The organism is Cryobacterium flavum (assembly GCF_900103805.1).
Classification (GTDB): Bacteria; Actinomycetota; Actinomycetes; order Actinomycetales; family Microbacteriaceae; genus Cryobacterium; species Cryobacterium flavum.
Genome location: NZ_FNIB01000007.1, coordinates 1 through 226870, shown reverse-complemented (window position 1 = coordinate 226870; position 226870 = coordinate 1). Strand labels below are relative to the sequence as shown.

The following is a 226870-nucleotide window of genomic DNA, read 5'->3' as shown; positions in this document are numbered from 1 at the left end:
TCGTCGGCGGCATCCCGGTAGGGGCGACCACTCGGACGCATCGGCAGATCGGTGCCGGGAAGCTCCCCCAGGTCGTCGAGCTGACGCACCAGGCGTTCAGAGCGGATGCCGAACGCAACTTCACGCGCCAGCGCCCAGAAGCCGATCAGCGGCAAAATGAGCAGTGCGAGCCCGATGGCGATGCCGACCGGCTCGCCGCTCTGAATGAACGCGACGGCCCGCACTCCGGCCAGCACAAGGTAGAAAACCAGCAGCACCGCCATGACGACGACGGCGATCTTGCCCTTCACTGGAAAGCCTTTTCGGTGGTGCCGGCAATGCCAAATCCCAGATCGACCACCTGATCGAGGCCGACTGTCACCCCGGTAGCCGTTCGGGTCGCATTGAGGGCCAGCAGAATGCCGCTCTCGTAGGCGTTCGGCGAGAGTGTGTTGTGGCTGATCGTGAGGGTTTCGCCGGTACCGCCGAGAAACACGTCCTGACGGGCCAACAGTCCGGACAGGCGCAGGCTGTGTACGGGCACGCTCGACACCTGCTGCCCGCGGGGACGTTGGTCGGTGTGCGGCGCGGAGACCGGACCGAGTTCGGCGCGCGCCCGGCCGATCAGTTCGGCGGTGCGCACCGCGGTCCCAGACGGTGAATCGACCTTGGATGGCTGATGGGCTTCAACGATCTCGATGGAATCGTAAAACCGGGCGGCGAGGGCCGCGAACGCCGTGGCGAGCACCGAGCCGATCGAGAAGTTCGGAATGATGATGACACCGGTATCGTCACGACCGGCGAGGCGGCGGTCGAGCGAATCGATGCCGTCCTGGCTCCAGCCGGAGGTGCCGACGAGTACGCGCAAACCGTGCTCGGTCGCAAAGTCGACGACGCTCCGGCTCACGTCCGGTCGGGTGAGGTCGATGGCAATCTCTGCCCCGAGCATCTCACTGAGCTCGCTCTTCGAGTCCAGTCGGGCGACGACCTCAAAACCCTCTGTTCGGTCGATCAGGTCGGAGACCAGGCTGCCCATCTTGCCCGTTGCGCCAATGATGGCCACCGTCGTTGTCATGAGACCAATCTACCAATTGATCGCGCCCGCACTTGCCCGCGCAATAGCCTTGGCAGATGCCTCAGTTTCACGCCGTGTCCGTCGCGGATGCCGCGGCCCTCACCCTGCTCACAGAATATTTCAGCAGCCCCGAACTGTCGTTTCGGCAACCCCAGGGCACCTACCACCCGACCTATCCGCTCGCGGAGCAGTTCGTGCCGCCGCAGGGCATCTTTCTCGCGGTGCTCGACGAACCCACGAGCGATGGCCCGGCGGGCAACGACGCGAGCGGCGCGTATGTCGGGTGCGGGGGCATCCGTCGGTTGGGTAGCGCCGAAGGAGAGAACGAACCCGTTCGCTTCGAGGTCAAACATTTGTGGATTCAACCCACAACCCGCGGGCGCGGATGGGGGCGCCTGCTGCTGGCCGAGCTCGAGCGGCGGGCGGCAGAACTCGGAGGCGCCGAAGTGGTGCTCGACACCAACGTGAGTCTCGCCACCGCCGGGGCGCTGTATCAGAGCACGGGCTACGAAAGCATTCCGTCGTACAACGACAATCCCAATGCCACGCACTGGTATTGCAAGCGACTTTAGAACATCAGGGGTTCCGGCAGCCCGGTACGCAGCTCGACCGGCAGGTGGCCAAGGTCGTTGTGGGTGACCAGGGTCCAGGGACGGCCCGGCTTTTGCTGCAGCACGGTCAAGCCGCAATTGGCCTGATTGATGCCGACCCAGCGCCAATCGGGAGCGCCGAGAACCTCACGCACAAACCAGGCGATCACGAAATTGTGGGTGATCAGCAGGTCGTGCCGCTGGCTGCGGCGCGGTTGCAGAAATTCGGCGACGGCGTCTTCCATCTGCGCTCGTCCGGCGGCGATCTCATCGTCGGTGACGGAGCCGAAGAACGGGTCGTAGGCCGACGGCGTTTCGGCTGCCCGGCCAGAGGGGATGCAGTCGAACAGCAGCGCCGACGATTCGCTGTGCAGGGCGGGCAGTCGTTCCGCCATGATCTCGGCGGTCTCAGCAGCCCGCTGCAGCGGTGAGTGCCAGGCACCGGTGAACGGAACCCCGCTCAGGCGGTCGGCGATCAGCAGCGCCTGGCGTTTGCCGCGCGGTGACAGCGGACCGTCGTGCAGGCCGTGTTCGGCATCCTGCTGCTCGCCATGGCGTACCAGGTAGATGTACTGGGGCATCATCGTCCATTTCAAAGTTCAGAAGTCCGCCGGGGCGGATGGAGCACAAGCTGTGGGGTGAAGGTCAGCCTGGAAGGATCGCGGCGAAGGCATCATCCTCGAGGGCCCCGACCGCGGCGATCGAGACCGGACCGCTCGCGAGCTCGGCGGCGAGCTCCTGCACATCGGCCGCTGTGACGAGCGCAAGGCGGCGCAGTGCTTCGTCGAGATCGGCGAACTCGCCGAGGGTGATCTCGGACCGCCCCAGCCGAGACATGCGGGTGTCCGAGTCTTCCAGGGCCAAAGCGGATGCCCCGCTCAGCTGGCCGGACGCACGTTTCATCTCGTCAGCCGTGACACCGTCAGCGGCGAGGTGGTGCAGTTCACTCAGCATGAGCTCAGCGACCTGCCCGGCCTTGGCGGGCGTGCACCCGGCATACATGCCGAACAGGCCGGCGTCGGAGTAGCCGGGCGCGAAGGAATAGACCGAATAGGCCAGGCCGCGCTTCTCACGTACTTCTTGGAACAGTCGGCTCGACATTCCCCCACCGAAGATCGAGGTGAGCACGCTCATCGTGACGCGACGGTCGTCGGTTGCCAGCAGGCCGGGCATGCCGAGCAGCAGGTTGGCCTGCTCGAGCGGACGTTTGACGATCGTCAGGGCCTGTCCTTGGTGGATTTCGGCCGGCGCACCGCCACGGCGGCTCACCGGAGTTTGCGCGATGCTGAGGTCCCAGCCGGCCCGTTCGAGCGCGCGGGTGACGGCGTCGACCAGCTGGTCGTGGTCGACGGCACCGGCCACCGTCACGACGAGGTCCTGCGGGCGATAGTTGGCCTGGTAGTGCTCCCACACGGCCGTGCGGGAGGCCGCGCGAATATCGTCGGCGCTGCCGCCGATGGGGCGGCCCAACGGATGTTTTCCCAGCACGGCTTCGAAAAATCTCTCGTTGGCGACATCGGCCGGATCATCGTCGGCCATGGCGAGTTCCTCGAGAATGACGCCACGCTCGGTTTCGAATTCACCTTCATCCAGTTTGGAGGACGTCAACATGTCGGTGAGTACATCGATGGCCATGCCGAGGTCCCGGTCCTGCACCTTGGCGTAGTAGCAGGTGTATTCCTTGGCGGTCATGGCGTTGTGTTCGCCGCCGACCGCGTCGAACGAGATGGCGATGTCCAGTGCTGACCGCGTCGGTGTGCCCTTGAACAGCAGGTGCTCAAGAAAGTGGGTGGAGCCGAAATGCCCCGGTTGTTCGTCGCGGGCACCGACGGCCACCCAGTAACCGATCGTGAGGCTGCGGGCGCCCGGCACTTGCTCGCTGAGAATGCGAACACCGCTCGGCAAAACGGTGCGCCGCACGAGGGCATCGCCGGCGGCCCGAAACGAGAGTTCGGCCTGGTCTAGGGGAAAGTCGACTGCACCGTTCATATCATCCACCACCTTACAAGACCCGATCGGGGCGGCCGCCTCTACCGTGGGAACTCGCTGGCCTACCCCCAGTTTGGCCGGAATGCTCCGTTGGGTCGATTGCGACAGACTGGTCTGTCTAGGGTGTGTTACAGTCTGGGAGCCGACCGGGGAAAACTCCCGGATTTGCGCTCATCTGGGGCTGTTTTCTGCCCCCTCATAAAGGAGTGCCGCATGACCACGCTGACAGCTGAAGCCGTTCGGCCGGCGACGCACGCCAAGGTGCGCATCCTCGCCACCGCCGACCGACTCTTCTATACCGAGGGTGTTCACACCGTGGGTGTGGACCGCATCATCAGCGAGTCGAAGGTCACCAAAGCAACTTTCTACAAGTACTACCGCTCGAAGGATGCCCTCATTGTCGTGTACCTGCAGGGCCGCGACCGCCTGGCTCGCGATTTTCTCGCCAGCCTTGACACGCGATACGACACCCCGGAACAGCGATTGCGCGGAGTCGTCAACGAGATCTCGGCGCAGGTCATCCGCGAAGGCTTCCACGGCTGCCCGTTCATCAACGCGGCCGCCCAGTTCACCGACCCGGCCCACCCGGTGCGCCAGGCCGTGTCTGCACACCGGGACTGGTACGGCCGGTCGATCGAGGACATGTTCCGCGGCATGGGCCACGCCCGGCCCGGGGACGCCGCCGACGACTTCTTTCTCGCCCGCGACGGCGCCTTCGCCGGTGCCAACCTCGGCGACCCGATCGGTGCCCACACCGCCCTGCTGCGCGCCATCCAGCGAGTACTCGACGAGTCGGGCGCCTAACGCTGCGAGGTCAGTAGGCCGATACCCGGTCGAGGTCGAGCAGGTCGTTACGGCCGAGACGGATGCCCGCCGCCGCGACCAAAGACTGCACCTGGTCGGCCCGGCCCGCGCCGGCCACCGGCGCCACCACGTCGGGCCGGGCGAGCAGCCAGGCCAGGGCGATCGACGCCGGGGCCGTGCCCTGCGCTGCGGCGATGCGGTCGACCACGGCGAGAACGCGCAGCGATCGACGGTTGAGGTAGACCTTGGCGAGCTGACCGCGGGCGGTGTCGGCGGCATCCGCTTTGTTGCGGTACGCGCCGGCCAGAAAACCGTGGGCGAGGGCGAAGCCGGGCATCAGGGCCAGGTGCTGGGCGCGGGCGACGACCGCGACGTCTTTTTCGAGTTCGGCGCGATGTACGAGGTTGTACGGGGTTTCGGCGGCGACAAACTTGGGCAGGCCGAGGGCTGAGAGCACCCGGGCTTCCATGAGCCGTTCCGCCGAGAAGTTCGAGGCACCCAGGTAGCGCACCTTGCCGGCGCGCATCAGCGCGTCCACGGCAACCAGGCTCTCTTCGAGGGCGACGGTCTTGTCGTCGAAGTGAAAATAAAGCAGGTCGACGTAGTCGGTACCGAGCCGCACCAGGCTCGCCTCGACAGCGGCGACGATGCTGCGCTGGGTCAGTCCGGGGTTGTCGAGATTGCGGCCGATCTTCGTGGCCAGCACGGTTTCGGCCCGCGCGCCCCGAGAACGCAGCCAGGACCCAATGATCACTTCGCTGCGGCCGGCCGCGAAGCTGTCGGCTGTGTCCAGAAAATTGCCGCCGAGATCGCGGTGCGCGTCGAGAATGGCCAGGGAGGCATCATTTGTCGCGGTCCAGCCGAAGGCGTTGCAGCCCAGGGCGAGTGGATGCACGCACAGATCGGTTCCCACAATCTGCCGGCGAACCGGGCGCGAACCCACGGTCGTCTCGGACGGCCCCGTCTCGGCCTGTACGCGGTCGACCGACATCGCATCCAGAGATGATGAGACCACCTGTCGGGGCATTGCGTTCTCCTCCCGGGGTGTTCGCCCGACCTGTGCGTTCTGCCGGGTTTTCTCGTCGTAAAGTGCTCTTGGGCCGACTTTAGGCGAGGCCACCGACATTTCCCGGCGGCACGCTAAACCGTTACCAAAATGTACGTCGCGGGCGGCCGAACAGGGGGCGGTGGCTGCCGACCGCCAGTCGGTGCGCCCCCGATTTGTTAGACTGAAGATTGCGCAAAAATTGGGCTGCCTGTGCAGGTGCACATCCGCCCTGGGCCGCCGCCTGTCGAATCACGTGATCGATCGGCTGGCGAGGTATCCTGCCCGAATCAGCCGCAGGAAAGCAGCCATGACCACCGACGCCTCCGTGCCCAACCCCCAGGTTCCCCGCGAGGCCCTCCGTCGCCGCACCTTCGCGGTGATCAGCCACCCCGACGCGGGCAAGTCCACTCTGACCGAGGCCCTTCTGCTGCACGCCCGCGCCATCACCTCCGCCGGTGCCACCCACGGCAAGGCCGGCCGTAGCGGCACCGTCTCGGACTGGATGGAGATGGAAAAGGCCCGCGGCATCTCGGTCACCAGCGCCGCCATTCAGTTCGAATACCACGACGCCGTGATCAACCTCGTCGATACCCCCGGGCACGCCGACTTCTCGGAGGACACCTTTCGGGTGCTCTCCGCAGTGGATGCCGCGGTGATGCTCGTCGACGCGGCCAAGGGTCTCGAGCCGCAGACCATGAAGCTGTTCGCCGTATGCAAGCAGCGCGGCCTGCCGGTCATCACCGTCATTAACAAGTGGGACCGCCCCGGCGACACTCCCCTGGCCCTGATGGACGAGATCCAGACCCGCACCGGCCTGCTGCCGACCCCGCTGAACTGGCCGGTCGGCGAAGCCGGCGACCTGCGCGGCGTGCTCGATCGCCGCTCCGGCGACTTTCTGCGCTTCACCCGCACGGCGGGCGGAGCGACAGTGGCCGAATCGGTGCGGCTGGATGCCGCCGACGCGGCGATCGAGGAAGGCCCGGCCTGGGCATCCGCTGTCGAAGAATCCGAGCTGCTCGACGCTGAGTCGCAAAATCACGACTCCGAGCTGTTTCTCGACGGCCAGACCACCCCGGTGCTGTTCTGCGCGGCCGTGGCCAACTTTGGCGTACAGCAGCTGCTCGACACCCTGGTGGAGTTCGCGCCGCCGGCCGAAGCCCGCATCGACATCGACGGCAACCCGCGAAAGGTCACCTCACCGTTCTCCGGTTTCGTGTTCAAGGTACAGTCCGGCATGAACTCCGCGCACCGCGACCACGTGGCCTTCGTGCGCGTGTGCTCGGGCGAATTTCGCCGCGGCATGATCGTCACGCACGCGGCGACCGGGCGGCCCTTCGCCACCAAGTATGCCCAGCAGCTGTTTGGCAAGGAACGCACCGTCACCGACCAGGCCTGGCCCGGCGACATCGTGGGGCTCGTCAACGCGTCGGCGCTGCGGGTGGGCGATTCGATCTTTGAAGACGAGCGGGTGGAGTTTCCGCCGCTGCCGCTGTTCTCCCCCGAACATTTTCGGGCGATCCGCCCCGTGGACTCGAGCAAGCACAAGCAGTTTCGCCGCGGCATCGACCAGCTCGACCACGAGGGTGTCATCCAGGTGATGCGTTCCGAGGTGCGCGGCGAGCAGGCTCCCGTGCTCGGCGCCGTCGGACCGATGCAGTTCGAGGTGGTCGAAGACCGCATGGTGCACGACTTCCACGCGGACATCCGCATGGAAGCGCTGCCCTACCAGGTGGCCCGCAAGACCGACAAGGAGAGCGCGCTCGTGCTCGCCGGAACCCGCCAGGTGGAGGTATTCACCCGCTCCGACGGCACCCTGCTCGCCCTGTTCAGCACTCCGTGGCGCCTGCAGGCCATTGCCAAGGAGAACCCGAAGCTTGTGCTGATCGACATCGCGAACGCGACCGCCGAAGACTTCATGTAGCTGGTTCGTTCAACCAGAAAGGGCAGCATCCTCGCGGAGGATGCGGCCCTTTCTGTTCGGTGCTGCTTACGCGTCGACCACCACGGAGGTGATGACGGGGCTGCGACGGTACTTGCGGTTCATCCAGCGGCTCACGGACTGCGTGAACAGGTCTTCGAGCTCGGCGCCGTCGACGATCTTGATGCGGTTCGCGGCCTTCATGGCCTCGTCGATGACCTTGGTGGCTCCCTTGACCCACTCGTCGTCGTGCACGAATCCGCGCGCCAGGAACTCGACCGGCTCGGAGAGCGTGCCGGTCTTGGCGTTGAGAATTCCGAGGATGGTGATGGTGCCGTCCTCGGCGAGCTTACGGCGATCTTCCATCGCAGCGGATGCTGCCCCGCCTACGGTCATCCCGTCGACGAAGACGTAGTCGGCGACAACACGGCCGGTGACCTTGGCGTGACCGTCGATGAGGTCGACGACAACGCCGTCTTCGACGACGATGACGTTCTCTTCGGCAACACCGGTCGCGATGGCGAGGTCGGCGTTGGCCGTCAAGTGACGCCATTCGCCGTGGATCGGCATGACGTTGACCGGCTTGACGATGTTGTAGCAGTAGACAAGCTCGCCGGCACTGGCGTGACCGGAGACGTGCACCTTGGCGTTGCCCTTGTGCACGACGTTCGCGCCCCAACGAATCAGACCGTTGATGACGCGGTAGATGGAGTTTTCGTTTCCGGGGATCAGCGAGCTCGCGAGCAGCACGGTGTCGCCCTCGCCGATCTTGATGACGTGTTCGCGGTTGGCCATACGCGACAGCGCAGCCATCGGCTCACCCTGCGAACCGGTGCAGATGAGAACGACCTTGTCGTCCTTCATGCGCTCGAGCGCCTTCATATCAACGAGCAGGCCCTTGGGAATGTTGAGGTAGCCGAGCTCGCTCGCGATGCCCATGTTGCGCACCATGGAGCGGCCGACGAAGGCCACCTTGCGGTTGTGCTTGACGGCAGCATCGATGACCTGCTGGATGCGGTGCACGTGGCTGGCGAAGCTCGACACGATGATGCGGCGCGGGGAGGTGCGGAACACGGTGTCGATCGCCGGTCCGATGTCCTTCTCGGCGGTGGTGAAGCCGGGAACCTCGGCGTTGGTCGAGTCCGTCATGAACAGGTCGACGCCCTCTTCGGCCAGGCGTGCGAAGGCGCCGAGGTCGGTGAGGCGCTTGTCGAGCGGGAACTGGTCCATCTTGAAGTCACCGGTCGCCAGCACAAGGCCGGCTTCGGTACGAATGGCGATGGCCAGGCCGTCGGGGATGGAGTGGTTGACGGCGATGAACTCGAGGTCGAACTGGCCGATCGTGCGGCGCTCGCCTTCTTTCACCTCGATGAAGTTCTGGCTGAGGCGGTGCTCCTGCAGCTTTGCAGCGAGGAAGGCCAGGGTGAGCTTGGAACCGACGACGGGAATGTCGCCGCGTTCCTTGAGCAGGTACGGCACTGCGCCGATGTGGTCTTCGTGGCCGTGGGTGAGCACGATGGCCTCGATGTCCTGCAGACGGTCACGGATGGCGGTGAAGTCGGGCAGGATCACGTTGATGCCGGGCTGGTTGTCTTCGGGGAAGAGAACGCCGCAGTCGATGATGAGCAGCTTGCCCTTGTGCTCGAAGACGGTCATGTTGCGGCCGATCTCGCCGAGGCCTCCGAGCGGGATGATGCGCATGCCGCGAGCCGGCAGTGCCGGCGGAGTGCTCAGGTCGAGGTAGTGGTTATTCATGAATCTCATTTCGTTGTCTGCGGTACTGCATGTCCAGGTGTGTGGGGACCGAGATCGGGCATACCGAAAGCCAGCGAGCAATACTCAGGGGGCTTCAGCGCGCATACGCGTACCTCGTGTCGTGCCTGGCGGGCAAGAAAAATACTGGCCAGGTACCTCACTAGTCTACCGATGCATCAACACGCAGCGTTTTCGGTCACAAAAAAGGGACCCCGCACGTGGCGGAATCCCTCTTTTGGTGTTGCTCACCGCTCAAGCGGCCTGGCCGGTGGCTACGCGGCGCGGCGCCCGGCAGCGCTCGGCTGCGGCGAAACGTAGTCGCCGGCTTCGAGGTGCTGCGCGGTGCCGCTGACGTAACCGGTGGCAGTGATCGCGCGACGAACGTCGTGCGTGACGTACTCGTTGGCGGTGGTGGCGCGCTTGGTGGACTTCGATACGTAGGAATTCATGGTGCTCCTGGTGAGATTAGTACTAGCGGATGCCGACGGCTAGTCAGAGCACACAGTTTCATTCGAGAGTGACAGCGGCACACATTGGCGGAGCTGATTCGACTGAAACTGGGGTGTTGGCCCGGTCGGCGGAAGAATGCGCTGCGCCGCGCGGGCTGCAGAAACCCGGATCCTCTAGTGGACCGCCATGATTTCTGAGCTGATATCAGAATACCTGAGCCTGCCACCCATTTGGGGCAAATACACGATCTACACAGGCGCCGTGCAGGTACAGGATGGCCTGCAGCTACACAGGTGCCGTGCAGCCAGCATGGAGGCTTTCGTCGATAACATCTTTCAATGACTTCTTCTGCGCTGTACGACATCCCCCTCACCCTCATCGACGGAACAGAAACAACCTTCGGCGCCTACCAGGGCAAGACCGTTCTCGTGGTCAATGTGGCCTCGAAGTGCGGCTTCACGCCGCAGTACGCCGGGCTGGAGGCGCTGTACCAGCGCTTCGCCGACGCGGGACTCGTCGTGCTCGGGCTGCCGAGCAACCAGTTCATGGGCCAGGAACCGGGCACCGAAGCGGACATCGTGGAATTCTGCGGCATGACCTACGGGGTGACCTTTCCCATGACGGCCAAGGTCGATGTGCGGGGCAAGCACCAGCATCCGCTCTATGCGGAGCTCACCAAGTTCAAGCGGGGACTGCTGCCCGGCCTGATCAAGTGGAACTTCGAGAAGTTCCTAGTGACCCCGACCGGTGAGATCGTCGACCGTTTCGCCTCCTCGGTCGAGCCGGAGTCGACCGAGATCGTCGAAGCCATCGAGAAGGTTCTGGCCGCCAAGGCCGCCTGACCCGCCCTTCTCTTGTGGACGGGGCCCAGGCCCCGTCCACGGGCCCAGTTTATAAACTGGGCCCCGGGCTACAAGGCGGGCCCGGTGAATTTAGCGCGCGGCCGTCAGCGGGCGGCGCGGCGCAACACGGCCTCGGCGTGACGCAAGACCGGGCCGTCGATCATGCGGCCCTCGTGCTGGAAGACGCCGCGCGCGCTTGCGGCGGCCTCGAGCAGCCCGAGGGCATAGTCAACCTCGGCTGCCGTCGGCTGGTAGGCGGCGCGAATGACGGCGACCTGGCTCGGGTGGATGCACGCGGTGGCGGTGAAACCGCTGGCGACGGCATCCGCTGCCTCAAGCTCGAGCCCTGCCGTGTCGGTGATGTCAAGGTGCACCGTGTCGATCGCCGCCTTGTCGTGCGCACGGGCGGCCAGCAACACCTGGGAGCGGGCCTGGCGAGCGACGTCGCGGTAGCGACCGTCCTCGAAACGGCTCGACGTGCCTCCAAGCGAGGCGACGAGGTCTTCGGCGCCCCACATGAGCCCGACAACGTTGCGCTCGGCGGCGATCTCGGTCGCCGAGATCACACCGGCGGCGGTTTCACACAGGGCAATCACCCGAAATGCTTCGAGCCGCTCGACCTGGCCGGCGCTGACCGTCTTAGCGAGCATCACGTCGCGATACTCCGTGCGGGCCAACGCGGCCAGATCGAGTGCGAAATCGTCGGTGTCGGCCGGATTGATGCGCACGATTGTCGTGGCCGGGTCAAGCGGATGCTCGATCAGCGCGCGCCGCGCCGCCGCCCGGTCAGCGGGCGTGACGGCGTCTTCCAAGTCGAGGATGACGGCGTCGGCGCGCTCGGCGGCCTTCTCGTAACGCTCCGGCCGGTCGGCGGGGCAGAACAGCAGTGCTGGACCGAGGGTGAACGGGGCCGGCGTGAACGGGCTGAGACCGGCGGGGCTGTCGTCGAAGGGGTCGAGGCCGGCCGGGTCGCTGTAGTCGTCGAAGGAGCTCGCATCGAACGGGTCGCCATCGAACGGGCCGCTCATGCTGCTCCCTCGCGGCACCAGACCAGCACGGTGCGCACGGCCGAGCCGACGACCACTCCGTGCTGGTTGCGTCCGGTGTGTTCGAGCGTAATGATTCCCTGACCGGGGCGACTCTTCGACAACCGTTTGTCGGTGACGATGGTCTCCGAATAGAGGGTGTCACCGTGGTGCAGCGGATGCGGAAACGTCACGGCCGAAAATCCCAGGTTTACCACGATCGTGCCCTGGGTCAGCTGGGCGACCGAACTGCCGACCATGGTCGACAGGGTGAACATGGAATTCACCAAGCGTTCGCCGAACGGCTGGGTGGCCGACCACGCCGCATCGAGGTGCAGCGCCTGCGTGTTCATGGTCATCGTCGTGAACAGCACGTTGTCGGCCTCGGTCACGGTGCGACCCGGACGGTGCTGGTACAGAGCATCGAGGTCAAACTCCTCGAAGTAGAGGCCGCGCTGCTGAACCAGGTGGCGTTCTGGGGTACCGGGGTCGGTCATCCGCTTCTCCAATTCAGTCAGGTCAGGCCGCGAAGCCCAGCGCCCGCGAGATGACCATGAGCTGCACCTCGGTGGTGCCCTCGCCGAGTTCGAGCACCTTCGAATCACGATAGTGCCGCGCGACCGGATTCTCATTCATGAAGCCGTATCCGCCGAAGATCTGCGTGGCGTCGCGGGCATTGTCCATGGCCGCTTCGCTGCCTACCATCTTGGCGATCGATGCCTCCATCTTGAACGGCTTGCCGTTGATCATCTTCAGCGCTGCGTCATAGTAGGCGAGGCGTGCAGTGTGCACGCGCGCCTGCATCCGGGCGATTTTGAAGGCAATGTGCTGGTTGGAACCGATTGAACGGCCGAAGACGTTGCGGCTGTTCGCGTAGCGAATCGATTCCTCCAGGCAACCCTGTGCTGCGCCCGTGCAGAGCGCGGCGAAGGCGACGCGGCCCTCGTCGAGGGTCTGCACGAAGTTGGCGAACCCGCGGCCGCGTTCGCCGAGCAGGTTGGCCTCCGGTACGCGCACGTTGTCGAACGCGAGCGGATGCGTGTCGGAAGTGTGCCAGCCGACCTTGTCATAGGGTGGCAGCGCCGTGAAACCGGGGGTCGGTGTCGGCACCAGAATCGCGGTGAGTTCCTTCTTGATCGAACCGTCGGCTCGAGTGGACTCCCCCGTGACGGCGGTCACCGTGACGAGGCGGGTGATCTCCGACCCGGAGTTGGTGATGAACTGCTTGGTGCCGTTGATCACCCATTCGCCGGCCTCCAATAAAGCAGTGGTCTTGGTGCCTGCGGCGTCTGAGCCGGCATCCGCTTCGGTGAGGCCAAACGCGGCGAGCGCCGAGCCACTCGCGAGGCGGGGAACCCATTCCTGCTTCTGCGCCTCGGTGCCGCTGCGGTAGACCGGCATGATGCCGAGGCCCACCCCGGCCTCGAGGGTGACGGCGATGCTCTGGTCGGCACGGGCTAATTGTTCAACCGCGAGGCAGAGCGAGAAATAGTCGCTGCCCTGACCGCCATATTCCTTTGGGAACGGCAAACCGAACAATCCCATCTCCCCCATCTGGGCGATGATGCCGTAGGGCAGGCGGCGCTTGGTGTCGTACTCGTAGGCGGCCGGGGCGACGACGGTGTCGGCGAAGTCGCGCACCATGTCGCTGAGGGTCTGCTGGGTAGGGGTGAGTTCGTAGCTCATTCTGTGTCTTCCTTGTCTGAAGAGGTTTCGGGGGTCGTGATCGTTTCTGGAATAACGGTGGCGACGATCTGGTCGAGTGCCACGAGATCACCGGTCTTGAGGTTCACGGTGACGCGGCCGGCCGTGGCGGCCACGAGTTTGTGTTCCATCTTCATGGCCTCGACCACAAGGAGGGTTTGGCCCGCGCTGACCACGTCGCCGGTGGCGGCGTGCACCGCGATGACGGTGCCGGGCATCGGCGAGCGTACGTCGGGGCTGAGCGCCCCTGGTACCCGGCCGCGGCTGGCGAGGTGTTCCGCGAGCTGCTCGGCCCGGGATCGGTGCCGCAGTTCGAGCGAGAAGCCGTCAGCGCCGATATACACGCGCGTTCCGAACTTCTCGATCGCGAACACCCGGGTCTGGCCGTCGTAGTCGACGCTGAACCTGCCATCTCCGACGCGAACGAGTCCGGCCGGCACGGCGGTGCCATCACCGACCGAAACGGATGCCGCCCCCGGCTCCCCCACAACCCGCACCTCCACGACGTCGGTCGCGCCCACCCCCAGCGCGTACTTCACGGGACGCGGCGAACCGGCCCGCCATCCGCTCGGCCGCGTCCAGGCCACGTTCGTGCCGGCGGCGGACACCGCGAGCCCGTGCAAAAACAGCGCCCCGGCGGCAAGCAGGTGCTCCTCGGCGCCGCGAAACTGGAGGTCGGGAAGTTTGCGTTCGATCAAGCCGGTGTCGAGGCGGCCGGCGCGCACGTCGGCATCCGCTAACAGCAGCCGCAGGTATTCGGTGTTGGTCTGCACGCCGAGCACGACGGTGTCGGCGAGCGCCCGGTCGAGCCGGTTCAGCGCTTCCAGCCGGGTGGGAGCCCAGGCGATCACCTTGGCGAGCATCGGGTCGTAGTGCGAGGCGATCGTCAGCCCCAGACTCAGCGAGCTGTCCACCCGCACGCCCTCACCAATGGCCTCGTGCAGCTGCAACACCCTGCCCGTGGTCGGCAGAAAACCGCGCTCGGGATTCTCGGAGTAAACCCGGGCCTCGATCGCATGCCCCCTGAGGCATATATCGGACTGCGTTACCGTGAGCGGCTCCCCCGCTGCGATGCGCAGCTGCCAATCCACGAGGTCGAGGCCGGTGACCAGCTCGGTGACCGGGTGCTCTACCTGCAGTCGGGTGTTCATCTCCATGAAGAAGAACTCGTCGGGCGCGGCAGCGGAGACCAGGAATTCTACGGTGCCGGCGCCGCTGTAGCCCACGCTGCGGGCGGCAGCGCAGGCCGCCTCCCCGATGCGCGCCCGGGTCGCCTCGTCGAGCAGCGGCGAGGGCGCCTCCTCGATGACCTTCTGGTGCCGGCGTTGCAGCGAGCACTCGCGCTCACCGAGGTGAATCACGGCGCCGTGGTTGTCGGCGAGCACCTGCACCTCGATGTGCCGCGGGGTCGCCACGAGGCGTTCGAGCAGCAGGGTATCGTCGCCGAAGGCACTCAGCGCCACGCGCCGGGCGGTCTCGAGGGTGGCGGGCAGGTCTTCAACGCGTTCCACCACGTGCATGCCCTTGCCGCCACCGCCGGCGGACGGCTTGATCAGCATCGGGTAGCCAACGTCGACGGCGGCCACGATCAGCTGCTCATTGCTGAGGCCCGGCTCTGCCACCCCGGAAATGACCGGCACCCCGTAACCGGCCACATGGTTCTTCGAGCGGATCTTGTCGCCCATCACGTTCAGCGCGTGCACGCTCGGCCCGATGAAGACGATCCCGGTGTCGGCACAGGCCTGCGCGAAAGCCTGGTTCTCGCTCAGAAATCCGTAGCCGGGGTGAATCGCCTGGGCTCCGGTTCGCGCCGCAGCAGCCAGCACGGCCTCGACATTGAGATAGCTGTCGGCCGGGGCGGCGGCGCCGAGGCGCACCGCGGCATCCGCTAGCGACACATGTAGGGCGTCACGGTCGGCGTCACTGTAGACGGCGATAGAGCGGATGCCGCGTTCCCGCAGGGTGCGGATGATGCGGCAAGCGATTTCGCCGCGGTTGGCGACCAGAACGATGTCAAATGTCATGGCTCACATCCGGAACAGGCCGAAGGCGGACTCGCCGAGCGGCGCGGTGGCGCAGACGGACAGGGCGAGGCCCAGTACCGTGCGAGTGTCGGCTGGGTCGATGACGCCGTCGTCCCAGAGCCGGGCGGTGGAATAGTACGGGCTGCCCTGAGTCTCGTATTTCGTCAGGATCGGATCCTTGAACGCGGCTTCCGCCTCGGCCGACCAGGTGTCGCCGACGCCCTCGATCTGCTCACGCTTGACGGTTGCGAGCACGGACGAGGCCTGCGGGCCGCCCATCACGGAGATGCGGCTGCCCGGCCACATCCAGAGAAAGCGCGGGGAGTAGGCGCGGCCGCACATGGAGTAGTTGCCGGCGCCGAAGGAGCCGCCGATCACGACGGTGAGCTTGGGCACCCGGGCGGTGGCGACGGCGGTGACCATCTTGGCGCCGTGCTTGGCGATGCCGCCGGCCTCGACCTCTCGGCCCACCATGAAACCGGAGATGTTCTGCAGGAAAACGAGCGGAATTCCCCGCTGGTCGCAGAGTTCGATGAAGTGCGCGCCCTTCTGCGCGGACTCGGCGAACAGGATGCCGTTGTTGGCAACGATGCCCACCGGGTGGCCGTGGATGTGCGCGAACCCGGTCACGAGGGTGATGGCGTATTCGCGCTTGAATTCGTGGAATTCGCTGCCGTCGACGAGGCGCGCAATGACCTCGCGCACGTCGTACTGGCCCTGCACGTCGACCGGGACGGCTCCGTAGAGTTCGCCCTCATCGGCGACCGGGTCGACGGTGGCGATCACTTCCCAGGCGGGGGCCTGGGAACGCGGCAGGGTCGAGACGATGTCACGCACGATCTGCAGGGCGTGCTCGTCGTTCTCGGCGAGGTGGTCGGTGACGCCGGAGACGCGGGCGTGCAACTCGCCGCCGCCGAGCTCCTCGGCGGTGACGATCTCGCCGATCGCGGCCTTCACCAGGGGCGGTCCGCCGAGAAAGATGGTGCCCTGGCCCCGCACGATCACGGTCTCGTCGCTCATCGCCGGAACGTAGGCGCCGCCGGCGGTGCAGGATCCCATGACCGAGGCGATCTGCGGAATCTTGGCCGCGGACATCCGTGCCTGGTTGTAGAAGATGCGGCCGAAGTGGTCGCGGTCGGGGAAAACCTCGTCTTGCAGGGGCAGGAAGGCTCCGCCGGAGTCGACGAGATAGATGCAGGGCAGTCGGTTTTCGAGGGCGATCTCCTGGGCGCGCAGGTGCTTTTTCACCGTCATCGGGTAGTAGGTTCCGCCCTTGACCGTGGCGTCGTTGGAGATCACGAGTACGTAGCGGCCGTGCACGAGGCCGATGCCGGCGATGACGCCCGCGCCGGGACTGTCGTCGTTGTAGAGGCCGGTCGCGGCGAGGGGCGCGATCTCGAGGAAGGGGCTGCCGTCGTCGAGCAGCTGGTCGATGCGCTCGCGGGGCAATAACTTGCCGCGGTCGAGGTGCCGCTGCCGGGACTTCTCCGGACCGCCAAGGGCCGCCGTGGCGAGGCGCTGTTTCAGGTCGGCCACTAGCTGCCGCTGGGCGGCGTCATTGGTCGCAAAGGCCTGAGCGGAGGAGTCGAGCTGGCTCGCGAGTGTCTCCATCGACATCTTTCCGTTTGTGGGGCCGGAGCGCCCGGCATCAACTACAGTTAGTGTTTACTAACTGAAATTCAGGTTAGTCATGATTAACTGAAATGTCTAGTTGAAAGGCTCGCATGAGCACACCGACCGAAACGACGCCGCGCAGCCAGGCCAAGGCCGACCGCAGGGACGCCCTGCTCGGCGCTGCGGCAACCCTGTTCGCCCGCTCGGGCTTCAACGGCGTCTCGATCGAGGACCTCGGTGCGGCCGTCGGGGTGAGCGGACCGGCGGTCTACCGTCATTTCAGCGGCAAGCAGGCCGTTCTCGCCGCCCTCCTCATCGATGTAAGTGAGGATCTCGTGGCCGGCGGCCACACTGTCGTGACCGAAACAACGAATGCCGCGGCCGCCCTGCCCGAACTGGTGCGCTTTCACGTGCGCTTCGCCCTCTCCAACCCCGATGTGATCCGGGTGCAGGATCGCGACCTCGACAGCCTCGCCGAGGCGGACCGGCACCGGGTGCGCCTGCTGCAGCGCGAGTACGTGGAACTGTGGGTGGAGGTGCTGGGGCGCGTGCACCCGTCGAACGACGAAGCCCTGCTCCGAATTCGAGCCCACGCAACCTTCGGACTGCTGAACTCAACACCACACAGCGCCCGCGCCTCCTCGAAGGCGGCCGTACGCGCCCTGCTCGAGGAAATGGCGCTGGCGGCTCTGGGCCTGCGGAGCTAGTGCCCGAGCGCGAGGCGCACACCGAGGGCGATCATCACCACGGCAATGACCGCATCAAGCACTCGCCAGGACGCCGGCTTGGCGAACATCGGCCGCAGCAGGCGCGCCCCGAAGCCAAGCGCGGAGAACCAGACGAAGCTGGCCGCAATGGCGCCTCCCGCCCACCACCAGCGTTCCGTTGCGCCCTGCTGGTTGGCGACAGCGCCGAGGAACAATACGGTGTCGAGGTAGACGTGCGGATTCAGCCAGGTGAGGGCCAGCACGCTCACGACCGCGACCCGCATGCCGGTCGTGGCCACGACCCCCGAGACGACGAGTGCACCAGGGCGAATTGCCCGACGAGCCGCGACGAGCCCGTAGATTATGAGGAAGGCAGAGCCGAGCACGCGGATCACGATGATCGCCACCGGCGCTGCGGCGACGACTACCCCGAGCCCGAGCACGCCGGCCAGGATGAGCACGGCGTCCGACACCGCGCAGATCGCGACGACGGGAACGATGACCCGGTTGTGCCCCTCGAGGCCGAGTCGCAACACGAATGCATTCTGCGATCCGATCGCGATGATGAGGGAGAGCCCGGTGGCGAGGCCGAGCAGGACTGGCAGAAAAGTTGAGGTCACTGGTGTAACGCTAGGCGCTCGCGATAATTCAGTACAGCTATTGTTTCTTAGGCTGGATAAGCTGGTCTAATGCAACGATTTACGCTCGAACAGCTCGCGACTCTGCTCGCGCTCGTGAGCGAGGGGTCGTTTGAGGCGGCCGCTGCCCGGCTGCACGTGACCCCCTCCGCGGTGTCGCAGCGCGTCAAGGCGATGGAGCAGACGAGCGGGCGGGTGCTCGTGCAGCGCACGACCCCGGTCCGGCTCACCGACGCCGGCGACGTGCTGCTGCGCTACGCGCGCCAGGTGGAACTGCTCGAGGCCGACACCGTGCGCCAGCTGCACGAGGGCAGGTCCGACGGTCGGGCGTTTCCTGTGTCGCTCGCGGTGAATGCGGACAGCCTCGCCACCTGGTTTCTCGATGCCCTCGCCGGACTCGGAGAGACCCTCGGTGTGGCCTTCGACCTGCACCGGGAAGACCAGGAACACACGACGAGACTACTGCGCGCCGGGACGGTCATGGCAGCAGTGACCTCCACGCGGGAGGCCGTGCAGGGGTGCATCACCGAGCCGCTCGGTCAGATGCGCTATCACGCCGTCGCGACGCCCATGTTCATCGAGCGCTGGCTGCCGACACATGGCGGCCTGATCGCCCTTCCCCGCGCACCCGTCGTCGCCTTCGAGCGCAACGATGACCTGCAGGAATCGTTTCTGTGCGACCATACCGGCAGTGGCAGCAGCGGGCCGATCCACTACATTCCGACGTCGAACGACTTCGTGCGGGCTATTCTGCTGGGCTTCGGCTGGGGCATGCTGCCCGAACAGCAGTGCGCTGTCGAGATCGCCGATGGTCGTCTGGTCGATCTGGCCCCCAAGTCGGCGGTCGATGTTCCCCTGTTCTGGCAGCGGTGGAACCTCCCTTCGCCCCTGCTGGATGCCGTCTCGACGGCCGTGCGAGCCGAAGCCCGGACGACCCTTCGGCCGTTCTAAGCGTCAGAAGGCGGCGGTGCAGACGCAGAGCTCGTTGCCCTCGACGTCGACGAGCACCCACCAGTCGGGTGCGTGCTCGTCGGTGAGCAGCACGCCGCCGACTTCAAGCACGGCCGCGACCCGTTCCTCGGCGTCGTCACTTGGCACGTAGACGTCGAGATGGATGCGGTTGCGGTCGGTGCGGGCGATCTCCATGTGCTGAAACCAGACCTTGGGGGCGAGGCCGCACGGGTCCACGAGTTCGATGCCGTCGTCGCCGGCCACCTCGGTGTAGCCGAGGCCAGCGCGCCAGAATGGGCGCACGGCATCCGCGTCGGTGCAGTCGATCGCGATGTCATAGCGCGTCGGCTGCGCGGGACGCGAGGTGGCACCGAGGGTGTCGGCGATCTGCTGCACGCGGGCGGCGAGCTCGAGGTCACGCGCGGTGACTCCCCCGGCGTCGTGCGAGGTGAGGGTGAGTGAGACGGTGCCGTAACCCAGGCGTACGTCGGGGTGGTGGTTCATCTGCTCGGCCACGTCGCCGACCCGGTTGACCAGTTCCAGGGCAGAGACGAAGTCCTTGGTGCGGAAAACGGCGTGCAGGCATCCGTCGAGGTGCACGAAAGCTGTGCCCGTCAGCTGCTTCTTCGTCGTGAAGGGGGCTAGGAGTGCACGTTGAGCGTTCATGCCTCCACTCTGCTCCGCCGCCGCACCCCGGTCAACTACCCGTCTGGTGCATAACTCCTGCAATTTGCAGAGCCAAAACTCGGATGCCCCGGAATTCCGCGGAACTCTTTGGGCGGGCTAACAAATTGCAGGAGTTATGCGCACCAGAGTGGGTAAAGACGACTAGTGCAGGGGAGGGAGCGGATCGGCCAGGGTTAGACCATGGTCAGCACGCGGGCCGGGTCGGCCAGGATCGTACCGATGTCGGCGAGAAAGCGGGAACCCTGCTCGCCGTCGACCAGTCGGTGGTCGAACGACAGGCTGAGCGTGAGCACCTTGCGCAGTGCGACCTCGCCGCGATACTCCCACGGCCGAGAACGGATGGCGCCCATCGCCAGAATCGCCGCCTCGCCAGGGTTCAGGATGGGCGTGCCGGCATCGATGCCGAACACTCCGATATTGGTGATGGTGATCGTGCCGCCGGACAGCGCCGCCGGGGTGGTGGTGCCGGACCTGGCCGCCGTGGTGAGTTCGGCGAGCGCGGCAGCCAGGCCACGCAGGTCGAGCCGGTCAGCATCGACGATGTTCGGCACGAGCAGCCCACGCGGGGTTGCGGCAGCGATGCCGAGGTTCACGTGGTGGAACTGCACGATCTCACCGGCCGGCTCGTCCCAGCGGGTGTTCACCGAGGGGGTGCGCCCGACGGCGAGGCAGAGCGCTTTGGCCACCACGGTGAGGATCCCGATGCCGGCGCCTTCGAACTGCCGGTCGGTGCGCAGGGAATCGAGCAGTTCGACGGTCGGTGTGACGTCGATGGTGAGGAACTCGGTCACGTGCGGCGCGGTGAACGCGCTCTGCACCATCGCTGCCGCGGTGAGCTTGCGCAGGCTCTTGATCGGCGAGCGGGTCTCGCGCACGTCGTCGCCGCGGCTCGTGGCCGGTGCCGCTGTGGGCGGTACCGCTGTGGGCGATACAGGCTCCCCGTGCACGGCGGGAGTCGGCACGGATTCGGTGATGTGGGCGCGAACGTCGTCCCGAGTGATCAGACCGTCTTTTCCGGTTCCGGTCACCGTAGTGAGGTCGATACCGAGGTCGCGGGCCAGGGCCCGCACCGGCGGCGTCGAGCGCGGGCGTTCGGCAAGTGGTACCGGGACGGGTGCCACGGCGGGCTGGTCGGTGGATACTGCGGCCGGCGTCACCGCGGGCACCGGCGCGGCGGTCGTCGAAGTTGCGGGAGCGGGCACCGATTCCGCGCCACCCGCGCGTGCCCGACGCTGGGGGTGGCCGCCGCGCTCGACGGCGGGGCCATAGCCGACCAGGTTGGCCTCGCGCTGCTCAGCCGGAGCGGCGGCGCCGGCCGTGGTATCCGTTGGTGCCGTAGAAGTCGGTTCGGCCCCGCCGCCGATGTCGAAGCTGACAATGGGTTCGCCGACGTGCACGACCACACCGGCCGGCTGGTGCAGCACGCTGACCACTCCAGCGAACGGGCTCGGCAGTTCGACCACGGCCTTGGCGGTTTCCACGTCAGCGATGTGCTGGTTGAGCGTGACCTCGTCGCCCGGAGCTACGAGCCAGGCCACAATCTCACTCTCGGTGAGACCCTCACCGAGGTCGGGCAGTTTGAATACCTTGATCATCGACGCCCCATGACCCGGTCGACACCGTCGAGAATGCGGTCGAGGTCGGGCAGGTAGTGGCTCTCCAGCTTGGCTGGCGGGTAGGGCACGTCGAAGCCGGTCACCCGCACCGGGGCGGCCTCCAGGTAGCTGAAGCAGCGTTCGGTGATGGTCGCGATGATCTCCCCGCCGAGTCCACCCGACTGGGCTGCCTCATGGGTCACCACCACACGCCCGGTCTTTCGAACGGATGCCTCCACCACCGCATAGTCCACCGGTGACAGCGACCGCAGGTCGATGACCTCGATCGAGATTCCCTCGTCGAACGCGGCCAGCGCCGCGTCCTTCGCGGTGGACACGAGCGCGCCGTAGGTGAGGAGCGTGATATCCGTTCCCGGAGTCACGATGACGGCTTGCTCCATCGGGGCGCCGAGCTCCGGCACGACCTCACCCTTCACGTGGTAGCGACGCTTGGGTTCGAAGTAGAGCACCGGGTCGTCGCTGGCGATGGCCTGGCGAATGAGGCTGTAGGCGTCTTGGGCATTGGAGACGGCGATCACGCGCAGTCCGGAGGTGTGGGTGAAGTAGGCCTCGGGTGATTCGGAGTGGTGTTCGGCCGCTCCGATTCCGCCGCCGAATGGCACCCGGATGGTGATCGGCATGCGCACGGCTCCCTGGGTGCGGTAGTGGAACTTCGCGACCTGGCTGACGATCTGGTCGAAGCCGGGAAAGATGAAGCCGTCGAACTGAATCTCGCAGACCGGGCGGTAGCCACGGTAGGCCAGGCCGACTGCGGTGCCGATGATTGCCGATTCGGCGAGCGGTGTGTCAATGACCCGGCGAGCGCCGAACTGGGCGAGCAGGTCGCTCGTGACCCGGAAGACACCGCCGAGGGCGCCGATGTCCTCGCCGAGGAGCACCACCTTGGGGTCGTCGAGCATGGCCTGGCGCAGGCCCTCGTTGATGGCCTTGCCCATGGTGAGGGTCTTGGTCTCGGTCAACGGGACCGGCTTCGGGGCATCAAGGCCGGGCAAGGTGGTGGGGGTCGTCAGGGTGGTCATGGTCATCACACCGTTCCATTTTGTTCAGCAATATCGAATTGTGTTCCAAAGCTCGTGAGATACCCGGCATACTCGGCGCGCTGGCGCTCCAGGGTGGCGTTGGGAGTGGAGTAGACATGGTCGAATACGCTGAGCGGCTCGGGGTCCGGCATGCCGATGCAGCCGGCGCGCAACTCGGCGGCCGCGGCATCGGCGATCGCCTGGGTGGCCGCTTCAACCTCGGGGGTGATTTCACCGAGCTTCGTCAGTAACCGGTGCAGGCGCAGCAACGGGTCGCGGGTCTTCCACTCGGCCAGTTCGGCCGGGTCTCGGTAGCGGGTGGGGTCATCCGCTGTGGTGTGCGGTCCCATGCGGTAGGTGACCGCTTCGATGAAGGTGGGGCCGCCGCCGGTGCGGGCCCGGTCGAGTGCGATTCGGGTCGCGGCCATGACCGCGATCACGTCGTTGCCGTCGATGCGCAGGCTCGGGATGCCGAAACCCGGCGCGCGATCGGCGATGTTGCGGTGAGCCTGTACCCCGACCGGTTCGGAGATGGCCCACTGGTTGTTCTGGCAGAAGAAGACGACCGGGGCCTGGAAACTCGCCGCGAAGACCATGGCCTCGTTAACGTCCCCCTGGCTCGTGGCGCCGTCACCGAAGTAGGTGATGGCCACGGCATCTGTTTCGTCGCGCTGGGCGCCGAGGGCCCAGCCGGTGGCGTGCAGGGTCTGCGCGCCGATGATGATGTTCGGGGTGGCCATCTGGACGGTGTACGGGTCCCAGCCGGACTGGGCGTTGCCGCGCCAGACCTTGACGATGTCGGTGAGGTTCACGCCGCGACAGTAGGCGACCGCGTTCTCGCGGTAGCTCGGAAAGATGAAGTCGTCGCTGCGCAGGGCGCGAGCGGAGCCGACCTGCGCGGCTTCCTGGCCGAGCAGCGGCGGCCACAGGCCGAGCTCGCCCTGGCGTTGCAGGGCGGTCGCCTCGGTGTCGATGCGGCGCACCACGACCATGTCGCGGTAGAGCGCCAGAAGGGCCAACCCGTCGAGATCGTCGACCCACGGGTCGAAGTCGGGCCGGGGCATCCGCTCGCCGTCAATCGAGAGAAGCTGCACCAGCTGGGGGGAGAAATCAATCATGGGTCGCTCCGAGCGTCATTGCTAAAGTTGACGTGAGCCTATGTCGACCCGACAGGGAGCACAACCACTGTGAAAAATAGTGAGCAGAGTGCCCTATTCAGGCTCGCCAGACCGTGTTAATGTTTTGCACTATGTACAGCCTTGACAAGACCGACACGAAGCTACTCCAAGCGCTCTCCGCCGACCCGCGCAGCACCTTCGTCGCGCTCGCCGACACCCTGGGCCTCTCCCGCAACACCGTGCAGGCGCGCATGAAGCGATTGGAAGACTCTGGCGCCTTTCTCGGCTTCGATCGCCGGATCAATCCGGCCGCCCTCGGCTACCCGCTGACCGCATTCATCGAGGTGCACGTGCAGCAGAAAAGGCTCGCGCAGATCGTGATCGACCTCGCGCTGATCCCCGAAATCGTGCAGGCGCACGGCATGAGCGGGCAGACCGACCTGCTGGTACGGGTCGTCTGCACGGATGCCGCCGACCTGTTTCGCATCGACGGCACGATCCTCGCCTGCGAGGGTGTCGAACGCACGGAGACCTCGCTGGCCATGGGCGAGGTCATCCCGTATCGCCTCACCCCGCTGCTCGACCGTGGCTAGTCGTCGGGATCTATTTGCTAATTTCTTCATATAGTTATATAAAGAAGTTATGAAGTTATTTGCGCTGGTAGTCTTTCACTCAACCAGACGCACCGCAGAATCCGTCGCCTGCCCAACACCTTCGACTTTCGCGCTCCCCACAGAAGGCACCAGCTTCGTGAACATGCATGCACACCGGGGACTCGTATGAGCTTCCTGCGATTGGCCACCCTTATTCGTAACGGCTCACGCATCGCCGAACCGGCCCCGCCCGCCCCGCCACTGTTGGCGGGAGCTGAAGTGTTCGGTGGCAGCGTGCAGGTGCGGTTCATCAACGCCGGCGGCTGCAACGACTGTGCGCTCGAAGTGTCCGCAGCCTTCGGCCCGGTCTACGACGTGGAACGCTACGGCGTGCGCCTCGTGCCCTCACCGCGGCACGCCGACGTCCTACTCATCGTCGGCAGTGTCACCCGCAATATGGCGGAGCCGCTACGTCGGACGATTGAGGCCACCCCGACCCCCCGGTTTGTGATCGCGGTCGGCGACTGTGCCCTGCACGGCGGTGCCTTCCGCGACGGCTACGGCATCATGGGTCCGGTGTCCGACTTCGTGCACGTCGATATCGAGGTACCAGGCAGTCCGCCGGAACCGACCGAAATCGTGCAGGCCCTCCGCCGGATGACCGGCCGATGACCGGCATCGGAGCTGGGCTCCTCCTGCAACTGGGCCTCGGCGCGCTGGCCGTCACGAGCGCCCTTCTGGCGGCACCGTCCCTGCGGTCACGGGCGGGCGGCATCCTCTGTACCCTCATCGCCGTCACCGGCTTTGTGACCGGCCTCGACGCCCTGCTCGGCGCCACCGGCGGCCTGCTCATTCCGATCGCCCTGCCAATGGACCCGCTACTGCTGGCTCCCGACCGCCTCGGCGGCCTGTTCATGCTCGTGGTTTCCGGCGTCGGCATTCTCGTGTCGCTCTACTCGATGAGTTCCACCCGCGGCCCCGACGCCAGCCGCACCGCCTGGGTGGCGATGCCGGTATTCCTCGTGGGAATGCAGCTGGTACCGGCCGCGACCGACTCGGTGTCGTTCCTGCTGGCCTGGGAGATCATGACCCTCGGCTCCACCGTGCTGCTGCTCGCCGACCATGCCAGCCGCGCCACCGTCGCCTCGGCCGGCATCTGGTACTCGGCCATGTCCCAGTTGAGCTTCTTCTTCATTCTGGCCGGATTCGCCGTGCTCGCTGCCGCGTCGGGCGGAACCAGCTTCACCAACCTGCAGGCGATCGAACCCGGCTCGTGGGCGGCGAACGTGGCCTTCGTGCTGTTCCTACTCGGTTTCGGCGGCAAGGCCGAACTGGTGCCGCTGCACGTCTGGGTCCCCCGGGTGCTGCCCGAAGCTCCCAGCCACGTCTCGGCCGCGATGAGCGGGGCCATGGTCAAGATCGGCGTGTACGGCGGCCTGCTGGTCTGCGTACGGCTACTCCCCGACGGTCCGGCCTGGTGGGGAATCGCGATCATGCTGGTCGGAGGCGCATCCGCTCTTTACGGCATTCTGCAGGCGTCCGTGTCGAGTGACCTCAAGGTGTTGCTCGCCTACTCGACCACTGAGAACATGGGCCTGGTCTTTCTCGGCCTCGGGGCGAGTATGCTGCTGCGCGGCTACGACGCCACCGCAGCAGCAGATGCCGCGCTCGTCGCCGCCCTGCTCCTCGCCGTCAGCCACGCCGCGTTCAAATCCACGCTGTTCCTCGGCGCCGGCGCCATCATCCACGCCACCGGCGAGCGCAACCTGGACCGCCTCGGCGGACTCGGCGCCCGCATGCCGGTCACCGCCGCCGCGTTCGGCATCGCGAGCCTCGGCGCCGCCGCCATTCCGATCACCAGCGGCTTCGTCGCCGAGTGGATGCTGCTGCAGTCACTCATCCACGGTGGTCGTCAGGGCGGGGCGGTCGTCTCGGTCGCGGCATCCGTCGCCATGCCCCTGGCCGTCGCCGTGATCGCCCTCACCGCGGGCCTGGCCCTGCTCACCTTCGTCAAGGCCTACGGCATTGCCTTCCTGGCCCGCCCCCGCAGCGCCCCAGCAGCGGATGCCCGCGAGGTGCCGCCGCTCATGCAGCTCTCCCTCGCGCTCGGCGCCCTCTCCGTGCTCGCTCTCGGGCTGCTCCCCGGGCCGATCGCCGCGCTCGTGGCGAACACGGTCAGCTCGAACCCCACCGCCGCAGTGCAGTCGGTCGGTCTGGGCGGGGTGTCGCTACCCGGTATCGGGGCGGTACTGGACCCGATCATGCTCGTCGTGCTCTCCGCCCTCGTCGCCATCCCGGTGGTCGTGTCGATCGTCGTGTCGGCCCGGCGGCATCCGCATCGCACCGTCGACCTGCCCTGGGGTGGCGGCGGTTCCCGGGCGCGGCCGCGCATGCAGTACACAGCGACGTCCTACGCCGAACCACTGGTGCGGGTCTTCGACGACGTGCTCAAGCCGTCCCGTGATGTGCAGGTCACCCACGTGGCTGAGTCGCGCTATCTGGTGGAAAAAGTACGGGTCGAACAACACGTCTCCGACGTGATTGAAACCCGGCTGTATCGGCCGGTACTCAACCTGTTCCAGCGTTACGGCATCGTCGTACGGCATGTGGCCAACGGCAGCATCCACCGCTATCTGTCCTATTCTTTCGTTGCTCTGCTGATCGTGCTGATTGTGGTCTCGCTATGAACGCCGTCGTCAGCGCCATCATCATCGCTTTCGTGCAGGTCCTGCTGTTCGTCTTCCTCGCCCCGCTCCTCATGGGCGTGATCCGCCAGGTGCGGGCCACCATCGAAGGTCGAGCCGGTGCCGGAATCTGGCAGCCCTGGCGCGACGTGCGCAAACTGCTCGCGAAGAATCCGGTGCGTGCCGAAGGCAGCAGCTGGATGCTCAAGGCAGGCCCGGTCGCTCTGATGGTCTCCAGCCTGCTGCTCTGCGTGCTGCTGCCGCTCGTGGGGACCATACCGTTCCCGTCCATTCCGAGCGACCTGTTCGTGATCGTCTCGGTCATGCTCATCGGCGTGGTCGCGCTCGCTCTCGTCGGACTCGACGGTGGTACGGCCTTCGGCGGCATGGGATCCAGCCGACATATGACCGTCGCGGCCCTGGTCGAACCCACCCTGTTGCTCTCGGTCTACGCTCTGTCGATTCCGGCCGGAACCAGCACAATCTCGGCGATCGTCGAGACCCGGCTGTTCTCCCCCGAGGTGATCATCTCGCCCGTCAGTGTGTTGGCGCTCGTGGCATTGTCGATTGCGATTATGGCTGAAACAGCTCGGCTGCCCGTCGATAATCCGGGCACCCACCTCGAACTGACTATGCTGCACGAGGCAATGACCCTCGAAGCGAGCGGCCGCGACCTGGCCTGGCTCGAGGTCGGTTCCTGGCTGAAACTGGCCGCCCTGCTCGGCTTGGTCAGCAACCTGGTCGTGCCGTGGGGTGTCGTCACCGATTTCAGCGCTCTGGGCCTCGCGATCGGCGTGGTCAGCATCGCCGTGAAAGTGCTCGTGCTCGGTGTTCTGCTCAGTGTCGGCGAGATCTTTTTAGCCAAGGTGCGCCTGTTCCAGGTCCCCGAGCTTCTCGCGGGTTCCTTTGCCCTCGCCTTCCTGGCCGTCACCGCCTCCTACCTGGTCGCCTGAGGAGCATCCGTCGTGTTTGAAACTTTCTATCCCCAACTGATCGGCTTCTGCACCGGCGCCCTGCTGCTCACGAGCGCGCTGATGGTCTGGCGTCATTCCCTGCTCGCCTCGATTCGCCTGCTCGCCCTGCAGGGGGTAGCCCTCGCCGCGCTCGTGGCGGTGATCGGCATCGCCGAGGGCGAGTCCGAACTGGTGCTGGTGTCGCTGCTGATCCTGTCGGTGAAGGGCGTCGGCCTGCCCTGGGTGCTCGCTCACCAGTCCAAGGCGTCGATCAAGCAGATTCAGGAATCGCCCCGACTCAACCCGACCGCCGCGCTGCTCGCCGTCACCCTGCTGACGATTCTCAGCTACGTCGTGGTCAGCCGCGTCTTCGGCCTCGGCGACAGTGAGACCGGCCACGCCGCACCGATCGGCCTGGCCATGGTGCTCATCGGCTTTCTGCTGCTGATCAGCAGGCGCCGTGCGCGCTCCCAGCTCATCGGCTTTCTGCTGCTCGACAACGGCATCGCCACCATCGCCTTTTTGACCAGCGGCGGCGTGCCTATTCTGCTCGAGTTCGCAGTCTCCCTCGACGTTCTGCTGGTCGTGCTCATTTTGCACGTGTTCGCCGGCCGCATGCGCACCAAGTTCGGCGGCACTGCCGTTGATCAGCTCAGAGAGTTGCACGACTGATGTCATTTGTTCTGTGGATTCCCCTGGTCGGCCCACTGGCCTTCGCCGGCCTCAGCCTGCTGCTGCGCGGATCGGCACTGCGCCGTTTCGTCGGAGTCGCCGCGTCGAGCGCGGTGCTCGTCTCCGGCCTGCTGCTGGTCAGCGCGGTGCTCGACGGTGCCGTGTTCGAAAGCGGCGGCGGCATGCTGCGTGCCGACGCCCTCTCGGCCTACATGCTCAGCGTCGTCGGAGCGGTCGGACTCATCTCCACCTGGGGTGGCCTCAGCAGCGCGGCGTCGAGCCGCACCAGGGATGCCGCCGGCTACGAGGCGCTCATCGCCTTGTTCCTGGCCGCGATGTCACTCGCCGTGCTGGCCGACAGCATCGGCCTGATGTGGGCCGCCGTTGAGGCAACGACCATCGCCACCGCATTCCTGGTCGGCCACCACCGCACCCGCCGGTCCCTCGAAGCAGCCTGGAAATACGTCATCCTCGGCTCGGTCGGTGTGGCCATCGCGCTGCTGGGTATCGTGCTGATCTACGCTGCCTCGGTCGGTACCGACACCCCGACCCTGTCCTGGGTGCTCCTGAGCCAGGCCGACCGCGGCCTCGACCCGGCGCTGATCACCGCCGGCGGCGCCCTGGCCGTGCTCGGTTTCGCCACCAAGTCGGGTCTCGCCCCGATGCACAGCTGGCTGCCGGATGCCCACAGCCAGGCCCCAGCTCCGGTCTCCGGCCTCATGTCGGGCGTGCTGCTCTCGGTCGCGCTCTACGCCATCCTGCGCATCCAGTCGATCACCAACCTCGTGATCGGCCCGGAGTTTCTGCGCACCATGCTCAGCATCGGCGGCCTGCTCTCCCTGCTCGTGGCCGCGTCACTGCTCATTCGCCAACGCGACTACAAGCGGATGCTCGCCTACTCCAGCATCGAACACATGGGCCTGATGGCGATCGGTGTGGCGATCGGCCCGGCCGCGCTCCCCTCGGTGCTGCTGTACATTCTCGGCCACGGCCTGATCAAGGCAACCCTGTTCGTGATCTCCGGTCGTATCCTCAAGGTCGAGGGCACCCCGGTGATCTCGGACGTGCGCGCATTGTTGGTGCGACGGCCTGGCCTCGCCGTACCCTGGCTCATCGCCATGGCCGCCATCGTCGGCTTTCCCCCGTTCAGCATCTTCTTCTCTGAGGTCGGCATCATCATGGCTGGCTGGTCGGTGGGCCTGGGCGGCGTCGTCGGAGCGGCCCTCGTGCTGCTTCTGGTGATCTTCGCCGCGTTCACCCGCCTCACCGTGCAGATGACCATCGGCGCTCCCCCGGACGGCGCCGCGTTCACACCCGACTATTCGACCCACGGCCCGCGCCTGCCGATCATCCTGGCCCTGGTCACGACAGCCACGATCGCTTTCGTGGCCGAACCGGTCGGCACTCTACTGTTGCAGGCCACAGCCGTTCTCGGAGGTACCAACTAATGGCTGACGAACTAATGCCGGGCGAACTCCGCCACCTCGACCGTGCGGAATTGCCGGCCGCCGCCGGGGCGCTGCTCGATGCCGGCAGCCGGCTGGCCCTGGTCGCCTGCCACGAAGACGACGACCACTTTCGCATCGTCTATTCCTTCGTCGGGGCCGCATCGTTGCGGGCCGACCTGGTGGTCACTGTGCCGCGGGACGATGCCTGGATTCCCAGCCTCGCCGAGATCTCCCTGCCGGCCGGCAACTTCGAGCGCGGCATCCGCGACCTGTACGGCGTCGTTCCCCGCAACCACCCGCAACCGCACCGCCTGGTTCGCCACGGCCACTGGCCGCGCGGCTGGTACCCGATGCTGCGCGCCAACGCCATCGTGCCCGAGTTCGAGCCCGACGTCGAGTCATTCCCCTTCGTGCCGGTTGAGGGCCCCGGCGTCTATGAGATCGCCGTCGGTCCGATTCACGCCGGCATCATCGAGCCCGGCCACTTTCGCTTCTCGGTCGTCGGCGAGACCATCGTGCGCATGGAAGCCCGCCAGTGGTACCTACACCGTGGTGTCGAGAAGGTGTTCGAGGGCAAGACTGCGGGCGAAGGCGTGCTTCTGGCCGAGCAGATCAGCGGCGACACCGCCGTCGGTCACTCCCTCGCCTTCGTCATGGCTGTCGAGCAGGCCGCCGGTATCGAGGTGTCGGAGCCCGACCGGCTGCTGCGTGCTCTGCTTCTGGAACTCGAGCGTCTCTACAACCACGTGACCGATCTTGGTTCCCTGGCCAACGACGTGGGGTTCAGCATCATTGACGCGCACGCCCAGGGGCTCCGTGAGCAGCTGCTGCGCATCAATAAGTCGGTCACCGGACACCGACTCCTGCGCGGTGCGCTGAGCGTCGGCGGCACCCGTGTGAACGCGCTCCCCGAAGCCGCCGATCTGGTGCGCATTGCCGCAGCCATGGCCGAACTGGCCGGCATCACGCTCGGCCATGCCATCGTGCGCGGCCGTTTCACCGGCACGGCCCGGCTCTCCAACGCGCACGCGACCCAGATCGGAACGCTTGGCTACGTCGCGCGCGCGTCGGGTATCGACACGGATGCCCGCAACGAGCATCCGTTCGTCAATCTCGGCGAAGTCTTTCACGTCGTGACCGAAGACAGCGGCGACGTGCTCGCCCGGTACACCGTGCGCGCCCGCGAGGTCGAGGTGTCGACCGCGGTCGCCGTCGACCTGCTCCGACGCCTGCAGGGCCACACCGGAACCGCGTTCAGCGTGAACCCGACGAGCGCTGGCACCGGGCTCGCCCTGGTCGAAGCGTGGCGCGGAACGGCAACCCACCGAGTTGAACTCGCCGCCAACGGCACGCTCGCCCGCGTCAAGGTCGTCGACCCGTCGTTCCTGAACTGGCCGGCCGTACCGGATGCCCTGTCGGAAACCATTGTTCCCGACTTTCCGCTGGCCAATAAGAGCTTCAACCTCTCCTACGCCGGCAACGACCTGTAGGCCGGCTCAGGCCCGTTCGGGCGGAAAGCAGCAACTACTCTTGCTCGAGGTGGCGGAGCAGGGCGTGCGAGTCGGTGAGGTTGGCCAGCACCATACGCTTGGCCGCGGCCAGCAGCTCAACCGCGCTCGGGTCGCGCAGGGCATAGAAAATGGAGTTACCTTCCCGGCGGGTGACGACGACGCCGGCACGGCGCAGTACGCCCAGCTGCTGGGACAGGTTAGACAGCTCGCAGCCGAGTGCTTCGGCGAGTGACCCCACCGAGCGTTCGCCGGCGACGAGCTGTTCCAAAACCTGCACGCGCAACGGATGCCCGAGCGACTTGAACAAGTCGGACTTCAATTGGGCAGCGGGCAAACCTGAAGACAACACAAGTTTAGTATATCGTTACCTTATGATTCTTTCAACTAGATAGGGCCGCTCTCACCTGCGGCGCAGCAGCCCGTCATTCACGAGGGCACGCGCGTAGCCGAGGCTGTTGCCGAGGGCGTTCGGGTGAAAGTTGGCCGACGCGAATGGGTTCAGCGGATCAAACGCGAAGTATGGTACTCGCGAACCTACACCGTGCGCGGCGAATTCCTGCGAGGCATCAACGAAGCGGATGCGCGGGATCGCCATCGCAGCGACGGATCCGGCAATCACCGTGTTCAGCGCGTCTGTGGCCCCATTGAGTACATCGCCCAGCTGGGAGAATCCGGGCTTGAACTGGCGCGGGTAGCTCAAGACCGCGATCTTCGCCTGCGGCAGCGTTGCCGCTACCAGGCCATACGTGCCCACGAGCTTGGGAGCGAGAACGCTCAGCTGAGCCACGCTGTTGTTGATTGCACCGAGGCAAACCGGACTGGCCGGGTCGGGCGCACAGGCCGCCAACACGACGTTGGAGCCGGCATCGATGCCGCCAACGGTGAGGGTGACGAGGGCGGTACTGGGGCTCACTCCGAGAAGTTGAGCCGGGATATCCGCTGTGCTGGCCCCGGAACAGGCATTATTCGACACAAGTCGATAGGGGCTGATTACGGCCGAGAAGATCGGGTAGCTCGCCCGCTTGGAACGCAGGCAAGCGGTGCCGTCGAACATGTACGGCGGCGCGCCCTGACCAGAGGTGAATGAGTCGCCCAGGGCGACATAGCCGGGAGCGGATGCGCCAACCGAGGCTGCGGGACCGGAATTGGTCTCAGCCAGTGCCGGGGCGCTCACCGCGCCAGCGAGCAGGGCGCCCGTGAGTACAGCGACGGCACCGAGGCGTTGCAGGAATCGTAAAACTAATCGTTGATTTGTCATGCCGCGAAAGTAGACCCGGTCATCAGACCCCGCAAGGCGTTGTCAACGACTCAGATTCGGGCCGCGCGCGAAAAGGCCCGCACTGCAAGCAGTGCGGGCCTTCCGTCTACCCGACCGACCTGGCGAGAGGTGATCGGGAGATCTATTGGGACCGGTCTTCGTAAGTACTAGACCTCGGTCGAAGCGTCTGTGCTGTCGGAGGCCGCAGCGCGACCCTCGGTGTCAGCAGCCTCTTCGAGTACCGGGGCGAGCGAGAGCTTTCCACGGTCATCAATCTTCGTGATTTCCACGAGAACCTTCTGGCCGACGCCGAGCACGTCTTCGACGTTCTCCACGCGCTTGCCACCAGCAAGTTTACGCACCTCAGAGATGTGCAGCAGACCGTCCTTGCCCGGGAGCAGAGAAACGAAGGCACCGAACGCGGCGATCTTGACGACGGTTCCGAGGAACTGCTCGCCAACCTCGGGGTTGGTCGGGTTCGCGATGGCGTTGACCTGGGCGCGTGCGGCCTCAGCCGACGGTCCATCAACGGCACCGATGTACACGGTGCCGTCTTCCTCGATCGAGATGTCGGCACCGGTGGTGTCCTGGATCGAGTTGATCGTCTTGCCCTTCGGGCCGATCAGCTCGCCGATCTTGTCAACGGGGATCTGCACGCTGATGACGCGCGGCGCGGTGGGCGCCATCTCGTCGGGAGCGTCGATCGCCGCGTTCAGCACGGAGAGGATCGTGGTGCGGGCATCCTTCGCCTGCGTCAGCGCGCCGGCCAAAACCGAGGCGGGGATGCCGTCGAGCTTGGTGTCGAGCTGGATCGCGGTGATGAATTCGCTCGTGCCGGCGACCTTGAAGTCCATGTCGCCGAGGGCGTCTTCGGCGCCGAGGATGTCGGTTAGTGCCGCATAACGGGTCTGACCGTCGACGGTGTCGCTGATCAGGCCCATGGCGATACCGGCGACCGGGGCGCGCAGCGGCACTCCGGCGTTCAGCAGGGACAGGGTGGAGGCGCAGACGGAACCCATCGAGGTGGATCCGTTGGAGCTGAGCGCCTCGGAAACCTGACGGATGGCGTAGGGGAATTCCTCACGCGTCGGCAGCACGGGAACCAGGGCACGCTCAGCGAGCGCTCCGTGGCCGATCTCGCGACGCTTCGGCGTTCCGACGCGACCGGTTTCACCGGTCGAGTAGGGCGGGAAGTTGTAGTTGTGCATGTAGCGCTTCTTGGTGACCGGGCTCAGCGAGTCGATCGACTGCTCGAGCTTGAGCATGTTCAAGGTGGTGACGCCCAGGATCTGGGTTTCGCCGCGCTGGAAGATGGCCGAGCCGTGTACGCGTGGGATGACCGCAACCTCGGCGTCGAGCGGACGGATGTCTGCCAGCCCACGACCGTCGATGCGGATGCCCTCGTTGAGCACGCGTGAGCGCACAACGAGCTTGGTGACCGACTTGTAGGCCGCGTTGACCTGGTTGTTGGCGCTCGCGTCGAGCTCGCCGGCGTCGACCTTGGCCGCGATGGCGGTCTTGACGGATGCCTTGAGCGCGTCGTCGGCGTTCTGACGTTCGACCTTGTCGGCGATCGTGTAGACCGTCCCCAGCTGGTCGTACGACAGCGCCGCGACGGCGTCGTAGGTGGCCGGCTGGTAGGGCGGGAACAGGGCGAAGTCCGCGGTGGGCTTGGCGGCGGCATCCGCTACCTGCTGCTGCGCGAAGACGAGCTGCTTGATGAAGGGCTTGGAAGCCTCGATGCCCTGGGCAACGACCGCTTCGTTCGGCGCGATGGCGCCACCCTTGATCAGGTTCCAGGCGGCGTCGGTGGCTTCGGCCTCGATCATCATGATCGCGACGTCCTGCACTCCGGCGGCGTCCGTTACAACGCGGCCGGCGACGACCATGCTGAACACGGCATCATCCAGCTGCGAGTGCTTCGGGAAGGCAACCCACTGGCCGCCACCGTTCTCGTCGGGAATGAGGGCAACGCGAACGCCACCGATCGGTCCGGAGAACGGCAGGCCGGCGAGCTGGGTCGACATGGAGGCCGCGTTGATCGCGAGCACGTCGTACAGTTCGTCGGGCTCGATGGCCAGAACGGTGATGACGACCTGGATCTCGTTGCGGAGACCGTCGACGAAAGACGGGCGCAGCGGGCGGTCGATCAGGCGGCAGGTGAGGATCGCGTCGGTCGAGGGACGACCTTCACGACGGAAGAAGCTGCCCGGGATGCGACCGGCGGCGTACATACGCTCTTCAACGTCGATAGTGAGCGGGAAGAAGTCGAAGTTGTCCTTCGGCTGCTTGCTGACGCTCGTGGCGGAGAGCAGCATCGTCTCTTCGTCAATGTAGGCGGCGGCAGAACCCTGCGCCTGCTGGGCGAGACGCCCGGTTTCAAAGCGGATGGTGCGCTTGCCGTACTTGCCGTTATCGATAACGGTTTCGGCGAACGTGATTTCTGGACCCTCCATGTGGGGGTTTTCTCCTTTAAGTTTGCTTCTCGCCATGCTGGCGACGAAGGCTCGCGTGCCCGTATGACAGGCGAGTGGGACGAGGAGCTCGACCAGGCAGGACTAAGCCGCGTTTCAACAATCTCTGTGTAAACACTGTCGTTTTGCTGGCCACCAGTAGAAATTCACCAGAAGCTGCGCGCCTGAAATACGCGAGTCTGGGAAACCACCACCGAGGACCAGCTTCCTGCCAGTTGCGCTCCGGTTGCTCGACCGCTTCCGAAGAAGGACCGACACCAAGCTTATCAGACACAGAATCGACCCCGAACTGGTGCCACCAAGTCGGCGGGCACGGTCGGAGTCTCGGGCAGAGTGATAGGGACTGAAATGAGGGTGCGACGGTGCAGGGACTCAGACGACTGCTGGTTGTCGGAATCATGCGCGCCTGGATGGAATTCATTCGCCAGGACAGCGCGAGCGTTCCGCGCCCCACCGGCACCCCCGAGGCGCACGCACCCGGGGCCAACAGCGATCGTGTGCTCATTCTCGGCAGCGGCCCGGCTTCGGGCTGGGGCGTCAGCAGCCACGACCTTGCCCTTCCCGGGTCACTGGCCCGTGCGCTATCGGCTCGAACGGGGTGCGGTGCCGACGTGACGCTGGTCGCCGACCCTTTTGGGAGTCTGGAAGGACTTCCGAATCTGCTGGCGGGACACGCCCTGGGCCGGTTCCAGGCGGTCGTCGTCTTCGTCGGTGTCAACGACGCGGTGACGCTCACCTCGGAAAAGTCGTGGGAACGAAACATGGGCCGACTGCTCCGGTCCCTGGAGCGGGACACTCTCGACAGCACGAACATCTACGTCATGGGCATTCAGCCGATTCGAACGGTCCCCGTATTTGATAGCCTGTTGGGTTCCGTCGCCAACACGCACGCACGACGGCTGAACGTGCGGACGGAACGGGTCTGCCGAACCGTGCCGCATTCGGTCTATCTTCCCCTGACCGATAACGCCTTCATAGTCTCGGGCCGGTACCTTAATTCGACGGATTACCGGTTATGGGGAGAGTTTCTCGCCGACGAAATGGCCGCTCGACTCGATCTGGTCCGCGACCGCCACGGGTCGAACATGGTCAGTCCGGTGCAGATCACAGCGCCGCCCGAAGTCGAAGCCGGTGTGGAATCACACCTGCGAGAGACCCGCTATGATCCTGTCCTCGCGTTGGCGCAACAGTCCTTCGGTACCGAGTCCGCGGCCTTCGTGCTTCGCGACCATTCCGGGTTGCGAGTGGTGGCAAGTGTTGGGCCCACGGGTGTCAATCCGGCGAGATCCGATTCAATGTCGGCGACGGTCGTTATCCAGCCGGGAGCACTCGTCGTGGGCGATACCGAGACAGACGAGCGTTTTCGCGGCAAGCCCTACGTAACGGGTCCGCCGTTCATGCGATTTTTCGCGGGTTTTCCGATCGAATCACCATCGGGTGAACGAATCGGAATTCTGTGCGTGTTCGACCCAAAACCACGCAGTCGTGCGGATACTGACATCGTGCTCCTGCGGCAACTGGCCCTCATAATTCAGCACGAACTGCAGGCGATCAGATCGTAAAGGCATCACGCCAGGCCAGGCCAGCGACGGTCTCCTTGGCTGGCCGATACTCCAGGCCGATCCATCCGTCATAACGAAGAGTGCGCAGTTCGGCAAAGAACGAATTCCAGCCGATCTCGCCGGTGCCCGGCTCAGTCCGGCTGGGCGGGTCGGCGATCTGCACGTGGGCAACGTGCTGAAAGAGATTGCGCAGGCGGCTGATCACATCGCCCTGCTGCACCTGGGCGTGGTAGACGTCATAGAGGATTCCGAGGGACTCGCTGCCGATGGCTTCAACGACCGAAGCGGCCTGCTCTACGGACTCGAGCACGAATCCGGGAGCATCTCCCTGATTCAAAGCTTCGAGCACGAGGATGACGTCGGTCGACGCCGCCTGCTCGGCCGCCCAGGCCAGGTTGGTGACATAGGTCGCGAATGCGCGATCCCACCGCACACCCTCGGGCACGAGGCCGCCCATGACGTGGATGCGCGTCGCACCGAGACCAGTGGCGTATTCCAAGGATCGGGAGATGCCATCGCGGAATTCGCCAACCGCGTCAGGCAGGCAGGCGTAGCCGAACCTCGTCAGAGAGCAGCTCGCACCCGCTGGCGTATTGATCAGCACCTGGTGCAACCCGGCGTCCGCCAAGCACCGGCGCAACTGCGCGAGTGGAAAGTCGTAGGGGTTCGCGTATTCGACGCCGGCGAAACCGGCCGCGGCCGCGGCATCGAAGCGTTCCAGAAACGGTCGTTCCGTGAAGAGCCATTTGAGGTTCGCGTCCAGGCGGAGCGGAATGAGTTCGCGCATGGTTTGTTCTCCGTCGACAGTCATCTGCGGATGCAACTTGCCACTAAACGGCGCGAAGACCGCTACGTTCGTAGGCGGCGCGGGCGACGTCACCGTTCAAGAATTCCAGCAACGCCAGCGCCTCCGGCTTCGCCGCCGCCGCGTTGCTCAGGGCTGCTGCGAATTCGGTGAGGTGTTGGACCTCGTCGGGGAATGGTCCGACAATGGCAATTCCGGGCACGAAGGCGAGCTCGCTGAGCTGCTGCACCGCGAGATCAGCACGGCCGTCACGGACGGCCACGCCGGTAAACCCCTTCGCGAGTGGCGTGGCTCTGGCATCCACTTCAGCGGCTATGCCGAGTCGCTCGATCAGGGTGCGAAAGTAGATGCCGCTCTGACCGGCCTGAGAGTAGGCGACCGAACGGGCGTTGCGCAGTGCGCTGGTGAGCGCCGGCACGGTAGAGATATCGGGTTTGTCGGCACCGTCGGCCACGCCGATTCCGATGCCGGTCGTCACCAGGGGGACGACGGTTGAGGGGTCGATGACACCGTCGGCCGCCAGACTCGCGAGGGCCGGGGTAGCGACGATGACAATGTCCGGCCGCTCGCCGGCCGCGAAGCGGCGTTGCAGTTCGGTGGTCGGGTCGAAGTGGGCATCGATCGCTATGCCTGTTTCAGTCGTGAACGCGGCGAAGATTTCGGCCTCGAGGGCCTTCTGAGTCGCCAAGCCGCTGAACAGTACGACGCTCGGTTTCGTGTCGATCGGGTTGCTCATGATAGACATCCTGCCGTCGTTGGTGGAACTTCTGGCCGAGCGAGAACATATTGCCGACGCACTCCAACTATAGGGGCAGTTTGTATCCTATAGCGGCTTGGAGGAGTCGACCGGAGTGTTACTGGCGGCCGCACGCTGCTTGATGCCGAGCACGGAGTGGCTGCGTCCGTAAGCGAAGTACACGATGAAGCCCACGACCAACCAGACCGCGAAACGCACCCAGGTGAGGGTCGTGAGATTCAGCATCAACCAGATGCACAGCACGGCAGAGAGAATCGGGAGCACCGGTGAAAACGGTACCTTGAAGGCGCGCGGCAGGTCGGGGCGCTTCTTGCGCAGCACGACCACGGCGATGCTGACCAGCACGAATGCCGACAGTGTGCCGATATTGATCATTTCTTCGAGCACACCCACGTCGGTGAGGCCGGCGATCACAGCGACGGCGGCGCCGGAGATAATCTGAATGCGCGCCGGAGTGCGGCGTTTCTCGCTCGTCACGCTCAGCCAACGCGGCAGCAGGCCGTCGCGGCTCATCGCGAACAGCACCCGGGAGAGGCCGAGCAGCAGCACCATGATCACCGTCGTGAGACCGACCAGGATTCCAATAGAGATGACCTGGGCAGCCCAGCCGGCACCGACAGCGACGAAGGCCGTGGCGAGGGATGCGTTCGGGTCGTCGGCCAGCACCGTGTACGGCACCATCCCGGTGAGCACGAGACTCACGCCGAGGTAGAGCACCGTGACGATGGCGAGCCCCGCGAAGATGCCACGCGGCAGAGTCTTCTGCGGGTTCTTGACCTCTTCGGCGCTCGTGGCCACGACGTCGAAACCGATGAACGCGAAGAACACCAGGGACGCACCGGCGAGCAGGCCGAACAGGCCGTACTGGGCGGGAGCTGCACCGGTCATGAAGGAGAACAAGGACTGCATCCAGACATCACCATCGCCGCCCGTCGTGGGCACCTCGGCTGGAATGAACGGGCTGTAGTTTGCCGTGTTGATGAAGAAGGCGCCGACGATAATGACGAAGACGACGATGGCGACCTTGATGATCGTGAACACGCTCGCGACCCGGGCCGACAGCTGGGTGCCGAGCACGAGCAGCGTGGTGAAGATCGCGACGATGACGAAGGCGCCCCAGCTGACGTCCAGGCCGAGCACCGGGATCGTGGCCGGGACGTTCCAGCCGGCCAGGTCGAACACTGTGCTCAGGTAGATACCCCAGTATTTCGCGATTACTGCGGCCGCGGTGAGCATCTCCAGGATGAGGTCCCAGCCGATAATCCAGGCCAGCAACTCTCCGAGGGTGGCGTAGGTGAAGGTATAGGCGGAGCCGGCGACGGGCACGGCCGAGGCGAATTCGGCGTAACACATGATCGCCAGCGCGCAGGTGAACGCCGCCAGCAGAAAGGCCAGGGTGACCGAGGGCCCGGCGTAGCTGCCGGCGGCCTTGGCGCCGACCGAGAAAATTCCCGCTCCGACGGCCACGGCGACACCCATGATCATGAGGTCCCAGGTACCGAGGGTGCGTTTAAGGCTGTGGCCCTTCTCCAGCGAGTCTGCTATCGAATCTTCAATACTCTTGGTGCGCCAGAGACTCATGCGTTGTGGTATCCGTTCGTTATTGCCAACCCCTTATGCTAGCAACCCCGTTCTACCCCCGTCTGGCGCTTGGCTGCGGCGGAGCAGCATGAGGGGAGAGCGCCAGGCGTGGGCAGAGTGTCACGGCCTCGTCGGCCGCCGACAGCAGGTGCGGGGGCACGGGGGCGTCGGATCCGCTGCCCGTTTGACGCAAATTGCCCAGTGCGAGCGGGTAGCCCCAGTCGTCACGCCCGAATGCACGCTCCTTGAGTGTTGCATTCGGGTATACACAACGGGCCGCCACCTACAAGGTGACGGCCCGTTGAGAAGAAGTTCGCGTTGTCAACGCTGCTTCGCTACGTGCAGTTGAGCTGCACGGTAATTAGCGACGCAGGCCGAGGCTGCCGATCAGTGTGCGGTACCGAGTGATGTCGATGTCCGACAGGTAACCGAGCAGACGGCGACGCTGACCAACCATGAGAAGCAGGCCACGACGTGAGTGGTGGTCGTGCTTGTGCTCTTTCAGGTGCTCGGTGAGGTCGAGAATGCGTTGCGTGAGCATTGCAATCTGAACTTCCGGGGACCCGGTGTCGCCTGGGTGGGTAGCGTACTTTTCGATGATCGCCTTCTTAGCATCTGGTTCGAGTGCCATAAAGTGGGATCCCCTTTCTCTCACTGCGCGGTGCCCTTGGCCAAATGCCTGAGCTCTCTTTATCCGCGGCCGTTGAACGGCAACCTTCATACTTTAGCAGAGTGGTCGGCCGACGCGGTCACGCTGCGGGAATTGTCGGCGATGAGCGGGTCTGTCCCCTCCCCCGGCTACCGCTACAGTGGTGGAATAATCGAGGAGGTGCACGTATGGGTACATTGCTTTACGGCAATCCGGGCATCGTGATCACCTTCGACGATCGCGCCCTCATGCACTTGCAGATCGTGATCAGTACCAAGCTGCGCCGGCGCGAAAGTTTTGTGTTCACCTGGACCGATTCCGCCGACGTCGGCAGCGGCCGGAGCGCGATCTGGCTCGACCCCACGAGCACGCTCTACTACCGGTATTTCGGCAGCCGAATCCCGTCGATCAATCGGGACTGGATCGAAGCGCTCATGCTCTCGGCCAACAGCGCCGGCGGACTGGTCTTCATCGCAGAGCCCGACCCGACGGCACCCCTCCCGGAGAAAACACGCCGCTAGCTCAGCCCGCGAGCTCGCCGAGCACGTCTTCGAGGGCGTGCAGAAAATGGTCGGCGCTGGCGACGGTGAGGCAGAGCGGCGGCTTGATCTTAAGCACGTTCTTGAAGTCGCCGGTGGGCTGCACGATGACGCCCCGCAACAGCAATTCGTCACAGAGCCGGGCGGCCACGGCGGTGGCTGGCGTGAAATCGACCCGGTCGAGCACCAGTTCGACGCCGAGGTAGAGCCCCATGCCGTAGACCGCGCCGACCAGGTCGAACCGTTCGCCGAGCTGTTCCAGCCCCCGCTTGAGGTGCCCGCCGACGACCTCGGCATTGCCTTGCAGGCCCTCATCGCGCATGATGTCGAGCACGGTCAGGCCGATGCGGCAACTGAGCGGGCTGCCGCCGGCCGAAGAGAAGAACGGTCCCTCCAGGGCGAAGCGATCGGCTATGTCGCGGCGGGTGATGACCGCGCCGAGCGGATGCCCGTTGCCCATCGCCTTCGCGATGGTGATGATGTCGGGAACCACGTTCTGCTGTTCAGTACCCCAGAAGTGGTGACCGAGGCGCGCGTAGCTCACCTGCACCTCGTCGGCGATGCAGAGCCCGCCGCGGGCGCGAACCTTCTCGTAGACGCCGGTCAGGTAGCCGTCGGGCAGCAGCACTCCGCCGGCGTTGCCGAACACCGGTTCGGCAATGAATGCGGCGACGCTGTGGCCCTCGTCGTCGAGGGCGGCGAGGTCGCCATCGAGGTCATTCAGGTACTGCGGCGCCGATTGCATGCCCCGATACTTGCCGCGCACGGCGTTCGGCGCCTCGACCAGATGCACCCAGTTTGGCCGGGTCTGAAGGGCCTTGGGGTTGTCGGCGACCGAGGAGGAGACGGCATCCGCTGCCATCGACCAGCCGTGGTACGCCTCCCGCACCGAGAGTACGGTGTCATGGCCGGTGTACGTGAGCGCCAGGCGCAGCGCGAGGTCCACGGCCTCGGTGCCACTGTTGACCAGAAAGACGGTGTCGAGCGGGTCCGGCGCGAGCTCGGCAAGTCGTTCGGTGAAGCGCACGAGCTCGTCGTAGTGAAAACGCGAGTTGGTGTTCAGCAGCGACCACTGGCTTCGGGCTGCTTCGGCAATGCGTGGGTGTCCGTGGCCGACGGTCGTGACATTGTTGACCATGTCGACGTAGCTCTGCCCGTGCATGTCGATCAGGTGGTGCTTCCAGCCGCGCTCGATCTGCGGCGGGGCCGCGTAGTAGTGCTCCTGCACGCGCGCGAACGACGCATCACGGCGCTCAAGCAGCGCGGCCGGGTCGGCGAGTGGTCGGGCCGTCTCCAGCCCGATCAGGGCTGAGGGGTCGGGGCAGACCCGCTGCCATTGCGCGGCACCCGAGGGTGCGACGAAAAATGGCGGGCGGATGCCGCGCAGCCGGCTGGCCTGCACGGTCACCCGGGCGCCGGTCGTTCCGAGGCCGGATCCGGCCTGAATCCGCTGGCCGTCGAGCCCTCCCCCGTGAACCCCGGTCAGCCACAGGTCGTAATCTGCGCCCTCGAGCCGCACGGTGTCGGCATCCACCACCACGATGGTCCCGTCGATCGGCGCTGTCACCGGGCTGCCGGCCGGTAGATACATCTCGACCCCGAGGGCCAGGGTGACCGACTCCTCGGCCGTGTCGATGCGGGTCTGCGACAGGCGATACTCGCCGTAGCGGGTGACTGCGTGCCCTGAGCGGGCGGCGGCATCCGCTGCCACGCGCCCGTCAATGCCGGGTTCGAGCCAGATTCCAGCGTCGAACGCTGCGCTGGTGACCGACAGATCGATGATCGCACCGGGGTCGACGGTGCCCGCCAGGGGGTGATCAGTGGCCACGATCGGCGCCGGCTCGCCGGTCACCACGAAACGGATGAGGGCCTCGAGCACTGCGCCGCCTTGCTCCGCCGCGGTGGCAAACGCGAGCCACTCGCGAGAGCGGTTGGCGTCGGCGTAGTCGTTATCGTGATCGAGGTGCACCTGCTGCTCGCCGCTCACCACGAGCACCGCGGTGCGCAGCACGATCAGCGGCCAGAGGGCGGCGAGTTCGGTGTCGGTGAGCGGCACCCTCTGGGTGAACGCCTCGATTGCGTCGAGGACGGCGAGCGGATGCCGCGGACTGCGATACAGCACGCAGGCGCAGGTCGCGGCGAGTTCGGCGACGAGCCAGCCCTGGGCCACGTCCCCGAAGTCGATCACTCCGGTGATCGTCTCGGCGTCGGTGCGGCTGACCACGTTGTCGTCGGTCAGGTCACCGTGGATGGTCTGAACGCGCAGGTCGGTCGCGACGCGGTCGACCTGCTGCCGTGCGACCTCGGTTACGGTGCGGAGCCGTTCGCGGCGCACGTCGTCGTCAACGTAGCCGAGGAGGGCATCGATGACCTCCCCGCCGCGCCGCAGATCCCACTGTGACAAGCGGTCCGTTCCCGGGTGTTCGAAGTCGGCGAGGCCCTGAACCAGGCGTCCGGCCACGTCACCGAGCCCGCGAATCTGCCCGACCGACAGACGCACGGCATCGGTCAGCGGATGCCCGTCGACGTAGGTCAACAGGCGCAGGTTAAGGTTCTGCCCGTCGATCGTGACACGCTGCACCTCGCCTCCATCGATCCCGGCTATCACGGCTGGCAGGTCGAGACCCAGGTTGCCGAGGTGCCCCAGGTTGGCGAGGTGCCCCAGGGCAGCGTTCTGGGCCTCGAGCTCCACCGTCAAGATGGCCGGGTTGGCGACTTTGAGAACGAGGGAACCGGCATCCGTTTCGATCCGAAAATTGCGGTCCTGATTACTGCCGAGCTCGGTGACAACGCCCGCCACTCCGAACCGGTCCCGGGCCAGCTCGGTCGCCTGCTCGGGCGTCAGGCGCGGGCGCGGCAGGTGATAGGGGCTCTGCTCGGTCATGGTTCTCCAGTCATGCAGGGGGCAGCGGTGGCACGAGCAGGGTTGAACGGATGCCGGTCAGCGCTTTAGCACGCGACGCTTCGGCGGCATGGCGCGCGGGGCATCCGGGGTGTTCCAGGCCTTGGCGATGGCCCAGGTGACGGCCGCGATCGGCACCGAGAGCACGGCGCCGACGATGCCGCCGAGAATGGTTCCGGCGGTCAACCCGACCAAAATCACCAGCGGATGCAGCTTGAGGGACTGCGCCATGACGACCGGCTGCAGAAAGTTTCCCTCGAGCTGGTTGACCGCGATCACGATGATGATGACGATGAGCGCGACGCCCGGACCGCTCGCGACGAGGGCCACCAGGGCGGCGAGCACGCCGGCCGCGGTCGCGCCGATCAGCGGAATGAACGCGCCGAGGAACACGATGACCGCCAGTGGCAGAGCCAGCGGAACCTGCAAAATGGCCAGGCCGATACCGATCGCCGTGGCATCGACAGCGGCGACGATGGCGGTGCCGCGCACGTAACCGCCGAGCACGCGCAGCGAGGTGTGGCCAATGCGGCGTCCGCGGGCGAGCCGCTCGCCCTTGAACGGCGTGAGGAAGAAGTTCCAGATCTGGCCGCCATCCTTGAGGAAGAAGAACAGAATGACCACGAGCAGCACCGCGCCGGTGATCAGTTCGAACACAGCGGATGCCCCGGCGAGCGCCCCGGTACCGAACTGGCTGCTGGTGAGAAAGTCCACGACGGCGGTGCGCGCCGTGTCGATCTGCTTCTCATCGACCTGGATCGGTCCGTCGATCAGGAACTGCTGAAGATGGTCGATGCCCTCCGAGGCCGAGGAGAACAGCTCGTTCCACTGGTCACGCACCGCCAAAACGATGAGGGTGATGATTCCGCCGAAGACGACGATGCCGCCGAGCAGGGTGATCCAGGTGGCGAGGATGGCGGCGACTCCGCGCTTGCGTAGCCCGTTGATCACCGGGCTGAGCGCTGAGGCGAGGATGATCGCGATCAAAACCGGGATGACGACGAGCTTCAGCTGCACCAGGCCGAAGACGACCACGGAGGCCAGCAGGATGACGAGCAGAATCTGGCCGCTGCGCAGGCCGAGCCACCCGAGCCGATCAGTCAGCGGGGTGCGGGGAACGATGGGCCTGGGGTCGTCGTGTGCGCGCATGAAACCAGCCTAGACATCCGCTGGCCGGAAACCCCGATCGACCGCCCTCTTTGGCCGATTCAGTTCAGGGTTGCCGCGACCGTATCGAGGATGGATTCGTCGCCGGCGTAGATGCCGTGCTCGCGTGGCCAATGGCTGATCACGTCGGTGAAACCGAGCTCGGCGGCCCGGCCGACGGCATCCTCAAACGCGTTCATGCTCTGCAGGGAGTATGTTCCGCCGCTGTCGAGTGAGAGGTAACGGTCAATCGTGGCGGGGTCGCGGCCGGCTCCGCTGACGACGTCGTCGAGGCGCATGGTCAGGCCGCGCACACTGGTCCACCATTCTTCTCCCTCGACACCGTCCTGTCCGGTGGTCACCCAGCCCTGCCCGAAACGGCTGACCAGCCCGAGACCCCTCGGCCCGTTGGCCGCGATCAGGAACGGTACGCGGGAGCGTGCCGGGGCGCTGGCAGCGGAGTGCACCATACGGGCGTTGTGGGCGGTATACCACTCGCCGGTGAAACTGATTCCGTCAGTGGAGCCCGGTTCTTCGCCGCGTAACAGCAGGTCGAGGTCCGTGATGAATTCGGCGAACCGTGCGTGACGTTCACGGGGGGTGTACTCCGGCTGGCCGAGCACGCTCGCGTCAAAACCGGTGCCGCCCGACCCGATGCCGAGCAGAAACCGCCCACCCGAGACGTCGTCGACCGTTGCGACATCTTTAGCGAATGGCACCGGATGCCGAGAGTTCGGCGACGAGACAAAGGTGCCCAGTGCTATCCGTTCGGTCACGGCCGCAGCGGCGGTGAGGGTGGGGATGGTCGCGTTCCACGGCTCGTCAGCGAGCGAGCGCCAGGACAGATGGTCGTAGGTGAAGGCGTGGTCGAAGCCGTACTGCTCGGCGCCGAGCCATTTTCTGCGGGCGACCGGCCACGGGTCCTGGGGAAGAATGACGATTCCAAAGCGCATGAGGCGAGTCTATTCAGCGTGACCAAAACGCGCGGTTGCAATGTCGGCGGCCGGTGCCAGACTCTGCACATGGACACTCGCGAGCTCCACACCACGTGCACGATCGTTCCGCCCTACCTGCTGGTGCGGCTGGCGAAACTTGATGATCCCCGATTTGCGCAGGCCGCGGCGGCCGCCCGGGCCTCGCTGCTGCGGGACTCGCAGATTCGCCAGTTGCGGGGCGGGGCGCATCCGTTTCCCTACTCGGGGGCGCGCACGCTGCCGGCTCGAACCCCCGGTGAGTCTGACCGCACCATTTCGGATGCCGGTGGCCAGGAACGCCTGCCGGGTCGCCGGGTGCGCGCCGAGGGCCAGCCTGCTGGCACCGACCCGGCCACGAACGAGGCGTACGACGGGCTCGGTGCCACCCAGAACCTGTTCTGGACGCAGTTCGGGCGCGACAGCATCGACGGCAACGGACTGCCCATGGATGCGACCGTGCACTACGGCAAGCAGTACGACAACGCCTTTTGGGATGGCGAACGTATGGTGTTCGGCGATGGTGATGGGCAGGTCTTCACTCGCTTCACGATTTCGCCCAGCGTGATCGGGCACGAACTCACCCACGGAGTCACCCAGTTCACCGCCAATCTCACCTACCAGGGCCAGTCGGGGGCGCTCAACGAATCCATCTCCGACGTGTTCGGTGCCCTGGTCGAGCAGCACGTCAAGAACCAATCGACGGCCGATGCCAGCTGGTTGATCGGGGAAGGGCTGTTCACCGACCAGGTGGAGGGCGTCGCCCTGCGTTCAATGAAAGCGCCAGGTACCGCATACAACGACGATGTGCTCGGCAAAGATCCGCAGCCAGACACCATGGCCGGGTACGTCGAAACCGAGGACGACAACGGTGGAGTGCACCTCAATTCAGGCATTCCCAACCGGGCGTTCTATCTGGTCGCCGATGCCCTCGGCGGCAACGCCTGGGAGACGCCGGGCCACATTTGGTACGAGACTCTCACCGGCGGTGCGCTGGCCAGCACGAGCGATTTCGTGGCGTTTGCCGCGGCCACGGCCGATACCGCGGCGCGTCTCTACGGCAATGGCGGTGCCGCCCACGACGCGGTAATGCGCGCGTGGGCGACGGTGGGCGTGGTGGCGGCGATTCCGTCGCCGCTTCCCCAGCAACCAGCCCCGCCACCACCCCCGAGCCGGCCAGGCGTACCCCGGCCACCGGAGTAGCATCGCGGTATGAAAGTCATCGTCTCCCGCAGCGGCGGGACGGCGGGTATCCGCCTGACCTGGGAAGTGCGAGTTGAAGAACAGCCCGACCCGAATACCTGGGCTGAGTTCCTGAACTCCCTGCCCTGGGACGACGTCACCGACAGCGAGGCCACCCCCGACCGGTTCGCTTACCGCATTCGGTGCGCCCCGCACGAGGTGGTGCTCGCCGAACCCCAGGTGAACGGGCCGTGGCGTGATCTGGTCAACCGGGTCAGGGCAGCCAACGGCATGTAGCGGCTGCCCGTCCCACACCCTGTCCCGGTTCAGGCCTCTGGCCTCAGGCCTTCGGGCGACGACCCCACCGCGGTCGGCGGGCCGGATCGTCGGTCAGCGCTGCCTCGATGTGGCCGTCGACCTGCTCACCGAAGTGGTCGTCGAAGTTCTCCTCGAGGTGCGCGGTGACGGTCTTGCCGATGCGGCGGGCCATTTCCTCCCGGCGTTGACGGCGTTCGGCAGCCACCAGAACCTCGTGCTCGATGCGGAACGCCTTGTAAATGGCAATACACATACCGATCATGACGATGCTCACCGGAATAGCGGTCAGAATCGCGCCGGTCTGCAGGGCGGCCAGTCCGCCAGCCAACAGCAGGGCGATAGCCACGAGCCCGCCGAGGCTGGCCCACATGATGCGGCTCCACTTGGGCGGATTGGTGTCTCCGCCAGAGGCCAGCATGTCGATGACGAGTGAACCCGAGTCGGCCGAGGTGATGAAGAAGATCGCGATGACGATGACCGCGATCACCGAGAGGATCACGCCAAACGGCAGGGTGCCCAGAAAGTTGAACAGTACGTTCTCGGGGATGATGCCGACCTTGGGGTCGAACAGACCACCGCCGTCGCCCTCCCAGGCCTGACGGATGGCGCTGCCGCCCATGACCGCGAACCAGACGAATGTGACCAAGGTCGGAACGAGCAGCACGCCGGCGATGAACTGGCGAACCGTGCGTCCACGGGAGATGCGCGCGATGAACACGCCCACGAACGGTGCCCAGGAGATCCACCAGCCCCAGTAGAAGACGGTCCAGGCGCCCTGGAAGTCGAGGCCGGCCTGGCCGGTGAATGCTCCGGTGTCGAAGGTGAGTCCGACCACGTTCTGAAAGTAGCCGCCGACCGATTGCACCAGCAGACGCAGCAGGTACATTGTGGGGCCGAGCAGCAGCACGGCCACGAGCAGCAGGCCGGCCATGCCGAGGTTGATGTTGGAGAGCCACTTGATGCCCTTGCCGACGCCGCTGACCACAGAGGCCGTTGCGATGATGGTAATCACGACGATCAAAACCACGAGCAGGGTATTGGTGACGTCGCCGACGACACCGAGGTAGCTGAGGCCTGCGGCGATCTGCTTGACCCCGAGGCCGAGGGAGGTCGCGACACCGAACAGGGTACCCACGATGGCGATCACGTCGATTACGTCACCGAGACGACCCTTGACCCGTTTGGTACCGAGAAGCGGCTCCAGTGCCCAGCGGATCGAAACCGGACGCCCCTTGCGGTGGATCGAATAGGCCAGGGCCAGGCCGACAACGGCGTAGATGGCCCAGGCGTGGAATCCCCAGTGCAGGAAGGTCTGCGACATCGCGGCGGAGGCGAGATCTGCGGAATCGCCGGTCACCCCGGGCTTGGGTGTCGTGAAGAAGGTGAGCGGTTCTGAGGCGCCCCAGAAGACCAGGCCGATACCCATCCCGGCAGCGAAGAGCATCGAGAACCAGCTCGTCAGACCGAATTCGGGTTCGTCATCGTCTTTGCCGAGCTTGATGTCGCCGAAGCGGCTGAGGCCCATCCAGATGGCGAAGACCACAAACGCCGCCACGATGACGACATAGTACGGGCCGAGGCCGGCCACCACCCAACCCTGCAGCAGGGCAAGAACGCTGCCCGTGCGCACCGGAAAAGCGATGGCCACGATGACGACGGCCAGAATGATGCCGAGTGCGGGATAAAACACTCGAGGTGCCGGAACGACGAATCGACGGGATTTGGGTGGACTGCTGTTCGGCGTTTTCGCCGGTACTTCGGGTAGTGCACTCACGGTGGAACTTTCTCAAAGAAATAGTTTGCGGCACACGGCAATTTAACTGTGGACTAAGCCGCTCTGGCACCGCCAGGTACCTGCCCCGCTGGGCAAATTTCCAGCTTACAGGTAAACCACCCTGCATTGGGGGCAATATGTTTTCGGTGCCAGGTCTGCCTGCCAGCGTGCAAAACGCGCTTCTCCGGCTCGCCCTGAGGCTCGGGGCGTGTGACGATGGACCATGACTTTCAACGACGTGAACGCGGCTGCATCGGCCGTGCAGAATCTCAGCGAAGAGGAATGCTGGAATGCCTTACTGTCGGCCAGTCTGGGCCGCCTCGCCGTGGCCGTCGGTGGCATCCCGGATATTTTTCCGGTCAATTTTGTGGCCGCCGACCGGCACCTGCTGTTTCGCACCGCGTCCGGCACCAAACTGATCGAGCTCACGGTCAACAACCGAGTCGCGTTCGAAACGGACGGCGTGGGTCGCGACGACGCGTGGAGCGTCGTCGTGCACGGAACAGCCAGAGCGCTCAACACCCAGCGGGAGATCGACGACGCCGCCGCCCTGCCGTTACGGCCGCTGATCCCCACGGTCAAGCCGGTGTTCGTCGAGATCGTGCCGGAGTCGATCACCGGACGGCGCTTTCTACTCGGCCCGGAACCAACGGCGGCTTTGCTCTAGCCTTAGCACGTTAGCGTTAACGAGCGCCCCTCACCACGAACCGGGGCAAACAGGAGTGCCGTGCCCGCCATGCTCAATCTCACGGTGCACGTGAAGCCTGGAAGCCGCAAAGGCCCGCTCGTGGTGGACGACCCGGAGAGTACGCCGGAACACGCATCCGTTACGGTCTTTCTGCAGCAGCGAGCCGTGGAGGGCGCCGCGAACGACGCCCTCGTGGCTCTGCTGGCCAAGCACTTCAAGGTGGCTAAACGCGACGTGAGCATCATCCGCGGTCACACCTCGAAGATCAAACACCTGCGCATCAACCGCTCGTAATCAGGGTCGAACGACTCAGCTCACGCCGAGCAGGTCGATCACGAAGATCAGGGTCTGGCCGGACAGTCGGTGTCCGGAACCGGCCGGTCCGTAGGCGAGGTGCGGGGGTACAACGAGCTTGCGACGGCCGCCGACCTTCATGCCGGGAATACCTTCCTGCCAGCCGGCGATGAGTGAGCGCAGCGGAAAGTTGATCGACTGGCCGCGGTTCCAGGACGAGTCGAACTCGTCGCCGGACGCAAACTCGACGCCGAGGTAGTGCACATCGACGGTAACGCCGGCGGTAGCCTCGGCACCGTCACCGACGACGACATCGGTGATCTTGAGTTGTTCGGGCGCAGCGCCCTCCGGGAAGTCAATTTCGGGCTTGGAATTCAAATCAGTCATACCCCCATCCAACCGGATCGCGCGCAGAAATGCACACCGGCGACCCACCTGGCAGGTCGAAAAAAATAATGCTTGCGCCGGACCGCTCGCGGGTGCACTCTTGGTGTACACGAACTCGTCGCATCGGGAGAGTCGTCGGCACCGCCACACCACCGAAGCGGCGAGTTTCTGTTGGTTCCGCGCCTACGGTACCGCTGGTGCCGTACCCGGCCGCACCTGCCCCAGCACATCGGCCCGATGATTCATCAACCGTCCGAGCAGGCGAGCCTCGTGGGCGTGCAGCGCCGGTGTGCTCTGGCCACGCACCAGGCGGTCACGCACCAGGCGGTCACGCACGAAGGCGAGGCGGGTCGCGTCCGCTATGAACAGGCGCATGGCAAGCTTCTTGGGTCGTTGCTGCCGTCGGCCCCAGGCGAGCGCCTGACGTCGGCCGGCGCCCGTGCCGAGCATCGAAACCTCCGCGGCGGTGAACCAGCCGGCCTGCGAATATTCGTGCAGCCGCCGCAGGGTGATGCGGGCTTCCTGCCGGCGGAGAAACACCACGACGAGAATGGCGACGATGAACAGCGGCACCTGCACGACCGCGTAGTAGATGAGCACGGAGGCATCACCGCTCAGCACAAAAGTGGAACCGTTCCACAGTGCGTGCAGCAGGATCGCGGGGATGAGGCCGAGCAGAAAATAGCCGACCGCGCCGCCCTTGCTCGCGCTGCGCCGTGCGGCCAGCCCGAGGGCGAGCCCGGTACAGATCGTGAACGTGACGTGCGCGAACGGCGAGAAGACCCCGCGCAGCAAGAACGTGATGCCGAGGCCCTGCGCGTTGCCCTCGGTCATGGCCAGGCCGAAGTATTGAATGTTCTCGGAGAACGCAAAGCCGGCCGCAATCGTCGCGGCGTAGACGACGCCGTCGACCGGGCCGTCGAAGTGCCTCCGAACCGCCCAGAACAGCACGAGAATGCCGAATCCCTTGGCGACTTCCTCCACGATCGGGGCCTGAATGACAGCAGATGCGAAATCACTCCCGGTCAGTGCCCCCGCGCTGGCCGCGATCGTGATCTGAACGCCAAGGTCGAAGAGCAGTGCGGTGACGATGGAGATGCCGGCACCCCACAGCAGGGCGAAGATGAGGGCCGGCCGCGGCTCCGGATCCCAGCGGTCGATCCAGCGCACCGCGAGCAGCACGACAGCGAGCGGCAGAAGCGCCAGGATCAGCCCGACCAGCAGGGCGCCGGCGCCGAGGAACGTAGTGAGGTACAAGAACACGGCGAGCAGGGCCAGCCCGGCGAGCACGATGCCGATCACGGCCAGTACGATCGGGCCGGCGCGAGACGGGCGTACCGGCTGGCTCCAAACCGGCTGCACCGGGGCCGGACTCTCCTGCACGGGCTGCTGCTGGGATGGCTGCTGCGGGGCTGGCTGCTGGCCCGGTGGCTGGTCGAGGCTCATTGTTCGAGAATACCGGCCCGGGCGGCCCAGCTCAGGCGGCAAACATGGTGCCGGGGTTCAGAAGACCGAGCGGGTCAAAGACCGCTTTGAGCTGGCGTTGCAGCTCGAGGCTCGTGTCGCCGATCTCATCGCGCAGCCAGCGACGTTTCAGCACGCCGACGCCATGTTCGCCGGTGAGCGTGCCGCCGAGGGCCAGTGCGGCCTGGAACATCTCGTCGGCGGCGGCCCAGATCTCGTCGGGCACCGCCGCATCCGCTTCCCCGCCACGGGGAATGACGAAGTTCGGGTGCAGGTTGCCGTCACCGGCGTGGGCGACGGTGGGGATGGGGATGCCGGTGCGGGCGCTGATCTCGGCGATCGCGGCGAACATCTCGGCCATGCGCGAGCGCGGTACGGACACGTCCTCGATCAGCACCCGGCCGAACTGCTCCAGGGCTGGGTGCATGGCGCGGCGGATGGCCAGCAGGCGGTCGCCGGAGGCAGCATCCGTTGACAGGCTGGCTTCGCCTCCTGCCGCCCGCAGCACGGCAACGGCCTGTTCGGCTTCGGCGAGCGCCGCCGGACCGTCGGTCTGCACCAGCAGGAATGCGCCGCGACCGAGCGGCAGACCGGCCGAGCCCTCAGGCCCCAGGTAGGCGGCGACTAGACCGAGCGCGACCGGGTCGATCAGTTCCATCACGGCGGGGCGGATTCGTGCGGCCGTGATCGCCGCGCTGGCTGCGGCCGCCGCCGTGACCGTGTCGAAAACCGCACCGATCGTGGCAACGGCGCCCGCCGTGAGCGCGCGCACCCGCACGGTCGCCTCAACGATGACGCCGAGGGTGCCCTCGGAGCCGGTGAGCAGCGCCGTGAGATCGTAACCGGTGACGCCCTTGACCGTGCGGTGCCCGGTGTGCAGCAGGCTGCCGTCGGCGAGTACGACGGTCAGACCGAGCACCGCCTCCCGCGTGACGCCGTACTTGGCGCAGAGCAAGCCGCCGGCGTTCGTGGCGATGTTGCCGCCGACGGTGGAGATGGCTTTGCTGGCCGGATCGGGGGCAAACCACAGGTCCTGCTTCGCGAGCTCGTCGTTGAGGTGCTGGTTGATCACTCCGGCCTCCACGACGGCGAGTTCGTCGTCGGCGTTGATTTCGAGGATGCGGGTGAGCCCGGCCACGCTCAGCACGATGGCACCGTCGGTGCCGCAGGCTCCGCCGGACAGTCCCGTTCCAGCGCCGCGGGTGACCACCGGCACCCGGCATTTGGTGGCGATGCGCAGCACGGCCTGCACGTGGGCGACCGTGGTGGCACGCACCAGGGCGAGGGGGGTACCGTCGGCGATCCAGCCGGATTTGTCGGTGCGGCTGGCCGCGAGGTCGAGTGGTGCAGTGCTGACGATGTCGCCAAGCTCGGACTGGAGGCGCAGCAGTGCGTTCATTCCCCCAGCCTATCGACGAGCACCCATGTCCGATTTCCGCTACCACCCCGCGCCCGATCGTGACAGGCTCGAGGTATGACGTCCGCCGTTTCAGCCGATCAGGTCTTCGCCGAGCGGTACCGCATAATGTGCTCGCGCGACAGTCGTTTCGACGGCCAGTTCATCACCGGCGTGCACACGACCGGCATCTACTGCCGGCCGAGCTGCCCGGCCGCAACGCCCAAACCGGGCAATGTGTCCTTCTACCTCACCGCGGCGGCCGCCCATGAGGCCGGGCTGCGAGCCTGCAAACGGTGCCTGCCCGACGCCGTGCCCGGCTCACCGGCCTGGAATCTGCGGGACGACCTCGCCGCCCGCGCGATGCGACTGATTTCTGACGGCGTGCTCGAACGCGACGGCGTGCCGGGGCTCGCCGCCAGCCTCGGCTACACTCCCCGGCATCTGACTCGGGTGTTGGTCGCCGAGCTCGGTGCCGGTCCGCTCGCCCTCGCCCGCGCGCATCGTGCGCAGACCGCACGCCTGTTGTTGCTGGGCACCGACCTGAAGATCACGGATGTGGCGTTCGCCGCCGGCTTTGGCAGTGTGCGCCAGTTCAACGACACCGTCACGGCCATCTACGAACGCACCCCCACCGAGGTGCGAGCGACCCGGCGCCCACTGCTGACGCACTCGGTCCCCGGCGTCGATCCCGCCGAAACCAGGATCACCCTGCAGCTGCCGGCCCGAACGCCGTTCGACGGCCCCGGGCTGCTGCGCTTTCTCGCAACCCGCGCCCTCCCGGGCGTCGAAACGGCCACCGCAACGAGCTACGCCCGCGCCGTGCGGCTACCGAACGGCACGGCCACCATCGACGTGACCCTGGCGGGAACGGATGCCGCCTCCGCGCTGGCCTGCAGCATCCGTCTGACCCAGCTCGCCGACCTGGCACCGCTGGTGAGCCGGGTGCGTCGACTGTTCGACCTCGATGCCGACGCACAGGCCATCGATCATCATCTGGCCGCGGACCCGGCGCTGGCCGTGTCGGTCGCCCGGGCCCCTGGCATCCGTGTACCGGGCAGTATGGACGCCGAGGAGACACTGTTCCGGGCGCTGATCGGGCAGCAGATCTCGGTCGCCGCGGCCCGCACCGCGTTGACCAGGCTGGCTGACACGCTTGGCGAACGCCTGCCCGGGGCCAAGTCTCGGCTGCTCTTTCCCACCGCGGCGCAGATCGCCGCCGGCGGCCGCGGCGTGCTGCGCGGGCCGGGCGCTCGCATCGAGACGATCCTGCGGGTCGCGGAGGCGCTGGCTTCGGGAGAATTGCAACTGTCAGCCGGGCAGACCCGCACCGAACTCGAAGCACGTCTGGTCGCGCTGCGGGGAATCGGACCGTGGACGGCCGGGTACGTGGCCATGCGCGTGCTCGGCAGTCCGGACATCCTGCTGACCAGCGACTTGGCACTGCGGCAGGGTGCCGGCCGACTCGGTCTGCCGGTTCAGGCCCGGGCTCTGGCCGCGCGCGGGGCTGACTGGGCGCCCTGGCGGAGTTACGCCGGAATGCACCTGTGGCGCGCTGCCGGTGTACCCGCTTTACCGCAGGGGGCCGTTACCTCCAAGCAGACTGACCGAGGGTTGGAGCACCTCACAGGGCAACCCGCAGGCTGAGCCGGTTAGCCTAGAAGAGTGAAATTTGCGCATTTGAGAGTTGACGGCTCCTCCGTTCCCCGATTGGCCGTGATCTTCGACGATGCGGCACTGTTTCTCGACGACGTCATGGACGACGCCCCCCGCGACCTGCAAGATCTGCTCGAACGCGGCGACGCCGGCTACGAGCGGGTGCGCGCGATCAGCCTCGACGCAGTCTCCAACGGTGCCGTGCTGACGCAGGTCGACGAACTGCGGCATTCCTCCGCGGTGCTGCGCCCGCCGCAGATCATCGCCATCGGCGCCAACTACGCCGCACACTCCTCCGAGCTGAGCCTGCGCCTCGAAACCGCCGCTACCGTGTTCTCGCTCTGGCCCAACTCGCTCACCGGGCACGGCTCAACCATCACCTGGCCGCGCGACCTCACCACACAGGTCGACTACGAGGCTGAACTCGGTGTGATCATCGGTCGCCCGGCCCGCAACGTGACGGTCGCCAACGCCCTCGACTACGTCTTCGGCTACACCGTCGTCAACGACATCACCGCGCGCGACCTGCAATTCTCCGAAGCGCAGTGGTCACGGTGCAAATCCTTCGACGGCTTCACCCCGACCGGACCGCTCGTCGTCACCGCCGATGAGATCGGCGACCCGCAGAACCTGTGGCTGACCACGCACGTCGACGGCCGCATCCTTCAGGACGCCTCGAGCGGCGACATGGTGCGCACCGTCGCGGAGATCATCTCCTACCTGTCCAAAACGTCAACCCTCATGCCGGGAACCCTGATCTCCACCGGCAGCCCGGGCGGCGCCGGATACAGCCGCAAACCCCCGATCTTTCTGCGCGACGGGTCCACGGTGACCATCTCGATCGACAAGATCGGCATGCTCACGACGCACTGCCGCGAAATCTAACAGCGCCGATATCTACCCGACGTCGCTGCCTCCGGCGGCACCGTGCTCGAGACCATCGACTCCCCCCGGGCCGCGTTTGCGTGCATCCGCGACCCTCAGGGCACCGAGTTCACCGTGAGCGAGTTTCGACCGCCGGCCTGATCGCATCCGCTCACGACGAAACGGAGGTTGCCCGCCGGGATAACCGACGAGCAACCTCCGGCTGCGGGCCTGGTATCAGCTCCTGACCGGCACCCGCGCTTCGGCCTCGGCGACCGTTTCCAGGTTGACGCCTTTGGTCTCCGGCAGGCCGAACGTCGCGAGCAGGCTCACCAGGCTCACTCCAGCCAGGAGCAGGCCGATCGAGGCACTGCCCGCCGTGGCGATGATCGACGCTGCAACCAGCGGGGTGATGCCTCCGCCGACCAGGGCACCGAGGTTGTAGGCCATCCCGGCGCCGGTGTAGCGGTAACGGGTGGCGAACAGTTCGGGCAGGAACGCGCCGACCGGGCCGTAGATCCCGGCGACGATGAGCAGCGTGCCGGAGAGTCCGAGGCCGAAGGACCAGGCCGTTCCGATATCAAGGATGGGAAACAGCACGAGCGACCACGGCACCGCCACGATGCAGGACGCGACGATGACCGCCCGGCGACCGACCCGGTCAGAGAGGATAGCGCTCGCGATGGTGCCGACGGCGAAAACGAGGGCTCCGATGATGCCGAGGGTTAGGATGGTCGGCCGGCTGTGGGCGAGGCCCTCGGGGTTGGTGCCGTAGCTGGAGAGGAATGCGGTGCCGGTGTAGAAGAAGGCGAACAGCATCATGGTCGACGCTCCCCCGAGCAGAATCTGGCGGGGCTGCTTGCGCACGACTTCTCAAACCGGAAGTTTGCGGGCAACGGGCGCGGCACGCCTGGCATCCGTTGCGGCCTTGAACACGGACGTCTCTTCGATCTTGAGCCGGATGTAGAGGCCGACGATCACGAGTACCGCGCTCAGAATGAACGGGATACGCCAGCCGTAGCTGAGGAAGGCGTCGGAGGCGTCACCGAGGGTGAGGTTGATGATCAGAAAGGTCATGCTGGCCAGGGCGAACCCGATGGACGGGCCGAGCTGCGGAAATGCGGCGTACAGCCCGCGACGCTTCGGCGGTGCGTACTCGGCGGCTAATAATGCCGCTCCGGCCCACTCGCCGCCGACTGCGAAGCCCTGCAGAAACCGCAGCAGCACGAGAATGATCGGGGCGGCGAGCCCGATCACACTGGCGCTCGGCAGCAAACCGATCGTGACGGTCGCGAAACCCATAATGAGAAGGGTACTGACCAGGGTCTTCTTGCGCCCGAGCCGGTCTCCGAAATGCCCGAACAGAATGGCGCCGAGCGGGCGCGACACGAACGCAACCGCGAACGTTCCGAACGAGGCGAGCGTGCCGGCCCCGGTGCCGAGCTCCGGGAAAAACACCTGCGGAAACACCAGTGCGGCGGCCGTGCCGTAGATGAGAAAGTCGTAGAACTCGATGATGCTGCCCATGGAACTGGCGACGGCCACCCTGGCCATCGAGGTGCGGCGCGGCGTCGGCCGAGCCTGCCGGATTGCGGTGCTTTCGAGCATGCGATATCTCCCTTGACATCGTGAGCCACAACGCTGTTGTCGTGACGAATGTCAGCGTGGCAGCGGGCGCCGGCGGCCACCACCTCCCGGGGGAGGCGGTCAGGGCAGAAGCCGGAAGGCGCGGGCGATTCGCACGGCCTCGGTTCGGCTGTGCGCGTTGAGCTTGGCCATGATCGCCTGCATATACCCCTTCACGGTTACCGCCTGCAGGGCCAGACGGTTGCCGACCTCCTCATAGGAGCAGCCCAGGGCTACCTGCGCGAGCACGTCGGTCTCGCGGGGCGTGAGGTGCGGCACATCCGCTGGGGCACTCGCCGAACCGACCAGCCGGGCGGTGACGGCGAGGATTCGCGCGGACAGGTCGGGGTCGCTCGTGATGCTCGCGACCGAGAGCAGTTCGGCGTGGGCGAGGCGAACGACCTCGATCAGGTCGCGGTCGAGCGGTTCGGCGGCGAGGCTGCCGACCACCTTGAGAATGGCCACCCGGTGATCGACCTCGTCGCGAATCTGCAGTTCACGGGCGATGCGCTCCCCGCCGGCATTGAGCTCGCCAACCGTGCGTTCGCCGAAAGAGGTGCGGTCGCGGGTGGCCGCATAAAGGATGCTGCGCCCCCGCCCGTCGACCAGTACCGGCAGCGCGACCATGGTGCGCAGACCGTCGATACGCACGGCCTGGTCATGGTGGTGGGTGATGCGGTGCGAGTCGAAGTAGTCAGCGACGCCGACCGGCCGGGACTGGTGCAGGGCCCGCCCGCCGACGCCCTCACCCGGCTGCACGTTGAGATTCTTCAGCCCCTGCGTCGTGGTGCCGACGAACTCGGTGATGACGAGTTCGCCATGGTTGACCAGCCCGGCGAAGATCACCGCAATGCCGGTTTGGGCAGCAAGCTGCCTGATCGCGCCCTTGAGCAGGTCGCGATCGCTCGGGCGGTAAACGTCGTCGTTTGCTGCGTGCATGATTCCCGGCTGACGAATCGGATCGGTGACCGGATGCTAGCAGGTGCCTCGGTTCAGCCGATCAGCGCTTCCACCGGGCCGCGCACGAAGAACAGCACGAAACCGACCGCGACGACCCAGAGCAGCGGGCTGATCTCGCGGCCCTTGCCGGAAAGGCTGCGCACGAGCACCCAGCTGATGAACCCGGCCCCGATGCCGTTGGCGATCGAGTAGGTCAGCGGCATCACGATGATGGTCAGAAAGATCGGCAGCGTGCTGGAGAACTCGGTGAAGTCCAGGTGACGAATCTGCGAGACCATGAGCGCCCCGACGATGACGAGAGCGGCAGCAGCCACTTCGAGCGGCACGATCTGGGTCAACGGCGTGAAGAACACGGCGGCCAAAAAGAGGATGCCGGTGATCACGTTGGCCGCGCCGGTGCGAGCACCCTCGCCGATTCCGGCACCGGATTCGATGAAGACGGTGTTCGAGGAGGCGCTCGTGGCGCCGCCGGCGACGGCGCCGATGCCCTCCACGATCAGGGCGGACTTCAGCCGGGGAAACTTGCCGTCCTGGTCGGCGAGGCCGGCCTCACTGGCCAGGCCGGTCATCGTGCCCATGGCGTCGAAGAAGTTCGTGAACACGAGGGTGAAGACGAGCATCACTGCGGCGAGCATGCCGATGCGTTCGAACGCGCCGAAGGACACCTGGCCGATCAGGCCGAGGTCGGGCAGCGCCACGACGCTCGTCGGCAGCACGGGGGCGTTCAGGTTCCAGCCGGCCGGGTTCGTACCGAGCGAGGGGCCGACCTTGAAGATGGCCTCGAGGATCACGGCGATGGCGGTAGTCGCCACGATGCCGATCAACAGCGCTGCCTTGACCTTGCGGGCCAGGAGCACGCCGATGATGATGAGCCCAATCACGAAGACCGTGGTCGGCAGGGTAGCGATCGAGCCGGCGTCGCCGAGCTGAACGGGCGGTGAGTTCGCGCCGCTGGCCCGCACGAAGCCGGAGTCGACCAGTCCGATGAACGCGATGAACAGGCCGATGCCGACCGTGATGGCGATCTTCAGCGGACGAGGGATGGCATTGAAGATGAGTTCACGCAGGCCGGTCGAGGCCAGCAGCACGATGATGAGGCCGTTGATGACGACCAAGCCCATCGCTTCGGCCCAGGTGACCTGGCCAACGACGCTCACAGCGAGGAACGAGTTGATGCCGAGCCCGGCAGCGAAACCGTAGGGCAGTCGGGCGATGAGGCCGAACAGAATGGTCATGACGCCGGCGGTCAGGGCGGTGACGGCGGCAACCTGCTCGTTGGGCAACCATCCGCCTTCCACGTCGACGGCGGCCTGGTCGGCGCTGAAACCGCCGAGAATCAGCGGGTTCAAAATGACGATGTAGGCCATCGTGACGAAGGTCACGACGCCGCCGCGAAATTCCCGCGACCAGGTGGAGCCGCGGCTGGTGATCTCGAAGTAGGAGTCGACCCGGGCCCTCAGGCCACGTGCTGCCGGTTGCGGCGAGGCCGCAGTGGTGGGTGTTTCAGTGCTCGAAATGGTGTGCTCCCAGTGCCGTGGCCTTTAACGCAAGGTTCCAGTCTACGACCGGGCCAGCCGGGTCAGCTCAAACGTGCGGCACGAACCGTCCCCAGGCCAGTCGTCGTTCCTTGTGCGGATCGGATTCAACGTGGTCTGTTTGGTCGATGATGAGCGTTTCCCGGGTGCTTTCGTCGTAGCGCGGCCAGGCCGCCGATGGCACCCCGCCGGCGACGAAACCCAGCCACCAGCCCTGCATCCTCGTGGCAATGTCCAGAAAAGTGCGGCGCCCGCCGAGCGCCGTCATGCCGCGGCCGAACCAGCCGTCGAGCCGGTCGAACAATGGAAACAGTTCGAGGCCGTGGGTCGCGTCGAGGCCCATCAGACGCAGCAGCCGCGGCGCGGCGTCGAACCGGTAGAAGTACACCGGCGCGTAGCGCGAGTGTCGTTCTGCGACCTTCACGCTCGGATACCAGAACGAATAGTCGCCGCCGAAATCGAGCGCCGCCCGCAACGCGGGAATACCCGGGTACTGCGCCTTGAGGGCCTTTTTCGCCTTCTTCTTGGTTTTCTTGAATATCGCGCGGATCCGCGCCGGGGTCGTCGCCAGAATGTCGATCCGGCCGCTGAACAGTGATCCCTCCCGCGCGTTGGTGCCGATGATCAGCGGGATGCGCGCGGCCCGGCCGTCCCGAAAGGCATCGAGCGGTCGCTCGGGCAGAAAATCGCCGTCAATGACGGGGCAGAGCGGGATCGTGCCCGGGTCTTGGTCGGGAGTGCGCACGGTCAGCGCTGTCGTCGCTGCGGCCAGTTGCGCGGGGCCGGCCGCGAGGAGCAGTCGGGCGGCATCCGCGTCGCTGTACGGGCCGTCGGTCAGGCTGTCGACGAATTCGCCGGCCCAGCGCGCGGTGAGATCGCTCGGGTAGACCGCGTTCGGCGGCGCACTCTGCGCGATCGCCCGGTGGAACAGTCCGGCCGCGCTCGGCACGGTCATCAGCGTGGTGACCGCGTTGCCGCCGGCCGACTCGCCGAACAGGGTGACGGCATCCGGGTCGCCGCCGAAGGCGTGAATGTTCTCGTGCACCCATTGCAGGGCGGCGACCTGGTCTCGTAATCCCAGGTTGCTCTCAAACGGATGCTCCGTCGTGGCATACCGGGAGAAGTCCAGGTACCCGAGGGCCCCGAGCCGGTAGTTGATGCTGACGTAAACGATGCCGCCCCGTCGCACCAGGCCCTCCCCCTGCCGCGGAACCTCACGGCTGGAGCCGACGCTGTAGGCGCCGCCGTGGATGAACACCATCACCGGCCGCAGCGCGTCCTGGAGCTGCGCGCCGGGGCGCATCCGCTCGTCTGGCGCGATCACGTTGAGGTTGAGGCAGTCTTCGCCCTGCGGAATGCGCGGGTGAGCGCCGCGAAACTGGCCCTTGTGACTCTGCGGGGCGATCGGGCCCCACTCGCTCGCGTCGCGCACGCCGTGCCAGGCCGGCGCCGGCTGCGGCGCACGAAATCGTCGCTCACCCACCGGAGCCGCCGCATAGGGAATACCGCGCCAGGCCAGCACACCGCGCTCGCGCACCCCACGGAGCAGTCCGTTGGCCACTCGCACCTCCAGCCCCGTCTCGGTGGTGGGATCAGCGAGTTGACTCATGCGCCCGAGTCTATTCCGCCGTGCTGTGAGGACCGTGCCGTGAGGACCGGTTGTCGGCTGCGACTACGCTCGACTGTGATCAGGCAACAGGACTGATCACGCAGCATAAAGAAACGAGAACCGCAATGGCACTGCCCTGGACCCTGCACGGCGACGGAAAAACAGTCGGGGCACAGGAAGTCGTCGGTCCGGGCGAACGCCTGAGCTGGCCGCTGACCATCGGCATCGGCTCGCAGCACGTCGTGGCCATGTTCGGTGCGACCTTTCTGGTGCCGCTGCTCACCGACTTTCCGCCGAGCACCACACTGCTGTTCTCCGGTATAGGAACCCTCCTGTTTTTGCTGATCACCGGCAACAAACTGCCCAGCTACCTCGGCTCGTCGTTCGCGTTCATCGCACCGATCACCGCGGCAACCGCCTCGGCCGGCATGGGCAGCGCCCTGTTCGGCATCATGGCCGTCGGGGTACTCCTCGCCCTGGTCGGCGTGATCGTTCAGCTCACCGGCACCGGGTGGATCGACCGGCTCATGCCGCCGATCGTGTCGGGCGCCATCGTCGCGCTAATCGGATTCAACCTCGCCCCGGTGGCCAAGGCCAACTTCGACAAGGCACCGCTCACCGCTCTGATCACCCTTGTCGCGGTGATTCTGTGCACGGTGCTGTTTCGCGGCATCCTCGGTCGACTGTCGATCTTTCTCGGCGTGGTCGTTGGCTACGTCGCGGCCGTCTTCTTCGGCGAGGTCGACTTCAGCCGCGTCGCCGACGCCGCCTGGATCGGGCTGCCGCCGTTCACCGCCCCGGCCAACCCGTTTGAGAACCCGGCCGCAGTCTTCGGGGTGCTGCCCGCTTTTATCCCCGTCGTCCTCGTGCTGATCGCCGAGAACGTTGGCCACATCAAGGGCGTCGCCCAGATGACGGATGCGAAGGTGAACCGGCTCACCGGACGGGCCCTGCTCGCCGACGGCCTCGCCACCATGCTGGCCGGTTTCGGCGGCGGCAGCGGAACTACGACCTACGGCGAGAACATCGGCGTCATGGCGGCCACCCGCATCTACTCCACGGCGGCCTACTGGGTGGCCGGCATCGTCGCGATTCTGCTCGGCCTCTCCCCCAAGGTCGGGGCGATCATCTTCACCATCCCCGACGGGGTGCTCGGCGGTGTCACCACTGCGCTCTACGGGCTGATTGGTGTCATCGGCGTCAAGATCTGGCTTGACAACAAGGTCGACTTCTCCAAGCCGGTTAACCAGTTCACGGCCGCGACCGCGCTGATCATCGGCATCGCCGACTTCACCCTGAACGCGGGCACCCTGAGCTTCAACGGCATCGCCCTCGGCACCGTGGCGGCCATCACGATCTACCACCTGATGACCCGGCTCGGCCGCCTGCGCCAAACCGCCTGACCCACCCTCACACGGACGGGGCCCAGGCCCCGTCCGTGGGCCCAGTTTATAAACTGGGCCCGGGGCCCGGGCCCGGGCCCCGTCCGTGGAGGCAGGCTATCGGTGCAGGGCGGGCACGATCAGGTAGACGCCGTAGAGCACGGCGATGCCGCACAGCACGAAACAGGCATAGCCGGCGTAAAGCGCCAAGCGCTTCAGCCCGGGCGCGAGCGGGTTGGCCGCGGCGGCCTTGCGCGCTCGTTTGACCTGTTTCGCGGCCTTCTTCGGGCTCAGCACGGTGATCGCGCCGGTGAATTCGTGCGGCTCCACCAGCGGGATGCGACCGGCCGTGGTAAGCAAGCGCAGGCCCAGCGAGTAGAGGCTCACGAGCAGAGCGGCCGAGAACAGTGACGCGGCCGAGACGATGAGAAAGGCGCTCCAATCGATCACAGCGATACCTTCTTGCGGTCGCCACGGCCACGCCGCGTGGGCCGGCGCGGCGTCTTCTTGATGTTGACCACCCGTCCGGCATCATCGATGTCGTTGAGCAGGGTGTGGTGCGAGACCCGGTTGCGACGCGACCAGCGGAACAGGGCCATGATGACGATCGTTCCGATCACCATGTCGAGCACGATGCCGATCGGCCCGAGCAGGGCGAGTCCGGCGGCGAATGCGCCCATGATGGCCGAAGCCGGCAGGGTCATGACCCAGCCGAGAGCGATGCGGCCGGCCATCCCCCAGCGGATGGTCGACCCGCGGCGGCCCAGGCCGGAGCCGATCACCGAGCCGGAGGCAACCTGCGTGGTGGAGAGGGCGAATCCGAGATGGCTGGAGGCGAGGATCGTGGCCGCGGTGCTGGTTTCGGCGGCGAAACCCTGGGCCGGCTTGATCTCGGTCAGGCCGGTGCCCATGGTGCGGATGATGCGCCAGCCGCCGGTGTAGGTGCCGACGGCAATGGCGAGGGCGCAGGCGGCGATGACCCAGAAGGTGGGCCCGCTGCCGACTGCCTGAAACCCGCCGGCGATGAGGGTGAGGGTGATCACTCCCATGGTCTTCTGGGCATCGTTGGTGCCGTGGGCCAGCGCGACGAGCGAGGAGGAGAAGATCTGCGCGTAACGGAACCCGCCGCGGCCGTCTGGCTTGCCGACGTCGCGCCGGGTGATCGTGTAGGCCAGGCGGGTGGCGACGAGCGCCACGCCTCCCGCGATCAGCGGCGCGATCAGCGCGGGCAGGATCACCTTGGCGGCCACGACGTTGTAGTCAACGGCCTGGGTACCGATGCCGATGATCGTGGCGCCGATCAGCCCACCGAACAGGGCGTGGCTCGAGCTGGACGGCAGGCCCATCAGCCAGGTGACCAGGTTCCACACGATCGCGCCGATCAGGCCCGCGAAGATGAGTTCGGGAGTGATCAGTACCCCGCCGTCCCCCTCCTTGATAATGCCGCCAGACACTGTGCGGGCAACCTCGGTCGAGAGAAAAGCACCGACCAGGTTGAGAATGGCGGCGACGCCAACGGCAACCTTGGGCTTCATCGCGCCAGTCGCGATCGGGGTGGCCATGGCATTGGCCGTGTCGTGAAAACCGTTGGTGAAGTCGAAGATGAGTGCCAGCGCAATGACCAGCACGATGATGAGGCTGAATTCAGGCACGAGACACCACGCTTTCCAAGTCGGCCCCGAAGGTGAACGTGGCGCGCACCGGCACTCCGTCGAGCACCCCGGGCAGCCAATGCCGGGCGTCGTCCCACATCTCATCGACCGGCAGGCTCGCCACGTCGAACCAGACGGGGTTCATTTCGTTCGATTCCCGCGGCGTTCCGGACCAGTCGTCGCAGACGAACACGGTCGATTCCTGGCTCCACTCCTGGCGGTGCGGAAACAGGTAGGTGAGATACCCCAGTTCCGTCAAAGCGGATGCCGCCACCACCAGCCCGGATTCCTCTTCGATTTCGCGCACGGCAGCATCCACTGCACTTTCGCCGATTTCGAGCTTGCCGCCAAGGCCGACGATGTTGCCTACGCCGAGGCCTTTCTTCTTGCGGCCCAGCAGTACCTGCCGGTTGCCTTCGGGAGATAGTCGAGTGAGGTAGCACACGCATACCTGGGGCAAAGTCATTGCTTCATCTTAACGCGCACGCGGTGCATTCGGATGCGGCTCGGATAAGCTTGCAGCATGGACTTTGTACCCGCGACCGGAACCATCACCATGTTCACCACCGATTGGTGCGGCTACTGCAAACGATTGAAGAAACAGCTCGACACCGCCGGTATCGGCTACACCGAGGTGAATATCGAGCAGGTTGACGGCACACCCGAACTCGTGATGAGCCTGAACAACGGCAACCAGACCGTGCCGACCATTCTGTACCCCGACGGATCGGCCGCGACCAATCCCTCGCTGGCCCAAGTGCAGGCCAAACTCGCCTGATCAGCCCGCCGGGCCCAGCTCGGCACCTCGCGGCACTCGTTTGAGAAGCTGGCACTGGTTTGAACTCGTGCCACGAGCTCAAACGCGTGCCACGAGCGCACTCTTCTAGCCGAAGAGTACGGCAGCCTCGTCGTAGCGGGCCGGTGAGACCCGCTTGAGGCCGATCGTGGCCGATGCGATGCTCACGACGTCGATCTCGGTGCCGCGCAGCGACACCATGGAGCCCCACTGGGAGTTGTGGATCGCGTCGACCGCCGCCATACCCAGGCGGGTGGCGAGCACCCGGTCGTAGGCCGACGGTGCGCCGCCGCGCTGGGTGTGGCCGAGCACCGTGGCCCGGCTTTCGATGCCGGTGCGTTCTTCGATCAACGGGGCGATGATCTCGCTGATTCCGCCCAGACGAGGCCGATGAAAGGCGTCGAGGCCCTTGGTGGAGTGCGCCTTCTCCATGCCGGAGAGCAGAAAACCCTCCGAGACGACGATGACCGGGGCCCGACCGCGGTCGCGAACGTGCTCGACCCAGTCGCAGATCTGCTCGATCGACTTGGGTTGCTCAGGAATGAGGATGGCGTGGGCGCCGCCGGCCATGCCGGAGTGCAGCGCAATCCAGCCGACGTGGCGTCCCATGACCTCGACGACCATGCAGCGCCCGTGCGATTCGGCGGTCGTGCGCAGCCGGTCGATGGCTTCGGTGGCGATTTCGACGGCGGTGTTGAAGCCGAACGAGTAGTCGGTGGCCTCGAGATCATTGTCGATGGTTTTCGGCACGCCGACAATGTTGAGTCCGGCCTCGGTGAGGCGGTGCGCTGCGGTCAGCGTGCCCTCCCCGCCGATCGCGATCACGGCGTCGATGCCGTTGGCGTCGAGGGTGCGCTGGATATTCTCCGGGCCGCCGTGCTCGCCCTCGAACGGGTTTGTGCGGGAACTGCCCAAAATGGTGCCGCCCTGGCGGGACAGGCCGCGCACGCTGTGACGATCGAGTTCCATGAACTCGCTCTGCACGAGTCCGCGCCAGCCATTGCGGATTCCGACGAACTCGAAATCGTGCGTGCGCACACCCTTGAGCACGGCGCCGCGAATGACCGCGTTCAGTCCGGGGCAGTCGCCGCCGCTGGTGAGAATACCGATCTTCATGCGGGTTACAGCTTTCCGTCGAGGGCCTGGGTGAGCAGGAAGATGAGCGCACTTGCCTGCACCGATTCGGTGGCCGAAAACTCTGCCTGAGACCCATCGAGGGCGCGGGCGGCCAGACCCTCTTTGCTGCCGATCAGGTCGGCGATACGCGCATCGATGGTGTGCGCGGCGATGATGCGCCACGCGGTGACCGGCTCGTCCTGGCCGATGCGGTGCACCCGGTCGATGGCCTGGGTCTGCTCGGCAGCGGTCCAGCTGAGTTCGGCGAGCACCACGTTGGACGCGGCCTGCAGGTTCACGCCGACACCGGCCGCGGTGAGCGAACACACCGCGATCGCGACGTCGGGATCATTGTTGAACGAGTCGATCGCCGCCTGGCGGGCCAGGGCACTCTGGTCGCCGCGCAGCGAAACCGTTTTCAGGTCGCGCTTGGCGAAGATCTCCTCCGCGGTGTCCATGACGTCGATGTGCTTGGCGAAGAACACCACCTTGCCCACCGAGCGGGCGAGTTGCGCAGCGTAATCGGCTGCGAGCCCGGCCTTGGCCTGACCGATCTTGCGCACCATCGTGAAGACGTTTTCGCCAGTGGTCTGGCCCTTGGAATCTTCGAGCTCGGCGTGGGCGACGGCGCGAATGTAGGCATCCCGCTGGTCTTCGTCGGGAACAGCTGGACCGCCGGAACCGGCATGGCGGGCAGCCACGAGCGCCTGGTAGCGGGTGACCAGACGGGCACCCAGCTCACGTTCGGCTTGACGAATGGATCGGCCGAGGTCATCGTCGAGTTCCACCGGCAGGTCGGCGATGCGCTTGGCCGGCAGGTCGGCGGCGACGTCGACCTTGCGGCGACGCACGATGCCCATATCAATGACAGCGGCGCGGGCTTCCTTGTAGAACCCCATGTCGGCGGGAGTCAGCCCGGTCTCTTCGAGGCGTTTCAGAAGGGCGGGGGCCGGCTTGTCGCCGTCGATCCAGCCGAGGAACTGCCAGATGGCGCGAAAATCATCGACGTCGTTGATGAGAGGGGTGCCGGTGAGCGCCATCAGCAGCGGGTTGCCGCCCGGAGTACGGCGGCGGATCTGGTCGGCGAGCGACAGCACGTGTTTGGACCGCTGCGAGGACAAATTCTTGATGAAGTGCGCCTCATCGACGACCATGCCCTTGAACCCGAGCGTGCCGAGCCAGGCCAGGTGGCGGTCGAGCACGTCGTAATTCACCACGACCACGTCGGCGAACGCGTCGAGGGTGTCTCCGTCGCCGTGGATGACGGTGGCCCGCCGGTTCGGCGTCCACAGCTCAACTTCGCGGGCCCAGTTCATCTTGACCACGTTCGGCACGATGGCCAGCAACGGGTAGGCGTTGGCAACGGATGCCGCCAGCAGGCTTTGCGCGGTTTTGCCGAGGCCAGGCTCGTCGGCGAGCAGGTAGCTGCGGTGGCCGAGGCGGGCGCTCTCGATGAAACGTGCCTGGTGCCGCATGAGCTCCATGCCGCCCGGGGAGAGCCGGTCGAGGCGGGGGGCTTCCGGCATGTCCATGCTGGCCGCCTGGCCGCCTGAACCGTACTCGAAAGATTTGAACAGGGGGCCGAGCAGTTCCCAGTTGGCGAGTCGACGCGGGTGCACGATCGGCTGGGCCGCTGCGCTGAAGTCGGGGGCCAGGAACGGGTTAGCCAGCTGCCGGGCTTTCACCGACTGCGGGATGACCTGGTTCTGCAGCACGACCGGTGCGGCCTCGGGCTCACGGGTGATGATGAGTTCGTCGGGGCTGAGCTCGGCACCGGATTCGAGCAGCCAATCGCGCCGAAACCGCTGGGCGACGGTGGAGACGCCCGCATCGGGTTCGAGCAGGGTTATCAGGCTCGTGTCACGGGCGGCCGTCTTGGCCAGAATCTGGGCGATCCCATCGAGGCGTTTGAGCAGCTCTGCTCGGTTCGCGTCGGAGAGCTCTTTGTCGCCTTTGACCCGGGCGCGTTCCTCCCGCATCAGCAGGGCGATGACCTGGTATTTCGTGCGGTTGGTCGGCCCGAGCTTGGTACCGGACTGCGCCTTCGCTTCGACCTCGCGCACCTTGCGGGCGAGAATCGGAATGATCGGCGCATCATCGTCGCGGGAACGCGGGTGAGCCCGATTGCGGGTGGACCCACTACGACCGAGGTTGTTCCGGCTGCTCGAGGCATCGGTGCGGGTATAAGCCATTGTTCTCCACTTCGAAGCAGCACGGTACGGGTACCGGCTGTACCTATCCGAGCGTGCCGGTCACGGCATTCTGGTGTTACCGAAACGCGCAGTGCGCGCACACCGTTTCTCCGGCGTGCAGAAACAGGTGGTACACGAAACACAGCACGGGCCCTGATCATGACGCCCGACCCAAGGTCAAGCGGATGCTGTCGCAACGGTGGTGCAGATATGACAGGTACTGCCACCGAATGCGAGAGCCAGTAGAGATCTGATCGAGTTCTCTCAACGCGATAGTAGTCTACGCCCGACGTTCAATCCTTGCGAATTGGCACTTTGGTGCGCAGACCGACGACGATGAAAACGATCGCCGCGATGAACTGAGCCGAGACCCAGCCCTGACCGCTGAGGTCGATGATCACGACCGGGTTCCACAGGATAGCCATCGGAACGAGACCGAGCAGCCAGTACCAGGACCGGGCCTGAATCACGAAGACGCAGATGATGAGCGCCAGAATACTGACCGCGTAGCGAATGATGATGAAACTCTCGCCGTCCAGAAGCGCGAGTCCGGCGAGCAGAACGATGGCGCCCAGCAGGCCAGGCGCGAGAGCCGAGCGAGTGAACGTCGGTGCGGCTGGAGTGCCCATCAGACTCCTCCCCCGCCCCCGCCGCCGCCTCCGCCGCCCGAGAAACCGCCGCCGCCTCCACCGGAGCTCGATGAGCTCGTGGCGCTGCCCGACCAGGACGCCGTCGTGGCGGCCTGGAAGGAGCTGATCGCACCCGCGAAGTACGCCGCCTGGAAAATTCCGGACCCGTAATACCAGTCGGGCTGGGTGTTGCTCTCGGCGTAGTACTGGCTCAGCACGCCGGACCAGTCCTTCTCCTGCCCGAACAGTACGGCCAAGGGCAGCACGCGTTCGTAGAGTTTCACGATCTGTACGGCGGGGGCATCCGCTGTCGCGGTGGCAAGGCCGAGATTTGGCCGACCGTTTTCCGGCCGATAGACGGAACGCACGGCTCCCTCCGGACTCTGCAACACTCGCAGCCGATCGGCTTCGGCGAGACCTATATACAACTTGACGCCCTTCAGATAGTCACGCAGTTCCGCACCACTTTCAGTGAGCGTTCTAAAATTGGCGACCAACGCGATCGTGGCAACGACAGCCACGACGCCCAGCGCGATGATCAGCAGGGGCCAGAACCCGCCCACCACCGTGATGACGGCGCCCAGGCCGGCCACGACGGCGACACCACCGCTGACCACGGCAATCCCCATGAGCACACTGCGCAGGGCGACGTTTTTCTGTTCCCGCAAACCCAAACGCAGAGATTCCGCGTGGCTCGCCGTGCGTTCCTTCGCCAGCGCCTTGCTCAACGAAATGCTCTTCTTCTTCAGGTCACGTTGGTCGCCGGGCTGCAGTCCGGGAAAGAGCTTGCCGAGAATGCGGCTCTCGGTCTCGTCGACGCCGTCGGCGTGCACGAATTCGAGCAGAAAGTGACTCTTCTTGTCGCTGGTCTCGAGAATACGCACGTTGCCACGCACCGCGAAGCTGATGAACTGGGCCGCCATCGCCCTGCTCGAGGCACCGACGATGTCTCCGGAGGTGAGCAGGTTCACCCCTCGCGGCGGAAGATACTCGGCGATGATGGTGAATCGACCACGCGCGTCACGCAATCGGGTGGCGCGTAACAGTGCGGCCAACAGGGCCGTCAGCAACGCCACGATGGCGGCGGCCAGCCCAATGCTGGGGAAGGCGTTGGCGGTGAAGGAATCATCGCGCGGCACAAAGGTACCCGGCTGAAACTCGACATCGATGGTCAGGTTCTCCTGCGGCCCGAGCTCGCGGGTAACCGCGGAGACGGTCGGTTCAGTGTCGGACCCGGTGAAACGGATGCTGTCACAGGGCAACTGAGAATCATCCCGCCCCTGAAAACACCGCAGCTTGCCGCTCAACCGGTCGACGAGCTCCGGATCGAACCGCACCGTTGCGGTGACCAGGCCGAACGGCTGGTCCCATCCGGTGCCGTTTACGTCCCAGTAGAACTCTTCGGTTTCGGCGTTGTCGGGATACAGCGTGACGTTGGATTGCGCGTACGTGATCACGTAGGTCTCTGCACCGTGCACGAATTCGTCGGCGGCACTCGTCACCACGAGAAACTCTTCATCGCGGTCTTCGCTGGTGGTCTCGGTGCCAAACGGTCGGGGCGTGCCGTTCTCGTCGGTGACGCTCTCGATCACGATGTCGGTGGGACGCCCCCGGTAGTGCGTGGGGATGGCGCGCTGAATGCCGTGGTTTTGGTCGACCTCTGGGAAGCGGGCCACGATGGTCTCGACGGTTGTCAGCGTTGACCGGCCGTCAGCGTCCAGGCCAAGGTCGTATTGGGCGTCGAAGGAGTCAAAGCTGAAGTCGTTGACGCCTGCGCCCACCAGGCTGAGCGGAGCGGTGGCGGCCTGCGCTGGCGGCGTCGGGGCGAGCGCGGCTCCCCCGATGACCAGACCCCCGCTAATCAGCGCACCGAGAGTGAGGACGAGTGCGGGGCGAACCGATCTGAGCATGAGTCCACTCTACCGAGCGTGCCAAGCAGGCAGCCGCGCGCTCGTCCCTGGCGGTTCAGGCGTGCTGGATGGGAATCGATGTCGTCGACGGCGGGCGTTCGAACAGCATCTCCAGCCCCGGCTTCAGTTCGGCGAGCCAGGCCGCGTACCCGGCCGGATTCAGGTGCAGGCGGTCGATACCGAGTGCCGGGTCGAGCTCGCCGTCCGGCAGGGCGAGAGCCGGCCAGAGGTCAAGGTATTGCACGTGCTGGGTGGGTGCATACTGCCACACGTGCCGGTTTATTGAGCGGATGGTCTCGGCAAAGTCCCGGTCACGCGGTAAAACAGACTGCACCATTATGCGGGTCTCTGGCAGGGCTCGACGGAGGGTGTGCAGGATGGTCTCGACGTTGCGCACGACGTATTCGTCGGACTTGCGCCAGCCGAGATCGTTGGTACCGACCCCGATCACGATGGCGTCCGGCCGCAACTCAATCACCCGATCAATCTGCGCGATCACCTCATCGGTGGTGTTTCCACTGGCGGCCAAATTGTGCACATCGTGCTCGGGAAACCACTCGTCCCACAGACCGCGCGCGACAAGGCCGTCGCCCAGAAAGGCGAGAGAAACTGACATAGTGGCCTCCTACTCGTAACCATCATGCCCCGAACCAGGCCGAGCCGCCAGAATTCTCAGAGTATACGCACGTTCTACTGGAACCTCAGTTATCCTCAGAGCGAGATACTGCGCCGAGCGGATGCGGCACCTCGGTTTTCCGCTCCACCGCCGCCGTGGCCGTGATGCGGGTGGCCATGCCCTCGAAAATGATGCCGTGGAACGGCAGGATCGCCGCCCAGTACAGCCTCCCGCCGAGGCCGCGGGGAAAGAACACCGCGCGCTGGCGGTAGAGGGAGCCGCCGGCATCCGTTGGTGTCACGCTCATTTCGAGCCAGGCCCGGCCTGGGACGCGCATTTCGGCGCGGAGGCGCAGAAAGCTTCCGTGGTCGATCTGCTCGACCCGCCAGAAATCGAGCACCTCACCGTTATGCAGGTGGTCGGGGTTGCGGCGGCCGCGGCGAAGACCGACCCCGCCGACGGCCTTGTCCATGAGACCGCGAACGGCCCAGGCCAGCGGAAAGGAGTACCAGCCGTTTTCGCCGCCGATGCTCTCGATGACCCGCCACAGTGCTGCGGGGTCGGCCGGGGTGGTCTTCTCGCGCAGGTCGGTGTAAACGGAGTGGCCGGCCCAGTTCGGGTCGCTCGGAAGCGGGTTGCTCGACGCACCCTCGATCGAGGAGTTGCGCCAGCTGGTCTCCACGTCGCCGTCTCGCATGCGGCCGAGGGCCAGACGCACGGCGCGACGATAGCCGGTGAGGCCGCCCTCCGGCTGCGGAATGAACTCGTCGATATCACTCTCGTGCACGACGCAGTCGTATTGCAGCGAGGCGATGATGGGGATGGCGAGGTTGCGTGGAATCGGCGTGACCAGGTTCACCCACTGCGAGGCGAGCCACGGGGTGAGTACCGGCAGAGCCGCGATGGCCCGCTGCTTGAGGCCGGCTTCGAGGGCGTAACCGTTCATCATCTGGCCGTACCGCAAGACGTCCGGACCGCCGATGTCGAAGGTGCGGTTCACCTCGGGCGGCAGGTCGGCCGCGGCCTGCAGGTAGTAGAGCACGTCACGCACGGCGATCGGCTGGATCTTGTTGCGCACCCATTTGGGCGCGGGCATGTAGGGCAGCACGTCGGTCAAGTGGCGGATCATCTCGAACGAGGTGGAACCTGAGCCGATCACGACGCCGGCCTGGAACGCGATGGTGGGCACGCCACTGTCGATCAGGATGCGGCCGACTTCCATCCGGGAGCGCAGGTGGGCCGACAACGTCTGCGTGTCGGGGTGCAGCCCGCCGAGGTAAACGATACGTCCGACGTGGGCGGCGAAGGCCGCCCGGGCGACGTTCTCCGCCGCCGTGTGCTCGGTTTTTTCGAAGTCGCCGGCCGCACCCATCGAATGCACGAGATAGAACAGCACGTCGATATCGACGCACGCGCGCTCAACCGAGGCCAGGTCGCCGAGGTCTCCCTCGACTACCTCGACCTGATCGGCCCAGGGCACATCGCGCAGTTTCGACGGCGTGCGCACGAGCACCCGCACGGTGAAACCGGCGTCGAGAAGTTTGGGAACGAGACGTCCACCGATGTAGCCCGTCGCGCCGGTGACGAGTGCTCTGCGTAAGGTCATGGGCCGCAGCCTATCGCGGCCTGGGACACCCGTTGCACGGTCACAGCGGATGCCCGGGCGGCGGCCAGCGGATACCCGGGCGACAGGCTAGAGGATGGCCTTGGTGTGCCAGACCGTTTTGACTTCGGTGAAGGCGAGGATGCGGGACAGGGCGGGGGCTGCGGCATCCGCTCCCGACTCGGGTGGGAGTACCCGCTTGAGCGTGTCGGCGGCGCTGATCTGCAGCTCCACCCAGTCGAGGTCGCCGGCACCGACGAGGTCGAGCGCGTTGACGTCGGCGTGGCTGGCCAGCCACGGCGCGATTTCGGCCGGCGAACCGGTGACGATGTTGACGACTCCGCCGGGCACATCGCTCGTGGCGAGCACCTCGCCGAGACTGATCCCCGACAGCGGTGCGAGTTCGTTGGCGACGACGACGACGGTGTTACCGGCCACGAGGGCCGGTGCGATGGCGCTGACCAGTCCGAGCAGCGATTCGCCGCCCTGCGGGGCGATGATCGCGACGACGCCGGTCGGTTCGGGCACCGACAGGTTGAAGAACGGACCGGAGACCGGGTTGGCGTTGCCAGCGACCTGCACGTACTTGTCAGCCCAGCCGGCGTACCAGACCCAGCGATCGATGGCCTCGTCGATTTGGGCACTCGCTGCGGCGGCGTTGACGCCCTCGCAGCTCTCGATCTCGTCGATGAACTGCGCCCGGCGGCCCTCGAGCAGTTCGGCGATGCGATACAGCACCTGGCCACGGTTATAGGCCGTGGCACCGGCCCAACCACCGAGGGCGCTGCGGGCGGCAACGACGGCGTCGCGGGCATCCTTGCGGCTCCCCTTCGCGGCGTTTGCGAGAAAGTCGCCTTTGTGCGAGAGCACCTCGTAGACGCGGCCGGATTCGCTGCGCGGAAACTTGCCGCCGATGTAAAGCTTGTATGTCTTGGGAATGGCGAGGCGGTTCACTTGGTGGCCTTCTCTGCGGATGCGGACTTCTTGCTGGCGGATGCGGACTTCTTGCTGGCGGATGCGGACTTCTTGCTGACCGGAGCGTGCTCCGCGGCCGGGATCGACCGCGACCCGGTGCGTACGGCGGGCTTGAGGTACGCAGCGAGGCCGTGGCGGCCGCCCTCGCGGCCGTAGCCGCTCTCCTTGTAGCCACCGAACGGGCTGGACGGGTCGAATTGGTTGAAGGTGTTCGCCCAGATCACGCCGGCGCGCAGCTTGTCGGCGACGGCGAGGATGCGACTGCCCTTGTCGCTCCAGATTCCGGCGGAGAGACCGTACGGGGTATTGTTCGCTTTGGCAATTGCTTCGGCCGGGGTGCGGAAGGTCAGCACGGAGAGCACCGGGCCGAAGATCTCATCGCGCGCGATGCGGTGGCTGGTGGACACGTTGGTGAAGATGGTCGGCGCGAACCAGAAACCGTTCTCGGGAATGACGCAGTCGGTGCTCCAGCGTTCGGCGCCTTCCTGCTGGCCGAGATCGGACAGTTCGCGAATACGGGCGAGCTGTTCTGCACTGTTGATGGCACCGATGTCGGTGTTCTTATCAAGCGGGTCGCCCAGGCGCAATGTCTGCATGCGGCGCTTGAGCCGCTCGATGACGTCGTCGTGGATGCTTTCCTGCACGAGCAGGCGGCTGCCGGCGCAGCAGACGTGACCCTGGTTGAAAAAGATGCCGCGCACGATGCCCTCGACAGCCTGGTCGATCGGGGCGTCGTCGAAGACGATGTTGGCGCCCTTGCCGCCGAGCTCGAGGCTGAGCTTTTTGTCGGTTCCGGCGACGGAACGGGCGATGGCCCGACCGACCGAGGTCGAGCCGGTGAAGGCGACCTTGTTGACGCCTGGGTGGTTGACCAGGGTCTGCCCGGTGCTTCCGTCACCCGTGATGATGTTCACGACGCCGGCGGGCAGGTCGGCCTGCTGCAGAATCTCCGCGAACAGCAGCGCGGTGAGCGAGGTGGTTTCGGCGGGCTTGAGCACGACCGTGTTCCCGGCGGCAAGGGCAGGGGCGATCTTCCAGGCGAGCATCATGAGCGGAAAGTTCCACGGGATGACCTGCGCGGCGACGCCGAGCGAGGCCGGGTTCGGACCGACTCCGGCGTGGTCGAGCTTGTCGGCCCAGCCGGCGTAGTAGAAGAACCAGGCGGCGACCAGGGGAATGTCGACGTCGCGGGTTTCCTTGATCGGTTTGCCGTTGTCGAGGGTCTCAGCGACGGCGAGTTCGCGGGCGCGTTCCTGCACCAGGCGGGCGATGCGAAACAGGTACTTGCCCCGGTCGCTGCCGGAGAGGCGGGACCAGACGCCATCGTAGGCGTGACGGGCGGCCGCGACTGCGGCGTCGACATCCGCTTCGTTGGCGGTGGCGATCATGGCGATCTGCTGCTCGGTAGCCGGGTTGATGGTTTGGAACGGAGTTCCGCGACCGGCCGTGAAATCGCCGTTGATGAAGAGGCCGTAGTCGCTTTTGAGGTTCAGCAGGGCCTGCGACTCTGGGGCCGGGGCGTAGTCAAGAAATTTCATGGTTGTTCCCTAATCGATCGTCACGTAGTCGGGGCCGGAGTAGTGCCCGGTCGTCATCTTTTGGCGCTGCAGCAGCACGTCGTTGAGCAGGCTGGAAGCCCCGAAGCGAAACAGGTGCGGCGTGAGCCAGTCCTCTCCCACGGTTTCGGCGACCGTCACGAGGTATTTGATGGCGTCCTTCGACGTACGGATGCCGCCGGCCGGTTTCACGCCGATCTGCACCCCGGTGAGGCGGTACCAGTCGCGCACGACCTCGAGCATCGACAGCGTCACGGGCAGCGTCGCGGCCGGGGCCACCTTGCCGGTGGAGGTCTTGATGAAGTCACCGCCGGCCAGAATGGCCAGCCAAGAGGCGCGGCGCACGTTGTCGTAGGTGTTCAGTTCGCCGGTCTCGAGAATCACCTTGAGGTGAGCCATCGAACCGTCGACCCGACGGCAGGCGTCTTTCACGGCGACGATCTCGTCGTAGACCTGGCCGAACCGGCCGGCCAGAAAAGCACCACGGTCGATGACCATGTCGATTTCGTCGGCGCCGGCCGCGACCGAGTCGCGCACGTCGGCGAGCTTGATCGCCAGGGAGGCGCGGCCGCTCGGAAAAGCGGTGGCGACGGCGGCCACGTTGACTCCCTCCGTGCCGCCGGCGGCATGGGCGGAGCCGAGCGCGTTGACGGCGGTACCGACCATGTCGCCGTAGACGCAGACCGCGGCGACACGGGGGGTACCGGGGTCGCTCGGGTCTGGCACCAGCGCCTTGGCGACGAGCGAGCGCACCTTGCCGGGGGTGTCAGCGCCCTCGAGGGTGGTGAGGTCGATCAGGCCGATGATGGTGTCGATCGCCCAGCGTTTGGAGCTGGTTTTGATCGAGCGGGTGCCGAGGTCGGCGGCGCGAGCTTCGAGGCCGACGGCGTCAATTCCGGGGATTCCGTGCAGGTACCGGCGCAGGTTGGCGTCGGTGGCCTCCCCGCCGATCAGCGCGAGGGCACGCTGTTCCGGCTGGTAGGTAGCCAGGGGGGTGTGAGTCATGGGGTGTCCTTTTCCTGGAGCAGAGCGTTCGCGGTGTCTTCGTCGGTCACCAGCACGGTGCACAGGCCGTTACGCACGACGGCGCGAGCGATGGCGTGCTTGTTGTTTCCGGAGATGACGGCGATGGTGAGCGGGGCGCGGCGCAACTGGTCGATCTGGATGCCGACCGTGCGTTCGTTGAGTTCGGGGTCGACGATGCGGCCGTTGGCATCGATGTACCGGCCGACGACATCGCCGACCGCGCCGCGGGAGACGAGGTCGTCGATCTGCTCCACGGTGAGGTAGCCGCTGTCGACGAGGGCGGAATTCGCATCCGCCTGCCCGGCGCTGAAAACGTAGGCCTGCGCGTTGCGGGCCAGGGCGAGCACCCCTGCGACGGTGCGGTCGGCTTCCATCGCCTGCTTGGTTTCGAGGCGTTCGAAGATGGCGGGGCTCGGCAGCAGAGTGGCCGAACCGTCGGCCTTGTGGGCGATGGTGACGGCAGTGGATGCCGCGGTGCCGGTGCGCTGGTTCAGGCTGACGCCGCCGTTGATCTGCACCACGTTCACCCCCGGAGCCCACCCCTGTTTGAGGTGCAGGGAGACATCGTGCAGGGTTCGACCCCAACTGATGCCGAGGGTGCGCGGAATCGGGCGGAGGCTGGTGAGGTAGTCGGCGGCGGCCTGCGCGGTGCGGGACTGCAGTTCGGCGTCACTCGATACGCCGGCGGAGGAGACCACGATGGCGTCGGTGAGGCCGGTCGATTCGCGGAGGCGGCGTTCGATCGGCAGCCGGCGGGCGCGCGGATGCACGATCTCGATGCGGATGAAACCGTTGGCCTTGGCACTGGCCAGCAACCGGCCGACCTTCCACCGGGTCAGGCGGAGAATCACGCCGATCTCGTCCTGGGTCTGATTCTCTTCGTAGTAAAGCTCGGCGGCGCGGATGGACAGGAGTTCGTCGGTGTCGCTCATGGAAAGATCGCGGTCCAATCGTTTGAACCCAGCCTACGACGGTCCGCGGCACGAATCAACAGCCGTAGGGATTGTTGCTCATCTGAGCAGATGCGCGATCTTCTACGATGAGTGCATGCCCGCCATTGAAGCCTCCACGTACGTTCTCGCCGTCGATGTGGGAGGCACCAAGGTCGAAGCTGCCCTCGTAAATGACCTCGGAGTCGTGCTCGGTACCAGCCGACACCGCGCACCGACCGGGGCGCGCGCGACGAGCGACGAACTGGCATCCGCTGTCAGTGGCGTGGTGCTGCAAACCCTGGCGAGCCTGCCGCCGGAATATCCGTTGGTCGGGGTCGGTATCGGCTGTGCCGGGCCGATCCAGCTGGCGCAGGGGGCGGTGTCACCGTTGAACCTGCCGGTCTGGCGCGAGTATCCGCTCAAGGAGCTGGTGGTCGGCCTCGTTCCCGGCCTGCCGGTGCGCCTGCGCATGGACGGGCTCTGCATCACCCTCGCCGAGCACTGGGTCGGCGCCGGCCAGGGCGTCGACAACCTGATGGGCATGATCGTGTCGACCGGCATCGGCGGCGGCCTGATCCTCGGCGGGGTGACCGCGTCGGGGCCGACCGGAAACGCCGGGCATATCGGCCACATCGAGGTCGGCGGTTTTGGCGACCCCTGCGCCTGCGGTGGAGTGGGCTGCATCGAGGCCATCGCCTCGGGGCCGAAGACCGTCGCCTGGGCACGCAGCCAGGGCTTCACCGGCGAGTCGGGCGAAGACCTCGCGGCAGCCTACGCGGCCGCCGATCCGATCGCGGTCGCCGCCGTTGCACGCAGCGGCGGGGCGCTCGGTCAGGCCATCGCGTCCGCAGCAACTCTGCTCGACCTTGACCTCGTGGCCATCGGCGGCGGCTTCTCCAACGTCACCCCCGACCTGCTCGAGTTCGCCCGCGAGGCGATCAAACGGCGGGTGCAGTTCGCCTATGCCACCCGGGTGCGAGTGGTTCCGTCAGCGCTGTCGGGCGACGGCCCGCTGATCGGTGCTGCGGCACTGATCCACCGAGCCGAACTGGTGCCCTGAGGTCCGTCAGCGTGAGCGTTCCAGATCGTCCTCGAGCATGTGCGGACGACCGATCACGGTACCCGCGATGATGATCGCCAGAGCGGTGGCGAGCAGAAAGCCGAGCGGCCAGGTCCAGCCGCCGCTGAGCTCGTGCAATAGACCGAAAACCAGCGGCCCCAGGGCTCCCAGTGTGTAGCCGACGCTCTGCACAAAGCCGCTGAGAGCCACAGCGCCAGCATGGGTGCGGGTGCGCAGGTTGATCAGCACGAGCGCGAGCGGAAAGAACAACGGCCCCAGGCCCGCAAAGCTGACCCAGAGCCAGGTCAGGGTCTCCGGCGCGAACAGTAGACCGAGATCACCGGCCACGAACAGGAACACTCCGATATAGACAAGCGGCCCGACGTTGGCCATGCGGGCGGTGAGCACCGGAATGATCAGCGCGCACGGTATTCCCATGCCGGCATAGACCGCGAGGAGGGTTCCAGCCTGGGCCGGACTGACCCCCGCAGTATCGACGAGCAATTGCGGCAGCCAGGCGAACATGGCGTAAGCATTGAGCGACGAGGCCGCAAACACCCCGGCGATCGCCCACGCGATCGATGATTTCCAGAGGCGACCGAGAATGGCAGCGTCGGCCTCGTCGACGACCGGGCCGGGGGTTTGCGTGATGCGATGCCGCAGGAGCATGGTGATCCACGGCACCAGAGCCAGCAGGGCCAGCAGCATCCATATGCCGAGCGAGACCCGCCAGCCGGCGGCATCCGCTACCGGAACGGCGATCAGGGGCGGCACGAGGGCGCTCAAGGACACCACGGTGACGTAGACGCTCGTCATGAGCCCGACGCGGTCCGGAAAGTACTTCTTGACCAGTGGCGGCAGGAGCACGTTGCCGATGCCGAGTCCGGCGAAGGCGATGACACTGCCGATGATGAGCATGGTGATCGAGCCGGACAAGCCTCGAGTGAGGTGACCGAGAAGAATCGCGATGAGGGCGAGCACGAGTGGCGCTTCGAGTCCGTGGCGGCGGGTGATCATGGGGGTGAAGATGCCGAACAGCGCGAAGCAGACCGGTGGGAGCATGCCGAGCACCCCGATTGACACCGTGCTCAGGGGGATATCGACGTTGATCTCGGTCACGATCGGCGAGAGCGCTGCGACAGCGTTGCGCAGGTTGGCCGCCACGAAAATGATGCCTAGCAGGGCGAGGCCGCGCCCCGGCCACAGTCGGCGGGAGGAGGCGGTATTCACTCGGTCAGTCTAGGGCTGCGGTCGGCTGCGTTCCCGCTGCACCTCGACGGCCAGATTCTTCAAGTCGTCCCAGCGTTCGGGGGCTACGAGACCGGGCAGCATCAGCGACCACATCTCGGTCAGTCGCTGGTCGATGTCGCCGCGCCTGGTCAGAACGTCCGAGACGACCTGCACGCCGGTGAAACCGGCGGTGAAAAAGCGTGCTGCAGCCGGCACATCGACCGTTGGCGCCACATCCCCGTCGGCGATCCCCCGGCGCAAAAATTCCTCACAGGCGACCATCCAGTCGAGATAGGGAGCCGACACCGGCGTGGAAAAATTGACGGCCTCAATGGTCAGGCGCACCCCGGCGCTGACGATGAGGTCATCGCGCAACTGGCGAGCCAGCTCGTAGGACATGGAGACGAGGGCGCGCAGGCCCGGCACGTTATGGTCGAGCAGCGCTCGGCCGGCACCGACCGATTTCTCGTGCTGGGCATCGATAATGGCCACCGCGAGGGCTTCCTTGGAATCGAAGTGAAAGTACAGGGCCCCCTTGGTTACCCCGGCGGCAGCACTCACCTGCGCGAGGGACGTGCTCCCGTATCCGCGTTGCTCGAAAGCTTCCGCGGCACCGCGAATTATCGCTGCGCGCGTTTCTATTGCTCGTGCTTGTTGTGACATAAAACCCCCAGGAAATTACTCGTGATCCCAGCGTACCGGGGCGAAGTAGCCCCCACGCGATGACCCCGGAGGCCTCCACCATTCTCTGTTTGTGACTGTACAATAAAAATACTATTTGGTATGGTTTCTGACATGGGGGATGTGGGCGATAACGGCTGGGTGGGCATCATTGTGGCGGTGTGTGCCGGCGTGATCGTGCTCACGCTGTCGCTCGTGGCCATGATTCAGATCGGGCGGGCCGCGCACCTGCGCCCCAGCGTTCGTACCAACTGGGTACTGGCGGTCCTGCTCGCCCCGTTGTTCGGCGCGACGGCCTGGTTCGCCGTCGGCAACCGGCTGCGGCTGGACTAACGCGCGTTCGTGCGGCTCAGAATTGCCCGAACCCGCGCGACGTCATCGCGGATTTGCTCGATTAACGGGTCGATGCCCGAATAGGCAACCATGCCGCGAATCCGCTCCACGAACGATACGTCGACGACGTGGTCATAGAGGTCAAGATCCACTTCGTCGAGCACGTACGCTTCGACCTGCTTCGGGGCCACGCCGTCGAAGGTGGGGTTGTTGCCCACCGAGATGGCTGCCGGGTAGCGGGATCCCGCATCGCTCAGCCAGCCGGCGTACACGCCGTCGGCGGGAATCAGGCCGTCGGAATCGGCTGACAGGTTGGCGGTGGGAAAACCGAGCTCGCGGCCCCTGGCGGCACCGTGCACGACGACGCCGCGAACGGTGGGCAGGTGGCCGAGCAGTTCGCCGGCTTCGGTGACCTCGCCGCTGCCGAGCAGCTCGCGGATCCAGGTCGACGACACCCTTCGGGCGCCGTCGGGCTTCAGGTCGTCGATCAGGCGCACTTCGTAGCCGAACTCGGTGCCGAGCTCACGGAGCAGGGCCACGTCGCCCGCGCCCTTCGCCCCGAACCGAAAGTCGCGACCGACCAGCACAAACCGGGCATGCAGCGCGGTGACCAGGATGCGCTCGATGAAGTCACGCGGAGGCAGGCTGGAGAGTGCCTGGTTGAATTCGAGCAGCAGCGTGGCATCAACGCCGGTCTCGGCGATCAGGTTGAGTTTCTGCTCGGCGCTGACCAGCGCGCTCGGGCAGGTGGCCGGCGAAAGCAGGGCGAGCGGATGCCGGTCGAACGTGACGACGACGGTCGCGAGTTGTTCCCGGGCCGCGATGGTCTTGAGTTCGGCGATGACCGCGCGATGCCCGGCGTGCACACCATCGAACTTGCCGATGCTCACGGCCGACTTGGGCCAGTCGATCGGCACCGAGTCGACACCATAAAGGATTTTCATGAGCGTCCCTCGGCCAACGCGACCGGGTGACGTCGAAGCCACCACATGCCCAGTAGCGGGAGTACCAGCGGAATGAAGACATAGCCGCTGCCGTAGACCGACCACACGGTGGCATGCTGGAACAGCGCCGGGTCGACCAGGCTCAGCGTTCCCACGACGAGAACTCCGAGCAGTTCGAAGCTGATCGTGGTCCAGGCGATGCGATACCAGAGGGCGCTGCGTTTGATCAGGGCGATCGTGGCCACAATGTAGACGACGGCAGCGAGAGCCGACAGTGTGTAGGCGAGCGGCGCTTCATCGTAAGCCCGCACGATCTGCACGAACGAACGCCCGGTGGCCGCGAGGGCCAGCACGCCGTAGACAGCAATCAAGAGTCGACCGATGCCGCTCACTCGGCTGGAGGGGGCTGGCGTTCCGGTGTCTGATTGTGTCATTGCTCGGCATTCATCTGGTTCTGTAATTATTGCAGCATCGGAGCGAACCTGGAACCGCTTAGCTGCCCTGCACGTTCCAGATCTGGTTCATGCGGTACAGCATGACGGCGACCGACAGGCAGGTGACGCCGAGGATCACCGTGCTCCAGCGGCTGCGTTCGACCAGTGCCCAGAATCCGGCCGCGACCGGCAGCAGGATGGCGCTGATTAGGTAGGTGTAGAACTCGAGCAGGCTGCCGGTGGCCGTGTTGCCGGCCAGCGGCGCCGCGATCGCGGCCGCGAGCTGCACGATCAGCAAGAGTTCGACGAGTGCTGTCGCGCCCATGGTGAGGTCGGTGGGTTTGCGCCCGAACAGGCCCAGGACGACACAGAGCACGCCGCCGGGCACGGCGATGGCCAGTTGCAGCCAGGTGAACCATTCGATCATGGGGTGGGTGTCGATTCGCTCGGTTCATCGGGTGGAAAGTTCAGCAGAGACTTGGCCTGGTCGCCGCGGTATTCGACCAGTCCGACCAGGCGGCCGTCGGGAGCGATGGCAGCGACCGGTCCGGTGCGGGTGGCATCCGGCTCGACCGTGATGCGTTTGCCATGGCCAAGGTCGACGGCCTGCTCGCGGGTCAGCGTGAGGCTCGGGAGCAGCCGGGTGGCGGCATCCGCTGGCGAAATGAGTTGGGCGGCGACGTCGACTTGTTCGAGGGTCGCCGCTTTCTCGATGCGGAACGGGCCGATCCGGGTGCGGCGCAGCGCGGTGAGGTGCCCACCGACGCCGAGCGAGCGCCCGAGGTCGCGGGCGAGGGCTCGAATGTAGGTGCCGGAGGCGCACTCTACGCGCACCTCGAGGTCAAGAAATCCGTCGCGGCGGGTGCTGGAGAGCAGTTCGAATTCGCTCACCGTCACCGGCCGGGACGGCAGCTGCACGTCTTCACCGGCACGCACCCGGGCGTAGGCACGCTTACCGTCGACCTTGATGGCGCTGACCGCGCTCGGCTGCTGGCTGATGTCGCCCGTGAGGTCCTTTATGCCGGCAGCGACGGCCGCGGGGGTGATACCGGCGACCTGCTCGGCGGTGGCGCGGGTGAGGCAGTCGCCCTCCGCGTCGTCCGTTGTGGTGGACTGGCCGAGGCGGATGGTGGCAAGGTATTCCTTGTCGAGGCCGACGACGTAGCTGAGCAGCCGGGTCGAGCTGTTGATGCCGAGTACGAGCAGCCCGGTAGCCATGGGGTCGAGGGTGCCGGCGTGGCCGACCTTGCGGGTTCCGGCCAGACGCCGGGTTCGGGCGACAGCGTCATGGCTGGTCCAGCCCTGCGCCTTGTCAATGAGTAGAAGGCCGCTGGTCACTTCCTGAGGGTACCAGCGTGCGACTGGGGCCGCGGTGCGAATCGGCTAATGAGCCGTAGTATATGAGCCGTGAGAATCTCGGTGATCGGTGCTGGCGCCCTGGGGAGTACGTTCGCCTGCCTGCTCGCGGCCGAAGGGCATGATCTGGTGGTCACTGCCCGCGGGGCGGCGCTGCCGGCTCTGCTGTCCGAGGGCATCCGCTTGACCGGGGGCTTCGGCGATCGGCTCGCGCGGCCGCTCGCGGTTGAACGGCTGACGGAACCGTGCGATCTGGCGCTGATCTGTACCAAGGCGCAGGATGCCGCGGCGGCAATTGCCGAGAACTCCGCCGTGCTCGACGGCACGCCGGTGATCGTCGTGCAGAATGGGCTCGACGGGGTCATGACAGCGCGCAGGCTGCTGCCGCGGTCGGACTGCTTTGGGCTGATCACGATCATTGCCGCGCACTATGAGGGGCCGGGCCGGGTGCGGGTAACCACGGCCGCCCAGAGCTATCTCGGCCGCGGCGATGGCAGAGCGGATGCGGCCACCTTGCGCTGGCAAGCGCTGCTGGACGCCGCCGTGCCCACCCTGGCCCTGGATAATTTCGTTGGTGCGCAGTGGACCAAGCTCGTTGTCAACATGCTCAACGCCCTGCCGGCCATCACCGGGATGAGCGTGCAGGACGTGATCGGTCAGGCCGGCCTTCGCCAGCTCATGACCTGGAGCATGCGCGAAACCGTGCGGGTCGGCCGAGCCAGCGGAGTGCGGTTTGGCTCGTTGCAGGGGCTTTCGCAGTGGCGCCTGCGTCTCTTTGCCCTCGCGCCGGTCTGGGCCGGGCAGGTGCTGCCACTCTCGATGCGCACCCGCATGGGCACTGTGCCAAACCAGGGTTCGACCCTGCAGAGTCTCGCGCGCGGTCAGCGCACCGAGATTGATTTTCTGAACGGCGCCGTGGTGCGGGCCGCGGCGGGGGCCCGCACCACGGCGCCGGTGAACGCGCGACTCACCGAGCTGGTGCACGAGGTCGAGCAGAGCGGTGTCTTTCTTACGCCGGCCGAAGTACGGGGCCGGTTTCGCTAGCAGCGGTCGGTCAGCACGCGGCGCGGGGCCTGCGGGTTGGTCTCGTCGACCACGGCCGACACGATATCGCGTGGGTGCACCTCAGCGAGGTAGCGCGTTTGGGGCTCGCTGCCCCGTTCGCCCTCCAGCAGCACGCTGAACAGCCAGAGCCCGTGCAGTTCGGGGCGGTTGATGTAGTCGCCGTCGATGATCAGCGTGGCATCGGCGGGCGCGGTCTGCCAGGTCGGCTGAATCCAGGCGTCGCGGTCGGGGTCGAATTCCTCGGTGACGAAGCCGGTACTGCCGCCCATCCGAAACGGTTCAACCAGTACCCGGCGGAGTGCGGAGTAATCGTAGCCGACTCGGTAGAGCCGGTCTGGTGTGTCGGGTGCCAGGCGCTCTTGTTCGGCGCGGGAGTGCTGAAAGTAGCGCAGGCTGGCCCGAAACACGTGCCGCTCCTGTTCACGAAAGACCGCGGCGAGGTCGTCGGCGAAAGTGGCGCGAGCGGCGGCATCCGTTCCGTCGATGGCGATGATCGTGCGGCCTCGACCGTAGTTGTGCAGAATCTCGGCGGCGAGGGTGCGCAGAAAGTCGATGCGCGGTGTGGAAACCAGCTTCATGAATCGAGCCTAGGTTAGAACGGATGAACGTCACACCCTCTCCGCAGACCAATGCGGCCTCTGTCAGCGCCACGCTCAACGCCTGGTTCACCGAGAACGCCCGCGACCTGCCGTGGCGCCGCGACGGCTTCGGGGCCTGGGGCATTCTGGTGAGCGAGTTCATGCTGCAGCAGACGCCGGTGAACCGGGTCATTCCCCGGCTGGAAGAGTGGCTGGCACGCTGGCCCACACCCGCTTCTCTGGCCGCGGTTCCGCCGAGCGAGGCGGTACGGGCCTGGTCCAGCCTCGGCTACCCGAGGCGCGCGCTGTGGCTGCACGCCGCGGCGGTGCAGATCACCGAGCTGCACGGGGGCGTCGTACCGTCCGACCTTGACGATCTGCTGGCCCTGACCGGCATTGGGGATTACACCGCGCGGGCGGTGGCGACGTTTGCGTATGGCTATCGGCATCCGGTCGTGGATACCAACACGCGGCGGGTGATCGCCCGGGCGATTGCCGGCGCCGGCGAACCCTCCCCGCCCAGCCGAGGCCGCGACCTCGAGTCGATGGGCAAGTTGCTGCCGCAGAGTGCCCAGGAGGCGGCCCTGTTCAACGCCGCGATCATGGAACTCGGTGCGGTGGTGTGCACCAGCCGCAGCCCACACTGCGATGTATGCCCGATTCGGAATGTGTGCGCGTGGCGGGCCGCTGACTACCCGGAATACACCGGCACCCGCAAGGCCGGGCAGAAGAAGTTCGAGGGCAGCGACCGGCAGGTGCGCGGCCTGATCATGGCCGAACTGCGGTCCACCCACCGTTCGGTGACGGATGCCGAGCTCGACACACTCTGGCCGGATTCAGTCCAGTTGCGGCGCGCGCTGGCCAGCCTCCTGGCCGACGGCCTGGCCATGCGGGCGCAGGGCGGCTACACCCTGCCGGTGTGAGCGCATCGCTTACGATTGACCGGTGACCGTTACTACTTCTTCAACCGCCGATGCCCAGTACTCAGCGCTACTGCGCGACACCCTCGCGAACGGTGCCCGCAAGGCCGACCGCACCGGAACCGGCACCCGCAGCGTGTTCGGCCGTCAGCTGCGCTTCGACCTGGCCGCAGGCTTTCCGCTTGTGACTACGAAACGGGTGCACTTCGCGTCGATCGCCTACGAGCTGCTCTGGTTTCTGCGCGGCGACTCCAACGTCACCTGGCTGCAGGAGAAGGGTGTGCGCATCTGGAACGAGTGGGCCGACGAGAACGGCGAGCTCGGCCCGGTCTACGGGGTACAGTGGCGGTCCTGGCCCACCCCGGGCGGTGAGACCATCGACCAGATCAGCCAGGTGCTCGACACCCTGCACACCGATCCGGATTCACGGCGCATGATCGTCTCGGCCTGGAACGTGGCCGACCTGCCGAAAATGGCCCTCGCTCCCTGCCATGCCCTGTTCCAGTTCTACGTGGCCGACGGCAAGCTGTCCTGCCAGCTGTATCAGCGCAGCGCCGATCTGTTTCTCGGCGTGCCGTTCAACATTGCCAGTTACGCCCTGCTCACCCAGCTCGTCGCCGAGCAGGCCGGCCTCGAACTCGGTGAATTCGTCTGGACCGGCGGGGACTGCCACATCTACGACAACCACGTCGAGCAGGTCACGGAGCAGCTCTCGCGCGCTGCGTTCCCCTCCCCCACGCTGCGCATCAAGCCGGGCCGCGCGAGCCTGTTCGACTACGAGTACGACGACCTCGTGCTGGAGAACTACCAGCACCATCCCGCCATCCGCGGCGCGGTGGCGGTATGACCCTTGGCCTGATCTGGGCGCAGACGCTCGGCGGCGTCATCGGGGCGGATGGGGTCATGCCCTGGCACCTGCCGGAGGACCTCGCCCATTTTCGTGCCGTCACGAGTGGCAGCGCCGTCATCATGGGCCGGCGCACCTGGGATTCCCTCCCCGAACGATTCCGCCCCCTTCCGGGCCGAAAGAACGTGGTGATCACCAGGCAGCGCGGCTGGGCCGCGGCGGGGGCATCCGTTGCCCACACCCTGGAAGACGCTCTCGCCCTCACCGAGGGTGACCTGTGGGTGATCGGCGGCGCTGAAATCTATGGGCTCGCTCTGCCCTACGCCGACGTGCTCGAGGTGACCGAGATCGATGCCTCCATTGCCGGCGACACCTACGCCCCCGCCATCACGGCCGCCTGGACCCGCGTGACCGCAAACCCGCCAAGCGGATGGCTAAGCGCGACCACGGCACTCCCGTACCGTTTCGCGCGTTACGAGCGCACCCCCGCACCCGTCCCGGCCCCGACGTCCTAGCCCACCGCAGCCGCCGGGAGTGCACCCCTCAACGCGGACGGGGCCCAGGCCCCGTCCGAGGGCCCAGTTTATAAACTGGGCCCGGGGACGGGGCCTGGGCCCCGTTCAGTGTGCTGGTGGTGCTAGTGCTTCGCGCTGCTCGCGGCGTCAGACTCATCGTCATCAGAGTCGTCGTCGAGGTCGTACTCGCGTGGCTTCTTGTACGGGTCGGCGTCGCCGGCGTACGTGGCCGTGCCCTTGCTGTCCTCGGTCGCACTGTCGCGGTCGTGCGCTTCGCGCAACAGATCGTCGATGAGCGCCGCGTTCTCCGGGATACCATCCGCGATGAACTCGATCGACGGTGTCAGCCGCGCGGTGATGTTCTTTCCCACTTCGCTGCGCATCAGCCCGGTCGCAGCCTTCAACGCCGCTGCGCTGTCGGTACGCTCCTCGATCGAGCCGTACACGGTGTAGAACACCGATGCGTGCTGCAGATCGCCCGTGACCTTCACGTCTGTGATGGTCACGAACCCGAGCCTCGGGTCGCGAAGTCCCCGCTCCAGCCGCTTGGCGATGATGACCTTAATGCGGTCCGCCATCTTTCTGGCGCGTTCCGGATCTGCCATGACTTACTCCTTGTTAGCCGGCACCGAAGCGCCAGGTACTTCCGTTTTTTCACCGTATTAAACGGATGCTGCCTACCCAACTGAGGGTCGGGGCAAATTTTCCCTTGAAAAGGGAATCGGGGTAGGGGTCCCCGCTCTTTCCTTTTCAAGGGGAAATTTGCGGAGACCCGACCCAATGCGGAAGTCGGGCTCCGTGAGAAGCCCGACCCCCCAAACCAACGCTAGACGCGCGGCTTCTCCTTCATTTCGATGGTCTCAATCTCATCGCCAATTCGGATGTCGTTGAACTTGCCCAGTCCGATACCACACTCGAAGTCCGTACGAACCTCGGTGACGTCGTCCTTGAAGCGACGCAGCGACTCGATGCCCAGGTTGTCCCCCACCACTATGCCCTCGCGAATAACGCGAGCCTTGGCATTTCGGGTGATGGTACCGGAGCGCACGATGACACCGGCGACGTTTCCGAACTTCGACGAGCTGAAAACCTCGCGAATTTCGGCGATACCGCTCTGGATCTCCTCGTACTCGGGCTTGAGCATTCCCTTGAGGGAATTCTCGATGTCCTCGAGGGCGGAGTAGATGACGGAGTAGAAGCGCACGTCGACGCCTTCGCGGGCAGCACGCTCGCGGGCCTTCGTGTCGGGGCGAACGTTGAACCCGATGATGATGGCGTTGTCGACGGTAGCGAGGTTGACGTCGCTCTCCGTGACCGCACCGACACCACGGTGGATGATGCGCAGCTGAACCGAATCGTCGACCTCGATCTTGAGCAGCGACTCTTCCAGGGCCTCAACGGCACCGGAAACGTCACCCTTGATGATGAGGTTGAGCGACTCGACCTTGCCCTCTTCGAGAGCACGGGTGAAGTCTTCGAGGCTGATGCGCTTGCGGGCCTTGGCCAGCAGCGCGTTGCGCTCGGCGGCTTCACGCTTCTCAGCGATCTGACGGGCTGTACGGTCTTCCTCGATGACGAGAAAGGTGTCGCCGGCGCGGGGAACGCTCGACAAACCCTGCACCTGAACCGCGCGGGACGGCGTGGCGGCGAGAACGGCAACACCGTTTTCGTCGGCCATCGCACGAACGCGGCCATAGGCCGTTCCGGCGACGATGGAGTCTCCAACGTGCAGCGTTCCGGACTGGATGAGCACGGTTGCCACCGCGCCGCGGCCCTTGTCGAGGCGAGCCTCGATGGCGACACCGCGGGCATCCTTGTTCGGGTTGGAGCGCATGTCGAGTCCGGCGTCAGCGACCAGGAGCACGGCGTCAAGGATTTCCTTGATGCCGGTCTTGTTCTTGGCCGACACGTCGACGAACATGACGTCTCCGCCGTATTCTTCGGCGACGAGGCCGAATTCGGTGAGCTGCTGACGCACCTTCTGCGGGTTGGCGCCGGGCTTGTCGATCTTGTTCACTGCGACGACGATCGGCACGTTGGCGGCCTGGGCGTGGTTGAGCGCCTCAATCGTCTGCGGCATGATGCCGTCATCGGCAGCGACCACGAGGATGGCGATGTCGGTGACCTGCGCACCACGAGCACGCATGGCGGTGAACGCCTCGTGACCCGGTGTGTCAATGAAGGTCAGCGCGCGGTCGATACCCTCGTGCTCGGTGATGATCTGGTACGCACCGATGTGCTGCGTGATTCCACCGGCTTCACCCTCGGCGACCTTGGCGTTACGGATCGCGTCAAGGAGCGCGGTCTTACCGTGGTCGACGTGGCCCATGACGGTCACGACGGGAGGACGAATCTCGAGGTCTTCATCGGTTTCGTCTTCGAGTTCCTGGTCGATGTCGATGTCGAACGCGAGCAGCAGCTCACGGTCTTCGTCATCGGGCGAGACCATCTGGATCTTGTAGCCGAGCTCGCTGCCGAGCACGTCGAACGTGGCCTCATCGAGGGACTCCGTTGCCGTGGCCATTTCACCGAGGTGGAACAGTACGGTAACGAGGTTTCCTGGGCTGGCGTCAATCTTGTCGGCGAAGTCCGTAATGGATGCTCCGCGACGCAGACGCACAACGGTTCCGCCGTCGCCGCGGGGTACTGATACTCCACCCAGCGACGGGGCCTCGCGCAGCTCGAACTCTGCTCTCTTCGTACGCTTCGACTTGCGCGCCTTGTTCTTGCCGCCACCGCGACCGAAGGCACCAGCGGTGCCACCGCCCGGGCCGCGACCGCGACCGGCTCCGCCTCCTCCACCGGCGGGGCGAGGCGGGCCGAAGCCGGGAGCTCCGGCGGGAGCGCCGGGACGAGTGAATCCGGGGCGTGCGGCGCCGGCTCCACCCGGAGCGCCGCCTGGACGCTGGAAAGCGCCCGGACGCTGTCCGAAACCGGTCGGGCGTGCAGCCTGGCCGGGTCCGCCAGGGCGCGGGGCGCCTGGGCGAGGCGCCGGAGGGCGCGGAATGTTGCTCGGGGTGGGTGTTGCGGGGCGCTGGCCCATGCCCTGCGCACTCGCGAACGGGTTGTTACCCGGACGCGGCGGCTGGGCCGGACGCTGACCCATGCCCTGGTTGCTGGCGAACGGGTTATTGCCCGGTCGTGCAGCTCCGGGGCGAGGCATACCCGGCTTGACCGGCGTAGCCGATCCTGCCGCGGTCTTCGCTTCCGGGGTATCGGTGCTGGGCTTGTCGGCGGCCTCAGCGGCGGCGGCCTTGTCGGCGGCAGCAGCCTTCTGGGCAGCGGCAGCCTTCTCGGCGGCCTGGGTCTGGCGCTCAGCGACGGTGAGCGGCGCGACCGGAAGGGGCGCGGCATCCACTGCGGGAGCGGCCTCGGACGCAACCGGGGCGACCGGTTCGGCAGCGGGCTTCGGGCCCGGACGAGCTCCCGGCTTGGCGCCGTGGCTCGGACGAGCCGGAGTTGGGGTACTGGCAGCGGGCGCGGGCGTTGCAGCCTTGGCGGCGGCGCTGACGGCTTCAAGAGCGACGCGGAGGCGACGCGCTACGGGCGGTTCAACACTGGAAGACGGCCCTTTGACGAACTCGCCCATTTCTTTCAATTTAGCAAGGACATCCTTGCTTTCGAGTCCGAGTTCGGTAGCGATCTCGTGCACGCGTGGTTTCGCAGCCACAATTCTCCTGTTCCGGGCCTGCACCCGGAAAGGGGCAGACCGTTAGTAACGGACGGGTCTCATTTCGAGCCGCTCATTAGTTATCCATAAGCCAATTCAGCCTGTTCTCTAGTTGTTTCGCGTCCAGTGACCTGGTCACGCGAAAGGCACGCCCGAAAGCGTGTCGCCTTACGGCATCCTGAAAGCACGATTCACGGGCGTGCAGCCACGCACCTCTACCGGGGATTGTGGCGGTTTCATCCACCACAACTTCTGATTTCCCAGCAACGATCCGCAAAAGTGAGGATCGAGGGGCGCGCGAACGGCAGCCAATACACGTTCTTACGGAGTCCATCGTACCCCCTATTCGGCATCCTCCAGAATGCTGTCCGGCTGAATGTCGATTTTCGCGCCGGTGAGCTTTGCCGCGAGGCGGGCATTCTGGCCCTCCTTGCCGATGGCGAGCGAGAGCTGGTAGTCGGGCACGAGGGCTCGCACTGCCTTGATCGACTGGTCGATCACATAGGCGCTGGTCACCTTGGCCGGAGACAGTGCGCTCGCGACGAAGGTCGCGAGGTCGGGCGAGAAATCGACGATGTCTATCTTCTCGTTGTTGAGTTCGACGGTCACGGCGCGCACACGCTGGCCGAGTTCGCCGATGCAGGCGCCCTTGGCGTTGACGCCCGGCTCGGTCGCGCGCACCGCAATCTTGGTGCGGTGGCCGGCTTCGCGGGCGAGTGACACGATCTCGACGACTCCGCTGGCAATCTCGGGCACCTCGAGTGCGAACAGCTTGCGCACGAGCGACGGGTGGGTGCGCGACACGGTGATCTGCGGGCCCTTGAGCCCGCGACCGACGGCCGTGACGAACACGCGGATGCGCGCTCCGTGCACGTAGCTCTCGGTGGGGACCTGCTCCTCGGGGGGCATGATCGCTTCGATGGTACCGAGGTCGACGTGGATCATGCGCGGGTTCGGACCCTGCTGGATGATACCGGCGACGATGTCACCCTCGCGGCCTTTGAACTCGCCGAGCACTGCATCGTCGGCCAGGTCGCGCAGACGCTGGTTGATGACCTGCTTGGCGGCGAAGGCCGCAATACGACCGAAGTCGGTCGGGTTGTCGACGGCTTCGCCGATGACGTTGCCCTCGTCGTCATGCTCGGGAATGTAGATATCCACGTGCCCGGACTTGCGGTCGAGAACGACGCGCGCTTCGGGCACTTCCTGGATATCGTGCTTGGCTTCAGCAATCTTCGACGCCTCAAGCTTCGACACGTCCTGCTGGGTGTGCTTGACATAGGCGGTCAGAATCGCCTGTTCAATGATTTGCACGAGTTCCTCGAAGGGAATCTCTTTTTCGCGCTCCAGTAGCCGCAAAACACTGAGGTCGATGTCCATGGCCGGCCTCCTCTACGTACGATCTCGTCGCATGATCTTGCCGCCGCGAAACCGCGCAGCGGGCTGAATACTACGGTACCCGAATCTGCGGCGCCCCGTCACCCACTCGCCCGGGCTGGTCCGGTCCTGCTGGGTTCGCTGCAGAACGGATGCTGCCGGCTGGGCCAGGCAGCATCCGTTCTCGATACTGACTCGTTAGACGAAGTGCTTGGCGACGTCAGCGACGTCGACCTGCTCGCGATCGCCGGTGCGGCGGTTCCACAGTTCGACGATGCCGTCGGCGGCGCCGCGGCCGACGATGACGATCCACGGCACGCCGATGAGCTCGGCGTCACCGAACTTGACACCCGGCGACACCTTGCGGCGGTCGTCGTAGAGCACCTCCCGGCCGGTGGCTTCGATGGCGGCGACGACGGCCTCCGAGGTGTCGAAGACGATCTCGTCCCGGCCGGTGGCGATCACGTGCACGTCGAATGGCGTGACCGATTCGGGCCAGATCAGGCCCTTCGCGTCGTTGTTGAGTTCGGCGATGACCGCGAGGATGCGGGTGACGCCGATGCCGTATGAACCCATCGTGACTGTGACCAGCTTGCCGTTCTCATCGAGAACCTTGAGGCCGAGCACTTCGGCATACTTGCGGCCGAGCTGGAACACGTGACCGATTTCCATACCGCGAATGAGCTCGACCGGGCCGCTTCCGTCGGGGGCGGGGTCGCCGGCGCGCACGTCAGAGGCCTCGACCACATCGTCGTTGGCGAAGTCACGGCCGGCGACGAGGCCGAACACGTGCCCATTGTCTTCGTTGGCACCGGTGATCCACTCGGTGCCCGCAACCACGCGCGGGTCGACCAGAAAACGGATTCCGGTGGTCGATTTGGTACCAAGAACGGCGCCCTGGGCGCCCCACGGGCCGATGTACCCCTTGACCAGGCCGGGGTTCTTGGCGAAGTCGCCCTCGTTGGCCGCCTCGACCTCGGCGGGGGCGAAGGCGACCTCGACGCGCTTGAGGTCGACCTCGCGGTCGCCGGGAACGCCGATCGCGATGAGTTCCCGGGTGCCGTCGAGGTGCGTGAGCGCGAGCACGACGTTCTTGAGGGTGTCGGCTGCGGTCCACTCGCGACCGTCGAGGCGCGGGTGCTCGGCGTTGGCCTTGTCGACCAGGGTCTGGATGGTCGGGGTGTTCGGGGTGTCGAAGATCTGCGCGGCGGGCAGCGCGCTGAAGTCTTTGCCTTTCGGAACGAGCGTGCGAAACGCCTCGATGTTGGCCGCGTAGCCGCCGGGGCTGCGCACGAAGGTGTCCTCGCCGACGGGGGTGGGGTGCAAAAACTCTTCGCTCTTGGAGCCACCCATGGCGCCGGCATCCGCTTGGACGATCTCGTATTCGAGGCCGAACCGGTTGAAGATGCGCTCGTAGGCGTCGCGCTGCAGCTGGTAGCTCAGGTCGAGGCCGGCGTCGGTGTAGTCGAAGGAGTACGCGTCTTTCATGGTGAATTCGCGGCCGCGCAGCAGTCCGCCGCGTGAGCGTGCCTCGTCGCGGTACTTGTCCTGAATCTGGTAGATCGACAGCGGCAGGTCCTTGTAGCTGCTGTACAGGTCTTTCACGAGCAGCGCGAAGACCTCTTCGTGGGTCGGCGCGAGCAGCATGTCGGAGCCCTTGCGGTCCTTCAGGCGGAACAGGCCCTCGCCGTACTCGTCCCAGCGGCCGGTCAACTCGTAGGGCTCACGCGGCAGCAGGGCCGGAAAGTGCACCTCGTGCGCGCCGGCCGCGGTCATCTCCTCACGGATGATGCGCTCCACTTTTGCCTTCACCCGCAGGCCGAGTGGCAGCCAGGCGAAAATACCCGGGGCCTGGCGACGGATGTAGCCGGCCCGCACGAGGAGGCGGTGGCTGGTCACCTCGGCGTCGGAGGGGTCTTCGCGGAGAGTACGGAGGAAGTAGTTGGAGAGACGTGTAGGCACCCGTCTACCTTACGCGCGCGCCGCGATCCGCTCCCCCACGGCCTGGTTCAGCCGACCTCGCTCAGGGTGCGCTCGATGGCGACCAGTCGCGTATCCAAAGAAGTCAGTTTTTCGAGCAGGGCGGCGTTGGTCGCGTTGCTCTCCGCCAGCGCGTGAGTCAGGGCGGTTGAACCCTCGGAACCGGCTGCCTGCCGACACGACTTGAAGTACAGGTTGAAGATCGCGTAGGTGATTCCGCCGATGATCGCAACGATGGGAACGAGGTAGGCGAAGTCGAAGTTCATGGTGTTTCCCCCTGCTGGTTGGACGCCGCGGCGTGTGCCACGGCGTCGGTGATGGTGTCGATGGTGATGCGGAGTGAGAACGGTGCCAAGGCGACGTACTTGAGAGCGGTCCCCTCCGGGGAGAGTTCCAGCGACGTCGTGACGAACCCGCTCGCCTCCAGCTTTGCGAGGTGCATGTAGAGCAGAGCACGCGACATCCCGACGCGTCGTGCCAGCTCACTGACGTGCACGCGACCGCCCTGCAACTCGGCGAGAATGAGCATCCGTTGCGGACTGGCGACCGCAGCAAGGGTGGCACTGAGCTGTTCAACATTCATTGCAACACCTCCTGACAGGTGCAACTATATTCTGACACCCGAAAGAAAAGCAAGCAATCATCCGCTTTCGCGGATCAGGAGAGTTACTTCGCGCCGACGGAGACCGTGGGGCTGCCGAGCGCGGCAGCGGGCATCTCGGCGGCGAGCCGGTTGGCCTCTTCGATGAGGGTCTTCACGATCTCGGACTCTGGCACGGTCTTGATAACCTCGCCGCGCACGAAGATCTGGCCCCTGCCGTTGCCGCTCGCGACACCGAGGTCGGCTTCGCGAGCCTCACCCGGTCCGTTGACGACGCAGCCCATGACGGCGACGCGGAGCGGCACGGTCATTCCCTCGAGCCCGTCGGTGACATCATTGGCGAGCTTGTAGACGTCGACCTGTGCCCGGCCACAGCTCGGGCAGGAGACGATCTCCAGCTTGCGCTCGCGCAGGTTGAGCGACTGCAGAATCTGCAATCCCACCTTGATCTCCTCGACCGGCGGAGCGCTGAGCGAGACGCGGATGGTGTCGCCGATGCCTTCGCCGAGCAGGATGCCGAACGCCGTTGCGCTCTTGATCGTGCCCTGAAAGCTGGGACCGGCCTCAGTCACGCCGAGGTGCAACGGCCAGTCGCCGCGTTCGGCGAGCAGGCGGTAGGCCTTGACCATGATCACCGGGTCGTTGTGCTTGACCGAGATCTTGAAGTCGTGAAAGTCGTGCTCCTCGAACAGGCTCGCCTCCCAAACGGCGCTCTCCACGAGCGCCTCCGGGGTGGCCTTGCCGTATTTCTGCATGAGACTCGGCTCGAGCGAGCCGGCGTTGACGCCGATGCGCAGGCTGACACCGGCGGCCTTGGCGGCCGCAGCGATCTTGCCGACCTGGTCGTCGAATTTGCGGATGTTGCCGGGGTTGACCCGCACGGCGGCGCAGCCGGCGTCGATCGCGGCGAAGACGTAGTTCGGCTGAAAGTGGATGTCCGCGATCACCGGAATCTGGCTCTTCTTCGCGATGATCGGCAGCGCCTCGGCGTCATCGCGAGTCGGCACGGCAACACGCACGATGTCGCAGCCGGTCGCCGTGAGCTCGGCGATCTGCTGCAGCGTCGCGTTGATGTTCGTTGTCGGAGTGGTCGTCATCGATTGCACGCTCACTTGAGCATTGCCACCGACCAGGACCTTTCCGACCTTGATTTGACGGGATTTACGTCTGGGAGCGAGTACCTCAGGTACTTTGGGCATCCCCAAGTTGATTGCAGCCACTTACCTAGCTTAGTTGTCGTAGTGCGAGCGAAGCTGAATGCCGCCAGCGGATCAGCGTTCCAGCTGGGCCAGCAGCGCCGCCAGAAACTCGGCCGGGTGTTCGAGGTGCGGTGAGTGCCCACAGTCGGCCAGTTCCAGCTCGGTCAGCGTGCCGCCGGCGGCCTGGTAGGCGCCAAGCACAGCCCGGGTCTGCTGGATCATCGGCTGGGGAGGGGCCACCTCAGCGCCAGGCCAGCCTGGAATCACGCCGAGCTGCCCAAGATAATTGAGGTCGAAAAACGAGGTGTCCGACACGATGACGTCGTCGCTGCCGTGAATCCAGAGAATGGCCGGCTTCTTGGCCAGGTCGACAATGCCGCTCGTGTTGAAATGACCGGGAGACATGGTGTTGAGCACGCCGCTGTCGCCGGGGGCGAATCCGGGCCAATTCTCTGAAACTGTCGAATCCCCGGGGTAGTTACCGACGCCGGTGGCCGTGGTCAGCATGGAGTCGATCCAGATTTCATCGTGGTCCGAGCTGAACGGCGGCTTGACGTAGGTGGTCTGGTAGACGGTGCGGGGGCTGGTCTGGTCAGCGCCGTGGTCACCGTCATGCAGCCTGGCGACGAAGTCGGGGTTGGCTCCGCCGGCGCCCGTTCCGGCGTCGTCAACGCTCAGCCGATGGCCATCCGCTCCCCCGGTGCCGCCGAAGCCGTAGGGGGAAACCGGCGCGACCAGGGTCAGGGACGCCGCGAGGCCGGGGTGATCGAGCAGCAGCTGCATGGTCACACCGCCGCCCATACTCCAGCCCACGAGGTGCGCTCCGTCGACGCCGAGTTCGGTGAGCACAGCGGCGATATCGTCGGAGTAGTCGGCCAAGCCGCGGGTGGCATCGACCGGCAGGGTTTCGCTGCTGCCGAAGCCGCGCAGGTCGATGGCGAGCGCCCGCACCGACGTGGGCAGGGCCAGCATCAGCGGCTGCCAGAACAGCGATGACGACACGTTGCCGTGCACGAAGACGACGGTCGCCGCGGCCGTTCCTGTTGCCGGCCGTTCGAGCACTCCGGCGCGCAGGCGCGGGGTGACAACGCTGTGCGCGGTGATGCCGTCGAAAATGTTGCCCGTACTGGTGGTGATGGTGTCGCTCATGATCGGGGTCCTCTCGGGTAGCTGGCGGGGGCGTACAGGTTCACGGCCCGGGCGACTTGGTCGGCGCCCCGGTCGCTCATCACGATCGTGTAGTGGTTGACGTCGTCGACCTCCCGCACGGTCAGCCGCGGCAGTCGTGTCGCCCAGTCGGCGACAACCGCCCGGTCGTACAGTGCGGTCGGCTCGTCCAGCAGCCCGCGCGGGGCACGCAGAAATTCGATCGGCAGACTGAGGTCGGCGAGCGCCTCCGCGTAGCCGTCGGCACCGTTGAGCTCCAGCGCATTCGCGGCCACCGCCTCCAGCCGCGCCGAGGGGTGCAGAGCCGGCGCCGTGCCATCGAGGTCGTAGCGGGCAAAATCGGCCACCCGCGATGACCAGTCGGCGACGAACGCGGGGTGGTTCTGCCAAAAGTCCTGGTAGGCCTCGACCGTCTCGAAGGTCTGCGATAGCCGTTTGGCGGCTGGGCCGAGCATGAGCAGGGGGTCGATGCCCACGTCGCGTGGAATCGGCAGGCCACCGTCCACCAGAACGAGAGAGTCAACCCGGTCGGGATAGAGGTGGGCGAGCCATACGGCGACAAACGCGCCCATCGAGTGCCCGACCACGACCGTACGGTCGACCTCCAGAAAGTCCAACAGCCGGGCCAGGTCTTCGGCATGATGCCGCAGCCCGTAGGGCGCCGGCAGGGCGTTGCTGCGAGCGCGACCGCGCAGGTCGGGAGCGATCACCCGCGAGCCCGGCAGGCGTTCCACCAGCCACGGCCAGCAGAGGTGCGAGGCGGTGATGCCGTGGATTGCCAGCACCGTCGACTGCCCCTGGGCAGCGCGCCACTGGCCACCGCGCAGGTCTCCCCCAGCGACCCGAGCCCGGAACGGCTGATAGTACTCACTCATCGCTGCCTCATTTCCACGGTGCTGCCGGAGACGGTGCTGCTCGAGACGGTGCTAGCGGCACCCAGTGCACCCTCGATGAACCGCATCATCTGCTCGAAAACGTGCTCGGGCACGGCACGGGTTCCGCTCGCGAACGGATCGGACCCGGCCCCTTCGAGCGCCTCGTCATCTCCCCAGAGCACCCAGCGCATGCCGATCATCTCGCCGATTCCCATGAGCGCCCATGCTGCAACGGTGGGATCGATGTCGCTGATCTCGCCTGCCGCGCCGGCCGCGCGCAGCCCCGCTATGTAGCCCTCGACGATGCGCGTGTAGTGCAGGCGCAGAGCGCCAGGCGAGACGAACTCTGCCTCACGAATCACCCGGTACAGCGCGGGGTGGTCGGCGGTGAATTGAAAAAAGGCCCGAAACCCGGCGCGCTCCGAATCGATCCGATTTTCCGTAGCAGCGGATGCTGCACTCATCGCCAACCGCACGCGGTGGTTGAGGTCTTCGACCAGTTCGTTGAAGATCTGCAGTTTCGAGTCGAAGTAGAGGTAGAACGTGCCCTGGCCGATGCCGGCGGCATCCGTTATGCGCGAGATTGACGCATCGGCGTAGCCGACCCGCGAGAACACCTGCTCGGCTGCTTGGATGAGTTTGCGCTTGGTTTCTTCGCCTCGGGCGGTTCGCGGCATTCCGGCGCTCATAGTTTGTTTCCTATCTTTTCAAAATCAAGTCCGTGTTTCCAGTTCTCCAGCAGCTGGCGCCGCAGCACCTTGCTGCCGAGGGATCGCGGAATTTCCGGTACGAAGCGCACGAACGCCGGAACCTTGAACGCGGCCAGTTGGGTGCGGGCGTAGGCCAGAATGCCGAGCTCATCGGCCGCGAATCCGGGTGTCAGCACGATGAAGGCCACACCGACCTCTCCCCACCGATCGTGCGGCACCCCGATGACCGCCACCTCGGCGACCGCGGCGTGTTCGATCAGCACGGTCTCCACCTCGGCCGGTGCCACGCTCTCGCCGCCCGAGATGAAGATGTCGGTGAGCCGGTCGATCACGGCAAAGTAGCCGTGCTCGTCGCGGCGCACGAGGTCACCGGTGTGCAACCAGCCACCGCGCAGGGTGCGAGCGGTCTGCTCGGGAGCACGAAAATAGCCCGAGAACACGCCGGGCCCACGCACCAGCAGTTCACCCGTCGCGGCCCCGCCGAGCAGGTCGCCGGTGATCGGATCGGCCACGGCGACCTCCACGTGCGGATACGGCTTGCCGGCGTAGCCGACCATGCTGCGGGCTTCGTCGTCGGGCAGACACAACACGTTCGGGGAGGCCTCGGTCAGACCGTACCCCTGGGTGAGTGCAACTCCGCGGGCATGCCAGGTACGCAGCAGCTGCGCGGGCATTGGTGCGCCACCAACCACGGCGTGATTCAGGCTGGACAGGTCGGTCGCAGCGAAATCGGGGTGCTGCGCGAGGAACAGGTAGTTCGCCGGAACGCCCATCATGGTCGTGATGCGACGGTCCTTGATCAGGTGCAGCACCCGGCCTGGGTCGAAGGTGCGCTCGAGCACGACCGTGGCCCCCATCCACCAGGCCAGCAAAGGCTGAATATTCCAGCCGCCCACGTGATACTGCGGCATGACCGAGAGCACCACATCTTTTCTGGTGATCTCGGTGATACGCGAGAGCGACAGGTTGGTCCAGAAACAGTTCGCGTGGGTCAGAACCACGCCCTTGGCCGGGCCGAGCGTGCCGGAGGTGAATACGATCAGCAGGGCGTCATCGTCACGAACCGTGCGGGTCACCAGCTCATCGTCCGGGCCGCGTCGCGGGGCCGGCACGACGTTTTCCACACCCCGCACGCCGAGCAAAGTCGACGGGAGGGGCAGGGGAAGCCGACCCTGGGCATCCGTTGCCAGGGTATGGAACTCGTCGTCGACCAGCAACAGGGCCGGGTCGGCGAGCTGCAACTGCGCGGCGAGCTCGCGTGGTGCGAGCCGCCACGACAGCGGAACGAGCACGAGGCCGGCCTGCGCGCAGGCGAAGAACAACACGACCTGGTCTGAGCTGTTGCCGGTGATGGTCGCCACCCGATCGCCGACGCCGTAGCCGGCGGCCCGAAAAGCCGCGGCGAGGTCGCTGGCCCGGTCGTCGAGGTCGCGGTAGCGCAGTGTGACGCCGCGATCGTCGACGGCGACTCGTTCGGGCGTGGCCCTGGCGCGGTCGCGGGTCCATCGGCCCAGCGTGTGCAGGCCATCATCGGTCATGTCGTCTCCTCTGAGTCAAGCATGCGCTCCCGACCTCGAGCCCGAGGCCGTTGCGGCCGGCGGTTGCGCCGGGTCAGCCCAGCCAGCCCACCCGGAAGAAACAACACCACGAGAATAAACAGTGTTCCGAGAATGAACAACGGCTGCGACAAAGGAATCCGCAGAATGTCGGGCAGGCCGGCGATGAATTCCGAACCGGCCAGGGCGGTCAGCCGCTGGTCGAGAAGCGTGTAGACCAGCGCGCCGAGGACGGCGCCCCAGCGCAGCCCGACGCCGCCGAGCACGACGATCACCAGCAGGGTCAGCGTGAAGTCGGGCGTGGCGACGCGCGGCGAGACCCCGCTCTGCAGCAACAGAAACGCGGCTCCAGCGAGGGCGGCGAGCGCCCCGGCAATGCTGAAGATCAGCAGCCGCACAAAATAGGGACGGATGCCGATGACCCGTACCCGGAGTTCGTTTTCGCGAGTCGCGGCCACAACATGGCCCGCGCGGGATTTCTCCACCCACAACACCACGAGGTAGACCGTGACCAGAACAGCGAGCGACAGCCAGTACAGGTTGCGGGTGTTGAGTACGCCGACCAGTGCGTCTGGCACATGCGAGACGTCGAGGGTGAGCCCCTCGTCGCCGCCGGTCTGCCCGCCCGGATTGCGCCGTACCACGACCGAGCCGGCCTGCGCGAAGGCGAGCGTGACCATGGCAAAGGAGATGCCGGTGACCCGCAGGCTGACCGAACCCACGAGTGCGGCCAACACGAAGCCGATCAGCACCGTGATCAGAATCGACGCTACGAACGTCGCACCGGCTGGCAACCAACTCGGTGAGAAGTTGCGCAGCACGATGCCCAGGCCGTAGGCGCCGGCCGCGAAGAAGAGAGCGTGCCCGAACGAGAGCATGCCGGCCAGGCCGAACAAGAGGTGGTAGCTGAGCGCTAGAGCCGCGATGAGCATGGCGTAGGCGAGCAGTTGCAGGGTACCGGGCGTGTAGGTCGCGCCCGGAAAGACACCGGGAATCGTGATGTTCAGAAGCGGCAGCAGCACCATGAGCAGCACCAGCGCCGCGCTGGCCGTGATTTTGGTCATTGGTCTGGCCCGGAAGGCGCTCATGCTTTCGCTCCCATCAGTCCGCGCGGACGCAATAACAGCACCGCGGCCAGGGCCAGCACCACGGCCAGGTCGCCGGTTCCGCCCAGATAAAAGTTCGCGAACTGCTGCAGCACTGCCACCAGAACGGATGCGATGGCCGCCCCGGCCAGAGACCCTAACCCTCCGATGACCGTCACGATGAAGGCGAAGATCAGCAGGGACCCGCCGATGTGCGCCGAAACGTAGCCATAGTAGATCGAGGCGAGCACCCCGCCGAGTCCGGCGGCGGCACCACCGATCGCGAACACCAGGGTGAAGGCGCGGCGCACATCGATGCCGAGCGCGGTGACCATGAGACGGTTCTCGACGCCGGCCCGAACGATCAGGCCGTACCGGGTGAATTTGAGGAACAGCACGATCGCCACGAGCACCAGCACCGCCACCAGAATGAGCATGAAGCGGTTGTTCGGAATGCGCGCGCCGAGAATCTCGGTGGTCTGCCCGAGCCAGGACGGGCTCGTCACGTAGGTCGGGTCGGTGCCCCAGATTCCCTCGAACAGAGCTACAGAGGCCAGCGCGAGGCCGACCGTCACGAGTACCTGTTCGATGTGCCGGTTGTACAGCCGCCGGATCAGGAAGAATTCGGTCGCGGCGGCGACGAGCGCCCCGACCACGGCGCCGGTCAGCATGGCAGCGACCAGTGCCCACCACGACCCGTCACTGAGCCGACGGGCTACCTCCCAGCCGATGAAGGCGCCGATGGTCAGAAAGGAGCCGTGAGCGAAGTTGAGCACGCCCATCAGGCCGTAGATGAGGGAGAGCCCGGAGGCGACCAGAAAGTACAGAGCCCCGAGGCCGAGGCCGGTGATCAGCAGCAGAACGATGGTGCTCATGCCGGCACCTGCTCCGTGTTGCTGTGGTCGGTGCTGCTGTGGTCCGCGCCGCTGTGCACGCCCAGGTAACGCTGGATGCGTTCGGGGTCATCGAGCAATTCGGCGGCTTCGCCGGTGAAGACGACGCGGCCGCCGGAGAGCACGACCACCCGGTCGGCGAGTTGGCGAATCACCTGCAGGTTCTGTTCGACCAGAAGGATCGGCACTGTTTTGGCGGCGGCCAGTAGTGCCTGGGTGACCTCGGTGACGATTTTCGGCGAGAGTCCCTTGGTGGGTTCGTCGACCAGCAACAGCCGGTTTTGGTTGAGCAGGGCTCGGGCGAGCGACACCATCTGCTGCTGCCCTCCGGAGAGGGTACCGGCGAGTTGGGCGTGGCGTTGCACGAGGTCGGGAAAGAGTTCCTCGACCAGGGCGCGGTTCGGGTGGGCGGAGCGTTCGGCCAGTTTCAGGTTTTCGGCGACGCTGAGCTTGCCGAACACCTCGCGGTCTTCGGGCACGTAGCCGACGCCGAGCTGCACGACCTTGTGGGTGGGCAGCCGGTCGACGCGGCGCCCGGCGAGGGTGATCGCGCCGGTGCGGTCGATCAGGCCGAGGATCGATTTAATGGTGCTGGTTTTGCCGACGCCGTTCCGGCCGAGCAGAGCGGTGACGCCGGTGTCTGGTACGTCGAACGAGACGTCTTCGACGACCTGCTGGCCCTCGATGCGTCCGTACAGGTTGCGCACGGTGAGGATATTGGTTCTTGATGTGGTGCTCATACCGGGTCTCCGAGGTAGGCGGACTGAACCGTGGGATTCTTCATCACGGCGTCGGGGGTGTCGCAGGCGAGCAGCTCGCCGTGGTGCATGACCGCAACGCGGTCGACCAGGCCGAGCACGACCTCCATGTGGTGCTCGACCATGAGCACCGTGCGGCCACCGTGGTGCAACGCGCGAATGACCTCCATCAGGCCGGGCACGTCGCCGGAGCCAACGCCGGCCATCGGCTCGTCGAGCAGGATGACGCTCGGGTCCATCGCGAGCAGCATGGCGATCTCCAGCTTGCGCTTGTCACCGTGGGAGAGGCCACCGGCTTTGGCTTCGGCAAGATCAGCCAGCCCCACCTCGTCGAGACGATCGGCGGCAAGCCGGGTGGCGGCATCCGTCCCCTTCGGAAACCGGGTGACCAGACTGCCGCCGCCGGCCTTGGCCTGTGCGGCCAGCCGCACGTTTTCGGTGGCGCTCAGCCCGTTGAACAGGCTCGAGGTTTGAAAGGTGCGACCGAGGCCGGCCCGTGCCCTGACGTGGATCGGTTCCCGGGTCATGGTGCGGCCGTTCAGTCGCACCACGCCTTCCGTGGCAAACAGCACACCGGAAATCAGGTTGAACAGGGTTGTCTTACCGGCCCCGTTGGGGCCGATCACACCGAGCATCTCGCCCCGCGGGATCGACAGCGACACATCGTTGAGGATGCGTGCACCGCCGATCTGCAGGCCCAGATGCTCGATGCTGAGCACGGGCTGGTCCGGCATCGCGATCTACTTTGCTGCGACGATGGGCGGCGCGACGGTCTTGGCGTCGACAGTCTCAATCAGTTCCGGCGCCCAGGTACCGTCGGTGCCTTCCTTAAGCGTGGCCTGGAACATCGGCTGCAGCACGGCGTGGTCTTCTGCACGAATGGTGATCGAACCCTTGACCGAGTCGAACGTGTAGCCCTCGAGCGAGGCGATCATGTCATCGACGTTGTCACCACCGCCCTCGCGAACGGCCTGAACGAGCATCTGCGCGGCCACGAAACCGTCGGGCGAGAACAGGTCTGCCTGTGCGTCGTTGGCTTTCAGGTAGCTGATCATGGCTTTGCTCTGCTCGTTGTCGGTGGCCGACGCAAAGTAGTGCGAGAGAAAGCTGATCTTGCCGCTCGCGGCACCGTACGCGCCGTAGGTCGAGACATCACCGAGGCCGGTGACAACCGGAACAGCATCGAACACGCCCTGCTGCTGCAGCGCGGTCCACATGGCACCGGTGCTGGCGCCGGCCCAGGCCACGAAGACGAGGTCTGGTGAGGCGTCGAGCAATTGCTGCGCGAAGGGGGTGAATTCGGTTGCGTCTTCGGCGACAAGTACACCATCGACGGTCGCGCCCTTGGCCCCGAGCACGGCCTTGACGCCGGCCAGGTTGCCCTGACCGAAGGCGTTGTCCTGGGCGAAGACGACGATCTTCTTGCCGCTCGGGTCGCCGATGAACGTTCCTGCCGTCGCAACGTCTTCATAGGTCTGGCGGCCGGATCGGAAGGTGTACTGGTTGAGGCCGGTGATGGCATCGGCGGCTGCCGGGCCCGAGATGTAGAGAATCTTGTTCTGCGCGGCCTGCTCGGCCAGGGTGACGGCGATTCCGGACACGACGGTGCCGGCCATAATCTGGTATCCCTGCCCGATCAGGTCTTTGGCGACCGAGACCGCGGTGTCGGGGTTGCCCTGGTCGTCTTTCCAGGTGATGTCCAGTTCGCGGCCGTCGACAGCGCCGGTGCCGTCGGTGGCGTAGTCGAGGCCGGCCTTGAACCCGGCGGTGTACGCGGCGCCGTAGGCGGCGAGCGGGCCGGTCGCTGAGGTGATCATGCCCACCTGCACCGCGAGCTTCGTGGTGGAATTATCGGTGGCTGCGCCGCCGGTCGTGGCCGTGGGGGCGCATCCGACCAGGGTCAGGGCGGCGACGGCGAGAATTGCCGGGGCCAGGAACATCTTTGTTACCCGCATAAAATTTGCCTCTCGTTCTACAAACCTGACAGGTGGTTCAGGTATCAGGAATCTATGGGCGATCGACGGTACTGTCAAGAGGCAGGAGTGAACCGATACCCAGACGTGGCCAATATGCTGGGGTGGCACGCATCAATTTTTTGACAAAGGAGTCCCGATGACCGAAACCGACGTCGTAATCCTGGCCGGATCACGCACCCCGCAGGGTCGCGTGAACGGGCAACTCTCGTCCCTCACCGCCGTCGACCTCGGCGCCGCCGCCATTGCCGGTGCCCTCGCCCGCGCTGGAGTGGCACCGGAGCAGGTCGACTTCGTGCTCATGGGTCAGGTCCTGCAAGCCGGGTGTGGGCAGAACCCGGCCCGGCAGTCCAGCGTGGCTGCAGGCATCCCATGGAATGTGCCGGCGATGACACTCAACAAGGTCTGTCTGTCCGGCCTCGCCGCGGTCATTGATGCCGCCCGCCTGGTGCGGCTCGGCGAAGCGGATGTCGTCGTGGCCGGTGGTCAGGAATCCATGTCCCGCGCGCCCCACCTGCTGCCTGGCTCCCGCCAGGGCTGGAATTACGGAACCGTGTCAGCGCTCGACCACGCCGCTCACGACGGACTCACCGACGCCTTCGACGGCCTCTCGATGGGGCTCTCCACCGAGCGCGCGAACGTTGAACTCGGACAGACCCGCCTCGAGCAGGACGAAATCGCCGCTGCCTCGCACCAGCGCGCTGCTGCCGCAGCCGCGAGTGATGTGTTCAGCGACGAGATCACTCCGATCAGCGTGCCGCAGCGGAAGGGCGAGCCGCTCCTGATCAGCACCGATGAGGGCGTTCGCGCCGAAAGCACGACCGAGACGCTCGGCCGCCTGCGCCCGGCATTCGACCCGGCGGGGAGCATCACTGCCGGCAATGCAGCCCCTCTCAGTGACGGCGCGAGCGCTGTCGTCGTGACCAGTCGCGCCTGGGCCGAGAAGCACGGCCTGCCTTGGCTCGCCGTGATCAACGCGAGCGGCCAGGTGGCCGGCCCCGACAACTCCCTGCACTCCCAGCCGGCCAATGCCATCGCGCACGCCCTCAAGCGCGAGGGCTGGACCGCCGCCGATCTCGACCTGGTCGAGATCAACGAGGCGTTCGCCTCGGTCGTGGCCCAGTCGTCGAAAGTGCTCGGCGTGTCGGCCGATGTCGTGAACATTCACGGTGGCGGCATCGCCATCGGCCACCCGATTGGGTCGAGCGGCGGGCGCATTGCACTGCACGCTGCCCTCGAACTGGCCCGGCGTGGCACCGGCAAAGCCGCCGTCGCGCTGTGCGGCGGCGGCGGCCAGGGTGAGGCGCTGCTGCTGTCCCGGTAACGGCTTCTAGGCGGGCGCGGTACTCGACCTCGTCGATGTCGCCCTGGGCGAAGCGTTCGGCCAGGGTCTTCTCAGCGCTCGTGGCATCCGCCTGGCCTTGCCCGCCCGGGTGTCCGTGACCCTCCCGCATACCGCGACGCCAGCGCCGTCCGAAGATGGCGAACAGTACGGCGACGACGATGATCCAGAACAACGGGATCAGCAGGAACCACCAGCCGAACCCGAACCCGCCGTTCATCATTCCGCCATGGCCGTAGCTGTCGCCGTCGCCGGGACGTGCGGCGAGCTTGCTCATGATGCGGCCGGCGCCGACCCGTCGTCGGTGACCGTGAGCAGGTCGTCGCTGCTCTCGCGCGCCAACACAACGGATGCCTCCCCGATGCGCACGCGTTCCCGCTGTTCGGCCGACGTACCACGGGCGTCCCCGTGCGCCGCAGCTCGGCAAAACGCTCCCGACGCGAGCGGATGGCCTCCCCGATTCCCATGAACACGGCCAGCGCCAGGGTGGTTCCGGCGATCCGCAGCGGATGCAGCCCCACCCCGAACGCGCCCGCGAGCACCAGCACCAGCACCAGCACCAGAACCAGAACCAGAACCAGAACCCAGAACCCAGGCCGCTGCGACGGAGCTGTACACCCAGACGCGCACGCCCCGCACGATGCCGAGAACGATCGCGAAAATCAGGGCAACATAGGGCAGGCCGATGTCGGAACGCACGAGGGTGAATGCACCGCCGCGGCGGCGACGACGGCCACGACCGGGCCGGGAAACCGCCGGGTGCCGATCAGGGCGAGCGGGCCGATCAGGGCCAAAACGACGGCGAGAAACCACCCGATCAGGGCCAGGCTTGGCCGGTCAGAATCCGGGAGTGGTCCGGGTCCGCGCATCATGTCAAACCGGTCGAAGCCGCCCCGGCCCCGGCCGGGCCAGCACGGCCACCGCCGGCACCTGGATCAGAAAGAAGATCACCACGAGCAACCACAATCGAACGGGCCGCGGCATGCCGTATCCGTACCCGCTGTACTCCCCGTGTGGTGGCATGGCTTGATGCTACTTCCGTGCGCCGGGCGCCGCATCCGCCCGCGGAAGTACCTGCCGGCTACCCGAAGAAGTTGATGGGCTTGACGATGTCGGCGTAGATGAGCAACAGGCTCATCCCGCCGAGCAGAACCACGACCGCCAGCGTGAGCGGCATGAGCTTGGCCATGTCGACCGGTCCGGGGTCGGGCCGCTTGAACAGCTTCGCGAAGAATCGACGGATGCCTTCCCACAGCGCACCGGCGACGTGGCCGCCGTCGAGTGGCAGCAAGGGCACCAGGTTGAACACGAACAGGGCGATATTGAGCGATCCGAGCAGCTGCAGCATGCTGGCGACCTTCGTGGCGACCGGAATGGTGTCCATGCTCGCCAGTTCGCCGGCTACCCGGCCAACACCCACCACGCTGATCGGTCCGTTCAGGTCGCGCTCCCCCGGGCCGAACGCGGCCTTGGCCACGGCCACGAGCCGGTCGGGCAGGTTGAGAATCACGTGCGCGACGGCGGAGATGTTTTCGCCCACCAGGGGCAGCACTGCTGTCGCAGGCTGGGGCACCAGTTCGCTCGCCGCTCCGATGCCGACGAACCCGACCTCCTCGGTAATGGCAGCGCCGGAGGCGTCCGTTTTGATTTTGTTGTCGGCGGTATACACGTAGCGTTCGGTGAGTTTGGGGGTGAGCGAGAGGTCGACGTCGGCGCCGTCACGCTCGACCACCGCGGCGAGGGTGCGCCCGGGCGCCGAGCGGATGACCTCGGTCGACTGCTCCCAGCTCGTAATGGCTGTTCCGCCGATGCTGACCAATCGGTCACCAGGCTTCAACCCGGCAGCGGCACCGGGCGAGGCTTCATCGGTTGACTCGCAGGTCTGCCGGTCGCTCGAGGCGGGGAGCACGCACTGGCTCACGCTGCCGATGGTCGTGCTGATCTGCGGGCTGCCGAATCCCATGACCAGAATGGAGAACATCACGATGGCGATGAGTAGGTTCATGGTGGGCCCACCGAGCATGATGATCACGCGCTTGTAGACCGACAGCTGATAGAACGCGCGGTGCTCTTCACCATCGCCAATGGTCTCCGCGCTGGCCTTGCGGGCATCGTCGACCAGGGTGGACAGGGCGCTGGTCTTCTTCTCAGGTTCGCCCTCCTGAACCATCTGGTCGAAGAACCCGGTGGTGGTGGTGCGGGGAGCTCCGCCCTTTTTCGACGGTGGAAACATGCCGATCATGGCGATATAGCCACCGAGGGGCAGCGCCTTGACGCCGTACTCGGTCTCACCCTTGGTGCGCGACCAGAGCGTCGGGCCGAAGCCGATCATGTACTGGGTTACCTTGACGCCAAACAGCTTGGCGGGCACGAGGTGGCCGATTTCGTGCAGGCCGATAGACACGGCGAGTCCCACGACCACGATCGCGACGCCCAGTATGAACAGCAGTACGGTTTCCACTGTCGTAGAGTAACCGCACCAAGCTGCAAAGGGGCTGGCTGTGCGGCCGAACCTCCCTTTTAGGGTGCGCATGTGCTTTGCTAGAGGGTGGACGCACCAGGAGGTCCCCCTGTCTTACGAACCCATTCCCATCCAGCAGCTACCGACCCCCGGCCCGGTGGGCAGCCTACTTGGCGACCGTTTTCTGATCGAGACCCTTATCGGCACCGGCGGGATGGCATCCGTTTATCGGGCAACGGATACCGCGCTCGGCCGTACAGTGGCCGTCAAACTCTTTCGCGCTGATGGTGGCGCCGCAGAGCCGGAGCGTCAGAGCGGCGAGATCGCCCTGCTGGCGAGCCTGAACCATTTCGCCCTGGTCACCCTGTTCGACGCCGGCACCGCCACCGTCGACGGCGTGCCGCGCACCTTCATCGTGATGGAACTCGTGGACGGCCCCGATCTGCGCGCCCGCATCGCGAGCGGCCCGCTGCCAAGCCTCGAGGTGGCCGTGATGGGTGCCGATCTGGCCGAGGCGCTGCACTACGTGCACGAGCAGGGCATCATCCACCGCGACGTCAAGCCAGCCAACGTACTGCTGTCGCCCTCCGGCTTTCCCGGGCGCAGCATGCACGCCAAGCTCGCCGATTTCGGCATTGCCCGGCTGCTCGATGAGTCAAGGCTCACCGCGACCGGTTCGCTGCTTGGCACCGCGAGCTACCTGAGCCCCGAGCAGGCGCTCGGAGCTTTGATCGGTGCACCAACGGATGTCTATTCCCTCGGTCTCGTGCTGCTCGAATGCCTCACCGGGGTGCGCGCCTACCCCGGAACCGCCGTGGAGTCGGCGATGGCCAGGCTGCAACGCCAGCCGGAGATTCCGAGCACGCTCGGCCGGGACTGGACCGAGGTACTCGCAGCCATGACCGCCCGCGACACCGGCGACCGGCCCACCGCTTCCGAGGCGTCCCTGCTGCTCCGCGCGCTCGCGACCGGAGCCGAAGACCAGGCCGTGGCCACGCTGCTGCTACCCGCTCGCGCAGTTGAGGCGGCTGCGACCGAGGTGCTGCGTGCCGATCCGGCCCCCACGCCCAAACCCGCAACTGCGGCCATCTCCAGGAAGCAGACGGGGACCACGCCTGCACCGCGCCGCAACCGGGTCATCCTCTGGATCGTCCTGGCGGCCCTGGTGGTCACCGCGATCGTGCTCGGTGCGTTGTTTCTGGGCAGCGGAGACGATCCGCCAGCGGTTCCGCCGAGTTATCCGGCGGTCGACGGCACCCTCGGCACGCACCTCGAACAGCTCCAGGAAAGCGTGAACCCGTGATGCGCAAACGACTGACCCTCGCGCTCGTTTCCGGATTGCTTCTGCTCCTGCCGCTGGCCGGTTGCGCGGCTGAGCCGGTCGAACTTCAGGCCGCCACGGCCGAAAATCTGCAGTCTGCGATGCTCGGCATCACCGAGGCGGCGGCCGGCGGCGACTTCACCGAAGCCCAGTCGCTCCTCACCGCGATGCAGGGTAATTTGCGCACCGCGGCCGCCGCCGGCCAGGTCAGCGCCGAACGGTCGGCGTCGATTCAGACCGCGATCAACCTGGTCAGCACCGATCTGACGGTTGAGATCGAAGCTGCTGCTATCGCTGCTGAAGCCGCAGCCGAAGCGGCGGCCCTCGCCGAGGAACAGAATGCCAAGGACGCCGCCGAAGACGCGCGCGACGCGGAGAAAAAGGCCGCCGAGGATGCCAAGGACGCACGCGAAGAGTGCCTGGACGACAAGGACCGGGTCAAAGCGGGCGAGTGTAATTAGGCCGTCAGCCTGCCGCGATGAGCTGATCGGCGGCGGCACGCGCCCAACGTTCAGCCTCGGCGAGTGACTCGAGGGTGAGCTCGGAATCGTACTCGTGGCTCTCGACCACGCGCAGCACCGTGTCGACGATGTTCAAAAAGCCGATGCGCCCGGAGTGAAAAGCGGCGACGGCCTGCTCGTTGGCCGCGTTGAACACGGCCGGATAGGTGCCGCCTAGTCGGCCGACCTTCTTGGCGAGTTCGACCGCGGGAAAAGCCGTGTCGTCGAGGGGCTCGAAGGTCCAGCTCTGCGGTAAGGTCCAGTCGATCGGAGCGCCGACCGCAGCCACGCGGTTCGGCCAGTCCAGCCCGAGTGAGATCGGCAGTCGCATGTCGGGCGGGCTGGCCTGGGCGATGGTCGATCCGTCCACGAATTCGACCATGGAGTGTACCACGGATTGCGGGTGCACGACGGCATCGATGCGGTCATATTCCACGTCGAACAGAAGGTGCGCCTCGATGATCTCGAGTCCCTTGTTCATGAGGGTGGCCGAGTTGGTGGTGACCACCAGGCCCATGTTCCAGGTCGGGTGGGCCAGGGCCTGCGCGGGCGTCACGCCGGCAAGCTGTTCCCTGGTGTAACCGCGAAACGGCCCACCGGATGCCGTCAGCACGAGTCGACGCACCTCGTGCTGGGTTCCCGAGCGCAATGCCTGCGCGATGGCGGAGTGTTCGGAGTCGACCGGAACGATCTGGCCTGGTGCAGCAAGATTCTTCACGAGTTCGCCGCCGACGATCAGCGACTCTTTGTTGGCCAGAGCCAGGATGCGACCAGCTTTCAGCGCGGCCAGGGTCGGCCCCAAGCCGACCGAACCGGTGATGCCGTTGAGCACGACGTCGACGTCGACGTCCCGCACGAGCTGCTCCGCAGCATCCGCTCCCAGGGCGGTGTGCTCGACCTGAAAGTCCAGGGCCTGCGCATCGAGCAGTTCTCGGTTGCTTCCGGCCGCGAGGCCGACCACCTCAAACCGCTCCGGATTGGCACGAATGACGTCGAGCGCCTGGGTTCCGATCGAGCCAGTGGACCCGAGAATGATTACTCTGCGCATACCTCCATGCTAGGTGCCGGGCGCGGCGTATGTTCGATGCTGGCCAGTGGTGGCGTAGTGTCGACGGGTGACTGGTGCCGATGCAGAACCCAAAGACAACGCCGAAACCATCACGATCGATAGTTCTGATCAAGGCGTTCCGGCCGAACAGGCCGACGATCAGGAGCGTGTCAAGCGACCGGGATTCGTCTATTTTCTCGGCTACGGCATCATGGCCCCCGTCGCCCGAATCGTTTTTCGACCGAGCATTATCGGGCGCGAGAATATTCCGGCCACCGGCCGCGTCATTCTCGCCAGCAACCACCTCTCCTTCATCGACAGCATCGTCATTCCCCTCGTCGCGACCCGCCGCGTGCAGTTTCTGGCCAAGTCGACCTACTTCACCGGGACCGGATTCCAGGGCTGGGTGTCACGAACATTCTTCACCGCCATCGGCGCCATCGGTGTAGAACGCGGAGCCGGCCAGGCCGCGCAGGTCGCTCTCGACGCCGGCCGTGCCGTGCTCGAGGCCGAGGGCGCATTCGCGATCTACCCGGAGGGCACCCGCTCGCTCGACGGCCGCCTCTATAAGGGCCGCACGGGCGTCGCCTGGCTCGCCCTCACCACGGGCGCGGTCGTCGTTCCGGTCGGTTTGATCGGCACCCAGGAGATTCAGCCGGTCGGCACCAAGGTGCCGCGTATTCGCAAGGTCACTGTCACCTTCGGTGAACCGCTCGACCTCGGCCATCACGGCCCGGCCACCTCCGGTAAGGCACGCCGGCAGGCAACGGATGAGATCATGGCGGCCATCCACCGACTGTCCGGTCAGGAATTGGCCAACGCCTACAACGAATCGCCACCAGTCGGTACCCTCAATCGCCTCGCCCACCGGGTCTTTCCGCGCGAACGCCTGTAGCCGCGGTCTTACCGTCGAGCTGGCGGTCATAGGCTGGAGCAATGACTGCTACGTATTCGGTGCCCCAGAAACGCAAGCTCGTGACGGCTCTCCCCGGCCCCAAGTCGGTCGAGCTTCAGGCCAGGCGAGAGAAAACGGTTGCCCGCGGCGCCGGAACGCTCGCCAACATTTACATGGACCACGGCGCCGGAGCGATCCTGGTCGACGTTGATGGCAACCAGATCATCGACCTCGGCTGCGGCATCGGGGTGACCACGATCGGTCACGCGCATCCCGACGTCGCGGCGGCAGCATCCGCTCAGGCAGCGAAACTGACCCACACTCTTTTCACGGTCACGCCCTACGAGAACTACGTGGCGGTCGCCGAGAAACTTAGCCAGATCACCCCCGGCGATTTCGAGAAGCACTCGGTGCTCGTGAATACCGGCGCGGAAGCGGTGGAGAACGCGGTGAAGATCGCCCGCAAGTTCACCGGACGCCGGGCCATCGTGGCCCTCGACCACGCTTTTCACGGTCGTACCAACCTGACCATGGCGATGACCTACCGGCCGTGGCCGGAGCGCGCCGGAATGGGCCCGTTCCCCGGCGAGATCTACAGCGTGCCGACGAGCTACCCGTTCCGTGACGGCCTGAGTGGTCTGGAAGCGGCTGAGAAGACCATCGACTACATCAATACCCACATCGGCGCGACCGAGGTCGCGGCGTTCTTCGTCGAGCCGATCCAGGGCGACGGCGGCATCGTTATTCCTGCACCCGGCTATTTCAAGCGCATTCGCGAATTTTGCACTGAGAACGGCATCGTCTTCGTGGCCGATGAGATTCAGGCCGGCATCGCCCGAACCGGCGTCTGGTACTCGATCGAGCACCACGATGTCGTTCCCGACCTGGTCACGACCGCCAAGGGCATCGCCGGCGGCTTTCCGCTGGCCGCCGTCACCGGCCGCGCCGACATCATGGACTCCGTGCAGCCCGGCGGCATCGGCGGCACCTTCGGCGGCAACCCGGTCTCCACCGCGGCCGCCCTCGCAGTGTTCAACCTGATCGAGCGGGACAATCTGCTCGGTGAGGCCAAGCGGGTGGAAGCCGCCCTCTGGGCGCGAATCGGCGACTGGGCCGAGAAGTTCTCCATCGTCGGCGAAGTCCGCGGCAAGGGCGCCATGTTCGGCGTCGAGCTCGTGCACCCGGGAACCAAGAAGCCCTACCCCGAGGCCCTGACCGCCGTGATCAAGCACGCCACCACGAACGGTGTCATCGCGCTCGACGCCGGCAGCTGGGATTCGGTGCTGCGCATCATGCCGAGTGTCGTGATCTCTGACGAGCTCATCGACGATGCTGCCACCGTGCTCGAGGAGGCCCTCGCTGCGCTGGTAGCCGCCTACCCCGCGTAGTCGCCCCTCACCCAGTCCGTGATGTCGACGGACTGGGTCGGCGGCAGGTCGATGTCCGAGGGGCTGATGACCGCCGCCCCACCGCCGGCCGGGCGCATCATGGTCCGGCCGTTGGCGAAGCGGATGCTGTCGGCACCGGCACAAGCGTGGGTGACGGCGATGGTGTCGGCTCCCCCGTTTCGGACACCGGCACGAGGGGCCGTACCTGGGCGAACGGAAACGGCGACGGTGCGGCATCCGCCTGGTAGGCCTGGCCAAGAAAGTCGTAAGTGTAGTCGATATCGCCTGACGCCACCAGCCGGAGCGGAAACACATTCCAGCCGCCGCCGGGCACCAACAGGCTCGGCACCACCATGTCCTGCTCGCCGGCCGCATCAAGCTGGGGCAGGTAGTTCGTATTGACCGGGTCGTTGACCACGTTGAGGGCACGACCGCTCTGGTCGAACAGCTGCACGTCGGTGAGCGGCTGGCCGTCGGTATCGTAGGCGAACACGTTGGTCACCTGCTCGCCGCTCTGCATGAGTCCGGGCGTCGGAGCCGGGTTGTAGTCCACGTACGCAGTGTTCTGCGTTCCGGCCTGGTTGGCCGTGACCATCAGCACGATCGGCAGCACCAGAACCGCGCACACGCTCACCACCGTGCGAAAGCCGGGAAGCCAACGCCAGGGCAGCCACCGGCCGCGCCCCCACTGCACGCTCAAGACCACAAAAGCAGTGAGCACAACCCACCTCAGTGGATCGGTCGGCACAGTGCTGATCCCGCCACCTGCGAAAACCTCCGCGACCGCATAGACAACCCAGCCGCGCAGCACCCACCACGCGGGGCGCAACGCGAGCACAAAGTCGAGCACCGCCGCACCGGCCGCACTCGAACGAATGCGCCGGGCCGCGCCAGCTCGCGCGGCACCGACCCGGGTGCGCAGCCGGCGCAGCCGCGGCACGCGGGCTTCGGGCGTCGCTCCCCGCACGGGAAGCCCGGCCGCGCCACGCAACTCGCCGGCGTAGGCGACCGGATCGCCGAGGTCAACCTCGGGCGCCGCGGCATCGCCGGCATCCACGTCGGCGGCCTGCTCGGTGAGGTCGGCTTCGAGGCCGTCGGTGAGGTCGTCGACGTCATCAGCGGGAAGATCGTTCAGGGCCGCTCGCACGGCCAGGGCAAAGTCGCGAATGGACTGCGGAGTCGTAGCTGTTTCGCTCATGAGTTGTCGCCGATCGTGGGTAGGAGAGCGGAGCGCTGCGGATTCTCGAGCAGCTGGGTGAGAGTGTCGGCAAAGTGGGTCCAGTTCGCGCACTGTTCGGCGAGCATGGCCCGGCCGTGCGGGTTCATTCCGTAGTACTTGCGGTGCGGCCCGCCGTCCGACGGCACCACGTAGCTCGACAACGCCCCCGCGCTGTACAGCCGCCGCAGGGTGCCGTAGACCGAAGCGTCGCCGACCTCGTCGAGTCCGGCGGCGCGCAATCGGCGCACGATGTCATAGCCGTAGCCGTCGTCGTCAACGATGACGGCCAGAACGGCCATGTCAAGCACCCCCTTGAGTAACTGGGTGGTATCCATCGGCATCCCCTTCATCGGCTCGAGCGTTCGCTCACACCTTCAACGGATCCCACACTACTACGCAAACCGCACTACCGCGCCATGCGCAATTTCTGTCCTTCCGGGACGCTGCTAGACCGTGGTGACCGGCTCGTGCACGACCGGAAAGTTCATCGAGGCCCCGATGAAGCACTCCCGCGCCGCCTCGGCGTGCAGCGACTGCGCAAAATCGACCTGGGTGGGGTCACTTATCGTCACGCGCGGGCGCAGGGTAGCGGATGCGAAACTTCCGCCGCCGCCCGGCCGCTGGCGCATCACTCCGACCGCGGAGTCGGTATAGGCGGTGACCGTCACCCCGTGCCGCACGGCCACGTGCAGGTAGGAGAGCATGTGGCACTGGCTGAGCGCGGCGAGCAGCAGCTCTTCCGGGTTCCAGCGTTCGGCATTTCCGTGAAAAGTCGGGTCGCTCGATCCCTTGATGACGGCCTTGACCTCGGCTCCCTTGCCCACCGGCGTGATCGTGTGCTGTCGGCCGTAGGCCCGATAGCTGCTCGTACCACTGCCCTCATTGCCGGTCCAGTCGACCCGTACCGCGTAATTGTGCTCGCCGAGCATGATTCCCCCTCGAAATCGCTATCTCCTTCAGTAATTCTGACAGCACAACCAGCCTCGTGGGGAATGAGATCGGTAAAGTGGAAGCATCATGACTGACACCCTCACAAACTCTGCTACCACTGCCGCCGCGACCACGTACTCCGTCGCGCAAGAACGAAAGATCGTCACGGCCATTCCCGGTCCGATCTCTGCAGCGTTGCAGGAGCGGCGTCGAGCGGTCGTCTCCGACGGCGTCAGCTCCATGCTCCCCGTTTACATTGCCAAGGCCAACGGGGCGATCCTCGTTGATGTTGACGGCAACCAGTTCATCGACCTCGGTGCCGGAATCGGCGTCACCACGATCGGCCACACCGAGACCAGCGTCGTTGCCGCGGCCATCGAACAGTCCCAGGACTTCATCCACACCCTGTTCACCGTCACCCCCTATGAAGAGTACGTGCGCGTCGCCGAGCTGCTCGCCGAGCACACCCCGGGTAATTTCCCGAAGAAGAGCGTGCTCATCAACTCCGGCGCCGAAGCCGTCGAAAACGGCGTGAAGATCGCCCGCAAGTACACCGGTCGCCGCGCCGTCGCGGTACTCGACCACGCCTACCATGGCCGCACCGTGCTGACCATGGCCATGAACTACAAGGCCATGCCCTACGCCACCGGCTACGGTCCCCTCGCGAGCGATGTCTACCACGCCCCGAGTTCCTACCCCTATCACGACGGCCTGACCGGTTCCGAGGCGGCCGCCCGCACCATCGCCTACCTCGACAAGGTGATCGGGGCATCCGATCTGGCCTGTCTGGTCGTCGAACCCATCCAGGGTGAGGGCGGTTTCATGGTGCCAGCGGATGGATACCTGCCCGCCCTGCAGGAATGGTGCACCAAGAACGGTGTCGTCATGATCGCCGATGAGATCCAGAGCGGCATGGCGCGCTCGGGTAAGTACTACGCGAGTGAGCACTTCGGCTGGATCCCCGACCTCGTGCTCAGTGCCAAGGGCATCGCCGGGGGCTTCCCGCTCGCCGCCGTCACCGGCCGCGCTGAAATCATGGATGCTTCCCAGCCCGGCGGCCTCGGCGGCACCTTTGGTGGCAACCCGGTCTCCTGTGCCGCTGCGATCGCTGTGTTCGAGGCCATCGACGCGAACAACCTGCTCGGCGAAGCACAGCGCATCGAGCGGTCGCTCACGGCGGGCCTGACCGCGCTCAAGAACAAGTACGACATCATCGGCGAGATTCGCGGGCACGGTGCCATGATGGCGATCGAGCTGGTGCAGCCCGGTACCGGCGACACGACGAAGGCGCCCAACGCCGCCGCGGTGAGCGCGATTTCGACCTACGCCGGCCAGCACGGCGTGCTGCTGCTCACCGCCGGCACCTACGGCAACGTGCTGCGTTTTCTGCCGAGTCTCGCGCTGTCTGATGCCCTGATCGTCGACGCCCTCTCGGTGATCGACGACGCCATGGCCGCGCTGTAGCCACTGTGTCTGAAACCTTTACGGTCGACGATTCCGTCGAGCTCGCCGTCGTGGAGCGCAGCGGCTTCGTCGAATCCCGCCACGCCGGTTCGGCGATCGTGCTCGGCACCAACGGCGAGGTGTTGCGGGCGCTCGGCGACGTCACCAGCGCGGTCTTTCCGCGCTCGGCGATGAAACCGTTCCAGGCCGTCGCGGTCATGGCCAGCGGCGCCGCCCTGCGGGGAGCGGATGCCGCCATCGCTACCGCGAGTCACAGCGGCACCGCCGCCCACATCGAACTCGTTCGCGGCCTGCTCTCCCGGGCCGGAGTTCCGGAAACGGCGCTCGCGTGCCCTGCTGCCTGGCCGATCGACTCCGCCGCCCGAGACGCTCTCGTGCGCCTCGGTGCCACCAAGGCACCGGTCTACATGGAGTGCTCGGGCAAGCATGCGGCCATGCTCGTGGCCTGCCAGCAGAACGGCTGGGCGCTGGACGGCTATCTGGACCCGGCGCATCCGCTGCAAAAGCGCATCCTCGACGTGCTCGAACGCTTCACCGGCGAACGACCGGTCGCCTCCGGTATCGACGGCTGCGGCGCCCCGGTCCACGCGATCTCCCTCGGGGGCCTGGCGCGCGGGATCGCGCGCATTGCCACCAGCAAGTCCAACTCCCCGTTCGCGATCTACCGCGAGGCCGGTTTTCTGGCCGAAGCGGTGCGCGCCAATGGCTGGGTGGTGGCCGGTCCCGGCCACTCCGACAGCATCGTGATCGACCGGCTCGGCCTGTTCATGAAGGGCGGCGCGGAGGGAATCATGGTCGCAGCCGCCGAAAACGGTACCACCGTGGCATTGAAGATACTCGACGGCAACCTGCGGGCCGCCGCTGCGGTTGCAGTCAGCCTGCTGGCGGACGCTGGGGCGATCCAGCGAGCTGACGTCGCGCAGTTGCTGCCCGAGCTCGGCCTCACGGTTACCGGCGGCGGCCGTCCGGTCGGAGAGATTCGCGCCAGCTACATTTAGCTCAGCTTGGCCAGCCGCCGCGCCTTCGCCGCCCCGGACACCTGCACTGTCACGACCACGACAAGCGCGAGAATGAACACGGCCGACGCGAGCACGTTGGCCTCCGCCGGAATTCCGCGTGCCGCCGAAATGTAGATGTACTTGGGGAACGTCGTCACCGCCCCGGAGTTGAAGTTCGTGATGATGAAGTCGTCAAAGGACAACGCGAACGACAACAGAGCGGCCGCGAGAATGCCGGGCAGCAGCAGCGGAAAGGTGATGCGCGCGAATACCTGCCAGGCGGAGCCGTACAGGTCGCGGCCGGCTTCTTCCAGAGCCGGGTCGAGGCTGGCCACCCGGGCCTTCACCGTGACTACGACGAAGCTGATGCAGAACATGGTGTGCGCCAGAATGATCGTCAGCATGTCCTTCGGCACACCGAGCGACAGAAACTGCGCCGCCAGGCCGGCGCCGAGCACGACCTCCGGGGTGGCCATCGGCAAAAACAGCAGCAGGCTGGTCTGTGACCGAAACTTGAACCGGTAGCGCACGATGGCGATCGCGATCATGGTGCCGAGGGTGGTCGCGACGACCGTGGCCACGGCGCCGATGAACAGGCTGTTGCCGAAGGCTTGACAGACAGCACCATTTTGTACGTTGCAGACATTGAGCCACTTGTCGAAGGTGAATCCGCGCCAGGTGATGTTGGATTTGAGGGAGTCGTTGAAGGAGTAAACGAAGGTGTAGCCGATAGGAATCATCAGGAACAGCAGCGCCAACCCGCTGTAGACGGGCAGCAGCCATTTGCCGAGGGAGAGTTTCACAGCAGTTCCTCCGTTCCGGATCGCTTGACGTAGATACTGACGATCACCAGGATGACGGTCATCAGAATGATGGACAGGGCCGCCGCCGAGGGGTAATTCTGCAGCACGAGGAAGTTCGCCTCGATCACGTTTCCCATCATCTGGGTGCCGGTACCACCGAGAAAGTCCCGACTGGCGTTGATATAGTCACCGGCCGCAGGGATGAAAGTGAGCAGGGTGCCCGCCACGATGCCGGGCATCGACAGCGGAATGGTGATCTTGCGGAACACCTGGAATGGGCTCGCATAGAGGTCGTTGCCGGCCTCGAGGTAACGCACGTCGAGCCGCTCCAGCGTCGTGTACAACGGCAGGGTCATGAACGGAATGAAATTGTAGGTCAGGCCGAAGATCACCGAAAACGCGGTGCCGGTCACGTGTGCTTCCGGTCCCAGCAGCGAGAGCGCTTTGAGCGACTGCACCACGAAAGACTCGTCGGAGAACAGCTGCTTCCAGGCCAGGGTGCGCAGCAGAAAGCTGATGAAAAACGGTGCGATCACGAGTACGAGCATGAGGCTCTGCAGTAGCGGCCATTTGCGGGCTTTCACGCCGATAAAGTAGGCCAGCGGGTAGCTGATCACGAGCGCGAAGAACGTCGCGGCCAGTGCGTAGCTGAACGATCGCACGATGTGAGGCCAGTAGGTCGTGATGACCTCGGTGTAGTTCTGCCAGCGGAAGGCATAGTCGTACTGGCCGATGTCACCGAACTCCCGGGGCGTCTGAAACGACGTCAGCAGCAGCGAGACCAAAGGGGTCAGAAAAAACAGCACCAGATAGAGGATGCCCGGCAACAGCAGAAACAGCGCCACCGGGCTGCGACGCCGGGCGACGGGGTCGGTCGACGGCGCAGTCGCGGTCGAGAATGCGGCGAAGGCCATCCTTAGGCCTCCTCAAGCTCCGTGACGAGCAACGACCGACGCTGCTGCGCGATGGTCTTGGTGTCGAGATCCGCCTCGAACCGCGGAGCATCGGCTGGATCATCGTCGAGTCCGAAGCCGTGGTCGACGTTCCAGCTGAGCCACACTTCGGCACCGACGTGCGCGGCCGGGCCGAAAGCCACGTTCTGGGCGAACACGACGAGTGTTCCGACGCCGGGAACGGCGACAAGGTACTGCGTGCTGACGCCGCTGAACGACACATCGATGACCTTGCCCGGGCCCATCGTATTGCGTCCGGCGTCGTAGGCCGGTTCGTCGGCGTGCAGGGTGAGTTTTTCGGGGCGCACACCGATCGTGACCTCGCCCGAGATTCGGTGCGCGCGCTCAAGCGGCACCACGATCTTCTGCCCGGACACGTCGACCGCGATGGCGGTACTCGTGGTGGACACGACGGGGCCGGTGAACAGGTTGGACTGGCCGAGAAAGTTCGCCACGAAGGCGGTCTTGGGCAGTTCGTAGAGCTGCTGCGGTTCACCCATCTGCTCGATGCGCCCCTTGTTCATGACCGCGATGGTGTCGGCCATGGTCATGGCCTCCTCCTGGTCGTGGGTCACGTGCAGAAAAGTGAGGCCGACCTCCTCCTGGATGGTCTTCAACTCGAGCTGCATCTGGCGCCGCAGCTTGAGGTCGAGGGCCCCAAGCGGTTCGTCGAGCAGGAGCAATGCCGGCCGGTTGACGATGGCGCGGGCCAGGGCCACGCGCTGCTGCTGACCGCCGGACAACTGCTGCGGTTTGCGGTGGGCCAGGTGATCGAGCTCCACTAACAGCAGCGCCTCGTGCGCTTTGGCCACCGGATCGCCGATCTTGCGGCGGCGGAGACCGAAGGCGACGTTCTCGAGCACGGTCATGTGCGGAAACAGGGCGTAGCTCTGGAACACGGTGTTGACCGGGCGCTGGAAGGATTTCTGCTTGGTCACATCCGTTCCCCCGATCAGGATGCGGCCGCTCGTGGGCTCTTCGAGGCCGGCGACCAGACGCAGGGTGGTCGTCTTGCCGCAGCCCGAGGGGCCGAGCAGCGCGAAGAACGACCCGGCCGGAATAGTGAGGTTGAGATTTTCAATAGCGGTGAACCCGGGGAAACGTTTCTCGATGCCGACCAGCTCCAGGTCGGCGCCACGATCAGCGAACGCACCGATGACCATCAGGCTGCACCCAGCAGGATCGCTTGGAACTGAGCGTTGAAGGTCTGCTCCTCTGTGCCGTCGAGCCCCCGGAACACGTAGGCGTTGGCGAGGGTCGCGTCGTCGGGAAAGATCAACGGATCTTCGGCCAGCGTCGGGTCGATGGCCATCATGGCTTCTTTGGCACCGGCGACGGGGGTGATGTAGTTGACGTAGGCGGCGACCTCGGCGGCGACGGCCGGGTCGTAGTAGTAGTTGATGAGTTCTTCGACGTTCTTCTTGCCCGGCGAACCGATCGGCACGACGAAGTTATCGTTCCAGAGCGTTCCGCCCTTTTCGGGAACGATGAAGCCCCACTTGTCGCCATTTTCGGCGTTGAGCTGCACGATATCACCGGACCAGACGATCGCGGCCAGGGTGTCTTCGTTGGCGAGGTCTTCCTTGTAGGAGTTGCCCTTGATGTTGCGGATCTGGCCGTCGGAGACCTGCTTCTTGAATTCGTCGATGGCGGCGGTGTATTCATTTTCGCCCCATTTTCCGGAGATGTCGACGCCGTGATCGAGCATGATCAAGCCCATGGTGTCGCGCATTTCGGAGAGTACGCCGACGCGACCCTTCAGCTCGGGGACCCAGAGGTCTTCAACCGATTTGAGGCCCTGCGGGTACTTTTCCTTGTTCCAGGCCAGGCCAGCGAAGCCGCCCTGCCAGGGGATGCTCATAGCCCGGCCCGGGTCGAAGTCGACGTTCTGCAGTGACGGCAGGAGATTGGAGAGGTTGGGGATATTGGCGTGGTCGAGTTCCTGGGTGTAGCCAAAACGGATCATGCGGCTGACCATCCAGTCGGTCAGGCAGGCGACATCGGCTCCGATGTCCTGGCCGAGGGCGAGCTGGTCTTTGACCTTGCCGTAGTACGAGTTGTTGTCGTCGACGGCTTCGGTGTACTTGACCGAGATGCCGGTTTGCGCTTTGAACGCGTCGAGGGTCGGGTAATTGCCGGCATCGTCGACGTCGATGTACAGCGCCCAGTTGTCCCAGCGGATGGTCTTGTCAGTAGCCGACGTGTCGGCCGCAGCGGTGGGCTTGGCCGCAGCTCCGGTGGAGCACGCGGCGAGCGCGAGAGCTGTTGCACCGGCACCGGCACCGGCGAGGAGAGTTCGGCGACCCAGCTGCGCCTTCTGCGCCTGGCGAATGAGCTGGCGAATCATGGGATCGGCGGGCAGCGGCTTGGACTTCATCATGGTTCTCCTAGCATTCTGGGCACGCACACGGTCAGACTCGCTGCGTTGCGAGTTGGTCGATAATTGCACATATCGGTGGTGGAAACACCTAAAAGAGTTCAAAACATTGATCTTGCAACCGATTTGTCACGAAATCAGCACAAACTCGCAACATTCGCCCTCGAAATCGTCGGTGCGCCACGACTAGGGTGGTGGCGATGAGCCGCTGGACCTCGGCCGAGGAGCGCGCTTCGAGAGAGGAACACCATGAGGATCGCCATTCCCACCGAGATCAAGAACAATGAGTTTCGGGTCGCGATCACCCCGGCGGGGGTGTACGACCTCGTGCTGCACGGTCACGACGTGCTCGTGCAGTCCGGCGCCGGCGTCGGTTCCTCCATCAGCGATGAGCAGTATGTCGCGGCCGGCGCGACGATTCTGCCGGACGCAGCGAGCATCTGGGCGGCCGCCGACCTGCTGCTCAAGGTCAAAGAGCCAGTCGACAGCGAGTACGGCTACTTTCGCGCCGACCTGGTGCTGTTTACTTACCTGCATCTCGCCGCAGAACCCGAGCTGACCCGGGCCCTGCTCGGCAGCGGAGTCACCGCGATCGCCTACGAGACCGTGCAGTTGCCCTCGCGAGCTCTGCCGTTGTTGGCGCCGATGAGTGAGGTCGCCGGCCGCCTCGCGCCGATCGTGGGGGCCAATGCCATGCTCAAGCCGAATGGCGGCCCCGGCCTGCTGGTGCCCGGCGTCCCTGGCACTCACCCGGCAAAGATCGCTGTGCTCGGCGGCGGGGTGGCCGGCACGGCCGCGATGCAGGTGTCGCTCGGGCTCGGCGCTGAGGTGACCGTGCTCGATACCAACCTGTTCCGGCTGCGCGAGATCGATGCCCTGCATTTTGGGCGGGTCAAAACCATTGCTTCGAACAGCTTTGAGATCGACAAGGCCGTCGTCGGAGCTGACATGGTCATCGGTTCGGTTCTCATTCCGGGAGCCAAGGCCCCGAAACTGGTCAGTAACGAGCTCGTGTCGCGCATGAAACCGGGCAGCGTGCTCGTGGATATCGCCGTGGACCAGGGCGGTTGCTTTGCCGACAGTCATCCCACCACGCACGCCGACCCCACCTTCACCGTGCACCGGTCGTTGTTCTACTGCGTCGCGAACATGCCCGGCGCGGTGCCGCACACCTCGACCTATGCTCTGACAAATGCGACCCTGCCCTATGTGCGCGCACTCGCCACGCTCGGCTGGGTCAATGCGTTGCGCGCGGATTCCGCCCTGGCCCAGGGGCTCAATACTTTCGCCGGGCACCTGACCAGCGCTCCCGTGGCGCTCGCTCACGGGTTGCCGCACCAGCCTGTCGCCGAGGTGTTGGTCTAGTCGGGGAGGATCGCCCTGGTCACCTCGCCGTTCGGGTGCAATACCCAGACCCGCCCGCGCCCGGGTGCCAAGGGCGGCGGCAACTCCCGGCGGTGGCTGATCAGCCGAAAATCCGACAGGCTGCACCGGTCGAAGACCAGGCTGGCCGCAGTGTTGTTGGCCGTTGGGCCCCGCAGCCGGGCCAGCAACGTCCAGTGCGTCTGCCAGGTTTCGGCGTCACCGACGACGATCAGCTGACCCGCAGCATCCGTCTGGCCTGCCTCACCGGAAACCAGCAGAGCGGATGCCGCCGGCCCGCTCGTTCCCGCCAGTTCCAGAACCGGCACACCGAGGACGGTGCGCAGGCGGGTGGCTGCGCTCGTCGGCGACGATGACACGATCAGGAGCGGGCCACCAGTGGGAAGCGAATTCGGCAGGGCATCGGATTCCGTATCAAGCGTCGTGGCGGCAGGAACGGCCAGGGCCCCAACGGGAGCCAGCAGTTGCACGCGCAGGCCGCGCCACACTCCCCCGCCCGGAGGTAGCGCGGCGGTGTAGCTAGCCGATTGCCCACCGGCCGCGAGGTGTTCCTGCACGCTCGGCAGTTTCAGCAGCAGGGAGCTCTGGCAGAGCGCAGCCAGCCCGGGAACCACGCTGGTGTGCCGTTGCACGGCGGCAACGACGTGTACCCCCGCTGCCGGGCCGTCCCGCAGCAGGCCGACGAGCAGATCGACGGCGGCCAGCCGGTGCTCGGGCTGCCAGCGGGCGCAGACGGAATCAAAATCGTCGAACAGTACCAACCGGGGTGAGGCCGCGGTCTGCTGCCCGGTTTCCACGCTGGTGCTGAGTCTCGCAAGGGCATCCCAGGCCGATTCGACGTCGGCGGTGACGAGGTAGATCCCGGTGTGAGATTCGGCCGCGCCGGCGACTGCCTCAGCCAGTGTGTGCAGCAGGGCGGATTTGCCCGAACCGGCTCCGCCGATAACGAGCAGATGCCCGTCAATCTCGGGATCGTAGGAGAACACACGGTACCGCTGGCGCTCGGGTTCGTCGAGCAAGCCCAGCGGAAAACCGGATGCGGCGGCCTCCGCGCTCGCCAGGTCGGCCGCCGTGACCACCGGCGGGAGCGCATCGAGCCAGGGCCGCCTCGGGACGAATCCGCCCGCTGCCGACAACACCGGCGGTGCCGACATCGGCGCGGCAGCGAGGCCGGCGATGTCGAGTTCCCGGGTCGTCGCGACCTGGCAGAGCACCGGTTCTCCGGTTTCGGTGGCGATCAGGCACCGTCCGGGCTGATTCGGTGCCAATTCGGCCGCAGCATCCGTGCCGATCACCGCCTGGCTGTCGGCACGGTTGTTCACCCGCAAGGACAGGCGCAGGCTGCAGTTGGCCAGCAGGGCGTCTCGCACCACCCCGGCCGGTCGTTGGGTACAGAGGATGAGGTGCACACCGAGCGACCGTCCACGCGCGGCAATGTCGACAAAGAGGGCGTGCAGCTCGGGGAACAGCCCGAGCATGGTGGCGAATTCATCGACGACAATGACCAGCCGGGGCAGCGGATGCGTCAGGCGCACGTCGGTCACGTCCCGCGCCCCGGCCGAACTGAGGGTGCGCTCCCGGTAGCGAAGTTCTGCTCCCAGGCTGGCCAGGGCCCGCGTCGCCGTGGCCGCGTCGAGGTCGGTGATGAGGCCAACGCAGTGCGGCAGCCGAGCCAGCGGTTGAAAAGCCGCGCCGCCCTTGAAATCGACCAGCAGAAAGTTCACCTGGCCCGGCGAATAGGTCGCGGCCAGAGCTGCCACCCAGGTGGTCAGGAGCTCGCTCTTGCCGCTGCCGGTAGTTCCGCCGACCACGGCGTGCGGCCCGGATCGCACCAGGTCAACGTGCACCGGCCCGTCTCGGCCGACACCGATCGGGCAGTCGAGGCTCGGCGGAGCTGTCCCACCGGTGATTGCCGGGGCATCGGTGCCGTCTTCGAGCAGTTCCGCCAGGGTGAGCGTGGTCGGGAGCGCCCCGGATTCCCTTGCCATCCCGGCGGCACGGGCCTGCTCGGTGAGGGCCACCGCGAAGTCGATCGCCTCAGCTTGGGCGAGCAGCTCCGGGCAAAAGTCGAGGGGCGGCGCGCGATTGGGCGCACGGATGATCTGCGCCCTGGTCGGCCCAGCGATGCGCACGACCGTTCCGCAGCCTGGGGGCAGGTCCTCGAGCCGCGTTGCCACGGCCAGGAGCAGCCGCCCGCGATCGGGTTCGCCTCCCAGCGGCTGCACGGAGGTGACCGTTCGCAGCAGTAGCGTGAGCCGTCGCGGCGTTACTACGGCCTGCGGCAGCTGCGCCGCCCAGTCCCAGTCGGTGGCCTGAGCGTCGGTGGCGATTGCGACGCCAAGGTCGGTCGGCGGCAGAGCGAAACACAGTTGCACGAGCACGGCGCGGGCAACGCCCGCTGCGAGCGGCATCGGTCCGACGATACCGAGTCCGGACGTCAGGTCGACGACGACCGGAGCGCCGGTGACGGTCGAGGCCCACTCCCGAAGTTCCCGGTGCTCGTTTGGGGCGCTCGCACCGCCCAGTCGGATACCACTCGGGGCCGGGCCGACGCCCAGCGCGACGAGCGTGGCATCCGTTTGCCGCCAGCGCGCGGCAGCAGCACACCCTCGCACAATATTTCGGGCTGATGGGGTGTGCTGCCAGGCCTCGTCGCGCCAGCGGGACTGGCGGTCGGTGATGACCGTACGCAGCAGCGCCAGGGCTTCGGCGTGAGCGGCCGATTCAGTCCGGCGGCGTTTGCCACCCGAGCGCTTGGAATCGAACATGCTGGCCACCGCGATGATCGGGCTGAGAACGGCGAAGATCAGCGCGAAAGCCGAGCCGGTGATCATCCAGATCAGCCCGGCAGCAACCAGGGGCGCCACGCTGGCGAGCAGGGGGAATCCCGCCGGAGGCAGACTAGCTGGCGCGGGTGGCAGCGGGAGGGTTTCATCGACGGTGGACACGCAACCAGCAGACCAGAATGCTGACCTAGGACGATCCTCGACGGGACTATCGGTGCACGATCGCAGGTGGTGCGTAGCTGTGGAGGAGGCGGCTCAGCTGATGCTGAAGGACTGGTCGGCGATCTCCACCCGGGTGCCGCGCGGAAGAACGTACCGTCGCCCCGGTTCGAGCGCCTCGGCCGTTTCACCGGGGCGGCGAATCACCGTGCCGTTGCCCGAGACGCGGTCGCTGACCCAGAACTCGCCGTCGTGCTGGCCGAACTCGAGGTGAGTCTTGGAGACCGAGCGGTCGGCATCCGCTACCCGTATGAGTTCGTCGAAAATCTCATCGGGTTGGGCCAGGGGTTTACGGCCGATCAGGCCGGAGCCCTGCACGGATACCCGCTGGCCGGTGCTGAAGGTCAACACGAAGGTCGCCCGGGTCGGCATCACTGCGGCGGGGAGCGCGGCCCGTGATGCAGGCGGTGCAGCGCTCACGACAGCCACGGCCCGCACCGGAGCCGGCACCTCAGCGGGAATCGATACGGAGATGACGGCAGGCGCGCGCGGCAGGCGCGCAATGATCGTCGTGTCGTTCGGGCGAGGGTCCGGGCGCTTGCGCGATTCCACGGTGGCTGTGCGGGAACTGCCGCATTCGCCGCAGAACATGGCCCCGACTGGCAACCAGGCCCCGCAAATCTGACACGTCACGATCACTCGGCCTAGACCTTCTTGACCACGCTGGACTTGAGCTGCATGAATCCGAAACCATCGACCTTGCAGTCGATGTCGTGACCGTCGACCGGGTCAACGAGGCGAATGTTGCGCACCTTAGTTCCGACCTTGACCGACAACGTCTGGCCCTTGACCTTGAGGTCTTTGATGATCGACACGGTGTCACCGTCGGTCAGCACGGTTCCGAACGCGTCTTTGACCTGGGCTTCCTGCTCTTCCTCGACCGGCTCGTTCGACCACTCGTGGGCGCAGAGCGGGCACACCAGCAGGGCACCCATTTCGTAGGTCAGGTCGCTGGAGCATTCAGGGCACTTGGGCAGGGTCTCATTCACTCGTTCCATAATACGCGACTGATGCTTTGCGACTATCGGCGGCCGACCCGCACGCGCCAGAGCCGCCCGGCGATGATGGCCGCAGCGACCATGACCATCAGCGGAATGTAGGCGACGACAGAGGAGGCTTCCCAGCCGATCCCAATTCCGGACTTCCGGTTGAACGCCGATACCGGCAGCCCGAGAAAGTACGACTCGGCCGACTCGGCTCCGCTGTCCAGTAGGGCCGAGAGCATACCGGCCGTGTAGGTGAAGGCCAGGGTCCACCAGAGCAGCAGCAGGCCGGTGAACCAATAGATCGCCCGATTCCAAGAGGGCCGGCTGTCGCGGCCGGTTTCGGCGAAACTTCGGGCCAGGGTGCGGGGTGAGCCGAGCGAGTCGAGGGCGGCGGCGATGCCGCGGGCTGCCGCATCCACCGTGATGTTGTCGCGAATCTCGCGCAGGATCGATCGGCGCTCGCGCGACGACAGGGACTCTTCCAGCCAGAGGTCGAGCCGGAACAAATAGGACTCGCGGCGACGCCAGACTCCGAAGGAAGATCTGGCCTCGATGGTTTGCGTGTTCATTTCTGATCCTCTCCGGCTAAAGCTTCTGTGGGGGTGACGCCGAGGCCCGTCTGCACGATCGCCGTCAGGGAGTGCCAGCGCGCCGTGGCGAGCACGAGGGCCGCCTCCCCCGCCGCACTCAGCGAGTAATACTTGCGCGCCGGGCCCGCAGTGGATGCCACCAGGCGGCTGGTGAGCGAGCCGTCCTGTTCCAGGCGCGACAGCACCGGGTAGACCGTGCCGGTCGCGAGGTCTCGAAGGCCGATGTTCTGCAGCCGAACAACGAGTTCGTAACCGTACGACTCGGCAGACTGCAGCTGGCTCAGAATGAGCATGGGCAGCACCCCACGCAGGGACTGCGCGTCTTGTGGCACGGCCGGTGTGCTCGGTGGGTGGGCCATAGCTACTACCTTACGACAGGTAGTAGGTCATGCCTAATAGCTACGATCAGGTCTCTGGCACCTCGTAGGGTTCGACCGCGAGCACATCGACCACGATTGCGGTGACATTGTCGCGACCGCCATTGTCGAGGGCCGCCTCAACCATCGCGGCGACGGCATCCGCTGCCAGCTTCTTCTCGAGCAGGAAATGCCGGATGCCGTAGGACGTGAGCTCCTTAGTGAGCCCGTCGGAGCAGACCAGAATGCGCATGCCGGCCTGAATCGGCAGGATGCGGTAGTCGGGAATCGGTGGTTCGTGAAAGCCGACGGCGCGCGTGATGATGTTGCCGTGCGGGTGAACGTCGGCCTCTTCCCGGGTGATGCGCCCAGCGTCGACGAGTTCCTGCACGACCGAGTGGTCATTCGTGACCTGCTCGAGCACACCGTCAGTCAGCTGGTACACCCGAGAGTCACCGATGTTGTAGACGATCCAGCTGATCGCATCCGAGACCAGGGCCAAGGCGACACCGGTCACCGTGGTTCCGGTGCCTTGGTCGGTGACGCCGACCCCCTGCGCCATATCCTCGACCGCGAGCGCGAGCGCCCGGTCGATCGAACCGGCCTCGGCCACGAGGGTTCCGGAAAGTTCGGCGAGTCGGGTCACCACGGCAGCGCTGGCGACGTCACCGGCCGAGTGACCGCCCATGCCGTCAGCGACGGCGAACAGCGGCGGTAGGGCGAGCAGGCTGTCTTCGTTCACCTCACGGCGATGACCGACATCGGTCAGGACTGCCCACGCCAGCGTTAACGTCGTTGCAACGCTGGGCAGTTCGACACGAAATTCGGTCGAACCTTGACCAATCTGGGTCACGGGTGGTGCCTTCCGAGTGTGGTTCCAACGTTCGCCGAAGGACTTGGACCATAATAACGTCACCGCTTGGCGCCACCGCACCGCCTAGTGTCCGATGTAGCTCATCACGTGCTTGATCCGGGTGTAATCCTCGAACCCGTACATCGAGAGGTCCTTGCCATAGCCGGAGTGTTTGAAACCGCCGTGTGGCATCTCGGCGACGATGGGGATGTGTGTGTTGATCCAGACGCAACCGAAGTCCAGATGCTTGGCGAAACGCATCGCACGACCGTGATCGCGCGTCCACACCGACGAGGCCAGACCGTACTGCACGTCGTTCGCCCAACGCAACGCCTCGGACTCATCGGTGAAGCGCTGCACGGTCATCATCGGGCCGAAGATCTCCTGCTGCACCGCCTCATCCGTCTGCTTGAGGCCACTGACAATGGTCGCTTCATGAAAATACCCGGTGCTGCCGACCCGGTGTCCGCCGAGTTCGAGCACGGCGTGGTCAGGCAGCCGGTCGACGAAGCCGGACACCTGGGCGAGCTGGTTGACATTGTTGACCGGTCCGAACAGGATTCCCTGCTCGCTCGGGGCTCCGGTGCGAGCGTTGTCCCTGGCATAGGCGGCGAGCGCTGCGACGAATTCGTCGTGGATGCCGCCCTGCACGAGCAACCGGGTAGCCGCGGTGCAGTCCTGGCCGGCGTTGAAGAAGCCGGCGGCGACGATCCCGGCAACGGCGAGCTCGATATCGGCGTCGTCGAACACGATCACCGGTGCCTTGCCGCCCAATTCCAGGTGCACCCGCTTGAGGTCGTGTGACGCAGCCTCGGCAACGGCCATTCCGGCTCGTACCGAACCGGTGATCGAGACAAGTTGCGGGGTCTTGTGATCGACCATCGCGGCACCGGTGGTGCGGTCCCCGGTGATCACGTTGAGCACGCCGGCCGGCAAAAATTCCGCCGCGACCTCGGCGAGCAGCAACGTCGCACTCGGGGTGGTGTCCGAGGGCTTGAGCACGGTTGTATTACCGGCGGCGAGCGCGGGCGCGAACTTCCAGACCGCCATGTTCAACGGGTAATTCCACGGAGTGACCTGGCCGACGACACCGATCGGCTCACGCCGGATGAACGAGGTGTGGTCCGTCATATACTCGCCGGCCGCACGCCCTTCGAGGTTGCGCGCGGCGCCGGCGAAGAAGCGGATCTGGTCGACCGAAAGCAAAATCTCGTCGTCTACCAGGGTCGAGCGCGGCTTGCCGGTATCGAGCGACTCGGCATCGGCGAATTCCTCGGCACGCGCCTCAATCGCGTCCGCTATGCGAAACAGCGCGAGCTGCCGCACGGCCGGGGTGCTCTCGCCCCAGATTTCAAAAGCGGATGCCGCGGCCCGGTAGGCCGTATCAACATCTGCCGCGGTCGACACCGGGCTGCTTCCGTAGATCGCTTCGGTGGCAGGGTCGATGAGGTCGAACCGATCCGTCGCGGTGGAGTCGACGTACCGGCCGTTGATAAAGTTACGTAGTTCGGGGGCACTCATGCGGCCCAGTGTACCTATTTCAATGTGAGATGCACCCAGATTCACAAATGAAATCCGCAGTGATTTGCATAATGTGCGACGGATTCGCTTGCCGAAGTGCATTTGGACTGACACAATCGATGCATGAATGGACAAAGGCGCGGTCACCCGCCCAAGCTGGCCCAGCTCGACGATGTGTCGAAAAAGATCATCGAACAGCTGCAGGCCGACGGACGTCGGTCGTACGCAGAGATCGGCAAAGCCGTCGGTCTCAGCGAGGCGGCCGTGCGTCAACGGGTGCAGAAGCTCACTGACTCGGGCGTCATGCAGGTCGTCGCCGTGACGGACCCGATGCAGCTGGGCTTCTTTCGCCAGGCCATGATCGGAATTCGCGCGTCGGCCGATACCCGCATACTGGCCGAGCAGCTGGCCGAGATCGATGCCGTGGACTACGTCGTGCTCACGGCCGGCACCTTTGACATTCTTGCCGAGGTCGTCTGCGAAGACGACGACGAACTGCTCGAACTGCTCAACTCCAAGATCCGCAATCTCGATGGAGTCCTCTCCACCGAGACGTTCGTTTATCTCAAACTCCACAAACAGTTCTATAACTGGGGAACACGGTAAAAAAATGACTCTCACCACACCCATCGATTCACCGACCGCGTACAGCGACGCCCACAACGCCGAGCTGCAGCAAAAGGCCAAGGATCACCTCTGGATGCACTTCTCCCGTCAGTCGGTGATGGAATCCGGCGCTGGAGTTCCCATCATCGTCAAGGGCCAGGGCCATCAGATCTGGGATTCCAAGGGCAAGAAGTACATCGACGGCCTGAGCGGTCTGTTCACGGTCAACGCCGGCCACGGCCGCAAGCGTCTCGCCGAGGTCGCCGCCAAGCAGGCCGAAGAACTCGCCTTCTTCCCGATCTGGTCCTACGCCCACCCGAACGCGATCGAACTCGCCGACCGGCTCGCCAGCTACGCCCCGGGTGACCTCAACCGCGTGTTCTACTCCACCGGCGGCGGTGAAGCCGTGGAGACCGCATTCAAGCTTGCCAAGTACTACTGGAAGCTGATGGGGCGCCCGACCAAGCACAAGGTCATCTCCCGTAACGTTGCCTACCACGGCACCCCGCAGGGAGCGCTGGCCATCACCGGCATCCCGGCGATGAAGGAGATGTTCGAACCGGTCACCCCGGGCGGTTTTCGCGTTCCCAACACGAACTTCTATCGGGCCGACGAGATGAGCCCTGGCCTCGGCCTCGGCGACAACCTCGAGGTGTTCGGCCAATGGGCCGCGAACCGCATCGAAGAGATGATTGAGTTCGAGGGCCCCGAAACCGTTGCGGCTGTCTTCCTGGAGCCGGTACAGAACTCCGGCGGCTGCTTCCCGCCGCCCCCCGGCTACTTCAAGCGCGTGCGAGAAATCTGCGACAAGTACGACGTGCTCCTGGTCGCCGACGAGGTCATCACAGCATTCGGCCGCATCGGCAACATGTTCGCCTCGACGACCTATGACATCCAGCCCGACATGATCACCTGTGCCAAGGGCATGACCAGCGGATACTCGCCCATCGGCGCGACCATTGTCAGCGACCGCATCTACGAACCGTTCAAACACGGCGACACGACGTTCTACCACGGCTACACCTTCGGCGGCCACCCGGTCTCCTCGGCGGTTGCCCTGGCCAACCTCGACATCTTCGAAGAGGAAAAGCTCAACGAGAACGTTCGCGAGAATTCGCCGCTGTTCCGCAAGGAACTGGAGAAATTGCTCGACCTGCCGATCGTCGGTGACGTGCGTGGTGCCGGTTACTTCTTCGGCATCGAACTGGTCAAGGACAAAGGCACCAAGGAAACCTTCAACGACGAAGAGTCCGAGCGTCTGCTGCGCGGGTACCTGTCGAAGGCGCTCTACGAAGCCGGCCTGTACTGCCGCGCCGACGACCGCGGCGACCCGGTTATCCAACTCGCTCCCCCGCTGACCGTGGGCCCAACGGAATTCGCCGAGATCGGCGAGATTCTGCACGGCGTGCTGTCGGAGGCTCCGAAGTACATCTAGTGCGCCTCGCAACCGGCGGCCCGGTCTGGCATTCAAACGGATGCGAGACCGGGTCAGGTCGTGCTGCACCCGCGTCATCCGTCAGCTGCCCGCGCGTCGTCATCGTCAGCGTCGTCGTACTCCTCGTTCTCGCCTTCGAAGAACCACACGGCATCGTCGCTGAGCGCAGCGTCTTCGCCGAAGTCCTCATCGTTTTCGTAGCCCTCGTCCGCCGCGTCGTCGTCGTCACCGCGCGGCACTGCGAACGCCCATTCCGGCAGATGCCCAGACGTGAGCAGCAGGTTAAGCAGGGTGGCCATGCTGTACTGCGAGTCGATGGCGAGTGCCTGGTCAACGAAGAATCCGGCCACAGACCCACTGCCGAGCGCCCAGGACAGCCACGCCAGCATGCACAGCGGCGCCGGCCTCGCCGAACGCGGCGCCATGGCGACGACGGTGCGGAGCAGGGTGATCGCGATGCGAATGCGGTCTACGTCGGGTCGTTCCGTCTGCAGGCCGAGCATGATGTCACCGGTGTGTTCGGCGGTCGGGTCGCCCGAGTCGATCTCTGCGGCCACCAGGTCGTCAAGGCTTCGCCCGGTTTCGTACTGGAGCTGCGCGTACCGCCGGTTGATTTCGTGAGCGCGCACGCCTTCCTCACGCCCGAACGCGAATTGCACCATGATCTGGTCACGGTTCGGCGGGGACTGCACGAGCACGAGCAGCGCTGCGGCGTTCTCTTCGGTGGGTGGGTTCGGCCAGGTCAGCGCGTCCTCGGCAATCGCTACCGGGTCGAGCGCAACGCTGAGGGCGGCGAACAGCTGCGGAGTGTTCTCGCCCCGCGCGAGCAGATGCCGATACCGCCGGTAGAGGCGGGCCAGGCGTTCCTTGGTCGCCAGGTTGACACCGATCGGGTCAGCGCCGGTCTGCAGTGTGCCCAGCGGGCGCGGCAAGTCGGGCGCGGCCTCCGGGGGCACCGCCTCGAAAATCGGTGACTCCGTGATATCGCTGAGTGGGTGCCCAGCGGCCGGGCAGTCCGGGTCGAGGTAGCTGCCCCAGGCATCCGCTGCAACGCACAGGGAATCACGCAACAGAAATCCGCTCAGCTCGAGTCGCCGATTCAGAATCTCGGCGAACTGTTCGCGCGGAATGCCGACTGCATCGTTGAAGGAATCATCGGTGTAGATCACCGGGACGACGGCGTCGACTCCGGGGATCTTGCACAGCATTCCGGCGAGGGTCGTCGCAATGCGCTTGTATACCTTGTGGGGTGCGTCGTCGTCGGGCAGGTTGAAACGCAGCGCGCCGCAGGTGCGGTTGCCACGAAACGCCACCAGAACGGCGCTGGACTCGGCAACGAAACCGAGCAGCTGGGGAACGAGTGCCAGAAAGTCCTGAGCCTTCTGGGCTTTGACAATGGTCGGATGCATGCCGCCACTGTGCCAGCGCGGTCCGCACCGCCGCCGGTGCCTGCCCGAATCTGGGGATGACACGGGCAGGCGACGGGTTGGGGAGGAGCCGGGGCTAGACCTCGTCGGCGACGGGCGCGGCGAACTGTGCGGCGTACAGCGCCTGGTAGGCACCGTTGGCGGCGAGCAGCTGCACGTGGTTGCCCTGCTCCACGATGCGCCCCGATTCCATCACCAGAATCAGGTCGGCGTCCCGAATAGTCGAGAGCCGATGCGCGATGACGAAGCTCGTGCGCTCGGCCCGCAGAGCGCCCATCGCTTTCTGCACCAGCACCTCGGTGCGGGTGTCCACCGAGCTGGTCGCCTCGTCGAGGATGAGCACGCTCGGCTTCGCCAGGAACGCCCGCGCGATGGTGAGCAGCTGCATTTCACCGGCACTCACGTTGTTGCCCTGATCGTCGAGCACGGTGTCATACCCGTCGGGCAGCGAGTGCACGAACCGATCGACGTAGGTCGCGGTGGCGGCTGCGAGAATATCCTGCTCCGTCGCATCCGGTCGACCGTAGGCGATGTTGTCGCGGATCGTGCCACCGAACAGCCAGGTGTCCTGCAGCACCATGCCCATGCGGCTGCGCAGGTCGTGCCGGGTCATGGTGGCCACGTCGACTCCGTCGAGCAGGATGCGCCCGGAGTCGATCTCGTAGAACCGCATCATGAGGTTCACCAGTGTGGTCTTGCCGGCTCCGGTCGGGCCAACGATGGCAATGGTCTGCCCGGGTTCAGCCACGAGGCTGAGTTCTTCGATCAGCGGCTTGTCCTCGGTGTACCGGAACGACACGTTCTCGAAGACGAGACGGCCGTGCACCACTATTGGGGTCTCGGCCGGATCGGGGTCTCCACTCTGTTCGTCGGCGTCGAGCAGGTCGAACACGCGTTCAGCGGATGCGACACCCGACTGCAGCAGGTTCGCCATCGACCCGAGTTGCGCGAGCGGCTGGGTGAACTGGCGGGAGTACTGAATGAATGCCTGCACGTCGCCGAGCTGCATGGCACCCGAAGCCACCTGCAAGCCTCCCACAACAGCGATGGCGACATAGACGAGGTTGCCGATGAAGGTCATCGCCGGCATGATCATGCCGCTGATGAACTGGGCACCGAAACTGGCCTCGTACAGGTCATCATTCTTCTGCTTGAACCGGGCGTCGACCTCCTTTTGGCGGCCGAACACCTTGACCAGGGCGTGGCCGGTGAACGTCTCCTCGATCTGACCGTTCAGCTCGCCGGTGTTGGCCCACTGGGCCACGAACAGTTTCTGCGAACGCTTGGCGATGAACGCCGTGATCACCAGCGTGAGCGGCACCGTCACGAGGGCGATCAGAGCCAGTAGCGGCGAGAGGATGAGCATCATCACGATCACGCCGATCACCGTTAGCAGGCTCGTCACCACCTGGCTGAGCGACTGTTGCAGGCTCTGCGAGATGTTGTCGACGTCGTTAGTGACCCGGCTGAGAAGTTCACCGCGCGGCTTCTTGTCGAAGTAGCTCAGCGGCAGGTGGTTGATCTTCGCCTCAATCTCCTCCCGCAGTCGATACACCGTGCGCTGCACGACACCGTTCAGCACATACGCCTGCATCCAGCTGAACACACTCGACAGCACGTAGAGTGCGAGCGCCCAGAACAGCACGGTGGAGAGCATGGCAAAGTCGATGCCGAGGCCCGGGGTCAGCGTCATGCCGCTGAGCATGTCGGCCTGGGTACTGTTGCCGGATGCCCGCAGCCCCGCGATCACGTCGGCCTGGCTGCTGCCGCTCGGCAGGGACTTCGACACGATGCCGGAGAAGATCAGGTTGGTGCCCTCACCGAGCAGGCGCGGGCCCAGCACCGAGAAGGTCACGCTGATCACAGCGAGGGCCAGCACGAGCATCAGCCAGAGGCGCTCAGGACGCAACTTGCCGAGCAGGCGCTTGCCCGACGCGGTGAAATTCATCGACTTCTCGGCCGGCAGACTCATACCGCCGAACGGGCCGCCTCCGCGCTGCGGACGCGGAGCCGGCTTGTCGTCGGCGTGAGTCTCGCTCATGCTGCTTCCTCCGCGGTGAGCTGGGATGACACAATTTCCTGGTACGTGGTGTTCGAGTCGAGCAGTTGCTCGTGGGTTCCGCGGCCGACGATGCGGCCGTCTTCGAGCACGAGGATCTGGTCGGCGTCGATGATGCTCGACACCCGCTGGGCGACGATGACCATGGTGGCACCATCGGTGCTCTGCTTGAGGGCGAGCCGCAGTCGGGCATCCGTGGCGAGGTCGAGGGCTGAGAATGAGTCGTCGAAGATGTACAACTCCGGCCGTTTCACCAGGGCGCGCGCGATGGCGAGGCGTTGGCGCTGACCGCCCGATACGTTGGTGCCGCCCTGGGCAATCTTGGCGTCGAGCCCGCCATCCATTTCGGTGACGAAGTCCCGGGCCTGCGCGATCGTGAGGGCCTGCCAGAGTTCGTCTTCGCTCGCGTCGGGTTTGCCGTAGAGCAGGTTGCTGCGCACCGTTCCGGAGAACAGGTACGGCTTTTGCGGTACAAGGCCGATGTGGCCCCAGAGCAGGTCGGGGTTCAGCTCGCGCACGTTGACGCCGTCGACCAGTACGGAGCCGCTGGTCGCGTCGAACAGCCGCGGCAGCAGGTTCACCAGGGTGGTCTTTCCGCTGCCGGTACTGCCGATGATCGCGGTGGTCTCGCCGTGCCGGGCGATGAAACTCACGTTGCGCAGCACGGGTTTTTCCGCGCCCGGGTAAGCGAAGCCCACGTCGAGCAGTTCGAGTTCGCCCTGACCGGCCGTTGCGTTCACCGGGTTGGCCGGCGGTACGACGCTTGATTCGGTGGCGAGAACCTCACCGATGCGGTCCGCCGACACGGCCGCGCGCGGAATCATGACGGCCATGAACGTGGCCATCATGACGGCCATGAGAATCTGCATGAGATAGCTGAGGAACGCGATGAGCGTGCCCACCTGCATCGATCCGTCTTCAATGCGGAACGCGCCGAACCAGATGACGGCGACGCTCGAGACGTTGAGCACGAGCATGACGATGGGAAACATGAGCGCCATCAGGCGCCCGGAGCTGAGTGCTACCTCGGTGACGTCCCGGTTGGCCTGGGCGAACCGTGCCACCTCTTGCGTCTCCCGCACAAACGCGCGCACCACACGGATGCCGGTGAGCTGCTCCCGCAGCACCCGGTTGACGGTGTCGATGCGGATCTGCATCTTGCGGAACAGCGGCACCATCTTCACGACGATGAGGCCGACCCCGGTGAGGAGAATCGGCACGCTCACCGCGATGAGCCAGGACAGTTGCACGTCCTGGCGGATCGCCATGATCACACCGCCGATGCTGAGGATGGGTGCGGAGACCAGCAGGGTGCAGGTGGTCAGCACGAGCATCTGCACCTGCTGCACGTCGTTGGTGGAACGGGTGATGAGTGAGGGCGCCCCGAACCGGGTGACTTCTTGTTCCGAGAATTCACCGACCCGGCTGAACACGGCCCCGCGCAGGTCACGGCCGACCTTCATGGCGACTTTGGCTCCGAAGTACACGGCCACGATCGCGCAGATGATCTGGGCGAGGGTGATCAGCAGCATGAGGCCGCCCACGCGCAGAATGTAGCCGGAGTCACCGGTTGCCACACCATCATCGATGATGTCAGCGTTGAGGGTGGGCAGAAAGAGCGAGGCGATCGACTGGGCCAGTTGAAAGACGATCACCCCTAGAAGCAGTTGCCAGTATGGGCGCAGGTAACGCACGAGCAAGGACCACAGCACGAAGTTCTCCTATTAAAAGACGGATGCCCGCCCGACCGGATGGGTCGGGCGCAGCAACCACTGAAGCAATAGTGCACTCTTACCGGCACGTCGTCGACTAAAAATATTGCGCTCTGCGCAGAAAACACCGACTCGTGCGCCGACTTCACCTGCTGCGTTCAGGCGAAAAGGTTTGAAATGTAGGCAACTTCATCGACCGACGGCTGCCACGACGTCGCCGCGTCCGAGTTTTGTCGAATCTGCTCGGGTTTGGTGGCGCCGGCGATAACGCTGGTCAGGCCGGGCTGGGCCAGAAGCCAGGCGAACGTCGCCGCCAGCATGGTCACGCCGCGCGCGTCGCACCATTCCTGATACTGCTCGATCACGTCCCACGGGGCATCGTCGGCGAGATGGCGCCTGATCATCATGATGCGGCTGTCGGCTGGCCCGCCCGTGCGGGAGAATTTGCCGGTGAACAGGCCGTTGTAGAGCGGGAAGAAGGGCAGAAACCCGAGACCGAAGGCGTTCACCGCCGGCAATACCTCGTCTTCGACATCGCGCACGAGCAGACTGTATTCGTTCTGGCTTGAAATGAACGCTGGGTGCCCGTTCATGCGAGCGGTGAAGTCGGCCTCGGCGATCTGCCACCCGGCCAGGTTGGAGTGACCAATGTAACGGATCTTGCCCTCGGTGATGAGGTCGTGCAGGGTGGACAGCGTCTCTTCGATGGGTGTTGACGAGTCGGGAACGTGCAGCTGGTAGAGGTCAATCCAGTCGGTCTGCAGCCGACGCAGCGATGCCTCGACGGCCAAACGGATGTACCGGCGTGAGCCCCGCGCGCCCCAGTCCGGACCGTTCAGGCCGCCCATATCCATGCCGAATTTCGAGGCGAGCACGATCTGGTCGCGCTTGCCGCGCAGCGAGTGCCCCATGAGCGTTTCGCTGAGGCCACGCTCGGCACCGTAGATATCGGCGGTGTCGAACAGCGTCACCCCGGCTTCGAAGGCAGCATCGATAACCGCCGTCGTGCCGTCCTGGGTTTCTGACGCGGTTCCGGTGCGCCCGAAATTGTTGCACCCGAGCCCGATCGTCGAGACGGTCAATCCGGATGAGCCAAGTCTGCGATATTCAATTTGAGCCATCCCTACAGACTAGGGGCGCAGCCACCTCCTGCACAGGAGAAGGTACTCGGCGGTTGTGCACCGATGTCCGAAACCCGCGAGGCGACGCCGAGGGTGGCAGCTACAGTCGAATCATGGACAGCATCCCGACTGCACTCACTCCCGCGCACCTACTCCGCCTCCCCAGCCCGATCGGCCGGCTCGAACTCACCGCCGACGATGAGGGCATCCTTTCCCTTTCCATCGAAACCGACGGCCAGCTGCCGCTCGACGCGACCCCAGAGGAGCCCTCCCCGGTATTGCAACGGGCGGCCGAACAGCTCGGCGAGTACTTCGCCGGAACCCGGCAGACGTTCGACCTGCCCGTGCACCTCACCCGCGGCACCGAATTTCAGCGCAGCGTCTGGGCGAGGCTGGCCAGCCTCACATTCGGCGATGTCATCTCGTATGGTGCGCTCGGCAACGACATTGGACGGCCCGGATCGGGCCGCGCCATCGGTGGGGCCGTTGGCGCGAATCCGGTGCCGATCATCATCGGCTGCCACCGAGTGCTCGCGACCAGTGGCCAGATCACCGGCTACAGCGCAGGAGAGGGCATCCCGACCAAGGCCTGGCTGCTCAGCCACGAGGGCATCGCACACCGGTAACCGACCAGTGAAGCCGCGGTTTCAGCGGCGGCCGACTGGCAGCAGGCCGAGGGCCCGTACCGCGTCGCGTTCCTCCACGAGTTCGGCAACAGAGGCCGCAATTCGACTGCGGGAGAATTCGCCTTGTTGCAGCCCGGTCACGATGCGCCACTGCCCATCAACGGAGCGCACCGGAAACGAGCAGACCAGTCCGGGCGGAACGTCGTACGAGCCGTCTGAGACTACCCCGGCGCTGGTCCAATCCGTGCCGCGGCCGGTGACCCAGTCTCCGACGTGGTCGATGGCCGCGTTGGCGGCGGAGGCGACCGAGGAGCCGCCCCGCACGGCGATGATCTCCGACCCGCGCTGGGCGACGCGCGGAATGAACGTCTCCGCGAGCCACTGCTCGTCGACCAGCTCACTCACCGCTCGACCCTGGGCGGTCGCGTGGAAGACATCCGGGTATTGAGTCGCCGAGTGGTTTCCCCACACGGTCAATCCGTGAATCGCCCCGACGGCCACGTCAAGGTGGTTGGCCAATTGCCCGACGGCGCGGTTGTGGTCGAGCCGGGTCATGGCGGTGAAGCGGTCACTCGGCACGTCGGGCGCGTGTGCGGCCGCGATGAGGGCATTCGTATTGGCGGGGTTGCCCACCACGAGCACGCGCACGTCGTCGGCGGCGCCGGCGTTGATGGCCGCACCCTGCGGCCCGAAGATGCGACCGTTGGCGCCCAGCAGGTCGGCACGTTCCATGCCAGGTCCTCGCGGGCGGGAGCCGACCAGAAGCGCAATGTTTACTCCGTCGAACGCCACCGTGGGGTCATCGGTGACCGTTACCCCGCGCAGCAGGCCGAAGGCACAGTCCTCGAGTTCGAGCGCAGTGCCCTCCGCGGCTTTCAGCCCCTGGGGTATTTCCAGCAGGGTGAGGCGGATCGGCGTCGTCGGTCCCAGCAAGGCGCCAGCGGCAATGCGAAACAACAGCGCATAGCCAATCTGTCCGCCGGCACCGGTGACGGTGACATTAACCGGTTGCCGAAGAATGGGAACGTTGACCGCTGGGGAAAAGGTGCTGGCGTCTGTACTCACGCGCCCAGCCTAACCCCAGAATAGATCGTGGATGCGGCCGGCCGGCCGGCCGCAGCGAGGTGTTGTTCAACGACGAGCTCCAGTTCGCCGGGTGCGCCCTGACCGAGGCGAATTCCGACCGATTGGGCCCAGTCGATCAGTTCGCTCGCCGTCGTGAACTCGTGTTCGTGTTGAAGCAGGGCGCGCGTGAATTCGCCCTTGGATTTCTTGTTGAAGTGGTTCAGGGCACGCTTCTGCCCGTCTCCGGAATCGGCGACCACCCGCAGGTACAGCGAATCCGGCCGCACGGGCTTCGCTCCTAGCGCCACATAGGCCTCGGATCGCAGGTCGAGCAGCAGTCCGTCGGTCTGGCTGAGGAGCGTCGCCACCGCGGCACTCCAGTGCTGTTTGAGCGTGTGGCTGGCCAGGGTCACGTTCGGCACTCGTGAATCGTGCGACAGCCGGTACGCCGGAATGGGGTCGAGGGCGGCGAGCGGGCCGAGCAGTGCGGAGTGTACGACCAGGTGGGCGTGCGCGAACTGGCGCTGCGCAGCCGACAGGGTGGCAGCATCCAGCCCGTCGAAGAGCACGCCGGTGTAGCGGTCGATGACGGGAAGCGTAGGAGACGTCAGCAGCTCGCGGTTGCGGTCGATTTCGAACAGCTGGGTGCGGCCCAGCTTGAGGGCGGCACGGGCGTCCTCGGGATGCCGCGCCAGGGAGACCAGCGCCCGCGCGAGCACCCGACGTTTCACCGTCAGGGCCGGATAAGCGAGTGTGGTCCAGTCCAGGGGTACAGCTTCGCCGCCGGAGCGTTTCGTCTCCGACGGCGGAAGCAGTATCAGCACTGGTGGTTCAGACGGGTTATTTGGAACCCACGAGTTCAGCCTTGCGCGCCACGATGGTGACCATGTCGTTGTCGACCGACAGGAATCCATCCTCGGCCTGGGCCAGAACTTTGGAGCCATCAGGCAGGGTGAGACGAACGTCACCCACGGCCAGGATCGCCAACATCGGTTCGTGACCGGCCAGGATGCCAATCTCGCCCTCGACGGTCTTGGCGACAACCATCGTCGCCTCGCCCGTCCACACCTGGTGGTCGGCCGAGACAACGCTGACGGACAGCGACTTCGCCATGCTTAGTCGTTCTCCTTCTGAATCTGAGCCCACTTCTCTTCGACGTCGTTGATGCCACCGACGTTGAAGAAAGCCTGCTCAGCTACGTGGTCGAAGTCACCGTTGGCGATTGCCGTGAACGATTCAATGGTGTCCTTGAGCGGAACAGTGGAACCCTCGACACCGGTGAACTTCTTCGCCATGTAGGTGTTCTGGGAGAGGAACTGCTGAATACGACGGGCACGCGAAACTGTGACCTTGTCTTCTTCAGAGAGCTCGTCAACACCGAGGATCGCGATGATCTCCTGGAGTTCCTTGTTCTTCTGCAGAATCGCTTTGACGCGTACGGCCGTGTTGTAGTGATCGGCACCCAGGTAGCGGGGGTCGAGGATACGGCTGGTCGAGGTGAGCGGGTCGACGGCCGGGTACAGGCCCTTCGACGCGATTTCACGAGACAGCTCGGTGGTCGCGTCGAGGTGGGCGAAGGTGGTCGCCGGTGCCGGGTCGGTGTAGTCGTCGGCGGGAACGTAGATCGCCTGAAGCGAGGTGATCGAGTGGCCACGGGTCGAGGTGATGCGCTCCTGCAGGATGCCCATCTCGTCGGCCAGGTTCGGCTGGTAGCCCACTGCGGAAGGCATCCGGCCCAGCAGGGTCGACACCTCGGAACCGGCCTGGGTGAAGCGGAAGATGTTGTCGATGAAGAGCAACACGTCTTGCTTCTCCACGTCGCGGAAGTACTCAGCCATGGTGAGGGCGGAGAGCGCGACACGCAGACGCGTTCCCGGCGGCTCGTCCATCTGGCCGAAGACCAGGGCGGTCTTGTCGAAGACGCCGGCTTCCTCCATCTCGGCGATGAGGTCGTTGCCCTCACGGGTACGTTCGCCAACGCCGGCGAACACTGATACTCCACCGTGGTCCTGGGCAACACGCTGGATCATTTCCTGGATGAGTACGGTCTTGCCGACTCCGGCACCACCGAACAGGCCGATCTTTCCACCGAGAACGTACGGCGTGAGAAGGTCGATGACCTTGATGCCGGTTTCGAACAGTTGAGTCTTGGACTCGAGCTGGTCGAAGGCCGGCGGCTTGCGGTGGATGGGCCAGCGCTCGGTGATCTCGATCTTCTCGCCCGGCTTGGCGTTGAGGACATCGCCGATGACGTTGAAGACCTTGCCCTTCGTGACGTTTCCAACCGGCACCGTGATGGGGCTGCCGGTGTCGCGCACTTCCTGGCCGCGGACAAGTCCGTCGGTCGGGTTGAGCGCGATGGCACGAACCAGGTCGTCACCGAGGTGCAGGGCAACCTCGAGGGTGATCTCGTTCGACTCGTCGCCGATGGTGATCGTGGTCTTCAGGGCGTTGTAGATGCCGGGGATCGAGTCGTGCGGAAACTCGATGTCGACAACGGGGCCCGTGACACGGGCGATGCGGCCAACAGAACCGGCCGTATCCTCCGCGCGGACTGGCGCGGTTGCGGTGTCAGTCATTGCTCTCTCTTCTCTGGTTACTTCTTGGCGGATGAGAGCGCATCGGCTCCACCCACGATCTCGGAAATCTGCTGGGTGATCTCGGATTGCCGCGCGTTGTTGGACAGGCGGGTGTAGTCCGTGATCAGCTTGTCGGCGTTGTCGCTGGCCGACTTCATTGCCTTCTGGCGGCTTGCATGTTCAGATGCCGCCGACTGCAGCATCGCGTTGAACAGGCGACTCTCGATGTACACCGGGAGGAGGCTGTCCAAAACCGTTTCGACGTCGGGCTCGAACTCGTAGAGCGGAAGAACCTTGTTGTCGCCTGGTTCTTCCACACCCTCGACAACTTCGAGGGGCAACAGTCGAACGACCTCTGGCACCTGGGTGACCATGCTCACGAAACGGTTGTAAACGATGTGAATCTCGTCGACGCCGCCGTCGGAAGCGTCCCGCAGGAACGATTCCAGCAGGGCCTCACCGATTTCCTTGGCAGTCTCGAACTGCGGCTGGTCGGTGCCGCCGGTCCAGATTCGCTCCGACGCGCGGCCCCGAAAGCTGAAGTAGGCGATGGCCTTACGGCCGACCAGGAAGTAGACGATGTCCTTGCCCTGGCTGCGCAGCAGTTCGCTGAGCGACTCTGCCTCACGCAACACCTGGGAGCTGAAGGCACCCGCCAGGCCACGGTCCGAAGCGAAGATGACCACCGCAGCACGGCTGATCGTCTCCGGCTCGGTTGTGAGCACGTGTTCCACGTTGGAGTACGTGGCCACGGCCGATACGGCGCGGGTGACCGCTCGCGAATACGGGGTTGACGCAGCGACTCGCGCCTGCGCTTTCTGGATGCGCGAGGCGGAGATCAGCTCCATGGCCCGAGTGATCTTCTTGGTCGTCTGGGCAGACTTGATCTTCTGCCGGTAGACCCGAAGTTGCGCTCCCATGTGTCTGCTTCCTTGTCTTTCAGTTTGGCGTCGTCAGTTGCTGCAAGTCGTATCGACTAGCGGCGGTGCTTGACGATCTTTTCCTGGTTGACGTCTTCAACTGCGATGGCTTCAAACTTTTCTTTGCTGACCGAGGCGAGCGGCTTACCCTCGCCGGTCTGGAACTCGAGCTTGAACTTGTCGACACCGGCCGTGAGAGCGGTGACGGTCTCGTCGGAGAGAACGTTCGTCTCGCGCAGGGTCTTCAGAACCTCGGTGTTGCGACCGAGGAAGTCGAGCAGTTCGCGTTCGAAGCGCAGCACGTCGGGAACCGGAACCTCGTCGAGCTTGCCGTTGATGCCGGCCCAGATCGAGACGACCTGGTCCTCAACGGGGTACGGCGAGTACTGCGGCTGGCGCAGCAGTTCGGTGAGGCGGGCGCCGCGGGCGAGCTGACGACGGCTGGCCGCATCCAGGTCGGAGGCGAACATTGCAAAGGCCTCGAGCGAACGGTACTGAGCCAGCTCGAGCTTGAGCGTTCCGGAGACCTTCTTGATCGACTTGACCTGAGCGTCGCCACCGACACGGGAGACCGAGATGCCGACATCGACTGCCGGACGCTGGTTGGCGTTGAACAGGTCGGACTGGAGAAAGATCTGGCCGTCGGTGATCGAGATCACGTTGGTGGGGATGTACGCGGCAACGTCGTTCGCCTTGGTCTCGATGATCGGGAGACCGGTCATTGATCCGGCGCCGAGCTCGTCGGAAAGCTTGGCACAACGCTCGAGCAGACGGGAGTGCAGGTAGAAGACGTCTCCGGGGTATGCTTCGCGTCCCGGCGGGCGACGCAGCAGCAGCGATACCGCACGGTAGGCCTCGGCCTGCTTGGAGAGGTCATCGAAGACGATGAGAACGTGCTTGCCGGCGTACATCCAGTGCTGGCCGATGGCCGAGCCGGTGTACGGGGCGAGGTACTTGAAGCCGGCCGGGTCAGAGGCGGGAGCGGCGACGATGGTGGTGTACTCCATCGCTCCGGCATCCTCGAGCGCACCCTTCACCGAGGCGATGGTGGAGCCCTTCTGGCCGATGGCGACGTAGATGCAACGAACCTGCTTGTTGCTGTCGCCGGACTCCCAGTTGGCCTTCTGGTTGATGATGGTGTCGATGGCGATCGCGGTCTTGCCGGTCTGGCGGTCACCGATGATCAGCTGACGCTGGCCGCGGCCGATCGGGATCATGGCGTCGATGGCCTTGATGCCGGTCTGCATCGGCTCATGAACCGACTTGCGGCTCATGACGCCGGGGGCCTGCAGTTCGAGGGCACGACGGCCTTCGGTCGCGATGTCGCCGAGTCCGTCGATGGGGGCGCCGAGCGGATCGACAACACGGCCGAGGTAGCCGTCGCCGACCGGAACAGAGAGAACCTCGCCGGTGCGGTGCACCTCCATGCCCTCAACGATGCCGCCGAACTCGCCGAGTACGACGACGCCGATCTCGTCTTCGTCGAGGTTCTGGGCCAGGCCCAGGGTGCCATCGGCGAATTTGATGAGCTCGTTCGCCATCACGCCGGGCAAGCCCTCAACGTGGGCGATACCGTCGCCGGCCGTGGTGACGTAGCCGACCTCGGTCGTTGATGTCTTGTTCGGCTCGTAGGACTTCACGAAGTCCTGGAGAGCGCCACGGATCTCATCGGGGCTGATCGTTAGTTCTGCCATCATCTTCCCTTTTCTGTACGAAAGTACAGGTTCTGTCTGTTCGAGGACGCTGCCGCCCTGAGTCATCTGGTACTGCTGGGTTTTTGGTGCTGCTGAGGTGACTCAGCGAGCGAGCTGGAGTCTCAAATCTGCCAGGCGGGTTGCAATGCTGCCATCGATGACCAGGTCGCCGATTTGCACGCGCACTCCGCCGACCAATTCCGGGTCAACGACCTGGTTGATGGTGAGTGCTCGTCCGTGACGCAACTGGAGGTTCTTCTGCAAGCGAGCGAGCTGATCGGCCGTGAGAACGCTCGCCGACGTGATGGTGCCGATCGACGTGCCGGACTCGTCCGCGACGACTGCTGCTGCGTGTCGCAGCAGTTCGCCGATGCGGCGGCCGCGAGGCTGCTGCACCAGGTGACGAACAATGGCGAGCGTCTGACCGGAGACTTTACCGTCCAGCAGCTTTTCGACCAGGGCTGCCTTGGCGCCAGGCTTGCCGAGCTTGCTGGCCAGGGCCAGCTCCAGCTCAGCGTCCGAGGACACCGTCTTACCGAAGGCGAAGAGCTCGCCCCCGATCGACGTTCCGGCCGGAGTAGAGAGGGCGGATGCCCGTAGGCCCAGTTCTTCGATCCCGGCGAGCAGGTCGTCGTGGCTGGACCAGCGTTCAAAGACGGCCGCTGCGAGCAGGTCGAGTGCCCGAGGCGTCACGTTGGCACCGAAAACGGCGCGTACGAGGGTGACCTTGGCCGCAGCATCCGCTGAGGCGTCGCCGAGTGCTGACAACAGCTGGGACGACGACCCGATTACTCGACCGGCGCCGAACAGGCTTTCGCCCGTCGCCAGATCAGTCGTGCCGCCCGGGACGGACAGGGCCGCCCTCGACGTGGCGAGTGCTTCTCTGGTGGCGCTTCCCATTTGCTAGATCTTTCCTGCTGCTGGTGCTTCGCTGGCTTCGAGTTCTGCCAGGAAACGATCGACGATGGCGCTGGCCTTTGCGTCGTCGGACAGGCTTTCACCGATGACGCCCGAAGCGAGGTCAATGGCAAGGGTGCCGACCTCACTGCGAAGCGAGACGACGGCGGCCAAGCGTTCGGCTTCGATCTGCGTCTTGGCACTGGCCGCGATGCGACCGGCCTCGGCCGCAGCCTGCTCCTTGTGCTCAGCGACGATGCGCTGGCCGTCGGTGCGGGCCTGATCACGAATGGCACCGGCTTCGGCACGGGCGTCAGCCAGCTGGGCTGTGTACGCCGCGAGTGCAGCTTCAGCCTTGCGCTGGGCGTCGTCGGCCTTGGCGATGTTGCCCTCGATGGCTTCTGCACGGTCGTCAAGAAGCTTCTGCATTCTGGGCAGCACAAGCTTCCAGAAGAAGAACAAAATCACGACAAAGCAGACCGCCGACCAGATGATGTCGTACCACTCAGGGATGAGCGGGTTCTTTGCCGCTTCTTCGGTCGCGGCTGCAATTACTGCGTGAAGCATCATGCCTCCTAACTAGTTAGTGAAGAGGTTTAGACGCCGGTGAAAATGAAGTAGGTGGCGATGCCGATGAAGGCGAGTGCCTCGGTGAAGGCGATACCGATGTACATCAGTACCTGCAGTCGGCCGGCCAGCTCAGGCTGACGAGCGACACCCTCGATGGTCTTGCCAACGACGATACCTACACCGATTGCCGGGCCGATGGCTGCGAGGCCATAACCGACGGTCGCGATGTTTCCGCTGATTTCCGCGAGAACGGTTGTTGCGTCCACGTGTGTTTCCTTCCGTAGTGGTGAATGCGGCGAATGCCGGATTCCTAAAGTGTCTAGTGTTCCTCAGCCAGCGCGAGCTGGATGTAGACGGCGGTGAGTAGGGCGAAAATGTAAGCCTGGAGGACGGCGATCAGCACTTCAAAGAGCGTGAAGGCGAAGCCGAAGACGAGGGTGCCAGCGCCGAAGAGCTTGAACCCGCCATCCGCAGTGAAGAAGAAAAACTGGGTGGCGCTGAAGAACAGCACGAGCAGGAGGTGCCCGACGATCATGTTCATCATCAGTCGGAGCGTCAGGGTGACCGGTCGCACCAGGAACGTCGAGATAAATTCGATCGGCGTCACGATGAGGTACAGGCCCTTGGGCACTCCGGGCGGGAAGAGCGAGTTGCGGAAGAACTTCGCTGGACTCTTCTTGACGCCGGCGTAGATGAACGTTCCGTAGGAGATGACACCGAGAAGCAGCGGCACTCCGATCACCGAGGTTCCGGCAATATTCAGGAACGGAATGATTCCGGTGATGTTCATGAACAACACCATGAAAAAGATGGTCGTCAGAAGCGGCAGAAAACGCTTGCCGTCTTTCTTTCCGAGCAGGTCTTCGGCGATGTTGACGCGAACGAAGTCGAGTCCCATTTCGGCCAGGCTCTGGCCGCGGGTCGGAATGATCTTCATGCGGCGGGTGCCGAGCCAGAAGACCAGCATCAAAACCGCGACCGCGAGGAAACGAATCAGAATGATGCGGTTGATCTCGAACGGAGTATCCGCAAAGAAAATTACATCGGGGAAGAACTCATTGATGGAGGGACCGTGAAATTCACCGTCGCCGGTGGCAGACGGGACCATCAGGTTTACGGCGATTTCTAGCAGCGCTTTCTCCTGTTTCGGGGCGGTGAGCTCTGCTCGCGCATCGACGAATATGGGCAGGTTTACGACGCTGTAAAGCATGTGCAAACCGGGGTGGGATCGCTTTTTACTCTAGCAAAGATCAGGCGCTGAGCCGAATCGTGAGCGGGATCCGTGGGCAGATGGGTCGTAGGGTTACTCGTCGACCGGGGCCGGGGGCAAGGTGGCGTCGCTGGCGTAGGGCATCCGGCTCTTCATGACGACGACGGCGTCGACGACGAGCGACCCGACAACCCCGGCAATAATGCAGAAGAACAGCACCATCGGCTGGATCCACTCGCGGTCCTGCAGCACGACCAGCAGCACCAGGAACACCACGAACTTGAGCAGCCAGCCGCCCATGATGATGCCGAAGAAGCCACCGATGGCGGACTCTTTGCCGGCGACCCGATTGGCTAGCAGAATGCTGCCAGCCGTGATACCCATGAACGCGACCGACATGGCCGTACCGATCAGCGCGCTGAGCACACCGGTACCGCCGTCGACGAGGTAGCCGATAACCGATCCGACAACAGCGATTGCCAGGGCGACCCAGCCCCCGTAAATCAGGATGCGGCGCAGCACCGGGATCGATGTGGGCTGAGTGCGGACGGTGTCGTTGGTTCTCATACGTTCTCCTCGGCAGGCGCCGCCACAATGGCGGTCGCTCGTGTCGTGTGTGGTTCTGGTGTGGCTGGGGCGGGCTGGACTTGGGCGGCCTCGTCGAGTGGGTCGAGCTCGTCCAGTACTGCCAACTGCACTGGTGCGGACTGGCTAAGCCATTCCCCGGTCTTGCGGCGGCCGAGCGGTGCGAGCGTGACGATGGTGCAGATGAGCAGCGACGTCACCAGAAAGATGGTCCCGTACCAGGTCGGCAGGCCGAAGTAGACCGGCAGTATGTAATACAGCAGGCAGCCAATGGATGCTGCGGCCGTCCACCCATAGAAGATCAGAACGGCGTGCAGGTGGGAGTGCCCCATATCGAGCAGCCGGTGGTGCAGGTGTTTTCGGTCGGCGCTGAACGGCGATTTACCGGCGTGCACCCGGCGGATGACCGCGAGCCCAAAGTCGAGCAGTGGAATGATCATGATCGCTACCGGCAGCAGGATGGGGATGAAGGCCGGGAACAGCTGCGAGCGGCTGGTAGCCGTCGGGTCGATCTGACCAGTGATCGCGATCGCGCTGGTCGCCATCAACAGGCCCACCAGCAGCGCGCCGGCATCACCCATGAACATCTTGGCCGGATGCCAGTTCAGCGGGAGGAACCCCACGCAGGCGCCGACCAGAATGGCGGCGATCAGCGATGCCAGGTTGAAGTAGTTGGTCGGTGAGGTGTCGCGCACGAGCAGATAACTGTAGAGAAAGAACACCCCGTTAGCGATGAGGGCGACACCGGTGACCAGGCCGTCGAGCCCGTCGATGAAGTTGATCATGTTCATGACCACGACGATGGCGACGACCGTGACAACGATCGACGTCCAGCCGCTCCAAACCGTCAGACCGCCAATCGGTAGAGAGTAAATCTGAACGCCCTGCCAGGCCACGAGGCCGGCAGCGATGAACTGGCCGGCGAGTTTGGTCATCCAGTCGAGGTCCCAGATGTCGTCGGCGACGCCGACCAGCACGATCAGCAGGGCAGCACCGAGAATAGCTAAAATCTGCTGCGGGTCAGCGAAGACGAGTCGCAGGGGCGCGAAGGCCCCCGCAGCGAGGTAGGCCACGCCAAAGGCGATGACGATGCCAAGGAACATGGCGATACCGCCGAGGCGCGGAGTGGGCCGGGTGTGCACGTCGCGTTCGCGAATCTTCGGGTACAGGCGGTACTTGTGGCTGAGTTTGTAGACCACGATCGACAGCACGAAGGTGACGATCGCCGAAACGAGCGCGAGCAGGAGGAAAAGAGTCATGGGCTACCGGTCGGCATCCGTTTCGTCCTGAGATGGGGCGGCGAGGGTGGGTGTCGCTTCCGCTTCGGCCGAGATCGCCGGGAACCCGGGAACGGCCGGCGCGGCAGCGAGCACATCGCCCACGACGGCCACGATCGCGTCGCGGGAGATGACGCCGCTACGCACGATGTGCAGAAAACCGCCGTTGGTCTCGAAACCGGTGGCGTCCACGATCGTCGATGAGCCGTCGCCGGTCTGACCAAACACGCTCTCATAGGTACTGCCGGCGGTGCCGCCGTCGAGGTACACGTCGACGCTCTCGCCGAGGGCCGCTTCAGCAGCCTGGGCGTCGGTGGTGGCCGGCATCCCGCTCAGGTTGGCGCTGGACACGGCGAGCGGGCCGGTTTCGGCGAGCAGATCGAGTGCAACTTGGTTGCTCGGCATGCGCAGTGCCACCGTGCCGCGGGTTTCGCCGAGATCCCAGACCAGCGAGGGCTGGGCGTTGACGATGACAGTGAGTCCGCCGGGCCAGAACGCTGCGACCAGGTCGCGGACCGGCTGCGGCACGTCGACGGCGAGGGCGTCGAGGGTGGGAATTCCGGGAATGAGAACCGGTGGCGGCGACTGCCGGCTGCGGCCCTTCGCGTCGAGGAGCAGCTGAACGGCTTCAGCGTTGAACGCGTCAGCGGCCACTCCGTAGACCGTGTCGGTGGGGATGACGACGAGCGCCCCGCGACCGATGGCCGTGCGCGCCAGAGCGATATGCGCGCTGTAGTTTTCGCTCGTGGTGGATTCGTCCGTGGTCGAGTCGCTCGTGCAATCGTAGATGCGTGTCATTTCCGGCAATTCTAACCCAGTGCTGTCGTGAAGAGCGGATGCGCCGACTGGCGGGGTTCCGTTTAAGGGTGCAGTGCTGTCGTGGCCCGGTCCCGGCTGGTGTAGTCGCGGTGGGTGGCCGGGGCACGCCATCCGTCGGCTGCCAGCAGCTGGCGGATCGCGGCGCCCTGCAGCTCGCCGTGCTCGATCACGAGCACACCCCCCGCGCGCAGCAGGCGCAGCCCAGTTGCTGACACGCTGTGCACCACGTCGAGTCCGTCCGGGCCGCCGAACAGGGCCTGGGCTGGGTCGAACAGGCGCACCTCGGGGTCGCGGGGAATAGCATCCGCTGGAATGTAGGGCGGATTGGAGATGACGACGGCCACCGTGCCGTCCAGTTCGACGAACGCGTCGGCGAGGTCACCGAAGGCGAGGGTGGCGTTGGCGGCGCCGATCTCGTCGAAGTTGCGGGTGGTCCAGGGGAACGCTTCCGGCGAGTTTTCGATCGCGAAGATGCGCGCGTGCGGCACCTCGGTGGCCAGGGCCAGGGCGATCGCGCCGCTTCCGGTGCCGAGGTCGATGCCGATCGGCTCCGGATCGGGCATGGAACGCAGGGCGTCGATGGCGAACTGGGCGACCTGCTCGGTTTCGGGTCTCGGCACGAACACGCCGGGGCCCACATTCAGGGAGAGGGAGCGGAACGGGGCCCGCCCTGTTATGTGTTGCAGGGGTTCGCGCCCGCTGCGGCGGGCCAGCAGGGCGATGATGGTGGCGGCATCCGCTTGGCTAACCGGTCGATTCAGGAAGCTGCCGGCCTGCACTTCGCCGCGGCTCTGGCCGAGCACGTGGCCGATCAGCAGGTCGGCGTCGACCTCGGGATCGGTGATGCCGGCTGCGGTCAGTACGCTGATCGCTCGTTTTCGCAAGGAAGTGATGGTCTGGGGCAGGTCAGAATCTAAAGAAGGCACGTAGTGAAATGTAACGCACCAACTGATTTTCGGCCGGGAGACATAGGCTGAAGACGGCCCTCACACCGAATTTCACCGAATGAAAACCGAATGAAAGTTGCCCTCGTGCCCAAGATCTATTCCGACATCACCGAAGCCGTTGGTGGGACCCCCCTCGTCAAGCTGAACCGTTTGACCGCCGGCCTCGGCGCCACCGTGCTCTTGAAGCTCGAGTTCTACAACCCCTCCAGCAGTGTCAAGGACCGCATCGGCGTCGCGATCATCAACGCCGCCGAGAAGGACGGCTCGCTGAAGCCGGGCGGAACCATCGTCGAAGCCACCAGCGGTAACACGGGTATCGCCCTCGCTATGGTCGGCGCCGCCCGCGGCTACACGGTCATTCTGGCTATGCCGGAGACCATGAGCAAGGAACGCCGCGTCATGATGCGCGCTTATGGCGCCAAAATTGTGCTGACGACTGGTGCCGACGGCATGCGCGGCGCGGTCGAGAAGGCCGCCGAGATCGTCGCGAACACCCCGGGCGCGGTTCTGGCCAGCCAGTTCACAAATCCGGCCAACCCGGCCATCCACCGCGCCACGACCGGCCCGGAAATCTGGAATGACACCGAGGGTGCCGTTGACATTCTCGTCGCGGGCATCGGTACCGGCGGAACGCTTTCCGGCACCGGCGGGTACCTCAAAGACCAGAAGCCGCGCCTCAAGGTTGTCGGCGTCGAGCCGATCGACTCCCCCATTCTCACCGGCGGAAAGCCCGGCCCGCACAAAATTCAGGGCCTCGGCGCGAACTTCGTTCCGGAAACCCTGAACCGCGAGGTCTACGACTCGATCACCGATGTGACCCTGGCCGACTCGCTCGCGACGGCGCGTTCACTCGGCACCGATGAGGGCATCCTCGGCGGTATCTCCGGCGGCGCCGCTGTCTGGGCTGCGCTCGAGCAGGCAAAACTACCCGAGAACGCTGGCAAGACCATCGTCGTGATTGTTCCCGGCTTCGGCGAGCGGTACATTTCGACGGTGCTGTACGAAGACCTACTGGACTAAGAGAACGCTGTCTGCCCTTCAATGAATCCCTTACGGCGCCTCCGCGAAGACATCGCGGCTGCGCGCACCCACGACCCCGCCGCGCGCAGCAACACCGAGGTTTTTCTGGCCTACAGTGGGCTGCACGCGGTCTGGTCGTATCGGGTCGCTAACCGGTTATGGCGCGCCGGGCTGCACCTGCCCGCTCGTCTGCTGTCCCAGGTGACCCGGTTTCTGACCGGGATTGAGATTCATCCGGGCGCGACCATCGGCCGCCGGTTGTTCATCGACCACGGCATGGGCGTCGTGATCGGTGAGACGGCAATTCTCGGCGACGATGTCATGTTGTACCACGCGGTGACGCTGGGCGGCAAGAGCCGTCACGGGCATGCGCGCGGTGTGCGGCGGCATCCGTTTCTGGAAGACGGTGTCACGGTGGGGGCCGGCGCCAAGGTTCTCGGCCCGATCACGATCGGTGCCTGGAGCACGATCGGCTCCAACGCCGTAGTGACCAAGGGCGCTCCACCGCGGTCGCTGCTCGTGGGCGTGCCGGCGACGATTCGCCCGCAAACCCCCGCTACGGTCGAGTCCGCGCGCGGCGGCACCCTCGAACCCGAGTACTACCTCTAGTCGGTCGAAACTGCGGACGGGGCCAGGGCCCCGTCCCTGGGCCAAGTTTATAAAATGGGCCCGTGGACGGGGCCTGGGCCCCGTCCATGTGGGGGTTACTCGGGGTCGCCCAGCTCGGCCAGGCGGGTTTCCTCGTCGGCGTGGATACAGGAGTCGATGACGGGGCCGAGGGCTCCGTTCATGACGGCGTCCAGGTTATACGCCTTGTAACCGGTGCGGTGATCGGCGATGCGGTTCTCCGGAAAGTTGTACGTGCGGATGCGCTCTGAGCGGTCCATCGTACGAATCTGTCCCTTGCGCACGAGCGACGCTGCCGCGTCGATCTCTTCCTGCTGACGGGCCAGAACGCGGGCGCGCAGCACGCGCATGCCGGCTTCCTTGTTCTGCAGCTGCGACTTCTCGTTCTGCATGGCCACCACGATTCCGGTGGGAAGGTGGGTGATGCGCACGGCAGAGTCGGTGGTGTTGACCGACTGCCCGCCAGGACCGCTCGACCGATACACGTCGATCTTGAGGTCGTTCGGGTGAAGCTCGACCTCTTCGGGCTCGTCGACTTCGGGGAAGACGAGCACGCCGGCCGCTGAGGTGTGGATGCGTCCCTGCGACTCGGTGGCCGGCACGCGCTGAACGCGGTGCACACCCCCCTCGTACTTGAGGTGCGCCCACACGCCTTCGGCCGGGTCGCTCGAAAAGCCCTTGATGGCGAGCTGAATGTCTTTGATACCGCCGAGGTCGCTCGAGGTCTGCTCGATGATCTCGGTTTTCCAGCGGTTCGACTCGGCGTAGTGCAGGTACATGCGCAGCAGATCGGCGGCGAACAGTGCCGATTCGGCGCCGCCCTCCCCCATCTTGATCTCCATGATCACGTCGCGGGCGTCGAGTTCGTCGCGCGGGATCAGCAGACGGCGCAGCTTTTCAGCCGTGACGTCCAGCTGTTCGACGAGGTCCGGGATCTCTTCGGCGAAGGCAGCGTCTTCGTCGGCGAGCTCACGAGCGGCCTCGAGGTTGTCTTCAATCTCTTTCCACTCGTGGTACGCCGCGATGATGCGACTCAACTCGGCGTAGCGCCGGTTGACCTTCTTCGAACGGGCCGGATTCGCGTGCAGCTCCGGATCCGCCAACTGCGACTGCAGGTCGTCGTGCTCGGCCAGCAGCGTGAGGACGGATTCGAACATTACTTGTCCTTGTCTGACCCGTTCAGGGTCGGCATCGACTTCTGAACCTGCATGAGGAATTCAACGTTCGACGCGGTCTCCTTGAGACGGCCGAGGATGAGCTCAAGCGCCTGCTGCTGTTCGAGCCCGGCGAGGGCGCGGCGCAGCTTCCAGGTGACCTTGACTTCATCGGCGCTCATCAGCATTTCTTCACGGCGGGTGCCCGAGGCGTTCACATCGACGGCCGGGAAGATTCGCTTGTCGGCGAGCTGACGCGACAGGCGCAGTTCCATATTGCCGGTGCCCTTGAACTCCTCGAAGATGACCTCGTCCATTTTGGAGCCGGTCTCCACCAGCGCGGAAGCGAGGATGGTGAGTGAGCCGCCATTCTCGATGTTGCGTGCCGCACCGAAGAAACGCTTCGGCGGGTACAGAGCGGATGCGTCAACGCCACCAGAGAGGATGCGGCCAGAGGCCGGGGCCACGAGGTTGTAGGCGCGGCCGAGGCGGGTGATCGAGTCGAGCAGCACGACGACGTCGTGGCCCAGCTCGACCAGACGCTTGGCACGCTCGATGGCGAGCTCAGCGACAACGGTGTGGTCTTCGGCCGGGCGGTCGAAGGTGGAGGCGATGACCTCACCCTTGACCGTGCGCTGCATGTCGGTGACCTCTTCGGGACGCTCGTCGACCAGGACGACCATGAGGTGGACCTCGGGGTTGTTGGTGGCGATGGCGTTCGCGATCTGCTGCATGACGATGGTCTTACCGGCCTTCGGCGGTGCGACGATCAGGCCACGCTGGCCCTTGCCGATCGGGGCGACGAGGTCGATGATGCGCTGCGTGAGCTTGCCCGGCTCGGTCTCGAGGCGCAGGCGCTCGGTCGGGTACAGCGGGGTCAGCTTGTGGAAGTCGACGCGGGCCGCGGCCTCTTCAACGGTCTGGCCGTTGATGGAGTCGACCTTGACGATGGCGTTGTACTTCTGACGACCGGACTGGTCGCCCTCGTGCGGCTGACGGATGGAGCCGACGACGGCGTCACCCTTGCGCAGGTTGTACTTCTTGACCTGGCCGAGCGAGACGTACACGTCGCTCGCACCCGGCAGGTAACCGGACGTGCGCACGAACGCGTAATTGTCGAGCACGTCGAGAATACCGGCGACGGGAATGAGTACGTCGTCGTCGTTGACCTCGGGTTCGAAGTCATCGCCCTGGTTCGGGCCGCGACGCTTGCGGTCACGATACCGGTTGCGGTTGCCGCGGCCGTTCAGGTCGTCGTCGAGCTGGTTGCGGTCCTGGCCGCGGTCATTCTGGCCCTGATTGCGGTCCTGGCCACGCTCGTTCTGACCCTGATTGCGGTCCTGGCCACGCTCGTTCTGACCCTGATTGCGGTCCTGGCCACGCTCGTTCTGACCCTGGTTACGGTCGGCCTGGGCCTGCGCACGCTCCTGGTTGCGTTCCTGGTTGCGCTCATTGCGAGCCTGACGCTGGCTCTGTGCCCGCGTCATTCCCTCGTCGTTGGTGCCGTTCTGGTTGCGGTCGTTCTGACCACGGTCGTTCTGGGCGTTCTGGTCGCCCTGGTTGCGGTCGGCGCCCTGCGCACGGTCGCCACCGCGGCTGCGGCTGCGGCTACGGCCCTGACGCGGTGCACCGGAATCGTTCTGCTGATCATTCGACTGGTCGTTCAACTCGTCGGTTGATTCGACCGACGCGTCGGGTGATTCGACCGACGCGTCGGGTGCGACCTCTGCAGAATCGGCGACACCGTCAGACTCAGCGGGCGTCTCATCCGGTACGACAGCGGTGGTGCGCTGCGACGACGCACGCCGGGACGGACGGCGCGTGGATGCCGCGACCTCAACGGATGTATCGGCGGCCGCGTCAGCGGAGTCGGCAACCACAGCGGCGGCGTCATCGAGGAGCACCGGTGCGACCTGCACGCGCTTGCGTGCCTGGCGAACCGGCTTGTCAGCATCCGCTCTGGTGGGAGCAGCGTCGTCGACAACGGGAGCAACGGTGGTGGACGTCACAACGCCGCGGGCGTTGCGAGCGATGCGCGAGCCGGCCGCCGGAGCGTCGGGCAGGATGATGCCGAATCCGGTGCTGGCGTCGGCATTGACGTGGGATTTGGCGGGAGCAGCGGTCGCGGTACTGGCACGACGCGGTGCACGCTTGCGGGGGGCCGTTTCGAGTGCCTCGGCGAGGCTCTCGATCGGTGCGATCTCGGGGGCTGCCTCGACAGGGGCTGCCTCGACAGGGGCAGCCTCAACGACCGGCGCGTCGGCGGGAGCAGCGGCGCTCGTGCCGGACTGAGCCGTTTGGATTGCCTCCACAAGTTCGCCTTTACGAAGTTTGGAAGCGCCGGGGATTTTCAGTTCAAGGGCCAGAGCCTGAAGCTCGGACACGCGAAGGGTACTCAGACGGGGAAGATCCGAGCCAGCGGCGCGGAGGTTGACATCAGTCACGAAGGGGGTTCCTTTCCCCTGCCGAACAAAGATTCAGGTCAGGAGAGATGTATGCAGCGAGAATTGCGCTGCGGGTGATCCAATCCGACAAATGGAGGGGATTGGTGTAAACACCCACCGCTACGCAGAAATTCGCAATAACAGTGAGGTACAGGGAATGCACCGGAGAAGATGTCGCTCAAGGCGGTTTCTATCGGGTGCACAATAACCATAGCATCCCGGAGCCAGTCGCTTCGACAGCCCGAGGACCGGCCGAGCCGAAGCGCGCCGCGGAGGCCGACTCGACTCGACTGCTCCCTACGCCGCGGTCTCCGCCGTCGTCTCCCCCGCGTTGTCCGCCGTGAGCGGATGCACGGTGGCGCCCTGAACGTCGACGGCGAGCATGAGTGCTCGCCACGGGGTATCAGAGTTGCTGGCCACGAGTTCGGCAGCCACCAAGCGCTGGCTCGGGTCGCTCGCCAACACCAGAATGGATGGCCCGGCACCGGACACGACGGCAGCGAAGCCGGCCGCGCGCAACAGGGTGATCAGCTTGTTCGTCTCCGGCATCGCCGCGGCACGGTAGCTCTGGTGCAGTTTGTCCTCGGTCGCGGCCAGCAGCAACTCCGGGCTCTGGATGAGCGCGGCGATCAGCAGCGCCGAACGCGACAGGTTGAATACGGCGTCTTCGTGCGGCACCGAGGCCGGCTGCAGGCTGCGCGCGAGCGCAGTGGACATCTCCTGCTCGGGCACAAAGACGAGCGGCTTGACGCCGCGGTGCACCATGAGTTTCTTGTGCCGCGGGCCTTCCTGCGTCGTCCACGCAATGGTCAGGCCACCGAACAGAGCGGGCGCCACGTTGTCGGGGTGCCCTTCCATCTCGGTGGCGAGCACAAGCAGCATCTCGGCGTCGATGTCGACGATGCCCTCGAGCAGGCCCTTGGCCGCCATGATGCCCGACACAATGGCAGCGCCGGAGGAACCGAGGCCGCGCCCGTGCGGGATGACGTTGTGCGCGACGATGTCAAGCCCGGGCATAGCCTGGCCAACAGCGTTGAAAGTGTGGATGATGGCCCGTACGACGAGGTTGGTCTCGTCGGTGGGAACCAAACCGGCACCGACACCGTGCACCTCGACGAACACGCCGGGTTCGCTCCGCACGGTCACCTCGAGCTGGTCGTACTTGGCCAACGCCAGACCGAGCGTGTCAAAGCCGGGGCCGAGGTTGGCCGTCGTAGCCGGAACCTGCACCGAGACAGCGCGGCCGATCAACGAGACAGGGCTGGTCATGCCTTGGCCAGGCCGAGCACGCTCGCGATTTCGGCGGTATCGATCGGAACAATTGTGGGCTTCACATCGGAGCCGTCGGCGGTGCGGAGCGCCCACTGCGGGTCTTTCAAACCGTGGCCGGTGACCGTGATGACCACGGTCGATCCCTTCGGAATGAATCCGGCTTCGGCACGCTCGAGCAAGCCGGCGACGCCGATAGCGGATGCCGGTTCCACGAAGATGCCGACCTCGGCCGAGAGAATGCGGTGGGCTTCGAGAATCTTCGCGTCGGTGATGGCGCCGAAGTAGCCGTCGCTCTGCTCACGGGCGTTCAGCGCGAGGTCCCACGATGCCGGGTTACCGATACGGATGGCGCTCGCGATGGTGTCGGGGTTCTCAACGCGGTGGCCGAGCACGATCGGGGCGCTGCCCGAGGCCTGGAAGCCGAACATGCGCGGCAGCTTCGTGGTGGCGCCGCGGGCGACCTCTTCGCTGTAGCCGCGAAAGTACGCGGTGTAGTTGCCGGCGTTGCCGACCGGAACGAACTGAAAGTCGGGGGCGTCACCGAGCACCTCGACGACCTCGAAGGCCGCGGTCTTCTGTCCCTCGATGCGGTCGGGGTTGACCGAGTTGACCAGGTGCACCGGGTAGTTGGTGGCGAGATCGCGGGCGATGTCGAGGCAGTCATCGAAGTTGCCCTGCACCTGCAGCAGCTGGGCATTGTGCGCGACGGCCTGGCTGAGCTTGCCCATGGCGATCTTGCCTTCCGGCACGAGCACGGCGGCAGTGATGCCGGCGTGGGTGGCGTAGGCGGCAGCGGAGGCGCTGGTGTTGCCGGTCGAGGCGCAGATGACGGCTTTCGCACCGTCTTCCATGGCCTTGGAGATGGCCATGGTCATACCGCGGTCCTTGAACGACCCGGTCGGGTTCATTCCCTCAAACTTGATCCAGACCTTCGCGCCGGTGCGCGCGGAGAGCGCGGCGGCCGGAATGAGCGGCGTTCCACCCTCACCCAGGGTGATGATCGGGGTCGCGGCCGAGATGTTCAGTCGGTCGGAGTATTCGTTCAGCACGCCCCGCCACTGGCGGCTGACGATCGCCGCGGGGTTGGTCAGGCTGGCACTGGTCTCGCTTGGGCTAAACATCAGACTCCTTCAACTCTCAAAACGGATGCGACTTCGCTGACAACACTGTTGGTGGCCAGGTCCTGCACGGTGGCGGCGAGTGCGGCCTCCGTTGCGTCATGAGTCCCGATAACTAGGGTAGCCGTGGCCGAGCGCGCCGCACGACTCTTCGTTGCCATCACGGCCGGCGTCATGGACTGTTCCACGAGCGCCAGCGACACCTTGCGCTTGCTGAACACGCTCGCGATGGTCGCGAGCACGCCGGGTTCGTCGGTCACTTCGAGGGTCACGGCATAGCGGGTGGTGACCCGGCCGATGTCGAAAACGGGCAGTTCGGCGTAGCTCGACGCGGCCACTCCCGGCCCGCCGGCGACGTGACGCCGGGCGATCGAGACGACGTCGCCGAGAACGGCAGAGGCCGTCTCAACTCCCCCGGCGCCAGCGCCATAGAACATGAGGCTGCCGGCGGATTCCGCCTCGACGAAGACGGCGTTGTTGGCGCCGTGCACGGAGGCCAGCGGATGACTGCGCGGAACCATCGCCGGGTAGACCCGCGCCGACACCCCGTCGACCCCGTTTTCATCGGTGACGCGCTCGCAAATGGCCAGCAGCTTCACGACATAGCCGGCCTTGCGGGCTGATTCGATCTGCGCCGGCGTGACCTGCGTGATGCCCTCGCGATAAACGGATGCCAGCGGCACCGTCGTGTGGAACGCCAGACTCGCCAGAATGGCCGCCTTCTGCGCCGCGTCGAAGCCGCCGATGTCCGCGGTCGGATCGGCCTCTGCGTAACCGAGCGCGGTGGCCTCGGCCAGCGCGTCCTTGAGACTGGACCCTTCGGTATCCATCCGGTCGAGAATGAAGTTCGTGGTGCCGTTGACGATACCAAGGATGCGCTTCACCTGGTCGCCGGCGAGGCTTTCCCGCAGCGGACGCACGATGGGAATTGCCCCGGCGACGGCGGCCTCGTAGTTGATCTGGGCGCCGACCTGGTTCGCGGCGGCGAACAGCTCGGGTCCGTGGAGGGCGAGCAGCGCCTTGTTGGCGGTGACAACATCCGCTCCACTGCTGACCGCGAGCAGAATGTAGCTGCGGGCCGGCTCGATGCCGCCCATGAGTTCAATGACGATGTCAGCACCGAGAATGAGTTCTTCAGCGTTGGTTGTGAATAGTTCGCGCGGCAGGTCGACGGTGCGTTCCGCGTTCACATCGCGAACCGCGATGCCGACCAGCTCCAGGGTCGCGCCGACCCGGTTGGCAAGCTCAGGGCCCTGTTCGAGGAGCAGGCGGGCTACCTGGGCGCCGACGGATCCACCGCCGAGGAGGGCGACACGGAGATTGCGGTATTCGATCTTCAAGATTCTCCTCCGTTGGTGGGCGGCATGGCCCCGGTGTCCCGCGCGAGCAGGTCGGCAATCGTTTCGCCGCGCACCAGAACACGCGCTGTGCCATTGCGCACAGCGACGACGGGCGCGCGGCCCTGATAGTTGTAGTTGTTGGACAGTGCCCAGCAGTAGGCGCCGGTGGCGGGCACGGCGAGCAGGTCGCCTGGGGTCACATCCCCGGGCAGATAGTCAGCGTCGACGACGATGTCGCCGCTCTCGCAGTGTTTGCCGGCGATACGCACGAGCACCGGAGGTTCGGTCGACGTACGGTCGGCGAGGCGTACGGCATAGTCGGCGCCGTAGAGGGCGGGGCGCACGTTGTCGCTCATGCCGCCATCGACGCTGACATAGAGCCGCTGCGTACCCGAGACGTCGACGGCCTTGGTCGTGCCGACCCGGTACAGGCTCACGCCGGAGCGACCGATGATGACCCGGCCGGGTTCGAAAGCCACGACCGGCAGCGGGATGCCCAGCCGATCGCACTCGGCGGCGACGATGTCGGCCAGGGCTCGAGCGAGTTCGCGAATCGGAGTGGGTTCGTCGGCGCTCGTGTAGGCGATACCGAAGCCGCCGCCCAGGTTCAGCTCCGGCACCGGACCATCCGCCAGCAGGGTGGCGTGCAGCTCGAGCAGACGTGCGGCCGACTCGGCGAATCCGTCGGCGCCGAAGATCTGCGACCCGATATGGCAGTGCAGACCGACGAAATTGAGCGCTGGTTCAGCGCGAATCAGCGCGACCAGCCTGGGCGCGTCACTGAGCACGATGCCGAATTTCTGGTCTTCGTGCGAGGTGGCCAGAAAATTGTGGGTGTGCGCGTGCACGCCGCTGTTCACGCGCAGACGCACGTTCTGCACGCGGCCGTTGCGGGCTGCCGCTTCGGCGACGCGGCCGATTTCGACCTCGCTGTCGATCACGATCGTGCCGACACCGACCCGGGTGGCCTCATCGAGTTCGGCCAGGGATTTGTTATTGCCGTGAAAGCCGAGCCGGGCCGGGTCCGCGCCGCCGGCCAGCGCGACGGCGAGTTCGCCGCCGCTGCACACGTCGATGTTGAGGCCGGCGGCGGTCATCCAGCGCACGATCTCGGTGGAGAGAAAGGCTTTGCCGGCGTAGTACACCTTGGCACTTGTGCCGATGCGGGCGAACTCGGTCTGGAACACGGCGAGCAGCTCGGCGGCGCGGGAGCGGGCATCCGTTTCGTCGATGACATAGAGAGGGGTGCCGAATTCGGCGGCGAGGGCCGTGGCACTCACTCCGCCGAGCACGAGTTCGCCGGTGCCGCTGCGAATGGTCGAGGTCGGCCAGAGTCCGGGGGCGAGCGCATTGGCGTCGGCGGGAATGTGCAGCCAGTCGGGTGCCAGTGGGTTGGACGAGCCGTCCGAGGGATCAAGTGTCACGGGAAGTACCTCACGAGAGTCGAAGGGGAATCTCAGCGAGCGAACCCGGATTGGTCCCTGAAGCCGGAAAATGAGCCAGCCCGCGAATGGGGCGTGCCTGACTGGATTCTACCGCCGCAGGTGGCGAGGTTCGAATTAGCCGGAGCAGGTGCCGAGGGTGGTCAGCGACTGCCGGGTGAGCATAAGCGTGCTCGACTCCAGCGTAACGCGTGCCCGCTCGGGAGAAATGTCGACACCGTTCAGTTCGACGCCTTCGGGCAGGTACCCAGCGACGCAGACGCTGATGGGCGCCTGCTGGAGAATCAGATTGACCAGGGGTGTCGCATCGATGTCGCCGACGCCGCTCGTGACGGTGGCTTCGGTGGGCGCGATGTTCACTGTGTCACCGGCGGCGGTTGCCGTGGCGGTGGCGCTGTAGCCCACGTTGAACTCGAACAATTTCACCGTGCCGGTGTAGGTGACGACGCCGGCACCGAGGGTCATCACGGCGTCAGCCGGAGCCGTGCCGGAGGCCTGAACCAGCTGGTTGAGCGCGGCCTGGTCCACGTCGAGGGTCGCGGTGAGCGAGCCGATGGCCTTGGCGGTGTTGGTCGACACATCACGAGCCACGACGTGAACGGATGCCGGCACGCCGTCTACCGTGAGGCTGGGTGCGGTCAGTTCCACCTGGTCGAAGCTGCCGGCGATGAACTGGGCGATCACCGAGGTGCCGCCGATGGTGACGGTGACGTCACCGGTCACCGAGGCGGGCATGCTCTTGGTGATTTCTTTCTCAGCGGTGTCCTGCGCGAAGGCGCGCAGCCCGCCGTCTACCAGAAAGTAGGCGCCGACGAGCAGCACGGCGAGCACGCCCACGATGATCAGCGGAACGAGGCCACGACGTTTGGTTCTGGCCATGATCACATGCGCTCCGGGGCAGTGACGCCGAGCAGGCCGAGGCCGTTGCGAATCACCTGGCCGGTGGCGTCGTTGAGCCACAGGCGGGTACGGTGCAGGTCGGTGACCGGTTCGTCACCGAGCGGAATGACCCGGCAGTTGTCGTACCAGCGGTGGTAGTAGCCGGCGACCTCTTCGATGTAGCGGGCCACGCGGTGCGGCTCGCGTAGTTCGGCGGCCTGGGCGACGATGCGCGGGTACTCCTGCAGCACGCCGAGCAGCGCGGATTCGCTGTCGTGCACGAGCAGCTCGGGGGCGAAGACGGTGCGTTCGACGCCGCTCGCGGTGGCATTGCGCGCCACGGCCGACGTACGGGCATGGGCGTATTGCACGTAGAAGACCGGGTTGTCGTTGGTGCGTTTGCCGAGCAGGTCGAGGTCGATGTCGAGCTGCGAGTCGCTGTTCGAGCGTACCAGCGCATACCGGCCGGCATCGACCCCGACCGCGTCGACGAGGTCGTCGAGGGTGACGATGGTGCCGGCGCGCTTCGACATGCGCACCGGCTCGCCGTCTTTGAGCAGGTTGACCATCTGGCCGATCAGAATCTGCAGGTTCACGCCCGGTTCGTCACCGAAGGCTGAGACCATCGCCATCATGCGGCCGACGTAGCCGTGGTGGTCGGCGCCGAGCATGATCAGGCACTGGTCGAAGCCGCGCTCACGCTTGTCGAGGTAGTAGCCGAGGTCGCCCGAGATGTAGGCGGGTTCGCCGTTGGAGCGAATGATGACCCGGTCACGATCGTCGCCAAAGGTGGTCGTGCGCAGCCAGATGGCGCCATCCGCTTCGAAGATGTGGCCCTGTTCGCGCAGGCGATCGATGGCACGGTTGACGGCGCCGGATTCGTGCAGGGAGTCTTCGTGAAAGTACACGTCGAAGTCCACGCCGAAGCTGTGCAGCTTCTCTTTGATCTCGGTGAACATGAGGTCGACGCCGATGGAGCGGAACACCTCCTGCTGTTCCTCGCGGGGCAGGGCCGCGACGTCGCCGTCGTACTTCGCGAGTACGTTGGCGGTGATGTCGCCGATGTAGGCTCCTCCGTAGCCGTCTTCCGGGGTGGGCTCGCCGAGGTAGCTGGCCAGCACGCTGCGGGCGAAGCGGTCGATCTGCGAACCGTGGTCGTTGAAGTAGTACTCGCGGGTGACGTCGGCGCCCTCGGCCTGGAGCACGCGAGCGAGGCTGTCGCCGACGGCGGCCCAGCGCACACCGCCCATGTGGATCGGTCCGGTGGGGTTGGCCGAGACGAATTCGAGGTTGATCTTGAGGCCGTCGTAGAGGTGACCGGTGCCGTAGGCGTCGCCGAGGTTCACGATGGTCTGCGCGAGTGCGCCGGCCGCCGCCGCTTCGAGGCGAATGTTGATGAAACCGGGGCCGGCGATTTCAACGGATGCCACATCGCTCAGCTGTTCGAGACCGGCGGCCAGTTCGGCGGCGATTTCGCGCGGGTTGGCACCGAGGGGCTTGGCGATCTTGAGCGCGATGCTTGAGGCCCAGTCGCCGTGGTCGCGGTTGCGTGGGCGTTCGACAGCGACGTCGGCGAGGGTGAGTCCGAGGTCTACCCCAACAGTGTCAGCCTCACGTCGGCGCTCGCTGACGTCGAGAATGAGGTCAAACAGGGACTGGGAGAGTTCGGCAGGAGTCACCGGTCAATCGTACCGGCCCCTCCTGTTGGTAAGGTCAACGCGTGACTGATACACGCGTCTACCCCACTCTCGTTCGTTCCACTCGTGGCCGGGCGAGCGTCCTGCTCGCCGCTGGCACGCTGTTCGCCCTCGTTATGACCGGGTGCAGTGGTGGCGACGAGCCGAAGCCCACGGATTCTGCGACCGCAACGAGTGGGGCATCCGCTGACCCCACCGAGAGCGCTGCGCCGTCATCGTCTCCGACGCCGGAAGCGACCGGATCCGCGATCACGCAGACCTGTGGCGACCTGCTCACCCTGCAGGATGTCTACGATTTCAACCCCAACTATGGCACCGCTCCCAACTACTCGCCGAGTGCCGGCAGTCTGGGCGAGACCGCCGCAACGTACAACGGCCTGACCTGCGGCTGGTCAAACCAGACCAGCGGCGAGCTCATCGAGATCTCGGTCGTGGCCCCCAACGATGTGCTGATGACCACGCTCAAGCATCAAGCGGATGCCGATAGCCAGGCCGTTCCCAGCTACGGCACCCCGCCGGCTGTGGACGGCTTCTTCACCTATGCCGGTGGCGTCGGTCAAGCGCAGGTCTTCACGGAAAAGTACTGGGTCACTCTCAGCACCGCCGCGTTCTTCGAGCCCGGCGATGCCGAGCCCCTCATCTCGACGGTGCTCTCGCACCTCGGCTAGCAGATTTTGTCGGCTGACCCGTGGTGGGTCTTGGCAGCCGGGGCATGATGCTAACCTTGAATCACCCTGGCCCCCATAGCTCAGGGGATAGAGCACTGCCCTCCGGAGGCAGGGGCGGCAGTTCGAATCTGCCTGGGGGCACACCAAGAAAGGCCCGGTCAAGGCCCGTTGTCTTCCCATCACGATTTGGAAGATTTGGCCGTCTGACTACATTTTGACTTCACTTAGCGCCTCGACTACGTGATTCAACGCGACTGCAACGCTGTCTAAGTCCGAGTCGAAGAGGTCTGCATAGGTGTCGAGAGTCTCTTTGGCCGACGCATGGCCGAGCATCCGCTGCAGTGCTTTCACGTTTGCGCCCGCTGAAACGGCCAGGCTGGCGCAGGTGTGACGTAGTTCGTGAGGCGTCAAACCCGGCACCCCGATTTCGTCGGCGGCCGCAGTGAGGAACCCGCGCCGGAACACGCGATTGCGCAGCACTCCCCCGCCACGCAGGCCGACAAAGACGTGCTCGGTCGCTGCGCGGTCGGCGACAGCAACGCGCAGGAGCTCGACCACGAAGGCAGGCACGGGAATGGACCGTTCCTCGTAGGTCTTGGGCGTGGATTCGACGAGGTAGCCGTTCACCTCGATCATGGTGTGCCGAATCTCAAGCCTGCTGCGGGTCAGATCGATGTCGGCGACGGTCAGGCCGGCCAATTCGCCCCAGCGCAGACCGCAATAGCTCAGAACCAGCACCACGAGCCCGTAGCGACTGCCGCGCCGTTCTGCGGCCGCTGAGAGGTCTCTGACCTGCTCGTGGCTCAGATACCGCTTCGAGACCTTCGACACTTTGGGCAACTTGAGGCGTGCAGCCGGATTGGCCGGGATGCGGCCGTCGTCGACGGCCAGTTGCAGGGCCGCGCCCAGGGTGTTGACGATTTTGCGCACCGACCACGCTGCCTGGTTCTCCGACAGCTTCGCCGCCCACTCCTGCACGTCGATGCGCTGAAGTTCGCTGAGCGGCACTCGTCCCAGAGTCAACACGATATTGCGTCGAATGATCCCCTCGACGCGGTCAAGTGTGGGGGGTCGCAGGTCACTGCGTGTGGCGAGCCACCGCTCCATCCACTCGGCCACCGTCACCCGCGACCGACTCGGGTCCAGGTAGGCTCCGTGGCTCTTGGCGACCTCCACGGAGGCCAGGAACAGGATGGCTTCCCGCTTCGTGATGAAGCCACGCTTGCTTGTCGCGGACCGATCCGGCTTGCGGTACTGCACTCGGTAGCGCTTCCCGTTCGCCGTCGCGTAGGCGCTCACGCTTCCCATTGGTGGCCCTCCCATTGCACGAGGCCACGACCGCGAGCGCGCTCCCGGTCCGGGCCTTCGAGACGGGGTGCAGGACTTGCTAGGTGCAATTCTGTCGCACGTGCATCCATGGCGCCAGCGCCCGCGCCGGGGCAATGCGGGCTGAGCACGCCAAGATTCGTTTATTGCGTTTAGGCCGTGTTACGTGTTTGAATGTGGTCATGGCATTCACCATGGAGCACCTTCTGCCGAATCCAGATCAAGAGCTGGCCAGGACCGCCTTGATTTCAGTGCGGCGCGTGCTGGCCGAGCACCAGGGCCAGGACGGGCCGGTCACACTCACCGTGGCCGACGAGGCCGAACCGGTGGTGGTCCCCCGCGCAGCGATCGACTTGCTGGTGTCGGTGCTCGCAAACATGGCTGCCGGCCAGAGCGTGAGCATCGTGCCACTGCACGCCGAGCTGACGACTCAACAGGCGGCTGAAATCCTCAACGTCTCACGGCCATTCGTGGTGAAAATGCTCAACGAGGGTCGAATCGCTTACCGACTAGTCGGAACCCACCGTCGAATCCGAGCCGATTCCCTTCTTGGATACCAGCGCGACAACGATGTACGAGGTCGGTCAGCAGCGGACGAACTCACTCGGCTCGGTCAGGAGATGGGCGTCGCGCGGTGACTTTCGTCGCCGTTTATGACGCGAACGTGCTGTACCCATCAACGCTCCGAGACGTCCTCATCCGCATTGCCCTCGGCGGTCTGGTCCAGGCCAAGTGGACTGAGGAGATCCTGGAGGAGACCTTCCGAAGCCTTGCGAAGAACAGGCCGGACCTCGACGCGGGGAGGCTGGCCCGAACACGCCAGCTCCTGCGCACCGTGGTCAGCGACAGCATGGTGACCGGCTACGAAGAGTTGATTCCCGCCATCAGTCTCACGAACGACCCGAACGATCGCCACGTGGTCGCGGCGGCCGTCAAGTCCGGCGCTCAGGCCATCGTGACGTTCAACGTGAAGGATTTTCCGGCTCGGGAGCTTGAGAAATGGGGCATCGAAGCGAAGCACCCGGATGACTTTCTGATCGATCAATTTTACCTCAATGGGCCGGCGGTGCATCGAGCGATACAAGCGATCGCCGACGCCTGGACAAATCCGCCTGGAACAGCACATGACGTACTCAACAGCCTCGAACGAGACGGTCTCCCGCAGATCACTGCACTGCTACGCCGGTAGGTTGCTCACGCTGTCACGACTCCGTGTATATTGATATTCAATAACATTGAATAACAATATGGAGTAACTCATGGTCCAGGGGAATGTCATCGATAGTCGACCACTTCGCGAGCGGCCGAAAGCCTTCAGGGTGGTCCGCGCGATCCTGCTGATCGTCGCGAGCTTCACGGTTCTGAGCAACATCACGCAGGCAATTACGATCGCAACCGGGCGCACGCTGGTAGCGTTTGGTGGCGCTGACGGCCGACTGCCCCTGGCCCACCTGCCGCAGCTCTTGAAAGCGGACCTGTACGACGGCGCGAGCGGCACATTGGCTGACGCCGACCTGTCATTGCGCCTCCTGTGCGCCCTTCCGGCGCTCATTCACGCCGCTACGATTGTTCTAGCGACGGTCTTCCTCCTCCGCGTTCTGCGCGGGATAGCGCAGGCACGTCCTTTCGACCCGTTCGTCGTCACGAACTGGCGACGGCTCAGCCTCGCGCTCCTTATCGGCGGGGTGTCACAGGCCCTCGCTGACACCGTCGCGAGCGTCTATGTCGCCTCACGCGTCGGGCTCCTGTTCGGAGCCGGATTGGTCTCTACAGAGCAGCAGGAACGGTTCCTCGGCGGCGACTATCAAGGGATCAACATCAACTCCCCGCAGTGGCCGGTGTCCATTATCATCGCCGGACTTGTTGCGCTCGCCCTCACCGCCGCGTTCCAGGCCGGCGCAAAACTCGAGAAGGATGTCGACGGAGTTGTCTGAATCGCTCGATGAGACTTCGACCAACCACCGGATCGTCTGCCATTTAGACGCAGTATTAATCAGCAAAGGCATGACGCTCACGGAGCTGTCTTCTCGCACCGGCATCACCATGGCCAACCTCTCGATTCTCAAGAACAACCGGGCGAAGGCCATCCGCTTCACCACGCTCACCCTCGTTTGCGACGCTCTTGCTACAACGCCGCAGGAACTCTTCTCAATCCGTGAGTAGAGGCGGAACTACCGCTCGCGGCATCCCGTCCACACGTCGGCTAGCGTGAAAGCATGAACCCAACGTGGCCAGAAGTTGCCCTTATACTTATAGCCCTCTTCGCGAGCATCAGCGTGGTCGGCACGTTGAGACGAATTCGGGACGCGACCGAAAAGACCGTCGACCTCCTCGAAAGACTCGGAAGCGGCGTCCTCCCGAAGGCCGATAGGGATTGACCTTTTCGTTAACATCGAAGTTCGCGAGCAGCGGTAGCTAAATCAAGGGCCGCAGGGAGAGAGACGGGCGTCAGGCAGTGACGTCGAGGGCCGCTTGGGGCGCCTGCCCGGTCAGGTAGCTCAAAGCATTGTCGATGGCGACTCCGAATGATTGCGAGTACTCGTCACCGGCGTATTTGGTGGCCAGGAGCTGAAGGTACGCCGGTGAAATCTCCTGACCGGCAAAGAGATATCCCGACTGACGGTCCAAGGCGATTTCGACCGCAAACATGGACACAATCTTTGAGCTGTCATCGACTCGACGTCCGGTCGCTTGATAAACGACCTCGCGATCGGATGCCGTCAACAGAGACATGAGCTTATCGCCCGGCTGCTCTTCGGTGGCGCGAGGGGCAGAAGTTCGGCTCAGGGCGAGCCCAGCGATCGATGGGGCGGAGTTGACGCTCAGTGACATAGAAACTCGCTTCTAATAGAAGTAGTCAATTGGGGATGTGGGTCCCACTGTATCGAGGTGGTTTCGTCTATGTGTGGAGGGACCGCCACTCCTACTGCGCGCGGAGCAACTCCAGAAACTCGTCGGCCATGCCGAGTTGGTCCTGGAGTTTCTGGCGTCGGGCAGCGGTTTCGGTGATGAAGGCGTCCAGTTGCTGCCTGGTTTCGGGGGTGTCGGCATCCGCTTCACCGTTTTGTCGGGCGTCGATGACCGCCAGCAGTGTCGTCATCTCGTCGAGGGTGAAGCCGAGCGGTTTCATGCGACGAATGAGCATCAGCCGAGTGAAATCGTCGGGCGTGTAGAGCCGAAAGCCACCATCGGTGCGAGCGGATGCCTTGAGTAGGCCGACCTCGTCGTAGTGACGGATCGTGCGCAGCGAGAGCCCGGTCTTGTCGGCGAGTTCGCCGATATGCATCGTGACCGCAGGGACTGTCGCGCCTGGTTCCACCGGAAGCCTCTTTCTTTAGGGTCACAATCAACCCTTACGTTAGGGTAGTGTTGCGAAAGTCGGCTGACATTCATCTGTGAGCCCACACTCCCACCATTGTCCTTGATCGCCAAGGTCCGGTGGAGGTGCGCACTGCGGCGCCCACCCAACTCTTCCCTATCCACTTCGGCCGCATTGTCGGCCCAGCTTCTGGAGGCCTCATGGCCATCGTTCAAAAATCTGCTGCATCCAACCGCTACAAGGCGGAACCCTCGGTGCTCACCGCACTGCGCACGCCCCGCCTGCTCACCCGCGAAGTGCTCGCCGGGCTGGTCGTGGCGATGGCGCTGATTCCCGAGGCGATCGCGTTCTCGATCATCGCCGGCGTCGACCCCCGCGTGGGCCTGTTCTCCTCGTTCGTCATGGCCGTCACCATCGCGTTCGTCGGCGGACGCCCGGCCATGATCACCGCCGCGACCGGCGCTGTCGCCCTCGTGATCGCCCCGGTCGCCCGCGACTACGGGATGGAATACTTCGTCGCCACCGTCATCCTCGCCGGGGTATTCCAAATCGTGCTGAGCCTGGTCGGCGTCGCCAAACTCATGCGGTTCATCCCTCGCAGCGTAATGGTCGGCTTCGTCAATGCCCTCGCCATACTCATCTTCATCTCACAGCTCCCCCAGCTGCTCGGCGTTCCGTTCCTAGTGTACCCGCTCGTCGCCGCCGGCCTGATCATCATGATCGTCATGCCACGTATCACCAAGGTCATTCCAGCGTCGCTCGTCGCGATCGTGGTACTCACCGTGGCGACCGTGGTCATCGGCCTCAACGTGCCGACGATCGGCGACCAGGGCGAACTGCCCAAGAGCCTTCCCGAACTGTTCCTCCCAAGCGTTCCGCTCAACTGGGAAACGTTCACCATCATCGCGCCGTTCGCGCTCGGCATGGCGCTGGTGGGAATTCTCGAGTCCCTCATGACGGCAAAGTTCGTCGACGAGATCACCGATACCCACTCCAATAAGACCCGCGAGACCTGGGGCCAGGGCGTCGCCAACGTCATGTCCGGCATCTTCGGCGGCATGGGCGGCTGCGCCATGATCGGCCAGACCATGATCAACGTGAAAGCCTCCGGCGCCCGCACCCGCATCTCCACCTTCCTCGCCGGCATCTTCCTGCTCGTGCTGGTCCTCGGCCTCGGCGACGTGCTCGCCGCAGTTCCCATGGCCGCCCTGGTCGCGGTGATGATAATCGTGTCTTATCTCACGTTCGACTGGCACAGCATCCGTTTCTCAACCCTCAAGCGGATGCCGAAGAGCGAGACCACCGTCATGGTCGCCACGGTCATCGTCATCGTTCTCACTCACAACCTCGCGATCGGCGTGGTCGTCGGGGTCATCGTCGCAATGGTCGCCTTCGCCCGCCGCGTCGCCCACCTCGCCCGGGTGGAACGCACCCTCGAACTCGACCAGCCCGTTCCTACCGCGTATTACACGGTGACCGGAGCGCTGTTCTTCGCCTCCAGCAACGACCTGATGACCCAGTTCGAGTACGCCGGCAACCTCGGCGGCGCCCACTGACGCCGGCCTCAGTGGACAACTTTGTACGGTTGGGGGCGGCCAACACCCCACAAAAGTGACTATTGAGCGGGCCGGTCCCCCCACACCTGGGCAATAGGGATCTCTTGGTGCAGAATATTCGACGCCGCTCGGTGGCCGGAGCAGAAGGCCGCGGTGACCGTCGCGGGATCGTCCGTCCAGGTTGCCTCACCGGCGAGGTGCAGCACTCCCCCGATGGGCGTCGCGAGGTCGTCGTGGTCCGCCGTCGTGGAGCCGAGCTTCATGTAGGCGTACGAACCGCGAGCGAAAGGATCGTCCTGCCAGGCGGTGATGTGCACACTGGTCGGCTGCTCAACTCGGTCGCCGTACAGCCGCCGCAGCTGCGCGAGAACGGAGCCGACGACCTGTTGTTCCGACCACTCGCGAATCTCTCGGGCCACCGGACCCGCTGCAAAGGTCAACAGTGTCGGCGGTCCGTGCAGGGCCGTGAGGTCGTACCAGGAGTGCCACCGACGCCCTTCGGCCCCTTGCTGCCGGATTGCATAGACTCCCTCGTCCCAGAACTTGGTCGAAAACCGCAGAAAGACCTTCTCGAAGGCGTTCATCGTGAGTCGCCCCAGGGCGTTCGCGTTCGGTTCGGGGAGCGCCGGTTCAATCGTGAAATCCGTCGACTGGAGCACCCCGATCGGCACCGTCACGACCGCGGTGCCCGCCGTCACCGTGCCGCCCCCTGTCGTGACAGTGACGCCCTCCGTCGACCAGCGCAGACGGGTAACGATCTGGTCGAAGCGGATGTCCAGCCCGGCCGCCAAGCGCCCCGGCAGTTGGTCATAGCCGTTTGGAAAGACCACTTCGTCACCGTCGATGACATCGTCATCCAGGCCGTGCGCGGCCAGATCTTCGATCCACGCCCCGTATTGTTCCTCGCTCCGGTGCTGCAAAAACTCGCGCACCCGCTCCCCGCGCTCGAAGCTCCAGCCCTGGCTGGCCAAGGCCGTCTCGGTCGCGTCGCGGTAGGAGGCATCCGCTTTCGAGGCAGCGACCGCCGTGACGAGCGCGGCGTCGACCGCACGCACGTCGTCGGCGAAGGCCAGCGCGGCATCATCAGAGAGTCGCTCGCCGGTCGGACCGTAGTAAGCGATCGGGCGGCTGTCCGGCTGGTATCCCCCGACGGTGAACTCCACGGTCGGCAAGCCGAACGCCTCTGCCGCTGCCGCGACGGGGTTGTCAGTCACGCCGTGAATCCAGGATGCGCCCAGGTCGGCGACCAGCCCGTCGGTGCGGTCCGTGTACACCCGGCCGCCGACGCGGTCGCGGGCCTCGAGTACGACGACGCTGCGGCCCGCTTTCGCCAGCAGTCGAGCGGCCGTCAGGCCGGCTACGCCGGCGCCGACCACGATGGTGTCTAAATGTTCCATGCCTGACTTTGGCACACTTCTGCCACCGCGACCGTGTCTCAAGTCTGGACGGATACAACAAGGAAGCCCCAGTCTTTCGACTGGGGCTTCCTGGTCGCTCAGCGGGAGTTAGTGGCTGCTCAAAGCCGGTTCCTCGAACTGGTTGCTCGTGTTGTTCACGCCCCCAGCCTTGAGGGCTGCGGCACCGGCGAAGTACTCCTTGTGGTTGTCACCGAGGTCTGAACCAGACATGTTCTGGTGCTTGACCGTGGCGATTCCCTCGCGGATTTCGCGACGCTGCACGCCCTTGACGTAGGCGAGCATGCCCTGGTCGGCGAAGTAGCCCTTGGCCAGGTCATCCGTCGAGAGTGCGGCCGTGTGGTACGTCGGCAGGGTGATGAGGTGGTGGAATATGCCAGCCTCTTTCGAGCTGTCGCGCTGGAAGGTGCGGATCTTCTCGTCGGCGTTCACGGCAAGTTCAGTCTCGTCGTAGTCGACGCTCATGAGCTTGGCGCGGTCGTAAGCGGAGACGTCCTTGCTCTCGGCGAGGAGTGCGTCGTAGGCCTGCTGACGGAAGTTCAGGGTCCAGTTGAACGACGGGCTGTTGTTGTAGACCAGCTTGGCGTTCGGGATGGCCTTGCGAACCTCGTTCATCATGCCGGCGATCTGGCCGATGTGCGGCTTCTCAGTCTCGATCCAGAGCAGGTCGGCACCGTTCTGCAGCGACGTGATGCTGTCGAGCACGCAACGAGCCTCGCCGGTTCCGGCACGGAACTGGAACAGATTGCTGGCCAGGCGCTTCGGGCGCAGAAGCTTGCCGCCCCGCTTGATGACGACGTCGCCGTTGCCGAGGTCGGCCTCTGTGATTTCGTCAACATCGAGGAAGGAGTTGTACTGGTCGCCCAGGTCGCCGGGCGTGTACGTCACGGCGAGCTTCTGGGTGAGGCCGGCACCGAGCGAGTCGGTGCGCGAGACGATGATGCCGTTCTCGATGCCGAGCTCGAGGAACGCGTAGCGAACGGCGTTCAGCTTGGCGATGAAGTCCTCGTGAGGAACGGTGACCTTGCCGTCCTGGTGGCCACACTGCTTCTCGTCCGACACCTGGTTCTCGATCTGGATGGCGCAGGCGCCAGCCTCGATCATTTTCTTGGCCAGGAGGTAGGTGGCTTCCGGGTTACCGAAGCCGGCATCGATGTCGGCGATGATCGGCACAACGTGGGTCTCGAAGTTGTCGATCTGCGTCTGGATTTGAGCGGCCTTGGCGTCGTCGCCAACGATGCGGGCGTTGTCGAGGCCGGTGAAGAGCAGGTCGAGCTCGCGGGCGTCAGCCTGGCGGAGGAAGGTGTAGATCTCCTCGACGAGAGCAGGAACGGTCGTCTTCTCGTGCATGGACTGGTCGGGGAGCGGACCGAATTCGCTGCGCAGCGCCGCAACCATCCAGCCGGACAGGTACAGGTAGCGCTTGTTCGTCGTCTTGAGGTGCTTCTTGATCGAGATCATCTTCTGCTGGCCGATGAAACCGTGCCAGACGCCCAATGACTGGGTGTAGACCGAGGAGTCGGCGTCATACTCGCCCATGTCTTTCCGCATGATGTCGGCGGTGTACTGCGCGATCTCGAGGCCGGTCTTGAACCGGTTCTGAGCACGCATGCGGGCGACGGACTCGGGGTTGATGGCGTCCCAGCTGCTGCCGACCTGCTGCTTGAGGGCTTCGATGTCCTCGATGTCTTTCTGGTACTCAGTCATGTTCATTCCTTCGACGTATGAGTTGGGCTGAGCCGGGACTGCTGACTCAACTGGCCGGTATCGGCTGCTAAACCCAGATTGGCGCAAGAACAAGCGGTCTTCTCAAGAATGTTCACCAGAATAAACGTGATTCTTCTGCAATTGAAAAGTTTTTCGCCAGGGATCGGCCTATTCCGGCCAGAGGCCGGGTATGACTATGACCAGTCGGCATCGTGGGCACCGATGGCAGGATTCCAGCCCCTCGGCGGTGTCGACGCCGTCGGTGATCATCGTGACGCCGCAGGCAGGACACAGGGGGGCGTCCGCGGGGTCGTCGTCGATCATGAGTACCGCGTGGTTGACGTGGGCGATTTCAGGCCGGCACCGCAGAGGGGCACGACCACCGACTCGGCCGTGAGCAGGCTCTCAGCCGCCGCCGAGGTGCGGCTGGCGGAGTCGAACGTCTGGTCGACGGCGGCGCGCACCGCGGCGAAACACACGGCCGAGGTCGGCTCGACGAAGAGTCCTTCGTCGGCCAGTTCCTGCCGGGCGGCCGCGGTCTGCCGGTCGGTGACGGAGACGATGGTGCCGCCGGTCGCGCGCACGGCCGCGAGAATTTGTCGTCCCCGGGGTGGCGCCGCAATGGCGATGCCCTCCGCGATCGTGGCTGAGCCGTCAAGGGTCACGGGCGAGTCGAGACCCTGTGCCATGGCCTGTTCCAGCGGTGCACAAGCGGATGCCTGCACCGCGACAATCCGCGGCATCCACTCGGCGAGACCCGCGGCCACCAGCTCGCTGAAGGCGAGGTAACAGCCGAGCAGCATCGTTCCGTTGCCGACTGGAACCACCACGGTCTCGGGTAGGGAGCGCCCGCGCTGCTCCCAGATTTCGTAGCCGTAGGTTTTGACGCCGTGCAGAAAATAGGGGTGGTAGACGTGGCTCGCGTACAAAACGCCGGGTTGCCCGGCAGCCCGCAGGGCCGCCGCGGAGGTGTCGGCGCGCGAACCGGGTACCAGTTCAACCGTGGCGCCGTGGGCGCGCATCTGCGCGAGCTTGCCGGGCGAGGTGGATTCGGGAACGTAGACCGTGCAGTCGATGCCGGCCCGACTGAAGTACGCGGCCATCGCTGTGCCGGCGTTGCCGCTGCTGTCGACCATGGCGCTTTCGACGCGCAACTGTTTGGCGAGGGTCGCGAGCACCACGGCGCCGCGGTCCTTGAACGAGAGCGTCGGCAGCAGAAAGTCCAGCTTGAGCTGCACGTGCGGCAGCGCGCGGGCTGGCACGAGCGGCGACAAGCCCTCCCCCAGGGTGATGGTGGGGTCGGCGGCGATCGGCAGGGCTTCGGCGTAGCGCCAGAGTGAGGGGGCGCGGCCGGGCAGCGCCGCGGCATCCACTGTGGTGTCGAAGGCAACCACGTCGAGCATGCCGCCGCAGCTGCAGAGCCAGATCAGGCTCTCCACCGGGTAGATGGTGCCGCAGTCGGAGCAGACGAGGTCGGGCATCTCTTTAGACTAGCTACCCGTGGTGAATTTCCAGCTGGTCGATGAGACGGGGTTGCCGGCCAGGTCGCGCACGCCCGCGGCACCGCCGGTGACGATGACCGTGAAACTCGTCCTGGCCCGCGAGCGTGGAGTTGGGGCGCAAAATCGTCGAGGTGCACAGCCCCGCTTCAACCTCAGTTTGCGCGCCAACCGCCACAGAAATCGGATTCAGCCCACGGAACGGGTCCGAGCATGACCGGGTATGGACTCAGCTCTCGGCCGTCAGCGATTGCCCGCGCGCGCCCACAATCGACGAATCTTTAGTGGTCCAAAGCTGACTCTGGCATGCCGCGCTGGTGCGGCCGGTCGGCGCGGGCGACACCCTCATCGCCGCATGCGCTCTCATCAATGATGCGACTGTTGTGCACTACGACAGCGACTTCGAGTCCGTCTCGAAGGTAATGACCCAGTTTCGACACGAGTGGATCGTGCCACGCAGCACCCTTTGAGGCTTCCCGCTCGTCTGAGCCAATAAATTGTTTCGATAAGGTCAGAGGTAGTGAACCATAAATTGGGGGAATGATGGAATTTGCAGAATTAATTGGGGCATTGGCTCTCAAAGTACGCAACCAGCGCGAAGCAATTCAAACTGAAGAAGCAACCAAGAACGCATTTATCATGCCGTTTATCTCGACGATCCTGGGCTACGACGTGTTCAATCCGTTGGAAGTGGTCCCCGAGTTCACCGCCGATGTCGGCGTAAAAAAGGGCGAAAAAGTCGACTATGCGATTATGCGCGACGGTGAAGTCCAGATCCTTATTGAATGCAAGAAATCTACGGAAGCGTTGAAGATAGAACACGCCTCGCAACTCTTCCGTTACTTCGCGGTCACCAATGCGCGCATCGCCGTTCTCACGAATGGCGAAATTTACCAGTTCTACACGGACTTAGACGCACCCAACCGCATGGATGAAAAGCCGTTTCTGGTTCTCGATTTGATGGACATCGACGAAACGCTGATTCCGGAGCTGCGGAAGCTGACCAAGGACGTCTTCGATCTCGACTCGATCATCAACTCAGCTGAGGAACTCAAATACATAGGCCAGATCAAGCGCACGATCGCAGCTCAGTTCACTGAACCCGAAGACGAATGGATTCGATTCTTCACGACACGAGTCTACGACGGTGCCTTTACGCAGAAAGTCCGCGAGCAATTTACTTCCCTGGTCACAAAGTCTACGAAGCAGTTCCTGAATGATCAGGTTAACGACCGCTTGAAGACCGCCCTAGGCGGGTCGAACTTCTCAGGATCCTCAGCAGCAGAGGGCGATGTCATCAACAGCCACGACATTGTTGAAGTTGATCTCGCCCGTGACACGGAGATTCAGACGACGCTTGAGGAGCTGGAAGGGTATCAAATCGTCAAGGCGATCGCTTGCAGCGAGGTGAAGCCTCAACGAGTGAGGCACCGGGACTCCAAATCATATTTCGCTGTGCTTCTCGATGACAATAATCGCAAGCCGGTCGCTCGACTTCATTTCAATGGAAAGAAGCAGAAATACCTCGGTGTCTTCGACGCTGAGAAGGTCGAGACTCGCCACCCTATTGAAAGCCTTGACGAGATCTATCTCTTTGCAAATGACATCCGCGAAACAATTAAGAGCTATCAGGACTAGGCATATTCCCGTCGATCTCGGCATTTTAGGGTGGGACGCATGATGTTTCACCGGTACTGGCCCATTGCGTTGCTGGCGCCCGTACTCGGATTTCTTCTGGGTACCGCCGTGTTAGGCGTGATGACCATGGGCGGTAACCCCCAGGCGCGAGCTGGTCAGACGATCGAAGGCGTCGTACGGTCAGTTCTGGGCTTCGGTTCCGTCGGTCTGGCGGTCAGCATCGCGGCGCTGATCGGCGGCGTCGTTCTGGTCGCCTGCGTCGACCGGCAGCTCGAGAAAACGTCGGGCGCGCGCAGTGCGTGGGCCGCTTTGGGGGCGGCCAGCGGCGTGCTGGTCCTCGGAATCGTGTTCGCCACCGTGGAGGGAGTCATCGGAGAGGGCTGGGCATACCTGATCATCACTTTCACCCTGGTGCTGGCCACTGCGGCGGGCATCGTGGCAGCGTTTCTGGTGTACCGAATGGAGCGGCGAAGCGAGCGCATCCCGCCGACGCGAGTGGAGCATCCGCTGCCCAGTGCGTGGGTGGAGTTCTAGAAAGTAGGGTGGGCACATGATTATTCGGCGTTACTGGCGCATCGCGGTGTTCGCACCGTTCGTGGGGTTTCTTCTCGCGGCGGTCGTGGCGATCGTCATGACCAATGCCGGCAGCGGGGAAACCGAATTTCGGTTCTGGTTTGTCGTGCGTTCCATGGCGAACTACGGCGTGATCGGCGCGGTCATCGCGGCGGTGGCGCTGCTGGGCGGCCTGGCCACCGTGGCCTTGGTCGATCGGCACCTCACGAAATCGCGGTGGGTGCGCACCTCGGTAGCCGCAGTCGGCGCGACCCTGGGCGTGGTGCTGTTGTCAGTGGTGGTGGCCGGAGTGCTCTCCCTGGTGGACGACGGAGCCTACGCCGGAATCACCATTGCCTTCGGTCTGGTCTTCGGTGTGACTGCCAGCGTTGTGGCGGCCGTCATGGTGTTTTATGCGGAATGGCGCACCCTCTAGGCGGCAGCAAACCGCTTCTGGGAGCGCGCTTTGGCCTTCTCCGCCTCGATTTCACGGTTCTTCGGTGGCGCGGAGATCACCAGATCTTCGAGCAGATGACGGGAAATGTGCGCGATCTCGTGCACCGCGCGGTCGAACGCCTCGGCGTTCGACTTCGACGGATGCGCCCCGCCGCTGATCTTGCGCACGTATTGCAGCGCGGCCGCGTGCACCTCGTCGTCGGTCGCGGCAGGCTCAAAATTACTCAGGACATGAATGTTTCGGCACATACTTTTAGGGTAATCACGCTTCGCCCAGCCTTCAAGACCCGGGCGTAGGATGCCCCTGCTCGGCTTCGACAGGAGACGTCCCATGCCTGCGCCCCACCTGGCTTCTATCACTGCCCAGCTGCGCGCCGCTGGCTGCGTCTTCGCCGACGAGGAGGCGGCCCTGCTGCTGTCGGTCGCCCAGTCGCCGGGCGATCTCGCCGCCATGGTTGCCCGGCGCGTGGACGGATTGCCGCTCGAGCAGATTCTCGGCTGGGCCGAGTTCTGCGGCCTGCGTATTCTGGTCGATCCGGGAGTATTCGTTCCTCGGCGGCGTACCGAGTTTCTGGTGACGCAGGCCCTCGCGCTCTGCCCGCGCGACGCGCTCGTCGTCGATCTCTGCTGCGGATCCGGCGCCGTGGCTCTCCCCCAGCGGATGCCTGCTCATTGAAACCGGGCAGCGTCAAGCACCGCGGACCGCCGAGATCTTCACCCGCTTCGGCCTGCTCCCGCGCATCATTCGGAGCGAGGAGCTGGACTCGACCATCGTGATCGGCCTTGCCGTCTAGTGAAATCAGTGTTTTACTGAGTGCACTTGAAGGGACGAGCGCGATGGAGAAGGCCGACAGTACAACCCGCACGGCGGAGCGCGCCCTGACACTGCTGAGCGTGGTCTGCGAGGGCGGTTCGGTCACCCTCGGCGACGCGGCCAAGGCCGCAGACCTGTCGCCGAGCACTGCGTTGCGGTTGCTGCGAACTCTCGAATCGACGTCGTTTGTGCGGCGGGACGATGCCGGACTCTATCGGCCCGGCACGGCCATCGTTCGGCTCGGTGTACTCGCGCTCAGTCAGGAATCGCTCGTCGCCGTGTGCCGAGAACCGATGAACCGCATAGTTGGAGAGACCGCTGAATCCGTGTATCTGAGTGTTGCGGCCGCCGCCGGTCAGGGGCTCTACATTGCCATCGTCGAAGGCACCCACTCGGTGCGACACGCGAACTGGGTCGGCCGTCGCTTTCCCCTGGAGTCGAGCGCTTCGGGCCGCGTGCTCGCCGGTGCGACCGGCGACAGCGGATACTGCGTCGTCAGCGACGGCGTCGAACAGGACGTCACCGCCATAGCCGTACCCATCCGGGTGGGTGAGCGCGTCGTCGGAGCCCTGAGCGTGGTCGTTCCCAGCTACCGAGTCACCCCGTCCAGCATCGAGCACATGGCGCGGGTTCTGCTCACTGAAAGCAGCGCGCTGTACCGCGCCGAAGCATCCGTCTAATTCTGTAATCAAGGGAGATTCACATGACGACCACCCACACCGCACGCCCCGTTCGCGCCGCCCGCGGCACCGAACTGACCGCGAAGAGCTGGCAGACCGAAGGCCCGCTGCGCATGCTCATGAACAACCTCGACCCCGAGGTTGCCGAGCGCCCCGACGACCTCGTCGTCTACGGCGGAACCGGCAAAGCCGCCCGCAACTGGGAGTGCTACGACGCGATCGTGCGTACCCTCGAAACGCTGGAAAAGGACGAAACGCTACTGGTGCAGTCGGGCAAACCGGTCGGCGTGTTTCGCACCCACGAATGGGCGCCGCGGGTGCTGATCGCCAATTCCAACCTCGTCGGCGACTGGGCCACCTGGCCGGAGTTTCGCCGACTCGAGCACCTGGGGCTCACCATGTACGGGCAGATGACCGCTGGATCGTGGATCTACATCGGCACCCAGGGCATTCTGCAGGGTACTTACGAAACCTTCGGCGCCGTGGCCACCAAGAAGTTCAACGGCACCCTGGCGGGCACGCTGACCCTCACCGGCGGGGCCGGCGGCATGGGCGGCGCGCAGCCGCTCGCCGTCACCATGAACGACGGCGTCGTGCTCATTGTCGACGTTGACCCGGCCCGGTTGCAGCGCCGCGTCGATCACGGTTACCTCGACGAAATGACCGACGACATCGACGACGCCATCGCCCGGGTGCTCGCGGCCAAGACCGAACGCCGGGCCCTGTCGGTGGGTCTGGTCGGCAATGCCGCGACCGTGTTCGCCGAATTGCTCGCCCGCAAGGTGTCGATCGATATCGTGACCGACCAGACCAGCGCGCACGACCCGCTCTCCTACCTGCCCGAGGGCGTGACGGTTGAAGAATGGCACGCCTACGCGGCCGAGAGCCCCGACGAGTTCACCGTGCGGGCCCGCGCCGCGATGGCCAAGCAGGTGCAGGCGATGGTCGAATTTCAGGATGCTGGGGCGGAAGTTTTCGACTACGGCAACTCCATTCGGGCCGAGGCGCAGCTCGGCGGTTACGCGCGGGCTTTCGAATTTCCGGGATTCGTGCCGGCCTACATCCGCCCGCTGTTCGCCGAGGGCAAGGGGCCGTTCCGTTGGGTGGCGCTCTCCGGCGACCCCGCCGACATCGCGGCCACCGACAAGGCCATCCTCGAACTTTTCCCCGACGACGCCGGGTTGCACCGCTGGATCACCAAGGCCGAAGAGAAGGTGCAGTTCGAAGGCCTGCCAGCCCGCATCTGCTGGCTCGGCTACAAGGAACGTCACCTGGCCGGGCTGAAATTCAACGAGATGGTCGCCTCCGGCGAGCTCAGTGCGCCGATCGTGATCGGTCGCGACCACCTCGACTCCGGATCGGTCGCCTCGCCCTACCGCGAGACCGAGGGTATGAAGGACGGGTCAGACGCGATCGCTGACTGGCCGCTGCTGAACGCGCTGCTCAACACCGCGTCCGGCGCAACCTGGGTGTCGATTCACCACGGTGGCGGCGTGGGAATCGGCCGCAGCATCCATGCCGGGCAGGTCATCGTCGCCGACGGCACCGCGCTGGCCGCCGAGAAGATCGAGCGCGTGCTCACCAACGACCCCGGCACCGGCGTGATGCGTCACGTGGATGCGGGTTACGAACGGGCCGAAGAAGTGGCCCGCGACCGCGGCCTGCGCGTGCCCATGTGGGAAGAGTGAGCATGCTGGCGGGCCTCGCCGAAATCGCGGAGGTCGGCCGCGATTCCCGCCGCAGCGGCTACTCTCGCCACCTCTGGCAGGCGGCCGACCTCGAGCTGCGCTCCTGGTTTGTCGAGCGCGCCGAACGCCTCGGCCTCGATGTCGAAACCGACCGCAACGGTAACCTCTGGGCGTGGTGGGGCCAGCCCGGAACGGATGCCGTCGTCACCGGCAGCCACCTCGACTCGGTTCCCGGCGGCGGCGCCTACGACGGTCCGCTCGGCGTGGTCTCCTCACTGGAGGCCATCGCTCGGCTGCAGGCGAGCGGATTCGTGGCGTCGAGGCCGTGCGCCATTTTGATGTTCGCCGAAGAAGAAGGCTCCCGCTTCGGCGTCGCCTGCCTCGGCTCCAGGCTGTTGGCCGGCGCGATCGACGCCGACCAGGCCCGAGCGCTCACCGACCGTGACGGCGTCACGCTCGCGGAGGCCGCCCGAACTGTCGGTGTCGACCCGGCGCACCTCGGCGTCGACCGCGATGCGCTCGCCCGCATCGGGTTGTTCATCGAACTGCACGTTGAGCAGGGCCGCGGCTTGATCGATCTCGGCCAGCCCGTGGCCGTGGCGTCGTCGATTCTCGCTCACGGACGCTGGCGACTCACCGTTACCGGCCAGGGGAACCACGCCGGCGCTACCACCATGGCCGAGCGCCGCGACCCGATGGTCGCCGCAGCCGCAGCCATCGTCGGCGTGCAGACCGCCGCCCGGAATCGCTCGGGCACCCGCGCGACGATCGGCCGCATCGAAGCGATCCCGGGCGGCACCAACGTCATCGCGAGCCGCGTCGACGCCTGGCTTGACGCCCGCGCCGAGACCGACGAGGAAACCCGCCTGCTCGTGGCCGACATTGCCGCGCGTGCCCAGCAGGCTGCCGCGCAGAACGGATGCTCCGCCACCCTCACCGAGGAATCCTGGGCTGGAGCGGTGCAGTTTCACCCCGGGCTGCGCGAGCGGTTTGCGCAGGCCCTCGGTCAGGTGCCAGAACTGGCCACCGGGGCCGGCCACGACGCCGGCGTGCTCGCTGCCCGGGTGCCGAGCGCGATGTTGTTCGTGCGCAACCCCACCGGCATCTCGCACGCGCCGGAGGAATTCGCCGAGGTCGCGGACTGTGTCGCCGGCGTCGACGCTTTGGAACTGCTGCTGAGAGAACTACTGTGAACGCATTCTGGTGCGAGTACCTGCTGGTCGACGGCCGGGCAGTCGCGGGGGTGCGGCTGGAGGCTGGCGCAGACGGACGCATCGCGCGGGTTCAGACGGGGGCTGCGGCGGAGGCGGCGGACATCCGTTTGGGTACGATCGTGCCCGGGTTTGGCAATGCGCACTCGCATGCTTTTCACCGCGCACTGCGCGGCCAGACCCACAGGGAGGGCGGCGATTTCTGGCTCTGGCGGGAGCGGATGTACCGGGTCGCCGCCCAACTCGACCCCGTCAAGTATCAGGCGCTGGCCACAGCTGTGTTCGCCGAGATGCTCGTCAGCGGCTACACGGCGGTCGGCGAGTTTCACTATGTGCATCATCACTTCGATGGAACGCCGTATGACACCGAGCACGCCATGGAACTGGCGCTTGCGGCGGCGGCGCGGGCCGTCGGCATCCGTTTGGTGCTGCTCGACACCGTCTACCTGCAGGGTGGCATTGGTCGGGAGCTGGCACCCCAGCAGCGAGCGTTTGGCGATGGCAGTGCCGCCGGCTGGCTGACCCGCTGGCAGTCGCTGAACGAAGTGCTGGCCGGAGACGAGCTGGTAACACTCGGAGCGGCCCTGCACTCGGTGCGCGCGGTCACGCCCGACGCGATGCGCGAGGTACTCGCCGGGCTGCCCGGCGAGATTCCCCTGCACATTCACCTCTCCGAGCAGCCGCAGGAGAACGCGGACTGCCTGGCCGCGTACAGAATGACCCCGGCCGGCCTGCTCGCTTCGCTCGGGGCACTCGCGCCGCGCCTGAGCGTGGTGCACGCGACCCATCTCACCGACGACGACCGTGCACTTCTCGGCGACGCCGGGGTGAGCGTCGTCATGTGCCCGACCACCGAAGCTGACCTCGGCGACGGCATCGGGCCGGCGCTCGCGCTGGCCGCAGCGGGTGCCCCGATCGCGCTCGGCTCCGATCAGAACGCGGTCATCGACCCGTTGCTGGAGATGCGCGGCCTCGAAATGGGCGAACGGCTCGCCTCCCATCAGCGCGGACGGTTCACCCCGGCCGAGTTGCTGAACGCGGCGTCGACCGCCGGCTACGCCACCCTCGGGCTCGGCCGCCACCGGCTGCAAGTCGGCGACCCGTGCGATCTCGTCGAGATCAGCACGACCGGCGTGCGCACGGTCGGGTCGTTGCCGGAGCAATTGCCGCTGACCGCGACGGCCTCCGACGTGCTGCGCGTGTTCGTCGGCGGGCGCCTGGTCGCCGAGTGCGGTCAGCTGGTTGGCGGCGAGCGGCCGGCAACACTCATGGCCGATGCGCTCACTAGGCTCGGCAGATGACCGAGTTGATCACGGGCATCGGCGAGCTGACCACGCACGATGACTCCGGCGAGCGCCGGCACGACGCGGCTCTGGTGATCGGTGACGGCCACATTCTCTGGATCGGCCCGGCCGCCCAGGCACCCGCCGCCGATCGTCAAACGGATGTCGGTGGCCGCGCGGTTCTGCCCGGCTGGGTCGACACGCACACCCATCTCGTGTTCGGCGGGGACCGCTCGGCCGAGTTCGAAGCCCGCATGGCGGGCCAGGCCTACGCCGCCGGCGGCATCAACACGACCGTCGCGGCGACGCGTGCTGCGAGCGAGGGCGAGCTCGTGGCCACGGCGCGCGGCCTGCGCCGCGAGGCGGAAGCCCAGGGCACCACCTTTCTCGAAACGAAGACCGGCTACGGGCTCGATGTCGCAAGTGAGGCTCGTTCGGCGCGGGCCGCCGCCCAGGTGGCCGATGTCGTGACCTTTCTCGGTGCCCACATCGTGCCCCCCGACATGGACCGTCGGGACTACCTCGACCTCGTGACCGGGCCGATGCTCTCGGCTGTGCTTCCCTACGTGCAGTTCATTGATGCGTTCTGTGAGCAGGGCGCATTCGACGTCGAAGAGACCCGCGAGGTGCTGCTGGTCGGCCGGGCCGCTGGCCTGGGATTGCGGGTGCACGGCAACCAGCTGGGATTCAGCGGTGGTGTGCGGCTCGCCGCCGAGCTGGGCGCTCACAGTGTTGACCACTGCAACTACCTGGAGCCGGCCGATATCGACGCGCTGGCCGCATCGACCACGGTCGCCACGCTGCTTCCGGCCTGCGATCTGTCGACCCGGCAGCCGTTCCCGCCGGCCCGCCGGCTGCTCGACGCCGGCGTGAGCATCGCCCTCGCGACCAACTGCAATCCTGGCACCTCGTACACGACGTCGATGCCGTTCTGTGTGGCGACCGCCGTGCTGCAGATGGGTCTGACCGTCGGTGAGGCTGTTTGGGCGGCAACCCGTGGAGCAGCCCGGTCGCTCGGTCGCGACCAGGGAGCGGATGCCGTCGGCTCCCTGTTTGTCGGCGGCCGCGCCGACCTGCAGGTTCTGAATGCTCCGTCGATTTCCCACCTGGCCTACCGCCCCGGAGTGCCGTTGACCGCTTCGGTCTGGCGCCGAGGGGTGCGCGTTGACTCCGACGTGAGATGCGAGAGGCAGGGAGCGCAAACTACGCTAGGGGGATGACCTCTGGCCCGATCACACCGCCCCTCGCCGCACCCGTCGCCGCACAGAAGCCGCACCGCCGCGAACACCACAACGACGTCTATATCGACGACTACGAGTGGCTGCGCGACAAGGACAGCCCCGAGGTCATTGCCCACCTCGAGGCCGAGAACAGCTACACAGAGGCCCGCACCGCCAATCAGGAGCCACTCCGGCAGCAGATCTTCAACGAGATCAAGAACCGCACCCAGGAAACCGACCTCAGCGTTCCGGTGCGCCGCGGCACCTTCTGGTACTACACCCGCACCGTCGAGGGTCAGGAATACGGCATCCACTGTCGGGCACCGATCAGCGGCCCGGATGACTGGGCCGCGCCGATACTCGGTGACGCCCACCAGGGTGTGCCCGGCGAGCAGATTCTGCTCGACGACAACGTTGAAGCCGAAGGCCACGAGTTCTTCTCGCTCGGCAGCTTCGACCTGAGCAATGACGGCACCCAGCTGCTCTATGCCGTCGACGTGGAGGGCGACGAACGCTACACGATTCGGGTGCGCACCATCGCAACCGGCGAAAACCTCACGGACACGATCGAAAATACCAGCGCCGGTGCTCTGTTCGACCCGAGCGGACGCTACCTGTTCTACACAACCGTCGACGATGCCTGGCGCCCCGACACCGTGTGGCGGCATGAAATCGGCACCGCCCGAGACACTGATGCCAGCATCTTTCACGAACCCGACGAACGATTCTGGGTGGGCGTCGGCATCACCCGCAGCCGCAAGTTCCTCATGATCGAGGCCGGGTCGAGCGTCACCACCGAGTCCTGGGTGCTCAATGCGAGCGACCCGACCGGCGAGTTCACCGTGGTCTGGCCACGGCAAGACAACACGGAATACGACGTCGAGCACGCCGTCATCGATGGCGAAGACCGCCTGCTGATCGTGCACAACGGCGGCAATGCAGTGAACTTCGAGCTGGTCAGCGTAGCAGCCGAAGACCCGCAGGGCGTTAAGCGGATGCTGCTGCCCCACGACCCCGAGATCCGCCTCGAAAGCGTCGACGCCTTCGCCGACTTTCTCGTCGTGGAATATCGCCGGGACGGCCTCACCCGGCTCGCCATCGACCGCCACGACGCAAGCGGACTGACCGAGCTTGACTTCGACGAGCCCCTGTTCGCCGTCGGTTCGGCCGGCAACCCGGAGTGGACCCAGCCCACCCTGCGGTTCGGTTTCACGAGCTTCGTCACCCCCTCAACGGTGTACGATCTCGTCGTTGCGACGGGCGAGCGCCGCCTGCTCAAGCAACAGCCCGTGCTCGGCGGCTACGACGCCACACTCTACGAACAACGCCGCGAATGGGCCACCGCCGACGACGGCACCCGCGTGCCCATCTCGCTGGTCTACCGCCCCGACCTCGTCACGCCCGGCACCCCGACTCCGACCCTGCTCTACGGCTACGGCTCCTACGAGCACAGCATCGACCCCGGGTTCGGCATCGCCCGGCTCAGCCTGCTCGACCGCGGCATGATCTTCGCCATCGCGCACGTGCGCGGCGGCGGCGAGCTCGGCCGCACCTGGTATGAAAACGGCAAGACGACGACCAAGCGCAATACCTTCACCGACTTCGTCAGCTGCGCCCGGCACCTCATCGACGCGGGCTTCACCACCCCCGGCCAGCTGGTCGCCGAGGGCGGAAGCGCCGGCGGACTGCTCATGGGCGCCGTCGCCAACCTCGCACCCGAGCTGTTCTCCGGCATTCTCGCCGAGGTTCCGTTCGTCGACGCCCTCACCTCGATTCTCGACCCGTCCCTCCCGCTTACCGTGATCGAGTGGGACGAATGGGGCGACCCGCTGCACGACGCCGAGGTGTACGCCTATATGAAGTCCTACTCCCCCGTCGAGAATGTTCGGGCCGTGGCCTATCCGGCAATTCTGGCCGTGACCAGCCTGAACGATACCCGGGTGCTCTACGTCGAGCCGGCCAAATGGGTGGCCAAGCTGCGCGAAGTGGGAGCGGATGCCCTGCTGAAGACCGAAATGTCGGCCGGCCACGGCGGCGTTTCCGGTCGGTACAGCGCCTGGCACGAACGGGCGTTCAACTACGCCTGGGTGCTCGACGCCGCCGGCCTGAACCGAGAGTGACCGCGCGGGAAATGTCAGATTCTGACGACACCCCGGCCTGGAAGCGGCTGGTGTTGCCGGGGGAACCGCCGGCATCCGCTGTGCCGCGTATCGGTAATTTCGGGCAGCCTCGGCTGACCCCGAAGGGCCCACAAGTACCGATGGGGCTGCAGTTCGAGCTGCGCGAGCAGACGCCGCGCACCAACGACCGCTGGCGCGGCCCGACCGCCAAAACCGTGAAAACGCTCGCGAAGGGCCACGGCGAATTCCGGCTGGGCGTGCGACCGGTCATTCACAACGCCCAGGGCAACTGGGTGCGCAGCAATGTCACCTGGAGCCACCTCACCTTTCAGCTGAACCGGTTCAACCTCGACCCCGAACACCACCGCTGGATCTCGCAGTTCGCCGCCCTCTACAAGGCCGTGCGCGAGGTCTACTCCAGCCAGGAAACCGACTGGATCTACCTTGACAATTTCACCAGCCCGCTGCTGTGGCCGCTGCTGGCCGAGGCCGAACAGCTTGGCATCGGCCTGGTCGGCAACAAGAAAGACGTTGTCGTGCGGGTCGCCTCGCTCGCCGAGATCAGCCTCGACGCCTCCCAACCGGATGCCGCCAGCCCGCTCACCCTGCAAGCGCGCCTCCAGTTCGACGGCGCCCCGCATCCGCTCGAGGCCGCCGGAGTCATCGCCGGCCACGGCGTTTACAGTGTGCGGTTCGGCGCCGCCACCGTGTTCACCCTCGCGCCGACGGCCGGCCCGCTGAGCGACGAGCAGCGTCACCTGGTCGGGCAGGTCGGCGCGGCGATCGTTCCCGCGGCCGACACGGCCGAGTTTCTGGGCACGGTCTACCCGGCCTTGCAACGCCGGGTCGCGGTCACCAGCACGGATGCCTCCGTGCAGTTTCCCGAGGTGCTGCCCGACAACTTTGAGCGCACCGAAACGCCCCACCTCGTCATCACGACCGTGGAGACCGACCAGCGCGACTGGTTCGACCTCGGCGTGATCGTCACGGTCGGGGCGATCACGGTGCCGTTCGGCCCGCTGTTCAAAGCCCTCGCGAAGGGGCAGACCCGCCTGAAGCTGGTCGACAACAGCTATCTCTCCCTGCAACAGCCGGAGTTCGAGCAGCTGCACGACCTCATCAACGAAGCCCGCGCGCTGCAGGAATGGGAAACGGGCCTGCGCATCAGCCGCTACCAGGCCAGCCTGTGGAGCGATTTCGAGGACCTCGCCGATGAGACCGTGCCGGCCGTGTCCTGGCGGGCCGCCGCCGCGGGGCTCAAAGACCTGAGCGGCGTCGACGCGATCGCGCTTCCCGACGGTGTGCATGCCACCCTCCGCCCCTACCAGCAGGAGGGCTTCGCCTGGCTCGCGTTCTTGTGGAAGCACCAGCTCGGCGGGGTGCTCGCCGATGACATGGGGCTCGGCAAGACGCTGCAAACCCTGGCGCTGCTGGTGCACGCGAGAGGCTCGGGGCCGTTTCTGGTCGTGGCACCGACATCCGTTGTGGCGAACTGGCGCAGCGAGGCGACCCGCTTCGCCCCGGGCCTCACGGTTCGCACGCTCACCGCGACCGAGACGAAAAGTCGCACCCTGATAGCGGATGCCGCCGCCGGCATCGACGTGCTCGTCACCTCCTACGCGCTGTTCCGTCTCGACTTCGACGCGTACCAGGCGGTTTCCTGGGCCGGCCTCATTCTCGATGAGGCACAGTTCGTGAAGAACCGCACCAGCCGAGCGTATGCCTGCGCGAAGGAGCTGGACACACCGTTCAAACTGGCCATCACCGGCACCCCGATCGAGAACAACCTGATGGACCTGTGGTCCCTGTTCAGCATCGTCGCTCCCGGCCTGTTCGCGTCGTCGCGCAAATTCACCGAGGACTACGTGCGGCCGGTGACGCGCGGGGAGAGTCCGGAGCAACTCGCGAAGCTGCGCCGGCGCATCCGCCCTCTGATTCTGCGTCGCACCAAGGAGGTCGTCGCGCGCGACCTCCCGCCGAAGCAGGAGCAGGAGCTGCAGATCGCGCTGAACCCTGCGCACCAGAAGCTCTACGACACCTTCCTGCAGCGCGAACGGCAGAAACTCTACGGTCTGATCGAGGAGCTCGACAAGAACCGGTTCATCATTTTTCGCTCGCTCACCCTGCTGCGGCTGCTCAGCCTTGACGCCTCGCTCGTCGATAAGAAGTATGCCGGTGTGCGCTCGAGCAAGCTCGACGCCCTGTTCGAGCAGCTCGACGATGTCATCGCCGAGGGGCACAAGGCCCTCATCTTCAGCCAGTTCACCTCTTTTCTGAAGCTCGCGGCCGCCCGGCTCGACGCGCAGGGCGTTCCGTATTGCTATCTCGACGGGTCGACGCTGCGCCGCAGCGAGGTGATCGACCGGTTCAAGAGCGGGGCCGCGCCGGTGTTTCTGATCAGCCTCAAGGCCGGCGGCTTCGGTCTCAACCTCACCGAAGCCGACTACGTCTTTCTGCTTGACCCGTGGTGGAACCCGCAGACCGAGACGCAGGCCATCGACCGCACCCACCGCATCGGCCAGACCCGAAACGTGATGGTCTACCGACTCGTCGCCACCGGCACCATCGAGGAGAAGGTGGTGGCGCTGCAGAAGCAGAAGTCCCAACTGTTCAGTTCGGTGCTCGACGACGATGCCATGTTCAGCACCGCTCTCACCGCCGACGACATTCGCGGCCTGCTCGAACCGTGACCAGGGTTAGACGTCGCTTGAGGCTGCCCAGAGGTTGATGCCGTTATCGACGGCATGCACGTCGATCGCGGTGAGTTCCTCGGCGCTGAACTCAAGGTGCTGCAGCGCCCCGACGTTGGTTTCGAGCTGGGCAACCGACGAGGCGCCGATCAGAGCGCTGGTCACCTCGGAATTGCGCAGGATCCAAGCCAGTGCCATCTGTGCGAGCGACTGGCCGCGTTCGGACGCGATCTCGGTCAGCGCCCGAATGTGAGTCAGCGCCTCCGCGCTCACCATCGACTTGTTCGCCGATCCGTCCCTGGCCACCCGGGAGTCGGCCGGGATACCACCAAGGTAGCGGTCAGTGAGCAGTCCCTGGGCCAGCGGCGAGAACGCAATGCAGCCGGCTCCGATGTCTTCGAGGGTGTCGAGCAGGTCGCCCTCGACCCACCGGTTGAACATGGAATACGAAGGCTGGTGAATGAGCAGCGGCGTGCCGAGGTCAGCCAGAATCGCCGCGGCCTCGCGGGTGCGCTCCGGCGAGTACGAGGAGATTCCGGCGTACAGGGCACGGCCGCTCGTGACGGCCGTGTGCAGGGCGCCCATGGTCTCTTCGAGCGGAGTGTCGGGGTCGGCTCGATGGGAGTAGAAGATGTCAACGTAGTCCACCCCCATGCGGGAGAGCGACTGGTCGAGGCTCGACAGCAGGTATTTGCGGCTGCCGAAGTTGCCGTACGGGCCCGGCCACATGTCGTAGCCAGCCTTGGTGGAAAGCACGACCTCGTCGCGGTGCGCCGCGAAGTCTTCACGAAACAGCTGACCGAAGTTGGTTTCGGCCGAGCCGTAGGGAGGCCCGTAGTTGTTGGCGAGGTCGAAGTGGGTGATGCCGAGATCGAAGGCTCGGCGCAGAATGGCTCGCTGCGTTGCGAGCGGCTTATCATCACCAAAGTTCTGCCACAGGCCCAGCGAAATGGCGGGAAGTTTGAGGCCGCTCCGCCCCGCCCGTCGGTACGGCATGGACTCGTAGCGGGATTCATTCGGGAGATAGGTCATCAGAACATGATCCCATTTTTCTGGTCAGTGTGGACATGATCACGCAGGTATCCGGCGAAACCGGCCGGGGCCCGACCGATTCGTCGTCCAGAGGTCAATACGGGAATCAGCGCCGTGCGGGCCTCGACCACCCCGAGATTGCGCAGCGCTGCCACGAGCAGCACGTCTTCATCCCGATCAACGGGCGCAAATTCCCCGGCAGCAAGATAGCGGTCGGCACGTACACCCAGATTGGCGCCGTGAACGTGCGGATGCCTCTCGCCGATCGTGTGCAGCTCCTCCCAGCGCAGCAGTTCGTGGGCGGCCAGATCGTCATCGGGCTGCACGGTTCCGAGCACAAGCTCGGCCCCGTTACGCGCCAGGGCGAGTTGGCTGACCAGCCAGTTCGGCGGCACGGCCGAGTCTGCATCGGTCGTCGCGATCCAAATCTGCGAAGCGGATGCCGCTCCATCCGTTTGCAAACACCCAAGCCGCCCCAGCGCGTGCCGAATACCGTCGCGGCGGGCTACACCGACCGCCCCAGCCGCGATCTCGTAACGTCGAAAAGCTCTCCAGTGAGCGGCGACGCGCGCGGACAGGTCCGTGCACTGGTCCAGCACCAGAACCACGAACACTCGCGGTCGCTCCGGCTCCGGCACGACACTCAGCGTGTCGATTGCCGCGGACAGCGCGCTCGAGCAGCGCGGCAGCAGCACCTCTTCGTTGCGCACGGGAACGACGATGACCACGTCTGTGATCGGCAGGGGTTCGGTCACGGCACCAGCCCGTCGCGCTGGGCCACCGACAGGGCCGGCCGCTGCTCGTAGACTTCCAGTACGAAGTCACGTTCCAGATGGTGCACGGTGCGCTGTAGCCCCACCACGTGGGTGAGCTGGGCGTGAACCGCGTCGCCGGTGAGCGGGTAATCGGCGACCGGATGCCGCCAGTGGCAGGCCACGAGTACCCCGCCGACGGCGAGACTGGCGCGGCATCGTTCGAGCAGGCGGCGCAGGTCGCCGGCCGAGCAGTAATACCCCACCTCCGACAGCACGATCAGCTCGAACTCCCCCTCCGGCCAGTCCCCCGGCAGAGTTCTGAGCTCAAAGCTCACTCCCGGGCGGCCCGCGAGCCGTTGCCTGGCAATGACGAGAGGCTGCTCGACCAGATCGACTCCCAGCACGGTCTCACAGCGGTCGGCCAGTTCGGCGGTGAGCACACCGGTGGAGCAGCCCAATTCCAAGGCGGTACCGAACCGTTGCCGGGGCAGTGCCGCGATGAGGGTCGCTCGCTTGCGTTTCTCGTACCACCGGGTCTCAAAACCCCACGGGTCGGGGCCGGAGGAGTAGACGGTGTCGAAATACCCAGCGGTGACGGTGCGGTCGGGGTTGGCGCGGGCATCCGCTGGAGAGTTAGGCCGCGAACCCACCTCAATCAGCGTTTCAAAGTCGCGCGCGAAGTGCACCCGAAAACCGGGCGGCACGATGGCTTCATCGCCGGGGGAATCCGACAGGGGACCCACCTGGCTGCGATGCAACGCGAGGGCTCGAGCCTTGGCCTTGCGTTCGGCCGGCTTCAGTTGAAATAACCGAACGGTTTCCAAAGGCCATACTGCATCGTCAGGGGTCGCCCAGTGCCAGGCCCAGATCGGGTATTCGAACAGGCGCGCCCGTCGTTCACGCACGGCGCGTTCCGCGGCCGCGCTGGCTGCAGCATGATCCGGATGCCCGTCGGCGCGCCACGGCGCCACCACCCAGGTCGAGTCGCCAGCGTCGCCGATTGCCTCGGCGATTGCTCCCTCGGCGATGGCCACGTGCTCGGCGAGTTTGCCGTCGGGAAGTTCCAGCAGGTGAACCTGAGCGTTCGGGGCGAGGTGTGCGAGGGCATCCGTCACCTCAATGCGGCGGATCTGCGCGAGTCTGGCCGCGTCGTGGGTCTGCGACTTCGGGTGCGACGCCTCGCCGTTGCTGAGTACGATGACGACGATCGGCAGCCCGAGCCCGGCGACGTGGGCGATGAGGCCGCCGACACCGAGACTCTCGTCGTCGGGATGCGCTGACACGACGACCAGGCGTTTGAGGGTGTCGAGGCCGAGTGGGGCGAACCGATCGGGCCAGTGGGCTGCTTCCCAGGTCTTCTCGGGTGTTCCGCTGTCGGAATGATTGAACGTCACCATGGCGCACTCCCCCTCGTCACGAGCATGTGGCCCAACGCCGCATCGTCGCGTTCGGCGTGGTGCTGGCGCACATACAGCTGCAGGTCGGCGACCCGCTGGGCATGCCGGGCGTCGAGCGCCAGGGGTGCCGGCCCTAGTGCATGCCCGATGTGGAATATAACGTCATCGACCGTGCGCGCGACGATTCCGCGCACGCGTGCGGCCAGGATCGAACCGGCCTCTCCATCGGCGGCCCCGGCGTCGATGGCTGCGGCCGCCGCCACAAGCGACGTGTGCGCCGCCGTCACCGCCAGATCGACGGCCCCGAGGTGGGCGAGGGCGATCTGGTCGGGAGTGCGGCTGTGGACGGAACCGTACAGTGTGCGCGCCAGTCCCACGGCACCGCCACACCACGCTGCTGCCACACCGATACCGCCCCAGGCGAAGCCCGGTCGACTCAAGTACCATCCGTCGTCGCCGACCGGATCGGCAGCCACGTGCGAGAAATCGACCGGGCCGCTCGTCACCTGGGCGAGCCCGCGGGCCACCCAGACGTCGTCGTGCACGGTCAGCCCGGGTTGACGAAGATCGACGGCGAACAGCCGTCGGCCGGTTGTGGCGTCCGGGCGAACAACGTGCGCGGTCACGAGGGCGTGGCTGAGCAGTCCGGCGAGGGAACACCACGGCTTGACGCCGTCGAGCCGCCAGCCGCCATCCGCCGGCATGGCCGTGAGCGTCATCCCTGGCCCCTCCGCCGCGAAGACACCCCAGGTTTGGTCGGGCCGGGCCGGGTAGCCCGCCTGGTGGAGTATCGCCAGCGCGTCGAGATGCGCCTCGACCACCCGTGCCGCCGTGAGGTCAGCGGCCCCGAGCGTCGACAGGGTGTCGAAGAGCTGCCGGGTGCGCCCTTCCCCCGGCCGGGGAACGGATGCGAGGGAGCTCGCGAGCGTCAGCGCCCGCCGTGCGTCACCGTTGACCGCGCTGGCGGCGCCGGCCAATTCAGCGACAACACGGAACAGTTCAGCCGGCCGCGGGTTCGCTTCAAGCCGCATATGTTAGGAGGAGCGGTGGGCGGACTTCACCGCAGACCGCTTGCGCGGTTTGCGGTTCTCAGCGCTGACCATCCAGGAGTACTGCTCGAGCTTCTCGATAAATGCGTGCAGGATGTCGGCGCTGGTGGGGTCTTCCTCGTCGACCTCATCGTGCACCTTGCGCATATTGTCAACGACGGCATCGAGGCGTTCGGTGATGAGCGTCACCGTCTCGGCGGTGTCGACTTCACCGTCGGGAAACTTGGGCAGGTGGGTGGTTTTGGTGACCGTCTCGCTGCGGCCATCGGGCATGGCGTCGAGGGCGCGCATCCGCTCGGCGACTTCGTCGGAGAATTCGCGAGCGTCAACGATGATTTCATCAAGCTGCAGGTGCAGGTCGCGAAAGTTCTTGCCGACGACGCTCCAGTGCGCCTGCTTGCCCTGAACGTGCAGCTCGATCATATCGACCAAGACGGACTGCAGGTTGTTGCTGAGAGATTCGGAGGCGTGCATGGTGTCCTTTCAATCGGGGTGATTTGCCTCCAGACCATATCACTGCCGCGGAATCTGGGCCACAATGCCACAACCCGACCGAGGACCGCAGACCCGACGTGCGGCCCCGGCACTGGCCAGATGGATGCTCGCGCCAGGCTCAGTCGGCGGTGGTCGTGCGCGCCGGCCGCGGTTTGCTGTACTTCTTGTGCGCGGTCTGCGGGGCGGTACCGAGGATGCGCGCGATAGCGGCCCAGGTGCCGCCGCCGTCGTGCATGGCGGTCACCGCCGCTGTAACTCGCAGGTTGACCTCGGCCCGGTCGCGCACCGCGCGTTCCAGTTCTCGCTCGAGCGCCCGGTAGGGGCGCGCTATATACGGTGCCGGTTCGTCTGCGCGTTCGACCGTTGGATTGGTTCCAACCGGCGGCGCAGGTGCTGTCACGGTGCGGGACTCGTCGGGCTGGCCCGGGGCAACACTGGTCATCGGCAACCTTTCCACTGATGCAATGTAGGCCCGGCAAGTTGCCGCGTCAACCGCTTGACACAAACATTTTGACGCCTGCGCTCTCGGCGTTGTACACATCTCTTCGAACGTGCGTGCGCTATGGCAGAATCGGTGGCATGACAAGTGACGGACCCGCTGGCACGGTTGTTTCCGTCAGCCGTGATGACGAGCACCGCTTCAGCAAGCCGGTGGTGAGCAGCATCCGTTTGCTGGCCGGATTCGGCGTCGAGGGCGACTCGCACGCTGGCGCCACGGCGCAACACCTTTATCTGAAGAAGCGCAACCCCTCGGCTCCGAACCTCTGCCAGGTGCACTTCATTGCGGCCGAACTCTTCGGCGCTCTCACGCCTACCGGCTACGCCGTGGCTCCGGGCGAACTCGGCGAGAACGTGACGACCACCGGACTCGACCTGATGCAGCTACCGCTCGGAACCCTGCTGCACCTCGGCGCCGAGGCTTCGGTGTCGATCACCGGCATGCGCAGTCCGTGTTCGCAGATCAACGGGTACCTAAAAGGCCTGATGAAGCAGCTGATCAGAACGGATGCCGCCGGTACCGTTGAGCGGCGCGGCGGCATCATGGGCGTCGTGGTCACCGGCGGAGTCGTGCACCCGGGCGACGGCATCCGGGTGGAGCTGCCCGCCGGCGAGCACCTGCCCCTCGGCGTGGTCTAGCCTCGAACGTTTGCGCGCCGGCCCGCCACCGGGCCCACCTTACGTCCGTGGGCCCAGTTTATAAACTGGGCCCGTGGACGGGGCCCGGGCCCCGTCCAGAAAAAGTGGCCCTATCTTGCTATTGGGCGTCAGCGGAGGTGTGAAACCACGGCGGGTAGACCGCTACCTTGGGCTTGAACGCGCTGGCCTTCAGGATGCCGCGCACGGTCTCGCGCACGTTGTCGTTGCAGACGCCGATGAGCGTGATCAGTTCCATCGGCACGGCGTCGGGTACGAGCAGCTCGGCTTCGAGGATCATCGCGCCGTCGGCCTCGGCACGCAGGGTCTGCAGCATGCGCTCGGCGGTGGCCGGCGTGGCGCCGAACCGGGTGAGCGCTCCGGCGGCGTCACCGTTCGTGACGGCGACCACGCTGGGAACGAGGGGGGCCCGCTCGTCGGTGGCGTCAGCATCCGTGGCCGTGCCGGTAAACGCAGCGAGACCGTCGTTGATCTTCTTGACCGTACTGACGAGCATGACGAAGTCGAAAGCCTCGGAACCGTGGGCGTCGAGCGCCAGCAGCGGGTCAGCGGTCTCGGCGCGCACGCTCTCCCACACGGTCGCGTTCGGCGACAGGAAGAACGGCACGTACTCGGCAACGCTGCGACCATCGCCGGCGACCAGTGCCGCCCGGCGCAGCTCGCGCGTGGCCGGGGCGGAGATGTCCACAACCGGACGTGTCGTCAGGGCGGCGTTGGCCAGCAGGCGACCGTCCTTCAGGATCGCGGCGAGGTTGCTGATGTGGGTGAGGTGATACACACGCTGCTCGTCGACGTTGTCGGTCGACACTTTCTCGGCCCGCACCGGTCGCGGGGCTCCGGCGACGCGAACCGGGCGAGCCGCGCGGGCGGCGGGCATGGACGCGGTCGGCAGCGGGTCGCGCAGCGAGGACAGCTTCGGCGCGCGGGTCTTCTTCACCGGGGTGAGGGGTTCAGTGACCACTTTGGGATAGCACAGGGCGCACAATTGGCCCTCGAGTCCGTGGATGCATTCGTCGTCCAAGAGGGAAGAACCTTTCGTTTCGCGTACTCGCGCCACTCGGAAAAGCCGAACGCGCATACCGCCTATCAACGTTACGTTCATTTGGGTGGCGACGGTGACCGTTCTTAGCTATTCGGCGACACGAGACGAAGAATCAGTCCGCCAGCCGCGACCTCGATGTGCAGGTGGTCGAGCCCGGGAACAATGAGATCGGCGTCAAGCTCGGCGGCAGCATAGGTTCCGGCGACGCCGATCGTGGTGCAGCCGGCGGCTCGGCCGGCCTGCAATCCGGCGGGCGCATCCTCGATCACCAGGCAGCGTCGCGGGTCGACTCCGAGCCGCGCGGCTCCCTCGAGAAACGGCTCCGGAAAGGGTTTGCCACGGGGGGTGTCATCGATGGTCACGATCACCTTCGGTGCCACCAAAGCGGATGCCCCCAGCCGCGCGACCGCCAGTGGCCGCGCGCAGGACGTGACAATGGCCCGTCGACTCTCCGGCAGGCTGTTCATGAGCGCGGCGGCGCCGGGCAGCACGGTGATGTCGTTGGTGTCGGCGGTTTCGAGCTCGAGAATACGCGCGATCGCTTCGTCGACACGTTCAGCCGGCACGAGTTCCTCGATGATGTCGCGGGCCGGGCGTCCGTGGGACGTCTCGTCCTTGGCCACTCCCCATTCTTCGGCCCACAGTGCCCACGAGCGGTTGACCGCGGGTGTGGAATCGATGAGGGTGCCGTCCATGTCGAAGAGCACGGCATCGAAGGTGCGCCCCTGCAAAACGTTCTCGGTACCGGGGTCGGGCATCCGCTGTCCTTTCGTCGTGGCGGCTGAGTGCCGTTCCTCAACGGTAGGCCACGCATCAATGGCCACGCCATTCGGCGGGGATACGGGCGGGTATCGTGGATAGCAAATAATCAAGCTGGGAGACCGTACCGTGGGGACGACCGTTCTGGTGATTGCGGCCGTTCTGGTCGGCTCGAGCATGCAGCGCATCACCGGCATGGGGTTCGCCCTCGTCGCAGCCCCGTTTCTGGTGCTGCTGCTTGGGCCGGTCGATGGCGTCATCGTAGTCAACGTGTGCGGAGCGCTCACCGCGAGCATCATTTTGCTGCGCGTGTTTCGGCAGGTGGTCTGGCGGCGCTACGGCATTCTGGCGATCTGCGCTGTCATCGGCATCGTGCCGGGCTCCTACGTGCTGCAGTTCGTGCCGGCGGCCTGGCTCGAAATTTCGATCGGCGTACTCGTGATCGCCGGCCTGACCATCTCGGTCAATCTGGGCCGCGTCGTTCTGCCCGACCGAACCGGTTTTCGCGTGATAGCCGGGATGGCCAGCGGGTTTATGAACACCACTGCCGGGGTCGGCGGCCCGGCGGTGAGCATTTATGCCATCGCCACGGGGTGGCCGCAACGGTCATTCGCCGCGACCATGCAGCCGTATTTTCTCACGATCGGGCTGGTGTCCCTGGCGTCAAAGTTCGCCCTGGGATCGGCCGATCTGCCGCACCTGCCCGTGCTGGTCTGGGTGCTGATCGCGTGCGCCTGCATTGTCGGGCTTATCGTCGGCGACCGGCTGACCACGGTGATCGAGCCGCACGTGGCCCGACGCCTGCTCGTCATCGTGGCCTATCTCGGGTCGTGCGCGACCATCGTGCGCGGAGTGCTCGAGCTGCTCGCCTGACCCGACCTAGATCGTGAAGTCGACGCCCTCGACCGACACCGATTCGGAGGCGGCCGGATACGCGAGGTGATGCGCGGCATCCGTTTGCATCATTTGCTCGTCGGGATAGGTGGCCGTCACCAGAATGGGCATGTGGTCCGAGGTACCCTGCGGGAGGGTCTCGACGTTGGCGATGGTCAGCCCCATCGACGTGGCCAGATCGAAATGCCCGCGAAAGAACTTGTAGCGGGTGTAGGTGCGCGTGTCGCTGAGCGTGAGGTCGTAGCCGGATTGGTTCACCTTGTTGCCGAGTTTGCCCTGGAAGATCGGGTAGTTGTAGTCGCCGACCATGAGGGTCGGCAGGCCGGGGCCGAGGATGCTCAGTTCTTCGTGCGCGGTGCGGATCTGGTTGCGGCGCAGGGAGTTGAGCGCGGTGAGAGGAGCCGCGTGAAAGGAGGCGACGACGAGTTCACGCTGCGCCACATTGTCGATGAGGCGGGTGGCGATCAGGCGCTCGTGCGCGGGCGCGGCGACGCGGTCGTGCAGCGACTTCTTGAGCGCAAAGGTCTGCGTCTTGATCGCCGTGAAGCGGTCCCGGTTGTAGTAGATGGCCAGGCCGAGCCGGTTGCGGTGGGTCGAATCCGCCAGGTGCAGATGCCCGACCTCGGCCGGCAGATCGATGGTGTTGCATTCCTGCAGGCAGAGGATGTTGGGACTGTAACGCTCGGCCAGGGCGACGAGTTCGCCGCTGGCACGATTCTTGCGGAGGTTGTAACTAATGACCCTCATGGCACCCGTCTCAGACTTGATGGCTATGCCTCAAGCCTACGACTCTCGCCGCGGTCGAAATTGAACATCCGGGGTCTGTTGGCACATGCGCAGGTGGCATCCAGCCTGCGGTCGACCCCCGTCAGGGGCTAGCCGGCGCCGACGATGAACATGGTCGCGATGAAGACCAGACCTGCCGCCAGAAAGGTGATCGTCGTGTAGCCGAGAATGTCGCGCATCTTCAGCCCGGCAATCGCCAGCAACGGCAGCGCCCAGAACGGCTGGATCATGTTGGTCCACTGGTCACCGTAGGAGACGGCCATGATAGCCACCGACGGGTCGACGCCGAGGCGCTCGGCCGCGTCAAGCATGATCGGGCCCTGCACCGCGAACTGGCCGCCGCCGGAGGGTACGAAGAAGTTGACCAGCCCGGCCGCGAGCAGCGCCATGACGCCGAAGGTTGCCGGGGTCGACACGTTCACGAAGAAGTCGGAGAAGACGCCGATCAGTCCCGAGCCGACCATCATGCCGAGGATGCCCGCGTAAAGCGGAAACTGCAGCAGAATGTCGCCGACGTTCGACGCGGCGTCCTTGGTGAGCCGGATGAGTTCGAACGGGTTGCGCACGAGCAGAAAGATGAGCGCGAGGAACGACCAGTTCACGATGTCGAGGGTGAGTGTTCCCCCTTCGACGAAGTGGATGACGAGGTACGCCACCAGAGCGAGACCCACGATCAGGGTCAGGATGCGACTGGCATCCAGTCGGTCAGCGGGCGTCACGACACTTTCCTGCGCGACCTGCTTCTCTCGTGCATCAACCTCGAGCACGAAGACCGGGACACCCCGGCGCGGGGCGACCAGCGCCAGGGCGAGGCCCACAACCACGATCGTCGCGATAGCCGCCGTGATATTCCACGCGGAGAATGTGGTGTCGGCCAGCGAGATCGTGCGGCCGAGCTGCTCGGCCAGAAAGGAGCCCTCGGTGGCCGCGGTGAGCGGGCCCGAACCGGAATAGCCCATATGCCAGACGACAAAGCCCGAGTATCCCGCGGCGACCAGCAGGGGAAAGTGCACCGGTACACCCTTGGCCCGCAATTGAAAGGCCACCTCCTTGGCCAGCAACCCGCCGACCACGAGGCCGAGGCCCCAGGTGATAAGGCAGGCCACCGCGGCGACGGTGAACACGAAGATGTAGGCCTGCAGAGCCGTTCGCGGCACACCACCGAGCCGCACCAGCAACCGGTGCACCGGAGTCGTGTTGGCCAGAATGTGCCCGAGCAGCAGCACGAGCGCCATCTGTGTCATGAAGGCGAGCAGCCCGGCCAGGCCGTCACCCCAGCTGCGCACGACGTCGATCGGGCCGGAATCGGTGAGGAGCAGGGCGAGAACGGCCACGATCACGGTCAGCGCGATCACGAACACGAGGGCGCTCGGAATGAACCGTTCGACGAGCGAGTTGATCGGGCGCATGAACGCGGCGGCCGGGCCGGTGGCGCGTTTTTCAGTGGCAGTTGACACGAAGGTCCCCCTGAGTTGTTACAGCATTGTGGCTCAGGGCGTCTGCACTGACCATATAAACGTAGCAGTCCGGTCGTCTACTCCCCGGTCGGGGCTACCCCGACGCACGAAACGTAGACTTGTCGGGCCGCCGCGTTCCGGTGGCACAGTGAGGGAGCCGCATGACCCAGAACGACATCGTTCTCATCCGCCACGGACAGACCGAGTGGAGCATCTCGGGTCAGCACACCGGGCGCACCGACGTTCCGCTGACCGACTTTGGCCGCCAACAAGCGGATGCCCTCGGCGAGATGCTCGACGGGGAACACTTCGATCGGGTCTACTCGAGCCCGCTGGTGCGCGCCTGGGAGACCATGGAACGGGCCGGCTACGGCGGGCAGGGAGTGGCAAGCGACGACGTGCTGGAGTGGGATTACGGGGTCTATGAGGGTCGCCGCACCGCGGACATCCGCTCGGAGATTCCCGGCTGGACCGTGTGGGGCAACCCAATTGCGGGGGGCGAATCCGTTGACGAGGTGGGCGCTCGCGCCGATCTCGCCATCAAATTGTGCCTCGCCGCCGAGGGCCGGGTGGCCGTCTTCGCCCACGGACATTTTTTGCGCATCATGACCGCACGCTGGATGGGCCTGCCAGCGGCCGCCGGCAAGAGCCTGAGCCTCGGCACCGCAACTGTGTCCACCCTCGGCTGGGAGCGCGAGAACCGAGTACTGCAGATGTGGAACGACGCCTGCCACCTGAGTTCGATGGACCCCGTCGTCTAACTGGCCCCCGAATTGCCGCAAATGCCCCTAGTCTGGGGCTAGACAGATTCTATTCGTTGGAACCATTGTCGTGGGGGCGCACGAACAAACGTGCGGATTGCGCCCGGAGGGCACGACTGGTGAGGCTTGGGGGCGCTACCTGCTCGCGAGCCCGGTCAACGGGAGAACCCGATGTGCAGCATCGGCGACCACGCCCGCGCGTGGCCCTGCCCCGACCCGCATCGTGCGGGTCTTTGGAGAGGGAAAACACCATGAGTACGTTCACACAGCTTTCACCGTCGCGCAAGCGACTTCTCGGCGCCCTTGTGGTCGTCGGCATCCTTGGAGCCGGCAGCATCGGAGTCGGCGGAGCCGTCGCCGCCGAGACCACCCCGCGCGCAGCGGTCGACCTCGGCGAGGCCGGCACGTTCGCCGTGCTGTCGAAGGCGGGCATCACGGATGTCTACGCCTCGTCAGTCAGCGGCAATGTGGGCGCGAGCCCCATCACCGGCGCGGCAATTCACCTCACCTGCCCCGAGGTGACCAACGGAACCATCTACAGCGTCGACGCCGAGGGCCCCTCCTGCAAGGTGACCGACGACACCTATCTCACCGCTGCCGTCAGCGACCTCGAGATCGCGTACACCGATGCTGCCGGGCGCACCACTCCCGACTACATCAACCTGGGCGCCGGCGAAATCGGCGGCCTCACCCTCACCCAGGGCCTCTACAAGTGGGGCACCGACGTGAACATCTCCACCGACGTCACCCTCACCGGTACTTCCGATGACGTCTTCATCTTTCAGATCTCCAAGGACCTGGAACAGGCCTCCGCCCAGAGCGTGATTCTGGCCGGCGATGTTCAGGCGAAGAACGTGTTCTGGCAGGTTGCCGGTTCCGTCGCGATCGGCACGACCGCGCACTTCGAAGGCACCATTCTCAGCCACACGATGATCGCCATGAAGACCGGAGCGACCATCAACGGCCGTCTCCTGGCCCAGACGGCCGTCACCCTGCAGAGCAACACGGTCACCGCGCCCGTCGAGTAACGCAGCAAAAAGGCGCGGGTGACTCTGGTCACCCGCGCTGTGGTCGTTAACGCACCGGCACCCAGGTCCCCTTTACCCGTTCGGTGACCAGGGATGCTCGCAGCTCGGCCACGACGCGCAGGTCGGCCACCACGTGGGCGCCGATCTGGAGAGCCGACGCCGCGTCATCCGCTGTGAAACGCACGATGACCCGGGCGGCTCCCGCGACGATAGTGAGATCAGAAGCCTCCACCGTGGTGAATTCCGCGGCCGCCGCCGCGGCTCGGGGCACGACCGAAGCGGGCGCGGTTCCCGGGTGCAGGGATTCGATACTCATGGTCACGCGATAAGAAGGCATGGTTTCAGGGTACGGGTACTGCTTTACTGTACGAGTCCTCTTCCCCTCAAGTTCGGAGACCCATGACCTTCACGGCCACGATCGTTGCCCAGGTTCAGCGCACCAAGCCCGATGCCCTCTGGGCCATCGCGACCGCCCTCAGCACCAAAGTTGAGGAGGAGACCGGAGCGAACGCCTTCATCGCACTACCCGACGGCGGCCGGATTGACGTGGAGATTCCCAAGTTCGGCGAGAGCCTGCCGCTGACCATCGACGTAGTGGACGCGCGCAGCCAGGCCGAGGCGCGGGCATCCGCTCAAAATATTCTGGATCTGCTGGAGCAGTCCACCGGCTGGCAGGTCGACCACCTGCACGACTAAAGCGGATGCCCACCCGCGGCACACAGGCGCGCCGCATAAGCTCTCTGGTATGACTGAAACCACTGCCCCTGCACCGCGCATCACGATGTACGGGGCGGAGTGGTGCGGCGACTGCCGCCGTTCCAAGTCGCTGCTCGACCGCCTCGAGGTGGACTACGACTACGTGGACCTGCTGCTCGTCGAAGACGGTGCCGACCGCGCCCGCGCCATCAGCGGGCGCACCAACATTCCCGTCATCGTGTTTCCCGACGACACCCACATGGTCGAGCCGAGCGACGCCGAGGTGCGAACCAAGCTCACGCAGCTCGGCCGCCTGAGCTGACCCGACGCCGTAGCCGCCACCCCCGTGCTACTGTCAGAAATCGTAGATACCAACGGGGGTCGCACCATGCACGCAACGCTCACACCTACGACACGGCGCGTTCCCATTTCGCTGTGGATCAGCGCGGTACTTTTCGTGGTCTACAGCGCCCTCGGCGTGGCCGTAGCGCTGGCCGTGCGCACCGATGCGCTGAACATTCTCGCCCTGTTGACCGTGTCTCCACTGATGTTCGTAGGCATGGTCGTGTCCGTGGTCGACATCGTGCGCACCCGCAAGCGCGGCGACGCCGACCCGCCCTACACTCGCCTGCAGTGGGTCGGCCTCGCACTCATGGTCGCGGCGATGCCGCTCTGGATGGCCATCGCGATTGCCATCGCTTCCCTGCCCTAGACCTTCAGGCTGGAATCGATCTCGGCTTCAGTGAGCTCCTTGACCACCCGGAGCAGTTCAGGAAAGTTGCGGCCGGTGACAACCCCGCAGCAGTCTGCTCTCCAGCACAATCGGCTTCTCATAGCCGAAGAATTCTTCTGCCGTTCACACAGAACGCTGATATTTCATCAGCTTCGGGCGTAGTGTCGAGGTACTACCCCGGACCCGGTAGCGGTTTCGACCGCGACGAGCGAGGGGTTCTGATGTTTCACACGTTTCTACATCCAATAAGCGACTTCTCCGGCGGGGCATCGCCCTCCGTCGGGATAGCCCTGCCACCGATCGCCGTGATCGCCACCGGGGCCATTGATCTCGATCAACAGTTCTCGCCTCAGGTTTCGGCACTGCACGCGACCACACGATCGGCTAGCACGACGACACTTGAAGATTGGCTCGACCAGCTGCCGACGCGTGGCTGGGACGCCTGAGCGCAGTCAGGATGCCTCGGTGCGCGCAGCTGCGTCAGCGCCAGCCGAGATCGGGTGCGATCTGCTGCACGATGGTCTCGAGCAGGTGAGAGTTGTAGTCCACGCCGAGCTGGTTCGGGATGGTCACGAGCACGGTGTCGGCGTCGTGCACCGCAGCATCCGTTCGGAGCTGATCGACGATCGCGGATGGCTCCCCGACGTAGCTCTTACCGAAACGGGCCAGGCCGCCGTCGAGGTGGCCGACCTGGTCGTGGCTGCCCGCCTCCGCTTCGCGACCGAAGTAGGCCCGGTCCAGATCGCTGACGATCGGCAGGATGCTGCGGCTCACCGAAACGCGCGGCGTTCCCTCGTGCCCGGCGTCGGCCCAGGCCTGCCGGTAGATAGCGATCTGCTCGGCCTGCAGGTCTCCGAACGGCACGCCGGTGTCTTCGGTGAGCAGGGTCGAACTCATGAGGTTCATGCCCTGCTCCCCCACCCACTTGGCCGTCTTGCGGGTTCCGGCGCCCCACCAGATGCGCTCGCTGAGCCCGGGCGACTGCGGTGCAATAGCCAGCAGACCGGTGCGCCCGGTCATCTGCGGGTTGGCCGGCGCCATTCCGGCGCCGCTGATCGCGGCCCGAAAGATTGCCGTGCGCGCACGAGCGTCATCGGCGTCGCTGCTGCCCTCGGACGGAACATACCCGAACGCCTCGTAGCCACGCAAGGCGGTCTCGGGTGAACCGCGGCTGATGCCGAGTTGCAGACGCCCGTTGCTGATCAGGTCGGTGATCGCGGCTTCTTCGGCCATGTACAGCGGGTTCTCGTAGCGCATGTCGATGACGCCGGTGCCGAGCTCGATCCGGCTGGTGCGGGCCGCCATCGCGGCGAGCAGGGGAAACGGCGATGCGAACTGCGGGGCGAAGTGGTGCACGCGCACATACGCACCGTCGATTCCGAGCTCCTCGGCAGCCTGGGCCAGGTCAACCGTCTGCAACAGGGCATCGCCCGCCGTTCGCGCCTGCGATCCTGGTACCGGTTGGTAGTGGCCGAAGGAGAGGAATCCGATGCGCTTCATATTCGGTGCAGCGTTTGCACCCGCCGAGCTATTCCCTCGCGTTCAGCACCAGGGGCGCCCCCGTGTGGGGGCACCCCGGTTCTCACACCTAGCGGCGCACGATGGAGCGCAGCAGGCGCACAGCAACTGAGAGCGACGCCATGTCGTCCTGCGCGAGCGAGTTGACCTCTTCGAAGACGCTGCGCGCGCGGCCGAGCTGTTCGGCGTTGAGCGCTTCCCAGGCCAAGAGGCGGTCGTCGGCAGCACCGGCATCCGTTTCGTCGAGAACTGACCGGGTCATGTCGGCGACAGTTGAGTACAAGTCGTCGCGGAGTGCGGCGCGGGCGAGTGCCTGCCAGCGGTCCTTGCGTGGCAGCTTGGTGATGCGCTCGAGCAGGTTGTCGACACCGAAACGGTTGTAGACCGTGTAGTAGATCTCAGCGACCTCGGTGACCTGCACGTTCGCCCGAGCAGCCACCTTGGCCACGTCGAGCAGCGCGTATGCCTCGAACAGTTCGGACCAGCGACGACCGAGGTCGTCGGGCAGGCCCCATTCTCTGGCCTTTTCCTCCTGCGTTTCGAGGCGACCCCGGTCGGTGCCCTGCAGGTATTCGCCGAGGTGCTCCCGCATGAGCGCGATCTGCGGCTTGTACTTGGCGATCACCGCGCCGACAGGCATATTGCCGCCGTGGTTGACCTGCCAGCGCACCGCGCGGTCGAGCAGCCGGCGAATATCCAGGTGGATCGCCGTCCACTTCTCGGTAGGGAACGACGACGGCAGCGCATTGAGCTCGCCCACCATCGTGTCAATATCGAAGATTTCGCGCAGTGCCACGAAGGCACGCGCGATCGTCGCCTGGTTGGCCGACGTCTCTTCCATCGCGCGGAAGGCGAAGGTGATGCCGCCGAGGTTGATCATGTCGTTCGCGACGACCGTAGCGATGATTTCCCGGCGAAGCGGATGCGTGTCCAGTTCCGCATCGAACCGCTCCGACAGGTGCGTCGGGAAGTACCGGCGCAGGGTGCTGCCGAACCAGGGATCATCTGCCAGGTCGCTGTCGCGCAGCGCCGTGGCCAGTTCGATCTTGGCGTAGGCGGCGAGCACGCTCAGCTCGGGGCTGGTCAGGCCCTGGCCGCGGTCGAGGCGTTCCCTCAGTGTGGCCGTGGTCGGCAGGGCTTCCAGCTCGCGCTGGAGGTCGCCCGATTCTTCGAGCCAGTTCATGAGGCGCTCGTAGCTCGGGCTCCAGTTGTTCACGAGCACCCGGTCGTTGAGCAGCAAAATGTTCTGGTCGACGTTGTCCACCAGAACCAGACGTCCCACCTCGTCGGTCATCTCGGCCAAGAACGCGGCGCGTTCGGCCGGGTCGAGCTTGCCGGCGGCGACCATGCGGTCCACGAAGATCTTGATGTTGACCTCGTGGTCGGAGCAGTCCACCCCGGCCGAGTTATCGATCGCGTCGGTGTTGAGGATGACGCCGGCGAGCGCGGCTTCGATGCGGCCGAGCTGGGTGAAGCCGAGGTTTCCGCCCTCCCCCACGACCTTGACCCGCAGGTCGCGGCCGTCGACCCGAATCCCGTCGTTGGCCTTGTCGCCGACCTGCGCGGCCGTTTCACCGCTGGCCTTGACGTAGGTGCCGATGCCGCCGTTGTAGAGCAGGTCGGTAGGGGCAAGCAGAATGGCTCGCAACAGTTCGGGCGGGCTCAGCTGAGTGGTGCCTTCCGGCAGACCGAGCACGACCTGCACTTCGGCCGAGATCGGAACGACCTTGGCCTGACGTGGAAAGACGCCGCCGCCGGTGCTGATGAGGTCGGTGGAATAGTCAGCCCAGGACGAGCGCGGTAGTTCGAACAACCGGGCCCGTTCGTCGAAGGAGAGCGCCGGGTCGGGGTTGGGATCGAGAAAAATGTGCCGGTGGTCGAAGGCCGCGACGAGTTTGGTGTGCTTCGAGAGCAACATACCGTTGCCGAACACGTCACCCGACATGTCGCCAACGCCGACGACGGTGAAGTCTTCGGTCTGGGTGTCGACGCTGAGTTCGCTGAAGTGGCGTTTGACCGACTCCCAGGCGCCCTTGGCGGTGATGCCCATCTCCTTGTGGTCGTAGCCGACCGAGCCACCGGAGGCGAATGCGTCGCCGAGCCAGAAACCGTATTCGGCCGCGAGGCCGTTGGCGATGTCGGAGAAGGATGCCGTGCCTTTGTCGGCGGCCACGACCAGATAGCTGTCGTCGTCGTCATGACGCACCACGCGGTGCGGCGCCACAACATGCTCACCATCGGCCTCGGCGACCAGGTTGTCGGTCAAGTCGAGCAGGCCGCGGATGAATGTTTTGTAGCTGTCGATACCCTCGGCCATCCAGGCGGCACGGTCGAGGGCTGGGTCTGGGAGCTTCTTGGCGAAGAACCCGCCCTTGGCACCGGTGGGTACGATGACGGCGTTCTTGACGGTTTGCGCCTTGACCAGGCCGAGCACCTCGGTGCGGAAGTCTTCACGACGGTCCGACCAGCGCAGCCCTCCGCGGGCCACCTTGCCAAAGCGCAGGTGCACGCCCTCGACGCGCGGCGAGTACACCCAGATCTCGAACATGGGCTTGGGCGAGGGCATCTGCTCGATCTGGGAGGGGTCGAGTTTGATGCTGAGGTAGGGCTTGTACTGAAAGAAGTTCGTGCGCAGCGACGCTTCGATCAGCGTGATGAGGGTACGCAGTACGCGGTCGGCGTCGAGGGTGGCGACCTGCTCCATCGCGAGCCGCAGCTGTTCGCGCACGTCGGTGAGGCGCAGGATCCGCTCATCGTCGGCCAGGTCGGGGTCGAACCGCGCTTCAAACAGCGCCACCAGCCTTCGGGTGACGTCGGGGTTGGCGAGCAGGGCATTCGCGACGAAGCCGTAGGAGTTGGTGTTGCCGATCTGGCGCAGGTACTTGGCGTAGCTGCGCAGGATGACCACACGGTGCCAGGGCATGCCGTCTTGCAGCACGAGACGATCGAGGCTGTCGGATTCGATGGCTCCGCTGATGGCCGCGCCGAACGAGTCCGCGAGTAACGTGCCGGTCGCGACCGGGTCGACGCCGGCCGGGTAGTGCAGGCCGAGGTCGTAGAGATAGAAGCGCCGCCCGTCGGTGGTCTGAATTTCAAACGGCACCTCATCGAGTACCTCGATGCCGAGATTCTGCAGAAACGGCAAAATCTGGCTGAGGCTTTTCGGTTCGGTCATGTAGAGCTTGATGCGAGCATCTTCGCCGGGGTCACCGGCGGTTTTGGGCAGGTACACGTGCAGCCCCGGGCGGATGTGCCCCTCAGCGGATGCCCCGACCTCCGCTGCGCAGGCCTCAAACCGGGAGATGTCTTCGAGGGCATCATCGATTTCGTAGTCGACCCGGTAGTTGTCGGGAAAAGCTTCGGCCCAGATATCGGCCAACCGCTCGGCCTCTTCGACCGAGTGTGTTTCGCGAAGTTCGTCGCTGATACCCTCTGGCCACGAGCGGACGGCCATGGCCAGGCGGTGTTCCAAGGCGGCGATATCGACGGAATCCGCCGAGACATCCTTGGGCAAGCGGATGCGATAGAACAGTCGCGCGAGCGCCGATTCGGTCATGCGCGCTTCGAAGTCCAGCGACTCAGCGCTGAAGGTCTCTTGGAGCTCTTTCTCGATGCGCAGCCGCACGGCGGTGTTGTAGCGGTCACGCGGCAGGTAGACCAGGGCCGACATGAACCGACCGTAGATGTCCGGCCGCAGGAACAGGCGGGTACGACGACGTTCCTGCAGACGCTGGATGGCGAGCGACGCGGTGACCAGGTCGGGCACCTCGATCTGGAACAGCTCGTCACGGGGATAGGTTTCCATGATGCCGAGCAGGTCTTTACCGCTGTGTGACTCGAGCGGAAAACCGACCTCGGTCATGACGGCTTTGACCTTTTCGCGCAGCACCGGAACGGCCGTGACCGAGCTGGTGTAAGCGCTCGCGGCGAACAGACCGATGAAGCGCTGCTCACCGTTGACCTGGCCGGCGGCATCGAAACTCTTGATTCCGATGTAGTCGAAGTAGGCGGGACGGTGCACGGTGGAGCGGGAGTTGGCCTTCGTGATCACCAGGGCGGTGCGCTCGCGCGCTTTCTGTCGGCCGGCATCCGTTAGGTGCTGAATCTGGTGGCGGTCGTCAGCGGAACGCAGCAGACCGAGGCCGCTGCCCTCGATGAGGGTGAGCACGTCTTCGCCGTCCAGGGTCTCGAGGTTGTACTCGCGGTAGCCGAGAAACGTGAAGTTGCCCTCGTCGAGCCAGTGCAGCAACTGCTGGGTCTGGTGGAGGTCTTTGATCTGGTCGCCACCGGTGATGGTGTCGAGCGCGTTGGCGATCTGCATGGCCTTGGTGCGCATGAGCGGCCAGTCTTCGACGGCGGCACGAACGTCGCCGAGAACGGCGGCCAGCCCGGCGATGAGGCTGGCCTGTTCCTCGTCGCTCGCGCTGTCGATCTCGATGGCGATCCAGGACTCGAGGTGTGAGGCATCATCACCGGTCGCGATGAGGTGCGCGATGTTCGGCATGGCAGAGGTATCGCCGCTGGAGACACCGGCGCTGGCCGGGATTCGGTTGATGTCGACGAGATCGTTCGTCGCCTTGCTGCGGGCCACGATCAGCAGGGGGTGCACGACCAAATGGATGGCTGAGTGCTGGCGCACCAGCTCGGCCGTGACCGAGTCCACGAGAAAGGGCATGTCGTCGGTGACGATATAGACGACACTGCGACCGGATTCATTGTGAATCTCGATCGTTGCCGTCTTGGGTACTCGGCGCTGGGCGACCTGCCAGTGCTCGCGGGCCCGGGATGCAAGAAGCTCCGGGGCATAGTTCGCGGCATCTTCGTCTGTTAGATGCTCATAGTAATCATCTATGAACGTTTCGAGCGTGGGATCTGACGGGGACAGACCCGTTCGGGTGAAACCAGACGACATCGAAAAAACGCCTCCATCAAATTCATCGTCGTGCGGTACGAATCGACACGACGAAATACGTGTGCAGGGCTCCTGCGCCGGGCACGTCGGTGTGCCTCGTCGAACTCAATCATGGAGATCCCTTGCTCGCCCATCGTACCGCCGGGCCCTGCACCCGGGCTGGTCGCCGCAGAACCTGCGGCCAGCCGCGACGAAACGGCCCGTGCGTCGTCGATTCGCTCGTGACCGGGGCATAAACTGCCTAAAAGTGTTGAGCTAGTACCAGCCGACGGCCTGTGAGTGCGACCAGGCGGCGCACGGCGTTCCGTAGGACGAGGCCTTGATGTAGCCGAGGCCCCAGGCGATCTGCGTGGTGGCGTTCGTGGCCCAGTCGTTGCCGGCCGACGCCATCTTGCTTCCGGGCACCGCCTGGGGAATTCCGGTCGCGCCGCTGCTGGAGTTCATGGCCGCGTAGTTCCAGCCGGATTCCTTCTGCCAGAGACGGTCGAGGCAACTGAACTGATCCGCGCCCCAGCCGTACTGCGAAGCGGCCATGGATTGTGCGGTGGCGCGTGCACCGTCGACGGTGTTGCCTCCGGCGACAGATTGCACGCGAGCGGCTTCAGCAGCCGCCTGGGCAGCGGCTCCGGCGGCAGCAGCGGCCGCCGCAGCAGCAGCCGCAACCTCGGCGGCGACGCGGTCGACTTCAGCGGTGGCGGCAGCGACGGACGCGGTCTCAACCTTCGCCTCGGCCGTGAGCGATTCCACCTGGTCGATGGGCATGATCGCGTAGCTGGCGAGCGAGCTGGCTACCGAGGTGAGTGTGGTGGCATCCACTTTGCTCTGACTGGCAGCGATGACGACGTTGGCGGCGCTGAGCGCAGCGGATGCGTTGTCGCGAGAGATCGACTCACCGTGCGCCGCGTAGTAGTCGAGCTGGTCGCTCTGCAGGCCGGTGCTTTCGGCGAGCACGGTCGTGGCGGCGATGCTGTCTTGCCGGGCATCGGCGGACTGGGCGACGAATCCGCTGCTGGCGACGAGGCCGGCGATAACGAGCGCGGCACCGGTGGCAACGAAGATCTCATGCCGGCGGGTGCGTGGTTTACGGGGCTTGTGCTGCGTTCGAGGGGCGAGGTGGGCATGGGGCGTTTCAGTGTGTTTTGGGCGCATGTCCTTCATCTGGCGCGAATGATGGACGCTAGGTACGCCCGTTCGCTGGGTTTCGAGCCCGTGCACTTCGGGGTGGCGCGGGCGAGTTGGCCAGCATGCCCGGCCTGTTTGAAAGAAACCTCATGATTTTCTCCGAAACCCCTGATTTTCGGTTACAGGCGCTGAGCCATGGCATAATTTGCGATTTCCCACGGGCGGGGGCACGGCTGCAACCAGACAATTATGCTGATCAAAGATAAATTATTCGGCAGGATGCGATTTGACCGGCGGAGCCTTGCAGCCTACAAAAAGTCAGAATTAATCTTTCGCCGCGAGGGCGAGCAAGCGCCCCAGCGCGTGATTTTACTCGACGCGCTCCTGCTCCAGACGCACATTTCCCTCCGAGCGCTCAACGGTGTGACTGCCGACATGCTCGAGGATGGTCGCGCAAATTCTCATGCCGTCCTTGAACCGCGACAGCTCGAAATTCTCGTTGGGGGCGTGATTGTTCTGGTCAGGGTTGGCGTAGGGCACCAGAATTGAGGGAATGCCGAGAATGTCGGTGAAAACGTAGTTCGGCAGCGAGCTGCCGAGGCTGGGCACGACGAAGGGAATCACCCCGATCGCCTGCGCAACGGCGCCGGCCAGAATCGCAACGTAGGGATTGTCGAGGGCAGTACGCGAGGGGGGAATCGAGCTGAGTCGCGTCAGCCCCACCATCGGGGCATGCTGCGCCAGGTGCACCTGTAGCAGCCGAAAGATCTCGTCCGGATGCTGCCCGGGCACGAGTCGCATGTCGAGGTGCGCCCTGGCGCTGCTTGAAATAACAGTCTTCATGCCCGGCCCGGTATAACCGCTGGTCAGGCCGGTGATTGTCATCGTCGGCCGCAGCATCAAGCGTTCGTAGTAGTCGCGTCCCTCCGGCGAGGGCAGCTCCGTGATGTCGTAGTCGCTGAAGTGGTCCTTCAGATCGAGGGGCAGCCCGGCAAGATTCGCACTTTCGGCGGGCGTCGGCGGCCGCACGTCATCGAAGAAGCCCGCCACGGCAATCTCGCCACTCGGTTTCCACAGCGTGGCCAGTGCCTGAGTGAGCTGCTGCGCGGCGTCGGGCAGCAGACCGCCAAGGCTGCCCGCGTGCGCATCCCGATTCGCCCCGCGTGTACACAGCTCGACGCCGAGCTGCCCGCGAGTGCCGAGCACGAGCTGCGGCATGCCGCTGCGATGCACGGGGCCATCCGAGGTTATGGCCAGATCAGCCGCCAGAAGATGACGATTTTCTCGCACGAGTTCGGCCAGGTGCGGGCTGCCGATCTCTTCTTCTCCCTCGATGAGCACCTTGACGTTCACCGGCAGCTCGCCGTGTGCAGCCAGCGTCGCCCGGAGAGCCCAGAGCTGCGCGAGGTGCTGGCCCTTGTTGTCACTGGTGCCGCGCCCGTACATGCGACCGTCGCGAATGGTCGGCTCGAACGGGTCACCCTGCCAGTGCGCGCTGGTTTCGGCCGGTTGCACATCGTAGTGCCCATAAATGAGCACCGTCGGTCGCCCGGGGTCGACGATGCATTCGCCGTACACAGCCGGCGGCCCAAAACCCTCGATCAGGTGCGTGCGCAGACCACTCCCGCACACGCTGTGCTGCACGGCCTGGGCGCACAGGGCCAGGTCCTCCGTCGGCGAAGCGCTGACGCCAGCGATACCAACGAGGTAGGCGAGTTCTTCGAGCGCGGCACCGAATCCGGCATCGATGTGGGCGTAAACATCGTCAATGCTCACGGTGTCGCCGGCCCGAAGACTGGCACCGGCGCCTGCCCCTGCCGTGATCGCCAGCCGACCTGCACCGGGCTGCCGATTCGGCAGGCTTCCCCGGTGAGGTTGGTCAGCAAGCGCGGCCCCTCCTCGAGCTGTACGACCGCCACAACGTACGGGGTCACCAGCCCGAGTTCCGGCGCGGCCTTCAGATGCACGGTGGTCTGCGAATAGACCGTTCCCCGGCCGCTCGCCGCGACCCATCCGATGTCATCGCTGTCGCAGGCGAGGCAGAAGGGACGCGGATAGAACTGATACTGACGGCAGGCTCCGCATTGCTGGATCACGAGCTGTTCCTTGCTGGCGGCCTCCCAGAAATGAGCGGTCGTGGGGTCGGCCCAGTCGAACAGTGACTCAACCACGAACCAACACCGCCGTCGCTGCCGTGGAGAAGAGTCCGCCAATGCCATGCACTAGTCCGACCGTCGCACCGGGCACCTGCCGCGCTCCGGCCTGGCCGCGGAGCTGCCGCACCGCTTCGATAACCAAGAGGATGCCCAGCGCCCCCGGATGACAATACGACAACCCTCCCCCCGAGGTGATCGAGGGGAGACTGCCGGTGATGCTCAGATTGCCCTCCTGCACAAACGCGCCGGCGTCACCGCGCCCGCAGAACCCGACGTCTTCGAGCGCGAGCAGCACGCTGATCGTCGACGCATCATAGGGCTCGAAGACGTCGATATCGGCGTGCCCAACCTCCGCCATCTGCAGCGCGGCACGAGCGGCCGCGACCCCCGGCGAGGCCTCAAGACTCGGCAGCTGCGGAATATGCCACTGCCTCGCGCTCTCCCCGGTGCCGGCCACTCGAATCGGCGTATTCGCCGAATCCCGGGCACGGTCCCCGGTCGTCAACACGATGGCACCGCCGCCATCGGTGACCAGGCAGCAGTCCAGGCGACGAAGCGGAGCACAGATCAGGCGCGACTCGAGCACATCGTCAATGGTGAGCCGATCACGCTTCCAGGCCTTGGGGTTCAGGCCCGCCCACTGCCGTGCGGTCACGGCCACGGACGCCAGCTGCTCGGGTGTGGTCCCGTACTCGTACATGTGTCGGGCCGCGAGCAGCCCGAACTGGCCCATCGGGGCCGGCAGACCATACGGCTGTTCAAACTGGGGCGACGTTGCCTTCTCATTCCAGTGATTGAGCTTGCGAGTGGCGCGGGTGCGCTGCCGGGACGCGTACACGATCAGGGCGACCCGGCAGCGTCCGGTCTGCAGGGCGGCCGAGGCATGACCGAGAAAAGCCACGAAGGCGGCTCCGCCGAGATCGCTGGAGTCGGAGTAACTCGGCTGGATTCCGAGATACTCCCCGACCTGCACCGTGCCCTCCTCGCCGAGGTAGTTCACAAACAACCCGTCGACATCACGCAGGGTCAGGCCGGCATCGGCGAGCGCTTCCCTGGCTGCGAGCGCAATCATCGACAGCTCGGAATGGTCTCGTACTTCGCCCAGTGGCGCTTCGGCTACCCCCGAGATGAATACCTCACGGTCAGGTCCTGTCATCAACATTGCGTAACCCCTCGGCGAGCATCGACGGACATTTCTATTCATCATATAGACATGTCATCTATCCAGGGATACAGTTTGAGAAATTCCACGACGCACGAAACACCGACCCACCCGAACCGGGCGACACGGAAAGCGACACCATGACCGCAGACTCACCTTTCATCACCTCGCCGGTCTCCTACGCGCAGCGCATTGCTGACCTCGCCGCCGAACGCGGCGAGCGCACCGCGCTCATTTTCGTCGCCCCCGACGGCAGCGAGAATTGCCTCAGCTGGGCAGAGCTCGATACGCGCGCCAATCAGATGGCACGCCTACTGGCGGGCTACGGCGTTGGCCCGACGACCCTGCTGGCAATCTGCCTGCCCACCCGCGCCGAACACATTGTCGCCGCCATCGCCGCCTGGCGACTCGGCGCCTGCACGCTCCCGTTGTCGCCGCAGATGCCGGAGCGGGAACGTCGCGAAATTCTCGCGGTGAGTGAATCGTGGCGTACCACCGTCATGCTCGTGGAACACGAGGGGCAGTATCCCGGCGATATCTCACTCGACGAGCTTTCGGCACTCGACACCGTTGACGCATCAGCGCTACCAGCCATCACCGCGTGGCCGGGAAAGGCGATCTGCTCCGGAGGCTCCACCGGCCGCCCCAAAATCATTCTCGACGACCGACCGTGGCAGAAGATCCCCGGCCAGGGCAGTTCCCTGCACCGGTTCGGCCTGCGCGCCGACCAGACCCAGCTAATCACCGGCCGGCTGTATCACAACATCTCCTTCAGCCTCACGCACAACGGTCTCTTCGAGGGACACACGGTGATTCTGCTGGAAAAGTTTGATGCCGCCCTCACCGTGTACGTCATCGAGCGGCACCGGGTCACTTTTCTCGCCATGGTACCCATCATCATGCAGCGCATCGCTCGACTGCCCGATGTACTCACCCGCGACTTCTCCAGCATCGACGCCTTCTATCACAGCGGCGCGGTCTGCCCGGTGTGGGTCAAACGCGTCTGGTTGGAGCTGGTCGAACCGGCGAAACAATACGACTGTTATGGCGGCGCGGAGGGCACCGGAGTCGTCGCTATTCGCGGCGACGAGTGGATGCTCCGCGAGGGTAGCCTGGGCCGGCCGGTTGACACGCGACTGAGCATCCGGGACAGCGCCGGGGCTCCGCTGCCGGCCGGCGAGATCGGGGAGATCTTCACCGGGCCAGAGGGCGCCCCCATGACGTTCCGGTATCTCGGCGCCGAACCACCGGCATCCACTTCCGACGGACTGGTCACGCTGGGAGATCTCGGCTGGCTCGACGACGACGGCTACCTCTATCTGGCTGATCGACGGGTCGACCTGATCATCACCGGCGGCGCCAATGTGTACCCCGCCGAAGTCGAGGGGGTGCTCTCGGAACACCCCGGCATCGCAGACGCCGTGGTGATCGGCGTCGACGACGACGAGTGGGGCAAACAGGTCTACGCCATCCTGCTGCCCACCGACCCGGGCGCGCCGCCCGACGTCGACGAGCTGCGGGCATTCTGCCGGGAACGCCTCGTCCCCTACAAGGTGCCGAAAACCTTCGAGTTCGTCAGTACGAACTTCCGCGACGAATCGGGCAAGATGCGCCGATCGGCGCTGGCGAGCGATCGCAACCAGCGCCAGGCATCCGCTCTGGTTCCAGCCTCCGGAAACGACCTCTCATGACCACCCAGTTGCGCGCCCTGATCAATGCCCGGCTCATCGACGGCACCGGCGGCCCGGCCCGCGAGCGGTCGACCGTGATCATCGACGGCGAACGGATCGTCGAGGTGACCGAAGACCGACCGCTTCCCGTCACGGTCGAGGTCGTCGACCTGGGCGGCGCCACGCTGATGCCCGGCCTCATCGACTGCCATACCCACCATGCTGCCTGGGCGCAGAGCCTTGTCACCCATCCGGAACCGCTGGGACTGCTGATGTCCCAAACGGTGGCCGCCCTGAAGACGACCGTGGAGGCGGGAATCACCACGGCACGGGACCTCGGCGGTCTGGAACGGGGCTTCGTTCTGGCCGTAGACCGCGGCGTCATTCCTGGTCCGCGTTTGCAGACCTCGCTGATCATCGTGTCGCCGACCAACTCCCTGATGGATGCCCACCCGGTGTCGGGCGGCGCGATCACGTCCCGCGGACGCTACGAGATTCTGCCCGGCCTTCCCGAACCCTGGTGCGACGGTCCGGTGGCCGCGCGGGCCAAGGTGCGGGAAGTTATTCGTATGGGTGCCGACGTCATCAAAGTGGCGATGACCGGCAGCATGACCTTCGCGGCACGCCGCCCGAACCGCCCGCTGTTCACCCCTGAAGAACTCGCTGCGATCGTGGACGAGGCCCATCTGGAGGGAATCCCGGTGTGCGCGCACGCCCACGGCGATCCCGGCGCGATCCTCGCGGTGCGTGCCGGCGTTGACACGATCGAGCACGGAACCTATCTGACCGAGGAGTGCGCGCGCGAAATGGCTGATCGGGGCACATGGTATGTTCCAACAATGTGCATCTCTAACTGGCACAGCACCCTCTCCCAGGAAAGTGTGCGAGCCCACACCATTGACATGCCGGCGCGCCATCGCGAAAGCCTTGCTCTGGCCGTTCGATTCGGCGTGCGCATCGCTGCTGGCACCGACACCAACCCGTTCCACGGCTTCGGCCGCACCGGCATGGAACTAGAGCTTCTGGTCGAGGCCGGTATGACCTCGGCCGAAGCGATCAGGGTCGCCACGGACCAGTCCAGCCAGTGCATGGGCGTTTCAGCCGACGTTGGCACGGTTGCCGCGGGAAAATTCGCCGACCTGCTCATTGTCGACGGCGACCCGCACCGGGACATCCGCTTGTTGCAGGATGTGAAACGTCGCACCGCCGTGTTGAAAGGCGGCCAGTTTATGAGCGGTTCGCTCCTCTCTATAGCGGATGCCCACAGTCGCCACACAATGGCGGTCACCGCATGACGGCCCACGCCACGGACGATCCGGAGACCTCGGCCGCCCCAACCGCAGTTGCACCAGCCGGCCCCGCCACCGATTACATGATCGGGCCGGTCGCTGCGGCCCTCGATATCATGCTCGAGTTCGAGAACGGGCAACAAGAGCTGCGCGTCGCCGACATCGCCCGCCGAGTTGGCGTGACCCGCAACAAGGCGTTTCGTCTGATCAAAACCCTCGAATCGCGCGGCTTTCTGCAACGCACCGGCGACCACTACCGGGTGGGCAGTCGATTGCTCACCCTCGGCGAGATGGCAGCGCAGCCAATCGAAGCGTTGCGGGCCGCCGCGCAGCCCGAGATGGAAATGTTGCATGCCGCGACCAATGAAACGATCTACCTGCTGGCTCCGGTCGGCAACGAGGCGATCTGTATCTCCCGCATTGAGAGCACCCACTCTCTGCGCATCTCGGTCGACGTCGGCACCAAACGACCGCTGGATTCGGGGGCCGGGCAGAAAATGCTGCTCTCGGGTCAGGACGAGCAACGCCTGAGCCAGGTGCTCAGCCACCGGGGGCCGGCTTTCACCGAACACACCATCACCGGCGAGGCCGAGTTGCGCCAAGAACTACAGGAGATTGGCCGACGCGGTTACAGCCTCAGTCTCGGTGAGGTCGACGCCGGGGCCGGTGCCGTCGCCGCGCCCGTCTGCGATTATTCGGGCGAAATGATCGCGGCTCTGGCCCTAGGGGGGGCCATGTCGCGGGTGTCAGGCAATCTCGAGGGCGCCTGGAAAGATTTGGTCGTCAGCGCTGCCCACCGAATTTCTACAAGGCTCGGCTTCCACCGACCTTAGCGACGCTTCTGCCAACACCACCAGCGCGGGCCGCCGTGCCGCAGCTTCGCTGCGGTGGCTTCAGTGACCCGCGGGTCAATCGTCAGCCCCGCACGCTCGCCGAAGTAATCAACAGATATACCAAATGTCTATACAGTGATTCACTACCATGATACGCTCAGCCCCAACTTGTTGGAAACGAGAGTGGGCCGGGCAGCATAACAAACCACATTTCCAGCAGGCGCGTTGAGTTCAGCCCAATCAACTACAGCAATGGAGTACCGACAATGAAGCGTATCCAGGTCGCGAAAACCCTCTGCCTAGCCCTCTCCGTCTCGCTCTTAGCCGGCTGTAGCGCAGCCGTCAAACCGGAGGAACCGGCAGCATCCACTCTGATGGACCAGGCCATTCACGATGCCCTTCCCCAGGACATTCAGGACGCTGGTGAGTTCACGGTCGTCACGAGTGGCGCAAACCCGCCGTGGTGGGTCACGACGCCCGGAAAAACCGGTGAGTACACCGGTGCCGGCGCCGAACTGATGGATGCCATCGCCGAAGTGATGGGTGTAGAGGCCAAGATCGCGACCGTGCCGGACATTTCCGGAGCGTTCGCCGCGATCAGCGCCAAACGTTACGCCTTCGGCTTCTTTCCCTACGCTGACTCGGTCGGGGGACCGAAGGAACGCCCAGGTGCCGAATTCGTTGACGTTTTGCAGGAGGTCGTGCCTTTTTTGGTCGAAAAGGGCAACCCCAAGAACGTCACCAACATGGACGAGCTGTGTGACGTCACCGTGGCCGCGCTCGCCAACGCTGCAACCTATAAGGTTGCCGAGGCTCAGGCAGTGAAGTGCCAGGAGCAGGGCAAAGACCTCACGGTGCTGAGCGTCGCGAGCGTTCCCGACGGCGTGCTGGCGCTGAGATCGGGACGAACGGATGCCTTCTTCACGGGTGGAGCCTCGCTGTTCTACGCGGCCAAGGAATCGAACGGCGAGTTGGAGGTCGTCGGCGACGAGTTCTCGAACGGGTTCGCCGGTCAGTTCATGGGTGCATTGCTCCCCAAGGGCTCCGAACTCTCCGCCCCCCTGCTCGCGAGCTTTCAAGTGCTCTTCGACAATGGTGACTACGAGAAGATCATGACCAAGTACGGCCTCGATCGCGAACTCATCGACCAGCCCGGCATCAACCTGTACGCCGATTGGCTCGTCGAGAACCCGCAGTAGTCATGGCAACTCTGCCGAGTAACCAGACCGACCTCGAGCTCCCGGTCACGCACCACCCCGTGGACGTAGCCCGGGCGTTGTCACCAAGGCGCCCCGCCACCTGGGTGCTTTCCATCATCACCGTGGTCGTCGCCGCACAACTCGTGCACCTGCTGTTGACGAACCCCAACTTTGAATGGGACGTTGTCGCGCAGTACCTCAACAGCGAAACCGTGCTTCAGGGCGTCGTCATGACTCTCTTTCTCACAGTGACAGCGATGACAATCGGTCTGGTTCTCGGCGGCATTCTGGCGGTGTGCCGCTTGTCGGACAACACCCTCCTGCGCGCGCTCGCCTCGTCGTACATCTGGTTCTTCCGGGGTACACCGCAGCTCGTACAACTGATTTTCTGGTTCAACATCGGCTTACTCGTGCCGGTCCTGAGCATCGGCATACCGTTCGGTCCGACCTTCGCCTCGATCGAGTCCAACACCCTGGTGACACCACTGCTGGCAGCTATCGTGGGTTTGGGCCTGCACGATGCCGCGTACCAGGCGGAGATCTATCGCGCCGGGCTGATCTCGGTGGACGAGGGGCAGCTTGAGGCCGCCAAGGCCCTGGGCATGAAGCCGATGCGGGTCTTCTTTCGAATCCAGCTGCCGCAGGCGATGAGATTCATTGTTCCTCCCACCTTCAACTCCATCATCGCGCTGGTCAAAGGCACGTCCCTGGTCAGTGTGATCGGGGGTGCCGAGTTGTTGTTCTCGGTCAAGGAGATCTACAGCCAGACCTACCAGACGGTGCCGCTGCTGATCGTCGCGAGCATCTGGTACCTGTTCATCACGACGGTGCTCAACGGCGTGCAATTCTTCATTGAGCGTCACTACGGCCGGGGTTCCAGCCGCAACGGCAGCTCCTCCCCCGTCGCGCGTTTTCTCGATCGACGGGCCGCCGAACGCAATTTGAATCGAGGGATGGAATCATGACGCAGCCCATTCTGCGCATCAGCGGATTGCGCAAACAATTCTCTGGAGTCGAGGTGCTCAAGGGCATCGACCTCGAGGTGCGGGTCGGCGAGACCGTCGCGATTCTCGGCTCGTCGGGGTCGGGCAAATCCACGCTGCTGCGCTGTGTGAACTGCCTCGAGGTTCCCAGCGGCGGGTCGATCTGGTTGGGCGACGAGCTGATGGGCTACCGGCAGGAGTCCGGCAGGGCCGTGCGTCGGCTCACCGAAAGCCAGATTGCCGTGCAGCGTCGCAAAGTGGGAATGGTTTTTCAGAACTTCAACTTGTTTCCACACTGGACCGTTCTGCAGAACATTGCCGACGGACCGCGCTCAATTCTCAAGCTGAGCAAGGCCGAGGCCATCGAACGCAGCATGACGCTGCTGACCCGGGTCGGCCTGGCCGACCGCGCTCATGCCTATCCGCGCCAGTTGTCCGGAGGGCAGCAGCAGCGCGTCGCCATCGCTCGGGCCCTGGCCCTCGAACCCGCCGTGCTTCTGTTTGACGAACCGACCTCGGCCCTCGACCCGGAGAACGTCGGCGAAGTCACCGACGTCATGGCTGCCCTGGCGGCCAGCGGTGCCACCATGCTCGTGGTGACCCACGAGCTCGGCTTCGCCCGGGCCGCAGCCGATCGAGTTGTCTTCATGGACGGGGGCGTCATTTTGGAGCAGGGAACCCCGACCGAGGTGTTCGACCATTCGCAGCAAGCGCGCACCCGGGAGTTCATGCGCAAAACCCTGGTCTGATTCGACAAGTCTCCTGCGGCGGCTCACACTAGAACCACCAGTCAGTCGCATTCAAAGGAGAAGCCGTGACCGTGCTCGCCGACGCCCGTGAACTTGCCCCAGACATCACCGACCTGCGCCACCGGCTGCACCAGGAACCCGAAATCGGGCTCGACCTGCCGCGCACCCAGGAGAAGGTGCTCGAGGCTCTCAGCGGTCTGCCGTACGAGATCAGTCTCGGTACCGACACCACCTCGGTGACGGCGGTGCTGCGCGGAACCGGCAGCGGGGCATCCGCTTCACGGCCTGTGGTGTTGCTGCGCGGCGATATGGACGCGCTGCCCGTGCAGGAACGCACCGGGCTGGAGTTCACCTCGCGCATTGACGGTGCCATGCACGCCTGCGGACACGACCTGCACACGGCCATGCTGGTGGGCGCGGCGACGTTGCTCGCGCACCATCGAGATCAGCTTGCCGGTGACGTGGTGCTCATGTTCCAGCCGGGCGAGGAAGGCTACGACGGTGCGGGTGTGATGATTCGCGAGGGCATCCTCGACGCTGCCGGGCGCCGTGCCGACGCAGCCTATGGCTTGCACGTCATGTCGGCCGGCGCGCCCAACGGGCAGTTCATGAGTCGCGCGGGCACCCTGATGTCGGCCAGCGATGGCCTCACGGTGACGGTACACGGAGCCGGCGGGCACGGTTCGGCGCCGCATCAGGCGCAGGATCCGGTGACGGTGATCGCCGAGATGGTCACAGCTTTGCAGGTGCTGGTGACTCGCCAGTTCGACATGTTCGACCCGGTGGTGCTCTCGGTCGGGGTGCTGCAGGCGGGCACCAAGCGCAATATCATTCCCGATTCGGCGCGGTTGGAGGCGACGGTGCGTTCCTACACGCCCGAGTCGCGGGCCAAGCTCGCGCGCGTCGTACCGCGACTGCTTCAAGGCATCGCGGCCGCGCACGGCCTGGAGGTGACGGTGGACTACGTCACCGAATATCCACCGACCCGTACCGACGCGGGCGAGACCAGCCGGGCCGAGCGTGTGGTGGGCGAGCTCTTCGGTGGCGAGCGTTTCACGCGCATGATCAACCCGCTGGGCGGCTCCGAGGACTTCTCGCGCGTGTTGCAGCAGGTGCCGGGAACCTTCGTGTTTCTCTCGGCGGTGCCGCGACAAGCGGATGCCCAGGCCGCCGCGTTCAACCACTCCCCCACAGCGACCTTCGACGACGATGTGTTGGCCGACGGCACCGCCTTGTATACGCAGTTGGCGCTGTCGCGGATGGCTGAGCTGGCAGGCTGAAGCATGCCACTGCTCGCCCGTTGTTGCACACATGCCACGGATCAGCGTCACGACACGGCACCAAAGTTCACCCAGTTCGCGGGGAGGCGCATGTCGGTTGCGCGTGCTTAGGTAGATTCAGAAGCAAATTTTTGGAGAGTAAGACAATTCATAATTTCACACTGAACAGCGCCAGCACGATAACCGATATTGCATATGCAGAGCCCCGCGAAGACGCGGGCTACACCACTCGTCACGACGGAAGGACAAAATGAGCGTTCCACGGCTCTACCTCTCTGTCAACGGATGCCTCTGCCCCCGTTTGGAACCCGACCCGGCCTGGGGCGATGTGGCCAAAGCCTCGATCAGTGTCGAGCACGGCGACGGTCACGCCTCCACTCGGAATGTGCACTGGGCGCCCCGCCTGATCACGGCGCTCGACTCCCTGCTGATGCAATACGGCGTCGAGCTGGTCTGGCTCACCTCCTGGAACGAGCTGGATGCCACCCGGCAACTGCTCGTACCCGAGCTGCACGGGCTGTCCGGCGGACGCATGCTCGACGTCACGACTCCGCCGAAAAATCCCGGCCAGACGGATGGCGAGACGGGACTTTGGAAGTCGCAGCGCATTGAAGAAGATCAAAGCGTGCCGGCACCGTTCATCTGGATCGATGATGCCGACGTGCAACTTCACGGCGACAAGGTGCTCAGCGCCACTCACGAGACGCCATCGCTGCTCATTCCGCCGCGCTCCGAAGTGGGCCTCACCGTCGACGACATAGCCCGGATGCGCACCTGGCTCGAGCAACTGCCCACCTGACAGCCCTTCTTAAAGGGGGAATATCCCGCCAAGCCTTCCGCCGTGACTGGGCACGGCTCTGCTAGGTGCGCCAGGGTGGTTCGGGGTTGGTGGTGTTGGCGCGGTGGCTGTGGGCGGGGCGCCAGGTTTGGGTGGGGTCCCAGAGTAGGGGTCCGCGTACTTGGGGTCGGCTGTTGATCATGCGGATTTTCCATCCGCTGGTGTCGATGGTGTGGTGGTGGAACCAGCAGAGGAGGGTGCCGTTGTCGATGTCGGTGCGGCCGTGTTGTTGCCAGGGGATGACGTGGTGGGTTTCGGTCCAGCGGGCGGGGATGGTGCAGCCGGGGATGATGCAGCCTCCGTCGCGGGCGGTGATGGCGGCGCGTTGTTTGGGGGGGGA

Annotated in this window: 218 protein-coding genes and 1 tRNA gene (1 of these 219 cut by a window edge); 76 read left to right on the top strand and 143 right to left on the bottom strand. The window is 65.4% G+C overall.

Annotation, left to right across the window (positions count from 1 at the left end; translation table 11 throughout):
• Positions 1 to 263, bottom strand: the 5' portion of a protein-coding gene (locus BLS91_RS12185; RefSeq protein ID WP_420838504.1) for a tetratricopeptide repeat protein. Its footprint begins 154 nt before the window's first position; only the first 263 of its 417 coding nucleotides appear in the window; it begins with the start codon at positions 261 to 263; the stop codon falls past the left edge of the window.
• Positions 264 to 286: 23 nt separating this feature from the next.
• The gene (gene dapB / locus BLS91_RS12180) at positions 287 to 1054 is read right to left on the bottom strand and encodes a 4-hydroxy-tetrahydrodipicolinate reductase (RefSeq protein WP_092341021.1); all 768 of its coding nucleotides are present in this window, start codon (positions 1052 to 1054) and stop codon (positions 287 to 289) included.
• 56 nt (positions 1055 to 1110) lie between these two features.
• On the opposite strand from dapB, the gene BLS91_RS12175 reads away from it, so the two are divergent.
• On the top strand, positions 1111 to 1626 hold the full coding sequence (locus BLS91_RS12175; RefSeq protein ID WP_092341020.1) for a GNAT family N-acetyltransferase: 516 nt from the start codon (positions 1111 to 1113) through the stop codon (positions 1624 to 1626).
• On the opposite strand, the gene BLS91_RS12170 is transcribed toward BLS91_RS12175, so the two are convergent.
• Both BLS91_RS12170 and BLS91_RS12165 read right to left on the bottom strand, forming a co-directional pair.
• Complete coding sequence (locus BLS91_RS12170) at positions 1623 to 2225, bottom strand: histidine phosphatase family protein (protein WP_092341105.1); 603 nt, start codon at positions 2223 to 2225, stop codon at positions 1623 to 1625. The genes BLS91_RS12175 and BLS91_RS12170 overlap by 4 nt on opposite strands.
• Before the next feature lie 64 nt (positions 2226 to 2289).
• Entirely contained in the window at positions 2290 to 3633 is a 1344-nt protein-coding gene (locus tag BLS91_RS12165) for a M16 family metallopeptidase (RefSeq protein ID WP_092341018.1), read from the bottom strand.
• A 213-nt stretch (positions 3634 to 3846) separates the two neighbouring features.
• Between BLS91_RS12165 and BLS91_RS12160 the strand changes: the two genes are divergently transcribed.
• Positions 3847 to 4437, top strand: coding sequence for a TetR/AcrR family transcriptional regulator (locus BLS91_RS12160; RefSeq protein WP_092341016.1), 591 nt, complete (start codon positions 3847 to 3849; stop codon positions 4435 to 4437).
• A gap of 10 nt (positions 4438 to 4447) precedes the next feature.
• Here BLS91_RS12160 and BLS91_RS12155 read toward each other — a convergent pair whose 3' ends face one another.
• On the bottom strand, positions 4448 to 5464 hold the full coding sequence (locus BLS91_RS12155) for an aldo/keto reductase (protein WP_092341014.1): 1017 nt from the start codon (positions 5462 to 5464) through the stop codon (positions 4448 to 4450).
• Between the two features lie 328 nt (positions 5465 to 5792).
• On the opposite strand from BLS91_RS12155, the gene BLS91_RS12150 reads away from it, so the two are divergent.
• Positions 5793 to 7406: a peptide chain release factor 3 gene (locus tag BLS91_RS12150; RefSeq protein ID WP_092341013.1), complete on the top strand. Its 1614-nt coding sequence runs from the start codon at positions 5793 to 5795 to the stop codon at positions 7404 to 7406.
• 66 nt (positions 7407 to 7472) lie between these two features.
• Here the strand turns inward: BLS91_RS12150 and BLS91_RS12145 are convergent, their stop codons facing one another.
• A complete protein-coding gene (locus BLS91_RS12145) occupies positions 7473 to 9158 on the bottom strand; it encodes a ribonuclease J (RefSeq protein ID WP_092341104.1) in 1686 nt (561 codons plus the stop codon).
• Positions 9159 to 9430: 272 nt separating this feature from the next.
• A complete protein-coding gene (locus BLS91_RS19950) occupies positions 9431 to 9607 on the bottom strand; it encodes a hypothetical protein (RefSeq protein ID WP_158253290.1) in 177 nt (58 codons plus the stop codon).
• Positions 9608 to 9946: 339 nt separating this feature from the next.
• Here BLS91_RS19950 and BLS91_RS12140 point away from each other — a divergent pair, with 339 nt between their 5' ends.
• Positions 9947 to 10450 carry a glutathione peroxidase gene (locus tag BLS91_RS12140; RefSeq protein WP_092341012.1) on the top strand — a complete coding sequence of 168 codons (504 nt, stop codon included), beginning with the start codon at positions 9947 to 9949 and terminating at the stop codon, positions 10448 to 10450.
• Positions 10451 to 10554: 104 nt separating this feature from the next.
• On the opposite strand, the gene BLS91_RS12135 is transcribed toward BLS91_RS12140, so the two are convergent.
• The 5 genes from BLS91_RS12135 to BLS91_RS12115 are packed head-to-tail and all read right to left on the bottom strand — an operon-like array spanning position 10555 to position 16814.
• Positions 10555 to 11478 carry an HpcH/HpaI aldolase/citrate lyase family protein gene (locus tag BLS91_RS12135; protein ID WP_092341010.1) on the bottom strand — a complete coding sequence of 308 codons (924 nt, stop codon included), beginning with the start codon at positions 11476 to 11478 and terminating at the stop codon, positions 10555 to 10557.
• A complete protein-coding gene (locus BLS91_RS12130) occupies positions 11475 to 11972 on the bottom strand; it encodes a MaoC family dehydratase (protein ID WP_092341009.1) in 498 nt (165 codons plus the stop codon). The genes BLS91_RS12135 and BLS91_RS12130 overlap by 4 nt, the downstream gene beginning before the upstream one ends.
• 22 nt (positions 11973 to 11994) lie before the next feature.
• Entirely contained in the window at positions 11995 to 13161 is a 1167-nt protein-coding gene (locus tag BLS91_RS12125; RefSeq protein WP_092341008.1) for an acyl-CoA dehydrogenase family protein, read from the bottom strand.
• Positions 13158 to 15203 carry an ATP-binding protein gene (locus tag BLS91_RS12120; RefSeq protein ID WP_092341007.1) on the bottom strand — a complete coding sequence of 682 codons (2046 nt, stop codon included), beginning with the start codon at positions 15201 to 15203 and terminating at the stop codon, positions 13158 to 13160. The genes BLS91_RS12125 and BLS91_RS12120 overlap by 4 nt, the downstream gene beginning before the upstream one ends.
• A gap of 3 nt (positions 15204 to 15206) precedes the next feature.
• Entirely contained in the window at positions 15207 to 16814 is a 1608-nt protein-coding gene (locus BLS91_RS12115) for a carboxyl transferase domain-containing protein (protein ID WP_092341103.1), read from the bottom strand.
• A gap of 113 nt (positions 16815 to 16927) precedes the next feature.
• On the opposite strand from BLS91_RS12115, the gene BLS91_RS12110 reads away from it, so the two are divergent.
• The gene (locus tag BLS91_RS12110; RefSeq protein ID WP_092341005.1) at positions 16928 to 17524 is read left to right on the top strand and encodes an SACE_7040 family transcriptional regulator; all 597 of its coding nucleotides are present in this window, start codon (positions 16928 to 16930) and stop codon (positions 17522 to 17524) included.
• Here BLS91_RS12110 and BLS91_RS12105 read toward each other — a convergent pair.
• On the bottom strand, positions 17521 to 18144 hold the full coding sequence (locus BLS91_RS12105; protein ID WP_092341003.1) for a LysE/ArgO family amino acid transporter: 624 nt from the start codon (positions 18142 to 18144) through the stop codon (positions 17521 to 17523). The two genes, BLS91_RS12110 and BLS91_RS12105, sit on opposite strands and share 4 nt — an antisense overlap.
• A gap of 69 nt (positions 18145 to 18213) precedes the next feature.
• Between BLS91_RS12105 and BLS91_RS12100 the strand changes: the two genes are divergently transcribed.
• The gene (locus BLS91_RS12100; protein ID WP_092341001.1) at positions 18214 to 19113 is read left to right on the top strand and encodes a LysR family transcriptional regulator ArgP; all 900 of its coding nucleotides are present in this window, start codon (positions 18214 to 18216) and stop codon (positions 19111 to 19113) included.
• 3 nt (positions 19114 to 19116) lie between these two features.
• Here the strand turns inward: BLS91_RS12100 and BLS91_RS12095 are convergent, their stop codons facing one another.
• The 4 genes from BLS91_RS12095 to pdhA all read right to left on the bottom strand — a co-directional run bounded on the left by BLS91_RS12095 (position 19117) and on the right by pdhA (position 23553).
• Positions 19117 to 19779 (bottom strand): 4a-hydroxytetrahydrobiopterin dehydratase, encoded by a 663-nt coding sequence (locus tag BLS91_RS12095; RefSeq protein ID WP_092341000.1) that lies wholly within the window; start codon positions 19777 to 19779, stop codon positions 19117 to 19119.
• A 194-nt stretch (positions 19780 to 19973) separates the two neighbouring features.
• A complete protein-coding gene (locus tag BLS91_RS12090; protein WP_092340999.1) occupies positions 19974 to 21395 on the bottom strand; it encodes a dihydrolipoamide acetyltransferase family protein in 1422 nt (473 codons plus the stop codon).
• Positions 21392 to 22351, bottom strand: coding sequence for an alpha-ketoacid dehydrogenase subunit beta (locus BLS91_RS12085; RefSeq protein WP_241983119.1), 960 nt, complete (start codon positions 22349 to 22351; stop codon positions 21392 to 21394). The genes BLS91_RS12090 and BLS91_RS12085 overlap by 4 nt, the downstream gene beginning before the upstream one ends.
• An 89-nt stretch (positions 22352 to 22440) precedes the next feature.
• On the bottom strand, positions 22441 to 23553 hold the full coding sequence (pdhA, locus tag BLS91_RS12080; protein ID WP_092340997.1) for a pyruvate dehydrogenase (acetyl-transferring) E1 component subunit alpha: 1113 nt from the start codon (positions 23551 to 23553) through the stop codon (positions 22441 to 22443).
• Positions 23554 to 23684: 131 nt separating this feature from the next.
• On the opposite strand from pdhA, the gene BLS91_RS12075 reads away from it, so the two are divergent.
• The 7 genes from BLS91_RS12075 (at position 23685) to BLS91_RS12045 (ending at position 31393) form a co-directional block, all read left to right on the top strand.
• Positions 23685 to 24146 (top strand): Lrp/AsnC family transcriptional regulator, encoded by a 462-nt coding sequence (locus tag BLS91_RS12075; RefSeq protein WP_092340996.1) that lies wholly within the window; start codon positions 23685 to 23687, stop codon positions 24144 to 24146.
• 186 nt (positions 24147 to 24332) lie between these two features.
• Positions 24333 to 24818 carry an NADH-quinone oxidoreductase subunit B family protein gene (locus BLS91_RS12070; RefSeq protein WP_092340995.1) on the top strand — a complete coding sequence of 162 codons (486 nt, stop codon included), beginning with the start codon at positions 24333 to 24335 and terminating at the stop codon, positions 24816 to 24818.
• A complete protein-coding gene (locus BLS91_RS12065; protein ID WP_092340994.1) occupies positions 24815 to 26833 on the top strand; it encodes a proton-conducting transporter transmembrane domain-containing protein in 2019 nt (672 codons plus the stop codon). Before BLS91_RS12070 ends, BLS91_RS12065 begins: the two co-directional genes overlap by 4 nt.
• Positions 26830 to 27783, top strand: coding sequence for a respiratory chain complex I subunit 1 family protein (locus BLS91_RS12060; RefSeq protein ID WP_092340992.1), 954 nt, complete (start codon positions 26830 to 26832; stop codon positions 27781 to 27783). Before BLS91_RS12065 ends, BLS91_RS12060 begins: the two co-directional genes overlap by 4 nt.
• Positions 27784 to 27795: 12 nt before the next feature.
• Complete coding sequence (locus tag BLS91_RS12055) at positions 27796 to 28455, top strand: hypothetical protein (RefSeq protein WP_092340991.1); 660 nt, start codon at positions 27796 to 27798, stop codon at positions 28453 to 28455.
• On the top strand, positions 28455 to 29903 hold the full coding sequence (locus BLS91_RS12050; protein ID WP_092340990.1) for a proton-conducting transporter transmembrane domain-containing protein: 1449 nt from the start codon (positions 28455 to 28457) through the stop codon (positions 29901 to 29903). Before BLS91_RS12055 ends, BLS91_RS12050 begins: the two co-directional genes overlap by 1 nt.
• The gene (locus tag BLS91_RS12045; protein ID WP_198412797.1) at positions 29903 to 31393 is read left to right on the top strand and encodes a hydrogenase large subunit; all 1491 of its coding nucleotides are present in this window, start codon (positions 29903 to 29905) and stop codon (positions 31391 to 31393) included. The genes BLS91_RS12050 and BLS91_RS12045 overlap by 1 nt, the downstream gene beginning before the upstream one ends.
• A gap of 34 nt (positions 31394 to 31427) precedes the next feature.
• On the opposite strand, the gene BLS91_RS12040 is transcribed toward BLS91_RS12045, so the two are convergent.
• From BLS91_RS12040 to BLS91_RS12030, 3 genes are all read right to left on the bottom strand, one after another.
• On the bottom strand, positions 31428 to 31733 hold the full coding sequence (locus tag BLS91_RS12040; RefSeq protein WP_244288015.1) for an ArsR/SmtB family transcription factor: 306 nt from the start codon (positions 31731 to 31733) through the stop codon (positions 31428 to 31430).
• Between the two features lie 81 nt (positions 31734 to 31814).
• Entirely contained in the window at positions 31815 to 32672 is an 858-nt protein-coding gene (locus BLS91_RS12035; protein ID WP_092340989.1) for an SGNH/GDSL hydrolase family protein, read from the bottom strand.
• Positions 32673 to 32839: 167 nt separating this feature from the next.
• Positions 32840 to 35128, bottom strand: coding sequence for a polyribonucleotide nucleotidyltransferase (locus BLS91_RS12030; protein ID WP_092340988.1), 2289 nt, complete (start codon positions 35126 to 35128; stop codon positions 32840 to 32842).
• Between the two features lie 629 nt (positions 35129 to 35757).
• On the opposite strand from BLS91_RS12030, the gene BLS91_RS12025 reads away from it, so the two are divergent.
• A complete protein-coding gene (locus BLS91_RS12025; protein WP_159433855.1) occupies positions 35758 to 36708 on the top strand; it encodes a GAF domain-containing protein in 951 nt (316 codons plus the stop codon).
• On the opposite strand, the gene BLS91_RS12020 is transcribed toward BLS91_RS12025, so the two are convergent.
• The 4 genes from BLS91_RS12020 to rpsO all read right to left on the bottom strand — a co-directional run bounded on the left by BLS91_RS12020 (position 36698) and on the right by rpsO (position 40482).
• Entirely contained in the window at positions 36698 to 37519 is an 822-nt protein-coding gene (locus BLS91_RS12020) for a hydroxypyruvate isomerase family protein (protein WP_198412795.1), read from the bottom strand. The two genes, BLS91_RS12025 and BLS91_RS12020, sit on opposite strands and share 11 nt — an antisense overlap.
• A 19-nt stretch (positions 37520 to 37538) precedes the next feature.
• Positions 37539 to 38249: a substrate-binding domain-containing protein gene (locus BLS91_RS12015; protein WP_092340986.1), complete on the bottom strand. Its 711-nt coding sequence runs from the start codon at positions 38247 to 38249 to the stop codon at positions 37539 to 37541.
• An 87-nt stretch (positions 38250 to 38336) separates the two neighbouring features.
• On the bottom strand, positions 38337 to 39851 hold the full coding sequence (locus BLS91_RS12010; protein WP_092340985.1) for an amino acid permease: 1515 nt from the start codon (positions 39849 to 39851) through the stop codon (positions 38337 to 38339).
• Between the two features lie 361 nt (positions 39852 to 40212).
• On the bottom strand, positions 40213 to 40482 hold the full coding sequence (gene rpsO / locus BLS91_RS12005; protein WP_092112143.1) for a 30S ribosomal protein S15: 270 nt from the start codon (positions 40480 to 40482) through the stop codon (positions 40213 to 40215).
• A 206-nt stretch (positions 40483 to 40688) separates the two neighbouring features.
• Between rpsO and BLS91_RS12000 the strand changes: the two genes are divergently transcribed.
• The gene (locus BLS91_RS12000) at positions 40689 to 41021 is read left to right on the top strand and encodes a DUF7882 family protein (RefSeq protein ID WP_092340984.1); all 333 of its coding nucleotides are present in this window, start codon (positions 40689 to 40691) and stop codon (positions 41019 to 41021) included.
• Position 41022: 1 nt separating this feature from the next.
• Here the strand turns inward: BLS91_RS12000 and BLS91_RS11995 are convergent, their stop codons facing one another.
• Genes BLS91_RS11995 through BLS91_RS11985 form a run of 3 tightly spaced genes read right to left on the bottom strand, consistent with a single transcriptional unit; the run spans position 41023 to position 46040 of the window.
• Positions 41023 to 43923, bottom strand: a complete 2901-nt coding sequence (locus BLS91_RS11995; protein WP_092340982.1) for an aminotransferase — start codon at positions 43921 to 43923, stop codon at positions 41023 to 41025.
• A 57-nt stretch (positions 43924 to 43980) separates the two neighbouring features.
• The gene (locus tag BLS91_RS11990) at positions 43981 to 45090 is read right to left on the bottom strand and encodes an AI-2E family transporter (protein WP_092340981.1); all 1110 of its coding nucleotides are present in this window, start codon (positions 45088 to 45090) and stop codon (positions 43981 to 43983) included.
• Positions 45091 to 45149: 59 nt separating this feature from the next.
• A complete protein-coding gene (locus BLS91_RS11985) occupies positions 45150 to 46040 on the bottom strand; it encodes an LLM class flavin-dependent oxidoreductase (protein ID WP_092340980.1) in 891 nt (296 codons plus the stop codon).
• A 69-nt stretch (positions 46041 to 46109) separates the two neighbouring features.
• On the opposite strand from BLS91_RS11985, the gene BLS91_RS11980 reads away from it, so the two are divergent.
• Together BLS91_RS11980 and BLS91_RS11975 are read left to right on the top strand one after the other, a co-directional pair.
• Positions 46110 to 47261 (top strand): M4 family metallopeptidase, encoded by a 1152-nt coding sequence (locus tag BLS91_RS11980; protein ID WP_092340979.1) that lies wholly within the window; start codon positions 46110 to 46112, stop codon positions 47259 to 47261.
• A 9-nt stretch (positions 47262 to 47270) separates the two neighbouring features.
• Positions 47271 to 47537, top strand: coding sequence for a protealysin inhibitor emfourin (locus BLS91_RS11975; RefSeq protein ID WP_092340977.1), 267 nt, complete (start codon positions 47271 to 47273; stop codon positions 47535 to 47537).
• A gap of 43 nt (positions 47538 to 47580) precedes the next feature.
• Here BLS91_RS11975 and BLS91_RS11970 read toward each other — a convergent pair whose 3' ends face one another.
• Complete coding sequence (locus tag BLS91_RS11970; RefSeq protein ID WP_092340976.1) at positions 47581 to 49332, bottom strand: BCCT family transporter; 1752 nt, start codon at positions 49330 to 49332, stop codon at positions 47581 to 47583.
• A 223-nt stretch (positions 49333 to 49555) separates the two neighbouring features.
• Between BLS91_RS11970 and BLS91_RS11965 the strand changes: the two genes are divergently transcribed.
• Together BLS91_RS11965 and BLS91_RS11960 are read left to right on the top strand one after the other, a co-directional pair.
• Complete coding sequence (locus tag BLS91_RS11965; RefSeq protein ID WP_092340974.1) at positions 49556 to 49999, top strand: pyridoxamine 5'-phosphate oxidase family protein; 444 nt, start codon at positions 49556 to 49558, stop codon at positions 49997 to 49999.
• Between the two features lie 69 nt (positions 50000 to 50068).
• Positions 50069 to 50314: a DUF167 domain-containing protein gene (locus tag BLS91_RS11960; RefSeq protein ID WP_092340973.1), complete on the top strand. Its 246-nt coding sequence runs from the start codon at positions 50069 to 50071 to the stop codon at positions 50312 to 50314.
• 15 nt (positions 50315 to 50329) lie between these two features.
• On the opposite strand, the gene BLS91_RS11955 is transcribed toward BLS91_RS11960, so the two are convergent.
• The 3 genes from BLS91_RS11955 to BLS91_RS11945 all read right to left on the bottom strand — a co-directional run bounded on the left by BLS91_RS11955 (position 50330) and on the right by BLS91_RS11945 (position 53564).
• A complete protein-coding gene (locus BLS91_RS11955) occupies positions 50330 to 50701 on the bottom strand; it encodes an FKBP-type peptidyl-prolyl cis-trans isomerase (RefSeq protein ID WP_092340971.1) in 372 nt (123 codons plus the stop codon).
• 183 nt (positions 50702 to 50884) lie between these two features.
• Positions 50885 to 52147: a PrsW family intramembrane metalloprotease gene (locus tag BLS91_RS11950; RefSeq protein ID WP_092340970.1), complete on the bottom strand. Its 1263-nt coding sequence runs from the start codon at positions 52145 to 52147 to the stop codon at positions 50885 to 50887.
• Positions 52148 to 52178: 31 nt separating this feature from the next.
• Positions 52179 to 53564, bottom strand: a complete 1386-nt coding sequence (locus BLS91_RS11945) for an FAD-binding oxidoreductase (protein WP_092340969.1) — start codon at positions 53562 to 53564, stop codon at positions 52179 to 52181.
• Between the two features lie 75 nt (positions 53565 to 53639).
• Here BLS91_RS11945 and BLS91_RS11940 point away from each other — a divergent pair, with 75 nt between their 5' ends.
• Complete coding sequence (locus tag BLS91_RS11940) at positions 53640 to 55208, top strand: AlkA N-terminal domain-containing protein (protein ID WP_092340968.1); 1569 nt, start codon at positions 53640 to 53642, stop codon at positions 55206 to 55208.
• 18 nt (positions 55209 to 55226) lie between these two features.
• Positions 55227 to 56102, top strand: a complete 876-nt coding sequence (locus BLS91_RS11935; protein ID WP_166789992.1) for a fumarylacetoacetate hydrolase family protein — start codon at positions 55227 to 55229, stop codon at positions 56100 to 56102.
• Between the two features lie 216 nt (positions 56103 to 56318).
• Here the strand turns inward: BLS91_RS11935 and BLS91_RS20670 are convergent, their stop codons facing one another.
• From BLS91_RS20670 to BLS91_RS11915, 5 genes are all read right to left on the bottom strand, one after another.
• Complete coding sequence (locus BLS91_RS20670; RefSeq protein ID WP_233197333.1) at positions 56319 to 56948, bottom strand: MFS transporter; 630 nt, start codon at positions 56946 to 56948, stop codon at positions 56319 to 56321.
• Between the two features lie 6 nt (positions 56949 to 56954).
• A complete protein-coding gene (locus tag BLS91_RS20665; RefSeq protein ID WP_241983117.1) occupies positions 56955 to 57689 on the bottom strand; it encodes an MFS transporter in 735 nt (244 codons plus the stop codon).
• 99 nt (positions 57690 to 57788) lie between these two features.
• Positions 57789 to 58646, bottom strand: coding sequence for a LuxR C-terminal-related transcriptional regulator (locus tag BLS91_RS11925; protein WP_092340966.1), 858 nt, complete (start codon positions 58644 to 58646; stop codon positions 57789 to 57791).
• A 53-nt stretch (positions 58647 to 58699) separates the two neighbouring features.
• A complete protein-coding gene (locus BLS91_RS11920; RefSeq protein WP_369827279.1) occupies positions 58700 to 60127 on the bottom strand; it encodes an NCS2 family permease in 1428 nt (475 codons plus the stop codon).
• Positions 60128 to 60251: 124 nt separating this feature from the next.
• A complete protein-coding gene (locus tag BLS91_RS11915) occupies positions 60252 to 61811 on the bottom strand; it encodes a carboxylesterase/lipase family protein (protein ID WP_092340964.1) in 1560 nt (519 codons plus the stop codon).
• Positions 61812 to 61936: 125 nt separating this feature from the next.
• On the opposite strand from BLS91_RS11915, the gene BLS91_RS11910 reads away from it, so the two are divergent.
• Positions 61937 to 63214, top strand: coding sequence for a uracil-xanthine permease family protein (locus BLS91_RS11910; protein WP_092340962.1), 1278 nt, complete (start codon positions 61937 to 61939; stop codon positions 63212 to 63214).
• A gap of 96 nt (positions 63215 to 63310) precedes the next feature.
• Here BLS91_RS11910 and BLS91_RS11905 read toward each other — a convergent pair whose 3' ends face one another.
• The 3 genes from BLS91_RS11905 to BLS91_RS11895 are packed head-to-tail and all read right to left on the bottom strand — an operon-like array spanning position 63311 to position 65311.
• Positions 63311 to 63643, bottom strand: a complete 333-nt coding sequence (locus BLS91_RS11905) for a peptidase (protein WP_092340960.1) — start codon at positions 63641 to 63643, stop codon at positions 63311 to 63313.
• Entirely contained in the window at positions 63640 to 64845 is a 1206-nt protein-coding gene (locus tag BLS91_RS11900; protein WP_241983116.1) for an inorganic phosphate transporter, read from the bottom strand. Before BLS91_RS11900 ends, BLS91_RS11905 begins: the two co-directional genes overlap by 4 nt.
• Positions 64838 to 65311, bottom strand: a complete 474-nt coding sequence (locus BLS91_RS11895; RefSeq protein WP_092340958.1) for an 8-oxo-dGTP diphosphatase — start codon at positions 65309 to 65311, stop codon at positions 64838 to 64840. The genes BLS91_RS11900 and BLS91_RS11895 overlap by 8 nt, the downstream gene beginning before the upstream one ends.
• 57 nt (positions 65312 to 65368) lie before the next feature.
• Here BLS91_RS11895 and BLS91_RS11890 point away from each other — a divergent pair, with 57 nt between their 5' ends.
• On the top strand, positions 65369 to 65623 hold the full coding sequence (locus tag BLS91_RS11890) for a mycoredoxin (protein ID WP_092340957.1): 255 nt from the start codon (positions 65369 to 65371) through the stop codon (positions 65621 to 65623).
• A 105-nt stretch (positions 65624 to 65728) separates the two neighbouring features.
• Here BLS91_RS11890 and BLS91_RS11885 read toward each other — a convergent pair whose 3' ends face one another.
• The 10 genes from BLS91_RS11885 to BLS91_RS11840 form a co-directional block, all read right to left on the bottom strand.
• Positions 65729 to 66757, bottom strand: a complete 1029-nt coding sequence (locus BLS91_RS11885; RefSeq protein ID WP_092340956.1) for a 6-phosphofructokinase — start codon at positions 66755 to 66757, stop codon at positions 65729 to 65731.
• Between the two features lie 5 nt (positions 66758 to 66762).
• Positions 66763 to 68949, bottom strand: a complete 2187-nt coding sequence (locus BLS91_RS11880) for a DEAD/DEAH box helicase (RefSeq protein ID WP_092340955.1) — start codon at positions 68947 to 68949, stop codon at positions 66763 to 66765.
• 293 nt (positions 68950 to 69242) lie between these two features.
• The gene (locus BLS91_RS11875; RefSeq protein ID WP_233197329.1) at positions 69243 to 69578 is read right to left on the bottom strand and encodes a DUF6804 family protein; all 336 of its coding nucleotides are present in this window, start codon (positions 69576 to 69578) and stop codon (positions 69243 to 69245) included.
• The gene (locus tag BLS91_RS19945) at positions 69578 to 71488 is read right to left on the bottom strand and encodes a DUF2207 family protein (protein ID WP_092340952.1); all 1911 of its coding nucleotides are present in this window, start codon (positions 71486 to 71488) and stop codon (positions 69578 to 69580) included. The genes BLS91_RS11875 and BLS91_RS19945 overlap by 1 nt, the downstream gene beginning before the upstream one ends.
• A 55-nt stretch (positions 71489 to 71543) precedes the next feature.
• Positions 71544 to 72104, bottom strand: a complete 561-nt coding sequence (locus BLS91_RS11865; RefSeq protein WP_092340951.1) for a GDSL-type esterase/lipase family protein — start codon at positions 72102 to 72104, stop codon at positions 71544 to 71546.
• An 85-nt stretch (positions 72105 to 72189) separates the two neighbouring features.
• On the bottom strand, positions 72190 to 73710 hold the full coding sequence (locus BLS91_RS11860) for an SDR family oxidoreductase (protein ID WP_092340950.1): 1521 nt from the start codon (positions 73708 to 73710) through the stop codon (positions 72190 to 72192).
• A gap of 87 nt (positions 73711 to 73797) precedes the next feature.
• Positions 73798 to 74661, bottom strand: coding sequence for an aldehyde dehydrogenase family protein (locus BLS91_RS11855; protein WP_092340949.1), 864 nt, complete (start codon positions 74659 to 74661; stop codon positions 73798 to 73800).
• The gene (locus BLS91_RS11850) at positions 74658 to 76220 is read right to left on the bottom strand and encodes an aldehyde dehydrogenase family protein (protein WP_092340947.1); all 1563 of its coding nucleotides are present in this window, start codon (positions 76218 to 76220) and stop codon (positions 74658 to 74660) included. Before BLS91_RS11850 ends, BLS91_RS11855 begins: the two co-directional genes overlap by 4 nt.
• 9 nt (positions 76221 to 76229) lie before the next feature.
• Positions 76230 to 77243, bottom strand: a complete 1014-nt coding sequence (gene deoC, locus BLS91_RS11845) for a deoxyribose-phosphate aldolase (protein ID WP_092340945.1) — start codon at positions 77241 to 77243, stop codon at positions 76230 to 76232.
• Positions 77240 to 78196 (bottom strand): sugar-binding transcriptional regulator, encoded by a 957-nt coding sequence (locus BLS91_RS11840; RefSeq protein WP_092340944.1) that lies wholly within the window; start codon positions 78194 to 78196, stop codon positions 77240 to 77242. Before BLS91_RS11840 ends, deoC begins: the two co-directional genes overlap by 4 nt.
• 115 nt (positions 78197 to 78311) lie before the next feature.
• Here BLS91_RS11840 and BLS91_RS11835 point away from each other — a divergent pair, with 115 nt between their 5' ends.
• Positions 78312 to 79256: an ROK family protein gene (locus tag BLS91_RS11835; RefSeq protein ID WP_092340943.1), complete on the top strand. Its 945-nt coding sequence runs from the start codon at positions 78312 to 78314 to the stop codon at positions 79254 to 79256.
• Between the two features lie 6 nt (positions 79257 to 79262).
• Here the strand turns inward: BLS91_RS11835 and BLS91_RS11830 are convergent, their stop codons facing one another.
• Both BLS91_RS11830 and BLS91_RS11825 read right to left on the bottom strand, forming a co-directional pair.
• Positions 79263 to 80486 (bottom strand): MFS transporter, encoded by a 1224-nt coding sequence (locus tag BLS91_RS11830; RefSeq protein WP_092340941.1) that lies wholly within the window; start codon positions 80484 to 80486, stop codon positions 79263 to 79265.
• 9 nt (positions 80487 to 80495) lie between these two features.
• The gene (locus BLS91_RS11825; RefSeq protein ID WP_092340939.1) at positions 80496 to 81149 is read right to left on the bottom strand and encodes a ScbR family autoregulator-binding transcription factor; all 654 of its coding nucleotides are present in this window, start codon (positions 81147 to 81149) and stop codon (positions 80496 to 80498) included.
• A 120-nt stretch (positions 81150 to 81269) separates the two neighbouring features.
• Here BLS91_RS11825 and BLS91_RS11820 point away from each other — a divergent pair, with 120 nt between their 5' ends.
• Positions 81270 to 81500, top strand: coding sequence for a PLDc N-terminal domain-containing protein (locus BLS91_RS11820; RefSeq protein WP_134343594.1), 231 nt, complete (start codon positions 81270 to 81272; stop codon positions 81498 to 81500).
• Here BLS91_RS11820 and BLS91_RS11815 read toward each other — a convergent pair.
• The 4 genes from BLS91_RS11815 to truB are packed head-to-tail and all read right to left on the bottom strand — an operon-like array spanning position 81497 to position 84216.
• Positions 81497 to 82444 (bottom strand): bifunctional riboflavin kinase/FAD synthetase, encoded by a 948-nt coding sequence (locus tag BLS91_RS11815; protein WP_092340936.1) that lies wholly within the window; start codon positions 82442 to 82444, stop codon positions 81497 to 81499. The two genes, BLS91_RS11820 and BLS91_RS11815, sit on opposite strands and share 4 nt — an antisense overlap.
• Positions 82441 to 82878 (bottom strand): hypothetical protein, encoded by a 438-nt coding sequence (locus tag BLS91_RS11810; protein WP_092340935.1) that lies wholly within the window; start codon positions 82876 to 82878, stop codon positions 82441 to 82443. The genes BLS91_RS11815 and BLS91_RS11810 overlap by 4 nt, the downstream gene beginning before the upstream one ends.
• Before the next feature lie 58 nt (positions 82879 to 82936).
• On the bottom strand, positions 82937 to 83305 hold the full coding sequence (locus BLS91_RS11805; RefSeq protein WP_092340934.1) for a hypothetical protein: 369 nt from the start codon (positions 83303 to 83305) through the stop codon (positions 82937 to 82939).
• The gene (truB, locus tag BLS91_RS11800) at positions 83302 to 84216 is read right to left on the bottom strand and encodes a tRNA pseudouridine(55) synthase TruB (protein ID WP_092340933.1); all 915 of its coding nucleotides are present in this window, start codon (positions 84214 to 84216) and stop codon (positions 83302 to 83304) included. The genes BLS91_RS11805 and truB overlap by 4 nt, the downstream gene beginning before the upstream one ends.
• A 69-nt stretch (positions 84217 to 84285) precedes the next feature.
• On the opposite strand from truB, the gene BLS91_RS11795 reads away from it, so the two are divergent.
• The gene (locus tag BLS91_RS11795; RefSeq protein WP_092340931.1) at positions 84286 to 85278 is read left to right on the top strand and encodes a ketopantoate reductase family protein; all 993 of its coding nucleotides are present in this window, start codon (positions 84286 to 84288) and stop codon (positions 85276 to 85278) included.
• Here BLS91_RS11795 and BLS91_RS11790 read toward each other — a convergent pair.
• Positions 85275 to 85877 (bottom strand): nucleoside/nucleotide kinase family protein, encoded by a 603-nt coding sequence (locus tag BLS91_RS11790; protein ID WP_092340930.1) that lies wholly within the window; start codon positions 85875 to 85877, stop codon positions 85275 to 85277. The two genes, BLS91_RS11795 and BLS91_RS11790, sit on opposite strands and share 4 nt — an antisense overlap.
• Positions 85878 to 85900: 23 nt before the next feature.
• Here BLS91_RS11790 and BLS91_RS11785 point away from each other — a divergent pair, with 23 nt between their 5' ends.
• From BLS91_RS11785 to BLS91_RS11775, 3 genes are read left to right on the top strand one after another with little or no spacing between them, the layout of a single operon-like run.
• Entirely contained in the window at positions 85901 to 86800 is a 900-nt protein-coding gene (locus tag BLS91_RS11785; RefSeq protein WP_092340929.1) for an HhH-GPD family protein, read from the top strand.
• 22 nt (positions 86801 to 86822) lie between these two features.
• Positions 86823 to 87644, top strand: coding sequence for a thymidylate synthase (locus BLS91_RS11780; RefSeq protein WP_092340928.1), 822 nt, complete (start codon positions 86823 to 86825; stop codon positions 87642 to 87644).
• Complete coding sequence (locus BLS91_RS11775) at positions 87641 to 88159, top strand: dihydrofolate reductase (RefSeq protein WP_092340927.1); 519 nt, start codon at positions 87641 to 87643, stop codon at positions 88157 to 88159. Before BLS91_RS11780 ends, BLS91_RS11775 begins: the two co-directional genes overlap by 4 nt.
• Before the next feature lie 122 nt (positions 88160 to 88281).
• On the opposite strand, the gene rbfA is transcribed toward BLS91_RS11775, so the two are convergent.
• The 17 genes from rbfA to BLS91_RS11690 form a co-directional block, all read right to left on the bottom strand.
• Positions 88282 to 88764, bottom strand: a complete 483-nt coding sequence (rbfA, locus tag BLS91_RS11770) for a 30S ribosome-binding factor RbfA (protein WP_092340926.1) — start codon at positions 88762 to 88764, stop codon at positions 88282 to 88284.
• Between the two features lie 221 nt (positions 88765 to 88985).
• A complete protein-coding gene (infB, locus tag BLS91_RS11765) occupies positions 88986 to 91829 on the bottom strand; it encodes a translation initiation factor IF-2 (RefSeq protein ID WP_092340925.1) in 2844 nt (947 codons plus the stop codon).
• Between the two features lie 76 nt (positions 91830 to 91905).
• Positions 91906 to 92163 (bottom strand): YlxR family protein, encoded by a 258-nt coding sequence (locus tag BLS91_RS11760; protein WP_092340923.1) that lies wholly within the window; start codon positions 92161 to 92163, stop codon positions 91906 to 91908.
• Positions 92164 to 92171: 8 nt separating this feature from the next.
• A complete protein-coding gene (gene nusA, locus BLS91_RS11755) occupies positions 92172 to 93209 on the bottom strand; it encodes a transcription termination factor NusA (RefSeq protein ID WP_092340921.1) in 1038 nt (345 codons plus the stop codon).
• 195 nt (positions 93210 to 93404) lie between these two features.
• A complete protein-coding gene (locus BLS91_RS11750; RefSeq protein WP_092340920.1) occupies positions 93405 to 95168 on the bottom strand; it encodes a proline--tRNA ligase in 1764 nt (587 codons plus the stop codon).
• Between the two features lie 47 nt (positions 95169 to 95215).
• Positions 95216 to 95452 carry a hypothetical protein gene (locus BLS91_RS11745; RefSeq protein WP_092340919.1) on the bottom strand — a complete coding sequence of 79 codons (237 nt, stop codon included), beginning with the start codon at positions 95450 to 95452 and terminating at the stop codon, positions 95216 to 95218.
• Positions 95449 to 95769, bottom strand: a complete 321-nt coding sequence (locus BLS91_RS11740; RefSeq protein WP_092340918.1) for an ArsR/SmtB family transcription factor — start codon at positions 95767 to 95769, stop codon at positions 95449 to 95451. The genes BLS91_RS11745 and BLS91_RS11740 overlap by 4 nt, the downstream gene beginning before the upstream one ends.
• 83 nt (positions 95770 to 95852) lie before the next feature.
• Positions 95853 to 97007: a flavodoxin-dependent (E)-4-hydroxy-3-methylbut-2-enyl-diphosphate synthase gene (gene ispG / locus BLS91_RS11735; RefSeq protein ID WP_174774977.1), complete on the bottom strand. Its 1155-nt coding sequence runs from the start codon at positions 97005 to 97007 to the stop codon at positions 95853 to 95855.
• A 51-nt stretch (positions 97008 to 97058) separates the two neighbouring features.
• A complete protein-coding gene (locus BLS91_RS11730; RefSeq protein ID WP_092340916.1) occupies positions 97059 to 98135 on the bottom strand; it encodes an alpha/beta fold hydrolase in 1077 nt (358 codons plus the stop codon).
• Positions 98132 to 99028, bottom strand: a complete 897-nt coding sequence (locus tag BLS91_RS11725) for an alpha/beta hydrolase (protein WP_092340914.1) — start codon at positions 99026 to 99028, stop codon at positions 98132 to 98134. Before BLS91_RS11725 ends, BLS91_RS11730 begins: the two co-directional genes overlap by 4 nt.
• The gene (locus tag BLS91_RS11720; RefSeq protein WP_092340913.1) at positions 99025 to 99717 is read right to left on the bottom strand and encodes a TetR/AcrR family transcriptional regulator; all 693 of its coding nucleotides are present in this window, start codon (positions 99715 to 99717) and stop codon (positions 99025 to 99027) included. The genes BLS91_RS11725 and BLS91_RS11720 overlap by 4 nt, the downstream gene beginning before the upstream one ends.
• On the bottom strand, positions 99714 to 101276 hold the full coding sequence (locus BLS91_RS11715) for a class I adenylate-forming enzyme family protein (protein ID WP_092340912.1): 1563 nt from the start codon (positions 101274 to 101276) through the stop codon (positions 99714 to 99716). Before BLS91_RS11715 ends, BLS91_RS11720 begins: the two co-directional genes overlap by 4 nt.
• Complete coding sequence (locus BLS91_RS11710; protein WP_233197339.1) at positions 101273 to 102358, bottom strand: branched-chain amino acid ABC transporter permease; 1086 nt, start codon at positions 102356 to 102358, stop codon at positions 101273 to 101275. Before BLS91_RS11710 ends, BLS91_RS11715 begins: the two co-directional genes overlap by 4 nt.
• Before the next feature lie 20 nt (positions 102359 to 102378).
• Positions 102379 to 103254: a branched-chain amino acid ABC transporter permease gene (locus BLS91_RS11705; protein WP_092340910.1), complete on the bottom strand. Its 876-nt coding sequence runs from the start codon at positions 103252 to 103254 to the stop codon at positions 102379 to 102381.
• Entirely contained in the window at positions 103251 to 104012 is a 762-nt protein-coding gene (locus BLS91_RS11700; protein ID WP_092340909.1) for an ABC transporter ATP-binding protein, read from the bottom strand. Before BLS91_RS11700 ends, BLS91_RS11705 begins: the two co-directional genes overlap by 4 nt.
• Positions 104009 to 104764 (bottom strand): ABC transporter ATP-binding protein, encoded by a 756-nt coding sequence (locus BLS91_RS11695; RefSeq protein WP_092340908.1) that lies wholly within the window; start codon positions 104762 to 104764, stop codon positions 104009 to 104011. Before BLS91_RS11695 ends, BLS91_RS11700 begins: the two co-directional genes overlap by 4 nt.
• A gap of 6 nt (positions 104765 to 104770) precedes the next feature.
• Positions 104771 to 105985: a substrate-binding domain-containing protein gene (locus tag BLS91_RS11690; protein WP_092340907.1), complete on the bottom strand. Its 1215-nt coding sequence runs from the start codon at positions 105983 to 105985 to the stop codon at positions 104771 to 104773.
• 157 nt (positions 105986 to 106142) lie between these two features.
• Between BLS91_RS11690 and BLS91_RS11685 the strand changes: the two genes are divergently transcribed.
• On the top strand, positions 106143 to 107327 hold the full coding sequence (locus tag BLS91_RS11685; protein WP_092340905.1) for an acetyl-CoA C-acetyltransferase: 1185 nt from the start codon (positions 106143 to 106145) through the stop codon (positions 107325 to 107327).
• A 291-nt stretch (positions 107328 to 107618) separates the two neighbouring features.
• Here the strand turns inward: BLS91_RS11685 and BLS91_RS19625 are convergent, their stop codons facing one another.
• Genes BLS91_RS19625 through BLS91_RS11670 form a run of 4 tightly spaced genes read right to left on the bottom strand, consistent with a single transcriptional unit; the run spans position 107619 to position 109806 of the window.
• Positions 107619 to 108044: a hypothetical protein gene (locus tag BLS91_RS19625; RefSeq protein WP_134505291.1), complete on the bottom strand. Its 426-nt coding sequence runs from the start codon at positions 108042 to 108044 to the stop codon at positions 107619 to 107621.
• Positions 108008 to 108217, bottom strand: a complete 210-nt coding sequence (locus BLS91_RS11675) for a hypothetical protein (protein WP_092340904.1) — start codon at positions 108215 to 108217, stop codon at positions 108008 to 108010. The genes BLS91_RS19625 and BLS91_RS11675 overlap by 37 nt, the downstream gene beginning before the upstream one ends.
• A 1-nt stretch (position 108218) precedes the next feature.
• Positions 108219 to 108368, bottom strand: a complete 150-nt coding sequence (locus BLS91_RS19940; RefSeq protein WP_159433854.1) for a hypothetical protein — start codon at positions 108366 to 108368, stop codon at positions 108219 to 108221.
• A gap of 58 nt (positions 108369 to 108426) precedes the next feature.
• Entirely contained in the window at positions 108427 to 109806 is a 1380-nt protein-coding gene (locus BLS91_RS11670; protein ID WP_167552435.1) for a M50 family metallopeptidase, read from the bottom strand.
• A 157-nt stretch (positions 109807 to 109963) separates the two neighbouring features.
• Here BLS91_RS11670 and BLS91_RS11665 point away from each other — a divergent pair, with 157 nt between their 5' ends.
• Positions 109964 to 111109, top strand: coding sequence for a serine/threonine-protein kinase (locus tag BLS91_RS11665; RefSeq protein WP_241983115.1), 1146 nt, complete (start codon positions 109964 to 109966; stop codon positions 111107 to 111109).
• On the top strand, positions 111106 to 111588 hold the full coding sequence (locus tag BLS91_RS11660) for a mucin-associated surface protein (RefSeq protein WP_134505290.1): 483 nt from the start codon (positions 111106 to 111108) through the stop codon (positions 111586 to 111588). The genes BLS91_RS11665 and BLS91_RS11660 overlap by 4 nt, the downstream gene beginning before the upstream one ends.
• A gap of 4 nt (positions 111589 to 111592) precedes the next feature.
• Here BLS91_RS11660 and dxr read toward each other — a convergent pair whose 3' ends face one another.
• Positions 111593 to 112675: a 1-deoxy-D-xylulose-5-phosphate reductoisomerase gene (dxr, locus tag BLS91_RS11655; protein WP_092340900.1), complete on the bottom strand. Its 1083-nt coding sequence runs from the start codon at positions 112673 to 112675 to the stop codon at positions 111593 to 111595.
• Between the two features lie 109 nt (positions 112676 to 112784).
• On the opposite strand from dxr, the gene BLS91_RS11650 reads away from it, so the two are divergent.
• Entirely contained in the window at positions 112785 to 113570 is a 786-nt protein-coding gene (locus tag BLS91_RS11650) for a lysophospholipid acyltransferase family protein (RefSeq protein ID WP_369827278.1), read from the top strand.
• 41 nt (positions 113571 to 113611) lie between these two features.
• On the top strand, positions 113612 to 114958 hold the full coding sequence (locus BLS91_RS11645; protein ID WP_092340899.1) for an aminotransferase class III-fold pyridoxal phosphate-dependent enzyme: 1347 nt from the start codon (positions 113612 to 113614) through the stop codon (positions 114956 to 114958).
• Positions 114959 to 115055: 97 nt separating this feature from the next.
• Here BLS91_RS11645 and BLS91_RS11640 read toward each other — a convergent pair whose 3' ends face one another.
• From BLS91_RS11640 to BLS91_RS11630, 3 genes are all read right to left on the bottom strand, one after another.
• Positions 115056 to 116156: a hypothetical protein gene (locus BLS91_RS11640; RefSeq protein WP_092340898.1), complete on the bottom strand. Its 1101-nt coding sequence runs from the start codon at positions 116154 to 116156 to the stop codon at positions 115056 to 115058.
• Positions 116153 to 116512, bottom strand: coding sequence for a PadR family transcriptional regulator (locus tag BLS91_RS11635; protein WP_092340897.1), 360 nt, complete (start codon positions 116510 to 116512; stop codon positions 116153 to 116155). Before BLS91_RS11635 ends, BLS91_RS11640 begins: the two co-directional genes overlap by 4 nt.
• A 111-nt stretch (positions 116513 to 116623) precedes the next feature.
• Positions 116624 to 117109 (bottom strand): OsmC family protein, encoded by a 486-nt coding sequence (locus BLS91_RS11630; RefSeq protein ID WP_092340896.1) that lies wholly within the window; start codon positions 117107 to 117109, stop codon positions 116624 to 116626.
• An 85-nt stretch (positions 117110 to 117194) separates the two neighbouring features.
• Here BLS91_RS11630 and gabT point away from each other — a divergent pair, with 85 nt between their 5' ends.
• Positions 117195 to 118571, top strand: coding sequence for a 4-aminobutyrate--2-oxoglutarate transaminase (gene gabT, locus BLS91_RS11625; RefSeq protein WP_092340895.1), 1377 nt, complete (start codon positions 117195 to 117197; stop codon positions 118569 to 118571).
• A 5-nt stretch (positions 118572 to 118576) separates the two neighbouring features.
• On the top strand, positions 118577 to 119569 hold the full coding sequence (locus BLS91_RS11620) for an asparaginase (RefSeq protein WP_092340894.1): 993 nt from the start codon (positions 118577 to 118579) through the stop codon (positions 119567 to 119569).
• Here BLS91_RS11620 and BLS91_RS11615 read toward each other — a convergent pair.
• Genes BLS91_RS11615 through BLS91_RS11600 form a run of 4 tightly spaced genes read right to left on the bottom strand, consistent with a single transcriptional unit; the run spans position 119566 to position 123702 of the window.
• Positions 119566 to 120372, bottom strand: coding sequence for an ABC transporter permease (locus BLS91_RS11615; protein ID WP_174774976.1), 807 nt, complete (start codon positions 120370 to 120372; stop codon positions 119566 to 119568). The two genes, BLS91_RS11620 and BLS91_RS11615, sit on opposite strands and share 4 nt — an antisense overlap.
• Positions 120369 to 121286, bottom strand: a complete 918-nt coding sequence (locus BLS91_RS11610) for an ABC transporter permease (RefSeq protein WP_092340893.1) — start codon at positions 121284 to 121286, stop codon at positions 120369 to 120371. Before BLS91_RS11610 ends, BLS91_RS11615 begins: the two co-directional genes overlap by 4 nt.
• A 2-nt stretch (positions 121287 to 121288) precedes the next feature.
• Positions 121289 to 122488 (bottom strand): ABC transporter ATP-binding protein, encoded by a 1200-nt coding sequence (locus tag BLS91_RS11605; protein WP_092340891.1) that lies wholly within the window; start codon positions 122486 to 122488, stop codon positions 121289 to 121291.
• Positions 122488 to 123702, bottom strand: coding sequence for an ABC transporter substrate-binding protein (locus tag BLS91_RS11600; RefSeq protein ID WP_092341096.1), 1215 nt, complete (start codon positions 123700 to 123702; stop codon positions 122488 to 122490). Before BLS91_RS11600 ends, BLS91_RS11605 begins: the two co-directional genes overlap by 1 nt.
• Before the next feature lie 249 nt (positions 123703 to 123951).
• On the opposite strand from BLS91_RS11600, the gene ald reads away from it, so the two are divergent.
• Positions 123952 to 125067: an alanine dehydrogenase gene (gene ald, locus BLS91_RS11595; protein ID WP_092340889.1), complete on the top strand. Its 1116-nt coding sequence runs from the start codon at positions 123952 to 123954 to the stop codon at positions 125065 to 125067.
• Here the strand turns inward: ald and BLS91_RS11590 are convergent.
• The 7 genes from BLS91_RS11590 to BLS91_RS11560 all read right to left on the bottom strand — a co-directional run bounded on the left by BLS91_RS11590 (position 125064) and on the right by BLS91_RS11560 (position 132396).
• Complete coding sequence (locus BLS91_RS11590; protein ID WP_092340888.1) at positions 125064 to 128033, bottom strand: FtsK/SpoIIIE domain-containing protein; 2970 nt, start codon at positions 128031 to 128033, stop codon at positions 125064 to 125066. The genes ald and BLS91_RS11590 overlap by 4 nt on opposite strands.
• A gap of 93 nt (positions 128034 to 128126) precedes the next feature.
• A complete protein-coding gene (locus BLS91_RS11585) occupies positions 128127 to 128642 on the bottom strand; it encodes an FHA domain-containing protein (RefSeq protein WP_241983114.1) in 516 nt (171 codons plus the stop codon).
• 92 nt (positions 128643 to 128734) lie between these two features.
• Complete coding sequence (locus BLS91_RS11580) at positions 128735 to 129079, bottom strand: zinc ribbon domain-containing protein YjdM (RefSeq protein WP_092340886.1); 345 nt, start codon at positions 129077 to 129079, stop codon at positions 128735 to 128737.
• Positions 129080 to 129111: 32 nt separating this feature from the next.
• Positions 129112 to 129645 carry an HAAS signaling domain-containing protein gene (locus tag BLS91_RS11575; RefSeq protein WP_092340885.1) on the bottom strand — a complete coding sequence of 178 codons (534 nt, stop codon included), beginning with the start codon at positions 129643 to 129645 and terminating at the stop codon, positions 129112 to 129114.
• Entirely contained in the window at positions 129642 to 130025 is a 384-nt protein-coding gene (locus tag BLS91_RS11570; protein ID WP_092340883.1) for a PadR family transcriptional regulator, read from the bottom strand. Before BLS91_RS11570 ends, BLS91_RS11575 begins: the two co-directional genes overlap by 4 nt.
• Positions 130026 to 130071: 46 nt before the next feature.
• Positions 130072 to 130875, bottom strand: a complete 804-nt coding sequence (locus BLS91_RS11565; protein WP_338061573.1) for a PP2C family protein-serine/threonine phosphatase — start codon at positions 130873 to 130875, stop codon at positions 130072 to 130074.
• A gap of 84 nt (positions 130876 to 130959) precedes the next feature.
• Positions 130960 to 132396 carry a gamma-aminobutyraldehyde dehydrogenase gene (locus BLS91_RS11560; protein ID WP_092340881.1) on the bottom strand — a complete coding sequence of 479 codons (1437 nt, stop codon included), beginning with the start codon at positions 132394 to 132396 and terminating at the stop codon, positions 130960 to 130962.
• Positions 132397 to 132519: 123 nt separating this feature from the next.
• Here BLS91_RS11560 and BLS91_RS11555 point away from each other — a divergent pair, with 123 nt between their 5' ends.
• Positions 132520 to 133002, top strand: a complete 483-nt coding sequence (locus tag BLS91_RS11555; RefSeq protein WP_092340880.1) for an Lrp/AsnC family transcriptional regulator — start codon at positions 132520 to 132522, stop codon at positions 133000 to 133002.
• 4 nt (positions 133003 to 133006) lie between these two features.
• Complete coding sequence (locus BLS91_RS11550; RefSeq protein WP_092340879.1) at positions 133007 to 134437, top strand: aspartate aminotransferase family protein; 1431 nt, start codon at positions 133007 to 133009, stop codon at positions 134435 to 134437.
• Between the two features lie 74 nt (positions 134438 to 134511).
• On the opposite strand, the gene BLS91_RS11545 is transcribed toward BLS91_RS11550, so the two are convergent.
• The 4 genes from BLS91_RS11545 to BLS91_RS11530 form a co-directional block, all read right to left on the bottom strand.
• Positions 134512 to 135846: a DUF4192 domain-containing protein gene (locus BLS91_RS11545; RefSeq protein WP_092340878.1), complete on the bottom strand. Its 1335-nt coding sequence runs from the start codon at positions 135844 to 135846 to the stop codon at positions 134512 to 134514.
• A 94-nt stretch (positions 135847 to 135940) separates the two neighbouring features.
• Complete coding sequence (locus BLS91_RS11540; RefSeq protein ID WP_092340877.1) at positions 135941 to 137905, bottom strand: ABC transporter ATP-binding protein; 1965 nt, start codon at positions 137903 to 137905, stop codon at positions 135941 to 135943.
• Positions 137902 to 139635, bottom strand: coding sequence for an ABC transporter ATP-binding protein (locus BLS91_RS11535; protein WP_092340875.1), 1734 nt, complete (start codon positions 139633 to 139635; stop codon positions 137902 to 137904). Before BLS91_RS11535 ends, BLS91_RS11540 begins: the two co-directional genes overlap by 4 nt.
• Before the next feature lie 158 nt (positions 139636 to 139793).
• The gene (locus BLS91_RS11530; RefSeq protein WP_092340873.1) at positions 139794 to 140756 is read right to left on the bottom strand and encodes an aldo/keto reductase; all 963 of its coding nucleotides are present in this window, start codon (positions 140754 to 140756) and stop codon (positions 139794 to 139796) included.
• 113 nt (positions 140757 to 140869) lie between these two features.
• On the opposite strand from BLS91_RS11530, the gene BLS91_RS11525 reads away from it, so the two are divergent.
• Positions 140870 to 141382, top strand: coding sequence for a methylated-DNA--[protein]-cysteine S-methyltransferase (locus BLS91_RS11525; RefSeq protein WP_092340871.1), 513 nt, complete (start codon positions 140870 to 140872; stop codon positions 141380 to 141382).
• A gap of 21 nt (positions 141383 to 141403) precedes the next feature.
• Here the strand turns inward: BLS91_RS11525 and BLS91_RS11520 are convergent, their stop codons facing one another.
• The 14 genes from BLS91_RS11520 to prmC all read right to left on the bottom strand — a co-directional run bounded on the left by BLS91_RS11520 (position 141404) and on the right by prmC (position 153924).
• Complete coding sequence (locus BLS91_RS11520; protein WP_476728482.1) at positions 141404 to 142447, bottom strand: malate dehydrogenase; 1044 nt, start codon at positions 142445 to 142447, stop codon at positions 141404 to 141406.
• Complete coding sequence (locus tag BLS91_RS11515; RefSeq protein WP_092340870.1) at positions 142444 to 143271, bottom strand: YaaA family protein; 828 nt, start codon at positions 143269 to 143271, stop codon at positions 142444 to 142446. The genes BLS91_RS11520 and BLS91_RS11515 overlap by 4 nt, the downstream gene beginning before the upstream one ends.
• Positions 143272 to 143287: 16 nt before the next feature.
• Complete coding sequence (locus BLS91_RS11510; protein WP_092340869.1) at positions 143288 to 143560, bottom strand: F0F1 ATP synthase subunit epsilon; 273 nt, start codon at positions 143558 to 143560, stop codon at positions 143288 to 143290.
• Between the two features lie 2 nt (positions 143561 to 143562).
• Positions 143563 to 145026: a F0F1 ATP synthase subunit beta gene (gene atpD, locus BLS91_RS11505; RefSeq protein ID WP_092340868.1), complete on the bottom strand. Its 1464-nt coding sequence runs from the start codon at positions 145024 to 145026 to the stop codon at positions 143563 to 143565.
• Between the two features lie 17 nt (positions 145027 to 145043).
• Positions 145044 to 145946, bottom strand: a complete 903-nt coding sequence (locus BLS91_RS11500; protein WP_092340867.1) for a F0F1 ATP synthase subunit gamma — start codon at positions 145944 to 145946, stop codon at positions 145044 to 145046.
• Between the two features lie 56 nt (positions 145947 to 146002).
• Positions 146003 to 147640 carry a F0F1 ATP synthase subunit alpha gene (gene atpA / locus BLS91_RS11495; RefSeq protein ID WP_092341093.1) on the bottom strand — a complete coding sequence of 546 codons (1638 nt, stop codon included), beginning with the start codon at positions 147638 to 147640 and terminating at the stop codon, positions 146003 to 146005.
• Between the two features lie 102 nt (positions 147641 to 147742).
• The gene (locus BLS91_RS11490) at positions 147743 to 148540 is read right to left on the bottom strand and encodes a F0F1 ATP synthase subunit delta (RefSeq protein WP_092340866.1); all 798 of its coding nucleotides are present in this window, start codon (positions 148538 to 148540) and stop codon (positions 147743 to 147745) included.
• A 3-nt stretch (positions 148541 to 148543) separates the two neighbouring features.
• Positions 148544 to 149104 carry a F0F1 ATP synthase subunit B gene (locus BLS91_RS11485; RefSeq protein WP_092341092.1) on the bottom strand — a complete coding sequence of 187 codons (561 nt, stop codon included), beginning with the start codon at positions 149102 to 149104 and terminating at the stop codon, positions 148544 to 148546.
• Positions 149105 to 149133: 29 nt separating this feature from the next.
• Positions 149134 to 149373, bottom strand: coding sequence for an ATP synthase F0 subunit C (gene atpE, locus BLS91_RS11480; protein WP_092340865.1), 240 nt, complete (start codon positions 149371 to 149373; stop codon positions 149134 to 149136).
• Positions 149374 to 149426: 53 nt separating this feature from the next.
• Positions 149427 to 150215 (bottom strand): F0F1 ATP synthase subunit A, encoded by a 789-nt coding sequence (gene atpB / locus BLS91_RS11475; protein WP_233197337.1) that lies wholly within the window; start codon positions 150213 to 150215, stop codon positions 149427 to 149429.
• Positions 150216 to 150410: 195 nt separating this feature from the next.
• Positions 150411 to 150884 (bottom strand): Cg1360 family ATP-synthase-associated protein, encoded by a 474-nt coding sequence (locus tag BLS91_RS11470; protein WP_092340863.1) that lies wholly within the window; start codon positions 150882 to 150884, stop codon positions 150411 to 150413.
• Positions 150881 to 152161 carry an MraY family glycosyltransferase gene (locus BLS91_RS11465; RefSeq protein WP_092340862.1) on the bottom strand — a complete coding sequence of 427 codons (1281 nt, stop codon included), beginning with the start codon at positions 152159 to 152161 and terminating at the stop codon, positions 150881 to 150883. Before BLS91_RS11465 ends, BLS91_RS11470 begins: the two co-directional genes overlap by 4 nt.
• A 3-nt stretch (positions 152162 to 152164) precedes the next feature.
• Complete coding sequence (locus tag BLS91_RS11460) at positions 152165 to 152977, bottom strand: L-threonylcarbamoyladenylate synthase (RefSeq protein ID WP_092340861.1); 813 nt, start codon at positions 152975 to 152977, stop codon at positions 152165 to 152167.
• A 62-nt stretch (positions 152978 to 153039) separates the two neighbouring features.
• The gene (gene prmC / locus BLS91_RS11455; protein ID WP_241983113.1) at positions 153040 to 153924 is read right to left on the bottom strand and encodes a peptide chain release factor N(5)-glutamine methyltransferase; all 885 of its coding nucleotides are present in this window, start codon (positions 153922 to 153924) and stop codon (positions 153040 to 153042) included.
• Positions 153925 to 154014: 90 nt separating this feature from the next.
• Between prmC and cysK the strand changes: the two genes are divergently transcribed.
• Both cysK and epsC read left to right on the top strand, forming a co-directional pair.
• A complete protein-coding gene (gene cysK, locus BLS91_RS11450) occupies positions 154015 to 154965 on the top strand; it encodes a cysteine synthase A (protein ID WP_194087802.1) in 951 nt (316 codons plus the stop codon).
• A 21-nt stretch (positions 154966 to 154986) separates the two neighbouring features.
• Complete coding sequence (gene epsC / locus BLS91_RS11445) at positions 154987 to 155574, top strand: serine O-acetyltransferase EpsC (protein ID WP_092340860.1); 588 nt, start codon at positions 154987 to 154989, stop codon at positions 155572 to 155574.
• 95 nt (positions 155575 to 155669) lie between these two features.
• On the opposite strand, the gene prfA is transcribed toward epsC, so the two are convergent.
• The 8 genes from prfA to argS all read right to left on the bottom strand — a co-directional run bounded on the left by prfA (position 155670) and on the right by argS (position 166920).
• Complete coding sequence (gene prfA / locus BLS91_RS11440) at positions 155670 to 156749, bottom strand: peptide chain release factor 1 (protein ID WP_092340859.1); 1080 nt, start codon at positions 156747 to 156749, stop codon at positions 155670 to 155672.
• Positions 156749 to 159190 carry a transcription termination factor Rho gene (gene rho, locus BLS91_RS11435; RefSeq protein ID WP_092340858.1) on the bottom strand — a complete coding sequence of 814 codons (2442 nt, stop codon included), beginning with the start codon at positions 159188 to 159190 and terminating at the stop codon, positions 156749 to 156751. Before rho ends, prfA begins: the two co-directional genes overlap by 1 nt.
• Before the next feature lie 297 nt (positions 159191 to 159487).
• Positions 159488 to 160459 carry a homoserine kinase gene (thrB, locus tag BLS91_RS11430; protein WP_092340857.1) on the bottom strand — a complete coding sequence of 324 codons (972 nt, stop codon included), beginning with the start codon at positions 160457 to 160459 and terminating at the stop codon, positions 159488 to 159490.
• Complete coding sequence (thrC, locus tag BLS91_RS11425) at positions 160456 to 161583, bottom strand: threonine synthase (protein WP_092340856.1); 1128 nt, start codon at positions 161581 to 161583, stop codon at positions 160456 to 160458. Before thrC ends, thrB begins: the two co-directional genes overlap by 4 nt.
• Entirely contained in the window at positions 161583 to 162920 is a 1338-nt protein-coding gene (locus BLS91_RS11420; RefSeq protein WP_233197326.1) for a homoserine dehydrogenase, read from the bottom strand. The genes thrC and BLS91_RS11420 overlap by 1 nt, the downstream gene beginning before the upstream one ends.
• Positions 162917 to 164344, bottom strand: a complete 1428-nt coding sequence (gene lysA / locus BLS91_RS11415) for a diaminopimelate decarboxylase (protein ID WP_092340855.1) — start codon at positions 164342 to 164344, stop codon at positions 162917 to 162919. The genes BLS91_RS11420 and lysA overlap by 4 nt, the downstream gene beginning before the upstream one ends.
• Positions 164345 to 164479: 135 nt before the next feature.
• Positions 164480 to 165241, bottom strand: coding sequence for an LmeA family phospholipid-binding protein (locus BLS91_RS11410; RefSeq protein ID WP_092340854.1), 762 nt, complete (start codon positions 165239 to 165241; stop codon positions 164480 to 164482).
• 2 nt (positions 165242 to 165243) lie between these two features.
• Positions 165244 to 166920, bottom strand: coding sequence for an arginine--tRNA ligase (gene argS / locus BLS91_RS11405; protein ID WP_092340853.1), 1677 nt, complete (start codon positions 166918 to 166920; stop codon positions 165244 to 165246).
• A 41-nt stretch (positions 166921 to 166961) separates the two neighbouring features.
• On the opposite strand from argS, the gene BLS91_RS11400 reads away from it, so the two are divergent.
• Positions 166962 to 167606, top strand: coding sequence for a hypothetical protein (locus tag BLS91_RS11400; protein ID WP_092340852.1), 645 nt, complete (start codon positions 166962 to 166964; stop codon positions 167604 to 167606).
• A gap of 69 nt (positions 167607 to 167675) precedes the next feature.
• Positions 167676 to 167747: transfer RNA gene (locus BLS91_RS11395), tRNA-Arg, on the top strand.
• Between the two features lie 66 nt (positions 167748 to 167813).
• Here BLS91_RS11395 and BLS91_RS11390 read toward each other — a convergent pair.
• Positions 167814 to 168914, bottom strand: a complete 1101-nt coding sequence (locus BLS91_RS11390) for a tyrosine-type recombinase/integrase (RefSeq protein WP_159433853.1) — start codon at positions 168912 to 168914, stop codon at positions 167814 to 167816.
• 200 nt (positions 168915 to 169114) lie between these two features.
• Here BLS91_RS11390 and BLS91_RS11385 point away from each other — a divergent pair, with 200 nt between their 5' ends.
• The 4 genes from BLS91_RS11385 (at position 169115) to BLS91_RS20660 (ending at position 171095) form a co-directional block, all read left to right on the top strand.
• On the top strand, positions 169115 to 169570 hold the full coding sequence (locus BLS91_RS11385; RefSeq protein ID WP_092340850.1) for a helix-turn-helix domain-containing protein: 456 nt from the start codon (positions 169115 to 169117) through the stop codon (positions 169568 to 169570).
• Entirely contained in the window at positions 169567 to 170121 is a 555-nt protein-coding gene (locus tag BLS91_RS11380) for a PIN domain-containing protein (RefSeq protein WP_092340849.1), read from the top strand. The genes BLS91_RS11385 and BLS91_RS11380 overlap by 4 nt, the downstream gene beginning before the upstream one ends.
• Before the next feature lie 130 nt (positions 170122 to 170251).
• Positions 170252 to 170866: a DUF2975 domain-containing protein gene (locus BLS91_RS11375; RefSeq protein ID WP_159433852.1), complete on the top strand. Its 615-nt coding sequence runs from the start codon at positions 170252 to 170254 to the stop codon at positions 170864 to 170866.
• A complete protein-coding gene (locus BLS91_RS20660; RefSeq protein WP_255410003.1) occupies positions 170859 to 171095 on the top strand; it encodes a helix-turn-helix domain-containing protein in 237 nt (78 codons plus the stop codon). Before BLS91_RS11375 ends, BLS91_RS20660 begins: the two co-directional genes overlap by 8 nt.
• A gap of 285 nt (positions 171096 to 171380) precedes the next feature.
• Here BLS91_RS20660 and BLS91_RS11365 read toward each other — a convergent pair whose 3' ends face one another.
• Positions 171381 to 171764: a hypothetical protein gene (locus tag BLS91_RS11365; protein ID WP_092340846.1), complete on the bottom strand. Its 384-nt coding sequence runs from the start codon at positions 171762 to 171764 to the stop codon at positions 171381 to 171383.
• Between the two features lie 91 nt (positions 171765 to 171855).
• Positions 171856 to 172218: a MerR family transcriptional regulator gene (locus BLS91_RS11360; RefSeq protein WP_092340845.1), complete on the bottom strand. Its 363-nt coding sequence runs from the start codon at positions 172216 to 172218 to the stop codon at positions 171856 to 171858.
• Between the two features lie 233 nt (positions 172219 to 172451).
• On the opposite strand from BLS91_RS11360, the gene BLS91_RS11355 reads away from it, so the two are divergent.
• The gene (locus tag BLS91_RS11355) at positions 172452 to 173807 is read left to right on the top strand and encodes a SulP family inorganic anion transporter (protein WP_092340844.1); all 1356 of its coding nucleotides are present in this window, start codon (positions 172452 to 172454) and stop codon (positions 173805 to 173807) included.
• A 59-nt stretch (positions 173808 to 173866) separates the two neighbouring features.
• Here the strand turns inward: BLS91_RS11355 and BLS91_RS11350 are convergent, their stop codons facing one another.
• The 3 genes from BLS91_RS11350 to BLS91_RS11340 all read right to left on the bottom strand — a co-directional run bounded on the left by BLS91_RS11350 (position 173867) and on the right by BLS91_RS11340 (position 178410).
• On the bottom strand, positions 173867 to 175204 hold the full coding sequence (locus tag BLS91_RS11350) for a flavin monoamine oxidase family protein (protein WP_092340843.1): 1338 nt from the start codon (positions 175202 to 175204) through the stop codon (positions 173867 to 173869).
• 108 nt (positions 175205 to 175312) lie between these two features.
• A complete protein-coding gene (locus tag BLS91_RS11345) occupies positions 175313 to 176929 on the bottom strand; it encodes an isocitrate lyase (protein ID WP_092340842.1) in 1617 nt (538 codons plus the stop codon).
• A 320-nt stretch (positions 176930 to 177249) separates the two neighbouring features.
• A complete protein-coding gene (locus BLS91_RS11340; protein WP_092340841.1) occupies positions 177250 to 178410 on the bottom strand; it encodes a threonine synthase in 1161 nt (386 codons plus the stop codon).
• A 335-nt stretch (positions 178411 to 178745) separates the two neighbouring features.
• Here BLS91_RS11340 and BLS91_RS21175 point away from each other — a divergent pair, with 335 nt between their 5' ends.
• The 4 genes from BLS91_RS21175 (at position 178746) to BLS91_RS11325 (ending at position 181054) form a co-directional block, all read left to right on the top strand.
• Positions 178746 to 178898, top strand: a complete 153-nt coding sequence (locus BLS91_RS21175; RefSeq protein ID WP_420838503.1) for a PIN domain-containing protein — start codon at positions 178746 to 178748, stop codon at positions 178896 to 178898.
• A gap of 73 nt (positions 178899 to 178971) precedes the next feature.
• Positions 178972 to 180066: a type I restriction endonuclease gene (locus tag BLS91_RS11335; RefSeq protein WP_092340840.1), complete on the top strand. Its 1095-nt coding sequence runs from the start codon at positions 178972 to 178974 to the stop codon at positions 180064 to 180066.
• Positions 180067 to 180105: 39 nt separating this feature from the next.
• On the top strand, positions 180106 to 180600 hold the full coding sequence (locus BLS91_RS11330; protein WP_092340839.1) for a hypothetical protein: 495 nt from the start codon (positions 180106 to 180108) through the stop codon (positions 180598 to 180600).
• A gap of 16 nt (positions 180601 to 180616) precedes the next feature.
• A complete protein-coding gene (locus BLS91_RS11325) occupies positions 180617 to 181054 on the top strand; it encodes a hypothetical protein (protein WP_092340838.1) in 438 nt (145 codons plus the stop codon).
• Here BLS91_RS11325 and BLS91_RS11320 read toward each other — a convergent pair.
• Entirely contained in the window at positions 181051 to 181323 is a 273-nt protein-coding gene (locus BLS91_RS11320) for a DUF2277 domain-containing protein (protein WP_092340837.1), read from the bottom strand. The two genes, BLS91_RS11325 and BLS91_RS11320, sit on opposite strands and share 4 nt — an antisense overlap.
• 82 nt (positions 181324 to 181405) lie before the next feature.
• Between BLS91_RS11320 and BLS91_RS11315 the strand changes: the two genes are divergently transcribed.
• The 8 genes from BLS91_RS11315 (at position 181406) to BLS91_RS11280 (ending at position 192780) form a co-directional block, all read left to right on the top strand.
• Positions 181406 to 181750 (top strand): class I SAM-dependent methyltransferase, encoded by a 345-nt coding sequence (locus BLS91_RS11315; protein ID WP_338061571.1) that lies wholly within the window; start codon positions 181406 to 181408, stop codon positions 181748 to 181750.
• Positions 181751 to 181911: 161 nt separating this feature from the next.
• Positions 181912 to 182568 (top strand): IclR family transcriptional regulator, encoded by a 657-nt coding sequence (locus tag BLS91_RS11310; protein WP_092340836.1) that lies wholly within the window; start codon positions 181912 to 181914, stop codon positions 182566 to 182568.
• A 23-nt stretch (positions 182569 to 182591) separates the two neighbouring features.
• Positions 182592 to 184256, top strand: a complete 1665-nt coding sequence (gene hutU / locus BLS91_RS11305) for a urocanate hydratase (protein WP_092340835.1) — start codon at positions 182592 to 182594, stop codon at positions 184254 to 184256.
• Between the two features lie 2 nt (positions 184257 to 184258).
• On the top strand, positions 184259 to 185449 hold the full coding sequence (locus tag BLS91_RS11300; RefSeq protein ID WP_092340834.1) for an allantoate amidohydrolase: 1191 nt from the start codon (positions 184259 to 184261) through the stop codon (positions 185447 to 185449).
• A complete protein-coding gene (locus tag BLS91_RS11295) occupies positions 185446 to 186768 on the top strand; it encodes a formimidoylglutamate deiminase (protein WP_092340833.1) in 1323 nt (440 codons plus the stop codon). Before BLS91_RS11300 ends, BLS91_RS11295 begins: the two co-directional genes overlap by 4 nt.
• Positions 186765 to 187970, top strand: coding sequence for an imidazolonepropionase (gene hutI / locus BLS91_RS11290; RefSeq protein WP_092340832.1), 1206 nt, complete (start codon positions 186765 to 186767; stop codon positions 187968 to 187970). The genes BLS91_RS11295 and hutI overlap by 4 nt, the downstream gene beginning before the upstream one ends.
• A complete protein-coding gene (locus BLS91_RS11285; RefSeq protein WP_092340831.1) occupies positions 187967 to 190090 on the top strand; it encodes a S9 family peptidase in 2124 nt (707 codons plus the stop codon). Before hutI ends, BLS91_RS11285 begins: the two co-directional genes overlap by 4 nt.
• 11 nt (positions 190091 to 190101) lie before the next feature.
• On the top strand, positions 190102 to 192780 hold the full coding sequence (locus BLS91_RS11280; protein WP_092341088.1) for a DEAD/DEAH box helicase: 2679 nt from the start codon (positions 190102 to 190104) through the stop codon (positions 192778 to 192780).
• A gap of 6 nt (positions 192781 to 192786) precedes the next feature.
• On the opposite strand, the gene mgrA is transcribed toward BLS91_RS11280, so the two are convergent.
• The 6 genes from mgrA to BLS91_RS11250 form a co-directional block, all read right to left on the bottom strand.
• Positions 192787 to 193812: an L-glyceraldehyde 3-phosphate reductase gene (gene mgrA, locus BLS91_RS11275; protein WP_092340830.1), complete on the bottom strand. Its 1026-nt coding sequence runs from the start codon at positions 193810 to 193812 to the stop codon at positions 192787 to 192789.
• Entirely contained in the window at positions 193812 to 194567 is a 756-nt protein-coding gene (locus tag BLS91_RS11270; protein WP_241983112.1) for a glycosyltransferase, read from the bottom strand. Before BLS91_RS11270 ends, mgrA begins: the two co-directional genes overlap by 1 nt.
• Complete coding sequence (locus BLS91_RS11265) at positions 194564 to 195964, bottom strand: bifunctional PIG-L family deacetylase/class I SAM-dependent methyltransferase (RefSeq protein ID WP_092340829.1); 1401 nt, start codon at positions 195962 to 195964, stop codon at positions 194564 to 194566. Before BLS91_RS11265 ends, BLS91_RS11270 begins: the two co-directional genes overlap by 4 nt.
• Complete coding sequence (locus tag BLS91_RS11260) at positions 195958 to 196995, bottom strand: acyl-CoA dehydrogenase family protein (protein ID WP_092340828.1); 1038 nt, start codon at positions 196993 to 196995, stop codon at positions 195958 to 195960. Before BLS91_RS11260 ends, BLS91_RS11265 begins: the two co-directional genes overlap by 7 nt.
• Before the next feature lie 3 nt (positions 196996 to 196998).
• Complete coding sequence (locus tag BLS91_RS11255; RefSeq protein WP_092340827.1) at positions 196999 to 197487, bottom strand: Dps family protein; 489 nt, start codon at positions 197485 to 197487, stop codon at positions 196999 to 197001.
• A gap of 139 nt (positions 197488 to 197626) precedes the next feature.
• Positions 197627 to 197950, bottom strand: a complete 324-nt coding sequence (locus tag BLS91_RS11250) for a hypothetical protein (protein ID WP_092340826.1) — start codon at positions 197948 to 197950, stop codon at positions 197627 to 197629.
• Positions 197951 to 198087: 137 nt separating this feature from the next.
• On the opposite strand from BLS91_RS11250, the gene BLS91_RS11245 reads away from it, so the two are divergent.
• Positions 198088 to 198645, top strand: a complete 558-nt coding sequence (locus BLS91_RS11245) for an MOSC domain-containing protein (RefSeq protein ID WP_092340825.1) — start codon at positions 198088 to 198090, stop codon at positions 198643 to 198645.
• 118 nt (positions 198646 to 198763) lie between these two features.
• Here BLS91_RS11245 and BLS91_RS11240 read toward each other — a convergent pair whose 3' ends face one another.
• Positions 198764 to 199624: a DarT ssDNA thymidine ADP-ribosyltransferase family protein gene (locus tag BLS91_RS11240; protein ID WP_158252804.1), complete on the bottom strand. Its 861-nt coding sequence runs from the start codon at positions 199622 to 199624 to the stop codon at positions 198764 to 198766.
• 164 nt (positions 199625 to 199788) lie between these two features.
• The gene (locus BLS91_RS11235) at positions 199789 to 200463 is read right to left on the bottom strand and encodes an HAD-IA family hydrolase (RefSeq protein ID WP_092340823.1); all 675 of its coding nucleotides are present in this window, start codon (positions 200461 to 200463) and stop codon (positions 199789 to 199791) included.
• Between the two features lie 130 nt (positions 200464 to 200593).
• Between BLS91_RS11235 and BLS91_RS11230 the strand changes: the two genes are divergently transcribed.
• Complete coding sequence (locus tag BLS91_RS11230) at positions 200594 to 201337, top strand: sulfite exporter TauE/SafE family protein (RefSeq protein ID WP_092340822.1); 744 nt, start codon at positions 200594 to 200596, stop codon at positions 201335 to 201337.
• Between the two features lie 6 nt (positions 201338 to 201343).
• Here BLS91_RS11230 and BLS91_RS11225 read toward each other — a convergent pair whose 3' ends face one another.
• Both BLS91_RS11225 and BLS91_RS11220 read right to left on the bottom strand, forming a co-directional pair.
• Complete coding sequence (locus tag BLS91_RS11225; protein WP_134505287.1) at positions 201344 to 202105, bottom strand: endonuclease/exonuclease/phosphatase family protein; 762 nt, start codon at positions 202103 to 202105, stop codon at positions 201344 to 201346.
• Between the two features lie 128 nt (positions 202106 to 202233).
• The gene (locus BLS91_RS11220) at positions 202234 to 203553 is read right to left on the bottom strand and encodes a short-chain fatty acid transporter (RefSeq protein ID WP_092341086.1); all 1320 of its coding nucleotides are present in this window, start codon (positions 203551 to 203553) and stop codon (positions 202234 to 202236) included.
• 209 nt (positions 203554 to 203762) lie between these two features.
• On the opposite strand from BLS91_RS11220, the gene BLS91_RS11215 reads away from it, so the two are divergent.
• Positions 203763 to 204362, top strand: coding sequence for a histidine phosphatase family protein (locus tag BLS91_RS11215; RefSeq protein ID WP_092340821.1), 600 nt, complete (start codon positions 203763 to 203765; stop codon positions 204360 to 204362).
• Between the two features lie 251 nt (positions 204363 to 204613).
• Positions 204614 to 205390 (top strand): ice-binding family protein, encoded by a 777-nt coding sequence (locus tag BLS91_RS11210; RefSeq protein ID WP_092340820.1) that lies wholly within the window; start codon positions 204614 to 204616, stop codon positions 205388 to 205390.
• A 46-nt stretch (positions 205391 to 205436) separates the two neighbouring features.
• Here the strand turns inward: BLS91_RS11210 and BLS91_RS11205 are convergent, their stop codons facing one another.
• Positions 205437 to 205727, bottom strand: a complete 291-nt coding sequence (locus tag BLS91_RS11205; protein ID WP_134505286.1) for a hypothetical protein — start codon at positions 205725 to 205727, stop codon at positions 205437 to 205439.
• Positions 205728 to 205789: 62 nt separating this feature from the next.
• On the opposite strand from BLS91_RS11205, the gene BLS91_RS11200 reads away from it, so the two are divergent.
• The 3 genes from BLS91_RS11200 (at position 205790) to BLS91_RS11190 (ending at position 206798) form a co-directional block, all read left to right on the top strand.
• Entirely contained in the window at positions 205790 to 206086 is a 297-nt protein-coding gene (locus BLS91_RS11200; RefSeq protein WP_092340818.1) for a hypothetical protein, read from the top strand.
• Between the two features lie 49 nt (positions 206087 to 206135).
• Positions 206136 to 206408, top strand: a complete 273-nt coding sequence (locus BLS91_RS11195; protein WP_092340817.1) for a glutaredoxin family protein — start codon at positions 206136 to 206138, stop codon at positions 206406 to 206408.
• A gap of 66 nt (positions 206409 to 206474) precedes the next feature.
• Entirely contained in the window at positions 206475 to 206798 is a 324-nt protein-coding gene (locus BLS91_RS11190; RefSeq protein WP_092340816.1) for a hypothetical protein, read from the top strand.
• A gap of 501 nt (positions 206799 to 207299) precedes the next feature.
• Here the strand turns inward: BLS91_RS11190 and BLS91_RS11180 are convergent.
• From BLS91_RS11180 to BLS91_RS11155, 6 genes are all read right to left on the bottom strand, one after another.
• Positions 207300 to 208319, bottom strand: a complete 1020-nt coding sequence (locus BLS91_RS11180) for an LLM class flavin-dependent oxidoreductase (protein ID WP_092340814.1) — start codon at positions 208317 to 208319, stop codon at positions 207300 to 207302.
• Positions 208320 to 208407: 88 nt separating this feature from the next.
• Positions 208408 to 213249 (bottom strand): NAD-glutamate dehydrogenase, encoded by a 4842-nt coding sequence (locus tag BLS91_RS11175; protein WP_092340813.1) that lies wholly within the window; start codon positions 213247 to 213249, stop codon positions 208408 to 208410.
• Between the two features lie 255 nt (positions 213250 to 213504).
• Positions 213505 to 214398: an aggregation-promoting factor C-terminal-like domain-containing protein gene (locus tag BLS91_RS20335; protein WP_174774975.1), complete on the bottom strand. Its 894-nt coding sequence runs from the start codon at positions 214396 to 214398 to the stop codon at positions 213505 to 213507.
• A 342-nt stretch (positions 214399 to 214740) separates the two neighbouring features.
• Positions 214741 to 216147 carry a M20/M25/M40 family metallo-hydrolase gene (locus tag BLS91_RS11165; RefSeq protein WP_159433851.1) on the bottom strand — a complete coding sequence of 469 codons (1407 nt, stop codon included), beginning with the start codon at positions 216145 to 216147 and terminating at the stop codon, positions 214741 to 214743.
• A complete protein-coding gene (locus BLS91_RS11160; RefSeq protein WP_159433850.1) occupies positions 216144 to 216542 on the bottom strand; it encodes a Zn-ribbon domain-containing OB-fold protein in 399 nt (132 codons plus the stop codon). The genes BLS91_RS11165 and BLS91_RS11160 overlap by 4 nt, the downstream gene beginning before the upstream one ends.
• Complete coding sequence (locus tag BLS91_RS11155) at positions 216535 to 217689, bottom strand: acetyl-CoA acetyltransferase (protein ID WP_092340810.1); 1155 nt, start codon at positions 217687 to 217689, stop codon at positions 216535 to 216537. The genes BLS91_RS11160 and BLS91_RS11155 overlap by 8 nt, the downstream gene beginning before the upstream one ends.
• 140 nt (positions 217690 to 217829) lie before the next feature.
• On the opposite strand from BLS91_RS11155, the gene BLS91_RS11150 reads away from it, so the two are divergent.
• The 8 genes from BLS91_RS11150 to BLS91_RS11115 all read left to right on the top strand — a co-directional run bounded on the left by BLS91_RS11150 (position 217830) and on the right by BLS91_RS11115 (position 226491).
• A complete protein-coding gene (locus BLS91_RS11150) occupies positions 217830 to 219380 on the top strand; it encodes an AMP-binding protein (protein ID WP_092340809.1) in 1551 nt (516 codons plus the stop codon).
• Positions 219377 to 220654 carry a metal-dependent hydrolase family protein gene (locus BLS91_RS11145; protein WP_092340808.1) on the top strand — a complete coding sequence of 426 codons (1278 nt, stop codon included), beginning with the start codon at positions 219377 to 219379 and terminating at the stop codon, positions 220652 to 220654. Before BLS91_RS11150 ends, BLS91_RS11145 begins: the two co-directional genes overlap by 4 nt.
• A complete protein-coding gene (locus tag BLS91_RS11140) occupies positions 220651 to 221481 on the top strand; it encodes an IclR family transcriptional regulator (RefSeq protein WP_092340807.1) in 831 nt (276 codons plus the stop codon). Before BLS91_RS11145 ends, BLS91_RS11140 begins: the two co-directional genes overlap by 4 nt.
• 266 nt (positions 221482 to 221747) lie before the next feature.
• The gene (locus BLS91_RS11135) at positions 221748 to 222680 is read left to right on the top strand and encodes a transporter substrate-binding domain-containing protein (protein ID WP_092340806.1); all 933 of its coding nucleotides are present in this window, start codon (positions 221748 to 221750) and stop codon (positions 222678 to 222680) included.
• A 2-nt stretch (positions 222681 to 222682) separates the two neighbouring features.
• Positions 222683 to 223645 (top strand): amino acid ABC transporter permease, encoded by a 963-nt coding sequence (locus tag BLS91_RS11130; protein WP_092340805.1) that lies wholly within the window; start codon positions 222683 to 222685, stop codon positions 223643 to 223645.
• Positions 223642 to 224412 (top strand): amino acid ABC transporter ATP-binding protein, encoded by a 771-nt coding sequence (locus tag BLS91_RS11125; protein WP_092340804.1) that lies wholly within the window; start codon positions 223642 to 223644, stop codon positions 224410 to 224412. Before BLS91_RS11130 ends, BLS91_RS11125 begins: the two co-directional genes overlap by 4 nt.
• Before the next feature lie 65 nt (positions 224413 to 224477).
• Positions 224478 to 225692: a M20 metallopeptidase family protein gene (locus BLS91_RS11120; protein ID WP_092340803.1), complete on the top strand. Its 1215-nt coding sequence runs from the start codon at positions 224478 to 224480 to the stop codon at positions 225690 to 225692.
• Positions 225693 to 225942: 250 nt separating this feature from the next.
• The gene (locus BLS91_RS11115) at positions 225943 to 226491 is read left to right on the top strand and encodes an HAD domain-containing protein (protein WP_104088627.1); all 549 of its coding nucleotides are present in this window, start codon (positions 225943 to 225945) and stop codon (positions 226489 to 226491) included.
• Between the two features lie 61 nt (positions 226492 to 226552).
• On the opposite strand, the gene BLS91_RS11110 is transcribed toward BLS91_RS11115, so the two are convergent.
• The coding region (locus BLS91_RS11110; RefSeq protein ID WP_139165818.1) for an HNH endonuclease signature motif containing protein at positions 226553 to 226870 on the bottom strand (318 nt) is incomplete at its 5' end.

Coding starts and splice junctions, on each gene's coding strand:
- dapB (WP_092341021.1), bottom strand. CDS start 1,054: ATGACAACGACGGTGGCCATCATTGGCGCAACGGGCAAGATGGGCAGC.
- BLS91_RS12175 (WP_092341020.1), top strand. CDS start 1,111: ATGCCTCAGTTTCACGCCGTGTCCGTCGCGGATGCCGCGGCCCTCACC.
- BLS91_RS12170 (WP_092341105.1), bottom strand. CDS start 2,225: ATGCCCCAGTACATCTACCTGGTACGCCATGGCGAGCAGCAGGATGCC.
- BLS91_RS12165 (WP_092341018.1), bottom strand. CDS start 3,633: ATGAACGGTGCAGTCGACTTTCCCCTAGACCAGGCCGAACTCTCGTTT.
- BLS91_RS12160 (WP_092341016.1), top strand. CDS start 3,847: ATGACCACGCTGACAGCTGAAGCCGTTCGGCCGGCGACGCACGCCAAG.
- BLS91_RS12155 (WP_092341014.1), bottom strand. CDS start 5,464: ATGCCCCGACAGGTGGTCTCATCATCTCTGGATGCGATGTCGGTCGAC.
- BLS91_RS12150 (WP_092341013.1), top strand. CDS start 5,793: ATGACCACCGACGCCTCCGTGCCCAACCCCCAGGTTCCCCGCGAGGCC.
- BLS91_RS12145 (WP_092341104.1), bottom strand. CDS start 9,158: ATGAATAACCACTACCTCGACCTGAGCACTCCGCCGGCACTGCCGGCT.
- BLS91_RS19950 (WP_158253290.1), bottom strand. CDS start 9,607: ATGAATTCCTACGTATCGAAGTCCACCAAGCGCGCCACCACCGCCAAC.
- BLS91_RS12140 (WP_092341012.1), top strand. CDS start 9,947: ATGACTTCTTCTGCGCTGTACGACATCCCCCTCACCCTCATCGACGGA.
- BLS91_RS12135 (WP_092341010.1), bottom strand. CDS start 11,478: ATGAGCGGCCCGTTCGATGGCGACCCGTTCGATGCGAGCTCCTTCGAC.
- BLS91_RS12130 (WP_092341009.1), bottom strand. CDS start 11,972: ATGACCGACCCCGGTACCCCAGAACGCCACCTGGTTCAGCAGCGCGGC.
- BLS91_RS12125 (WP_092341008.1), bottom strand. CDS start 13,161: ATGAGCTACGAACTCACCCCTACCCAGCAGACCCTCAGCGACATGGTG.
- BLS91_RS12120 (WP_092341007.1), bottom strand. CDS start 15,203: ATGACATTTGACATCGTTCTGGTCGCCAACCGCGGCGAAATCGCTTGC.
- BLS91_RS12115 (WP_092341103.1), bottom strand. CDS start 16,814: ATGGAGACACTCGCGAGCCAGCTCGACTCCTCCGCTCAGGCCTTTGCG.
- BLS91_RS12110 (WP_092341005.1), top strand. CDS start 16,928: ATGAGCACACCGACCGAAACGACGCCGCGCAGCCAGGCCAAGGCCGAC.
- BLS91_RS12100 (WP_092341001.1), top strand. CDS start 18,214: ATGCAACGATTTACGCTCGAACAGCTCGCGACTCTGCTCGCGCTCGTG.
- BLS91_RS12095 (WP_092341000.1), bottom strand. CDS start 19,779: ATGAACGCTCAACGTGCACTCCTAGCCCCCTTCACGACGAAGAAGCAG.
- BLS91_RS12090 (WP_092340999.1), bottom strand. CDS start 21,395: ATGATCAAGGTATTCAAACTGCCCGACCTCGGTGAGGGTCTCACCGAG.
- BLS91_RS12085 (WP_241983119.1), bottom strand. CDS start 22,351: ATGGGCAAGGCCATCAACGAGGGCCTGCGCCAGGCCATGCTCGACGAC.
- pdhA (WP_092340997.1), bottom strand. CDS start 23,553: ATGATTGATTTCTCCCCCCAGCTGGTGCAGCTTCTCTCGATTGACGGC.
- BLS91_RS12075 (WP_092340996.1), top strand. CDS start 23,685: ATGTACAGCCTTGACAAGACCGACACGAAGCTACTCCAAGCGCTCTCC.
- BLS91_RS12070 (WP_092340995.1), top strand. CDS start 24,333: ATGAGCTTCCTGCGATTGGCCACCCTTATTCGTAACGGCTCACGCATC.
- BLS91_RS12065 (WP_092340994.1), top strand. CDS start 24,815: ATGACCGGCATCGGAGCTGGGCTCCTCCTGCAACTGGGCCTCGGCGCG.
- BLS91_RS12060 (WP_092340992.1), top strand. CDS start 26,830: ATGAACGCCGTCGTCAGCGCCATCATCATCGCTTTCGTGCAGGTCCTG.
- BLS91_RS12050 (WP_092340990.1), top strand. CDS start 28,455: ATGTCATTTGTTCTGTGGATTCCCCTGGTCGGCCCACTGGCCTTCGCC.
- BLS91_RS12045 (WP_198412797.1), top strand. CDS start 29,903: ATGGCTGACGAACTAATGCCGGGCGAACTCCGCCACCTCGACCGTGCG.
- BLS91_RS12035 (WP_092340989.1), bottom strand. CDS start 32,672: ATGACAAATCAACGATTAGTTTTACGATTCCTGCAACGCCTCGGTGCC.
- BLS91_RS12030 (WP_092340988.1), bottom strand. CDS start 35,128: ATGGAGGGTCCAGAAATCACGTTCGCCGAAACCGTTATCGATAACGGC.
- BLS91_RS12020 (WP_198412795.1), bottom strand. CDS start 37,519: ATGACTGTCGACGGAGAACAAACCATGCGCGAACTCATTCCGCTCCGC.
- BLS91_RS12015 (WP_092340986.1), bottom strand. CDS start 38,249: ATGAGCAACCCGATCGACACGAAACCGAGCGTCGTACTGTTCAGCGGC.
- BLS91_RS12010 (WP_092340985.1), bottom strand. CDS start 39,851: ATGAGTCTCTGGCGCACCAAGAGTATTGAAGATTCGATAGCAGACTCG.
- rpsO (WP_092112143.1), bottom strand. CDS start 40,482: ATGGCACTCGAACCAGATGCTAAGAAGGCGATCATCGAAAAGTACGCT.
- BLS91_RS12000 (WP_092340984.1), top strand. CDS start 40,689: ATGGGTACATTGCTTTACGGCAATCCGGGCATCGTGATCACCTTCGAC.
- BLS91_RS11995 (WP_092340982.1), bottom strand. CDS start 43,923: ATGACCGAGCAGAGCCCCTATCACCTGCCGCGCCCGCGCCTGACGCCC.
- BLS91_RS11990 (WP_092340981.1), bottom strand. CDS start 45,090: ATGCGCGCACACGACGACCCCAGGCCCATCGTTCCCCGCACCCCGCTG.
- BLS91_RS11985 (WP_092340980.1), bottom strand. CDS start 46,040: ATGCGCTTTGGAATCGTCATTCTTCCCCAGGACCCGTGGCCGGTCGCC.
- BLS91_RS11980 (WP_092340979.1), top strand. CDS start 46,110: ATGGACACTCGCGAGCTCCACACCACGTGCACGATCGTTCCGCCCTAC.
- BLS91_RS11975 (WP_092340977.1), top strand. CDS start 47,271: ATGAAAGTCATCGTCTCCCGCAGCGGCGGGACGGCGGGTATCCGCCTG.
- BLS91_RS11965 (WP_092340974.1), top strand. CDS start 49,556: ATGACTTTCAACGACGTGAACGCGGCTGCATCGGCCGTGCAGAATCTC.
- BLS91_RS11960 (WP_092340973.1), top strand. CDS start 50,069: ATGCTCAATCTCACGGTGCACGTGAAGCCTGGAAGCCGCAAAGGCCCG.
- BLS91_RS11955 (WP_092340971.1), bottom strand. CDS start 50,701: ATGACTGATTTGAATTCCAAGCCCGAAATTGACTTCCCGGAGGGCGCT.
- BLS91_RS11950 (WP_092340970.1), bottom strand. CDS start 52,147: ATGAGCCTCGACCAGCCACCGGGCCAGCAGCCAGCCCCGCAGCAGCCA.
- BLS91_RS11945 (WP_092340969.1), bottom strand. CDS start 53,564: ATGAACGCACTGCTGCGCCTCCAGTCCGAGCTTGGCGACATCGTCAGC.
- BLS91_RS11940 (WP_092340968.1), top strand. CDS start 53,640: ATGACGTCCGCCGTTTCAGCCGATCAGGTCTTCGCCGAGCGGTACCGC.
- BLS91_RS20665 (WP_241983117.1), bottom strand. CDS start 57,689: ATGCTCGAAAGCACCGCAATCCGGCAGGCTCGGCCGACGCCGCGCCGC.
- BLS91_RS11925 (WP_092340966.1), bottom strand. CDS start 58,646: ATGCACGCAGCAAACGACGACGTTTACCGCCCGAGCGATCGCGACCTG.
- BLS91_RS11915 (WP_092340964.1), bottom strand. CDS start 61,811: ATGAGTCAACTCGCTGATCCCACCACCGAGACGGGGCTGGAGGTGCGA.
- BLS91_RS11910 (WP_092340962.1), top strand. CDS start 61,937: ATGGCACTGCCCTGGACCCTGCACGGCGACGGAAAAACAGTCGGGGCA.
- BLS91_RS11895 (WP_092340958.1), bottom strand. CDS start 65,311: ATGACTTTGCCCCAGGTATGCGTGTGCTACCTCACTCGACTATCTCCC.
- BLS91_RS11890 (WP_092340957.1), top strand. CDS start 65,369: ATGGACTTTGTACCCGCGACCGGAACCATCACCATGTTCACCACCGAT.
- BLS91_RS11885 (WP_092340956.1), bottom strand. CDS start 66,757: ATGAAGATCGGTATTCTCACCAGCGGCGGCGACTGCCCCGGACTGAAC.
- BLS91_RS11880 (WP_092340955.1), bottom strand. CDS start 68,949: ATGGCTTATACCCGCACCGATGCCTCGAGCAGCCGGAACAACCTCGGT.
- BLS91_RS11875 (WP_233197329.1), bottom strand. CDS start 69,578: ATGGGCACTCCAGCCGCACCGACGTTCACTCGCTCGGCTCTCGCGCCT.
- BLS91_RS19945 (WP_092340952.1), bottom strand. CDS start 71,488: ATGCTCAGATCGGTTCGCCCCGCACTCGTCCTCACTCTCGGTGCGCTG.
- BLS91_RS11865 (WP_092340951.1), bottom strand. CDS start 72,104: ATGTCAGTTTCTCTCGCCTTTCTGGGCGACGGCCTTGTCGCGCGCGGT.
- BLS91_RS11860 (WP_092340950.1), bottom strand. CDS start 73,710: ATGACCTTACGCAGAGCACTCGTCACCGGCGCGACGGGCTACATCGGT.
- BLS91_RS11850 (WP_092340947.1), bottom strand. CDS start 76,220: ATGAAATTTCTTGACTACGCCCCGGCCCCAGAGTCGCAGGCCCTGCTG.
- deoC (WP_092340945.1), bottom strand. CDS start 77,243: ATGACTCACACCCCCCTGGCTACCTACCAGCCGGAACAGCGTGCCCTC.
- BLS91_RS11840 (WP_092340944.1), bottom strand. CDS start 78,196: ATGAGCGACACCGACGAACTCCTGTCCATCCGCGCCGCCGAGCTTTAC.
- BLS91_RS11835 (WP_092340943.1), top strand. CDS start 78,312: ATGCCCGCCATTGAAGCCTCCACGTACGTTCTCGCCGTCGATGTGGGA.
- BLS91_RS11825 (WP_092340939.1), bottom strand. CDS start 81,149: ATGTCACAACAAGCACGAGCAATAGAAACGCGCGCAGCGATAATTCGC.
- BLS91_RS11820 (WP_134343594.1), top strand. CDS start 81,270: ATGGTTTCTGACATGGGGGATGTGGGCGATAACGGCTGGGTGGGCATC.
- BLS91_RS11815 (WP_092340936.1), bottom strand. CDS start 82,444: ATGAAAATCCTTTATGGTGTCGACTCGGTGCCGATCGACTGGCCCAAG.
- BLS91_RS11810 (WP_092340935.1), bottom strand. CDS start 82,878: ATGACACAATCAGACACCGGAACGCCAGCCCCCTCCAGCCGAGTGAGC.
- BLS91_RS11805 (WP_092340934.1), bottom strand. CDS start 83,305: ATGATCGAATGGTTCACCTGGCTGCAACTGGCCATCGCCGTGCCCGGC.
- BLS91_RS11790 (WP_092340930.1), bottom strand. CDS start 85,877: ATGAAGCTGGTTTCCACACCGCGCATCGACTTTCTGCGCACCCTCGCC.
- BLS91_RS11785 (WP_092340929.1), top strand. CDS start 85,901: ATGAACGTCACACCCTCTCCGCAGACCAATGCGGCCTCTGTCAGCGCC.
- BLS91_RS11775 (WP_092340927.1), top strand. CDS start 87,641: ATGACCCTTGGCCTGATCTGGGCGCAGACGCTCGGCGGCGTCATCGGG.
- rbfA (WP_092340926.1), bottom strand. CDS start 88,764: ATGGCAGATCCGGAACGCGCCAGAAAGATGGCGGACCGCATTAAGGTC.
- BLS91_RS11760 (WP_092340923.1), bottom strand. CDS start 92,163: ATGGACTCCGTAAGAACGTGTATTGGCTGCCGTTCGCGCGCCCCTCGA.
- nusA (WP_092340921.1), bottom strand. CDS start 93,209: ATGGACATCGACCTCAGTGTTTTGCGGCTACTGGAGCGCGAAAAAGAG.
- BLS91_RS11745 (WP_092340919.1), bottom strand. CDS start 95,452: ATGAACTTCGACTTCGCCTACCTCGTTCCCATCGTTGCGATCATCGGC.
- BLS91_RS11740 (WP_092340918.1), bottom strand. CDS start 95,769: ATGAATGTTGAACAGCTCAGTGCCACCCTTGCTGCGGTCGCCAGTCCG.
- BLS91_RS11730 (WP_092340916.1), bottom strand. CDS start 98,135: ATGAGCGACACCATCACCACCAGTACGGGCAACATTTTCGACGGCATC.
- BLS91_RS11725 (WP_092340914.1), bottom strand. CDS start 99,028: ATGAGTGAGTACTATCAGCCGTTCCGGGCTCGGGTCGCTGGGGGAGAC.
- BLS91_RS11720 (WP_092340913.1), bottom strand. CDS start 99,717: ATGAGCGCCGGAATGCCGCGAACCGCCCGAGGCGAAGAAACCAAGCGC.
- BLS91_RS11715 (WP_092340912.1), bottom strand. CDS start 101,276: ATGACCGATGATGGCCTGCACACGCTGGGCCGATGGACCCGCGACCGC.
- BLS91_RS11710 (WP_233197339.1), bottom strand. CDS start 102,358: ATGACCAAAATCACGGCCAGCGCGGCGCTGGTGCTGCTCATGGTGCTG.
- BLS91_RS11705 (WP_092340910.1), bottom strand. CDS start 103,254: ATGAGCACCATCGTTCTGCTGCTGATCACCGGCCTCGGCCTCGGGGCT.
- BLS91_RS11700 (WP_092340909.1), bottom strand. CDS start 104,012: ATGAGCACCACATCAAGAACCAATATCCTCACCGTGCGCAACCTGTAC.
- BLS91_RS11695 (WP_092340908.1), bottom strand. CDS start 104,764: ATGCCGGACCAGCCCGTGCTCAGCATCGAGCATCTGGGCCTGCAGATC.
- BLS91_RS11690 (WP_092340907.1), bottom strand. CDS start 105,985: ATGCGGGTAACAAAGATGTTCCTGGCCCCGGCAATTCTCGCCGTCGCC.
- BLS91_RS11685 (WP_092340905.1), top strand. CDS start 106,143: ATGACCGAAACCGACGTCGTAATCCTGGCCGGATCACGCACCCCGCAG.
- BLS91_RS11675 (WP_092340904.1), bottom strand. CDS start 108,217: ATGATGCGCGGACCCGGACCACTCCCGGATTCTGACCGGCCAAGCCTG.
- BLS91_RS19940 (WP_159433854.1), bottom strand. CDS start 108,368: ATGCCACCACACGGGGAGTACAGCGGGTACGGATACGGCATGCCGCGG.
- dxr (WP_092340900.1), bottom strand. CDS start 112,675: ATGCGCAGAGTAATCATTCTCGGGTCCACTGGCTCGATCGGAACCCAG.
- BLS91_RS11645 (WP_092340899.1), top strand. CDS start 113,612: ATGACTGCTACGTATTCGGTGCCCCAGAAACGCAAGCTCGTGACGGCT.
- BLS91_RS11640 (WP_092340898.1), bottom strand. CDS start 116,156: ATGAGCGAAACAGCTACGACTCCGCAGTCCATTCGCGACTTTGCCCTG.
- BLS91_RS11635 (WP_092340897.1), bottom strand. CDS start 116,512: ATGGATACCACCCAGTTACTCAAGGGGGTGCTTGACATGGCCGTTCTG.
- gabT (WP_092340895.1), top strand. CDS start 117,195: ATGACTGACACCCTCACAAACTCTGCTACCACTGCCGCCGCGACCACG.
- BLS91_RS11610 (WP_092340893.1), bottom strand. CDS start 121,286: ATGGCCTTCGCCGCATTCTCGACCGCGACTGCGCCGTCGACCGACCCC.
- BLS91_RS11605 (WP_092340891.1), bottom strand. CDS start 122,488: ATGGTCATCGGTGCGTTCGCTGATCGTGGCGCCGACCTGGAGCTGGTC.
- BLS91_RS11600 (WP_092341096.1), bottom strand. CDS start 123,702: ATGAAGTCCAAGCCGCTGCCCGCCGATCCCATGATTCGCCAGCTCATT.
- ald (WP_092340889.1), top strand. CDS start 123,952: ATGAGGATCGCCATTCCCACCGAGATCAAGAACAATGAGTTTCGGGTC.
- BLS91_RS11575 (WP_092340885.1), bottom strand. CDS start 129,645: ATGAACACGCAAACCATCGAGGCCAGATCTTCCTTCGGAGTCTGGCGT.
- BLS91_RS11570 (WP_092340883.1), bottom strand. CDS start 130,025: ATGGCCCACCCACCGAGCACACCGGCCGTGCCACAAGACGCGCAGTCC.
- BLS91_RS11560 (WP_092340881.1), bottom strand. CDS start 132,396: ATGAGTGCCCCCGAACTACGTAACTTTATCAACGGCCGGTACGTCGAC.
- BLS91_RS11555 (WP_092340880.1), top strand. CDS start 132,520: ATGAATGGACAAAGGCGCGGTCACCCGCCCAAGCTGGCCCAGCTCGAC.
- BLS91_RS11550 (WP_092340879.1), top strand. CDS start 133,007: ATGACTCTCACCACACCCATCGATTCACCGACCGCGTACAGCGACGCC.
- BLS91_RS11545 (WP_092340878.1), bottom strand. CDS start 135,846: ATGCATCCGACCATTGTCAAAGCCCAGAAGGCTCAGGACTTTCTGGCA.
- BLS91_RS11540 (WP_092340877.1), bottom strand. CDS start 137,905: ATGAGCGAGACTCACGCCGACGACAAGCCGGCTCCGCGTCCGCAGCGC.
- BLS91_RS11530 (WP_092340873.1), bottom strand. CDS start 140,756: ATGGCTCAAATTGAATATCGCAGACTTGGCTCATCCGGATTGACCGTC.
- BLS91_RS11525 (WP_092340871.1), top strand. CDS start 140,870: ATGGACAGCATCCCGACTGCACTCACTCCCGCGCACCTACTCCGCCTC.
- BLS91_RS11510 (WP_092340869.1), bottom strand. CDS start 143,560: ATGGCGAAGTCGCTGTCCGTCAGCGTTGTCTCGGCCGACCACCAGGTG.
- atpD (WP_092340868.1), bottom strand. CDS start 145,026: ATGACTGACACCGCAACCGCGCCAGTCCGCGCGGAGGATACGGCCGGT.
- BLS91_RS11500 (WP_092340867.1), bottom strand. CDS start 145,946: ATGGGAGCGCAACTTCGGGTCTACCGGCAGAAGATCAAGTCTGCCCAG.
- atpA (WP_092341093.1), bottom strand. CDS start 147,640: ATGGCAGAACTAACGATCAGCCCCGATGAGATCCGTGGCGCTCTCCAG.
- BLS91_RS11490 (WP_092340866.1), bottom strand. CDS start 148,540: ATGGGAAGCGCCACCAGAGAAGCACTCGCCACGTCGAGGGCGGCCCTG.
- BLS91_RS11485 (WP_092341092.1), bottom strand. CDS start 149,104: ATGCTTCACGCAGTAATTGCAGCCGCGACCGAAGAAGCGGCAAAGAAC.
- atpB (WP_233197337.1), bottom strand. CDS start 150,215: ATGGTCCCGTCTGCCACCGGCGACGGTGAATTTCACGGTCCCTCCATC.
- BLS91_RS11470 (WP_092340863.1), bottom strand. CDS start 150,884: ATGAGAACCAACGACACCGTCCGCACTCAGCCCACATCGATCCCGGTG.
- BLS91_RS11465 (WP_092340862.1), bottom strand. CDS start 152,161: ATGACTCTTTTCCTCCTGCTCGCGCTCGTTTCGGCGATCGTCACCTTC.
- BLS91_RS11460 (WP_092340861.1), bottom strand. CDS start 152,977: ATGACACGCATCTACGATTGCACGAGCGACTCGACCACGGACGAATCC.
- cysK (WP_194087802.1), top strand. CDS start 154,015: ATGAAAGTTGCCCTCGTGCCCAAGATCTATTCCGACATCACCGAAGCC.
- epsC (WP_092340860.1), top strand. CDS start 154,987: ATGAATCCCTTACGGCGCCTCCGCGAAGACATCGCGGCTGCGCGCACC.
- prfA (WP_092340859.1), bottom strand. CDS start 156,749: ATGTTCGAATCCGTCCTCACGCTGCTGGCCGAGCACGACGACCTGCAG.
- thrB (WP_092340857.1), bottom strand. CDS start 160,459: ATGACCAGCCCTGTCTCGTTGATCGGCCGCGCTGTCTCGGTGCAGGTT.
- thrC (WP_092340856.1), bottom strand. CDS start 161,583: ATGTTTAGCCCAAGCGAGACCAGTGCCAGCCTGACCAACCCCGCGGCG.
- BLS91_RS11410 (WP_092340854.1), bottom strand. CDS start 165,241: ATGGCCAGAACCAAACGTCGTGGCCTCGTTCCGCTGATCATCGTGGGC.
- BLS91_RS11390 (WP_159433853.1), bottom strand. CDS start 168,914: ATGGGAAGCGTGAGCGCCTACGCGACGGCGAACGGGAAGCGCTACCGA.
- BLS91_RS11385 (WP_092340850.1), top strand. CDS start 169,115: ATGGCATTCACCATGGAGCACCTTCTGCCGAATCCAGATCAAGAGCTG.
- BLS91_RS11365 (WP_092340846.1), bottom strand. CDS start 171,764: ATGTCACTGAGCGTCAACTCCGCCCCATCGATCGCTGGGCTCGCCCTG.
- BLS91_RS11360 (WP_092340845.1), bottom strand. CDS start 172,218: ATGCATATCGGCGAACTCGCCGACAAGACCGGGCTCTCGCTGCGCACG.
- BLS91_RS11355 (WP_092340844.1), top strand. CDS start 172,452: ATGGCCATCGTTCAAAAATCTGCTGCATCCAACCGCTACAAGGCGGAA.
- BLS91_RS11350 (WP_092340843.1), bottom strand. CDS start 175,204: ATGGAACATTTAGACACCATCGTGGTCGGCGCCGGCGTAGCCGGCCTG.
- BLS91_RS11345 (WP_092340842.1), bottom strand. CDS start 176,929: ATGACTGAGTACCAGAAAGACATCGAGGACATCGAAGCCCTCAAGCAG.
- BLS91_RS11340 (WP_092340841.1), bottom strand. CDS start 178,410: ATGCCCGACCTCGTCTGCTCCGACTGCGGCACCATCTACCCGGTGGAG.
- BLS91_RS11335 (WP_092340840.1), top strand. CDS start 178,972: ATGGAATTTGCAGAATTAATTGGGGCATTGGCTCTCAAAGTACGCAAC.
- BLS91_RS11330 (WP_092340839.1), top strand. CDS start 180,106: ATGATGTTTCACCGGTACTGGCCCATTGCGTTGCTGGCGCCCGTACTC.
- BLS91_RS11325 (WP_092340838.1), top strand. CDS start 180,617: ATGATTATTCGGCGTTACTGGCGCATCGCGGTGTTCGCACCGTTCGTG.
- BLS91_RS11320 (WP_092340837.1), bottom strand. CDS start 181,323: ATGTGCCGAAACATTCATGTCCTGAGTAATTTTGAGCCTGCCGCGACC.
- BLS91_RS11315 (WP_338061571.1), top strand. CDS start 181,406: ATGCCTGCGCCCCACCTGGCTTCTATCACTGCCCAGCTGCGCGCCGCT.
- BLS91_RS11310 (WP_092340836.1), top strand. CDS start 181,912: ATGGAGAAGGCCGACAGTACAACCCGCACGGCGGAGCGCGCCCTGACA.
- hutU (WP_092340835.1), top strand. CDS start 182,592: ATGACGACCACCCACACCGCACGCCCCGTTCGCGCCGCCCGCGGCACC.
- BLS91_RS11300 (WP_092340834.1), top strand. CDS start 184,259: ATGCTGGCGGGCCTCGCCGAAATCGCGGAGGTCGGCCGCGATTCCCGC.
- hutI (WP_092340832.1), top strand. CDS start 186,765: ATGACCGAGTTGATCACGGGCATCGGCGAGCTGACCACGCACGATGAC.
- BLS91_RS11285 (WP_092340831.1), top strand. CDS start 187,967: ATGACCTCTGGCCCGATCACACCGCCCCTCGCCGCACCCGTCGCCGCA.
- BLS91_RS11280 (WP_092341088.1), top strand. CDS start 190,102: ATGTCAGATTCTGACGACACCCCGGCCTGGAAGCGGCTGGTGTTGCCG.
- mgrA (WP_092340830.1), bottom strand. CDS start 193,812: ATGACCTATCTCCCGAATGAATCCCGCTACGAGTCCATGCCGTACCGA.
- BLS91_RS11265 (WP_092340829.1), bottom strand. CDS start 195,964: ATGGTGACGTTCAATCATTCCGACAGCGGAACACCCGAGAAGACCTGG.
- BLS91_RS11260 (WP_092340828.1), bottom strand. CDS start 196,995: ATGCGGCTTGAAGCGAACCCGCGGCCGGCTGAACTGTTCCGTGTTGTC.
- BLS91_RS11255 (WP_092340827.1), bottom strand. CDS start 197,487: ATGCACGCCTCCGAATCTCTCAGCAACAACCTGCAGTCCGTCTTGGTC.
- BLS91_RS11250 (WP_092340826.1), bottom strand. CDS start 197,950: ATGACCAGTGTTGCCCCGGGCCAGCCCGACGAGTCCCGCACCGTGACA.
- BLS91_RS11245 (WP_092340825.1), top strand. CDS start 198,088: ATGACAAGTGACGGACCCGCTGGCACGGTTGTTTCCGTCAGCCGTGAT.
- BLS91_RS11235 (WP_092340823.1), bottom strand. CDS start 200,463: ATGCCCGACCCCGGTACCGAGAACGTTTTGCAGGGGCGCACCTTCGAT.
- BLS91_RS11225 (WP_134505287.1), bottom strand. CDS start 202,105: ATGAGGGTCATTAGTTACAACCTCCGCAAGAATCGTGCCAGCGGCGAA.
- BLS91_RS11220 (WP_092341086.1), bottom strand. CDS start 203,553: ATGCGCCCGATCAACTCGCTCGTCGAACGGTTCATTCCGAGCGCCCTC.
- BLS91_RS11215 (WP_092340821.1), top strand. CDS start 203,763: ATGACCCAGAACGACATCGTTCTCATCCGCCACGGACAGACCGAGTGG.
- BLS91_RS11210 (WP_092340820.1), top strand. CDS start 204,614: ATGAGTACGTTCACACAGCTTTCACCGTCGCGCAAGCGACTTCTCGGC.
- BLS91_RS11205 (WP_134505286.1), bottom strand. CDS start 205,727: ATGCCTTCTTATCGCGTGACCATGAGTATCGAATCCCTGCACCCGGGA.
- BLS91_RS11200 (WP_092340818.1), top strand. CDS start 205,790: ATGACCTTCACGGCCACGATCGTTGCCCAGGTTCAGCGCACCAAGCCC.
- BLS91_RS11195 (WP_092340817.1), top strand. CDS start 206,136: ATGACTGAAACCACTGCCCCTGCACCGCGCATCACGATGTACGGGGCG.
- BLS91_RS11190 (WP_092340816.1), top strand. CDS start 206,475: ATGCACGCAACGCTCACACCTACGACACGGCGCGTTCCCATTTCGCTG.
- BLS91_RS11180 (WP_092340814.1), bottom strand. CDS start 208,319: ATGAAGCGCATCGGATTCCTCTCCTTCGGCCACTACCAACCGGTACCA.
- BLS91_RS11175 (WP_092340813.1), bottom strand. CDS start 213,249: ATGTCGTCTGGTTTCACCCGAACGGGTCTGTCCCCGTCAGATCCCACG.
- BLS91_RS20335 (WP_174774975.1), bottom strand. CDS start 214,398: ATGCGCCCAAAACACACTGAAACGCCCCATGCCCACCTCGCCCCTCGA.
- BLS91_RS11155 (WP_092340810.1), bottom strand. CDS start 217,689: ATGTTGATGACAGGACCTGACCGTGAGGTATTCATCTCGGGGGTAGCC.
- BLS91_RS11150 (WP_092340809.1), top strand. CDS start 217,830: ATGACCGCAGACTCACCTTTCATCACCTCGCCGGTCTCCTACGCGCAG.
- BLS91_RS11145 (WP_092340808.1), top strand. CDS start 219,377: ATGACCACCCAGTTGCGCGCCCTGATCAATGCCCGGCTCATCGACGGC.
- BLS91_RS11140 (WP_092340807.1), top strand. CDS start 220,651: ATGACGGCCCACGCCACGGACGATCCGGAGACCTCGGCCGCCCCAACC.
- BLS91_RS11135 (WP_092340806.1), top strand. CDS start 221,748: ATGAAGCGTATCCAGGTCGCGAAAACCCTCTGCCTAGCCCTCTCCGTC.
- BLS91_RS11130 (WP_092340805.1), top strand. CDS start 222,683: ATGGCAACTCTGCCGAGTAACCAGACCGACCTCGAGCTCCCGGTCACG.
- BLS91_RS11125 (WP_092340804.1), top strand. CDS start 223,642: ATGACGCAGCCCATTCTGCGCATCAGCGGATTGCGCAAACAATTCTCT.
- BLS91_RS11115 (WP_104088627.1), top strand. CDS start 225,943: ATGAGCGTTCCACGGCTCTACCTCTCTGTCAACGGATGCCTCTGCCCC.